Origin of the sequence: Streptomyces tardus, from assembly GCF_018101125.2 — a bacterium.
Taxonomy (GTDB): Bacteria; Actinomycetota; Actinomycetes; order Streptomycetales; family Streptomycetaceae; genus Streptomyces; species Streptomyces tardus.
This window is the reverse complement of the sequence record NZ_JAELVF020000001.1, coordinates 464,532-692,682: the sequence shown is the minus strand read 5'-3', so window position 1 is coordinate 692,682 and position 228,151 is coordinate 464,532. Positions and strand designations below refer to the sequence as shown.

The 228,151-nt window shown below is 70.6% G+C and carries 194 protein-coding genes, 5 tRNA genes, 14 pseudogenes and 1 riboswitch (2 of these 214 only partly in view); of the genes and pseudogenes, 109 read left to right on the top strand and 104 right to left on the bottom strand.

Translation table 11 applies throughout. The features are described 5' to 3' along the window. Positions 1-1,085 carry the 5' portion of an alanine racemase gene (locus JGS22_RS03000; protein ID WP_216814821.1) on the bottom strand. Its footprint begins 190 nt before the window's first position, so 1,085 of the gene's 1,275 nt are visible here — the first part of the coding sequence; it begins with the start codon at positions 1,083-1,085; its stop codon lies beyond the left edge, outside the window. A 749-nt stretch (positions 1,086-1,834) separates the two neighbouring features. On the opposite strand from JGS22_RS03000, the pseudogene JGS22_RS27580 reads away from it, so the two are divergent. The 5 genes and pseudogenes from JGS22_RS27580 to JGS22_RS02970 all read left to right on the top strand — a co-directional run. Then, a pseudogene (locus tag JGS22_RS27580) lies at positions 1,835-1,939 on the top strand (RidA family protein); the annotation flags it as partial. Between the two features lie 439 nt (positions 1,940-2,378). Continuing rightward, positions 2,379-2,786 carry a RidA family protein gene (locus tag JGS22_RS02985; protein WP_211041064.1) on the top strand — a complete coding sequence of 136 codons (408 nt, stop codon included), beginning with the start codon at positions 2,379-2,381 and terminating at the stop codon, positions 2,784-2,786. Positions 2,787-2,938: 152 nt separating this feature from the next. Further along, positions 2,939-4,468 carry an FG-GAP and VCBS repeat-containing protein gene (locus JGS22_RS02980; RefSeq protein WP_211041065.1) on the top strand — a complete coding sequence of 510 codons (1,530 nt, stop codon included), beginning with the start codon at positions 2,939-2,941 and terminating at the stop codon, positions 4,466-4,468. 75 nt (positions 4,469-4,543) lie between these two features. Next, positions 4,544-5,401, top strand: a complete 858-nt coding sequence (locus JGS22_RS02975) for a trypsin-like serine peptidase (RefSeq protein ID WP_211041066.1) — start codon at positions 4,544-4,546, stop codon at positions 5,399-5,401. A gap of 293 nt (positions 5,402-5,694) precedes the next feature. Further along, positions 5,695-6,975 carry an Nramp family divalent metal transporter gene (locus JGS22_RS02970; RefSeq protein ID WP_211041070.1) on the top strand — a complete coding sequence of 427 codons (1,281 nt, stop codon included), beginning with the start codon at positions 5,695-5,697 and terminating at the stop codon, positions 6,973-6,975. Between the two features lie 178 nt (positions 6,976-7,153). Here the strand turns inward: JGS22_RS02970 and JGS22_RS02965 are convergent, their stop codons facing one another. Further along, on the bottom strand, positions 7,154-8,185 hold the full coding sequence (locus JGS22_RS02965; RefSeq protein ID WP_211041067.1) for a chitinase: 1,032 nt from the start codon (positions 8,183-8,185) through the stop codon (positions 7,154-7,156). A 618-nt stretch (positions 8,186-8,803) separates the two neighbouring features. Between JGS22_RS02965 and JGS22_RS26925 the strand changes: the two genes are divergently transcribed. Genes JGS22_RS26925 through JGS22_RS02945 form a run of 4 tightly spaced genes read left to right on the top strand, consistent with a single transcriptional unit; the run spans position 8,804 to position 12,611 of the window. Next, positions 8,804-10,213 carry a hypothetical protein gene (locus tag JGS22_RS26925; protein WP_308405486.1) on the top strand — a complete coding sequence of 470 codons (1,410 nt, stop codon included), beginning with the start codon at positions 8,804-8,806 and terminating at the stop codon, positions 10,211-10,213. Continuing rightward, on the top strand, positions 10,101-10,799 hold the full coding sequence (gene cpaB, locus JGS22_RS02955; RefSeq protein WP_308405790.1) for a Flp pilus assembly protein CpaB: 699 nt from the start codon (positions 10,101-10,103) through the stop codon (positions 10,797-10,799). The genes JGS22_RS26925 and cpaB overlap by 113 nt, the downstream gene beginning before the upstream one ends. An 11-nt stretch (positions 10,800-10,810) precedes the next feature. Beyond that, complete coding sequence (locus JGS22_RS02950) at positions 10,811-12,193, top strand: CpaE/TadZ family protein (RefSeq protein ID WP_211043735.1); 1,383 nt, start codon at positions 10,811-10,813, stop codon at positions 12,191-12,193. A 4-nt stretch (positions 12,194-12,197) separates the two neighbouring features. After that, positions 12,198-12,611: a TadE/TadG family type IV pilus assembly protein gene (locus tag JGS22_RS02945; protein ID WP_216814820.1), complete on the top strand. Its 414-nt coding sequence runs from the start codon at positions 12,198-12,200 to the stop codon at positions 12,609-12,611. Here the strand turns inward: JGS22_RS02945 and JGS22_RS27280 are convergent. Continuing rightward, positions 12,571-13,083 (bottom strand): TadE/TadG family type IV pilus assembly protein, encoded by a 513-nt coding sequence (locus JGS22_RS27280; protein WP_372454296.1) that lies wholly within the window; start codon positions 13,081-13,083, stop codon positions 12,571-12,573. The two genes, JGS22_RS02945 and JGS22_RS27280, sit on opposite strands and share 41 nt — an antisense overlap. On the opposite strand from JGS22_RS27280, the gene JGS22_RS25865 reads away from it, so the two are divergent. From JGS22_RS25865 to JGS22_RS02905, 8 genes and pseudogenes are all read left to right on the top strand, one after another. Next, positions 13,063-13,587, top strand: coding sequence for a TadE/TadG family type IV pilus assembly protein (locus JGS22_RS25865; protein ID WP_236073005.1), 525 nt, complete (start codon positions 13,063-13,065; stop codon positions 13,585-13,587). The genes JGS22_RS27280 and JGS22_RS25865 overlap by 21 nt on opposite strands. Positions 13,588-13,684: 97 nt before the next feature. After that, entirely contained in the window at positions 13,685-15,022 is a 1,338-nt protein-coding gene (locus JGS22_RS02935; protein WP_211043216.1) for a TadA family conjugal transfer-associated ATPase, read from the top strand. 135 nt (positions 15,023-15,157) lie between these two features. Continuing rightward, positions 15,158-16,126: a type II secretion system F family protein gene (locus JGS22_RS02930; RefSeq protein WP_211043218.1), complete on the top strand. Its 969-nt coding sequence runs from the start codon at positions 15,158-15,160 to the stop codon at positions 16,124-16,126. A gap of 178 nt (positions 16,127-16,304) precedes the next feature. Next, a complete protein-coding gene (locus tag JGS22_RS02925; RefSeq protein ID WP_211043214.1) occupies positions 16,305-17,192 on the top strand; it encodes a DUF5936 domain-containing protein in 888 nt (295 codons plus the stop codon). 1,068 nt (positions 17,193-18,260) lie between these two features. Beyond that, positions 18,261-19,016, top strand: a complete 756-nt coding sequence (locus JGS22_RS02920; RefSeq protein ID WP_211043271.1) for a response regulator — start codon at positions 18,261-18,263, stop codon at positions 19,014-19,016. A 549-nt stretch (positions 19,017-19,565) separates the two neighbouring features. After that, entirely contained in the window at positions 19,566-19,745 is a 180-nt protein-coding gene (locus tag JGS22_RS02915; protein WP_211043275.1) for a Flp family type IVb pilin, read from the top strand. Positions 19,746-19,780: 35 nt separating this feature from the next. Continuing rightward, positions 19,781-20,338: pseudogene (locus JGS22_RS02910) on the top strand (pilus assembly protein TadG-related protein); the annotation flags it as partial. A 187-nt stretch (positions 20,339-20,525) separates the two neighbouring features. Continuing rightward, positions 20,526-20,933, top strand: coding sequence for a hypothetical protein (locus JGS22_RS02905; protein WP_236073003.1), 408 nt, complete (start codon positions 20,526-20,528; stop codon positions 20,931-20,933). 161 nt (positions 20,934-21,094) lie between these two features. Here JGS22_RS02905 and JGS22_RS02900 read toward each other — a convergent pair whose 3' ends face one another. Further along, a complete protein-coding gene (locus JGS22_RS02900) occupies positions 21,095-21,343 on the bottom strand; it encodes a hypothetical protein (RefSeq protein ID WP_216814818.1) in 249 nt (82 codons plus the stop codon). Next, on the bottom strand, positions 21,336-21,563 hold the full coding sequence (locus JGS22_RS02895) for a hypothetical protein (RefSeq protein WP_216814817.1): 228 nt from the start codon (positions 21,561-21,563) through the stop codon (positions 21,336-21,338). The genes JGS22_RS02900 and JGS22_RS02895 overlap by 8 nt, the downstream gene beginning before the upstream one ends. Before the next feature lie 157 nt (positions 21,564-21,720). Here JGS22_RS02895 and JGS22_RS02890 point away from each other — a divergent pair, with 157 nt between their 5' ends. After that, positions 21,721-22,227, top strand: coding sequence for an OmpA family protein (locus tag JGS22_RS02890; RefSeq protein WP_308405484.1), 507 nt, complete (start codon positions 21,721-21,723; stop codon positions 22,225-22,227). Positions 22,228-22,285: 58 nt separating this feature from the next. Here JGS22_RS02890 and JGS22_RS02885 read toward each other — a convergent pair whose 3' ends face one another. Both JGS22_RS02885 and JGS22_RS02880 read right to left on the bottom strand, forming a co-directional pair. Beyond that, positions 22,286-22,477, bottom strand: coding sequence for a DUF397 domain-containing protein (locus tag JGS22_RS02885; protein ID WP_211043769.1), 192 nt, complete (start codon positions 22,475-22,477; stop codon positions 22,286-22,288). Positions 22,478-22,487: 10 nt separating this feature from the next. Then, entirely contained in the window at positions 22,488-23,339 is an 852-nt protein-coding gene (locus JGS22_RS02880; RefSeq protein ID WP_211043771.1) for a helix-turn-helix domain-containing protein, read from the bottom strand. Positions 23,340-23,567: 228 nt separating this feature from the next. Here JGS22_RS02880 and JGS22_RS02875 point away from each other — a divergent pair, with 228 nt between their 5' ends. After that, entirely contained in the window at positions 23,568-24,029 is a 462-nt protein-coding gene (locus tag JGS22_RS02875; RefSeq protein ID WP_216814816.1) for an ATP-binding protein, read from the top strand. Between the two features lie 72 nt (positions 24,030-24,101). Here JGS22_RS02875 and JGS22_RS02870 read toward each other — a convergent pair whose 3' ends face one another. Next, positions 24,102-24,302, bottom strand: coding sequence for a DUF397 domain-containing protein (locus tag JGS22_RS02870; protein WP_211043748.1), 201 nt, complete (start codon positions 24,300-24,302; stop codon positions 24,102-24,104). Between the two features lie 13 nt (positions 24,303-24,315). Continuing rightward, positions 24,316-25,167 (bottom strand): helix-turn-helix domain-containing protein, encoded by an 852-nt coding sequence (locus JGS22_RS02865; protein WP_211043750.1) that lies wholly within the window; start codon positions 25,165-25,167, stop codon positions 24,316-24,318. Positions 25,168-25,412: 245 nt separating this feature from the next. On the opposite strand from JGS22_RS02865, the gene JGS22_RS02860 reads away from it, so the two are divergent. Next, on the top strand, positions 25,413-25,874 hold the full coding sequence (locus tag JGS22_RS02860) for an ATP-binding protein (RefSeq protein WP_216814815.1): 462 nt from the start codon (positions 25,413-25,415) through the stop codon (positions 25,872-25,874). Between the two features lie 263 nt (positions 25,875-26,137). Here the strand turns inward: JGS22_RS02860 and JGS22_RS02855 are convergent, their stop codons facing one another. Next, entirely contained in the window at positions 26,138-26,605 is a 468-nt protein-coding gene (locus tag JGS22_RS02855) for a hypothetical protein (protein WP_211043078.1), read from the bottom strand. Between the two features lie 290 nt (positions 26,606-26,895). Between JGS22_RS02855 and JGS22_RS02850 the strand changes: the two genes are divergently transcribed. Further along, a complete protein-coding gene (locus JGS22_RS02850; protein ID WP_211043080.1) occupies positions 26,896-27,099 on the top strand; it encodes a hypothetical protein in 204 nt (67 codons plus the stop codon). A gap of 590 nt (positions 27,100-27,689) precedes the next feature. On the opposite strand, the gene JGS22_RS02845 is transcribed toward JGS22_RS02850, so the two are convergent. The 4 genes from JGS22_RS02845 to JGS22_RS02830 all read right to left on the bottom strand — a co-directional run bounded on the left by JGS22_RS02845 (position 27,690) and on the right by JGS22_RS02830 (position 30,347). Next, positions 27,690-28,346: a hypothetical protein gene (locus tag JGS22_RS02845; protein WP_211043082.1), complete on the bottom strand. Its 657-nt coding sequence runs from the start codon at positions 28,344-28,346 to the stop codon at positions 27,690-27,692. Positions 28,347-28,482: 136 nt separating this feature from the next. Beyond that, positions 28,483-29,073: a hypothetical protein gene (locus JGS22_RS02840; RefSeq protein ID WP_211043084.1), complete on the bottom strand. Its 591-nt coding sequence runs from the start codon at positions 29,071-29,073 to the stop codon at positions 28,483-28,485. A 112-nt stretch (positions 29,074-29,185) separates the two neighbouring features. Next, a complete protein-coding gene (locus JGS22_RS02835; RefSeq protein ID WP_211043086.1) occupies positions 29,186-29,662 on the bottom strand; it encodes a hypothetical protein in 477 nt (158 codons plus the stop codon). An 82-nt stretch (positions 29,663-29,744) separates the two neighbouring features. After that, positions 29,745-30,347: an alpha/beta hydrolase gene (locus JGS22_RS02830; protein ID WP_236073350.1), complete on the bottom strand. Its 603-nt coding sequence runs from the start codon at positions 30,345-30,347 to the stop codon at positions 29,745-29,747. 81 nt (positions 30,348-30,428) lie between these two features. Between JGS22_RS02830 and JGS22_RS02825 the strand changes: the two genes are divergently transcribed. Further along, positions 30,429-31,517 carry an IS630 family transposase gene (locus JGS22_RS02825; RefSeq protein ID WP_211043833.1) on the top strand — a complete coding sequence of 363 codons (1,089 nt, stop codon included), beginning with the start codon at positions 30,429-30,431 and terminating at the stop codon, positions 31,515-31,517. Here JGS22_RS02825 and JGS22_RS02820 read toward each other — a convergent pair. The 6 genes from JGS22_RS02820 to JGS22_RS02795 all read right to left on the bottom strand — a co-directional run bounded on the left by JGS22_RS02820 (position 31,498) and on the right by JGS22_RS02795 (position 36,999). Continuing rightward, positions 31,498-31,752 (bottom strand): hypothetical protein, encoded by a 255-nt coding sequence (locus JGS22_RS02820; RefSeq protein WP_211041288.1) that lies wholly within the window; start codon positions 31,750-31,752, stop codon positions 31,498-31,500. The two genes, JGS22_RS02825 and JGS22_RS02820, sit on opposite strands and share 20 nt — an antisense overlap. 136 nt (positions 31,753-31,888) lie before the next feature. Further along, a complete protein-coding gene (locus tag JGS22_RS02815) occupies positions 31,889-32,200 on the bottom strand; it encodes a hypothetical protein (protein ID WP_211041287.1) in 312 nt (103 codons plus the stop codon). A gap of 767 nt (positions 32,201-32,967) precedes the next feature. Then, the gene (locus JGS22_RS02810; protein WP_211041286.1) at positions 32,968-33,435 is read right to left on the bottom strand and encodes a hypothetical protein; all 468 of its coding nucleotides are present in this window, start codon (positions 33,433-33,435) and stop codon (positions 32,968-32,970) included. A gap of 80 nt (positions 33,436-33,515) precedes the next feature. Then, positions 33,516-35,348: an alpha/beta hydrolase gene (locus tag JGS22_RS02805; RefSeq protein ID WP_211041285.1), complete on the bottom strand. Its 1,833-nt coding sequence runs from the start codon at positions 35,346-35,348 to the stop codon at positions 33,516-33,518. Between the two features lie 9 nt (positions 35,349-35,357). Next, positions 35,358-35,807, bottom strand: coding sequence for a hypothetical protein (locus tag JGS22_RS27535; RefSeq protein WP_211041284.1), 450 nt, complete (start codon positions 35,805-35,807; stop codon positions 35,358-35,360). A gap of 70 nt (positions 35,808-35,877) precedes the next feature. Further along, positions 35,878-36,999, bottom strand: a complete 1,122-nt coding sequence (locus JGS22_RS02795) for a S8 family serine peptidase (protein ID WP_211041283.1) — start codon at positions 36,997-36,999, stop codon at positions 35,878-35,880. A 1,154-nt stretch (positions 37,000-38,153) separates the two neighbouring features. Here JGS22_RS02795 and JGS22_RS02790 point away from each other — a divergent pair. Beyond that, the gene (locus JGS22_RS02790; protein ID WP_211041282.1) at positions 38,154-38,471 is read left to right on the top strand and encodes a hypothetical protein; all 318 of its coding nucleotides are present in this window, start codon (positions 38,154-38,156) and stop codon (positions 38,469-38,471) included. A 196-nt stretch (positions 38,472-38,667) separates the two neighbouring features. On the opposite strand, the gene JGS22_RS02785 is transcribed toward JGS22_RS02790, so the two are convergent. The 4 genes from JGS22_RS02785 to JGS22_RS02770 form a co-directional block, all read right to left on the bottom strand. Beyond that, complete coding sequence (locus tag JGS22_RS02785) at positions 38,668-39,120, bottom strand: DUF2563 family protein (RefSeq protein WP_211041281.1); 453 nt, start codon at positions 39,118-39,120, stop codon at positions 38,668-38,670. A 226-nt stretch (positions 39,121-39,346) separates the two neighbouring features. Then, positions 39,347-39,943 carry a hypothetical protein gene (locus tag JGS22_RS02780; protein WP_211041280.1) on the bottom strand — a complete coding sequence of 199 codons (597 nt, stop codon included), beginning with the start codon at positions 39,941-39,943 and terminating at the stop codon, positions 39,347-39,349. 218 nt (positions 39,944-40,161) lie between these two features. Continuing rightward, complete coding sequence (locus JGS22_RS02775; protein ID WP_308405483.1) at positions 40,162-40,998, bottom strand: phosphotransferase; 837 nt, start codon at positions 40,996-40,998, stop codon at positions 40,162-40,164. A gap of 10 nt (positions 40,999-41,008) precedes the next feature. Next, the gene (locus JGS22_RS02770) at positions 41,009-42,220 is read right to left on the bottom strand and encodes a S8 family serine peptidase (RefSeq protein ID WP_211041278.1); all 1,212 of its coding nucleotides are present in this window, start codon (positions 42,218-42,220) and stop codon (positions 41,009-41,011) included. Positions 42,221-42,595: 375 nt separating this feature from the next. Here JGS22_RS02770 and JGS22_RS02765 point away from each other — a divergent pair, with 375 nt between their 5' ends. The 6 genes from JGS22_RS02765 to JGS22_RS02740 all read left to right on the top strand — a co-directional run bounded on the left by JGS22_RS02765 (position 42,596) and on the right by JGS22_RS02740 (position 47,989). Beyond that, the gene (locus JGS22_RS02765; protein ID WP_211041277.1) at positions 42,596-43,180 is read left to right on the top strand and encodes a rhodanese-like domain-containing protein; all 585 of its coding nucleotides are present in this window, start codon (positions 42,596-42,598) and stop codon (positions 43,178-43,180) included. Positions 43,181-43,346: 166 nt separating this feature from the next. Next, on the top strand, positions 43,347-44,201 hold the full coding sequence (locus JGS22_RS02760) for an alpha/beta hydrolase (RefSeq protein WP_211041276.1): 855 nt from the start codon (positions 43,347-43,349) through the stop codon (positions 44,199-44,201). Between the two features lie 32 nt (positions 44,202-44,233). Continuing rightward, positions 44,234-44,722 carry an NUDIX domain-containing protein gene (locus JGS22_RS02755; protein ID WP_211041275.1) on the top strand — a complete coding sequence of 163 codons (489 nt, stop codon included), beginning with the start codon at positions 44,234-44,236 and terminating at the stop codon, positions 44,720-44,722. 656 nt (positions 44,723-45,378) lie between these two features. Next, complete coding sequence (locus JGS22_RS02750; RefSeq protein ID WP_211041274.1) at positions 45,379-46,665, top strand: hypothetical protein; 1,287 nt, start codon at positions 45,379-45,381, stop codon at positions 46,663-46,665. Positions 46,666-46,700: 35 nt separating this feature from the next. Then, a complete protein-coding gene (locus JGS22_RS02745) occupies positions 46,701-47,249 on the top strand; it encodes a hypothetical protein (RefSeq protein WP_211041273.1) in 549 nt (182 codons plus the stop codon). Continuing rightward, the gene (locus JGS22_RS02740) at positions 47,246-47,989 is read left to right on the top strand and encodes an ABC transporter ATP-binding protein (RefSeq protein WP_211041272.1); all 744 of its coding nucleotides are present in this window, start codon (positions 47,246-47,248) and stop codon (positions 47,987-47,989) included. The genes JGS22_RS02745 and JGS22_RS02740 overlap by 4 nt, the downstream gene beginning before the upstream one ends. A 353-nt stretch (positions 47,990-48,342) precedes the next feature. Here JGS22_RS02740 and JGS22_RS02735 read toward each other — a convergent pair whose 3' ends face one another. After that, complete coding sequence (locus JGS22_RS02735; RefSeq protein WP_211041271.1) at positions 48,343-49,314, bottom strand: acyl-ACP desaturase; 972 nt, start codon at positions 49,312-49,314, stop codon at positions 48,343-48,345. 714 nt (positions 49,315-50,028) lie between these two features. Then, positions 50,029-50,223 (bottom strand): annotated as a pseudogene (locus JGS22_RS25860) (deoxyguanosinetriphosphate triphosphohydrolase); the annotation flags it as partial. A gap of 3 nt (positions 50,224-50,226) precedes the next feature. On the opposite strand from JGS22_RS25860, the pseudogene JGS22_RS02730 reads away from it, so the two are divergent. Further along, positions 50,227-51,459, top strand: a pseudogene (locus JGS22_RS02730) (deoxyguanosinetriphosphate triphosphohydrolase); the annotation flags it as partial. Between the two features lie 53 nt (positions 51,460-51,512). Here JGS22_RS02730 and JGS22_RS25855 read toward each other — a convergent pair. Next, positions 51,513-51,605: pseudogene (locus JGS22_RS25855) on the bottom strand (hypothetical protein); the annotation flags it as partial. A gap of 102 nt (positions 51,606-51,707) precedes the next feature. Here JGS22_RS25855 and JGS22_RS27270 point away from each other — a divergent pair. The 3 genes and pseudogenes from JGS22_RS27270 to JGS22_RS02715 form a co-directional block, all read left to right on the top strand. Then, a pseudogene (locus tag JGS22_RS27270) lies at positions 51,708-51,917 on the top strand (deoxyguanosinetriphosphate triphosphohydrolase); the annotation flags it as partial. 201 nt (positions 51,918-52,118) lie between these two features. Next, the gene (locus tag JGS22_RS02720) at positions 52,119-53,375 is read left to right on the top strand and encodes an NAD(P)/FAD-dependent oxidoreductase (protein WP_211039447.1); all 1,257 of its coding nucleotides are present in this window, start codon (positions 52,119-52,121) and stop codon (positions 53,373-53,375) included. A 111-nt stretch (positions 53,376-53,486) separates the two neighbouring features. Continuing rightward, entirely contained in the window at positions 53,487-55,232 is a 1,746-nt protein-coding gene (locus tag JGS22_RS02715) for a pyruvate dehydrogenase (RefSeq protein WP_211039446.1), read from the top strand. Positions 55,233-55,470: 238 nt separating this feature from the next. Here the strand turns inward: JGS22_RS02715 and JGS22_RS02710 are convergent, their stop codons facing one another. Then, positions 55,471-55,776 (bottom strand): YtxH domain-containing protein, encoded by a 306-nt coding sequence (locus tag JGS22_RS02710; RefSeq protein ID WP_211039445.1) that lies wholly within the window; start codon positions 55,774-55,776, stop codon positions 55,471-55,473. A gap of 157 nt (positions 55,777-55,933) precedes the next feature. Here JGS22_RS02710 and JGS22_RS02705 point away from each other — a divergent pair. After that, positions 55,934-56,006: transfer RNA gene (locus JGS22_RS02705), tRNA-Asn, on the top strand. A gap of 253 nt (positions 56,007-56,259) precedes the next feature. Then, positions 56,260-56,333, top strand: a tRNA-Ile gene (locus tag JGS22_RS02700). Positions 56,334-56,601: 268 nt separating this feature from the next. Here JGS22_RS02700 and JGS22_RS02695 read toward each other — a convergent pair. Further along, positions 56,602-57,831: an MFS transporter gene (locus tag JGS22_RS02695; protein WP_211039444.1), complete on the bottom strand. Its 1,230-nt coding sequence runs from the start codon at positions 57,829-57,831 to the stop codon at positions 56,602-56,604. After that, positions 57,828-59,225 (bottom strand): NAD(P)-binding domain-containing protein, encoded by a 1,398-nt coding sequence (locus JGS22_RS02690; protein WP_211039451.1) that lies wholly within the window; start codon positions 59,223-59,225, stop codon positions 57,828-57,830. Before JGS22_RS02690 ends, JGS22_RS02695 begins: the two co-directional genes overlap by 4 nt. Positions 59,226-59,817: 592 nt before the next feature. On the opposite strand from JGS22_RS02690, the gene JGS22_RS02685 reads away from it, so the two are divergent. Beyond that, on the top strand, positions 59,818-60,171 hold the full coding sequence (locus JGS22_RS02685) for an ArsR/SmtB family transcription factor (RefSeq protein ID WP_211039443.1): 354 nt from the start codon (positions 59,818-59,820) through the stop codon (positions 60,169-60,171). A gap of 497 nt (positions 60,172-60,668) precedes the next feature. Here the strand turns inward: JGS22_RS02685 and JGS22_RS02680 are convergent, their stop codons facing one another. The 3 genes from JGS22_RS02680 to JGS22_RS02670 all read right to left on the bottom strand — a co-directional run bounded on the left by JGS22_RS02680 (position 60,669) and on the right by JGS22_RS02670 (position 63,277). Further along, entirely contained in the window at positions 60,669-61,718 is a 1,050-nt protein-coding gene (locus tag JGS22_RS02680) for an ArsO family NAD(P)H-dependent flavin-containing monooxygenase (RefSeq protein WP_211039450.1), read from the bottom strand. 144 nt (positions 61,719-61,862) lie between these two features. Next, positions 61,863-62,972: an ACR3 family arsenite efflux transporter gene (gene arsB / locus JGS22_RS02675; RefSeq protein WP_211039442.1), complete on the bottom strand. Its 1,110-nt coding sequence runs from the start codon at positions 62,970-62,972 to the stop codon at positions 61,863-61,865. Continuing rightward, positions 62,969-63,277: an ArsR/SmtB family transcription factor gene (locus JGS22_RS02670; protein WP_211039441.1), complete on the bottom strand. Its 309-nt coding sequence runs from the start codon at positions 63,275-63,277 to the stop codon at positions 62,969-62,971. Before JGS22_RS02670 ends, arsB begins: the two co-directional genes overlap by 4 nt. Before the next feature lie 90 nt (positions 63,278-63,367). On the opposite strand from JGS22_RS02670, the gene JGS22_RS02665 reads away from it, so the two are divergent. The 10 genes from JGS22_RS02665 (at position 63,368) to araA (ending at position 76,715) form a co-directional block, all read left to right on the top strand. Then, positions 63,368-63,781 (top strand): arsenate reductase ArsC, encoded by a 414-nt coding sequence (locus JGS22_RS02665; protein ID WP_211039440.1) that lies wholly within the window; start codon positions 63,368-63,370, stop codon positions 63,779-63,781. Beyond that, positions 63,778-64,767, top strand: a complete 990-nt coding sequence (trxB, locus tag JGS22_RS02660) for a thioredoxin-disulfide reductase (protein WP_211039439.1) — start codon at positions 63,778-63,780, stop codon at positions 64,765-64,767. The genes JGS22_RS02665 and trxB overlap by 4 nt, the downstream gene beginning before the upstream one ends. A gap of 390 nt (positions 64,768-65,157) precedes the next feature. After that, positions 65,158-66,429, top strand: a complete 1,272-nt coding sequence (locus JGS22_RS02655; RefSeq protein ID WP_211039438.1) for an APC family permease — start codon at positions 65,158-65,160, stop codon at positions 66,427-66,429. A gap of 632 nt (positions 66,430-67,061) precedes the next feature. Continuing rightward, positions 67,062-68,174, top strand: coding sequence for a multiple monosaccharide ABC transporter substrate-binding protein (chvE, locus tag JGS22_RS02650; protein ID WP_236072999.1), 1,113 nt, complete (start codon positions 67,062-67,064; stop codon positions 68,172-68,174). A 17-nt stretch (positions 68,175-68,191) separates the two neighbouring features. Then, complete coding sequence (mmsA, locus tag JGS22_RS02645) at positions 68,192-69,727, top strand: multiple monosaccharide ABC transporter ATP-binding protein (RefSeq protein WP_236073343.1); 1,536 nt, start codon at positions 68,192-68,194, stop codon at positions 69,725-69,727. 9 nt (positions 69,728-69,736) lie between these two features. Then, positions 69,737-70,957, top strand: a complete 1,221-nt coding sequence (gene mmsB, locus JGS22_RS02640; protein ID WP_211039436.1) for a multiple monosaccharide ABC transporter permease — start codon at positions 69,737-69,739, stop codon at positions 70,955-70,957. A gap of 414 nt (positions 70,958-71,371) precedes the next feature. Further along, on the top strand, positions 71,372-72,358 hold the full coding sequence (locus tag JGS22_RS02635; RefSeq protein WP_211039435.1) for a LacI family DNA-binding transcriptional regulator: 987 nt from the start codon (positions 71,372-71,374) through the stop codon (positions 72,356-72,358). A gap of 475 nt (positions 72,359-72,833) precedes the next feature. Continuing rightward, positions 72,834-74,513 carry a ribulokinase gene (araB, locus tag JGS22_RS02630; protein ID WP_308405482.1) on the top strand — a complete coding sequence of 560 codons (1,680 nt, stop codon included), beginning with the start codon at positions 72,834-72,836 and terminating at the stop codon, positions 74,511-74,513. Then, positions 74,510-75,175, top strand: a complete 666-nt coding sequence (locus JGS22_RS02625) for an L-ribulose-5-phosphate 4-epimerase (RefSeq protein WP_211039433.1) — start codon at positions 74,510-74,512, stop codon at positions 75,173-75,175. Before araB ends, JGS22_RS02625 begins: the two co-directional genes overlap by 4 nt. Before the next feature lie 46 nt (positions 75,176-75,221). Further along, entirely contained in the window at positions 75,222-76,715 is a 1,494-nt protein-coding gene (gene araA / locus JGS22_RS02620; protein WP_211039432.1) for an L-arabinose isomerase, read from the top strand. A gap of 169 nt (positions 76,716-76,884) precedes the next feature. Here araA and JGS22_RS02615 read toward each other — a convergent pair. Then, positions 76,885-77,691: pseudogene (locus tag JGS22_RS02615) on the bottom strand (glycoside hydrolase family 16 protein); the annotation flags it as partial. 622 nt (positions 77,692-78,313) lie between these two features. Here JGS22_RS02615 and JGS22_RS02610 point away from each other — a divergent pair. After that, a complete protein-coding gene (locus JGS22_RS02610) occupies positions 78,314-79,204 on the top strand; it encodes a GntR family transcriptional regulator (RefSeq protein WP_211039430.1) in 891 nt (296 codons plus the stop codon). A gap of 52 nt (positions 79,205-79,256) precedes the next feature. On the opposite strand, the gene JGS22_RS02605 is transcribed toward JGS22_RS02610, so the two are convergent. Further along, on the bottom strand, positions 79,257-80,042 hold the full coding sequence (locus JGS22_RS02605; protein WP_211039429.1) for a class I SAM-dependent DNA methyltransferase: 786 nt from the start codon (positions 80,040-80,042) through the stop codon (positions 79,257-79,259). Between the two features lie 422 nt (positions 80,043-80,464). On the opposite strand from JGS22_RS02605, the gene JGS22_RS02600 reads away from it, so the two are divergent. The 4 genes from JGS22_RS02600 (at position 80,465) to JGS22_RS02585 (ending at position 85,642) form a co-directional block, all read left to right on the top strand. Further along, positions 80,465-82,747 carry a glycosyltransferase family 4 protein gene (locus tag JGS22_RS02600; protein WP_211039428.1) on the top strand — a complete coding sequence of 761 codons (2,283 nt, stop codon included), beginning with the start codon at positions 80,465-80,467 and terminating at the stop codon, positions 82,745-82,747. A 112-nt stretch (positions 82,748-82,859) separates the two neighbouring features. After that, complete coding sequence (locus JGS22_RS02595; RefSeq protein ID WP_211039427.1) at positions 82,860-83,303, top strand: YchJ family protein; 444 nt, start codon at positions 82,860-82,862, stop codon at positions 83,301-83,303. Positions 83,304-83,445: 142 nt separating this feature from the next. Continuing rightward, entirely contained in the window at positions 83,446-84,036 is a 591-nt protein-coding gene (locus JGS22_RS02590) for a dihydrofolate reductase family protein (protein ID WP_211039426.1), read from the top strand. 133 nt (positions 84,037-84,169) lie between these two features. After that, positions 84,170-85,642 (top strand): FGGY family carbohydrate kinase, encoded by a 1,473-nt coding sequence (locus JGS22_RS02585; protein ID WP_211039425.1) that lies wholly within the window; start codon positions 84,170-84,172, stop codon positions 85,640-85,642. An 87-nt stretch (positions 85,643-85,729) separates the two neighbouring features. Here the strand turns inward: JGS22_RS02585 and JGS22_RS02580 are convergent, their stop codons facing one another. Next, positions 85,730-86,689: an NAD(P)-dependent alcohol dehydrogenase gene (locus JGS22_RS02580; protein WP_211039424.1), complete on the bottom strand. Its 960-nt coding sequence runs from the start codon at positions 86,687-86,689 to the stop codon at positions 85,730-85,732. A 102-nt stretch (positions 86,690-86,791) separates the two neighbouring features. Here JGS22_RS02580 and JGS22_RS02575 point away from each other — a divergent pair, with 102 nt between their 5' ends. After that, a complete protein-coding gene (locus tag JGS22_RS02575) occupies positions 86,792-87,571 on the top strand; it encodes a TetR/AcrR family transcriptional regulator (protein ID WP_211039423.1) in 780 nt (259 codons plus the stop codon). Here JGS22_RS02575 and JGS22_RS02570 read toward each other — a convergent pair. Both JGS22_RS02570 and JGS22_RS02565 read right to left on the bottom strand, forming a co-directional pair. Next, positions 87,559-88,722: an RNA polymerase sigma factor gene (locus JGS22_RS02570; protein ID WP_372454184.1), complete on the bottom strand. Its 1,164-nt coding sequence runs from the start codon at positions 88,720-88,722 to the stop codon at positions 87,559-87,561. The two genes, JGS22_RS02575 and JGS22_RS02570, sit on opposite strands and share 13 nt — an antisense overlap. A gap of 328 nt (positions 88,723-89,050) precedes the next feature. Beyond that, positions 89,051-89,938, bottom strand: coding sequence for an alpha/beta fold hydrolase (locus JGS22_RS02565; RefSeq protein ID WP_211039422.1), 888 nt, complete (start codon positions 89,936-89,938; stop codon positions 89,051-89,053). A gap of 80 nt (positions 89,939-90,018) precedes the next feature. Here JGS22_RS02565 and JGS22_RS02560 point away from each other — a divergent pair, with 80 nt between their 5' ends. Then, the gene (locus tag JGS22_RS02560; RefSeq protein ID WP_211039421.1) at positions 90,019-90,525 is read left to right on the top strand and encodes a CGNR zinc finger domain-containing protein; all 507 of its coding nucleotides are present in this window, start codon (positions 90,019-90,021) and stop codon (positions 90,523-90,525) included. A gap of 98 nt (positions 90,526-90,623) precedes the next feature. Here the strand turns inward: JGS22_RS02560 and JGS22_RS02555 are convergent, their stop codons facing one another. The 16 genes and pseudogenes from JGS22_RS02555 to pgfA all read right to left on the bottom strand — a co-directional run bounded on the left by JGS22_RS02555 (position 90,624) and on the right by pgfA (position 108,471). Continuing rightward, positions 90,624-90,839 (bottom strand): DUF397 domain-containing protein, encoded by a 216-nt coding sequence (locus JGS22_RS02555; RefSeq protein WP_211039420.1) that lies wholly within the window; start codon positions 90,837-90,839, stop codon positions 90,624-90,626. A gap of 112 nt (positions 90,840-90,951) precedes the next feature. Next, a complete protein-coding gene (locus JGS22_RS02550; RefSeq protein WP_211039419.1) occupies positions 90,952-91,164 on the bottom strand; it encodes a DUF397 domain-containing protein in 213 nt (70 codons plus the stop codon). Beyond that, positions 91,143-91,985, bottom strand: coding sequence for a helix-turn-helix domain-containing protein (locus JGS22_RS02545; protein WP_211039418.1), 843 nt, complete (start codon positions 91,983-91,985; stop codon positions 91,143-91,145). Before JGS22_RS02545 ends, JGS22_RS02550 begins: the two co-directional genes overlap by 22 nt. A 436-nt stretch (positions 91,986-92,421) precedes the next feature. After that, positions 92,422-94,323: a DNA primase gene (dnaG, locus tag JGS22_RS02540; RefSeq protein ID WP_211039417.1), complete on the bottom strand. Its 1,902-nt coding sequence runs from the start codon at positions 94,321-94,323 to the stop codon at positions 92,422-92,424. 55 nt (positions 94,324-94,378) lie between these two features. Beyond that, positions 94,379-94,942, bottom strand: coding sequence for an AAA family ATPase (locus JGS22_RS02535; RefSeq protein WP_216814814.1), 564 nt, complete (start codon positions 94,940-94,942; stop codon positions 94,379-94,381). Continuing rightward, a complete protein-coding gene (locus JGS22_RS02530) occupies positions 94,920-95,573 on the bottom strand; it encodes a GNAT family N-acetyltransferase (protein WP_216814813.1) in 654 nt (217 codons plus the stop codon). Before JGS22_RS02530 ends, JGS22_RS02535 begins: the two co-directional genes overlap by 23 nt. A gap of 120 nt (positions 95,574-95,693) precedes the next feature. Further along, on the bottom strand, positions 95,694-96,473 hold the full coding sequence (locus tag JGS22_RS02525; protein ID WP_211043685.1) for an FkbM family methyltransferase: 780 nt from the start codon (positions 96,471-96,473) through the stop codon (positions 95,694-95,696). Beyond that, positions 96,470-96,682 (bottom strand): Trm112 family protein, encoded by a 213-nt coding sequence (locus JGS22_RS02520; protein ID WP_211043684.1) that lies wholly within the window; start codon positions 96,680-96,682, stop codon positions 96,470-96,472. Before JGS22_RS02520 ends, JGS22_RS02525 begins: the two co-directional genes overlap by 4 nt. A gap of 535 nt (positions 96,683-97,217) precedes the next feature. Beyond that, a pseudogene (locus tag JGS22_RS25845) lies at positions 97,218-98,117 on the bottom strand (DMT family transporter); the annotation flags it as partial. A gap of 14 nt (positions 98,118-98,131) precedes the next feature. After that, a complete protein-coding gene (locus JGS22_RS02510) occupies positions 98,132-98,917 on the bottom strand; it encodes a class I SAM-dependent methyltransferase (RefSeq protein ID WP_211043601.1) in 786 nt (261 codons plus the stop codon). Then, positions 98,914-99,636, bottom strand: a pseudogene (locus tag JGS22_RS02505) (condensation protein); the annotation flags it as partial. The gene JGS22_RS02510 and the pseudogene JGS22_RS02505, both read right to left, overlap by 4 nt. Positions 99,637-99,667: 31 nt before the next feature. Further along, positions 99,668-100,522 carry a hypothetical protein gene (locus JGS22_RS27265; RefSeq protein ID WP_216814811.1) on the bottom strand — a complete coding sequence of 285 codons (855 nt, stop codon included), beginning with the start codon at positions 100,520-100,522 and terminating at the stop codon, positions 99,668-99,670. Next, the gene (locus JGS22_RS02495) at positions 100,519-104,736 is read right to left on the bottom strand and encodes an alpha-(1->3)-arabinofuranosyltransferase domain-containing protein (RefSeq protein ID WP_372454183.1); all 4,218 of its coding nucleotides are present in this window, start codon (positions 104,734-104,736) and stop codon (positions 100,519-100,521) included. The genes JGS22_RS27265 and JGS22_RS02495 overlap by 4 nt, the downstream gene beginning before the upstream one ends. 91 nt (positions 104,737-104,827) lie before the next feature. Next, positions 104,828-105,568, bottom strand: coding sequence for a class I SAM-dependent methyltransferase (locus JGS22_RS02490; protein ID WP_211041191.1), 741 nt, complete (start codon positions 105,566-105,568; stop codon positions 104,828-104,830). After that, entirely contained in the window at positions 105,565-106,782 is a 1,218-nt protein-coding gene (locus tag JGS22_RS02485) for a glycosyltransferase family 4 protein (RefSeq protein ID WP_211041192.1), read from the bottom strand. Before JGS22_RS02485 ends, JGS22_RS02490 begins: the two co-directional genes overlap by 4 nt. 741 nt (positions 106,783-107,523) lie before the next feature. Next, positions 107,524-108,471 (bottom strand): cell envelope lipid trafficking protein PgfA, encoded by a 948-nt coding sequence (pgfA, locus tag JGS22_RS02480; RefSeq protein ID WP_211041193.1) that lies wholly within the window; start codon positions 108,469-108,471, stop codon positions 107,524-107,526. Positions 108,472-108,656: 185 nt separating this feature from the next. On the opposite strand from pgfA, the gene JGS22_RS02475 reads away from it, so the two are divergent. Both JGS22_RS02475 and JGS22_RS02470 read left to right on the top strand, forming a co-directional pair. Beyond that, positions 108,657-108,836 (top strand): hypothetical protein, encoded by a 180-nt coding sequence (locus JGS22_RS02475; protein WP_211041194.1) that lies wholly within the window; start codon positions 108,657-108,659, stop codon positions 108,834-108,836. Positions 108,837-108,838: 2 nt separating this feature from the next. After that, positions 108,839-110,050: a PucR family transcriptional regulator gene (locus tag JGS22_RS02470; RefSeq protein WP_308405480.1), complete on the top strand. Its 1,212-nt coding sequence runs from the start codon at positions 108,839-108,841 to the stop codon at positions 110,048-110,050. A gap of 323 nt (positions 110,051-110,373) precedes the next feature. Here JGS22_RS02470 and JGS22_RS02465 read toward each other — a convergent pair whose 3' ends face one another. Continuing rightward, on the bottom strand, positions 110,374-110,817 hold the full coding sequence (locus JGS22_RS02465) for a MarR family winged helix-turn-helix transcriptional regulator (RefSeq protein WP_211041195.1): 444 nt from the start codon (positions 110,815-110,817) through the stop codon (positions 110,374-110,376). Between the two features lie 102 nt (positions 110,818-110,919). Between JGS22_RS02465 and JGS22_RS02460 the strand changes: the two genes are divergently transcribed. After that, positions 110,920-111,948, top strand: coding sequence for an NADP-dependent oxidoreductase (locus JGS22_RS02460; RefSeq protein WP_308405479.1), 1,029 nt, complete (start codon positions 110,920-110,922; stop codon positions 111,946-111,948). Positions 111,949-112,191: 243 nt separating this feature from the next. Beyond that, positions 112,192-112,620: an organic hydroperoxide resistance protein gene (locus JGS22_RS02455; RefSeq protein WP_211041196.1), complete on the top strand. Its 429-nt coding sequence runs from the start codon at positions 112,192-112,194 to the stop codon at positions 112,618-112,620. A gap of 451 nt (positions 112,621-113,071) precedes the next feature. Here JGS22_RS02455 and JGS22_RS02450 read toward each other — a convergent pair whose 3' ends face one another. After that, positions 113,072-114,094: a zinc-dependent alcohol dehydrogenase gene (locus JGS22_RS02450; protein WP_308405478.1), complete on the bottom strand. Its 1,023-nt coding sequence runs from the start codon at positions 114,092-114,094 to the stop codon at positions 113,072-113,074. Between the two features lie 303 nt (positions 114,095-114,397). After that, positions 114,398-115,318 carry an SGNH/GDSL hydrolase family protein gene (locus JGS22_RS02445; protein ID WP_211041197.1) on the bottom strand — a complete coding sequence of 307 codons (921 nt, stop codon included), beginning with the start codon at positions 115,316-115,318 and terminating at the stop codon, positions 114,398-114,400. Positions 115,319-115,667: 349 nt separating this feature from the next. Between JGS22_RS02445 and JGS22_RS02440 the strand changes: the two genes are divergently transcribed. After that, positions 115,668-116,162, top strand: a complete 495-nt coding sequence (locus JGS22_RS02440; RefSeq protein ID WP_211041198.1) for a DUF3145 domain-containing protein — start codon at positions 115,668-115,670, stop codon at positions 116,160-116,162. Between the two features lie 865 nt (positions 116,163-117,027). Here the strand turns inward: JGS22_RS02440 and JGS22_RS02435 are convergent. Continuing rightward, positions 117,028-118,339: pseudogene (locus tag JGS22_RS02435) on the bottom strand (ABC1 kinase family protein); the annotation flags it as partial. A 47-nt stretch (positions 118,340-118,386) separates the two neighbouring features. Then, on the bottom strand, positions 118,387-119,625 hold the full coding sequence (locus tag JGS22_RS02430; RefSeq protein ID WP_308405477.1) for a ThiF family adenylyltransferase: 1,239 nt from the start codon (positions 119,623-119,625) through the stop codon (positions 118,387-118,389). Between the two features lie 307 nt (positions 119,626-119,932). On the opposite strand from JGS22_RS02430, the pseudogene JGS22_RS02425 reads away from it, so the two are divergent. Further along, positions 119,933-120,535, top strand: a pseudogene (locus tag JGS22_RS02425) (M48 metallopeptidase family protein); the annotation flags it as partial. Positions 120,536-120,572: 37 nt separating this feature from the next. Here JGS22_RS02425 and JGS22_RS27260 read toward each other — a convergent pair. Both JGS22_RS27260 and JGS22_RS02420 read right to left on the bottom strand, forming a co-directional pair. Beyond that, positions 120,573-120,779: pseudogene (locus JGS22_RS27260) on the bottom strand (M48 metallopeptidase family protein); the annotation flags it as partial. Continuing rightward, a pseudogene (locus JGS22_RS02420) lies at positions 120,765-121,112 on the bottom strand (TerD family protein); the annotation flags it as partial. The pseudogenes JGS22_RS02420 and JGS22_RS27260, both read right to left, overlap by 15 nt. Positions 121,113-121,725: 613 nt before the next feature. Here JGS22_RS02420 and JGS22_RS02415 point away from each other — a divergent pair. Genes JGS22_RS02415 through JGS22_RS02405 form a run of 3 tightly spaced genes read left to right on the top strand, consistent with a single transcriptional unit; the run spans position 121,726 to position 124,888 of the window. Continuing rightward, entirely contained in the window at positions 121,726-123,417 is a 1,692-nt protein-coding gene (locus JGS22_RS02415) for a TerD family protein (protein ID WP_216814809.1), read from the top strand. Positions 123,418-123,428: 11 nt separating this feature from the next. Continuing rightward, positions 123,429-124,112 carry an AIM24 family protein gene (locus JGS22_RS02410; RefSeq protein WP_211039048.1) on the top strand — a complete coding sequence of 228 codons (684 nt, stop codon included), beginning with the start codon at positions 123,429-123,431 and terminating at the stop codon, positions 124,110-124,112. A 17-nt stretch (positions 124,113-124,129) separates the two neighbouring features. Beyond that, positions 124,130-124,888, top strand: a complete 759-nt coding sequence (locus tag JGS22_RS02405; protein WP_211039047.1) for an AIM24 family protein — start codon at positions 124,130-124,132, stop codon at positions 124,886-124,888. 247 nt (positions 124,889-125,135) lie between these two features. Here the strand turns inward: JGS22_RS02405 and JGS22_RS02400 are convergent, their stop codons facing one another. Continuing rightward, positions 125,136-125,732 carry an NUDIX hydrolase gene (locus tag JGS22_RS02400; protein WP_211039046.1) on the bottom strand — a complete coding sequence of 199 codons (597 nt, stop codon included), beginning with the start codon at positions 125,730-125,732 and terminating at the stop codon, positions 125,136-125,138. After that, positions 125,729-127,276: a zinc-dependent metalloprotease gene (locus JGS22_RS02395; RefSeq protein WP_211039045.1), complete on the bottom strand. Its 1,548-nt coding sequence runs from the start codon at positions 127,274-127,276 to the stop codon at positions 125,729-125,731. The genes JGS22_RS02400 and JGS22_RS02395 overlap by 4 nt, the downstream gene beginning before the upstream one ends. Before the next feature lie 187 nt (positions 127,277-127,463). Here JGS22_RS02395 and JGS22_RS02390 point away from each other — a divergent pair, with 187 nt between their 5' ends. The 4 genes from JGS22_RS02390 to JGS22_RS02375 all read left to right on the top strand — a co-directional run bounded on the left by JGS22_RS02390 (position 127,464) and on the right by JGS22_RS02375 (position 130,971). After that, positions 127,464-128,573: an NAD-dependent epimerase/dehydratase family protein gene (locus tag JGS22_RS02390; protein ID WP_211039044.1), complete on the top strand. Its 1,110-nt coding sequence runs from the start codon at positions 127,464-127,466 to the stop codon at positions 128,571-128,573. A 254-nt stretch (positions 128,574-128,827) separates the two neighbouring features. Continuing rightward, positions 128,828-129,289, top strand: coding sequence for a molybdenum cofactor biosynthesis protein MoaE (locus tag JGS22_RS02385; protein ID WP_211039043.1), 462 nt, complete (start codon positions 128,828-128,830; stop codon positions 129,287-129,289). Positions 129,290-129,431: 142 nt separating this feature from the next. Beyond that, a complete protein-coding gene (locus JGS22_RS02380; RefSeq protein WP_211039057.1) occupies positions 129,432-129,851 on the top strand; it encodes a hypothetical protein in 420 nt (139 codons plus the stop codon). A 25-nt stretch (positions 129,852-129,876) separates the two neighbouring features. Further along, on the top strand, positions 129,877-130,971 hold the full coding sequence (locus JGS22_RS02375) for a YlbL family protein (RefSeq protein ID WP_211039042.1): 1,095 nt from the start codon (positions 129,877-129,879) through the stop codon (positions 130,969-130,971). Between the two features lie 202 nt (positions 130,972-131,173). Here JGS22_RS02375 and JGS22_RS02370 read toward each other — a convergent pair whose 3' ends face one another. After that, complete coding sequence (locus JGS22_RS02370; RefSeq protein ID WP_211039041.1) at positions 131,174-131,746, bottom strand: PPA1309 family protein; 573 nt, start codon at positions 131,744-131,746, stop codon at positions 131,174-131,176. Positions 131,747-131,869: 123 nt separating this feature from the next. Between JGS22_RS02370 and JGS22_RS02365 the strand changes: the two genes are divergently transcribed. From JGS22_RS02365 to JGS22_RS02350, 4 genes are all read left to right on the top strand, one after another. After that, on the top strand, positions 131,870-134,782 hold the full coding sequence (locus JGS22_RS02365; RefSeq protein WP_308405476.1) for a UPF0182 family membrane protein: 2,913 nt from the start codon (positions 131,870-131,872) through the stop codon (positions 134,780-134,782). A 61-nt stretch (positions 134,783-134,843) separates the two neighbouring features. Beyond that, positions 134,844-134,917, top strand: a tRNA-Met gene (locus JGS22_RS02360). 416 nt (positions 134,918-135,333) lie between these two features. Continuing rightward, positions 135,334-137,301: a tetratricopeptide repeat protein gene (locus JGS22_RS02355; protein ID WP_211039040.1), complete on the top strand. Its 1,968-nt coding sequence runs from the start codon at positions 135,334-135,336 to the stop codon at positions 137,299-137,301. 256 nt (positions 137,302-137,557) lie between these two features. Next, a tRNA-Met gene (locus JGS22_RS02350) sits at positions 137,558-137,631 on the top strand. Between the two features lie 192 nt (positions 137,632-137,823). Here JGS22_RS02350 and JGS22_RS02345 read toward each other — a convergent pair. Then, positions 137,824-138,234, bottom strand: a complete 411-nt coding sequence (locus tag JGS22_RS02345) for a Fur family transcriptional regulator (RefSeq protein ID WP_211039039.1) — start codon at positions 138,232-138,234, stop codon at positions 137,824-137,826. Positions 138,235-138,393: 159 nt separating this feature from the next. On the opposite strand from JGS22_RS02345, the gene JGS22_RS02340 reads away from it, so the two are divergent. After that, on the top strand, positions 138,394-139,860 hold the full coding sequence (locus JGS22_RS02340) for a catalase (RefSeq protein ID WP_211039038.1): 1,467 nt from the start codon (positions 138,394-138,396) through the stop codon (positions 139,858-139,860). A gap of 272 nt (positions 139,861-140,132) precedes the next feature. Here JGS22_RS02340 and hisN read toward each other — a convergent pair whose 3' ends face one another. After that, on the bottom strand, positions 140,133-140,927 hold the full coding sequence (gene hisN / locus JGS22_RS02335; RefSeq protein ID WP_211039037.1) for a histidinol-phosphatase: 795 nt from the start codon (positions 140,925-140,927) through the stop codon (positions 140,133-140,135). 149 nt (positions 140,928-141,076) lie between these two features. Between hisN and JGS22_RS02330 the strand changes: the two genes are divergently transcribed. After that, entirely contained in the window at positions 141,077-141,805 is a 729-nt protein-coding gene (locus JGS22_RS02330) for a TetR/AcrR family transcriptional regulator (protein WP_211039036.1), read from the top strand. A gap of 144 nt (positions 141,806-141,949) precedes the next feature. Here the strand turns inward: JGS22_RS02330 and rsgA are convergent, their stop codons facing one another. The 3 genes from rsgA to JGS22_RS02315 all read right to left on the bottom strand — a co-directional run bounded on the left by rsgA (position 141,950) and on the right by JGS22_RS02315 (position 145,036). After that, the gene (gene rsgA, locus JGS22_RS02325) at positions 141,950-142,942 is read right to left on the bottom strand and encodes a ribosome small subunit-dependent GTPase A (RefSeq protein ID WP_211039035.1); all 993 of its coding nucleotides are present in this window, start codon (positions 142,940-142,942) and stop codon (positions 141,950-141,952) included. An 11-nt stretch (positions 142,943-142,953) separates the two neighbouring features. After that, positions 142,954-144,276, bottom strand: coding sequence for a 3-phosphoshikimate 1-carboxyvinyltransferase (gene aroA, locus JGS22_RS02320; RefSeq protein ID WP_211039034.1), 1,323 nt, complete (start codon positions 144,274-144,276; stop codon positions 142,954-142,956). 61 nt (positions 144,277-144,337) lie between these two features. Beyond that, on the bottom strand, positions 144,338-145,036 hold the full coding sequence (locus JGS22_RS02315; protein ID WP_211039033.1) for a M50 family metallopeptidase: 699 nt from the start codon (positions 145,034-145,036) through the stop codon (positions 144,338-144,340). Positions 145,037-145,139: 103 nt separating this feature from the next. On the opposite strand from JGS22_RS02315, the gene JGS22_RS02310 reads away from it, so the two are divergent. The 8 genes from JGS22_RS02310 (at position 145,140) to JGS22_RS02275 (ending at position 152,058) form a co-directional block, all read left to right on the top strand. Next, a complete protein-coding gene (locus tag JGS22_RS02310; protein WP_211039032.1) occupies positions 145,140-145,964 on the top strand; it encodes an SOS response-associated peptidase in 825 nt (274 codons plus the stop codon). 136 nt (positions 145,965-146,100) lie between these two features. Beyond that, positions 146,101-146,751, top strand: coding sequence for an alpha/beta hydrolase family protein (locus tag JGS22_RS02305; RefSeq protein ID WP_211039031.1), 651 nt, complete (start codon positions 146,101-146,103; stop codon positions 146,749-146,751). A gap of 267 nt (positions 146,752-147,018) precedes the next feature. Beyond that, positions 147,019-147,747 carry a sigma-70 family RNA polymerase sigma factor gene (locus JGS22_RS02300; protein ID WP_372454292.1) on the top strand — a complete coding sequence of 243 codons (729 nt, stop codon included), beginning with the start codon at positions 147,019-147,021 and terminating at the stop codon, positions 147,745-147,747. Next, entirely contained in the window at positions 147,744-148,157 is a 414-nt protein-coding gene (gene rsrA, locus JGS22_RS02295; protein WP_211039030.1) for a mycothiol system anti-sigma-R factor, read from the top strand. Before JGS22_RS02300 ends, rsrA begins: the two co-directional genes overlap by 4 nt. 628 nt (positions 148,158-148,785) lie before the next feature. Beyond that, the gene (locus JGS22_RS02290; protein ID WP_211039029.1) at positions 148,786-149,799 is read left to right on the top strand and encodes a tetratricopeptide repeat protein; all 1,014 of its coding nucleotides are present in this window, start codon (positions 148,786-148,788) and stop codon (positions 149,797-149,799) included. Between the two features lie 67 nt (positions 149,800-149,866). Continuing rightward, positions 149,867-150,508: a peptide deformylase gene (def, locus tag JGS22_RS02285; protein ID WP_211039028.1), complete on the top strand. Its 642-nt coding sequence runs from the start codon at positions 149,867-149,869 to the stop codon at positions 150,506-150,508. A gap of 193 nt (positions 150,509-150,701) precedes the next feature. Continuing rightward, complete coding sequence (locus JGS22_RS02280) at positions 150,702-151,442, top strand: D-Ala-D-Ala carboxypeptidase family metallohydrolase (RefSeq protein ID WP_211039027.1); 741 nt, start codon at positions 150,702-150,704, stop codon at positions 151,440-151,442. A gap of 109 nt (positions 151,443-151,551) precedes the next feature. Further along, positions 151,552-152,058, top strand: coding sequence for a hypothetical protein (locus JGS22_RS02275; RefSeq protein WP_211039026.1), 507 nt, complete (start codon positions 151,552-151,554; stop codon positions 152,056-152,058). 148 nt (positions 152,059-152,206) lie between these two features. Here JGS22_RS02275 and JGS22_RS02270 read toward each other — a convergent pair whose 3' ends face one another. The 5 genes from JGS22_RS02270 to JGS22_RS02250 all read right to left on the bottom strand — a co-directional run bounded on the left by JGS22_RS02270 (position 152,207) and on the right by JGS22_RS02250 (position 159,688). Next, entirely contained in the window at positions 152,207-153,271 is a 1,065-nt protein-coding gene (locus tag JGS22_RS02270; protein ID WP_211039025.1) for a ribonucleotide-diphosphate reductase subunit beta, read from the bottom strand. Next, a complete protein-coding gene (locus JGS22_RS02265) occupies positions 153,271-155,640 on the bottom strand; it encodes a ribonucleoside-diphosphate reductase subunit alpha (protein ID WP_211039024.1) in 2,370 nt (789 codons plus the stop codon). The genes JGS22_RS02270 and JGS22_RS02265 overlap by 1 nt, the downstream gene beginning before the upstream one ends. 150 nt (positions 155,641-155,790) lie before the next feature. Further along, positions 155,791-155,906: riboswitch (cobalamin riboswitch) on the bottom strand. Positions 155,907-156,196: 290 nt separating this feature from the next. Further along, positions 156,197-156,406 (bottom strand): YbdD/YjiX family protein, encoded by a 210-nt coding sequence (locus JGS22_RS02260; RefSeq protein ID WP_308405475.1) that lies wholly within the window; start codon positions 156,404-156,406, stop codon positions 156,197-156,199. Between the two features lie 114 nt (positions 156,407-156,520). Then, positions 156,521-158,608 (bottom strand): carbon starvation CstA family protein, encoded by a 2,088-nt coding sequence (locus JGS22_RS02255; protein ID WP_211039053.1) that lies wholly within the window; start codon positions 158,606-158,608, stop codon positions 156,521-156,523. 327 nt (positions 158,609-158,935) lie between these two features. After that, positions 158,936-159,688: a GntR family transcriptional regulator gene (locus tag JGS22_RS02250; protein WP_211039052.1), complete on the bottom strand. Its 753-nt coding sequence runs from the start codon at positions 159,686-159,688 to the stop codon at positions 158,936-158,938. A gap of 642 nt (positions 159,689-160,330) precedes the next feature. On the opposite strand from JGS22_RS02250, the gene JGS22_RS02245 reads away from it, so the two are divergent. From JGS22_RS02245 to JGS22_RS02225, 5 genes are all read left to right on the top strand, one after another. Beyond that, positions 160,331-161,629, top strand: a complete 1,299-nt coding sequence (locus tag JGS22_RS02245) for a sugar ABC transporter substrate-binding protein (protein ID WP_211039023.1) — start codon at positions 160,331-160,333, stop codon at positions 161,627-161,629. 143 nt (positions 161,630-161,772) lie between these two features. After that, positions 161,773-162,774, top strand: a complete 1,002-nt coding sequence (locus JGS22_RS02240; RefSeq protein ID WP_211039022.1) for a carbohydrate ABC transporter permease — start codon at positions 161,773-161,775, stop codon at positions 162,772-162,774. 110 nt (positions 162,775-162,884) lie between these two features. Next, complete coding sequence (locus JGS22_RS02235) at positions 162,885-163,691, top strand: carbohydrate ABC transporter permease (RefSeq protein ID WP_308405788.1); 807 nt, start codon at positions 162,885-162,887, stop codon at positions 163,689-163,691. Positions 163,692-163,699: 8 nt separating this feature from the next. Continuing rightward, positions 163,700-165,229, top strand: coding sequence for a glycoside hydrolase family 3 protein (locus JGS22_RS02230; RefSeq protein WP_211039020.1), 1,530 nt, complete (start codon positions 163,700-163,702; stop codon positions 165,227-165,229). A 547-nt stretch (positions 165,230-165,776) separates the two neighbouring features. Further along, positions 165,777-167,279, top strand: coding sequence for a PAS domain-containing sensor histidine kinase (locus JGS22_RS02225; protein ID WP_211039051.1), 1,503 nt, complete (start codon positions 165,777-165,779; stop codon positions 167,277-167,279). A gap of 215 nt (positions 167,280-167,494) precedes the next feature. Here JGS22_RS02225 and JGS22_RS02220 read toward each other — a convergent pair whose 3' ends face one another. Beyond that, entirely contained in the window at positions 167,495-167,752 is a 258-nt protein-coding gene (locus tag JGS22_RS02220; RefSeq protein ID WP_211039019.1) for a WhiB family transcriptional regulator, read from the bottom strand. 321 nt (positions 167,753-168,073) lie between these two features. Continuing rightward, positions 168,074-169,042, bottom strand: coding sequence for a diacylglycerol/lipid kinase family protein (locus JGS22_RS02215; protein WP_211039018.1), 969 nt, complete (start codon positions 169,040-169,042; stop codon positions 168,074-168,076). Positions 169,043-169,182: 140 nt separating this feature from the next. Here JGS22_RS02215 and JGS22_RS02210 point away from each other — a divergent pair, with 140 nt between their 5' ends. After that, positions 169,183-169,638: a hypothetical protein gene (locus JGS22_RS02210; RefSeq protein ID WP_211039017.1), complete on the top strand. Its 456-nt coding sequence runs from the start codon at positions 169,183-169,185 to the stop codon at positions 169,636-169,638. A gap of 322 nt (positions 169,639-169,960) precedes the next feature. Here the strand turns inward: JGS22_RS02210 and JGS22_RS02205 are convergent, their stop codons facing one another. From JGS22_RS02205 to JGS22_RS02185, 5 genes are all read right to left on the bottom strand, one after another. Continuing rightward, the gene (locus tag JGS22_RS02205) at positions 169,961-170,929 is read right to left on the bottom strand and encodes an RNA polymerase sigma factor SigF (protein ID WP_372454182.1); all 969 of its coding nucleotides are present in this window, start codon (positions 170,927-170,929) and stop codon (positions 169,961-169,963) included. 38 nt (positions 170,930-170,967) lie between these two features. After that, positions 170,968-171,375, bottom strand: a complete 408-nt coding sequence (locus JGS22_RS02200; protein ID WP_211039016.1) for an ATP-binding protein — start codon at positions 171,373-171,375, stop codon at positions 170,968-170,970. Between the two features lie 346 nt (positions 171,376-171,721). Further along, positions 171,722-172,270: a GNAT family N-acetyltransferase gene (locus tag JGS22_RS02195; protein WP_211039015.1), complete on the bottom strand. Its 549-nt coding sequence runs from the start codon at positions 172,268-172,270 to the stop codon at positions 171,722-171,724. Between the two features lie 75 nt (positions 172,271-172,345). Then, positions 172,346-173,272, bottom strand: coding sequence for a 1-aminocyclopropane-1-carboxylate deaminase/D-cysteine desulfhydrase (locus JGS22_RS02190; RefSeq protein ID WP_211039014.1), 927 nt, complete (start codon positions 173,270-173,272; stop codon positions 172,346-172,348). A 169-nt stretch (positions 173,273-173,441) separates the two neighbouring features. Continuing rightward, positions 173,442-174,032, bottom strand: coding sequence for a peptidoglycan recognition protein family protein (locus JGS22_RS02185; RefSeq protein WP_211039013.1), 591 nt, complete (start codon positions 174,030-174,032; stop codon positions 173,442-173,444). A gap of 203 nt (positions 174,033-174,235) precedes the next feature. On the opposite strand from JGS22_RS02185, the gene JGS22_RS02180 reads away from it, so the two are divergent. Continuing rightward, the gene (locus JGS22_RS02180) at positions 174,236-175,399 is read left to right on the top strand and encodes a methyltransferase (protein WP_216814808.1); all 1,164 of its coding nucleotides are present in this window, start codon (positions 174,236-174,238) and stop codon (positions 175,397-175,399) included. A gap of 223 nt (positions 175,400-175,622) precedes the next feature. Here the strand turns inward: JGS22_RS02180 and JGS22_RS02175 are convergent, their stop codons facing one another. Beyond that, positions 175,623-176,096 carry an NUDIX domain-containing protein gene (locus tag JGS22_RS02175; protein ID WP_372454180.1) on the bottom strand — a complete coding sequence of 158 codons (474 nt, stop codon included), beginning with the start codon at positions 176,094-176,096 and terminating at the stop codon, positions 175,623-175,625. A 167-nt stretch (positions 176,097-176,263) separates the two neighbouring features. Beyond that, complete coding sequence (gene snpA / locus JGS22_RS02170) at positions 176,264-176,923, bottom strand: snapalysin (RefSeq protein WP_211041866.1); 660 nt, start codon at positions 176,921-176,923, stop codon at positions 176,264-176,266. Between the two features lie 229 nt (positions 176,924-177,152). Between snpA and JGS22_RS02165 the strand changes: the two genes are divergently transcribed. Further along, positions 177,153-178,115, top strand: a complete 963-nt coding sequence (locus JGS22_RS02165; RefSeq protein WP_308405472.1) for a LysR family transcriptional regulator — start codon at positions 177,153-177,155, stop codon at positions 178,113-178,115. A gap of 137 nt (positions 178,116-178,252) precedes the next feature. On the opposite strand, the gene JGS22_RS02160 is transcribed toward JGS22_RS02165, so the two are convergent. Further along, positions 178,253-178,738, bottom strand: a complete 486-nt coding sequence (locus JGS22_RS02160) for an SRPBCC family protein (protein ID WP_211041868.1) — start codon at positions 178,736-178,738, stop codon at positions 178,253-178,255. A gap of 222 nt (positions 178,739-178,960) precedes the next feature. After that, positions 178,961-179,533 carry a CGNR zinc finger domain-containing protein gene (locus JGS22_RS02155; protein ID WP_211041869.1) on the bottom strand — a complete coding sequence of 191 codons (573 nt, stop codon included), beginning with the start codon at positions 179,531-179,533 and terminating at the stop codon, positions 178,961-178,963. Positions 179,534-179,620: 87 nt separating this feature from the next. Between JGS22_RS02155 and JGS22_RS02150 the strand changes: the two genes are divergently transcribed. Then, positions 179,621-180,397 carry a class I SAM-dependent methyltransferase gene (locus JGS22_RS02150; RefSeq protein ID WP_211041870.1) on the top strand — a complete coding sequence of 259 codons (777 nt, stop codon included), beginning with the start codon at positions 179,621-179,623 and terminating at the stop codon, positions 180,395-180,397. 351 nt (positions 180,398-180,748) lie between these two features. Here JGS22_RS02150 and JGS22_RS02145 read toward each other — a convergent pair whose 3' ends face one another. The 3 genes from JGS22_RS02145 to JGS22_RS02135 all read right to left on the bottom strand — a co-directional run bounded on the left by JGS22_RS02145 (position 180,749) and on the right by JGS22_RS02135 (position 186,844). Further along, the gene (locus JGS22_RS02145) at positions 180,749-181,966 is read right to left on the bottom strand and encodes a S8 family peptidase (protein ID WP_211041871.1); all 1,218 of its coding nucleotides are present in this window, start codon (positions 181,964-181,966) and stop codon (positions 180,749-180,751) included. Positions 181,967-182,282: 316 nt separating this feature from the next. After that, positions 182,283-185,261 carry a helix-turn-helix transcriptional regulator gene (locus tag JGS22_RS02140; RefSeq protein ID WP_211041872.1) on the bottom strand — a complete coding sequence of 993 codons (2,979 nt, stop codon included), beginning with the start codon at positions 185,259-185,261 and terminating at the stop codon, positions 182,283-182,285. A gap of 386 nt (positions 185,262-185,647) precedes the next feature. Then, positions 185,648-186,844, bottom strand: coding sequence for an NAD(P)-dependent malic enzyme (locus JGS22_RS02135; RefSeq protein ID WP_211041873.1), 1,197 nt, complete (start codon positions 186,842-186,844; stop codon positions 185,648-185,650). 562 nt (positions 186,845-187,406) lie between these two features. Between JGS22_RS02135 and JGS22_RS02130 the strand changes: the two genes are divergently transcribed. From JGS22_RS02130 to JGS22_RS02110, 5 genes are all read left to right on the top strand, one after another. After that, the gene (locus tag JGS22_RS02130) at positions 187,407-188,345 is read left to right on the top strand and encodes an ABC transporter substrate-binding protein (protein ID WP_211040705.1); all 939 of its coding nucleotides are present in this window, start codon (positions 187,407-187,409) and stop codon (positions 188,343-188,345) included. Between the two features lie 36 nt (positions 188,346-188,381). After that, positions 188,382-189,404 carry an amino acid ABC transporter permease gene (locus tag JGS22_RS02125; RefSeq protein ID WP_211040706.1) on the top strand — a complete coding sequence of 341 codons (1,023 nt, stop codon included), beginning with the start codon at positions 188,382-188,384 and terminating at the stop codon, positions 189,402-189,404. Continuing rightward, a complete protein-coding gene (locus tag JGS22_RS02120; protein ID WP_308405471.1) occupies positions 189,401-190,201 on the top strand; it encodes an amino acid ABC transporter ATP-binding protein in 801 nt (266 codons plus the stop codon). The genes JGS22_RS02125 and JGS22_RS02120 overlap by 4 nt, the downstream gene beginning before the upstream one ends. A gap of 537 nt (positions 190,202-190,738) precedes the next feature. Then, entirely contained in the window at positions 190,739-191,707 is a 969-nt protein-coding gene (locus JGS22_RS02115) for a zinc-binding dehydrogenase (RefSeq protein ID WP_211040707.1), read from the top strand. 467 nt (positions 191,708-192,174) lie between these two features. After that, complete coding sequence (locus JGS22_RS02110; RefSeq protein ID WP_211040708.1) at positions 192,175-192,708, top strand: GNAT family N-acetyltransferase; 534 nt, start codon at positions 192,175-192,177, stop codon at positions 192,706-192,708. Between the two features lie 189 nt (positions 192,709-192,897). Here JGS22_RS02110 and JGS22_RS02105 read toward each other — a convergent pair whose 3' ends face one another. The 7 genes from JGS22_RS02105 to JGS22_RS02075 form a co-directional block, all read right to left on the bottom strand. After that, entirely contained in the window at positions 192,898-194,025 is a 1,128-nt protein-coding gene (locus JGS22_RS02105) for a PadR family transcriptional regulator (RefSeq protein ID WP_211040709.1), read from the bottom strand. Position 194,026: 1 nt separating this feature from the next. Continuing rightward, entirely contained in the window at positions 194,027-194,893 is an 867-nt protein-coding gene (locus JGS22_RS26920) for a DUF4097 family beta strand repeat-containing protein (protein WP_211040710.1), read from the bottom strand. An 849-nt stretch (positions 194,894-195,742) separates the two neighbouring features. Further along, on the bottom strand, positions 195,743-195,925 hold the full coding sequence (locus JGS22_RS02095; RefSeq protein WP_211040711.1) for a DUF6104 family protein: 183 nt from the start codon (positions 195,923-195,925) through the stop codon (positions 195,743-195,745). Between the two features lie 427 nt (positions 195,926-196,352). Beyond that, the gene (locus tag JGS22_RS02090; protein WP_211040712.1) at positions 196,353-200,225 is read right to left on the bottom strand and encodes a multifunctional oxoglutarate decarboxylase/oxoglutarate dehydrogenase thiamine pyrophosphate-binding subunit/dihydrolipoyllysine-residue succinyltransferase subunit; all 3,873 of its coding nucleotides are present in this window, start codon (positions 200,223-200,225) and stop codon (positions 196,353-196,355) included. 570 nt (positions 200,226-200,795) lie between these two features. Further along, a complete protein-coding gene (locus JGS22_RS02085; protein ID WP_308405786.1) occupies positions 200,796-201,854 on the bottom strand; it encodes a sensor histidine kinase in 1,059 nt (352 codons plus the stop codon). Positions 201,855-201,915: 61 nt separating this feature from the next. Further along, entirely contained in the window at positions 201,916-202,677 is a 762-nt protein-coding gene (locus tag JGS22_RS02080; RefSeq protein WP_211040713.1) for a response regulator transcription factor, read from the bottom strand. 79 nt (positions 202,678-202,756) lie between these two features. Next, positions 202,757-203,491 carry a spermidine synthase family protein gene (locus tag JGS22_RS02075; RefSeq protein WP_211040714.1) on the bottom strand — a complete coding sequence of 245 codons (735 nt, stop codon included), beginning with the start codon at positions 203,489-203,491 and terminating at the stop codon, positions 202,757-202,759. 154 nt (positions 203,492-203,645) lie between these two features. Here JGS22_RS02075 and JGS22_RS02070 point away from each other — a divergent pair, with 154 nt between their 5' ends. Both JGS22_RS02070 and JGS22_RS02065 read left to right on the top strand, forming a co-directional pair. Then, positions 203,646-204,578 carry a rhomboid-like protein gene (locus tag JGS22_RS02070; protein WP_211040715.1) on the top strand — a complete coding sequence of 311 codons (933 nt, stop codon included), beginning with the start codon at positions 203,646-203,648 and terminating at the stop codon, positions 204,576-204,578. 602 nt (positions 204,579-205,180) lie between these two features. Further along, entirely contained in the window at positions 205,181-205,681 is a 501-nt protein-coding gene (locus tag JGS22_RS02065) for a MarR family winged helix-turn-helix transcriptional regulator (protein WP_211040724.1), read from the top strand. Positions 205,682-205,896: 215 nt separating this feature from the next. Here JGS22_RS02065 and JGS22_RS02060 read toward each other — a convergent pair whose 3' ends face one another. Then, the gene (locus JGS22_RS02060; protein WP_211040716.1) at positions 205,897-206,835 is read right to left on the bottom strand and encodes a hypothetical protein; all 939 of its coding nucleotides are present in this window, start codon (positions 206,833-206,835) and stop codon (positions 205,897-205,899) included. A 445-nt stretch (positions 206,836-207,280) separates the two neighbouring features. Between JGS22_RS02060 and JGS22_RS02055 the strand changes: the two genes are divergently transcribed. The 5 genes from JGS22_RS02055 (at position 207,281) to JGS22_RS02035 (ending at position 213,729) form a co-directional block, all read left to right on the top strand. Then, positions 207,281-210,634, top strand: coding sequence for a nitrate- and nitrite sensing domain-containing protein (locus JGS22_RS02055; protein WP_211040717.1), 3,354 nt, complete (start codon positions 207,281-207,283; stop codon positions 210,632-210,634). Beyond that, complete coding sequence (locus tag JGS22_RS02050) at positions 210,631-211,119, top strand: roadblock/LC7 domain-containing protein (protein ID WP_211040718.1); 489 nt, start codon at positions 210,631-210,633, stop codon at positions 211,117-211,119. Before JGS22_RS02055 ends, JGS22_RS02050 begins: the two co-directional genes overlap by 4 nt. Further along, positions 211,116-211,547: a DUF742 domain-containing protein gene (locus JGS22_RS02045; RefSeq protein ID WP_211040719.1), complete on the top strand. Its 432-nt coding sequence runs from the start codon at positions 211,116-211,118 to the stop codon at positions 211,545-211,547. Before JGS22_RS02050 ends, JGS22_RS02045 begins: the two co-directional genes overlap by 4 nt. Next, a complete protein-coding gene (locus JGS22_RS02040; RefSeq protein ID WP_211040720.1) occupies positions 211,528-212,133 on the top strand; it encodes a GTP-binding protein in 606 nt (201 codons plus the stop codon). The genes JGS22_RS02045 and JGS22_RS02040 overlap by 20 nt, the downstream gene beginning before the upstream one ends. Positions 212,134-212,475: 342 nt before the next feature. Continuing rightward, on the top strand, positions 212,476-213,729 hold the full coding sequence (locus JGS22_RS02035; protein WP_211040721.1) for a styrene monooxygenase/indole monooxygenase family protein: 1,254 nt from the start codon (positions 212,476-212,478) through the stop codon (positions 213,727-213,729). A gap of 151 nt (positions 213,730-213,880) precedes the next feature. Here the strand turns inward: JGS22_RS02035 and JGS22_RS02030 are convergent, their stop codons facing one another. The 4 genes from JGS22_RS02030 to JGS22_RS02015 all read right to left on the bottom strand — a co-directional run bounded on the left by JGS22_RS02030 (position 213,881) and on the right by JGS22_RS02015 (position 217,683). Continuing rightward, entirely contained in the window at positions 213,881-215,038 is a 1,158-nt protein-coding gene (locus tag JGS22_RS02030; RefSeq protein ID WP_211041638.1) for a C40 family peptidase, read from the bottom strand. A 586-nt stretch (positions 215,039-215,624) separates the two neighbouring features. Beyond that, positions 215,625-215,888 (bottom strand): DUF8847 domain-containing protein, encoded by a 264-nt coding sequence (locus JGS22_RS02025; protein WP_211041639.1) that lies wholly within the window; start codon positions 215,886-215,888, stop codon positions 215,625-215,627. A 10-nt stretch (positions 215,889-215,898) separates the two neighbouring features. After that, complete coding sequence (locus JGS22_RS02020; RefSeq protein ID WP_211041640.1) at positions 215,899-216,612, bottom strand: TetR/AcrR family transcriptional regulator; 714 nt, start codon at positions 216,610-216,612, stop codon at positions 215,899-215,901. Between the two features lie 126 nt (positions 216,613-216,738). Beyond that, the gene (locus JGS22_RS02015) at positions 216,739-217,683 is read right to left on the bottom strand and encodes an AurF N-oxygenase family protein (RefSeq protein ID WP_211041641.1); all 945 of its coding nucleotides are present in this window, start codon (positions 217,681-217,683) and stop codon (positions 216,739-216,741) included. Positions 217,684-218,256: 573 nt separating this feature from the next. Between JGS22_RS02015 and JGS22_RS02010 the strand changes: the two genes are divergently transcribed. The 4 genes from JGS22_RS02010 (at position 218,257) to JGS22_RS01995 (ending at position 220,967) form a co-directional block, all read left to right on the top strand. Beyond that, complete coding sequence (locus JGS22_RS02010) at positions 218,257-219,210, top strand: hypothetical protein (protein ID WP_211041642.1); 954 nt, start codon at positions 218,257-218,259, stop codon at positions 219,208-219,210. Positions 219,211-219,311: 101 nt separating this feature from the next. After that, positions 219,312-219,383, top strand: a tRNA-Arg gene (locus JGS22_RS02005). A gap of 276 nt (positions 219,384-219,659) precedes the next feature. Further along, positions 219,660-220,214 carry a DUF5709 domain-containing protein gene (locus tag JGS22_RS02000; protein ID WP_308405470.1) on the top strand — a complete coding sequence of 185 codons (555 nt, stop codon included), beginning with the start codon at positions 219,660-219,662 and terminating at the stop codon, positions 220,212-220,214. A 471-nt stretch (positions 220,215-220,685) separates the two neighbouring features. Continuing rightward, entirely contained in the window at positions 220,686-220,967 is a 282-nt protein-coding gene (locus JGS22_RS01995; RefSeq protein ID WP_211041643.1) for a hypothetical protein, read from the top strand. Between the two features lie 281 nt (positions 220,968-221,248). Here the strand turns inward: JGS22_RS01995 and JGS22_RS01990 are convergent, their stop codons facing one another. Next, a complete protein-coding gene (locus JGS22_RS01990; RefSeq protein WP_211041644.1) occupies positions 221,249-222,583 on the bottom strand; it encodes an NAD(P)/FAD-dependent oxidoreductase in 1,335 nt (444 codons plus the stop codon). 361 nt (positions 222,584-222,944) lie between these two features. Between JGS22_RS01990 and JGS22_RS01985 the strand changes: the two genes are divergently transcribed. Together JGS22_RS01985 and JGS22_RS01980 are read left to right on the top strand one after the other, a co-directional pair. Further along, positions 222,945-224,135: a zinc-dependent alcohol dehydrogenase gene (locus JGS22_RS01985; protein ID WP_211041645.1), complete on the top strand. Its 1,191-nt coding sequence runs from the start codon at positions 222,945-222,947 to the stop codon at positions 224,133-224,135. A 115-nt stretch (positions 224,136-224,250) separates the two neighbouring features. After that, positions 224,251-225,198 (top strand): NAD-dependent formate dehydrogenase, encoded by a 948-nt coding sequence (locus tag JGS22_RS01980; RefSeq protein WP_308405785.1) that lies wholly within the window; start codon positions 224,251-224,253, stop codon positions 225,196-225,198. A gap of 115 nt (positions 225,199-225,313) precedes the next feature. Here the strand turns inward: JGS22_RS01980 and JGS22_RS01975 are convergent. Next, positions 225,314-225,457: pseudogene (locus JGS22_RS01975) on the bottom strand (TetR family transcriptional regulator); the annotation flags it as partial. Positions 225,458-225,721: 264 nt separating this feature from the next. On the opposite strand from JGS22_RS01975, the gene JGS22_RS01970 reads away from it, so the two are divergent. After that, a complete protein-coding gene (locus JGS22_RS01970; RefSeq protein WP_211041646.1) occupies positions 225,722-226,117 on the top strand; it encodes a DUF2795 domain-containing protein in 396 nt (131 codons plus the stop codon). 100 nt (positions 226,118-226,217) lie between these two features. Beyond that, positions 226,218-226,568 carry a DUF8129 domain-containing protein gene (locus tag JGS22_RS01965; protein ID WP_211041647.1) on the top strand — a complete coding sequence of 117 codons (351 nt, stop codon included), beginning with the start codon at positions 226,218-226,220 and terminating at the stop codon, positions 226,566-226,568. Positions 226,569-226,641: 73 nt separating this feature from the next. Here the strand turns inward: JGS22_RS01965 and JGS22_RS01960 are convergent, their stop codons facing one another. Further along, positions 226,642-227,223, bottom strand: a complete 582-nt coding sequence (locus JGS22_RS01960; RefSeq protein WP_211041648.1) for a hypothetical protein — start codon at positions 227,221-227,223, stop codon at positions 226,642-226,644. A gap of 176 nt (positions 227,224-227,399) precedes the next feature. Further along, on the bottom strand, positions 227,400-228,151 hold the 3' portion of the coding sequence (locus JGS22_RS01955) for an SDR family oxidoreductase (RefSeq protein WP_211041649.1). It continues 136 nt past the right edge of the window; the window shows 752 of its 888 coding nt (coding positions 137-888); the start codon falls outside the window, past its right edge; it ends in the stop codon at positions 227,400-227,402.

The following is a 228,151-nucleotide window of genomic DNA, read 5'->3' as shown; positions in this document are numbered from 1 at the left end:
CCGTCCGCGGGCCGCACCTCGCCGCCCGCGCCGGACCGTACGAACTCCGCCCGGGGCAGCCGCAGATCGTGCGCCGCGTCCCGCTTGCCCGCGTTCAGGAACGCCTGGCCGGGCTCGGGGCGGGAGACCACCTGCGACCACAGGACGAACGCGGATCGCAGCCCGCCCTCGTCGGGCACCCGGTTGAACGGCGTCAACTCCCGGTAGTGGCCCACATCGTGCGAGACGTACGCGCCCGAGCGCAGCAGCCGCAGTACGGGAGCGGACAGCTCCGGGAGCTCCTGTGCGTCCCCGAAGACCTCCGCCACCGCGTCGAACCAGGCGCTGCCGCCCGCGCTCACCACGATCTCCCGGACTCCGGCGAACCGGCCCTCGGCGTCGAACCGGCGGGCCAGCGCGGTGAGTCGGCGCAGCCACTCGCGCACCGTCTCGGGCGTCGCGCCCGGCACCTCGCCCTCGTACCCCGCGACACCGACCAGGCGGAGCGTACGGGTGCGTGCCACCGCGTCGGCGACCGCCGCGCACTCCTGTGCGGTACGCGCGCCGGTGCGGGCGCCGGCCCCGGCGCCCAGCTCCACCACCACCTCGACCGGCCGACTGCCGCCCGCCTCGCGCAGCGACTCGTCCATCAGCCGCACGCCCTGCACCGAGTCGACGAAGCACACCAGCCGGAAACCGGCGTCGGCCTCAAGCTCGCCGGAGAGCCAGCGCAGCGCCGCCCGGTCGACCAGCTCGTTGGCGAGGAAGACGGTGGAGACGCCGAAAGCCCTGGCCACCCGCACCTGGTGGGGGTTGGCCAGAGTGATGCCCCAGGCGCCGCGCGCCAATTGCTGGGCGAAGAGCTGTGGGGCCATGGAGGTCTTGCCGTGCGGGGCGAAGGCCAGCCCGTGCCGCTCGGTGTAACCCTCCAGCGCCGCGAGGTTGTGCTCCAACGCCTCGGCGGAGAGCGCCAGTACGGGCGTGGTGAAGCCTCCGGAGAACAACTCGCGGCGCTGCCCGGCGAACTCCCGGACGGTCAGGCCGTCCGCATCCGGCGGCAGGCCTTTGAACCGGTGGTCGAGCCGCTCCTCGGCGAGCGCGACCACCTGCGGCGGAGCGGCCGGACCCGAGCCGGGCGTACCCGGTCCTCGACGAGGACGTCGCCGCTGCGCACGGTGAGAGTGCTGAAGGGGTCGACGGTCTGGTCTACCATGGCGACGTGCCGGTCCTCGGGGCGGGCCAGCGAGGGCTGGCTGCGCGTGGACCACTTCAGCGGCAGCTCCTTGGGCAGCGTGGGCAGCAGCCGCGGGCCGGGTCCTGGAGGTACTCGTTCAGGCTGCGGTGCTCGATGAGGACGGTGCTGGGCTCGCCGGTGCTGCCGGAGGTGTGGCTGACGTACGCGAGCGCACGCGGGTGCACGGGCCCCTCGGCCTCCGCCGGGCCGGTACGGGGCCGGTCTCCGGTTCCGTACCGGCCCGGCGGAGGCCGAGGGGCCCGTGCACCCGCGTGCGCTCGCGTACGTCAGCCACACCTCCGGCAGCACCGGCGAGCCCAGCACCGTCCTCATCGAGCACCGCAGCCTGAACGAGTACCTCCAGGACCCGGCCCGCGGCTGCTGCCCACGCTGCCCAAGGAGCTGCCGCTGAAGTGGTCCACGCGCAGCCAGCCCTCGCTGGCCCGCCCCGAGGACCGGCACGTCGCCATGGTAGACCAGACCGTCGACCCCTTCAGCACTCTCACCGTGCGCAGCGGCGACGTCCTCGTCGAGGACCGGGACGGCCGGCTGACGGTGGCCCGCGAGACCTGGCAACTCCCCGTCTCCGAGGCGGACTTCTCGGAGGCCAAGAGCGAGGCCGCGCGCTTCTCGCACGGTGTGCGCAAGGGGAACATCTTGCAGGTCGCCGGCCAGGTCGGCTTCCTGCCCGCTGCCGAGGGCGTCGCCCCGACCCCGGCCGGGCCCGGACGAAGCGCGCGGGCGGAGTGGTGTGAGTGGCGGGCGTGTAGGCGGTCTTGGGGTGCGACATGGGGGCGTGACCTCCGAAGGCGGGCGCGGTACGGCGGCGGCCGGCGCCGGCCGTACCGACCGGAAACCGTGCGGCACAGCCCGGCACCGGCCGGCACCCGTCGACCCGCGACGGACATGTCCGGACAGCGACCGCTTGATTGATCTGGACCTTTCCCTTGATCCTAGGCGGAGTGAACTCCGCCTAGGATCAAGGGAAAGGTCCAGATCAATCAAGCGGTCGCTGTCCGGACATGTCCGTCGCGGGTCGACGGGTGCCGGCCGGTGCCGGGCTGTGCCGCACGGTTTCCGGTCGGTACGGCCGGCGCCGGCCGCCGCCGTACCGCGCACGCCGCGCCGACTCCGTACCGCGCCCGCCTTCGGAGGTCACGCCCCCATGTCGCACCCCAAGACCGCCTACACGCCCGCCACTCACACCACTCCGCCCGCGCGCTTCTCGCACGGTGTGCGCAAGGGGAACATCTTGCAGGTCGCCGGCCAGGTCGGCTTCCTGCCCGCTGCCGAGGGCGTCGCCCCGACCCCGGCCGGGCCCGGTCTGCGCGAGCAGACCCTCCAGACCTTCGCCAACGTCGAGGCGGTCCTGACCGAGGCCGGTGCGAGCTGGGAGGACGTGGTGATGACCCGGGTGTACCTGACCGACACCGCGCACTTCGTCGAGTTCAACGAGATCTTCAACGAGTACCTGGCCGACCGGGTCGAGGTTCCGGGCGCCCGTACGACCGTGTACGTCGGCCTGCCCGCCGGGCTGCTGATCGAGATCGACGCGCAGGCGGTCCTGGGCTAGGGCCCGAGCCGGAGGTTGGTCGTCGGCCGGGGCCTCCCGGACATCGGGGCCGGGCGCCGCGCAACCGGCGGCCCGTTTCACTCGTCTCACTCGGCGACATTCACCCCGTGTTCACCGGAACGCGGGGCGCAGTCGACCCTGGGGGAGGACCCATGGAACAACCTTCCGCGAAACCCGGCTCCCGCCGGAACCGCCGTACGGCCGCGCTGGTCGCCGCCGGCGCGGCCACCGCGCTCGTCGCCGCCGCTGCCGTGCCGGCGCTCGCCTCCGCCGCGCAGGACGGTTCGGCGAAGGGCGCGAAGGGCGCGAAGAAGCCCAGCGCCGCGGCCGTCGAGGAGGACTTCAACGGCGACGGCTACCAGGACATGGCTGTCGGTGCGTCCGGCAGCTCCTCCGGCGAGGGTTCCGCCGGCTACGTCACGGTCTTCTACGGAACGCCCGACGGACTGGACCGCGACAACGCTGTCACCCTCGATCGGGCCACCGACGGCGTGCCCGGCGAGCCGGCCGACGGCAACCGTTTCGGCTGGCGGATCGCCGGTGCGGACTTGGACCGCGACGGCTACACCGACCTGGCCGTACACGTGCCGGGCGCCAAGCAGGTCGTCGTGCTCTGGGGCGGCGCGGAGGGCGTCACCGGCAAGGGCTCGGCCGTCATCGAGGGCGACGACGCCGAGAACGCCTTCGACACCGGCGGGCAGCTGACCGCGGGCGACTTCAACGGTGACGGCAACCCCGACCTGCTCATGGGCCGGGGCCACGAGAGCGGCACCTACGGTCTGCTCCAGGGCCCGTTCACCCGTGACGGCCAGTGGGCCGAGGAGCAGCAGATCCCGCTCACCACCAGCTACAACGACGTCATGAGCGTCACCGCGGGCGACATCGACGGCGACGGTGCGGACGACCTCGTCGTCCACCAGTCGTTCGAGGAGATGGGGCGCGAGAACCTCTTCTTCACCGGCGGCGAGAACGGTCTGACCCGTACCGACACCGAGGTGCCGATGGGCGCCACCGGCGCGATCGGCGACTTCGACGGCGACGGCTACGGCGACCTGGCCTACCGCGAGATGCCCGGTGGCGTCGTCGAGAACCTGCCGTACGACGAGGGCACCGTGAAGGTCGTCCACGGCACCGCGGACGGACTGGGCGACCGGGTGAAGACCTACACCCAGGACACCGCCGGAGTGCCGGGTGCGAGCGAGGAGAACGACCAGTTCGGGGCGGTCCTCTCGGCCGGTGACGTGACCGGTGACGGCATCGACGACCTCGCCGTCGCCGTGCCGTTCGAGGCCATCGGCGACAGGTACGCGGCCGGCTCGGTCGTGCTGCTCAAGGGCTCCGAGGGCGAGGGGCTGACGGGTGCGGGCGCGCAGGCGTTCCACCAGGACACTCCCGGCATTGCCGGGGTCGCCGAGGCGAACGACCGATTCGGCTCCGCGGTGCGGCTGTTGGACGTCAACGGCGACGGGAAGGCGGACCTCACCGTCGGCGCGCCCGGCGAGGGAATCGGGGACGCGGCCGAGGCCGGTGCGATCTGGTACCTCCCCGGCACCGCCGACGGCCCGACCGCCACCGGGAGTTTCGACGTGAACCCCGGAACGGTCGGTGCCGAACTGGCGGGCGTTCAATTCGGTAAAGCACTCACCAATTCGGGTTACGGACCCCTCATGTCCCGTAACTGAGGTCTTCTCAGGGCGTTCTCCCGTATCGATAATGCTCACGACAATCTTCACCATCGGTACGGGAGGACCCCCCACATGGTGCGCAACGCACTCACCCGTCCTGTCCTCGGCGCGGCCACCGCGCTGTTGCTCGGAGCCGCCGCGACCGTCGGTCTCGGCGCCGCTCCGGCCTCCGCCCAGGACGTTCAACAGACAGCCGCGGCCCCGGACTTCGCCGGCATCGTCGCGCTCAACAACTGCTCGGGCTCCCTGGTCGCGCTGCCGGACTCGCAGCCCGGCGACCCGGCGCTCGTGCTCACCAACGGCCACTGCCTGGAGAGCGGCATGCCCTCGCCGGGCGAGGTCGTCGTCGACGAGCCGTCCAGCCGCAGCTTCACGCTGCTGGACGCCGACGCGGGCGATCTCGGCACGCTGAAGGCCACCAAGATCTCGTACGCCACCATGACCGACACCGACATGGCGATCTACGAGACCGACACCACCTACGAGGCGGTCAGCGCGGAGTACGGCATCGAGCCGCTGGAGATCGCGGCCGAACGCGGCACCGAGGGCGCCCCGATAGACGTCGTCTCCGGCTACTGGAAGAAGATCTACAGCTGCAACCTCGACGCGTTCGTGCACGAGCTGCACGAGGACGGCTGGGTCACCAAGGACTCCCTGCGCTACACCTCCGACTGCCAGACGGTCGGCGGGACTTCGGGCTCCCCGGTGATCGACCGCGACAGCGGCAAGGTCGTCGGCGTCAACAACACCGGCAACGAGTCCGGCGGGGAGTGCACCCTCAACAACCCGTGCGAGGTCGACGAGAACGGTGAGGTCACCGTCCGCGAAGGCATCAACTACGGCCAGCAGGTGCACCACCTGACCAAGTGCGTCACCACCGGCAACAAGGTGGACCTCTCGCTTCCCGAGTGCGCACTGCCCAAGCCGTAAACCCGGCCGAACGGTTCCGGCCCAACGGTTGCGACCGCACGGCCCTCCGCGCCCCCTGCACCCACCGTGCACGGGGCGCGGACCCGTCTGCACCCCTCCCCGGCGCCCCGGTACGTCTTCGCCCGCTTTCGGCGTCGGCGGTCCGGCTTGTTCACTGCCGCCCGCAATGCGGCCCCCGCCGAAGCGCCTCGCCCGAAACACCCGGGCACGCCCTCTTGCGCCACTCACGCACCCGGCGGTGAAATGCGCCACACCAGCGCGGGGGACGAGCACCGGAGGTCGCCGTGACCGAACTGCACGACAGGGACGAGCCGTTGCAGCTCGACCCTGCCCAACGCCCCCAACTGCGCTCCATCGGGCCCGGACTGGTCGTCGCCGCGACCGGGCTCGGCGCGGGCGACCTCGTCGCGACCCTCATCGCGGGCAGCCTCTTCGGCTACAGCCTGCTGTGGGCCGTCGTCATCGGCTGCATCGTGCGCATCGCGCTCGCCGAGGGCACCGCCCGCTGGCATCTGGCCACCGGCAGCACGCTGTTCGACGGCTGGCGGACCATCGGGCGCTGGACGCTGTACTACTTCGGCTTCTACTGCGTCGTCTGGGCGTTCGTGTACGGCGCCACCGCGATGTCCGCCGGCGCGCTGCCGCTGGCCGCGCTCTTCCCCGACGTGGTGGACCTCAAGGTGTGGGGCGTCGGTTGCGGCGTACTGGGGCTGCTCTTCGTGTGGTTCAACCGGTACGCGGTCGTCGAGAGGGTCATGACCGTACTGATCGGCGTGATGTTCCTGGTCGTCGTCGTCCTGGCGGTACGGGTCGTACCGGACGCGGGGCGCGCCTTCGCCGGGCTCGTCCCCACCGTCCCGGAGGGGGAGATCACCAGGACCCTCGGTGTGATCGGCGGTGTCGGCGGCACGATCACCATGGCCGCGTACGGCTACTGGGTCAACGCCAAGGGCTGGCGCACCCCCGGCTGGATGCGGATGATGCGCCTGGACAACTCGATGGCGTACGTCGCCACCGGCGTCTTCACCATCGCCATGATCATCGTCGGCGCGGAGCTGCTGCACGCCACCAACATCACCCTGGAGGAGGGCAACAACCGCGGACTGCTGGACGTCGGCGAGGAGTTGGAGCGCCGTTTCGACGTCTTCACCGCCAAGCTCTTCCTGGTCGGCTTCTTCGCCACCGCGTTCAGCTCGCTGGTCGGCGTCTGGCACGGGGTCAGCCTGCTCTTCTCCGACTACGTCGCCCATCTGCGCCACGGCGGTTCCGACACCGAGGAGGTGGCCGCGGGTGCGCGCGAGCGGTCGCTCCCCTTCCGCGGTTTCCTGCTCTGGATCACCTTCCCGCCGATCGTCCTGCTCTTCCTGGACCGGCCGTTCGGCCTGATCATCGCCTACGGCGTCCTCGGCTCCCTCTTCCTGCCGTTCCTCGCCGCCACCCTGCTGTGGCTGCTCAACCGCCCGGGCGTACCGGCCCGTCACCGCAACGGCCCGCTCTCCAACACGATGCTCGTCGCCGCACTCCTGCTCTTCGTCTACCTCTGCGCCGAACAGATCCGCGCCCTGCCCTGGTAGGCGAGGCGAGGCGAGGCGAGGCGAGGCCGGGGCGAGGCATGGCGTGGCGGCGCTGCCCGACCCGTCCGGCGCTGCCCGACCCGTCCGGCGCGTGGCCGGAGCCGGGCATGCCGCGAGCCCGGCCGCTGGGGGACGGCCGGGCTCGTGTGGTCATCGGCGGGTGGTGCGCTGCCGGGGGTTACGGCAGGTCGTGCACGTGGGGGGCGACCGTGTCGACCCAGCCGTCACCGTTGGACGCGTCCCAGTTGGTCGACCAGGTCATCGCGCCGCGCAGCTCGGGGTAGGTCTTCTCGGGCTTGAACTCTCCGCAGTTCTCGCCCTTGGTGAGGCAGTCGAGGGCGTCGGTGACGACCTTGGGCTCGACGTAGCCGGAGCCGGCGCCGCTGGTCGAGGCGGGCACGCCGATGCCGACCTGGTCGGCGTCGAGGCCGTTCTCCAGCTGGATGCAGGCCAGACCGGTGAGGAAGTCGACGGTGCCGAGCTGGTAGACGTTGCCGTCGCAGCCGAGCATCGAACCGCTGTTGTAGTACTGCATGTTGACGACGGTCAGGATGTCCTTGACGTCCAGCGCCAGCTTGAAGTACTCGGTGTCGGTGGTCTGCATGTCGATGGTCTGCGGCGCCATGGTGAGGACGAGGTCGTCACCGGCCTTCTCCGACAGCGACTTCAGCGCCTCGCCCATGTACTGGGCGTTGATGCCGTGCTCCAGGTCGATGTCGACACCGTTGAAGCCGTACTCCTCCATCAGGGCGTACGTGCTGTCGGCGAACTTCTGGGCCGACTCGGAGCTGTCGACGGTCACGTTGCCGAGCTCGCCGCCGACCGAGATGATGACGTTCTTGCCGGCTTCCTGCTTGGCCGCGATGTCGGCCTTGAAGTCGTCCTCGGAGCCGTAGCCGACCTCGGGGTCGAGGTTGAACTCGATCTCGCCCGCGGTGTCGGTGGAGTCGGCGAAGGCGACGGCGATGATGTCGTAGCCGTCCTGAACCTCGCCGAGCTTCTGGACGGTCGCGCCGTTGTCGAAGTTCTGCCAGTAACCGGTGACCGCGTGGGCCGGTACGGCTGCCGGGGTCGGGTCCGCCTTGGTGTCGGCGGCGCCCGCGCTGCCGGTCAGGCTGGTGGCTGCCATCAGCCCACCGGCGGCGACGGCCAGGGCTACCCCGCCGCCGAGGAGCTTCTTGCTGCGCTTCTTGCGATGCGTCCGGTCCACGAGGATCTCCAGGTGCGTGTGGGGGAGTTCGCGATGAGGGGGGAAGTTCGGTGGCCACCGATGTGCCACTGGACATTGGTTCATACCAATGCTCATGTCAACCCCTGCGACACGAACCTTCACAACCCCCGGCCGGACCCCGGCGACCGCTCGCCCGTCACTGATCCCGCGGCGCCGCGCCAACGCCACCGCCCGGTAAGGCAGTTGACGCCGAACGTGGGAGCAGGCGGCCTCCGCGTCCAGGGCCGCGACGCCCACCGGGCCGATCCCCGGCGGCTCCAGGACCGATCGCTGGCGGCTCCAGGACCGCCACCAGCTCCTCCGGCACGCCCTCCGGCGCGCCCTCCGGCGCGCGCCCGTACGCCGTCCCGCGCGCCTGCCCGCCCCGGACGTCCGGGCGAGGTCCGAACGGCTCTCCGCGGGTGCGCGGTGCGCCCCCGGCCGGTACCGTCCGCGGCCTCCCACCAGCCAGAGTGTGCCGGTCCGCTTTCCTGGGAACGGTTCACCCCCGCGCCCCGCCCGGCTAGGCTGCCAACTGACAGTCAGCGCACTCGAGGTGAAGCCGTCACAGCGCACGGAGGCGGCGCCGACCCTGGAGGAGAGGACGGACGTCCCGACGTGAGCACCGCGATAGCCGTCACCAGTTCCGAACTGGCCCTGCCGGCCGTTGATCCCCACACCCCGGCCGCCCACGTCCTCACCCCGCCCGACCGGCAGTCGCTGGACGACGCGTTGTCGCAGATACGCGTGATCCTCGACCAGCACGGCTATCTCGTCGTCCTCCACACCTCGGCCGCCTCCCGCGCGTCCGTGCAGCGGCTGTACGCGATCCGATCCGTTCTGGAGAGCGACCGGATCGCACTGGTGGAGTCCGAACTCCCGCCGCTGGCCCTGGCGGTGCTGGTGCGGCAGCTGCGTCAGCTCTCGACCGCCGACCTCAACCCCGGGGTGCTGGCCGGTGCGATCCGGCTGCTGTCGTACTACATCCACGCGGGCGCGGTGCTGAACTCGGTCAGCAAGCTCGACAACGTTCCGGTGCCGGTCTCCTCGCACGCCCGGTCCTGGCTGCCCGGCAGCCAGTTCGCCGTGCTCGCCTCGCCCACGCCGCAGCTCATCAAGATCGGCAGCGGGCCCGAGGTGCTGAAGGGGCCGGACTACACGACCTGTATGACCACCGCCGCGGGCCACTTCGGCTCCGACTGGGTCTCGGACACTCTCGCCGAGCGCTGGCGAGTCGCCGCGCTCGAACCGGCCCCGCTGCCGCAGGAGTCCGCCCGGTGGTGGGGGAGCGGCAAGCTGATCGAGTTCGCCGCGGCGATCCCGGACATCTCCATGCTGTACCAGCTGGTGTGCTCGGTGCAGCGGGCGCTCTGCCACTGGTGCGGGCTCGAACTCATCGGCGACCGCTGCGTGTTCTGCCGCGCCCCGGTCACCGGGGCTGCCGCCGCACGGCAGCGCCCCCAGGACCGTACGAGCGGGCCGGCCGACCGTACGCCGCCGCCGGCCGAGCGGGTGCCGGTGACCGATCCGCGCGTACCGGCGCCGCCGCTCCCGCACGCCGAGCCGGGCGCGCAGCCGGGCGTGCACCCGGGCGCGCAGCCGGGGCGTACCGACCGTCCGGCGCTCAACCCCTCACCGCCGACGGTGCCGCCGCACGCGGCCAGCCGGCTGACCCAGGCCCGTACGACCCGACCGCTCCAGGGTGCCCGGCCACCCGAGTCCCCGGGCAGGGACGAACGCGCTGAGCGGGACGGCATGTGTTGCTGCCGAATCTTCTCTGGTGGGCGACTCCGGAGCGCGGGACCTTCCTTGTGCGGTCGCAGCCCTCGGGGTGTGGCGGCGCTCGGGACCGCTCCCGCCCCGAACGAGGTAACAGCCCCCGATGAACTCACGCCAGCGCCGCGGCGTCATCCTCATGCTGCTGTCGATACTCGGTGCTCTCGTCGTCTTCGGCGGGGTGCTGACCGTCGTCAACGACGTGGAGTCCAAGGTCGGCCCCGAGGTCACCGCGTACGAACTCGCCGGTGACGTCGAGCCGTACGCCGAGCTGGAGGAGAAGCACTTCAAGGAGGTCAGCATGCCCAAGCGCTGGCTTCCGGGGACCGCTGTCACCGATCTCGACGAGATCCGCGACAAGATCGCCGTGAACCCGCTGAAGAAGGGCTCGCTGCTCCAGTCCGACATGATCGCCGACCGTCCCGCGCTGGAGAAGGGCCAGCAGGAGATCGCGATCATGATCGACGCGGCCACCGGCGTCGCCGGCAAGATCACGCCGGGCGCCCGGGTCAACATCTTCGCCACCTTCCCGGCGGGCGACGGGAGTTCGGCCAAGGGCAAGGGCGCGGGCGGCGAGCCGGTCTCCAAGGTGCTGGTCTCCGGCGCTCGGGTCATCGACGTCGGCCGGCTCACCAGCCTCGACGAGGACGACGACCGGGCCGTCTCCGGGAACCGCCAGGCGGTCCCGATCACGTTCGCGCTGTCCACCCTGGACGCCCAACGCGTCGCGTACGCCGAGTCGTTCGCCACCCACGTACGCCTCGCCCTGGTCGCCCCCGGCGACGCCGACGGCAAGGGCGAGGGCGAGCGCGACTACCGCCTGTCCACGGACGATTGAGGAAGGGCGCCATGGTCATCCGCGTCATCCCGGCCGCCAGCGACGCCGACTCGGTGCGCGCTGTCGCCTCCATGCTCGGCCAGCTTCCCGGCATAGAGCCCGCCCAGCCGGCCGGCAACTCCACCGCACTGCTGGATCTGCTCAACCACCTCGCCGAGCAGTCCGTCGCCGAACTGCCCGAGGTCGTCCTCGTCCACGAGAGCATCAGCCCGCTGCCCGCACTGGAGCTGATCCGCGAACTCGCCCTGCGCTTCCCGGCGGTGGGCACCGTCCTCATCACCAGCGACCCCAGCCCCGCGGTCTTCTCCGCCGCGATGGACGCCGGCGCACGCGGCGTACTGGCGCAGCCGCTCGGCTACCAGGACCTCACCAACCGCGTCCAATCCGTCGCCCAGTGGGCGGCCGGCGTACGGCGGCACCTCGGGTACGGCGAGGATCTGCTCAGCGGGCCCGGCGGCACCGTCGTCACGGTCAGCGGCGCCAAGGGTGGCGTCGGCACGACCCTCACCGCCGTGCAGCTCGCGCTCGCCGCGCAGGCCGGCGGCAGCTCGACCGCGCTGGTCGACCTCGATCTCCAGGCGGGCGACGTCGGCTCGTTCGTGGACGTGCAGTTCCGCCGTTCCATCGCCGACCTCGCCGGGATCAGCGACATCTCGCCGCGGGTGCTCCAGGACGCCGTCTTCCCACACGTCAGCGGGGTCACCCTGCTGCTCGCCCCCGCCGAGGGGGAGCGCGCGGAGGAGGTCAACGAGGCCGCCGCCCGCCAGATCATCGGGCTGCTCCGCGCCCGCTACGGCACGGTCGTCATCGACTGCGGCTCCCAGCTCACCGGCGCCGGTGCCGCCGCGATCGAGACCGCCGACACCGCGCTGCTGGTCACCACCCCCGACGTGGTCGCCGTACGCGGCGTCAAACGCGCCGTACGGCTGTGGGAGCGCCTCCAGATCCGCAAGGCCGAGGACACCCTCACCGTCGTCAACCGGCACACCCGGGGAAGCGAGATCCAGCCGAATCTGGTGCAGCGCCTCACCGGCACCCGGGTCGCCCGCACCCATGTCCCCGCCAACTACAAGGAGTTGCAGGGATACGTCGACTCCGCCCGGGTCCACGAGCTGGACAGCCGGGGCGCGGTTCGGCAGGCACTGTGGGCGCTCGCCGGCGAGCTGGGCCTGGTCGCGGGCTCAGCGAACGCCGCGGGCAAGGAACGCGGTTCCGGCGGCGGTCTGGTCCGGTACGGCGGCGACCGGGGGGCAGGCGGCCGGGGCGAACGCGGCGCGCTCTCACCGCGGCGCGGCGGACGTGGCGCGGCCCGCGGCTCCGGGCCGGCTTCCGGGCCCGGCCCGGCTTCCGGACCCGGCGCGCAGGATGGGCCGGGCCCTGCGGGGAAGTACTGAAGACATGCGCAGCCGACGCGTACGGGAGCGGATACGGGATCGGGGGCGGGCCGCCGCCGGGGAGCCCGACCGGGGCCAGGCCACGGTCGAGTTCCTCGGCATGCTGCCGCTGATCCTGCTCGTGCTGGTGCTGTGCTGGCAGTTCGTCCTCGTCGGCTACACCTTCGTACTGGCCGGAAACGCCGCCGACAAGGGCGCCCGCGCGGCGGCGGTCGGTGGCGACTGCCAGGGCGCCGCGACCGAGGACCTGCCCCAGGCGTGGGCCTCCGGCGCCGAAGTCTCCTGCCAGGAAGCGGAGTTCGGACAGCTGGCCAAGGCGACCGTGGGGCTGAAGGTGCCGGTGCTCTTCCCCGGCACGGTCAGCTTCCCGATGACGGTCACCGGCACCGGCGGCGCCCCCTCGGAGGCCGAGGAATGAGCCGCCCGGCCCGCGCGCGAAAGTTGGATACGGCTCGCGGCCTCGCGGTCTCGACCCGGTGAGAGCGGAAGCCGAAGGCGGCGCGACGGGCGAAAACATCAGCACCGCGCGGCGGGCGGCGGGCCGGGAGTTGGCCCCGCCTCCGTGCGCCGGCGGCCCTGGGGCCGTGCTCCTCCCCCGAGCCCCGCACCCCGGCGTACACCCTGCGTACGCCCTGCGTCGAACCGCGCGCCGGCCCGCCGCCCGCCGCGCGGGCGCCCTTGTCGGCGGCGTTTCCGGCCAGTACGAAGGTGTAGCCGACGAGGACGAACTGCCAGCACAGCACCAGCACGAGCAGGATCAGCGGCAGCATGCCGAGGAACTCGACCGTGGCCTGGCCCCGGTCGGGCTCCCCGGCGGCGGCGCGCGCTGCAGTGCCGGACTGGACCGCGGTGTAGGCGACCAGGCCGAGTTGGACCCCGGCGAGGGCGATGAGCAGCAGCAGCGGCAGGAAGCCGATGAACTCGATGGCCGCCTGCCCCCGGTCGCCGCCCCGACGACGCGTACGGGCCGAGGGGCGGGTACGGGCCGCCGGGCGCGTACGCGCCCGGCGGCCCGTACCCGCCCCTCGGCCCGTACGCGTCGTCGGGGCGGCGACCGGGGGCAGGCGGCCATCGAGTTCATCGGCTTCCTGCCGCTGCTGCTGCTCATCGCCCTCGCCGGGGTCCAACTCGGCCTGGTCGCCTACACCGCGGTCCAGTCCGGCACTGCAGCGCGCGCCGCCGCCCGTACGGCCTCCCAGGACGCCGGCGAGAGCCCGGCGGCGGCCGGGCGCGAGGCGATCAGCAGCTGGCTCGCCGACGGTGCCGCCTTCGCCCAGGACACTCCCGACGGAGAGGTCACCGTCACCGCCACGCTGCGGATCCCGTCCGTCATCCCGGGGGTCGACCTCGGCTCCGTACAACGTTCCTCGACCATGCCCAGAGCCGACGACTGACCCGCCTCCGAACCCCGACCCGACCAGGCCCCTCGAACACAGCCGACCACCAGCAACGCCGACCAGTCCGCCGTCCAGCCGCCCACCGGGAGAGACCATGAGCCTGAAGGCCCGCCTCACCGCACCCGAGGCCGCCTCCACCGCCCACGACGAGAACCAACTCGTCGCGGTCTTCCGCGCCAAGCTGCTGGAGGAGATCGACCTCGCCGAGATGTCCTCGCTCGCCGCGGCGGACCGTCGGGACCGGCTGGAGCGGGTGCTCGGCCACATCGTCAGCCGCGAGGGCCCGGTCCTGTCCACGCACGAACGCGCGATGCTCATCCGTCGGGTCGTCGACGAGGCCCTCGGGCTTGGCATCCTCGAACCGCTCCTCGAAGACGCCTCGATCACCGAGATCATGGTCAACGGGCCGAACCACATCTACGTCGAACGGGCGGGCCGCGTCGAGCAGTTGCCGCTGCGTTTCGCCTCCGACGAGCAGCTGATGCAGACCATCGAACGGATCGTCTCCACCGTCAACCGACGGGTGGACGAGTCCAATCCGATGGTCGACGCCCGCCTCCCCAGCGGCGAGCGCGTCAACGTCATCATCCCGCCGCTCGCCCTCACCGGCCCCACCCTCACCATCCGGCGCTTCCCGAAGTCCTACCGGCTCTCCGAGCTGATCGAACTGGGCAGCCTGGACGAGGCGACGATGCTCTTCCTCGGTGCTCTGGTCCGGGCCCGCTTCAACGTGATCGTCTCCGGCGCCACCGGCTCGGGGAAGACCACTCTGCTCAACGCCCTCTCCGGCCTCGTCCCCGAGGGCGAACGCATCATCACGGTCGAGGACGCAGCCGAGCTCCAGCTCCAGCAGCCGCACGTCATCAGCCTCGAATCGCGCCCGCCCAACGTGGAGGGCAAGGGGCAGATCACCATCCGCGACCTCGTCCGCAACTCCCTGCGCATGCGCCCCGACCGGATCATCGTCGGCGAGGTGCGCGGCGGGGAGACGCTGGACATGCTCCAGGCCATGTCGACCGGTCACGACGGCTCGCTGGCCACCGTGCACTCCAACAGTGCCGAGGACGCGCTGATGCGCCTTCAGACCCTGGCCTCGATGTCCGAGGTGAAGATCCCGTTCGAGGCGCTGCGCGACCAGATCAACAGCGCGGTCGACGTAATCGTCCAGCTCACCCGTCACCCCGACGGCGTCCGCCGCGTCACCGAGGTCGCCCTGCTGGACTCCGCCGGCCGCGAGGAGTACCGGCTCACCTCCGTCTGCCGCTTCCGCACCCTCCCCGCGACCGGGGACCGCTCCGTACGGGGCCGCTTCGAGCAGTACGCCGTACCGCGCAGGGTCGCCGAACGCCTCTATCTCGCCGGTGAGGCCCTGCCGCCCGTCTTCGGGGTCGCCGACTCCGAGCTCCAACTCGCCACCCGCGAAGCCAAGTAGGAGCCGACCGACACCGTGACCACCGCACTCCTCACCGCCGCCGGCCCCACCACCGGCGCCCCCGCCGGTGCCACCGCCAGTGCGGACGCCGTGCTCCCGTACGCCGCATCCGCCGCGGACACCGTGACCACGGCTGTGCTCCCGTACGCCGCCGGGGCGGTCCGCGACAACCTCACCACGCTGGTACTGGGCGCGGCCCTGCTCACCCTGGCGCTGGCGCTCATCGGCGGCCGGCTCTACCTCTCCGGCCGAGCCCAACAGCGGGACCTCATCGCGCGGTTCGACGACCGCAGGCCGGGTTCGCCGGCAGCCGCCGAGGGCCGACGCTTCGCCGCACTCGACCGACGGCTGCGCTCCTCCGGCTACGGGCGCAAGCTCGACCTGCGACTCGCCGCCACCGGACTCGACCTCACTGTCGGCGAGTTCACCGTCTACGTCGCGACCGCGGTCGTCGGGTTGTGGCTGATCGCCGGATCGGTGCTGGCCGCCTTCTTCGGCCCGATAGCCGGACTCCTCGGCATCTGGGCCGCGTTCGCCTTCCTCAACTGGCAGCGGCAGAAGCGCATCGACCGCTTCATCAACCAACTCCCGGAGCTTGCACGTCTGTTGGCCAACGGCACCCAGGCGGGGCTGGCGCTGCGCACCGCCATCACCATGGCGGCAGAGGAGATGGACGCCCCCGCGGGCGAGGAACTGGCCAAGGTCGCCGACAAGCTGGCCCTCGGCCACTCCGTCGACGACGCCCTCGGCGAGCTTGCCGAACGCCTGCCCTCGCGCGAACTCGTCGTCCTCGTCACCACGTTGGTGCTCTCCAGTCGCGCCGGCGGCCAGGTCGTCGACTCGCTGCGCAACCTCACCACCACCCTGGAGCAGCGCAAGGAAACCCGCCGCGAAGTCCGCACCCAGCTCTCCCAGGTCAACATGACCGCCTACTCCGTACCGCTCATCGGCTTCGGCGTCCTGCTGATGATGGACCGCACCGGCCCCGGCACACTGGACCGGCTCACCGGAACGTTCCTCGGGCAGGCCGCCGTCGTCACCGCCTTCGCGCTCTACGCGCTCGGCTTCTTCGTCATCCGCCGCATGTCCAGAATCGACGTCTGACCCGCCCCGCCCGGCCCCGGCTCACGCACCGCCACACTCACGCAAGACCACACTCACGCAAGACCACACCCACGCAAGACCTCGGCTCACGCACCACCCCAGTTTCACGTACGCAGAAGGCCCGCCCGGAACAGCCGCGGCGGCCAACTCGCCCCCGAAGGGAGGGACTTCGCCCGCCATGGCGCTGCTGCTCGCCCTCACCGCCACCCTGTGCGCCGCCGGACTCGTGTTCGGCTACCGGCTCTACCGTTCCCAGACCAAGCTGCCCGCCGACCTCCAGATCGCCCTGGAGGTGGGCGCCACCCGTACGACCCCGGTCGGTTCCGCCGTCGACCGCCTGGGAATGCGCTGGGCGCCGCTGGTGCTGCGTCTGATGGGGGAGAAGCGCGTCGACAGAGTGCGCCGCCGTATCGACTTCGCCGGCAACCCCGGCGGCCTCACCGTCGACCGCTACGCCGCCCGTCGTGCCGTCTACGGCGGGCTGGGCCTCTTCGGCGCCCTCGTCATGCTGAGCGCGGGCAACTACCTCTTCGCCGTCCTCATGGTCGCCTTCGGGCTCTTCTGGGTCGAGGTCGGCATCGCCGCCTCCATCCGAATCCGCAAGGACGAGATCGAACGCACCCTCCCGGACTTCCTCGACGTCCTCGCCGTCGTCGTCTCCGCGGGCCTCGGCTTCCGCCAGGCGCTGGACCGCGTCTCCGCCCGCTACGAGGGCCCGTGGGCCGACGAACTCCGCATCACCCTGCGGCAGATGGACATGGGAGTGAGCCGGCGCCAGGCGTTCGAGGACCTGCGCCGCCGCAACGACTCCGAGCAGGTCGCGATGTTCGTCACCGCCCTCCAACAGGGCGAGGACCTCGGCGCCCCGATCGTCGACACCCTGATAGCCCTCGCCACCGACATGCGCCGCACCGATGCCCAGAACGCCCGCAGACGCGCCGCCAAAACCGTCCCCAAGGCGACCCTGGTCATCACCACGGTCATGGTGCCGGCGACGCTGATCCTCCTCGTCGCGGGCCTCTTCCTCGGCACCGACACCGACTTCAACCGCATCACCGGCGACTGACCCACCACCCCACCCGGCCACAGACGCCACCGCCTCCCGCTACCGCCCCGCAACACTGCACCGGACGCCCCCGCCTCCGACGCCACTGCACCGGACACCGCGCCCGCCACTGAGTCCCGCACCTGGGCGCAGACCTACGGGTACGGGCGCCCCTGCAAGCCGGCAACCCGGCAACCCGGCAAGCCGGCAGCCAGCAGCCGTACGGACAACCCGGCGCCCCAGCCGTACGCGGCCAACTCCCGGCCGCACAAGGCGCGTTCGAGCCGCCCGAGCTGCGTCCCGCCGGTACGCGGCGCGTCCGGCCGTACGCCGTGTGCTGCCGGTACGCGGCGCGTCCCGCTGGTACGCGATCCTCCCCCCCCCCGTACGCGAGCTGCGTCCCTCAACAGACGGTGCCGTCCCGCCCGTACGTGCTCTGTCCGGCGATACACGGGCTGTGTACCGCCGGCAGACGGTGCCTCCTGCCCGTACGCGGGCTGCGTCCTGCGATACGCGCTGCCTCCCGACCGTTCGCGCTGCCTCCCCTGCCCACGCCCCCTGGGGCCGTACCTGCCCGCAGGCCGCGGCGGTTGGACAGAGCGCCGTGCCCTCCCGCCCACCGCCCGGACACCCAGCGCCGCACCGACTCCGAGGCACCACCGGCGCGAGCGGCTCCCGCCACGCCGTGCGCGCGCACCTGGCCCGACCCGGCTGTGCAGAACACCTCCGCCCTTGCCGCCCCGCTCCCCACCGCCCTCGGCCCTCAGGCCGTCCCCCAACTGCCGTGTGGCGTACGCGACTTGTGGCGTGCGCGACTCGTTCCCGCGCGTGTCGCGTCTCCCTCGCACCGGCCCGTACCCGTGCCGCAACCGGCGCGCGGCACCGTCGCGGGCGCCGCGACCTGCACACCTCCGCGCCCCGGGGCGCGAAAGGGGCGCGTAGGCACCGCCCGAACCGGGTACCCACCCAGCCAACGAGCGTCGTTCGCCGCGCACTTGGGCGGTGGACGGGCCGCGTCACCGCCCGCACCGGCAGGTACCGTCGGGTAGTACGCGTCCGGGGCACGCCACCGCCGAAGGGATACGCGCGATGTCCGACCACAGGTCACAGGGCTCATGGCCCGAGCGCGCGGAGTCGTCCGCCGCCGGCCCCTCACTCTGGCCGCACTCGGCGTCCGGCCGCGTGGACCACCACTCCCAGCACAGCTCCTCGCACGCCTCCGAGACGTGCAGCGCGGAGCAGAGCTCCAGCCCGGCCCCGGCGCGTCCGTCGGCGGGAGCGAGCGGTTCCGGCCGTTCCGTCGCCGACCGCTCTGCCCGCGCCGACCGGCCTGCCGACCGCGCCCCCGCCGCGTCGTCGCCGCACCCGCCGGTGGCCGAGGAGACCTCGACACCGCGTCCGCAGTGCCGGGTCGTACTCGCCGACGAGAACCCGGCCGAGCGCGCCGGTATCGTCGCCGCCCTCCACGTGCCGCCGGACGTCACCGTCGTCGCGGAGACCGTGGACGCCGAACAGGCTTGCGACGCAGCGCAGTTGTACGCCCCCGACGTCGTACTCCTGGACGTGCACACCCCCAGCGGCGACGGCGTCGCCGCGCTGCGACGCCTGGTCTCGCTCGCCCCCGTGCTGCTGCTCACCTACGACCGGGACAGCGAGATCACCCGTCAGGCGCTCTGCCTCGGCGCACTCGGCTACCTGGTCCACGGCTGCTTCACCGACGAGGAACTCGTCGCCGCCGTACGAGCCGTGCGCGACACCAGGGGCGCCACCGCCGAAGCATCCGGCGCCTCAACCGTCGCAACCGCCACGCGCGTTGGCCTCCCCGCGCACAGCCTGGAGTCCTGAACCCGTCGGCACCCGCACTCGTGTCCAGAACGTAGCCCTGAGGACGTTTCGTATGCGCAAGCCGTTGTGGCACAGTCACTCTCTGGAGAGCTGAGGCGCATCCGCTGCCGGGCCGCACCGAAGCCCGACAACCTTCCGACTCACCGCCCGAGACACCGTCCGCACCTGCGGATACGGGCGGCAGACACCCCGGAAGGGCGGCACCTCGGCCGGCGGGACCGACCAGCGAGGAGGAACGGTGATGGCGCTCCACGACCACGTCGTACCCTTCAGTTCCCTCCACTCCACCGGTTTCAATGCGCGCCCGACCGTGCAGAACCACTACAGCTGGAAGAACGAGGAGTCGCCGAAGGGGACGGTCACATATGGCTGAACCCGGCAACTCGCCCCGTACGCACGGTAACTGGCAACCGGGCCGCAACCCGGGCGAAGGCGACGAGGCGTATATTCCTCGTGTCGGCAACGTGATCGGTCGACGGGCGTCCGATCACGACAGCACTTCGGCGGCTCAGGCATCGCCATCCGCTCAGCCCGGAGAGGTAGACCAGCATGCGAGACCTTCGGCAGCGATACGAGCTAAAGGACCGAGGCCAGACGGCCATCGAATACCTAGGCATCCTCGCCGTAGTCGCCGCGATCATCGTCGTCCTGCTGGCCACGAACTTCGGTGCCACGATCGTCGAAGCGATCAACGAGCAGATCTCAAAGGTGACCGGCGCAGCCGACTAGTACGCCTTCGCCAGGAAGATTCTGGGCAGGCTTTCCCGATCTACATTGTGGTGGTCGGGGGCTTGCTCTTTCTGGCGTTCGCATATTTTGCGGTCGGCCAGGCCGTGGCGAACCGCAGTGATGCGCAAGGTGCTGCCGACGCTGCCGCCCTTGCCGCAGCTGGCGCCGCACGTTCCCATATCGCAGACGAGCTGCTGGGCGACGACCTGGATCTTGAGGAACTGGAAGAGCTGATCGAAGGGCAGCTGTTTCCGACTGCTGACGGGTGCGCCGAGGCAGACATCTTCGCGAACAAGAACGGGGCAGACGCCCAGTCCTGCACGCGACTGGCACTTCCTCAGCAGGGTTTCGAGGTGGACGTAAAAGTTCGAAGGTCTGTCGGATCGTCGATCATTCCTGGGACTGAGGGAAAGCGATCCAGCGCCTCCGCAGAAGCCGTCATTGAGCCCAAGTGCACGCTGAAAACGGAGCCTGCCGACGCCAGCGACCCCATCGAGTTGACTTGTGACGGGGAAGACTTGGTGATCGATCCAGAGGAGGACGATCCCTTGCCGCGACTGGGCGATCTCTTCACTGTGCGGCTCACCAACTGATGGACTGACTTCGAAAGGCGAACCTATGGGTACCCGGCCTGCTCGCATAGCGATGCACGCTGTAGTGGCAGCTGCGCTGTCTTGCGCTCTGGTGGCGTGCGGGGGAGGGGGTGACTCCGACTCGGACGAGGAGAAGAAGCCCGGCGACGACAAGGCTGGGAACTCGGGTGGCCGAAACACTGATGATGTGGACACCGACAAGCTGTTGGGTGAGCTCAAGGGACCGAACGGAGTAGTGGTCTCAGTTCACTCAGCGCTGCGTGACGAGGGCGGGTTCGTCACGATTCAAGCAACGCTGAACAACAAGAGCGACGAAGCTTTCGACCCTGTGCGCCTCAAGTCTCAAGAGGCAAGCATCAAGTCGAAATCCGACATCTCGGGTGCAACATTGGTTGATACCCAGGGCAAGAAGCGGTACATGATCCTGCGTGACACTGACGGGCAGTGTCTGTGCACCACCGACATCCCGCTGACGAAGGCCGGAGATAGCCGGCCAATTTTCGCTCAGTTCCCCGCACCGCCGAAGGAAGTCAAGAAGGTTCAGTTCCAGCTGCCCACGATGTCGCCAGTCGGCCTCGAACTCTCGGAAGGGTGACAGGGATGCGCCTCTCCTCCAGCCGCCGATCACTTGCAACCGGAGTCGGCGTAAGCGCTGTGGCGATAACTCTCACGATGGTCGGAGCGCCGACCGCAGTAGCCGATGAGACGCCTTACGGTCCTGCGAACGACAAGCCTCCAGTCGAGATCGACACAAACTCACCGAAACTGATGATGCGTGACGGTGCCACGCTCGACAAGGCTCGTGTCATCGACATCGTGCAGGTCGTCGAGGAGGGCGGTGGAGTGGGCGGAGGCGAGCAGCAGCCGCAGCACCGCCTCGCCGAGCACCACACGCACGACCACGCACCACCACGCGAACCACCCCTCGCAGCGCGCCCGGACCTCGGGACGAGTGTCACGCACCCTGCCGTCCGGGCAGGATTTCTGCTTATCATCCTCAATCATGCGCTCCCATACGCGTTCCCTGGTCGGGAGGGACCCTCAGCTGGAGCAGCTCGGCAATGCCCTCGCCGACGACGAAGACCACGCCCCCGCGTCCCTGTCGGGCGTCGGCGAGGCGGTGCTGCGGCTGCTGCTCGCCTCCGCCCACTCCACCGCCCTCCTCGACGACCTGCACGATGTCGATGACACGAGCCTTGTCGAGCGTGGCACCGTCACGCATCATCAGTTTCGGTGAGTTTGTGTCGATCTCGACTGGAGGCTTGTCGTTCGCAGGACCGTAAGGCGTCTCATCGGCTACTGCGGTCGGCGCCGGACGGTAGGGGCCGAGGAGGACGCCGTCGGGCGGGTCGCCGCTGCGGAAGAGCGACATCAGCGCCTCGGTGAGCGGCCGGAACGGCACCGCCGGTCCGGTGGTGCTGCTGCGTCCGCGCAGTACTCGCATCCCGTCGTTCAGCGCGCCGCCGGCCGAGGACGACGACGAGGACGAGTCGGGCAGCGGAGTCGCCGAGGAGCGTCGCGAAGAGACCAACGAGCAGACCAAGTTCACGCTCCAGGCCGAAGTTCTCTTCGGAAAGAACAGCTCGAAGCTCAACAAGAAGGTCAACTCCCGCATCGCCGACATCGCTGCCGAGATCAACAAGCAGAAGGCCAGCGAGGTCAGCGTCTACGGCTTCACCGACAACCTCGGCTCGTACGAGAACGGCAAGAGGCTGTCCCAGGAACGCGCCGAAGCCGTCCACAAGATCCTGCTGAAGTCCCTCAAGGACTCCTCGCTCAAGTTCAACATCCGTGGCTACAGCGAGGACTTCCCCATCGCTGACAACTCCACGGAAGACGGCCGAGCCCAGAACCGCCGCGTCGAGATCTCCTTCCAACGCGCCGACTGAGCAACCTCAAAGCAACGAGTGAGGGGCGGCTTCGAACGAAGCCGCCCCTCACTCGTTGCTACAGCTCCAACCGCCCGTCCCGTACGGCATCCAGCAGCCCGGCGATGCGCGCCGGAGAGCTGTGCAACACCGTTCCGGGGTCCTCGGACTCCCGGACGTGAACTTCGTCCGACGTGCGTGAACGCCCCAGCTCCATACAGTTGTTGCCTTCACTGCTGTAGCTCGACTTCTGCCACTTGACGTCGCTCATCGTGGACTCCTCAAAGGCTTTCGATGACCCGCCGGATGATGCTGCGCGATGCGTGATCGTCGACGGCTACTGACTCGAACTCCCGCATGAACGTACGGTACTTCTCAAGCTGACCCTCGGCTTCGAGGAACAACGACCCGTGCTCTGAGTCGAGTTGCACGGTGTCGAGCTGAGGCACCGGCCCGTGAGCGTAGAGGACACTCTGACCCGCACCCGGGAACGCGCCAGCGGTGAACGGGATGACCAGAATCGTGATGTGCTCGCGCTCGCTCATGTCGAGGATGTGCGCGAGTTGCTCGCGTGTCACGTCGGCCCCACCGAACTGCATCCGCAGCGCGGCCTCGTGAATCACGGCTCTGTAGGCGACGGGAACGTTTCTGTACAGCAGGTCCTGTCGCTTGATCCGGTGCGAGACCCGGAACTCGACCTGTGGTGGAGGCAGGTTCGGGATTGACTGACGGAAGACGGAGCGTGCGTAGTCCACAGTCTGCAGCAGCCCGGGCAGATGCGTCGTCTGCGCCGTTTCTATGGCACTGGCGTGGTGCTCGGTCTCCGCCAGGTCGAGGAGGCCGCTGGGAAGCGTACTTGCGTACTCGTCCCACCAGTCCTTCCTGCGCGAGGTGGTCATGGCGGCGAGCGCGTCGACGTAACCGCTGTCCGCGCAGCCGTAGTTGTAGGCGAAAGTGCGAACCCGGTCAGCGCTGATCCCGAATCGGGCTGCCTCGATGTTGCTGATCCGTGACTGGTCGAGGCCCAGCTGCTTGCCTGCTTCGGTAGCGCTGAGGCCGGCACGTTGGCGTAGTTTCCGCAGCTCGTAGCCCAGCCGACGCTGGCGTGCTGTCGTCGTAGTCCTGGGCGGCATCGATACCCCTTCGTCTGGGTGCGCACCTGAGATCCTATGTAGGTACATGAATGTACCCGATGGGGTTGAATGAGTGAGACCGAATCCCCTACTGTCGGTAGCGCATCGGTAACTCCGTTTCGTCCGGTGTCGGAAGTGCACCGTGCTGCTTGCGCGCGGCGGTACGGCATCGCCACCGTCCGGACTGTGACACCAACTCAACTTCCCCACCTCGACCTTGGGAGAACTGTGGCCACTGTCCCGCCCGCGACCCCCGCCGGCCCGTTCACTCCACCCACCAACGTCCGTCCCACCACCAACCCGCCCGACACATGGGAGTGCAGCCTTCAACTCACCAACAACCCCCGCGCGGTACGCATCGTCCGCCACTCCGTCCGCATCGCCCTGCTGACCTACGACGTGTGCCAATCAGCCGTCGAGACAGCCGAGTTGCTCACCAGCGAACTCGTCGGCAACGCCGTCAAGCACGCCGACAGCCCCATCTACGTACGAGCCCGCGCCCGCGACGGCATCGTCCGGGTCAGCGTCTGGGACAGCCACCCCGAACTGCCCGAACCTCTGCCCCTCACCACCACCGACCCATTCGGCCGCGGCCTCTACCTCGTCCACCACCTGTCCCACAACTGGGGCCGCTACTCCCTCGACTCCGACTCCTCCGGCAAGGTCACCTGGTTCGAACTCACCACCTGACCCGCTCACCCACGCACCACTCACCCCGGCTGCCCACCACGCCACCACGTGGGCAGCCACACCAGTCGCCTTCTAAAGCTCCAACCGCCCGTCCCGTACGGCCCTCAGGAGCCCCTCAACCCGTTCCGGTGAGCTGCACAACACCGCCCACGGCTCATCCGACTCCCGCACGAACACAACCCCGTCCCCGCCTGAACTACCAAGCTCCACACAGTTGTTGCCTTGGCCGCTGAACGAAGATTTCTCCCAATGAATGTGCTTCGGCGACGACATGTCAGGCAACCTCTCAGCGGCTTCGAGCGATCGAGGTGATCAGCTCACGGGATGCGGTGGGGGACAGCGCCATACGCTCGGTACGCTCCAACAGCGTTCGGTACTTATCCAGTTGGGAATCTGAGAACAAGAACTCCGCACCATGCTCGGTGTCGAGTTGGACTGTGTCCAGTCGGGGTACCGGGCCCTCGGCGTAGAGGACAGTCTGACCAGAGCCGGGCATGAGCCCTGCGGAGTAGGGAACGACGAGAACTGTGATGTGGGGGAGCTCGCTCACCTCGGCGATGTGCTTGAGCTGTTCCTTCATGACCTTGTCGTCGCCGACTCTTATACGCAGCGCAGCCTCGTGGATCATGGCGATGAACGGCAAAGGCGCTTCTCGGTACAGGACCTGCTGGCGCTTCACGCGGTGTGAGGTCAGGAACTCCACGAGTGGCGGCGACGGTGTCGGGATGTTGCTCCGGAAGACATGCCGGGCGTAGTCGACGGTTTGCAGGTGTCCCGGCAGGTACAGCACCTGTGTGCTTCGTAGCGCTGCCGCGTAGTGCTCCATCTCAGCCAGGTCCAGCATGAACGCTGGCAGGATTTCCCGGTACTCCTCCCACCAGCCGCGTGATCGTCCTGTCGCCATGGCAGCCAGCGAATCCACGAACTGGTGATCGGCACAGCCAAGCTCGTACGCAAGAGTTCGAATCCTGTCCGCGCTTACAGGGATGCGCGCGGATTCTGTATTGCTGACGCGAGACTGGGTGACGCCAAGCAGCTTCGCGGCGGCGGTAGTTGACAGGTCCGCATGCTCACGCAGTCTCCGTAGCTCGTAGCCCAGTCGTTGCTGGCGAGCGGTCGGGGCAGTCCTCTGTGCCATCGAGGCCCGTCTCCCTCTGTCGTCGGTCAGGCCAGGGGTCACCTTATCGCCACGCATGGATGACACTAGTTCAATGTTCGGTAGACATATTTCATCCCGGCCGTGTACTTTCGGTAGTGCGTCACTCACGGCACGTCGTCTGGATGTCGGAAGTACACCGTGCTGCTTGCGCGCGGCGGTACGGCATCGCCACCACCCGGACTGTGACACCAACTCAACTTCCCCACCTCGACCTTGGGAGAACTGTGTCCACCGCCCCGCCCGCGACCCCCGCCGGCCCGTTCACTCCACCCACCAACGTCCGTCCCACCACCAACCCGCCCGACACATGGGAGTGCAGCCTTCAACTCACCAACAACCCCCGCGCGGTACGCATCGTCCGCCACTCCGTCCGCATCGCCCTGCTGACCTACGACGTGTGCCAATCAGCCGTCGAGACAGCCGAGTTGCTCACCAGCGAACTCGTCGGCAACGCCGTCAAGCACGCCGACAGCCCCATCTACGTACGAGCCCGCGCCCGCGACGGCATCGTTCGCGTCAGCGTCTGGGACAGCCACCCCGAACTGCCCGAACCTCTGCCCCTCACCACCACCGACCCCTTCGGCCGCGGCCTCTACCTCGTCCACCACCTGTCCCACAACTGGGGCCGCTACTCCCTCGACTCCGACCCCTCCGGCAAAGTCACCTGGTTCGAACTGACCACCTGACCCGCTCACCCACGCACCACTCACCCCGGCTGCCCACCACGCCACCACGTGGGCAGCCACCCCAGCCGCCCGCCCAACAGGACCGCGACCGCGCACAACAGCCCCCGCCCACCGCAAACCCCTACCTCCACTACCCGCGACTCCCGCGCACCCGGCGCTCCGGCACCCTGCCCGTGCGCCTCCGCAGCCGGCTTCCCCGATCCGGACAACCGAACGTTCCGGAGGCCACTGGCCTCACCAGACCCATTGGTAGCTCAAAGCGCCTACTCGGCCTCCGCCTGCGGCTTCTTCATACACCGAGAGTCGACGCTGATGTAGATCAGTTCATTCCTCGGGTCGGGGCGCTTCCATTGCCACTCTGCGAAAAACGTGTGCTCGCTCTGCGGGTGGTGTGCGACGATCTGCGGCTGCTTGGCGGATGAGTTGGCAGGCCCATCCTCGGTGATCTTCCAGCCGTTCTTGGGTAGTTGCTCCCGAAGATTCTCCATCGCGTCCCTGTAGCTGCCCTCGGTCAGGTCGTAGATCGACCAGATATGGCTCACCGTGTAGTACTCGTCTATTTCCTTGCCCGATGCGAAACACGTACTCTCCCCGGCCCGACCCCCAGTCCTCTTGCCACTGACTCCCATCCAGTCGAGAATCTGACCCGATACGCCATCGACTGTCGTTTCCTCCTTCTGCGGGGCGCTGACTCTCGGCTCATATCCAAGTCTCTGTTCTACGGTCTGCATCTCACTGCACCCTCCGCATGTGATGGCCAAGGCCGCGACAGCGGCAATCCTCGAGTGAACTGACTTACGACGCAGAATGATCCTCACCTCTACTTCCGGAAAGCTGCAAGACGCCTCGTCGTCAACTTCCACCCCCAGCTGTCGCTGCGGCCCTATGAAGTCTGCTGCGCCGATATCGGCACAAAACCGCGTGTCCTGCAGAACGAGGCTCGCCCGCCCGAAGCGCGTTTGTTACACCACCGGGCCCAGCACGTCCGGATCACGTACTCGAATCCGGTAGAGTGAACGCCATGTCTGTGGGAATAACTATCGAGCTGGACATCAAGAATCTTTCCTCTCGTGACCAGGCCGGTCAGGTGAGGGAAGCAGTGCAAGGTGTCATGGAGGACGAGGGGATACGACGGCAGGTCCCTGCCTGGACCAGGGAAGTGGACGGGGAGTTCCTTGTTCGGGCAAGAAGCGACTTCCCGGTCATGGAAGAGGGCCAGTTCTGATCTCAGCTCTCGATCAATAGCCGGTTCGAAACAGAACAGATTAATGTGTGCCTCGGTCGTCACCGTTTCCACTGCGGCCTTCACCTGTGCCTGGAGCTCTGACTCCCAGTGCGAGAAGCCCGAGACGATCGCCTCACTGAGCACCTCCGCGCCCTCAACGATCGCAATCGACCGGCCCGTTGACAATGCAACGTACTTCGAGTCAATTCTTGGCGGTGCTCACTCGGCCGACGCTCGTTGCCTCTGACCATTGTCGGAACCGTTAATGGTGGCCGAGTATCGGTCACGGAAGTTCGACCTCCAGTAGACACGCGCATCGTGTGAATCGAGCTCATGCACGTACATGTCCACGCAGCTTCTGAGACCCTCCAATTTCAGCTGCGGTCCGCTGGGATCTTGATCCCTATATGAGTGCGTACTTCGTCAAGGCTCACGTTGGCCGCCCACCGGCCGTCCCCCTCACTCCTCTTGTTGTTCTCGATGTGGACATATACCAAGAGCATCGCGCAAGCAACGCCCGCACCCGCCAACGCCGCGATAGCACGTCGCGTTCGAACCATCACAGGTCCTATCCGTCGGACGGTTTCCGGTTATACCTCTTCGCCTTCTGGTACCTTCATGCAGCGAGAATCCACAGTCACGTAAATAAGCTCATCGTCGGGGTCTTTCTGTTTCCAGAGCCATTCGATGACAATAGTGTGATTGGATCGAGTGTGTTTTGCGACGATCTGTGGTTGCCTTGAGATGGACTCTACTTGCCCATCCCGAGTGATCTTCCAGCCATTCTTTGGGAGTTCTTTCCGGAGGTTTTCCATTCCCTCGCCGTAAGATCCCTCGGTGAGATCGTATACAGACCACCTATGGCGAACTACGTAGTATTCTTCTTTGTCTTTCTCGCTCTCGTAGCAAGGGCTGACTGCGGCCTGTCCCTCAGTCGTCGTTCCGGTAAGTTTCGTCCAGTCGAGAATTCGACTGGACATTTTGTCTACCTCTGCTGTCTCGGTGTAAGTGCTGCGAATCTCCGGGGCGTACCCCAGCTTGTCTTCCACCGTGTCGCTGAAAGAACAGCCAACTGCCGTGGCAATCAGAACGAGACTCGCAGAGGCGAGAAAATACGGCGTGAGCGGCATGGGAGGTGGAGTGGTGTCGATTGATCTCGACGGGTTCATACTGGGCGCATCTCCCCGTGATTGATCCTGAAGGGCTGCTTCTGCTCGTGCCACTGCCGGGCACTCGGAAAAAATCACGACGAAATTTGAGTGGGGCGGGCAGCCCAGCGATCACGGCGGTCGGCGGTTTGTGCCCCCACGTTGCGTATCTGGTTTCGACGCCGGTCGACACGAGCGCCTCGATCCGATTAACGGGCAGTCTGGCGTGCAGGCGTTATGTTTCTCTCGGCGCTTCGTAGCATCGTGACTCAACGATGAAATTGATCAGATCAACGTTCCCGCCGCTTCTGTTCGATCGCCAGACCGCGAACACTTTGTGGCCGGTACTCCGATTGATGGCACGCAGCTCCGGAGAATTTGCCTTACTCCCATCCCGGCCGTCTTTGGTTAGCTCCCACTCAGGCCCGTGGAACCTGTCTCGCAATTCGCTCATGGCCTCGCCGAGTGTGCCCTTGGTGAGGTCGTAGATTGACCAGAAGTGGCGAGAATAGAAGTGCTGGTCGTTTGATCCATCGACTCCGCAAGGCGTTTCAGACGCACCCTCTTCGGTGACTTCGCCTTCGACCTTCATCCACCTGACAAGTTGACTCGACAGCGAGTCGATTTCGCTGTTGGCACTCAGCGGAGAGCGGGCCTCAGGCTTGTAGCCGAGTTCATCTTCAACATTCTTTACCGCGCACCCTGTAATGAAGAGCAGGGAGCTAGCGATGCCAACGGCAAGGACGCGGTTCGCCAACCGCGGCGCAACCCTCCCGGTTCCCGTTTTCGCGCGACTGGAAAACGTTGCGCTGACGGTGGGCTTCATCGACGCACCTAGTCTCAGGACGAGAAACATTTAGGTGCCACTCTCTGGTCTGCTAACACCGATTCGTCAGGCGCATACCGTCCAACCACCCCGAGCGAGGTGGAAAACTTAGTCATGACCTGCCGAGATCGTCACCGTCGGTCCCCTGCATACAGCGTGAGTCGACATTGATTTTGATGAGCTCATTTTTAGGATCGTTTCTACGTTGCGCCCATTCGATTACAATTGTGTGTTTCGACTTCTCATGCACTGCAACTATCTGCGGGTTGCGAGCGCGCGAATTTGTCGGCTCGTCCTTGGTCACGTTCCATCCGTCGTCGGGGAGCCGTTGACGGATGTTGTCCATCGCGTCCGAGTAACTCCCTTCGCGTACATCGTAGATTGACCAAACGTGGCGGATTAGGTAGTATTTTTCTCGCTGTTCGTCCACGCTGTGGCATGTATTAACAGCGGCGTCTCCACCGGAAGTTTCACCGGAAAGTGCCATCCAGTCCCGTACCTTGCTCGAAATTTCATTGACGTGCCCTCTTTCTTCTGCGGAGTTACGTACTTCTGGGGTGTATCCTAGTTTATCCTCGACGGTATCCACAGAAGAGCAGCCTCCTAGTGTGAATAGTGCAATTAGGCACGAAGGGAGAGTGGTGTAAGGGGTGAATCCCTTGCGCGTTGATTCACTTTTGATTGATTTCGACCTCTTCATACTCTCCCACAATTACTCGTGCCTGGTTCTGGAGGCTGAGGGAAGCCTGGCCGTCTTCTCTTCGCTTCCAGTAATCGCTGTGTCCGATGGTGTCAGTTGCCATGTTTGCTGATCCGAACTGTGTGTCGGATGGGACGATCCCGCCTTCTTGGAGTGCGCTTAGTCGTCCCACGCTTGGAACTATATCGCCCTCCGCGACCATTGCCCACATGTGGTCGTCCTTAATGCCCAAGTCGGTGTGATGCTTGGCCTGCATCCCCGGACTTCCAGCGACGATTACGTCGTCAGGTCGCGCACCATTTTTCGCTGCCTCTGCGACCACCGTGCTTCCATAGCTATGCCCGACCACGGTGGTGTGTCCAGATCCTTCTGATTCATTACTGTGCGCGACCTTGGCGCCTTTGAGGAATTCGTCAAGAATGGGTCCTCCCTTAATTGCGTACGAGCCGTCTCGGGCTTCAGGGATGAGAGGGCCGTCGGCGACTGGGATTGCTGACTGTGGGGCGTCGTAGTCGAGCCAGGTGATGACAGATACTTGGTCCTTGGGCTTGATTGAGTTGCTCTCGCGCCACAGTTCGCTTGCTCGATCGATGTCGCCGCCTATTCCTCCTAGTGTTCTGAGTCGGTAGTTCTTTGGCGGTTGTAGGGTTGGGGCATGCCGGGCCCGAAGCCGTTGTCATTGGAGTTGTCCGAGCGTGAACGCCGTGTACTGCGGGGCTGGTTGCGCAAGCGGACCGCGGGGCAGGCCTTGGTGCTGCGCGCGAGGATCGTGCTGGCGTGCGCCGAGGGTCGCCCGAACGCGCGGGTCGCGCAGGAGCTCGGTATCTCGCGGGAGACGGTGCGCAAGTGGCGGTCCAGGTTCGCTGCCGACCGGCTTGAGGGGCTAATCGACGCTCCGCGTTCCGGTGCCCCGCGCCAGATCACGGACGAGCAGGTCGAGTCTCTGGTCGCCCGGACTCTTGACCAGGCACCGCCTTCGGGAGATTCGCACTGGTCGACGCGGTCGATGGCCCAGGCTGCGGGTATGTCGCAGTCGGCCGTGTCCCGGATCTGGCGGGCGTTCGGCCTCAAGCCGCACATTGTGCAGACCTGGAAGCTGTCCACCGACCCGCAGTTCGTGACCAAGGTCCGTGACGTGGTCGGCATCTACCTGTCCCCGCCGGCGAACGCCCTGGTCCTGGCCGTGGACGAGAAGTCACAGATCCAGGCCCTGGACCGAACTCAGCCCGTGCTGCCGCTGACACCGGGTACGCCGGCGCGGATGACGCACGACTACGTCCGGCACGGCACCACCAGCCTGTTCGCCGCCCTGGACATCGCCTCCGGCTCGGTCATAGCCCAGCACTACCGGCGCCATCGCCAACAGGAGTTCCTCCGCTTCCTGAAGACCATCGACGCCGCCGTACCCAAGGACCTGGACCTTCACCTGGTCTTGGACAACTACGCCACCCACAAGACCGAAGCGGTCAAGAAGTGGCTGCTGCGACACCCCCGCTTCCATCTGCACTTCACCCCCACCTCCGCCTCCTGGCTCAACCTCGTCGAGCGCTGGTTCGCCGAGCTGACCTGCCGCAAACTCCGCCGCTCGGCCCACCGCAGCGTCATCGAACTCGAACGAGACATCCGCGGCTGGATCAACGAGTGGAACAAGAACCCCAAACCGTTCGTGTGGACCAAGACCGCAGACGAGATCCTCAAAACCCTCGCCGCATACTGCACACGAACTACCGACTCAGGACACTAGAGCGTTCTGGAGCATCTATGCCGATCGCATTAATGATCTCTTCAAAAGTAGCGCCATCAGCCCAACAGCACTCTTGTTCTTCTTCGAGTTTGTGATTCATGTATTCGGACAGTGCGTAGATTGAGCCTGCGATCAAGATGCCAGCAGCGACGATTCCCGCCAATGCCCTGATGGCGACTATCTTCTTCCTGCCTGTGTCAGTGGCAATCATCCTGCTTTTTCTGTGTTCCTTCATGTCCGACTCCTCCGACGCCGTGAATCGCGTCAGCCACGCCACGATCATGTCGCCCGCGACCGACTGCTACGGAACAACCGCTGAGTGCGAGAAGAGGGGGCAGCTGGAGATCGGCAGCTCACTGACGAACGGGCATTTATTTGGCCCAGAATTCGTCTTGAAAGTTCGGCGGTCGAGGGATTTCGCGACCGGAGAAGTTGGGCCCGTTGGTCTTCGATAGCTTCGGGTCGAGCTTCGACACACGGACGCACGGGCTGACAATCGTGAAGAATGCTTGCCCGCGATAGCCGATGTTGAGTGTCAGTCTGTACCCTTGATCGGTTTTAGCGTATATCGATGGCATCTCGCGGTCGCTGTTGGCGCCCGTAATCTCGAATCCCGATTTCTCCCAATGTCTCTCCACGACGCCAAGAAAGCTTCCTCTGCGCTCCTCGGAGACATCTGTCATAACTACGCGTGTAAGAGTGACACTCTCTGTCTCTACTCCGTCCGGGTCGTAACCTCCGCATCCGCCCGAACTTACAGGGGCATGGGTCCACCGAAGTTCGGGATGAATGGCAGTTAAGGTATCTTGGAGCACTGAGTCTGCATGCTCTGCTGCCTGATTGAGGTTCATGTGAGGCGCCTTCTCCTCAGTACCAGGAATACCGCCTGCGCAACTGGATAGCGCTACAGTGACTGCGATCGCCGTGACCGAATCGCTAGCTCTCACCGGTGTTCCTTCTCTAGAAGTTTGGTTATTTTTCCTGTGACGATGAGCGCCAAGTTGTCGACCGATTCCGGGGCGTTTTCTGGAGCCAGGTAGGTTGTGTGCCTTGCCCGTGCTTTCCGGCGCCACCCACGACATACGCGCGGACCGAGAGCTAGGTCGTCATGGACCGCTCTGAAGGAACGCGGCCTGGATAGCTGGGCCGACAAGGGCTAGCAAGGCGCCGGACGGCACCAAGCGACTGCCCTACTGGGCATGCTGGGAGACGCTCTCCGTGGATTGCTCTCTGTAGAGGCCGGCCGTCAACCACTCGCGCGCGCGAAGATCCGCGCGCTCGCTCAACAGGCCATGACGTCCGTCCCCATCCTCCGTCAGGCCTGATCGAGGCAGATCAAATAGCCTCGCTACATCGCGAGGGAGCCCTGGCGGCAGTCTGGCTGGATCGCCACTAACTGTCAGTTTGCCGCGGCTAAAAAGTAGAGGATTAATTCCCCCTTCGAAATCGGCTACACCTCTTCTCCTTCTGGTACCTTCATGCAACGAGAATCCACTGCAACGTAGATTAGTTCATCTTTGGGGTCTGGCTCTTTCCAATGCCATTCGATGACAAGAGTGTGATTAGATCGAGTGTGTTCTGCGAGGATCTGTGGCTGCTTTGAGATGGAATCTACTGGTCCATCCCGAGTGATCTTCCAGTGATTCTTCGGGAGTTCCCTCCGGAGATTTTCCATTCCCTCACTGAAAGAGCCCGCGGTGAGTTGATATATGGACCACCTGTGGCGAACTACGTAGTATTCTTCTTTGCTTTTTTCGCTCTCGTAGCAAGGACTAACTGCGGCCGGTCCTTCGGTCGTCTTTCCGGTAAGCTTTGTCCATTCGAGAATTTGACTGGACATTTCGTCCACCTTGGATGTTTCGGTGTAAGTGCTGCGAAGCTCTGGGGTGTACCCCAGCTTTTCTTCAATGCTTTTCATGTTTGAGCATCCCGTAATCAATAGTGTTGCTGTCAGGGCGGTTGATGTTAGTGCGTGAGTGGGGCGTAGGTTTGTCAATCTCATTCGAGTGTCACCTTATCGTGTTTACCCATGATGACGTTAGCCTGGTTTCTTAGACTGAGTGAAGCTTCTCCACTCGACTCGCGCTGCCAGTAGGCACTATGTCCGGTTGTATCTGTTTTCATATTTCCCGCGCCGAACTCTGGGTCTGATGGAACGATCATGCCCTCTTGGAGGGCAGTCAGCCTTCCGGCTGTTGGGACTGGGTCGCCTTCGGCTGCCATGGTCCACATGTGTCCTTCCTTGATTCCTAGTTCGGAGAAATGTTTTGCTTGCATTCCGGGGCTCCCAGCGACGATGACGTCGTCAGGTCTGGCGCCGTTCTTCGCTGCCTCAGCTACCACCGTGCTGCCGTAGCTGTGGCCAACTACAGTTGTGTGTCCGGGCCCTCCCGAACTACCTTCGCGCGCTACTCCTGATCCCTCTAGGAACTGGTTTAGAGTAGGACCACCGCTTCTGGCGTAGGAGCCGTCTCTGGCCTCAGGTATGAGTGGGCCATCTGTGACCGGGATTGCTGATTGTGGAGCGTCGTAGTCGAACCAGGTGATGACTGCCACAGATTCTGTAGGTTTCACCGCGCTGCTTTCTCGCCACAAGTCATTTCCTCGGTCGATATCTCCTTCGATCCCTTCCAGGCTGGTTCCAGTTCCGGGCACGTAAACGGCGGTGTGGTCTGCTTTGTCGGGATCTCCGTCTGCGATAATCACCTTTCCGTGGCCCTCACCTCGGGTGTCAAATCCGAGGAGGTACGCCTCGGGCAGTCCGTATTTTCCGGTCTGGTCGAAGCGTTTCTGGATGTGGCCCATGCCTGTGAGGGCGGACTCCAGGTGTTTCTTTCGTTCGCCGTACTTCTCGTTCCACTGGGTCCATTCTTCGGTCACGGGCCCTGGGCCGCTCCATTTGGCCGGTGCCTTGGGGATGGACGCAAGTTCGGTCTCGTAACTCGCTCTGGTCTGGGCCAGGTTGACCCGGTTGGCTTCGTCCCGAGTTGCGGCAGGCAGGCCGTCCAGTGCTCCGATTTTGGCCGGGTGGAGTGCGAGCATCGCTTCTCGTTCCTCGGGGGAGAGGCCTTTCCACCACTTCGAGTTCTCCTTGGGAGACCCGTCCGAGGGCGGCGGCTTGATGCCATCGAGGTAGCCGTCTGCCGCTTTGTGCACCAGACCTCTGTCCGCCGCGGTGTCGCTCCAGTCCCTGTTGGAGACGGTGAGGTCGTCGTCGGCGAGGAGTTTGCGGAGCTTTGGGGCCCAGCGGGTGTCGGCTTCGGTTGCTTCCTTGATGGCGTTGGCGATGCGGTTGGCGTACTCCTGTGCGGGCCCGCTGTGGGGGTTGGGGGCGAGGCGGGCGGCCTGTCGTTCCAGCGACTTGGCGACGTCGTTGGTCTGGCCGCCGGGGTCGATCGGTCCGCCCGAACTGTTCGCGGAGCTGCGGCCCCGGGCGGTGCCGCCTGCGGGAACCTTGCCGTCGACCTTCTCGCCGGCTGCCGGGTAGGTGACTGAGCCGTCAGCGTTGACTGTGAACTTCTCTGCGTGTGCCTCGGAGACGGCTGTCGCCAGTTTCTTCTTGGCAGTGGTCAACTCTGTGCTCAGAGCGTGCAGTGAGGTGCTGATGAGGCCGCATTCGACCTGGATGTAGTGGAAGTTCTTGCCAAGGGCAGTGAGTTGGGCCTGCGCAGCGGTAGCTGCCTTGCCCTCCACCTTGGTTCTGAGTTTCGCGGAGATGTCGCGCTCGATGCGTTCGCGGTTCACCTGGGCGACGTTGCTCGCAGAGCGGTACGACTTTGCTGCTTCGGAGAAGTCGGCGGGACGTAGCGCGGAGAGAGTTTTGTAGTCCATGGTCTGCGGTTACTTCCCCTGCTTCTGGCCGCCGAGTTCGGGGGTGTCCTTGTAGCGCCGGGAGAGGGAGGTGAACGAGTCCCGGACGTCCTGCTCGTTCCCGGACTGGTCGCTCCCCGCCTTTTCCAGTGCGCTTTCCAGAGTGGTGCAGCGTTTGTTGACCTGCGTCATGTACGTCTTCCAGGAGCGGAAGAGAGCACGTTGGGCTGCTCCGGACTCGGTTTCCGGTGTCCCGCTGCCGCCGCTGAAACCTGACTGGTCCTTCTCGAGAGAGGCGAGCGGCTTGGCTGTGTTGGAAGGAAGCCCGCCGACCGATTTCGCCGCCTGCCGCCAGGCGGCTCGGTCGGACTTCATCTGGCCCGACGTGCCCGAAGCGTCACCCGAGCCGTCGGCCGAGGCCAGTTTGGTGCGGGCGGCATCCGCCTTCAGTTGGGCCCACTCTTCCTGGAACGTGGTCATCAAATGCTCCGTGTGCCGATGTTGACGGGGCGTGGTGTGTAGCAGGCCCCGGGTGGGGCCGGTCGTGCGTTCAGAGACGGTTGCCGTGGCTCCTGCGACGGGTGTGGAGGTACACGCCCCCGCCGACCAGAAGGGCGGTGGCGGCCAGGCCGCCACCGATCAGCAGGGGAGTGCTGTTGGAGTCGTCGCCGCTGTTCCCGGTGGCGGTGCCGGAGCTTGTGTCGGAAGCCGACTCGGAACCGGCAGAGGCGTCGGAGCCGGGCGAGGAGAGCTGCGAACTGGCCTCGGGCTGGGGCGACTTGGCGTCCAGGGAGGCGTAGTACTTGGAGAAGGTGGGGTGTTTGTCGGGATCGCCGGGGTCGGCTTTGCCTTCGAGGACCAGGCGGGGGCGTACGGCGCCGTAGCCGATACGGGTGTTGGGCGGGTCGTCCGCGGTGGCGCCGGGACGTCCGGCGGTCTGGATCAGGGCACGGAGGACCTGGTTGTTGGTCCACTCCGGGTACTTGGCCCAGATCAGAGCGGCGGATGCGGACACCAGAGCGGTGGCGGCACTGGTGCCGTTGCTCGGACACGTGGTGGTGTTCTTCTTGCACCGCATGAGAATCTTCGCGCCCGGCGCAGCGAGGGCGAGATGGTCGCCGCTAGACGAGAACTTGGCGGGCTTCCCCTCCTTGTCGGTGGCGCCGATCGCGATGACACCAGGAATGGCGGCGGGGTAGGAAGTTGCGTTCGACTCCATTCCGTCGTTGCCGGAGCCGGCGAAGACGAGGGCGCCCGCACGTTGCGCCCGGTGGATTGCTTCCTGCGTGCCCCTCGGAACGTTCTCCCACAGCTGTGTTGCGAGAGAGATGTTGATGACCTTGGCTTGCTTCTCCAATGCGTAGTCAATGGCGCGAGGAATACTGCCGCCTCGCGCCATGCTGAGGTCGTCCTCGTTGATCGTGAGGGGGAGGATCCGACTCTTCGGCGCCAGTCCCTGTATGCCGGAGTCGGCACCCGAACCCGCGATGAGGGCCGCCATGGACGTTCCGTGCTGCCCGGCGTCCCGGGCGTTCTCGTCTCCGCGGGTGTAGCTCTTGCCCGGGATCATCCGGCCTTTGAGCTCTGGCACGGTGCTGTCGATGCCCAGATCGATGACGGCAACGGTCACACCCTCGCCCTGCGACACCTTCCACATCTCTTCTGCCTGCATGGCGTCGAGATACCACTGGCCGCTCGAGCGAGGTTCCGCAGCTGCCGTGGGGGTGAGTGCTGCCAGGGGGAGGGCCGCTGCGGTGAGCGTGAGCAGCGCGCGGCGCGCACCTGTCCAACGACGGGGAGTGCGTGACATGTTCGTGGCTCTTCCTCGGTCCGACCGACCGCAGCTGGGGATTATCCGATGACGGGTGGAACGATCTTCTTGAGCTGTTCCTCACTCAGCTCGAATCTGTCGCTCGCAAGACCGGGCGGGCGGTTTGACCTGGGGTTCTTTCGTTGTTCTCCCCGAGTCGTGGGTGCCGAACCGGCCGGTGCGGAAGCGCCCCCGATGACGCCGTTCCGGGGTGCTGCCGCACCACTGCCGGCGCCGGCGGGTCGTCGCAGCGGGGCAGTTCCCCCGGGCTCCGTCGCGAGCCGACGAGCGGGAACCTGCTGCTGGCTCGGAACGCCCGGACCGGCGGCGGGAGCGGCTGTGCCCGGTCGGCCTGTCGAGCCGATCGGTCCGGCCGGTCCGCCGATAACCGTGCCTCGGGCCGTGCTGGTTGGTGGCTCGGCGGGCCGCATACGTCCGCCGTGAATCCCGGGGTGGGGCGCTGGAGTTGCGGCTCGGCCCGGTGTCGAAGCTCCCGCGTTGCCGCCTGTTCCGAGTCCTCCCGTGGAGCCCGGGAACGGCTGGCCCGGGGTGGGCGTGCGGGGGGCAGCGTGGCCCTGTGCGGTGCCTGGGCCTCTTGCAGGCCCGGGAGGAAAAGCGGTGCCCGGGCGGGTAGTTGGACCGAGCGGTGGAACAGAGGCGTTCGGGCCGGGTGGCAGGCCCGAAGAGGTTCCCTGGCTCGGGGTGCTCGCCGCAGGCGTCGGCTGTGACCGCGCCTCCACGGGTGCAGGTGCGGCAACGGAATCGAGTGAGGTGCGTACGGCGTCCGCCGCTGAGTTCTCTCGTGCACCCCGTGGATCCGGAGCGGGACCGCCGGGCGGGCTCGGCGGCGCATAGGGGCGGTCCACCGGCCCGGAACCTGTGGAGCTGAACTCGATGACCGGCTGCCGCATTCCCGGGGGTTCCGGGGGGCGGAAGTTGGGTTCTTCGGCGGTGCGGAGGGTGGTGGTGGTGACGGAGTAGTAGGAGTCGAGGCGTTCGAGGGTGCGGATGGCCTCTTGGCGGGTCTTTTCGCGCATCGTGGCGGGGTCGTCGCCGATCGGGGCGTTCTGTTCGCCTTTGAGGGAGGCGTCGGCGGCGGGGCGGGGCATGGCGGCCTGGGCGTCGGTGAGTGCCTGGCCGGCGCGTTGGAGGGCGCCGCCGACGGTGTTGGCGTAGGTGCTGAGTTGGCCGCCCTCCTGGGCGAAGTGCTTGGCCCAGGCGCGGTACGCGGTGGCGGACTCGCCGCTCCAGTCGGCCTTGTCGACGGCCGCGCGTACGTGGACGGAGATCTCGGCGATGAGCCGGGAGGCGTCCTGGAGGAGCTGCGCGTGTGAACTCACCTTGGCGGGGGCGCCGTTGGCGAGCATGGCGGCGAGTTGTTCGTGCGTCCGGTCGTCGAAGGTGCCCGGGGCCATGGGGGACGTTCTCCCTGTTGTGTCGGCGGTGGCAGGTCGGCGTGGTCCGCGTGCGTGGTGCGCGGGTGCGCGGGGGCGGTGCTCTGCGCGTACGTGCGCGGCGGCGCGGGGTCTGTCAGTACGCGGCCTGCTCGTCGTCGTCCGTGGCCTTGGCGTCCTGGCCTGCGGTGGGTGCGTCCTTGGGCGCCTTGTAGTGCTCGTAGGCGTTCTGCTGGATCGCGCGCAGCCGTTGTACGGCGTCCGCCTCGACGTTCTGGAAGCCCTTCTCGGAGATCTGCGCGGCGATCCCGAGCGCTTCGATCTGCTCGCCGAAAATGCGCGAGAAGGCTTCCAGTTTCTGGTGCACACGTGCCTGGTGGGTGGCGAGTTCGCGGGCTCCCGCGAAGTCGCCGTAGGAGCCCGCCCCGACCGTGCTGGACCGGATCTCCTCCTGGACACCCCGGTTGTCCAACTCCAGGAGCAGCAGGTCGAGTTGCTTCTTGAGCGAGACCAGCGTGCCGTCGCCGACGTGCAGGTCGGCGCCGCTCCCGCCGGTGCTCCGGGAGCCGGCGCCCCAGTCCTCGGCCATGTGTGTTCCCCCACCCCTGGTCCGTCGCTGCCGGGTCCATGACAGCTCACCGCAGTTTAGTAGCTGGCAGTGACGCGCCAACGACGCCCCGCTGCTGTGGTGTTGCTCACGCAGGGGCGGCGCCGGTGGCTGTCCGTGTCGAGCGACGCTACGTCCGGAGCCGCTTCGGTGCCATGAGTACACGTACTCAACTCAGCGCATGAGGCGCGTAGTTCATCGCCCGCGATCAGGAGCTGACGTCGGTCCGTTCGGCTGTGACGAGCCGGGCGCAGCGGGCGTGGACGGCGACCCTCAGCGTGGTGCTGTCGTCGTTCCAGTCCAGTTCGATGGCGTCGCCGCTGTCGGGGTCCTCGGCGCGCAGGCTCACTTCGCGCCACTGGCTGCGGGCGCCGGCGAAGTCGCGGGTGACCTTCCAGCGCTGCTTCGCCAGGTGGCCTCGTACGCGCCGTCGGGTGTCCAGGGCGACGGCCTCGGGTACCTCCGCGACGTGCCGCCGGTGGTGGAAACGCCTGACGTCCGCTCGCGGGGAGTCGACGTGCAGCAGGCTGCTCAGGCCGCGGTGGTAGCACGGGCCCGTCCGGACCTCGCCCTGGTCGGCGGCGTCGTGGCCCGCCGCCGAGAGGTGCGCGTACACCCGGTCGGCGTGGGCTTCGAGTCGTCGCGTCACCTCCTGCGGGTCGGCGGAGGGGTACGGCGTGCCGTGCCACGCGAGCCTTCCGGCCGGGACGGCGAGCGCGAGCAGCGTCAGCACCGCGAGGCAGGCCACGGCCCACCGGACGGCCGGTCTGCGGCTGAGGAGGCGGACTCCGCGTGCGCTGAACATGTCGGCGACCGTAGGCGCAACTCACCCGTCGGCGCCTGAGTAGTCGCACCGGAAGAGGTACTCAACCCGCCCTGGGCGGCGGGGGGAGGTTGGTGCACGCGGTGACACCCGGTCCTGCGGTCCTGGCGGTCCTGGCGGCTCTGGCGGTCCTGCCAGTCCTGCCGGTCCTGCCGGTCGTGCCGGTCCTGCCGGTCGTGCCCGGCCCGTGGCGAGCCCGGTCAGCCGAAGTGGCCGATTCGGGCGCGGAGTTGGGCCACCCACTCCTGGCCGAGTCGGTGGCCGTTCGGGAGTTGGTCGGTTCGGTCCCAGCGCCAGGTGGCGATCATCGCCAGTACGAGGAGGCGGCAGTCGTGCAGCAGCTGGTGGTCGACGCCCGGGTAGAGCGCCGCGATGTCCTCGGGCGCGTGGGCGAGGTCGAACTCGGTCGGGCCGAGGCAGCAGGTTTCGAGGTCGATGAAGAGCGGCCCGTGCTCGGTGTCGAGCAGGTTGCCCGGATGCGGTTCGCCGTGCAGCAACTGCCCTGCGCCGCCGCGCTCGTCGAGGGTGCTGCGCAGATCGTGGATCGTGCCGGCAAGCAACTCGCGGTCGCGATCGGGCAGTTCGGGGGTGAGTGTGTGGTCCGCGAGGAGCTCGGCCGCACGCGCGGCGCCGTCGGTGAAACGGGGGGCGGGCACGTCGAGTAGCCGCATGCCGGCGTGCAGCCGGTGGAGCGCGTCGGCGTACTCGGCGGGCGGGAGCTTCCCGGGCGCCGACGACTCGTAATGCGTCCAGAACGTGACCACGAAGCCGTCGCGTTCGTGGACGCGGGGCTCCGCTCGGGGGTCGAGGACGGCCACCGGGCACCCGGCTTCTGCCAACCGCTGGGCGAGAGCCACCTCGAACTCGGCGACGTGGTGCGCCACCGGAGCCACCCGGGCCACGACGTCGCAGGGCAGCAGCCGCAGCGAGAGCTTGTTTGAGTTCTGGAGCACGGACGTGTCGTCCACCGGCAGTCCGAGGGACGTGGCGATCGACGTGGCCGCGCCCACGGCGCGCGGGACCTCTGAGACGTGCACCGCCGCCTGCTCAGGTCCGGGCCCGGTCCTGGGCATCCGGGTGCGGCGCCAACTCGATGACCGTCAACTCGTCGATCTGGCCCGCCGGTTCGGCGCCGGGGCTGCGGTGGCGGCGGCGGGAGTAGAGGGTCGCGGCAGCGAGGAGGAGGCCGGCGACGAGGCCGGCTCCCGCGAGAAGGGTCGCGTCGGTGTCCTTCGTGTCGGCGGTCGCTTCCGCCGCGTCGGCGTCCAGGCGGGCGTAGTACGAGGCGAAGGTCGGGTGCGTGTCGGGGGCACCGGGGTTGCCCTCGTTGTCGAGGAGGACCTTGTGCGGGCGGATCGCGCCGTAACCGAGGCGCTCGGTGGGTGCGCTTCGGGAGCGGTCCGCGGTGTGGATCATCGTGCGGAGGACCTGGTTGCCTGTCCACTGCGGATTCTCGGCCCAGATCAGGGCCGCGGCGGCTGAGGTGAGGGCGGTGGCGCTGCCGGTTCCGCCGCTGCCGGTTTGGTAGGAGCCGTCCTCGTCAAGGGTGGTGATGCCTGTTCCCGGCGCGGCGAGCGTGAGGCCTGAGCCGCTGGTGGAGAACTCGGCCTGCTCGCCGTTCTCGTCGGTGGCGCCGACGCGTACCACGCCCGGCAGCACCGCCGGGTAGTTCTCGACGAAGGCCTCGGTTCCGTCGTCCCCGGAAGCGGCGAACATGAGAACGCCTTTCCGGTGCGCCCGGTGGACGGCTGCCTGGGTCTTCCGCGGTATCAGGTGGGCTTCGGGCGTGCTGAAGGGGATGGTGATGATCTTCGCACCCTTGTCGACGGCGTAGTCGACCGCTCGCGGCAGGTGCCCGTACGCCGCGACCGCGTCCTTGCCCGCGATGTCGATCGGGAGGATCTTGGCCTTGGGTGCGAGGCCCTTGATGCCCCCGCCGGCTCCGGTGCCGGCGATGAGCGAGGCCATGGAATCGCCGTAGGAGCTCGCTGGGGACTCGGCCGAGGGGTCGAACCGCTTCGTCGGGAGCATCCGGCCCTCCAGCTCCGGGAGAGACTGCCGACCGTGGACGGTCACGACGGCGATGGTGACGCCTTCGCCCTGGGAGACCTTCCACATCTCCTCGGCCTTCATCGCGTCCAGGTACCGCTGGTCACCGACGCGGTTGTCGGCGTGCGCGGCGGGAGCGGTGACCGTTGGCAGCAGGAGTGCCACGGCGAGGGCGATGAGCGTGCGGCGGGTGCTGGGCAGCTGGCGCATACGTGCGTCTCCTCGGCTCGTACGAAGGCAGTTCGGCGAAGCCCCCCGGCGCAGGGGGCTGTTCGGAGTTGCTGCTTCGGTCGGAGCGCGTGCTGCGTGGTGCGACGTCGCGGTGTCCGGCGCGTGCGTTTTCGGGCAGCGTGTGGCCATGCGTCCTGTACCCCCGTCCAGGCCGGCGGTCAGGTCAGCGACAACCGGTTCCGCAACGGTAACGGTCCGCAGTGCCGCCGGTCGATGCCATCGCGAACGGGAGGGCGCGGTTCCGGCCGGAGACTGGACAGCCTCCAAGGTGACGTCGGATCGTTCGGGCCGGTCTCGTGGACCTCGTCGCACCCCGCTCACGTTGGCGAATGCGACGTCGCTACGCTCACCCGTATGAGCGCCTCCCTGACCGTCGCCGAGCTGCACGCGCGGGCCGGCGTCGCCCTCGTGATCGATGTCCGTACGCCAGGTGAATACGCCTCGGGTCATGTGCCCGGCGCATGCAACGTGCCGCTGGACCGCCTCGACGAGGCGCTGCCCGTACTGCGGGAGCGCGAGGCGGGCGGCGGAAGCGACACCCTCGCGGTGATATGCGCGACGGGCTCCCGCTCGGCGAACGCGGCACAGCGGCTCGCGGCTGCGGGCGTACCGGCCGCTTCCGTGGCGGGCGGCACGTCGCAGTGGGCGGACGCGGGGCACGAGCTGACGCGTACGGGGAACGCGACGGTACGGCCGCGCTGGGTGATGGACCGACAGGTACGGCTGGCGGCGGGCTCGCTCGTGGTGCTCGGCCTGCTGCTCGACTTCGTACTGCCGGGCGCGCGCTACCTGTCGCTGGCCGTCGGGGCGGGGCTGGTCCTCTCGGCGGTGACGGACACCTGCGGTATGGCGGTGGCGCTGGGGCGGCTCCCGTGCAACCGCGCTCCGGACGGCGGACCCGAACTGCGGGAGACGCTGCGGCAGTTGCGGGACGCGTAGCCGCCGCGCTCCCCGCCGGTACGTCGACCGCGGCGGTTAATTCGCTGGTGATGATCCGTTGCTTGGTGCTCAATGGGGCGACGGTTTGATGAGCAACGGCGTGCGACCCGACGGGCGGCGTCCTGAGGTGGCCGCCGAGCAGGCGTCCGGAAAGCGGTACCCACAAATGCGACCGACCTTCGTACTGGTCCACGGCGCGTTCGCGAACTCCTTCTCCTTCGCGCCGTTGCAGGCCGAGCTCGGGCTGCTCGGCCACCGTTCCGTCGCCGTCGACCTGCCGGGCCACGGTTTCGCGGCGACGTACACGCCCGCCTATCAGGTGCCGCAGGACCTCCAGGGGCTGGCGAACGCGCCCGGCGCGATCAGTGGTGTCAGCCTCGCCGACAACGTGGCGCACCTGATCGGGGTCCTGGAGCGCGCCAAGCGCAACGGGCCGGTGATCCTGCTGGCCCACAGTCGCGGAGGCGTCACGGTGACAGCCGCCGCCAACGCCCGCCCGGATCTCGTCGACCAACTGGTGTACGTCTCCGCGTGGTGCCCGGTGGCGCTGAGTGTGGGCGACTACCACGCGGAGCCGGAGATGGCCGACGTCGACAGCTCGGGCCTGGCGCTGGCCCTGGCCGGCGATCCGGCCCAACTCGGCCTGCTGCGCGTCAACTTCCGCACCGCCGACCCCGCGGCCCTCGCGGCCTTTCGCGCCGCCTTCTTCGCCGACGGCACCGAGGAGGAGTTCCTGACCTTCCTCAACACCTTCCAGCCAGACGAGAACCTGGACTTCGGCGGCTCCGACGACCGTGCGGACGCCGCGACCTGGGGCCGCGTCCCGAAGACGTACGTACGGCTGGCGGACGACGCGAGCATGCCGCCCGCGCTCCAGGACCGCTTCATCCGTGAGGGCGACGCCCTCACCCCGGACAACCCGTTCCGGGTCCGTACCCTCCCCGGCAGCCATCTCAGATGGCTCGTCGACGTCGGCCCCTCCGCGCGTCTGCTGGACGAACTCGCTTCCGCGGCAACCTAGTTGACCTCGTCCGGCCCGGGTAGTTTCGGACGGTGAAGAGAAGACGCCGACCGGCCGCGCGGGTCGTCTGCCTGGACGCGGCGCAGCGGATCCTGCTGCTCAACTGGCGTGACCCGTACGACGGTTCGTTGCAGTGGGAGCCACCCGGCGGCGGACTCGAACGGCACGAGACGCCCCTGGCTGCGGCACGCCGCGAACTGGTCGAGGAGACCGGGCTGGACGGCGGCGCGGTGCTGGAGCGCGGGGTGCCGGTGGTGCGGGACTCGCGCTGGAACGGCAGACGGTACGTCGGTACCGAGCAGTTCTTCCTCGCGCGTTTCGACGAGGAGCGCCCGGGTCTGGCCCGCGCCGGCCTGATGCCGGACGAGCGGGAGAACCTGCGGGGCCACGTCTGGGTCGAGTGGAACGAACTCGCTGGGCTGCCCGACCCGCTGCAACCTCCGCAGCTACTGGCGGTGCTGAACGCCCTGGCACCGGACGGCCCCTGGCACCCCGAGCCCGCCGCCGACGGTCCGAGATAGAGCCGACGACCCGAGCGGCGACCGGAGGAGGCGGCCCGTGCGGCCCGCGCCGGCCCCCGGGCGGCCGGTACGTGGGCTGAGTACGTGGCCGAGCCGTCCGGTGGGGGACCGCACCGGACGGGAAACGAGATGCGGGTGCAGTTCGACCTGCTGCCTCATTTGCGCGGCTATAATTGCACTTGGGGCATTTTCGAACGCGAGAACGGGCCTTTGACGAAGTAGGTGCAGGGGACTTACCCTCGATTGGCCGCTCCGTGACCTGGAGCTTTTTGCGTCGTTCTCGTTTGAATCGTCAAGAGTATAAGGCCATTTTTCGGTTGCGGTATGGGGGCGCTGACGTGCAAGGCTGCCATGTGTACAGCTCTTGTTTCTGCGGCTGTTGCCGCGCTTTCCCTTGTGGGCTCCGGTCGCCCTCGCGAATTGGCAGAGCGAGATCAAGGACTACTTAAAAGCCGCTGTGTCCCGGGCGGTGGAACGACTCACTTCCCGCAAGGCGAAGCGAGTCGATGTCAGAATGTGGCAGGGCTTGCCCTGGGCTGTTGATCCGAGTAATGGAAGTGGAGCTTTTGCCGCTTGTTTCGAGGGGCTGATTAGCGTACAGCGGAAGCTTCGGTTCGCTGGATTCCGGGGTTCGTTCCTGGTGAGTAGGTGTCAGAGTGAAGGTGTGGCCGAGGCTCAGGTCTTCGAGTGCGCTGTGGGGGGCGCCACTCGCACTCGCGGTTACCGTGTTCTATTACTTCTCGGTGACCTCTGCGTATGTCGCCGATGAAAGCTACGGGTACGCGCCCGGTATCGTTTCGTATTCGCTTTCTTCGATGTACCCCTTCGCCTACGCGGTTGCTGCCGCCTTCGGCTCCTGGGAAAGTGGACGTCTGGTAAGGGCATCCATCTGGGATGTCGGGCCCGTGCGGTCGAGGTATCGAGTTGCCTTCGATGCCCTGATCCCGGTAGTGGGTCTCTCCGTTCTGATGGTGGTCCTGCCAGTCGTTCTAGCTCTTGTGCAGTGGGGCGCGTATCCGACTTTGGGCAGCATGCGTCCGTTGTTGCTGGCCGTGGCGTTGTGCGCTGCTTATGCTGTGCTCGGCTTCGCTGTGGGATTGTGGGTTCGACCAGAGGTGGCTTCCCCTCTTCTGACGGTCCTCGTCTACCTGGCCGTGGCGTACCCGGTGGCACTGGATACCTTCTGGCTTCGCCACGTAACCGGTCAGTATCCTCATGCCCTTTCGTACGGGGAGGTCGCGACCTGGCAGTCCATGGCCGCCCACGCTCTGCCGGCTTGTGCGCTGGCAGGAGCGCTAGCAGTGCTCTGGCTTCCAGTGGGAAAGCTCGCGCAGCGGGCACTTGTCGGCGTGTTGATGGTGGCAGTGGCGTCGGTGGCTGCATGGTCGATCGCCAGGGAATGGGGTCCGACCCCGCCGGTAGAAACGAGGGCGGCCGAACTGGCATGTGTGGGCACTCGTCCGAAGGTCTGCATGCCGAAGGGATCGGGAGAGGACGCGGGCGCGGTAGGCGCTGACGTCCGGGAGGTACTGCATAGGCTGCGGAATGTCGGCATCAGCGCGTCGCCCGAGAAGGTCACTGACACGCTGATCGATGGTCGGTATCCGAAGGAATCCACGGACTCGGTCTGGCAGTTGGCGCTGACGAAGGGTAGCCGTGACGGACTTGTTCGCTATCAGACAGTGCGGCAGGCTGTTGCATTTCCCTGCACCATGCCGGACATACATGCGTCACGAATGGTCGTCGGTTGGGCTGCGGCGGCAGCGGGGGAGCAGCAGACGTTCAGGTCTCTTCTCCGAGAGGATCCCTCTCACGATGCGCGGGAGCAGCGTGCACTGGAGGAGGCGGTGTCGAGAGTCCGCAGCAGAACTGCCGACGAACAGCGTGACTGGTATCGCGTGATGAGGGCGAAAGCGTGTGCCGACCGTGGGCGTGATTCGTGACGCTGTGGCTCAAAACTCGCGGAGTACTCACCGTAATGCCGCTGGCTCTGGTGGTCTTCACAGTCCTTGCCCTGCTGCTCCACGATTCGGTCGCGGTGCTGCCCTCGCTCACTCTCACCGGCGGTACGCGAATGCAGCTTGCGATGTTCGTACCGGTGGTGGTTCTGGTTGCGCTGGGGCGCTGCCTCGATGCCCGGCTGCCTGCTCCGGAGGTCTCCGGAGTCCGCCACGTTCTCTGGCTGGACGCCGCGCTCACCGTGGTGGCTGTGCTGGCGGCGGCAGCGGTGGGAGTTGCGCTCGGGTCAGTGCTCGACTCCGAGGCGGCGTTGGTTCTCGGCCGCAACACCGCTTTCCTCACCGGAATCCTGCTGTGCGGCCGTGCGGTGTTCGGGACGGTCGCAGTTCTTCTGCCCGTGCTCTGGATCGTGACGGTGATGCTTGTCGGATTTCGAACGTGGACGGATCCGTATTTCTGGTCGGTGCTGCCGGAACCCCACGGTGAGCCGCACGCGATGGTTCTTGCTGTCACCGCACTGCTCTGCGGGATTCTCGTTCACCAATTCAGTACAAGGAGGGCGTTGTGACGCTGGTCCTCTCCGCCTGCAGCTACCGGTACGGACGCGTGCGGCCATACGTTCTGCGGGCGTTCTCCTACGAGCTCCCTGATGGTCTCACTATCCTGCTCGGCCCCAACGGCGCCGGTAAATCAACGCTTCTGAAACTTGCCGCGGCCGTCGTCGTACCGCAGGCGGGGCGTGTTTCGTACGGCAACCTGTCGTCGCGGTCCAAGGAGTTCCGCCGCGAGATCGCGTGGATGCCGCAGTCGATCACCCCGTTGCCGTCCCTCACCGCGAGGGAGTACGTGGCGTACGTCGGTTGGTTGAAGGGGCTCAGCAGGACCGATGCGTGGGAACGGGCACAACAAGCCCTGCGACGCGTTGAGTTGACCGAGCAGGAGGGCGTACGGACGACGCAGCTCTCCGGGGGGCAGATCCGGCGGGTCGGTGTGGCGGCTGCTCTGGTCCATGATGCGCGCGTGCTGCTGCTGGACGAGCCGACCGCCGGCATGGACCCCCGCCAACGGCGCCTTTTCCGCGATGTGTTGGCAAAACTCGTCGAAGACGGTGTCCAGGTCCTCCTGTCGACGCACGATGTGGCCGACCTCGCTGAGGAAGCCGACCACGTCACGGTCATGGACCGAGGACGCGTGCTCCTCTCCGGAGACACCGGTGCCTTTCTCGTCGAGGCACCCGAGGGCACTGCTCCCGGGCGTGTGGCGGAAGGGGCTTACACGGCACTGCTGGAGCGCGGCGAGCAGGTCTGAGAGCACGCAGCAGCCCGGCTCGTACGGCGGTCGTCAGCTCGTGCGCCGGTGTCGTGCGCCGGGTCCGTACGTCGATCCGTACGTCGGCCCGTGCGTCGGCCCGTGCGGCGGCCCGTGCGGCGGCGGCTGAGTCGGAGTCCCCCGGGGCTCGGCTGGTCGCGTGCGGCGGGTGACGGTCGCGCCCGGGTGGGGTTAGGGGCTGGTCGGCCGCTGTGGGCCGGGAACGGGTCGACGCCCGTACCGCGGAGCCGAGTCGGCCTCCGGGTACGGGCGTCGGTCCACAACGGGCGGGGCGCGGTCCGCCCGTGTGCGGCGGCGCGTTCGGCGCGTACGGCCCCAGCCGTCGCAGGGCGTTACGCGCGGCGGGCGGCCATCCGGGCGCGGCGGGCCTCCAGCTTCTCGTCGAGCTTGCGGGCCTCGGAGTCCAGCCCGTCCATGTACATCCCCAACTCCTCCTGGGCGCGCAGACCTTCGGGGCCGAGCCCGTCGATCTCCATGACCTTCAGGAAGCGCAGCACCGGCTGGAGCACGTCGTCGTGGTGGATGCGCATGTTGTAGATCCCGCCGATCGCCATCCGGGCGGCGGCGCGTTCGAAGCCCGGCATGCCGTGGCCCGGCATCCGGAACTGCACGACCACGTCCCGTACGGACTGCATGGTCAGATCGGGGGCGAGCTCGAAGGCCGCGCGCAGCAGGTTGCGGTAGAAGACCATGTGCAGGTTCTCGTCCGTGGCGATGCGCGAGAGCATCCGGTCGCAGACCGGGTCGCCGGACTGGTGCCCGGTGTTGCGGTGCGAGATGCGGGTCGCCAGCTCCTGGAAGGCGACGTAGGCGACCGAGTGCAGCATCGAGTGGCGGTTGTCCGACTCGAAGCCCTCGGCCATGTGCACCATCCGGAAGCGTTCCAGCTCGTCCGGGTCGACGGCGCGCGAGGTCAGCAGGTAGTCGCGCATCACGATGCCGTGCCGTCCCTCCTCGGCGGTCCAGCGGTGGACCCAGGTGCCCCAGGCGCCGTCGCGGCCGAAGAGGCTGGCGATCTCGTGGTGGTAGCTGGGGAGGTTGTCCTCGGTCAGAAGGTTGACGATCAGCGCGACGCGCCCGATGTCGGTGACCTTGGACTGGGACTTGTCCCAGGCTTCGCCGTCGTCGTAGAAGCCGGGGAAGTTGCGGCCGTCGGACCAGGGCACGTACTCGTGCGGCATCCAGTCCTTGGCGACCGTGAGGTGCCGGTTGAGTTCCTTCTCCACGACCTCTTCGAGGGCGTACAGCAGCTTGGCGTCGGTCCACTCCTCTGAGCTGCCGAGATGGGGAGAAGCGAGGGTCACAAGAGGCTCCTGCGAAAGACGGCGTTCCAACCTACGGGTCCGTAGGTTACGAGACCGTAGGTTACGGCCCGCCGTGCGCTGAGCCAAGCCCGGAACTTGCCTGCTTTCGTCACCCGGGGTGATTCGGGCAGTTCGTGGCACTTGCGGGCAGGGAGAAATTCACCCTCGGCGAGGAACCGTCGGCACAGCGTTCCCCGGTGACCGGTGATGCGGCGCGGCGGGTCAAGTAGCCCTAGGGCGGGGAGGGTTGGTCGGCGCCGACGACGATGGTGGACCGCGGGAGGCCCGGAGCTGTTCGCCCCCGCACGGACCGGGCGGTGAGGCGTGCGCGCTCAGCCGTGGTCCCGTCGCGACGCTCCGGCAAAGACACTCGACCGGACGCCTGCCGTGCCCCTCGTTCGGCGGACAGTTGCCGCGCCCCCGCCGCGTCCCAACGGCTCCCCGCACCGCCTTACCCGTACACGAGTTATTGACCGTGCATCGACAAACAGACAGGGTGGGCTCTCGTCGTCGCCGGCAGTCGGCGGGGCGCCGGCGTACGCGTCCGGCGCACGCAGGGGCGCGGGCTCGGTGCGAGCCGGGCGGCGGGGGCTTGCGGGGCGCGTTGGGGAAGCGGCGCGGGCCAGTGCGTCCGTACCGGGCCCGCGCACGCTCACCGGCGCACACGTACGGGGTCAGCGGACCGCTGCCGTACGCGGCGCGGGTTGCGGACTCGGCGCCGAGGTCCCGTCCGATCTGCGCGCACTCCAGGGAGTGGGTCAGCCGGGTGCGCGGGCTGGCGTCCCAGGCGTGTGCGCTCGACCCGGGCGCCACGACCTGCGTCTTGCCGGCGAGGCGGCGCAGCGCAGCGGAGTGCAGTACCCGGGCCCGGTCGCGCTGGAAGGCGGTGCGCCCGCCGGTTACGGTCATGGCATGCACGGCACATACGACCCGTCCGACACCGAGCGCTGGGAGCCGGAACCCGACAAGCGCCCCGGGCGCACCGCCTTCCAGCGCGACCGGGCCCGGGTACTGCACTCCGCTGCGCTGCGCCGCCTCGCCGGCAAGACGCAGGTCGTGGCGCCCGGGTCGAGCGCACACGCCTGGGACGCCAGCCCGCGCACCCGGCTGACCCACTCCCTGGAGTGCGCGCAGATCGGACGGGACCTCGGCGCCGCGCTCGGCTGCGATCCCGAGCTGGTCGAGGCCGCCTGCCTCGCCCACGACCTGGGGCATCCGCCCTTCGGCCACAACGGCGAGACCGCGCTGGACGAGATCGCCGGGCCGTGCGGCGGGTTCGAGGGCAACGCCCAGTCGCTGCGGCTGCTCACCCGTATCGAGCCCAAGCACTTCACCGCCGAGGGGAGCCCCGCCGGGCTGAACCTCACCCGGGCCGCGCTGGACGCCGCGACCAAGTACCCCTGGCAGCAGGGCGGCCACCCCACCGACCCGCGGTCGCCGAAGTTCGGGGTGTACGCGGACGACGTGCCCGTCTTCCGGTGGTTGCGTATGGGCGCGCCGGCCCACCGCGGGTGCTTCGAGGCCCAGGTCATGGACTGGTCCGACGACGTCGCCTACTCCGTGCACGACGTCGAGGACGGACTGCACGCCGGGTACCTCGACCCCAACGTCCTCCTCGCCGGCCCCGAGCGCCGCGAGATCTTCGCCCTCGCCGCCGGCCGGTACGCCCCGGCCGACACCCAGGAGGACGAACTGGCCGAGGCGCTCGACCGGCTCCTGGACCAGGAGTGGTGGCCGCACGGCTACGACGGCACCGCGCCCGCGCAGGCCCGGCTCAAGGACGCCACCAGCCAGCTGATCGGCCGTTTCTGCCTCGGCGCCGAGTCCGCAACCCGCGCCGCGTACGGCAGCGGTCCGCTGACCCGCTACGACGCGGACCTGCTGGTCGACCGCGGCGTACGGCTGGAGTGCGCGGTGCTGAAGGCGGTCGCCGACCGTTTCGTCATGCAGCGCCCCGACCAGGAGCGCCTGCGGGCCGAACAGCGCGTCGTGCTGCAGGAGTTGGCGCACGCTCTGCTGCTGCGGGCGCCCGACGGCCTGGACCCGCAGTTCCGCGCCGAGTACGCGCGGGCCGGCGACGACGCGGCCCGGGTGCGGGCGGTCGTCGACCAGATCGCCTGTTTGACCGACGCGTCCGCCCGCACCCGGGCCGCGTCGTCGCCGGCCCGCGCGTACTCGGCGCGGAACTGCGGGTCCAGGCCGTCGGGCGCCCGCAGCAGCAGAGCGTGCGCCAACTCCTGCAGCACGACGCGCTGTTCGGCCCGCAGGCGCTCCTGGTCGGGGCGCTGCATGACGAAACGGTCGGCGACCGCCTTCAGCACCGCGCACTCCAGCCGTACGCCGCGGTCGACCAGCAGGTCCGCGTCGTAGCGGGTCAGCGGACCGCTGCCGTACGCGGCGTACGGCTGGAGTGCGCGGTGCTGAAGGCGGTCGCCGACCGTTTCGTCATGCAGCGCCCCGACCAGGAGCGCCTGCGGGCCGAACAGCGCGTCGTGCTGCAGGAGTTGGCGCACGCTCTGCTGCTGCGGGCGCCCGACGGCCTGGACCCGCAGTTCCGCGCCGAGTACGCGCGGGCCGGCGACGACGCGGCCCGGCGGCGCGTCGCCCCGCAACTCCCCGCCACGCACCGCACCTCCCGCGCCACGCGGTTATCGCCGTGCGCCCTTCCGGTGATCGCCGTGCGCCCTTCCGGTGATCGCCCGGATGCGGGACGCTCCAGGGAGGGCCACCGCACAACGTGCCGTACGCACGGGGCTCCGGCGTGCGGCAGAACGCGGGGCGCAACAGCAGCGAGGAGGCAGCACGTGGTGGACGCACATCGGACGTTCGTCATCATCGGCGGCGGACTGGCCGGGGCGAAGGCAGCCGAGACCCTGAGGGCGGAGGGCTTCACCGGTCGCGTCATCCTCGTCGGGGACGAACGCGACCACCCCTACGAGCGCCCCGCCCTGTCCAAGGGCTACCTCAGCGGCGAGGCGGAACGCGAGAGCCTGCTCGTCCAGGAACCCGCCTGGTACGCGCGCGAGCAGATCGAGCTGCACCTCGGCCAGCCCGCCGTCCGGATCGACCGCGAGGCCCACGAGGTGACCCTCGGCGACGGGACGGTCCTGCCGTACGACGCGCTGCTGCTGGCCACCGGCGCCGAGCCGCGACGGCTGGACGTGCCGGGCACCCAGCTCGCCGGGGTGCACCATCTGCGCCGCCTCTCGCACGCCGACCAGCTGCGCGGCGTACTCGCCCGACTCGGCCGGGAGAACGGCCAGTTGGTGATCGTCGGCGGCGGGTGGATCGGGCTGGAGGCCGCGGCGGCGGCGAGGACGTACGGCGCCGAGGTGACGGTGATCGAATCCGAGCCCGGCCCGCTGCACTCGGTGCTCGGGCCCGAGATGGGCGGACTCTTCACCGACCTGCACAGCGCCCATGGCGTCCGCTTCCACTTCGGCGCCCGGCTGACCGAGATCACCGGCCACGACGGGCAGGTGCTCGCGGTGCAGACCGACGACGGCGAGGAGCACCCGGCGCACGGCGTACTGGCCGCCATCGGCGCCGCACCGCGCACCTCGCTCGCCGCCTCGGCCGGACTGGAGCTGGACGAGCGCACCGGCGGCATCGCCGTCGACGAGTCGCTGCGCAGCGTCACCGACCCCGCCGTGTACGCCGCCGGCGACGCCGCCGCGGCGCACCACCCGCTGCTCGGCACCCGGCTGCGGGTCGAGCACTGGGCGAACGCGCTCAACGGCGGCCCGACCGCCGCCCGCGCCATGCTCGGCCGGGAGGTCCGCCACGACCGGCTGCCCTACTTCTTCTCCGACCAGTACGACCTGGGCCTGGAGTACAGCGGCTGGGCTCCGGCGGGCAGCTACGACCAGGTGGTGTGCCGGGGTGACGTGGGCAAGCCGGAGTTCATCGCCTTCTGGCTGCGCGAGGGCCGCGTACTGGCCGGGATGAACGTCAACGTCTGGGACCGGACCGAGGAGATCCAGCAGCTCGTGCGGTCCGCCGAGCCGGTGGACCCGGAGCGGCTGGCCGACCACTCCGTACCGCTGACCGCGTTGCTGTGAGCCGCTGACGCGCACGCCGCGCCGCACACTTCGGGCACAAGCCGCATACGGCGGTAATTTGCTGGTGGCCTACCGGCCCGAACGCCCTCCGAGACCCGAGGTGTGCAACCGATGGCGAAACGACAGACCGTGGCCGAGCAGTTCATCGGGACCCTGGTGCGCAGCGGGGTGCGGCGGATCTACGGCGTCGTCGGCGACAGCCTCAACCCCGTCGTCGACGCGATCCGCCGCACCGCCGGCATCGACTGGGTGCACGTACGGCACGAGGAGGCGGCGGCGTTCGCCGCCGGGGCGGAGGCGCAGCTCACCGGCGCGCTGGCCGCCTGCGCAGGCTCCTGCGGCCCCGGCAACCTGCACCTGATCAACGGCCTGTACGACGCCCACCGTTCGATGGCGCCCGTGCTCGCCCTGGCGTCCCAGATCCCGAGCAGCGAGATCGGCACCGCCTACTTCCAGGAGACCCACCCCGACCGGCTGTTCCGCGAGTGCAGCCACTACTGCGAGCTGGTCTCCAATCCGCAGCAGATGCCGCGCGTGCTGCAGACGGCGATCCAGCACGCGATCGGCCGCGGCGGGGTCAGCGTCGTCGCGCTGCCCGGCGATATCGCCGGGCAGCAGGCCCCCGAGGGCCCGGAGCCGCACGCGCTCGGCACCGCCCGCCCCTGCGTGCGTCCCGCCGACGCCGAGATCGACTCCCTCGTCGAGCTCGTCGAGGGCGCCCGCCGGGTCACGCTCTTCTGCGGCAGAGGCACCGCCGGAGCGCACCAGGAGGTCATGGACCTCGCGGCCCGGGTCAACGCCCCGGTGGGCCACGCGCTGCGCGGCAAGGAACACATCCAGTACGACAACCCGTACGACGTCGGCATGAGCGGCCTCCTCGGCTACGGCGCCGCCTACGAGGCCACCCACGAGTGCGATCTGCTCCTCCTCCTGGGCACCGACTTCCCGTACAACGCCTTCCTGCCCGACGACGTCAGGATCGCCCAGGTCGACGTGCGTCCCGAACACCTCGGCCGCCGCTGCGCCCTCGACCTCGCGGTGTGGGGCGACGTCGGGGAGACGCTGCGCTGCCTGACGCCCCGGCTCACGCAGAAGCAGGACCGCTCCTTCCTCGACCGGATGCTGCGCAAGCACGCGGACGCGCTGGAGGGCGTGGTGAACGCGTACACCCGCAAGGTCGAGAAGCACACCCCGATCCACCCCGAGTACGTCGCCTCGGTGCTGGACGAGGAGGCGGACGAGGACGCGGTGTTCACCGTCGACACCGGCATGTGCAACGTCTGGGCCGCCCGCTACCTCACTCCCAACGGACGGCGGCGGGTCATCGGCTCCTTCACCCACGGCTCGATGGCCAACGCCGTGCCGCAGGCGATCGGCGCCCAGTACCTCGACCGCGGACGCCAGGTCGTCTCGATGTCCGGCGACGGCGGCTTCAGCATGCTGATGGGCGAGTTCCTCACCCTGGTGCAGCAGGACCTGCCGGTGAAGGTCGTCCTCTTCAACAACTCCAGCCTCGGGATGGTGGAGTTGGAGATGCTTGTCGCGGGCCTCCCCCCGCACGGCACCGCCAACCGGAACCCCGACTTCGCCGCGCTGGCACGGGCCGCGGGGGCCTGGGGCCGGCGGGTGGAGAAGCCCAAGGAGGTCAGGGGCGCACTGAAGGCGGCGTTCGCGCATCGCGGCCCGGCCCTGGTGGACGTCGTCACCGACCCCGACGCGCTGTCGATCCCGCCGAAGATCAAGGCCGAGATGGTGTCCGGCTTCGCCCTGTCCGCCGGCCGGATGGTGCTGGACGGCGGCGTCGGACGGATGGTCCGGATGGCCCGCTCCAACCTCCGCAACATCCCCCGCCCCTGACCCGCTGCCGTACGCGCGTACGTGCCGTGTGCGCAGCCGTACGCGTACGTGCCGTGTGCGCCCGCCGTACACCGCCGTACGCAGTCGTACGGCGCCGTATGCAGTCGTACGCAGCCGTACGGCGCCGTATGCGCGTGCGCAGTCGTACGCGCGCACACCTGCCGTGCGACGGAATCGGCCGCGAGCGCGGAGGAGCCCGCCACCGTGGCTTCGGTGGCGGGCTCTCGGGTGTACGGGCTCAGGTGTTGCTGGTGCCCCAGTCGTCCGCTTCGGACGAGGAGTTCCGGCGGCCGGTCGCGTCGCGCACCCTGTCCACGACCGAGGGCGGCAGCCGGTCGCCGACCCGGTCGGTGACGGCGTTCGCCGCCTTGCCGGCGGCCTCGCGCCCGTTGTGGGCGGCGGACTCCACGGTGTTGCGCACGGCCGGGTTCTCGGCGAATCGCTGCGCGCTGCGACGCAGCTGCTCGTACCGCTCCCGCCCGGCTCGGGTTCCGATCACGTAGCCGACTGCCAGGCCGGTGACGAACATCCAACGGTGCCGCATGAGACAGCCCTTCCCTCGGGTCCTCGACAGTGCACACAGGCCGGCTGCGCCGCGGTGCCCGATACCGATTTCAGAGCACCCCCTGCCATGCGCTAATGTATTGCCCGCAGCAAGGGAACGCCCCCGGACACCGTCCGAGCGAGCCCGAGCAGTGCAGTCCCCTGTAGCTCAATCGGCAGAGCAGCCGGCTGTTAACCGGCAGGTTACTGGTTCGAATCCAGTCGGGGGAGCGTGATCGAAGAAGGGCCCCGGGTTCGGGGCCCTTCTTCGTGTGTGGCTGGTTCCCGTGGAGAGGGCGCGCGCCGCGTGGAGTGCGCCCTCGGCGCACCACCATTCGTGGATCTTTCTCCCGACACCCCGGGAACCGTTTTGACCAAGATCGATGTCATGGAGGAGAGCAGCGGCCCCGTGCGGGCGGGAGATCGTATGAGCGGCTATGCTGCGGCAGACGGCGTGGGGGAGTGTTTCCCGACGCGCCGGACCGGGGTGGTAGCTCAGCCGGTTAGAGCAGCGGACTCATAATCCGTCGGCCGTGGGTTCGAGTCCCACCCACCCCACCGAGCGTCCCCAGGCAGAGTCATTCTGATCTGGGGAGACGCGTCTGGGGGGGGCGTGCGGGCCCCGCAACGGTGCAGCGAGTGCGGCGTTCTGTTTTCCCGTCAGCTTCCGGGCATTCGTGACCTGGGGTTGACTGCTTCTCGGCGGGATGGGCGGTTCGCGGTCCCGCGGCTGTCGCGCGCGAAACTCCGACCCGCCCCCACATCCTCGGGATCGTCGCTGTGCAAGTGGTTCGCGATTTCGAGGCACTGGGGCCCGATGTCCCCGTTACCCACCGGGAGCAGGGCGTTCCGTCGCCGCGTGGAGCGCGGCGACGGAGGCAAGCACCGAAACAGCCGCCAGCGCTGCGAACAACTGCGGGTACCCGCCCAGCGGTATCGCCAGTGCGGCCCCGGCGAAGGGGGCGAGGGCGGCGGCAGTGGTGGTCGGTGCCGCGAGGAGGCCGGACAGGCGGCCGTAGTGGGTGGTGCTCCATCGGTCAGTGATCGCGGTGGCCTGGAGCAGCGTGAGATTGCCGCGGACCATCCCGGCGACCACCGAGAGAGCGATCAGAAGGGCGTACGGGCCCGGTGCGAGTGCGAGGGCCCCGGTGGTGAGGCCGCCGAGCGCGATCAGGGTGGTCGTGCGCGCGGTGACTTCGGTACGGCGGGTGATGGCCGCGTACAGGGTGCGTCCCAGAGTCTGCCCTGCGCCGCCCAGACCGAGTGCCCATGCTGCCTCGCTCGTGGAGCAGCCGCGTTCCAGCAGGAGGGGAAACTGGGCGACGACCGCGGCCGAGACGGTGAACGCAGACAGGGTGAGCGCCACCGCGAGCATGTGGAAGGGACGACTGCGGGCCGCTGTCTTCGCGCTCTGGCCGGCGTCGGCCGTCGAGGGCAATGGTCCTGAAGGCCAGGGGGCTCTCAGTGCCAGTGCGTGGGCGGGGATCGTGACAGTGGCGAGGACGGTGGCGAGCACCGTGTAGGTCATGCGCCATGACAGGTGGTCGACCAGCGCTGCGGTGAGAGGTGCGAAGAAGGTGGACGCGAGTCCGCCCGCGAGCGTCACAATGGTCAGCGCGCGCACGTGGTCGGGGGCCCACCAGCGGGTGATGGCTGCGAAGGCGGGCTGGTAGAAGGTGGCCGCCATGGCGAAGCCCGCCAGCACCCAACCGGCGAAGAACAGCGGCAGGTTCGGGGCGGCGGCGACGATGAGGATGCTCAGCACGCCGAGGACGGAGCCGGCCGTCATGACGGTACGGGGGCCGCGGTGATCGATGATCCGGCCCACGCGGATTCCGGCGAACGCGGAGACGAGCAGGGCAAGGGAGAAGGCGGCCGTGGTCGCCCCGGCCGACCAGCCGGTGTTCTCGGTGATCTGGGGGTTGAGAACGGGGAAGGCGTAGAAGACGATGCCCCAGCTGGTGATCTGTGTGGCGCGCAGTGCTGGGAGCACTGCGCGGGGCCGCGACCGGTCCCCTGTTCCGGTCGCGGCCCCGCGGGTGTGGGGCTCGGTCACGCGCAGCAGCCACCGGCCGGCGTGGGCTCCTCGGCAGCTGCGGTTCCAGCGGGCGCGGCAGCACCGATCTGGACCACGGAGGGCTCAGGGGCGCAGCAACCTCCGCCGTCCGCCTCTTCCGTAGCAGGGGCGTCGAAGAGCCCGGCGCCGCCGCAGACTCCGGTCTCGGGGAGGGTGAGCTCGACACGGTCGGCGGCTTCGAGGTCTCCGGCGAGAGCGGCGGCAACGGAGCGGACCTGCTCGTAGCCGGTCATGGCGAGGAAGGTGGGGGCGCGGCCGTAGGACTTCATGCCCACCAGGTAGATCCCGCTCTCCGGATGGGAGAGCTCGCGGTGACCGTGCGGGTAGACCGTGCCGCAGGAGTGCTGGTTCGGGTCGATGAGCGGGGCCAGCTCCGCCGGTGCCTGGAGGCGTTCGTCCAGGCCGAGGCGGAGCTCGGACAGGAAGGACAGGTCGGGGCGCATGCCGGTCAGGACGATGACTTCGTCCACCGGGTCGAGGCGGCGCCCGTCCTCGGCCACCAGCGTCAGGCGCTCGTCGTCACCGCGTTCGATGACTTCCGTGCGGAATCCGGTGACGGCATCGGCGTGTCCGGCGTCGACGGCTGCCTTCGCCGCCAGGCCCAGGGCGCCGCGGGCGGGGAGCTGGTCGGCGCTTCCGCCACCGAAGGTGGAGTTGCTGATTCCACGGCGCAGGATCCACACGGAGTGGGTGCCGGGCTCGTCCTTCGCTACGTCGGCGAGCGAGGCGAGCGCGGTGAAGGCGGAGGCTCCTGAGCCGATGACGGCGGTGCGCTTCCCGGCGTACCGGGTGCGGACGGCGGGGTCCTTGAGGTCGGGGATGCGGTACGAGATGCGCGCCGAGGCGGCGTGCTCACCAAGGGCGGGAAGTCCGTCGGCGCCGATGGGGCTGGGGGTGGGCCAGGTGCCGGAGGCGTCGATCACGGCCCGGGCCAGGATGCGCTCCTCGGTTCCGTCCGCGGACTTCAGGCGGACGGTGAAGGGCTGCTGCTCACGGTCCGCGTCGACGATGCGGTCGCGGCCGAGGCGGGAGACGCCGGTGACGGTGGTGCCGTAGCGGACCTTGTCGCCGAGGACTTCGGCGAGCGGCTGGAGGTACTTGTCCGCCCAGTCCGCGCCGGAGGGATAGGTGCCGCCGTCGGGCGCGGTCCAGCCGGTGGGGGACAGGAGTTTCTCGGCGGCCGGGTCCACGAGCTCGGACCACGTCGAGAACAGCCGTACGTGCCCCCACTCGCGTACCGCGCTGCCCGCTGCGGGGCCGGACTCCAGGACCAGGAATTCCATGCCTCGTCCGGCAAGATGAGCGGCGGCGGCAAGGCCGGCGGGGCCCGCTCCGATCACCACGGTGGGCAGGGCGGCGGTGGGCGCGTTCACGGTGACTCCCCAGTTGTTTCGATGCCTGTCGATGACTTGTGCGGCCAGCATGGCACCTGTATTGATGGCCGTCAACTTAGACATTCATCGAACCTGAAGAGGGTGTGAGTGAGCGGTGGAGCAATTCGATGCTGTGGTGATCGGTGGTGGTCAGTCCGGCCTTGGCCGCCGCCGTGGCCGCAGTAGTACGACGGCCTCACGCTGATCTCCCCTGCCCGGTTCAGCGCCCTGTCCAGTCTGCCGTTCGGCGGGGATGGGGAACGCTACCCCCATCGGGACGAGGTGGTCGACTACCTGAGCCGCTGCCTGGACCGCCTGGGGGCGAGGTCCGCACGCGCACCCGCGGGCCCGGAGTTTCAGCGGTCCTTCGCCTCCGGCCCCTGCGGGCGTGAGTCGCGACGCCGAGTACGTCATTGCGCCCTTGGTTGCCCGTATGCGCAGGGCGCCGACCGTCGCCGGTCTCTGGGTGATCGGCCCGCCGGATGCGGACGGGGCGGGGGCGCCTTGCCGCTGCCCACCACGCCGGACCATCCGCAGGCGCTCAGGTGGCTACTCCCACCCTCGCTGATTCGATGTGTGTGAACATAGGTGTATGTCGGATACCAGGTCGCTGCCCGTGCTGGAGTCGGCCGTCGTGCCGTGCTGCCCGCCGCTGACCGAACGGCCCTTGAGCGCGGAGGAGGCCGAGCGAACGGCGAAGATGTTCAAGGCGCTCGGTGACCCTGTCCGGCTGCGCCTGTTCTCCGCGGTCGCCTCGCATGAGGGCGGGGAGGCGTGCGTCTGCGACATCTCCGACGTGGGCGTCTCTCAGCCGACTGTCTCCCACCATCTGAAGAAGCTGCGGGAAGCGGGCCTGCTCACCTCCGAGCGGCGCGGGACGTGGGTCTACTACCGCGTGGAGCCCTCCGTCCTCGCGGCCATGGGCCAGCTGCTGTCCGCCGCCTGACGCCCCGAGAAGTCGTCACCCTCGCGCATGCGGGCTTCCTGGAACAGGCCGAGCTGTACGCCTCCCGACCCGCCCGGTATGACCGTATTCGGCACCAGTCCGGCCAACTGCCCTGCGCGGGCCGCGAGATCGTGGCCGAAGCGGTGCTGCGTGTCGGTGCCGTTTCGCTGCGAGCCGCGAAGGTGCGCGAACGCCTCGGGGACCACGCGCCTCAGCTCAGTGCTTGCTGCCGTGCACAGACGGGTGCGGGACGCGGTCTGGTCCGGCCAGCCTCTCCTTCGCCCGATGGCGGACGACGACGGCACCCCGTTCCGCAGTGTGCACCGCGGCACGGTGTCCCTGGGTGATGTCCTTCGCCGAGGCAGTCACGCCGGAGCTGCCGGAGCTGCCGGAGCTGCCCGAGCGCGAGGCCCTGGAACAGCTCGCGCCTTTCAGTGTCCCGACGCGACGGGGGGACGGTGCGGGCCCTCGACCTGCCCTGAGCCCGACCGGGGGCGTCAGCGCAGCAGGGCGGCGATCTCGCGGACGGCGTCCCGTGCGGGGCGGCCGACACCGATCAGCGTGGCCGAGGCGGGCCCCGTCCAATCGCCGTAGCCGAGGAGATGCAGGCGCGGTTCGGCCACCGCCCGGGTGCCGTGGGTGGGGATGTGGCCGCGTTCGCCGCGCAGGCCCAGCGGGGCGAGGTGAGCGAGGGCGGGGCGAAAGCCGGTGCACCAGATGAGGGCTGCGGCTTCCGCTCTGCTTCCGTCCGCCCACTCCGCCCCGTTCTCGGTGAGGCGGGCGAACATCGGCTGGGCCTTGAGGAGGTCGGCATCCCGAGCGGCGCGGATCGGTGCGACGGCGACGATGTCGCCCAGTGAGGCGACACCCCCTGCGTCCGTGTCCCCGGTGTCCAGCGCTCTGCGGCGGGCGGTGGCGGCGTCGAAGAGGGCGCGGCCGTCGATGTCGTCGGCCAGGAAACGCGCAGGGCGTTGGGTGACCCAGGTCAGTTCGGTGTGCGGTGCGAGGTCGGCGGCGATCTGGGCTCCGGAGTTGCCTCCTCCGACCACGATGACCCGCCGTCCCGCGAACTCGTCAGAGTTGCGGTACTGCACGGTGTGGAGCTGGCGGCCGGTGAAGGCCGCGCGGCCGGGGACGGCGGGGAGAAAGGGCCGCCACCAGGTTCCGGTCGCCGAGACGACCGCGCGAGCGGACCAGACACCCGCGTCCGTCTCCACTCCCAGCCGCTCGCCGTCACGGCGTACGGCCTCCACCCGGACCGGTCGCTGGACCGGCAGGGCGTAGCGCTCCTCGTACGCGGTCAGGTACTGGACGACGTGATGCGCGTCCGGGTACTCCGCCCCGTCCTGGGCGGGCATCAGCCGGCCCGGCAGGGAGGAGTACGCGGCGGGGGAGAACAGGCGGAGTGAGTCCCATGCGTGCCGCCACGCGCCGCCCGGGATGGGCTGGGCATCGAGGATGACGAAGTCGAGGTTCTGACGGCGCAGGTGGTAGCCGGTGGCGAGGCCCGCTTGGCCGCCACCGATCACCACCACATCCACATCCATCGCGCGTGTCACCAGGTCACGTCCGGAGCAACGTCGGGCGTGTCGGCTCCCGCCCCACCTCCGGCACAGCTTCCGCCGTCGGGCGGACGGTGAGGCGGGCCGTCGGACGGACGTCGGGATGCGGGCGGGAGCCGAGGTGGCGCATCAGCGCTGCGTGGTGCTGGTGGTGATCGCGGACGGGGCGAACTTCTTGCGCCAGGCCAGGGCCACGTAGACGAGGGCGATCAGGACGGGGACCTCGATGAGCGGGCCGACGACGCCGGAGAGGGCCTGGCCGGAGGTGACACCGAAGGTGGCGATGGCCACGGCGATGGCGAGCTCGAAGTTGTTCCCGGCGGCGGTGAAGGCCAGCGTTGTGGTGCGGTCGTAGGCCAGGCCGATGGCCTTGCCGATCAGGAAGCTGCCGAAGAACATGATCGCGAAGTACACCAGGAGCGGAAGCGCGATCCGGACCACGTCCAGCGGCTGCGAAGTGATCGTCTTTCCCTGGAGGGCGAAGAGGATGACGATCGTGAAGAGCAGACCGTAGAGGGCCCAGGGGCCGATCTTCGGCAGGAACGACGTCTCGTAGGACTCGCGGCCCATCTTCTTCTCGCCCAGGCGGCGGGTGAGGAAGCCGGCGAGCAGCGGGACGCCGAGGAAGATGACGACGTTGAGGGCGATCTTCCACATGGAGATGTCGAGCGTCTCGCCCTCGCCGAGGCCGAGCCAGCCGGGGAGCAGGTCGAGGTAGAGCCATCCGAGCAGGCCGAAGGCGATGACCTGGAAGACGGAGTTGAGGGCGACGAGGACGGCTGCGGCTTCGCGGTCTCCGCAGGCGAGGTCGTTCCAGATGATGACCATGGCGATGCAGCGGGCGAGGCCGACGATGATCAGGCCGGTGCGGTACTCGGGAAGGTCCGGCAGGAAGGTCCAGGCCAGGGCGAACATGACGGCCGGGCCGATGATCCAGTTGATGACCAGCGAGGAGACCATCAGCTTGCGGTCGCCGGTGACTGCGTCGAGCTTGTCGTAGCGGACCTTGGCGAGCACCGGATACATCATGATGAGCAGGCCGACGGCGATGGGCAGCGAGATTCCGCCGACCTCCACCTTCGCCAGTGCGTCGTTCAGGCCCGGGATCAGCCGTCCGAGGCCGAGGCCGAGGGCCATGGCCAGCAGGATCCAGACGGCGAGGAAGCGGTCCAGGGTGGACAGCTTCCGGACGACGGAGGATTCTTCGGCCGTCGTCGCGGGTGCTTGTGTGGGGGTCACGGACAGGCCCTCTTGTTCTCGGCAGCGTTGCGGGCGGACTCAGCCAGGTCGGCGAACTGATCGGCGAGCTGGGCGATGACCTCCGGGCGGAGCCTGTAGTACGTGAAGCGCCCGCACGGTTCGGTCTCCACGACCCCGGCCTCGCGCAGGACCTTCAGGTGGTTGGAGAGGTTGGTCTGCTTCGCACCGGTCTCCTCCACCAGGTGGCTGGTGCACAGCGTCTCGCGGGCGAGCAAGGTCACGATCCGGAGCCGGAGCGGATCGCCCAGCACTCGGATCAATTCAGTGTCGACTGACGTCATCATGGGCTGATACTCTCACATCAGTGGCTACTGATGCCACCGGGTGCTGATGTCATGTGTGCCTGATTCATCGTGCGACGAGAGAGACCCCTGATGTTCGAGAAGCCCTCTGTTCTGTTCGTCTGTGTCCACAACGCCGGCCGTTCCCAGATGGCTGCCGCGTGGCTGACCCACCTGGCCGGTGATCGCGTCGAGGTCCGCTCCGCAGGTTCGAACCCTGGCGACGCGGTGAACCCGGCCGCGGTCGAGGCGATGGCAGAGGTCGGTATCGACATCTCCGCAGAGACCCCGAAGATCCTCACGGTCGACGCGGTCAAGGAGTCGGACGTCTGCATCACCATGGGCTGCGGCGACACCTGCCCCGTCTTCCCCGGCAAGCGCTACCTCGACTGGAAGCTGGAAGACCCGGCCGGCCAGGGTGTGGCAGCGGTGCGCCCGATCCGCGACGAGATCAAGGTCATGGTCGAGGGCCTGATCGCGGAGATCGCGCCGGAGGCGTCCAAGTGAGTGCCGACACGGACGTCCGGAACGTCATCGTCATCGGCTCCGGCCCCGCCGGGTACACCGCCGCGCTCTACACGGCGCGCGCCGACCTCAAGCCCCTGGTCTTCGAAGGCTCGGTGACCGCGGGCGGCGCGCTCATGAACACCACGGAGGTCGAGAACTTCCCCGGCTTCCCCGAGGGCATCGTCGGCCCGGACCTCATGGACAACATGCGGGCCCAGGCGACAAGGTTCGGCGCCGAGATGGTCCCGGACGACGTCATCGCCGCCGACCTGACTGGCGACATCAAGACGGTCACGGACAGCAGCGGAGCGGTCCACCGGGCCCGCGCCGTGATCATGGCCACCGGATCGCAACACCGCAGGCTGAACCTGGAGCGCGAGGGCGAATTGTCCGGGCGCGGGGTCTCCTACTGCGCGACCTGCGACGGCTTCTTCTTCCGCGACCGCGACATCGTGGTCGTCGGCGGCGGCGACACCGCGATGGAGGAGGCCACCTTCCTCACTCGGTTCGCCCGCTCCGTCACGGTCGTCCACCGCAGGAGCGCGCTGCGGGCCTCCCAGGTCATGCAGAGCCGCGCGTTCGCCGACGACAAGATCTCCTTCGCCTTCGACAGCGAGATAGCAGAGCTCCAGGAGGAAGGCGGCGCACTGTCCGGTCTCGTCCTGCGCGACACGTTCAGCGGACGGACGCGCGACCTGGAGGCCACGGGCCTGTTCGTCGCGATCGGCCACGACCCCCGCAACGAGCTCTTCGCCGGTCAGCTGGACCTGGACGACGAGGGGTATCTGAAGGTCGAGTCCCCCTCGACCCGCACGAACATTCCCGGCGTCTTCGGCGCGGGAGACGTGGTCGACCACACCTACCGCCAGGCGATCACCGCCGCGGGTTCGGGATGCGCCGCAGCCCTGGACGCCGAGCGCCACCTCGCGGCTCTCACCGACACCGTGGCGGACGCGGAGCCCGATATGACGCCGGCGGTCGTCTGAGCGTCCCGACAGGAACGTGCTGTCCGTCCACGGATCTCGGAGTGGCCCTTTCGAACAGCGAGGTGCGGCGAGGCCCAGCGGTGCAGCAGCGTGGAGCATTCAGCAGGTGATGGTCGGCGGCCGACCGCAGTTCTCGCCACTCGCACGGCCGCGCGGTCGCCCCTCCTGAGGTCCCGTCAAGGGGGCGGGACATTCGCGGAACGCAGGTCACGGATCCGAGAGCGAATCAGCGTCGGCGTGAGGACGCGGCCGGTTGGTGAGCTTCCTCGCGCCAGGGCCCGTTCAGGAGAGTCGCGCAGCACAGGGCTCCAGCCACGGGGCCCATCGGCGCTCTTGTATCGTCTTCCGATACCGGAGTTGGTCAAGTACGTGTCGTCGAGGAACGTGCCCATGAGCAAGCCATCGACCGCCGACCGCGCCCCGCAGCAGTTGCGGCGGACACTCGGAGTGCCCGACGCCGTCATGATCGGTCTGGGGTCGATGATCGGCGCCGGTATCTTCGCCGCGCTCGCCCCCGCAGCGCGCGCCGCCGGCTCCGGGCTGTTGATCGGGCTGGCATTGGCGGCCGTGGTCGCCTACTGCAATGCCACCTCGTCGGCGCGGCTCGCGGCCCGGTACCCGGCGTCGGGCGGCACCTACGTCTACGGGCGCGAGCGGCTCGGTGACTTCTGGGGCTACCTGGCGGGGTGGGGGTTCATCGTTGGCAAGACGGCTTCCTGCGCGGCGATGGCGCTGACGGTCGGCTCGTACGTGTGGCCCGGCCAGGCACACGCCGTTGCGGTCTTCGCCGTGGTGGCGCTGACCGCAGTGAACTACGCCGGAGTGCAGCGGTCCGCGCTGCTGGCCCGGGTCGTGGTGGCCGTGGTCCTGGCGATCCTCGCCGCCGTGGTGGTTGCCGCCCTCACCTCGGATGCCACGGACGCGGCCCGGCTCGACATCGGTTCCGACGCCACCGCCGGCGGGGTGCTACAGGCAGCGGGGCTGCTGTTCTTCGCCTTCGCCGGGTACGCGCGCATCGCCACCCTGGGGGAGGAGGTCCGCGATCCGGCTCGGACGATCCCGCTGGCCATCCCGATCGCCCTCGGCGTCACCCTCGTCGTCTACGCCCTCGTCGCGGTCTCGGTCCTGACAGTGCTGGGCCCGGACGGCCTGGCCGAGGCGGCGATGCCACTGTCGGACGCCGCGCGGGCCGCAGGCGCCGACTGGCTCGCCCCCGTGGTCCGCACAGGTGCAGCCCTCGCCGCACTCGGCTCCCTGCTCGCCCTGATCCTCGGGGTCTCCCGCACCACCCTGGCCATGGCCCGCGACCGGCACCTGCCGCATGCTCTGGCCGCCGTCCACCCCAGGTTCCGGGTCCCGCACCGCGCTGAGCTCCTTGTCGGCGCCGTCGTGGCCGTGGCCGCCGCGACCGGGGACCTGCGAGGGGCGATCGGGTTCTCCTCCTTCGGCGTCCTCGTCTACTACGCCGTCGCCAACGCCTCCGCCTGGACCCTCACCCGCGACGAGGGCCGTCCGAACCGGCTCGTGCCCGGCGCCGGGCTGGTCGGCTGCCTCGTTCTGGCGTTCGCCCTGCCCCTGTCTTCGGTCCTCGCCGGTGCCGCGGTGATCGCGCTGGGCTCCGCCGTCCACGCCGCGCGCCGGATCCTCGCCGCGCGGGGCTGACCTTCCGGGCCGACTGTGCTGCGGTCCGCCTCCGCCCGGCAGTTGCGCGGTACGGAGAAGTGCACGAACGCCAGGGCAAGGCCCGCTCTCACGCCGCATCCGGGTCGAGCACGGCATGTCGCCCACCTCAAGAACCGGCGGGCACCGGCCCGTCACCTCGGCCGACGAGAGCACATGGTCGACACCGTCCAAGCCCTCGTCGGTCTCCTGTCCCAGCAACAGAACGCAGGCGGGACCGCGGCTTGGCAGACCTGGGTGCTGCGGCTCCACCGACCCCGGCGACGTCCCACCGCTGTCTTCGGTCGAGACGGATCGTGCCGGACCGGAGCGGGAGAGCCGTCCGGCTGACTCGGCGGTGTGCGCGGTCAGCGGTCGGCGACTGAAGAGTGGCCATCGGAGCAATGTGTGCGTTAACAAAGAGCCCGCACGTATCTAGCGTAATGCTTGTCACATATGGGTTAATCCGTTGTTGAGCGCTAACCAAGCTGGTTTGCCCAGGTGTTCGCGCCGTACGCGGGACCCTGCGCGCGGCGGACGCCCGGAGCAGTCGGGGCGCCACCGACGACCCCGCCCCACGGCGGCCGGGAGTCGGGCCCGTGACGGCGCAGCCCCTTCGAAAGGAGTTGACCCGCATGCGTACCCGGATGCGCACCCTCCCACTCACCGCGGCGGCGGTCGCCGCGGTGCTGGTCGGGACGCTCACCGCGTGTGGCCAGGAGGCCAGGGGCGGGAGCCGCTACAAGCCCGACGCGGGGAAGGGGTCGACGGTCGGTCTGGCGATGCCCACGAAGTCCTCGCAGCGGTGGATCACCGACGGCCGGAACATGGCCGAGCAGTTCGAGGAGGCCGGCTACAAGACGGACCTGCAGTACGGCGACAACAAGGTGGAGAACCAGGTCGCCCAGATCGAGAACATGATCACCAAGGGCCACCAGCTGCTGGTGATCGCCGCGATCGACGGCTCCGCGCTCAACGACGTGCTGGACCGCGCGCACGACGCCGGCACCAGGGTCATCGCCTACGACCGCCTGATCATGGGCACCCCGAACATCGACGGCTACGTCTCCTTCGACAACGAACGGGTGGGCGCCCTGCAGGCCCAGTACGTCGTCGACGCCCTCGAACTGGAGAACGGCGCCGGCAGGAAGGGCAACCTGGAGCTGTTCGCCGGTTCGCCCGACGACAACAACACGCGCTACTTCTGGTCCGGCGCGATGGACGTGCTGGAGCCCTGGTTCAAGAAGAAGCAACTGACCGTGCGCAGCGGCCAGACGAAGATGAACCAGGCCACCACGCTGCGTTGGGACGGCGGCGCCGCCCAGAAGCGGATGGACGACATCCTCAGCCGGCACTACGGCAGCAGCGAGATCGACGCGGTGCTCTCCCCGTACGACGGCATGTCCATCGGTGTCATCTCGGCGCTCAAGGGCGCGGGTTACGGCACGAAGTCCCGGCCGTACCCGGTGGTGACCGGTCAGGACGCTGAGCTGGCCTCGGTCAAGTCGATCGTCGCCGGCGGCCAGACGCAGACGGTCTTCAAGGACACCCGCAAGCTCGCCGAACAGGCCGTCCAGGTCGGCGACGCGCTGCTGAACGACAAGAAGCCGAAGTACAACAACACCAAGGACTACGACAACGGCGAGAAGGTCGTGCCGGCGATCCTGCTCGACCCGGTCAGCGTCGACAAGTCCAATGTGGAGCTCCTCGTCGAGGAGGGGTTTTACAAGAAGGGTCAGATCTCGTGAGCCGGCCCGTACTCGAAATGCGCAAGATCACCAAGTCCTTCCCCGGCGTCAAGGCGCTGGCCGGGGTGGACCTGGAGGTCGGCGCCGGGGAGATCCACGCGCTGTGCGGCGAGAACGGCGCGGGCAAGTCGACGCTGATGAAGGTGTTGAGCGGGGTCCATCCGCACGGCTCCTACGAGGGCGAGATCCTGCTCGACGGCGAGCCGGTGGCCTTCCGCGACATCAACGCCAGCGAGCGGCGCGGCGTCGTCATCATCCACCAGGAGCTCGCGCTCATCCCGCATCTCTCGCTCGCGGAGAACATCTTCCTCGGCAACGAGCAGGCGCGGCGCGGAGTCATCGACTGGCGGGCGACGCTGCGCGACGCCACCCGGCTGCTGCGCCGCGTCGGACTGCCCGACCTGCCCCAGACCCGGGTCTCCGACATCGGGGTGGGCAAGCAGCAACTCGTGGAGATCGCCAAGGCGTTGTCGAAGGAGGTCAAGCTGCTGATCCTCGACGAGCCGACCGCCGCGCTCAACGACGAGGACAGCGAGCACCTGCTCCGGCTCATCCTGGAGCTGCGCGCCCAGGGCATCGCCTGCATCGTCATCTCGCACAAGCTGAACGAGATCCGTCGCATCGCCGACCGGGTGACCATCCTGCGCGACGGGCGGAGCGTCGAGACGCTCCCGGTGCGCGAGACACCCGACGCGGAGCCGCAGATCGCCGAGGACCGCATCATCCGCGGCATGGTGGGCCGCGATCTGGAGCACCGCTTCCCCGAGCGCACCCCCTACACCGGCGCGGACGCCGGCGAGGTCGCGCTGGAGGTGTCCGGGTGGACCGTGCGCCACCCGCTCGACCACCAGCGCAAGGTCGTCGACGACGTCTCCCTGGAGGTCCGCAGGGGCGAGATCGTGGGAGTCGCCGGGCTGATGGGCGCCGGCCGCACCGAGCTGGCGATGAGCGTCTTCGGCCGCAGCTACGGCGTGTACGACGGCGGCAGCGTGGCGGTCAACGGCCGCGAGGTGCGCACCCGTTCGGTGCCGGAGGCGATCGGCCACGGCATCGCGTACGTCACCGAGGACCGCAAGACCTACGGCCTCAACCTCATCGACAGCGTCAACCGCAACATCTCCCTCACCTCTCTCCCCTCCCTCGCAGCCCGGGGCGTGGTGGACGAGCACCGCGAGCGGCAGATCGCCGAGGGGTACCGGAAGTCGATGAACATCAAGACGCCCGACGTCTTCGAGCAGGTGCAGCGTCTGAGCGGGGGCAACCAGCAGAAGGTCGTGCTGAGCAAGTGGATCCACACCGGGCCCGAGGTGCTCATCCTCGACGAGCCCACCCGGGGGATCGACGTCGGCGCCAAGTTCGAGATCTACAGCGTGATCGAGCAACTGGCCGCCGAGGGCAAGGCCGTGCTCTTCATCTCCTCCGAACTGCCCGAACTGCTGGGCATGTGCGACCGGATCTACACCATGGCCGCCGGGCGGCTCACCGGTGAGATCGACCGCGCCGAGGCGACGCAGGAAGTGCTCATGCGGCACATGACCATGGACAGGAACTGAGAGACCCCCATGACCAACGAGACCCGCACGCCTCCCACAAGCCCGGGGCGGTCCCGGTCCGTCGTCGACGTCCTCAGGGACGCCGTGCGCGACAACATGCGCCAGTACGGCATGCTCGTCGCCCTCGGACTGATCGTCGTCCTCTTTCAGATATGGACCGGCGGCACCCTGCTGCTGCCCAACAACGTCTCCAACCTGATCCAGCAGAACAGCTACATCCTCATCCTGGCGATGGGCATGATGATCGTCATCATCGCCGGCCACATCGACCTCTCGGTCGGCTCGGTCGCCGCCTTCGTGGGCGCGCTGTCGGCGGTGATGATGGTCAAACACGACATGCCCTGGGTGGCGGCGCTGGTGGTGTCACTGGTGATCGGGGCGCTGGCGGGAGCCTGGCACGGCTTCTGGATCGCCTACGTCGGCATCCCGTCCTTCATCGTGACGCTCGCCGGCATGCTGCTCTTCAGGGGAGCGACCCAGATCGTGCTGGAGGGTGAGTCCGTCGGGCCGTTCCCGCACGGGTTCCAGCAGATGGCGCAGGGCTTCATCCCCGAGATGGGGCCGTACACCCAGTACCACAACCCGACGCTGCTGCTCGGCGCACTGGTGATCGTCGTCGTACTGGTCCAGCAGTGGCGGGACCGGCGCAGCCAACTGGCGTACGAGCTGGAGCCGTTGCCGTTCAACATCTGGGTGGTCAAGTGCGTGGCGATCGTGGCCGCGGTCGTCGCGGTGACGCTGACGCTGGCCAGCTACCGCGGTGTGCCCGTGGTGCTGCTGATCCTCTGCGCACTGCTCATCGGCCTCGGCTTCGTCATGCGCAACACCGTGACGGGCCGCCATGTGTACGCGCTCGGCGGCAACAAGGCGGCGGCCAAGCTCTCCGGGGTCAAGGACAAGCGCGTCACCTTCCTGGTCTTCGTCAACATGGGCACGCTCGCGGCGCTCGCCGGCTGCGTCTACGCGGCGCGGCTGGACGCAGCCACCCCGCAGGCGGGCCTGATGTTCGAACTGGAGGCGATCGCGGCGGCGTTCATCGGCGGCGCCTCGATGAGCGGTGGCGTCGGCAAGGTGATGGGCGCGGTGATCGGCGGGCTCGTCCTCGGCGTCCTCAACAACGGCATGTCGCTGGTGGGCATCGGCACCGACTACCAGCAGGTGATCAAGGGACTCGTCCTGCTCGCCGCCGTCGGCTTCGACGTCTGGAACAAACGCAGGGCCGGTTCCTGAGCCTGCCCGGCAGCAGCGTCCCCGGCCACCGGTGCGCAGTCCAACAGCCGCTCCGCGCAGCGGAGTCGGGGACGCGGACCCGGTCGGGCCCGGGCGCGCGGCCGGCGGGACCGGTGTCGCGGGGCTGCCGGGCACGGGCGGACCGCGGTGCCGTCGCGGCCCGCCCTCGCCCGTCGGGCGCCCGCGAACGGAGCGGCGCCGGCGGGGCGAGAAGCAGCGGCGTCGCCCGCGCCCGGGCGGCGGGGTGGCCGCGGTGATGCGGAACGGCGGTGCGCCGGCTGCGTACTCTGGTCGGCGTTCGGGCCGACGCTCGGGCCGCGGGTCCGCTCGGGACCGGCGGCGGTCGGTGGGCAAGACAGGGGGAATTCGGTGGAGAACACCTCATCGGCGGTGCGCGCGGCACGTGAGCCCGCGATGACCGACGTCGCACGACTGGCGGGCGTCTCGCACCAGACCGTCTCCCGGGTCCTCAACGGGCACCCGAACGTGCGGGAGCAGACCCGGCTGCGGGTGCGCGCGGCCATCGAGGAGCTGGGCTACCGTCCCAACCGGGCCGCGCGCGCACTGGTCACGGGCCGCTCCCAGATCATCGGCGTGGTCGCGCAGAACTCCACCCTGTACGGGCCCTCCTCGCTGCTCGCCGCCTTCGAACTGGCCGCTTCCGCCGCCGGGTTCGTGGTGAGCGTACGGCGCGTACGGCATCTGGACCGGGCGTCGATCACGGCGGCGGTCGAGCACCACCGCGACCAGCGGGTCGCCGGCATCGTGGTGATCGCGCCCACGGCCGCCGCCGACGAGGCGCTGGCCGAGGTGCCTGCCGACATCCCGCTGGTCGCCGTGGACGGCGACCCCGAGCGGGGCGGCGCGCTGGTGACCGTGGACCAGGAGGCGGGTGCCGCCGCCGCGACCCGGCATCTGCTGGACGCCGGCCACGAGACCGTGTGGCACGTCTCGGGCCCGGCCGACTGGTTCGACGCGGCGGGCCGGGTGCACGGCTGGCGGCACGCGTTGGAGACCGCGGGCGCCGAGGTGCCGCCGGTCAGCGCGGCGGACTGGAGCGCCGCCTCCGGGTACCGGGCGGGACAGATGCTGGCGAGGATGCCCGAGGTGACCGCCGTGTTCGCGGCCAACGACCATCTGGCGCTGGGCATTCTGCGGGCGATGACCGAACGGGGCCGCCGAGTGCCGGACGAGGTGAGCATCGTCGGCTTCGACGACGTGCCGGAGGCCGCCTACTTCACGCCGCCGCTTACCACCGTGCGGCCGGACTTCGACGCGGCGGCGACGGACACCCTGGAGCTGCTGCTTCCTCGGATCAACGGCACCGGCTCGGGCAGCGAACACCGCGTACTCACCCCGGAGTTGGTCGCACGCTCCAGCGTGGCCGCTCCGCCGGGCTGACTGCTCACGACGGCCCCGCGGGGCCGGCTCTGCACACGGGGCCCGTCCGGGGAGCCCTCGGGAGCGCCGGTGCGATCCCTCGCTGAAGCGTCCCGCAGGAGCCCTCGCGGAGTCCCGGGCCGGCCCCGTGCCGCCTCTGTGGCCACTCCGCGGCGAGTGCCCGCGGTCTTCCTGCGTGCCTCCTGCGATCCGGGGTGACGGCACTGCTGTGTGCGCTCACACTTGCGGAACTCGCTGCGTGGGTCATGTTTTCGTCGAATGCTTTGCGACTTCTTGACGTCGTTGTTGTTAGCGATAACACTGCTGGGGCGGCAGCTCGTCCGCACCGGCCGGTTCGCCCGTACCGCGGCACTTCCCACCCCCCGGGCAGCCGGCCCCGACCGCCGCCAACCCGCGTTCCCGACCGCGACCGACGACCGACGCCCCGACCGGTGCTTCCCGGAGCCGGGGCCCGTACTGAGTGAGGTGGGCTCCCGTGGCCGACGAAACAGACCCGCTGGTGGTCGGTGTCGACTTCGGCACCCTGTCCGGCCGTGCCGTGGTGGTGCGGGTGCGGGACGGTGTCGAGCTGGGCAGCGCCGTGCACGAGTACCCGCACGCGGTGGTCGACCGGCAACTGCCCGGCTCGGGCGCGCCGTTGCCGCCGGACTGGGCGCTCCAGGTGCCTGCCGACTACGTCGACGTGCTGGGCAACGCGATACCCGCGGCCCTGGCGGACGCGGGCGTCGATCCGCGGCGGGTGATCGGTGTCGGCACCGACTTCACCGCCTGCACCATGGTCCCGGCCACCGCCGACGGCACCCCGCTGTGCGAACTGCCCGCCTTCCGGGAGCATCCGCACGCGTACGCCAAGCTGTGGCGGCACCACGCCGCCCAGCCGCAGGCCGACCGGATCAACGAACTCGCCGCGCGGCGCGGGGAGAAGTGGCTGCCGCGCTACGGCGGGCTGATCTCCTCGGAGTGGGAGTTCGCCAAGGCGCTCCAGATCCTGGAGGAGGCGCCCGAGGTGTACGCGGCGCTGGAGCGATGGGTGGAGGCCGCCGACTGGATCGTCTGGCAGCTCACCGGCTCCTATGTCCGCAACGCGTGCAGCGCCGGCTACAAGGGCATCTACCAGGACGGCGCGTACCCCTCGGCGGAGTTCCTCGCCGAACTCAACCCGGCTTTCGCGGACTTCGTCACCAGCAGGCTCGACCAGCCGATCGGCGAGCTGGGCGGCCGGGCCGGTTCGCTCACCGCCGGGGCCGCGGCGCTGACCGGGCTCCCCGAGGGGATCGCGGTGGCGGTCGGCAACGTGGACGCGCATGTCACCGCGCCCGCCGCCGGAGCGGTCGAGCCGGGGCAGATGGTGGCGATCATGGGCACCTCGACCTGCCATGTGATGAGCAGCGACGTGCTGCGCGAGGTTCCGGGCATGTGCGGGGTCGTCGACGGGGGCATCGTGCCCGGTCTGCACGGCTACGAGGCCGGCCAGAGCGGCGTCGGCGACATCTTCGCCTGGTACGTGGAGAACCAGGTTCCGCCGCGCTACCACGAGCAGGCGCGCGAACGGGAAGTCTCCGTGCACGAGTTGCTCTCCGAGCTGGCCGCCGGCCAGCGGGTCGGCGAGCACGGGCTGATCGCCCTGGACTGGCACAGCGGAAACCGCTCGGTCCTCGTCGACCACGAGCTCTCCGGGCTGGTGATCGGTCAGACCCTGGCGACCCGCGCGGAGGACGTCTACCGGGCGCTGCTGGAATCCACCGCGTTCGGCGCACGCGTCATCGTGGAGAACTTCAACGCGTCAGGGGTGCCGGTCACCGAGTTCATCGTCGCGGGCGGACTGGTGCGCAACCCGGTTCTGATGCAGATCTACGCCGATGTGCTCGACCTGCCGCTGTCGATCATCGGATCGAGCCAGGGGCCGAGCCTGGGCGCCGCGATGCACGCGGCGGTGGCGGCCGGCGCCCACCGGGACATCAGGGCGGCGGCGGAGGCGATGGGTTCGGTGCATCGGGCGGTGTACATGCCCGATCCGGCCGCGGCCCGCGCCTACGACCGGCTCTTCGCCGAATACCTCGCGCTGCACGACCACTTCGGTCGTCGGGGCAACGACGTCATGCACACCCTGCGCGCGCTGCGGCGCGACGCCGTCGAGGCGGGAGAGAACGGATGAGGGAGCACGAGGCGGCCGTGCGGGCGCTGCGGCAGACCGTGGCGGACCTGCACACCGAACTGACCAGGTACGACCTGGTGACCTGGACCGCCGGGAACGTCTCGGCGCGGGTGCCGGGCGCGGACCTGATGGTGATCAAGCCCTCCGGCGTCTCCTACGACGACCTGGGCCCCGAGTCGATGGTCGTCACCGATCTCCACGGCGAGCTGGTGGAGGGCGACTTCGCGCCCTCCTCGGACACCGCAGCCCACGCCTACGTCTACCGGCACATGCCCGAGGTCGGGGGAGTGGTGCACACCCACTCCTCGTACGCGACCGCCTGGGCGGCGCGCGGAGAGCCGATCCCCTGTGTGCTGACGATGATCGCCGACGAGTTCGGCGGCGACATCCCGGTCGGTCCCTTCGCGATGATCGGCGACGACTCGATCGGCCGCGGCATCGTCGAGACGCTGCGGGAGAACCGTTCCTCCGCGGTGCTGATGCGCAGCCACGGCCCGTTCACCGTCGGGAAGGACGCGCGGGCCGCGGTCAAGGCGGCCGTGATGTTGGAGGACGTGGCGAAGACCGTCCACTTCGCGTACCAGCTCGGTACCCCCGAGCCCATCGACCGCGCGTCGGTCGACCGCCTGCACGAGCGCTACCAGAACGTCTACGGCCAGTGAGCGGCAACGTCCGCAGCCGGTGGCCACGAGTACGAGGGGCAGAGGGATGACACGCGAGGACGCGCCGCAGATCTGGTTTCTGACGGGCAGTCAGCATCTGTACGGACCCGAGGCGTTGGCGGTGGTCGCCGACCAGTCCCGGGAGATCCGGCGGGAGTTGGACGCCTCGGCGAGCATCGTGCCCGAGATCGTCTGGAAGCCGGTGCTTACCGACTCCGCCGCCATCAGGCGTCGGCTGGAGGAGGCCAACACCGACCCCTCCTGCGTCGGCGTGATCGCCTGGATGCACACCTTCTCGCCGGCCAAGATGTGGATCACCGGTCTGGACGCGCTGCGCAAGCCCCTGCTCCATCTGCACACCCAGCTCAACCGCGCGCTGCCCTGGTCGACCATCGACATGGACTTCATGAACCTCAACCAGGCCGCCCACGGCGACCGGGAGTTCGGCTACGTCCAGACCCGGATCGGCGTCGCCCGCAAGACGGTGGCCGGCCACGCCTCGGACCCCAGGGTGACCAGGCGGGTCGGCGAGTGGGCGCGGGCGGCGATGGGCCACCGGCGGATGAGCACGCTGCGGGTGGCCCGCTTCGGTGACAACATGCGGGACGTCGCCGTGACCGAGGGCGACAAGGTCGAGGCCGAACTGCGCTTCGGCGTCAGCGTGAACACCTACGGGGTGACCGAGCTGGCCGAGCTGGTGGACGCGGTCCCCGACCCCGCGGTGGACGACCTCGTCGACCGGTACGCGCAGGAGTACCGGCTCGCGCCGGAGCTCACCCCGGGCGGCGCGCGGCACGAGTCGCTGCGCTACTCCGCACGCATCGAGGCCGGACTGCGCGAATTCCTGGAGCGCGGCGGCTTCGGCGCCTTCACCACCAACTTCCAGGATCTGGGCGGGCTCCGGCAGCTGCCGGGCATGGCGGTCCAGCGGCTGATGGCCGACGGCTACGGCTTCGGCGGCGAGGGCGACTGGAAGACCGCGGCGCTGCTCGCCGGCGCCAAGGCGATGGGCCCGCAGGCCTCCTTCATGGAGGACTACACCTACCACTTCGGCCCCGGACGGCCGAAGGTGCTCGGGGCGCACATGCTGGAGGTGTGCCCGACCATCGCGGCCGGCCGGCCCTCCTGCGAGATCCATCCGCTCTCCATCGGCGACCGCGAGGACCCGGTGCGGCTGGTCTTCGACTCCCAGCCCGGGCCCGCCGTCGTCGTCGGTCTGGTCGACCTCGGCGACCGCTTCCGACTGGTGGCCAACGAGATCGACGTGGTCGCCCCGGACGAGCCGCTGCCTCGACTGCCGGTGGCCCGCGCGTTGTGGGAGCCCCGCCCCTCGCTGCCGGTCTCCGCGGAGTGCTGGCTGATCGCGGGAGGGCCGCACCACACGGTGCTCACCACGGCCGGTGCGGAGGTGCTGCGGGACTTCGCCCGGATCACCGGCACCGAGTTCGTGCTGATCGACGGGGACACCCGCACCGAGGAGTTCGACGACCGGCTCCGCTGGAGCCAGGCGTACCACCGCCTGGCGCAGGGGCTGGGCTGACCCCGGCGGCGCCGGTCCCGCGTGCGGCGGGCCCGGCGCCGCCGGCCCCGTACGGCGGTGGGAGCGGACGGATCGGGTCCGCTCCCACCGCGGCCGTGCCGGGTGACGGTTCGACGCCCGGCACGCGAGGGTGCGGCAGCGACGGCCGGGCCGCGAGGCCCGGCAGCGGTCAGGGCTCGGGAATCTCGTCGACGAACGGCGTGCCGGAAGCGCGGTAGCCGGCGACCCGGTCGGCCACCTCGGCCGGGCTGAGGACCTGGTCCTTGACGTGCAGGACGTAGTCGACCTGCTGGTCGTAGGCGCGGGGTTCGCTGGAGGTCAGGGCCTCCAGATCGATCAGCCACTGGTTGAAGTTGATCGACATGGGGCGTTCGGGCAGGTACTCGGCGCCGTGGGTGCCGAAGTGCTGTCCGTCGACGTAGTAGGTGATCTCGCGGTCGTCGACGGTGACGACCAGATCGCGCCAGCCGGCGTGCCCCGAGCGGTCGGCCGTGTGCTCGTTCACGACTTCCCAGGGCTCCGGGTTGTAGGTGTCCCAGGAGGTGACGAAGAGGGTGTGGTCGCTCTCGCCCCACCCTCCGTTGGGCAGGTACTCGAAGTCGTACTCCGAGTAGTCCTTGGCCATCGGCGCCTTGAGGTCGTTGATGGTGAAGAACGCCTGGACGAGGCGGTCGCCGTCCGGGCCGTGCTTGGGCTCGTCGGCGAACTTCACCCGGGCCGCGTACGTGCCGTTCTTGAACTTCGTGCTCTTGGTGAGGATCTCGGTGTGCGTGGTGCTCGCGCCCGTGCCGGAGGTGGAGGTCTCCAGGTTCATCACGGAGTCGCCGCCGTCGTTGTGGAAGGTGACCTTCGAGGGGTCCCAGGTGGCGCCCGGCACTCCGGGGCCACCCGGCGAGGAGCGGACGTGCCAGCCGTTGGAGCCGAGAGCCGGGTCGGTGTGGGAGCTGTAGGAGAAGTCGTCGAACAGCGCCTCGCCCGCGCGGGGTTGCACCTCCTTCGCCTCCGGTGCGGTGGTGGACGCGGAGGCGGGCAGGGTGGCCAGCGCGGCGGCGCCGCCGAGCAGCGCGGCGCAGGCCAGCGTCGTACGCAGGTGGCGGGAGTGGGTGCGCATCGTGCGGTCCCTTCGAGTGGGGGGAGGGGGAACGGCGGTGGGCGCCCGCGAGGAAGCGGCGAGCAGGTCCGGGCCGGGCACGGCGGTTCGTCCGGGGGTGCGCCGCGGCAGACTTGACCAGTGAGGAGAGAGCGGCTTACCAGTTGGGCGCGGGCTCGACATTGGCATGGACCATTAAGGGCGTCAAGTACCCGTGCACGCCCGGTAGTTGGGGATGAGGGCGCTCTCGGCGCGGGGTTGACCAGTGGGTGGATACTGGTCACCCGGTCAACCCGGCGGTCGCCGCCGCTCCGGCTGGCTGCCGACTGGCTGGTGGCGGGTGACTGGTGACGGGTGCCGACTGCCGACTGACTGGTGACGGGTGCCGAACCGGCCGCCTGCGTCTGCCTGTTGCCGAACTGCCAGCCCCGAACGGCCCGTTGCCGACGTCCCTTGCCGAACTGCCGACCGCCGACGGCTCGTTGTCGTCGACCGAAGAGAGTGCCGGATGACGATCGACCCCGCCGCCTCGGGTGCGGTGCTCAAACGCGAACGAGTTCGCCAGGCGATCCTCGAACTCCTGGAGACGCGCCGCCCCGGCGATGCCATCCCCTCCGAGCGAACCCTCTGCGCCGATCTCGGCGTCTCCCGCCCCACCCTGCGTGCGGCCGTGGACGAGCTGGTGCGCGAAGGGCTGCTGGTGCGTGAGCACGGACGCGGCATGTTCGTCGCCGCCGAGAAGATCGTCCAGGAACTCGCCCCGGAACAGGGCGCGTTCAGCCTGCCCAGGGCCGCCGGGGTGTGGAGCAGCCGACTGCTGGAGTTCGCCTCGGTGCCCGCCGGCGCACGGGTGGGTCGCCGACTGCGGATGTCGCCCGCCGGGCGGGTGCGGTATGCGGTCAGGCTTCGGCTGGTCGACGAGGTGCCGATGGCTCTGGAGTATCTGCATCTGCCGCTGGAGCGCGTTCCCGGGCTGACCGCGGCCGAGCTGGAGCGGGGGCATCTGCACGAGCAGCTGCGCACCCGGCACGGTGTCCGCGTCCGGGAGGCGGTGCAGTCGATCGAGCCGACCGTGGCCACCCCCGAGGAGGCCCGGCTGCTGGACGTCCCGGAGCTCTCGCCCGCGCTGCTCTTCGAGCGTCTGACCACGGACACCGACGACCGTCCGGTCGAGTACGTGCACGCGCTCTACCGCGGCGACCGCTACCGGATCGTCTCCCGCCTCTCCCTGGAGCCCCCGGAGGGGTCCTCGCCGGGCGCCCCGCCCCTGCCGGACGTCGCGCCCGCGCCGGTGGAGCACCATCCCGGCATCCCGCCGGGCGACCTGTCGACGGGGGCGCCGGTCAGCTACTCGGCGCGGGGCGTGGTGCAGAACCGCGAGGGGCGGCTCCGGGGCTGACCCGTCCCGTCCCGTCCTGTTCCGTTCCGTCGTGCGTGGGCAGCGGTCCGGCTCAGGCGGGCCTGCGCCACACCGATGCGTGCTTCGGGGAGTCCCCGGTGAACGGCGCCCCGTGCCAGTCGCCCGTGCGCCGCTCCAGCTCCAGCCCGGCGATGCGTGCCATCAGGTCGAGCTCCGCGGGCCAGGCGTACCGGTGCTGCGAAGTGCCCCGCCGGAAACGGGCGCTGTCGTCGGCCCCCGGTTCGTCGGCCCCCGCGTCGCCGGTCTCCGGGTCGTCGGTGCGGGTGAAGTGGTGCGAGACGAGGAGCTGCGCGACCAGGTCGAAGGTGTCGAAGCCCAGATGCCGCTCGGAGACGTCGAAGGGCGCCGCGTCCTGGCCGGGCGGCAGGGACCGCAGCGGCGGTACGCCCAGCTCGACGACGAACCGGCCGCCGGGCGCCAGGTGCCGGGCCGCGTTGCGGAAGCACTCGACCTGCTCGTCCTGGGTGAGCAGGTTGGAGATCGTGTTGTAGACGAGATGGACCAGTGAGAACTCGCCGGGGACCACGGTGGTGGCCATGTCCCCGACGACGACCGGGAGTCGGTCCTCGCCGATCCTGCGCCGCAGCACCGCGACCATGTGCGGGGAGAGCTCGATGCCGGACACCGGTGTGCCGCGCTCGCGCAGCGGGCACCCCACTTTTCCGGTGCCGATGGCGAACTCCAGCGCCCGGCCGTCGCCGGCCAGCTCCGCCAGGAGGTCGAGCATCGGCCCGAGTGCCTCGGCGGAGGAGTTGGCACGTTCCTCGGCGTCGTAGCGTTCGGCGGTCCTTCGGCTCCACAGCTCGCTGCTCGTCACGAACGCGGACTCTGCACGCTGCCGGGCGCGCAGGCGAAGGATTTATCCGGCTTCGTCGCCCGGTGCGCCCTGCTTCGTACGGCCCCCGGCGTCGGCGTGACCTGCGCGGGTGCGGCTCTCGATGCTCTGCTCGGGCCCGGGTTGCGACTGTCGAACAGCGAACCCACCATGAGCCAAAAGGGGTAATCGGGGTCCGCGGATGCTTTTCGGGCGTCTTCGGTTCCCGATTTGAGTCGACTGGGGAGTGGTCTTTATCAGCTTTTGACCGGAGGTGTGAACTGCGTCGCCCCTCGGCGTCCTCCGGCAACCTCCGGGCTCCCGCGGGCTCTAGTCCAGTGCGAAACGCACCGGCCGAGGTGGAGCGCCCCGGCCCCGAACTCGCCTTCCCCCAGCGGTGGTTGGCGTGCGCATGGGGGACTGCTGTGAAGATTTCCTTTCTGATTTACAACCTCTACGGCATAGGCGGCACCATCCGCTCGACGGTGAACCTCAGCGCCGCGCTGGCCGCGGCCGGGCACACCGTCGAGATCGCGTCCGTCTACCGCACCGCGGCCGAACCCGCACTCGCGCTCGGCCCCGGCGTCACCGTGCGCCCGCTCATCGAGTGGCGCCGCGGAGAGCCCGGCTGCGCGCGCCGTACGCTCGCCGCGCAGCGCCCCAGCAGCATGTGGCAGGACTCCGGGGTCGCCTTCGGCCCGCTCGCGCCCTCCCGGCTGACCGACGAACGCGTCGAGTCCCATCTGCGCCGCACCGACGCCGACGTCGTCATCGCCACCCGCCCGCTCCTCAACGGCTACCTCGCCCGCTACGGGGAGCCCCGCTATCTGCGCGTCGGCCAGGAGCACCTCACGCTGGAGATGCACAACGAGCAGCAGCGCGCCGACCAGAACCGCGCGCTCGCCGAACTCGACGCCTTCGTCACGGTCTCCGAGGCGGACGCCGCCCACTACCGCGCCGCCCTCCCGGACACGGCCACCCGCATCACCTGCATCCCCAACGCCGTGCCGCGACCGCGGGTGCACCGCGTCACCGGCAACACCCGTACCGTCGTCGCCGCCGGGCGCCTGGCCAAGGTCAAGCGGTACGACCGGCTGATCGACGCCTTCGCCAAGGTCGCCCCCGACTACCCGGACTGGTCGCTGCGCATCTACGGCCGCGGCAAGCAGGCCGGGGCGCTGCGCCGCCAGATCGACCGGCTCGGGCTCTACGACCGGGTACGGCTGATGGGCGCGGTGTCCCCGATCGAGACCGAGTGGGCCAAGGGCGAGCTGGCGGCGGTCAGTTCGGACAACGAGGCGTTCGGGATGACCATCGTGGAGGCGATGCACTGCGGCCTGCCGGTCGTCGCGACCGACTGCCCGTACGGCCCCGGGGAGATCATCAGCTCCGGCGCCGACGGGCTGCTCGTCCCCCTCTCCGGTGGTGCCGACGCGCTCGCCGACGCGCTGTGGATTCTCATGGGCAGCCAGGAGCGTCGCGAGGTGATGAGTGCCAGGGCGAGGCAGAAGGCCGCGCGCTACGTACCGGAGCTGGTGGGCCGGCGCTATCTGGACCTCTTCGAGGAACTCGGCGCCCCGCGGGCCGCCGTGCCGCAGCAGTCCGCGGACGGAGGCGGGGCGGTGCGACGGGTGCGGGAGGCGTTCCGGCGCGGGCTGCCCGCCGCGGTCCCGCGCGCCCGCCGGGCGCCGCGCGAGGAGCGGACGCCGGTCGTCGACTGCGTGGTCGCGCCGGACGGTTCGCCGGTCTTCGGCCTGGACACCGACCGACTGCCCTCCGGGCACTGGGATCTGCTGCTGCACAGACGCAAGGACTCCGGGCACGAGGAGGTGCGGCTGCCGCTGCCGCCGCGTTCCGAGGCACGCGAAGGACGGCTGGACGTCGTGCTCGACCGCGGGGGCCACCGGCTGGCCGAGGGCCGCTGGGACCTCTATCTGGCTCCGGCGAAGCGGCCCGGCCGAGCCGAGAAGCAGGGGCGGCGGCTGCGGATCGAGGCGGGCGTGGTCGAGCAGGGCGAACTGCTGGCCCTGCCGCTGCGGTCCGACGCGGAGGGCGTGAGCCACTGGATCCCGTACGGCACGGTCGAGGGCAACCTCACCCTGCGCACCTGGCTGCGCCCCGCCCACGCCGAGGTCGACCGGGTGCACCTGGCGGCCGGCGGAGCAGGCGTCGGCCCGGCGGACGGTACGACCGGCGGCTGGGTGGCCGAGGCGAGCGGCGGCTCGGTGGGCGGAACGGGCAGCGAGACGCTGACGGTGGTGCTGCGGCTGTACGGCGCGGCGTGCGACGCCGCCCGGCCCCGGGTGCGTGCGGTGCCACGGGACTCCGACGCCTCCGCGGTCGACTGCCCGACCGAGTGGCTGTCCGGCAGCGCGCACCCGGGCGGAGAGCTGGTCTTCACACTGCCGCTGCGTGCGCTGCTCGCGGAGTGGGACGGCGAACGGACGCTCTGGGACCTGGAGTTCACCGCCGAGCCGGGGGCCGAGCCGGTGCTGGTCAGTCGGGTGCTCGGCGACGCGGCCGACCGCAAGGAGACCGATGTGATCCCTCCCGCCCGTATCCGCGACACCCGATTCCCGGCCCGGATACGCCCGTACTACACCCTGCGCAACGAACTGGCCCTCGTCGTCCGCACCCTCGACGTCGCGGCGCCGGCGGGGCCGTCGGCCCGCACCACCGGTGAGTCGGGGCACCCGACCGCGGCGTAGGGAGCGCGTGCCCGGTTCGACGGTACGGGCGGCCGGGACGTACGGAGCCGGCGGCGGTACGGGGGCCGGGCCCGCCCGGCGGCACGGGCGTACGCCCGGCGACAATGGGCCCATGACCGGCCGACCCCGTTCCTCCGCCCGTTCCGCCCGTTCCGCCCGCGGATTCCGTCCCGCGCACTGCCCCTGCGGCAGCGGTGCGGGGCTCCCGGAGTGCTGCGGCCCGCTGCACAGCGGTGCCGCCGCCGCGAGCACGCCCGAGCAACTGATGCGCTCGCGCTACAGCGCCTTCGTGCTGCGCGACGAGGCGTATCTGCTGCGCAGTTGGCACCCCCGTACCAGGCCGGGCACGCTGCGACTGGAGGACGGCGTGCGGTGGCTGCGGCTGGAGATCCTGGCCAGTGACGACGGCGGGCCGTTCGGCACCGGCGGCACGGTGGAGTTCCGGGCGTACTTCAGTGAGGACGGCCGTCCCGGCGAACTGCACGAGAAGAGCCGCTTCGTACGTCACCAGGGCGCCTGGGTCTATGTCGACGGTGACGTCGAGCCGGGAACCTAGCCCGTACGCCCGTACGCCCGTACGCCCGTACGCACACGCCGCATCCCGTACGCCGCGCGGTGAACACCCTCGCGGCGCCCGGTGGTTGTGCGTTGGGCATGATGTGGGCGCACTGTCCCGATCCGTCGTCCCGGAGAGCCACATGCGCAAACTCGTCTACTACGTCGCCACCACGCTCGACGGTTTCGTCGCGGGCCCCGACGGGGCCGACCCGACCGGTCCGGACGGCTTCTGGCCGATCCCCGAGGACTACGTGCGGCACATGATCGAGACGTACCCGGAGACGCTGCCCGGACCGGCTCGGCAGGCACTGGGCGTCACGGCAGGGGGAACGCACTTCGACACCGTCGTGGAGGGGCGCGCCTCGTACGGGGTCGGTCTGGCCGCGGGCGTCACCGACGCCTTCCCCCACCTGCGGCACCTGGTGTTCTCCACGACGCTGGCCGAGAGCCCCGACCCGGCGGTCGAGGTGCTCCGCAGCGACCCGGCGACGACTCTGCGCGAGCTCAAGCAGCAGGAGGGCAAGGACATCTGGCTGATCGGCGGCGGGAAGCTCGCCGGCTCGCTGTACACCGAGATCGACCGGCTGATCGTGAAGCTGGGCCCGCTGACCACCGGCAGCGGCATCCCCCTCTTCGGCCGCGACGCCGCCTTCGACCCCCGTGTCTGGACGCTCACGGACCACGTGGTTCTGGAGAGCGGGGCGCTCTTCCTCACCTACGACCGCAACTGACCCGGATACACCGCCGTGCCTGCCGCCGGCCCCGTTCCGCCTCCCGCCCGGTTCCGTCGCCGGGCCGGGTCGGACGGAGGCCGGCGAGCCCCTGGGGCCCGCCACATCGGGCCGTACGGCATCATCTCCACCCATGGGGATCGTCGCTGGACTGGACAGCTCGCTCGACAGCACCCGCATCGTCGTGTGCGACACGGACACCGGTGCCGTCATCCGGGAGGGGTACGCGGCCCACCACACCGCTCCCGCACCGGACGGCGGCAAACCGACACGGGCCGATCCGCAGGCGTGGCTGCTGGGCTTCGGCGAGGCCGCGGGCGGCGGGCTCCTGGAGGGCGTGGAGGCCATCGGGGTCTCCGCGCAGCAGCAGGGCGTCGTACCGCTCGACCACCACGGGAACGCGGTCTGCCCCGCGCTGGTCGGCAACGACCCGCGCGAGCAGGGCGCGGCCACCGACCTGGTCGACGCGCTCGGCGGCCGGTTCGCCTGGGCGCAGGCGGTCGGCTGCGTACCGGAGGCCGGGCGCGCGGTGACCAAGCTGCGGCAGCTGGCTCGTACCGAGCCCGCCGCCGCGGAGCGCGTCGCGGCCGTGGCGCAGCCGCACGACTGGCTGACCTGGCAGCTGCTCGGCCGCCCTGGCCGCCGCACCACCGACCGCGGCGACGCCTCCGGCACCGGCTACTGGTCGGCGGCGAGCGGGAGTTGGCGCCCAGACCTGGTCGAGCTGGCGCTCGGCCACCAGGCCGGGCTGCCCGAGGTGCTGGCCCCCGCGGAAGCCGCCGGGCGCACCCCCGAGGGGCTGCTGATCTCGGCCGGTACGGGCGAGACCATGGCCGCCGCCTTCGGGCTCGGCATCAGCGACGGCGACGCGGTCGTCTCGCTCGGTGCCTCCGGCTCGGTCTCGGCGATCCACCACTCCGCGCTGGCCGACCCGACCGGCACCATCACCTCCTTCGCCGACGCCACCGGCCGCCATCTGCCGGTCGTCCGCACCCAGAACGCCGTACGCGCGCTCCGGGGCGCCGCGGAGCTGCTCGGCGTCGACCTGCCCGGCCTCTCCGAGCTGGCCCTGCGCTCCACCCCCGGCGCGCACGGGCTCGTGCTGCTGCCGTACCTGGACGGCGAGCGCACCCCCGAACTCCCGCACACCGCCGGTACGTTGGCCGGGCTGCGCCGGGAGTCGATGAAGCCCGAGCATCTGGCGCGCGCGGCGTTCGAGGGGATGCTCTGCGGGCTGGCGGACGCGCTCGGCGTCCTGCGTGCGCGCGGGGTCCAGGTCCGGCGGGTCTTCCTGCTCGGCTCGGCGGCCGGACTCCCCGCGGTCACCCGGCTGGCACCGGCGCTCTTCGGCGCCCGGGTCGTGGTGCCCGAGGCGGCGGACTACACCACGCTCGGCGCAGCCCGGCAGGCCGCCTGGGCCCTCGGTGTCCACGACGGCCGCCTCGGCGCGTACGACCCGCCGGTCTGGTCGGCCGCCGCCGGTGAGGTGCACGATCCGGGCGAGGACATCCCGGTGGGCCAGGCGGTGCATCAGCAGTACGCGGCGGTGCGCGACGAACGCCATCCCGGCGCCTTCGCCGCGACCAGCGGCCAGACCGCGACGTAGCGGCGCGTCCGGCCTGGCCCGGGCGCATCCACCACACCGCCTGCCGCGGCCCGGCACCGGTGCTCGGCTCCTGTGTTTGCGGACGGCTCAGGGGATCTCGAGCACGTGCTTCCCGCGTACGCCGCCCGCCTCCAGGGCGCGGTGGGCGTCGGCGATCTCGGCCAGCGGACGGACGGTGTCCACGACGGGGCGGATGGTTCCGGTCTCCACGAACCGGGCGAGTTCGGCGAGGAGTTCGCGCTGCGGATTGCCGCTGAAGAACCGCACCCGGCGGCGGCCGTGGACCGCGGAGGCCAGGATGTAACCGAGGCCGGACAGGGCGTGCTCGGTGTCGAAGGCGATGGCCACCATCCGCCCGCCCGGGGCCAGCAGTCCGCGGTAGGCCGGGTGGCTGGTGCCGACGGTGTCGAAGACGACGTCGAAGCTGTCCAGGGCGGCGGCGTCGGTCGTGGTGTGGCTCAGGGCCTCGTCCGCGCCCAGTTCGCGGACGAAGTCGAGGCTCTTCGGCCCCGCCAGCCCGGTGACATGTGCGCCGAGCGCCTTGCCGAGCTGGACGGCGACGCTGCCGACCCCGCCGCTCGCGCCGCGCACCAACAGCCGTTCGCCCGGCCGCAGTTGCGCCTTGTCGCGCAGTGCGGTGATCGCGGTCGTAGCGGTTCCGGGCAGGGCGGCTGCCTGCACGGCAGGGACGCCGGCGGGAGCGGGGGCGATCCGTCGCGCGTCGACGGCCACGTACTCCGCCGCGCTGCCGAACTGTCCGCGCGGCAGCACGCCCCACACCTGCTCGCCCTCCCGCGGCCCGTCCGCCGCGGCACCGACCGAGGCGACCTCTCCGACGAAGTCCAGGCCGGTGCGCTGGGGGAAGCGGCGCCCGGTGACCAGGCGGACGCGCCCCGCCCGGCCGTGCAGATCGCCGCCGTTGACGCTTGCCGCACGGACCCGCACCAGGACCTCGTCGGGCTTCGGCACCGGGACGGGAACCCGGCCCACGTACAGCACCTCGGGCGGTCCGTAACTGTCGTAGAGGGCTGCCTGCATCTCGTTCACTTCGCTGTCCCGTCAGTCGGCGCGGTGGGTACCGCGGTCCTGTTTCCCCACGTTAACCAGGGAAACGGACGGGACCTTCCGGTTTCCGTTAAAGTGAGAGACATGCCCGACCAGCCTTCTCACAAGGACACCCCCGCCGCTGCTCACGGCGCTGCTGACGGCGCTGTTGACGGCGGTGCGGCGGGCGGGCTGCGCATCGACGCCCGCTACAACCGCGAGCGCATCCTGCGGGCCGCCCGTGAGGCGTACACCGCGCACGGAATCGACGTGCCCGTCGCCACCATCGCCAGACGGGCGGGGGTCGGTGTCGCCACCGTCTACCGCCGCTTCCCCACCCGCGCCTCACTGGTGACGGCGGCCTTCTCCCGCCAACTGTCGCGCTGTGCCGGGGTGTTGGACGAGGCGCTGGCGGACCCCGACCCCTGGCACGGTTTCTGCACGCTCATCGAGCAGGTCTGCGCGATGCACGCCGCCGACCGCGGTTTCACCGAGGCGTTCCTCTCCGAGTTCCCGGACAGCGGCGAGTTCGGCCGCGAACGCGCCCGGGCCGACGAGGGGTTGGCCCGGCTCGTACGGGCGGCCAAGGGGACCGGGAAGCTCCGAGAGGACTTCGAGGTCTCCGACGTCGCGCTCCTGCTGCGGGCCAACTGCGGTGTCGTCGGGGACTCGGTGCCGGGTTCGACGGCGGCGTCCCGGCGCCTGGTGGCCTACTTCCTGCACTCCTTCCGCGCCGAGCACGCAGAACCGCTGCCCCCGCCCGCGCCCCTGGACCTGCCCGGTCCCCTCCGCAGCCGGGACGGAGCGAGGGCGGCCGGGTCCGGGACGGGGGCGCGGGCCGGGACGAAGGCGCGGGGCCCGCGGGCCGCCGATCAGTCGAGGTAGCCCCGGAGTTGACCCGCGTAGGTGTGGTCGCGCAGCTTGCCGAGCGTCTTGGACTCGATCTGCCGTATCCGTTCCCTGGTCACGCCGAAGAGCCGACCGATCTCCTCCAGCGTGCGCGGCTGCCCGTCGCCGAGGCCGTAACGCAGCTGCACGACCTTGCGCTCGCGCTCGCCCAGAGTGGAGAGCACCGCCTCCAGATGCTGGCGCAGCAGCAGGAAGGCCGCCGATTCCACCGGCGAGGGGGCGTCGCAGTCCTCGATCAGATCGCCGAGGTCGACGTCCGCCTCCTCACCCACGGGGGTGTGCAGCGAGATCGGTTCCTGCGCCAGCTTGAGCACCTCGACGACGCGTTCGGCGGTGATCCCCAGATACGTCGCGACCTCCTCGGCCGGCGGCTCGTAGCCGCGCTCCTGGAGCATCCTGCGCTGGACCCGGATGACCCGGTTGATCAGCTCGACGACGTGCACCGGCACCCGGATGGTGCGCGCCTGGTCGGCCAGCGCGCGCGACATGGCCTGGCGTATCCACCAGGTCGCGTAGGTGGAGAACTTGAAGCCGCGCGCGTAGTCGAACTTCTCCACCGCTCGAATCAGTCCCAGGTTTCCCTCCTGGACCAGATCGAGCATCGTCAGTCTGCGGCCCACGTACCGCTTGGCGATCGAGACCACGAGGCGCAGGTTGGACTCGATGAGTCTTCGCTTGGCCAGCCGGCCGCGCACCACCAATCGGTCGAGATCCAGGGCGAGTTCGGTGTCGGTCTGCTGGCCGCCGCGCAGCCGCTCCTCGGCGAAGAGGCCCGCCTCCACCCGTTTGGCGAGCTCCACCTCCTCCTCGGCGCTGAGCAGCGGTATCCGCCCGATCTCCCGCAAGTACTGGCGCAGCAGGTCCGCGGACGGTCCGTCCGGGCCCCGGCCGCCCTGGGACGGCACGCGCGCCGCCCGGCCCGACGCCCTCGCGCCGATCGCGAGCGGGTCGATCCGCTCTTGCGGGGGCGCCGGTTCGGATCCGCCCTCGTCGATCGGTACGCCGTCGGGAGGCACGCCGTCGGGAGGCACGTCGACGCGCGTTGCTCCGCGCGGATCGGCGGGAGCGGAACCGTTCTGCGGGGCCGGGACGGCGGTGGCCGTACCGGTCGGGCCCAGAGTCTGCACGAGGGCGACCTCCACGGTGATCGCTGCCTTACACGGGCGACGTGCGAACCGGGAAAGGCACGAGTGGCCGTCTCGGCTCGGCGCTTGAGTCCTTCCCCGTACGGGTGCCTCTGCCACATCGGCCGAGCCACCGTGCTCCAGTGTGGGGTACGACCTACGGGGGTCAGTAGGGGTATGCGCCCATTTTCTGGGCTTCGCGCTCACCGCACGCATCGGTGGCACTGCGCGACGGAACCGGCGGTGCCGTCAACTCCGGTGCGGCGCACGGCAGTTCACCGGGTCACCCACCCTCTGAGGTCATGGCTGCCCGCACCCGGTCCGTACGGGCTCAGGCGCCGGTGCCGTGCCACCCGGCGAGCAGGCGCGACCGAAACCGGAGGACGGCGTCGGCGACCTCGTCGAGATGGCTCTCCAGTAGGAAGTGACCGCCGTCCAGTAGCAGCACCTCGGCGTCCCGGGCGTCCCGGCGGAACGCCTCGGCCCCGGCCGGCCCGAAGATCTCGTCGTTGCGGCCCCAGACCGCCAGTACCGGGACACCGCTCGATCGCAGCCACGCGTGCACCGCCGGATAGAGCGGCGGATTGCTGGAGTAGTCGGCGAACAGGGCGAGTTGGGCGCGGTCGACGCCCGGTCGCTCCAGCAGCGCCAGATCGTGTTCCCACGCCTCGGGTGCGACCAGGCTCGGGTCCGGCACGCCGTGGGTGTACTGCCACTCGACCGCCTCCCGGCCCAGGGCCGGCCGCAGGCGTTCCTCGTTCTCCGGGCCGGTGTCCTGGCCGTAGGCCCAGACCGGCGCCCAGAAGTCGGGTGTGAAGCCGGCGTCGTAGGCGTTGCCGTTCTGGGTGACGATGCCGATCACCGCTGCGGGGTCGGCCAGCGCCAGACGCCAGCCGATCGGCGCTCCGTAGTCCTGCACGAAGATTCCGTAGCGACGGATCCCGAGGGTGGCGAGAAGCTTTCGGGTCACGTCGGCGAGCGCGTCGAAGGTGTAGTCGAACTCGTCGGTGCCCGGCGCCGAGGAACGGCCGAAGCCAATGTGGTCGGGTGCGATCAGCCGGTACGGACCGGCCAGCGCCGGGATCAGCTGCCGGAACATGTGCGAGCTCGTCGGATACCCGTGGAGGAGCAGCAGCACGGGCGCGTCCGCGGGCCCCGCCTCCCGGTAGAAGACCCGCAGCCCGTCGATTTCCGCGGTCCGGTGGTGCACAGCAGTCATAGTAACCTCTTAAAGTGAAATAACCGGTTAGGTTAGGCTGATGATGCACCGACCTGCCGTGAGCGTCAAGGAGAGTGGAAGTGGCCGAGGTGGACGACGAGGAACTGCTGCTCGCCGTGCTCAACAGCTCGCCGGTCGTCGACGGTCGGCCCACCGACCTGCTGCACGGACCGGAAGCGGCGAAGCTGTCTAGGACGCTCGGCGGCTGCGGTTCGGAGCAGGAGCACGCCCGACTGCGCCAGGTGCGCGACACCCTTCAGCGGCTGATCCGCGAGGACTCCACGGAGACCGACGGGCTCCTGCCCGCGCTGGAGCGCGTCAGCCTGCGGCCCTCGGTCTCCGTCACAGGAGTCGCCTGGGAGCTTGCCGCCCCGCCGGACGACGAACTGGCCGCCCGTGTGGTGCTCGCCTGGTCGCACGTGATCACCGAACTGCCGGGACGGCTCAGAGCCTGCGCGAACGAGGAGTGCAACCTCTACCTCGTCGACCACAGCCGGCCCGGCACCGCCCGGTGGTGCTCCATGGCCGTCTGCGGCAACCGTATGAAAGCCCGGACACACGCACGCAGACGACGCGTGGAGAAGTGAACGCCGGGACACAGGAGAAGTGCCGACGCGCGGCCGTACACATCCCGTCAACTCCCCTGAGGGCGACGGGGCTTCACACGCTCGCCGGGACAGACCCGTCAGCCGGAGAGGTCCCCGGCTCTCACGGCGGAGACGAACGCGTTCCACTCGGCGGTGGAGAACACGAGTGCCGGTCCGGCCGGTTTCTTGCTGTCGCGGACGGGGAGGGTGCCGGTGTGGCCGTCGGCGACCTCCAGGCAGTCACCACCGTCGGAGTTGCTGTGGCTGGACTTGCGCCAGGTGAGTGGTGGGACGCGGAGGTGGTGGGTGTGCATGAGTGCCCTCCGGGTGATGGTGCCGGCGGTGTACTTCTCAGGCTGCCCGGTGGAGTGATGCGCCGAACCCCGTCGAGCTGTGGTGAGTTGACGGGGTTCGGCGCGGTGCGTGTCAGGCGGAGAGGTCTCCGGACTTCACGGCGTCGACGAAGTTGTTCCAGTCGTGCGCGGTGAAGAGGAGCGAGGGCCCGCTCGGGTTCTTGCTGTCCCGGACGGGGAGGACACCGACGTGCCCGTCGGCGACCTCCAGACAAGAGCCACCGTCGGAGTTGCTGTAGCTGGACTTGCGCCAGGCCGTAGTCGTCATGTCGAAGCGGAATCGCATGGCATGCCCTCCACGAGGTCGGTGATCAACGCGTGTGTCTCGGCAACGCTCAGTGCTTGGTCGCGCACACGATCGTAGCTGAGCAACAGATGCTCGACGGCTGCTGTTTCCTCCACAAGCTCGCCTCGGTGCGACGTCTCCACCCAGGCCACCGTGGCCGCCGAGGGAAGTCTGAGGAAGTCCACGTAGGTGCTGGCGAGTACGTGCGGACCGGTGCTGAGTGGTACGACCTGGAGTGAGACATCGACGGGCCCGGACGTGTCAATGAGTGCCCGCAGCTGCTCACGCCACTCCGAGCTTCCTGTGATCGGCGTGCGGAGGGCGGCTTCGGAGACGATCGCGCGAAGCTTCGGAGGCTTGCTCCCCGCGAGAAGGTCCTGTCGTCCGATCCTCGCTTTGACCTGTGCTTCGAGCTCTGCGCCCTTGAGTCCTCCGGCGCGGAGCACTGCCTCGGCGTGCGGCGGAGTCTGCAGCAGACCGGGAACGATGCCCGGTGAGTAGATCTGGATTCCGGTCGCTTCCGCTTCCATGGCCATGTAGCGGCGGTAGCGGGCGCGGAACTGGCTGGGGTCCTTCTGGGCCAACTCCCAGAGGATCAGCAGGTAGTTCGTGCGGTAGAGGCGGTCGAGGTCCTGGACCATCTCGGGGCCGCCCAGGGTCTCTCCGAGTTCCATGCGGCCGAGGTGGGAGTGGTCCCAGGTGATCTCCCTGCCCACCTCGCGGAGGGTCTTGCCCTGCTGCCTGCGGCAGGACCGCAGCTCTTCGGCGAAGCGTGCTCGGGGGTCCTGCGAGCGACCGGTGACGGCCCTTCTGATCGGCATCAAGTGCTCCTGTCGTGCGCGGTGTTGCTCAGGAATGGCCGTGGCGTTGTGAAGGGTGTCCTCGCAGGGGATTACTGCATGGGTTGCGAACGGTCACCCGCTGTTCACGATCGACACCGTAGTGCCACCCGTCGCAGCTGACAGGGGTCCTCAGCGGGTGGCCGGAAGCTAAGCAGGCGCACGCGGACGATCTTGGGGCACACGCCTTAAGTCGCTCCGGGAGCAGGGGAGTTGGAGCCGAAAGTGCAGTCGTACGAATAAGGCTTCCGTCGGCTTCGACTAAGGAGCGGAGGCCGAGTCGTCTGAGTGGGCGGCCTCTCAAACCGCGACGTGCACGCGCACAACCGCAACAACCGCCCACGCCTGCGAACTGCCCGCGCCTGCGAACCGCCCGCGCTGCAGAGCTACAGCGCTACAGCGCTACAGAGCTACAGCGCTACAGCGCTGCGGCGCCGCGTTCGCGGAGGGCGGTGGCGTACTGCTGGAGCACCCACAGCTCCTGCCACAGCGGCGCCGACCGGGCGCCTGCGCCCTGGGCGTCCAACCGGCGGGCGCTGCCCTCCAGTTCGGCGGTCCGGGAGCGCACCGCCGCCAGTCGTACGGCGACCAGCTGCTGACCGGCGTACAGCTCGTCCGGATCGCCGCTGCCGGGGCTGCGCGGGGTCTCGACGGCCAGCTCGGTGATGGTCCTGCGCACGGTGTCGTCGGGCGCGGTCTCCAGTACGCGCGAGAGGTAGTCGCGGTCCGCCCGCTCCACCCCGCCCGCGGCCTCGATGGTCTCGCGGACGGTGGCGTACGGCTGTGCGGTGAACTCGTCCGAGCCGTAGGCGTCGAAAGCGGGTGAGACCAACTGCGGGTACTGCAGGGCGAGTTTGAGCAGCTCCCGCTCGACCAACTGGCCGGGGCTGCGCAGATGCAGCGGTGGTCCGCTGATCCGCGGCGCGGTGGGCGCGGACTGCATCGAGGGGTCCTGGGCGTTTCGCGGGCCGCGGCCCTGGCCGCCGCCGTCGCGCTTCCAGCGGGCGAGCTGCCCCACCCGCCGGACCACGAACTGGGTGTCCAGGATGCCGAGCAGCCCGGCCAGCCGTACCGCGTACTCGTGCTGGAGCGAGCCGTCCTTGATCTGGGCGACCACCGGCGCTGCCGCCTCCAGTGCGGCGGAACGGCCCTCCGCGCTGTCGAGGTCGTGCTCGTCGACGATCTGGCGGAGCACGAACTCGAACAACCGCGAGCGGCCCTCGACGAGTTCGGTCACCGCGCGGTCGCCCTTGGCGAGCCGCAGATCGCAGGGGTCCATACCGCCCGGGCTGATGGCGATGGAGGTGCGGGCGGCGAACTTCTGGTCGTCCTCGAACGCCCGCCGGGCCGCCTTCTGCCCCGCGGCGTCGCCGTCGAAGGTGAAGATCACCTCGGTGCGGGAGTTGTCCATCAGCACCCGGCGCAGGATCTTGATGTGGCCCTCGCCGAAGGCCGTGCCCGAGGTGGCGATGGCGGTGGTGACGCCGGCGAGGTGGCAGGCCATGACGTCGGTGTAGCCCTCGACGACGACGGCCCGGCCCTCCTTGGCGATGTCCCGCTTGGCCAGGTCGATCCCGTACAGCACCTGGGACTTGCGGTAGATCGGCGTCTCGGGCGTGTTCAGGTACTTGGGGCCGTTGTCGTCCTCGCGCAGCCTGCGGGCGCCGAAGCCGACCACCTCGCCGGTGATGTCCCGGATTGGCCACATCAGCCTGCCGCGGAAGCGGTCGATCGGTCCGCGCCGGCCGTCCTGGGAGAGGCCGGAGAGGATCAACTCCTTGTCGGTGAAGCCGCGTCCGCGCAGATGGCGGGTGAGGTGGTCCCAGCCGGCGGGGCCGTAGCCCACCCCGAAGTGCTCCGCGTCGGCGGGCTTGAAGCCCCGCTCGTGCAGGAAGGTACGGGCGATCTGGGCCTCGGGGCTGTCCAGTTGCTCGGCGTAGTAGCGGGCGGCTGCCTTGTGCGCCTCGACCAGCCGGGTGCGTTCGCCCTGCTGGCTCGCCCGGCCGTAACCGCCCTCCTCGTAGCGCAGCGTGAGCCCGGCCTGTGCGGCCAGCCGCTCGACCGCCTCGCTGAAGCTGAGGTGGTCGACCTTCATCACGAAGGCGATGCTGTCGCCGCCCTCCTGGCAGCCGAAGCAGTGGAAGAGGCCCTTGGTGTTGCTCACGTGGAAGGACGGGGTCTTCTCGTCGTGGAAGGGGCAGAGGCCCTTCTGGTTGCCGCCGCCGGCGGGGCGCAACTGGAGATACTCCGAGACCACGGCATCGATCGGGACCGCGTCCCGCACCGCGCGTACGTCCTCGTCGTTGATCCTTCCCGCCACACGGCAAGTCTACGGTCACCGGCCGCCGACCCGACCCGGCCCCGACCACGGACGTTCAGGAAACGGCGCCCTCGGTCCAGGCCCGCTTGAGGATCTCGTCCACGGTCTGGTCGACCGTCTGGTCGGAGGTGTCCAGCCAGAGGCCGACCTCCGGGGTGCTTCCGCGCAGCACGGCGTTGAGGTCCTTGGGCTGCCAGTCCGGGCCGTACCCGGTCTTGGCGCGCTTCTCCTCCCGCGCCAGCACGGCGTCGGGGCTGGGAGCCAGGACGACCACGGCCAGCGGCCGGCTCTTGATCGTCTCGGTGATCTCCTGGAGGTGCTCGCCGAGCAGGATGTCCTGGATGATCGCGGTGAAGCCCGCCTGGCAGTACGCGTCGGCGGACGCCGCTGCCAGCCGGTGCCTCAGGCGCAGCTGCTCCAGGGCCTCCGGCTCCGGGTCGGCGGTCATGTTGACCTGGCCGTTGACGATCATGCGGCGGAAGAAGTCGCCGCGCACGTGAACAGACCGGTCCAACCGCTCGGCCAGAGCCTGTGCGACGGTCGACTTGCCCGCCGCGGAGATGCCCGACAGGACGAGGACGCCCCTGCTGCCCCCGTCACCCGGAATGTTGTCTGCCATTGGGGAAGTGTTTCCTCTCTCGTGTACTCGATCGCACGGCGACCACGTCGAACGCGGCGACCGCCGGCGGTCGCCGCGTTCGACGTGGTCGCCGTGCGATCGAGTACACGAGAGAGGAAACACTTCCCCAATGGCAGACAACATTCCGGGTGACGGGGGCAGCAGGGGCGCCCGGCTGATGTGGTGCAACGGCCGCACCGGCGCCCGCGGCTTCTACGAACGGCACGGTGTAGCCGTGCCGTTCGTAGAAGCCGCGGGCGCCGGTGCGGCCGTTGCACCACATCAGCCGGGCGCCCCTGCTGAGGGCCTCGTGCGTACCGGCCTCCAGCACGGCGGTGCCGTAGCCCTGTCCGCGCACCCGTGCGGAGCTGGCCATGCCCCGGATGCGTACGCTCCGCTCGGCGCTCAGCTCGCCGCGGCCCGGGAACCCCTCGGGGTAGAAGCTCCCGCAGCCGTACACCGCGAGGGCGCCCTCCGTGTCGACGTCGTCACCGTAAGCGGCGATGTGGAAGGCGCCCGGCTGGACGTCCTCCGCGAACTCGGCGCTCTCGCGCGGCAGTCCGGGGCGCAGGATCTCCCAGCGCAGCGGCAGAACTTCGGCGAGCGGTGCGACCGCGGTGCGTATTCCCATGGCCGTCACCATAGGCGCTGCGGTACCGCGCCACTCGCCGGGCGGGGCGGCCCGGGTGAGCGGGCGGCCCGGCTTCGCGCGCGGGCCCGGCCTGGTGCGGCCCGTCCTGGCGCGTCGACCTCAGCCGCGGTCCTGCTCCCGGCCCGGTACGCGGCCCTCGGGCAGGAAGAGCACCGAGTTCACGTACCTCGGCCGCGGCACCAGGGAGCGCCGCAGCAGGCCGTGCTCGGCGACGTGGCCCACCCGCTCCTGGTGGTCGGCCAGGTTGAAGGCGCCCAGCGGCAGCCAGTCGCGGTCGGGCAGCACCCAGGCGTCGTAGCCGTGTTCCGCCATCAGCTCCAGCACCGGTTCCAGGGGCTGGATGCGCACCTCCAACTCGACGAAGAGCGCGGGCCGCCACTTGGAGACGGTCTCCCGGGCGCCGCGCAGCACCGCCAGCTCGCTGCCGTCCACGTCGACCTTCAACACCCGTACGTCGCGGGGCTCCAGCGCGTCGACCGAGACGGTCGGCACCTCCAGCGTGGTGCTGTGCACCTCGCCCCGGCGGACCAGGGAGGAGATGCCCTGGTCGCCGCGTCCGCCCGCGGGCAGATGGAGCGTCGCGCTGCCCGGCGTCTCCGCGGCGGCGGCCTGGACGACGTCGACGTTGGCCGGGCAGGTCGCCCGCAGCGCCCGCGCCAGATGCGGTACGGGCTCGACGGTCACCACCCGGTCCACCCGCCGGGCCAGCCTGCGGGTCCACGGGCCGTACCAGCCGCCGATGTCGACAGCCGTACCGCCGCGGGGACAGAAGTCGGCGAGCCGGCGCATCTCCGGCTCGAAACGCGGATACATCAGGCCGGCCGCGCGGGCGACGACGCCGGGAGGCAGCCTGGGTCCGATCTTCGCGGCGAGGGTCATGACAGACCGACCCGGTCGCCGTACCGCGCGTGCTCCTCGTCGCTCACCGGTTCGCCGGAGGAGGGGAGCAGCTGCGGGATGTCGTCCACGATGGGGTAGCGGCGCCGCAGCCGCGGGTTGTAGAGCGCCATCTCGTCCTCGATCAGGACGAGTGCGCCCTTGTCCAGCGGACAGACCAGGATCTTCAGGAGCGGGTCGTCAGGTGACATGACGGCTGCCTTCCTCGTGCGTTTCGTGGGCCGGTCGCGTGCCGTTGACCTTGCGAGCCGTGGGCCCTGACGGGTGGGGGCGGGGTTCGGGCCGACGCGCGGTGCGCGGCCCCTGGGCGGACGGTGCGGCCGGTGGGCTGCCGGACGCACCCTGGACGGGTGAAGTGCCGTTGACGGAACGGCCGTTGGGGGAGTCGCCGCCCGACGGTGGACGGCCCTCCCCGCGCTCTGCCGCCTCCCGGCCGGGAGGCTCCTCGCCGCGACCGGGCGAGACGGGCTCGGGCGAGACGGGCCCGGGCGAGACGGGCAGGGCCGGGGCGCGTGTGGGTGGGAGACGACCGGGCGAGATCTGCGCGGGAGTGCCGGGTACGGGGGTGCCGTGCGCGGGGGTGTCGTGCGGGCCTCCGGGGACGGGGGAGCCGTCCAGGTAGAGGCCGCCGACCGGGGGACCGGTGACCGGGGTGCCGTCCAGATACGTGGGCGGCACCTGCGGCGCGCCCCCGTCGGCGTCCGGGCCGGTGCCGCCGTCCGCGTCCGGACCGGCCTCGGAACGCTCCGGGCCGTGCTGCGGGGGCTCGTCGTGCCGCGGCATGGTGAGCAGTACGGAGACCGCGAGCACCGAGCCGCCCAGCCGCAGCGCGAGCCGCAGCGGGTCCTCGGGCAGCGGCTCGGAGAAGGCGACCGTGCCCGCGGCGACGGTGTACAGGAACGTCACCGTCGTGCACACCGGCACGATCAGCGACGCGCGGCACCGCTGGAGCGCGGTCTGCGAGAGCACCAGGCCGGTCGAACCGGTGACCATCAGGATGTACGGGTACGGCGAGGTGAGCACCGAGGTGACCGAGCCGGCCAGGTCCGCGGTGTCCAGCAGCCCGGCGACGCCCTTGATGGCGAGCGAGCTGACGCCGTACAGGAAACCGACCGCCGCCCCGTAGGGCACACCCGCCGTCGGCAGGCGGTGGCGGCGTTTCGACCTGCGTTCGGCGCCCGCGAACAGCGCGAGCCCCGCCAGGATCGAGGGCACCACGATCGCCACCATGACGGCCGTCGGGGCGCTGCGGCTGATCTCCTCGGTGTCGCCGCGCAGCGACAGCACGATCATCACCAGCGCCACCACGATCGACGCCATTCCCCAGCGCTCCCGACCGCTGGACTCCTCGCCGAGGAAGACCGAGGACAGCAGCAGGAGCATCACCAGACCGGTGACGAACAGTCCCTGCGCCGCCATCAGCGGCAGCGTCCGGTAGACCGCGAGCTGCGCGAGGAAACCGAGCGCCAGCGAGGCCGCGCCCACGATCCACAACGGACTGCGCAGCAGGTGCAGTACGAGCTGCTGGGGGCGGGTCGCCGACAGCGGCGGCAGCCCCGTCAGCGCACGCTTCTCCACCACGAAGCCGATGCTGATGAGGAGGTTGGCCAGCAGTGCGGCTGCCACGCCCAGCCACACGGCTAGCTGCCTTCCCTGCGCCGGGCGTGCACGAGCAGGATCGAGGCGAGCGAGGGAGCGTGGCAGGCCAGCCGGTCCAGCGGCCGGAAGGGCCTGGGCACGTCGTGGTACGGGGCGCCGCTCATCCGCACCACCTCGAAGCCGGCGGCCGGGAGCATCTGCCGCAGCGCCCGGGCCGTGTACAGCCGCAGATGTCCGACGACCTGCTTGCCGGGACGGCCGTAGATCCCGCGCATCGAGACCTCGGAGAAGACCGGCTGGACACCGCCGAGCAGCAGCGCGCGGTTGTACCAGGCCGCCAGGTTCGGGGTGGAGAGCAGCAGGTGGCCGCCGGGACGCAGCACCCGCCGCAGCTCGTCCAGCGCCGCGTCCGGGTCGACGAGGTGCTCGATGACCTCGCTGAAGAGCACCGCGTCCGCGCTGCCGGAGGCGAACGGCAGCCCGGGATCGTCCAGCCCGCCGCGCACAGCGGTCAGATGGCGGTTGGCGCGGCGCAGCGCGTCCTGCGACCAGTCCACGCCGACCAGCCGGTGCGGGCGCAGGATCGGTGCCGCGGTCGCCGCCGCGCTGCCGTCTCCGCAGCCGATGTCGAGGATCACGCCGGGCTCGGTGCGGCCGAGGGCGCGGGCGAGGATGCGGGCCTGGCGCCGGGAGCGGTCCGGGCCCGAGGCGACCGGGGTGGCCGGGTCCTCGTAGAGCGCCTGGAGGCTGTCGCGCGGCTCGTCCGACCCGCGTGCGCGGGCCTCCCGTGCGCCGTCGGTCTCCGTACTGCCTGACTGAGCTGTCATGTCGCGGCCTCCGGGGTGGTGCGCGCGGTGGTGTGGAGCGACTCGGTGAAGATCTCGCCGAGGAGTTCACCCGCGCTGTCGTCCAGCCGGGCCCGCGACCAGCGCAGCACCAGCTGGAGCCGGCCGCCGGTGGACGTGGTGGTGACGGCCAGGCCTCTGGGCATCCTGGCCGGTGCCGAGACCCACACTGCGGTGGCCCTGCCCGCGTCGCCGAAATCCATCGGATAGGGGATGCGGCCGAGGTTGGAGAGCAGCGTCGTCGACGCCCACGGCGAGGCGGCGACCCGCAGCGCCCTGGTGCTCAACGCCCGTACGCCGACCGGCAGTACGGGGGTGGTGAGCAGTGAACCGCTCAGCCCGAGCTGCGCCCTGGGCCGGCCCTTGAGCGCCTTGGTGCGGGCGGCGGTGGCGCGCAGCAGCCGGGCGGTGTTCTCCGGGTCGCGCTCCTCGTCGCCGAAGGTGACCTCGACCAGCCGGGTGCCGTTGCCGATGGGCATGTCCTCGGTGCGCGGCCGGTCGTCCACCGGCATGGTGATCCGCACCGGCTCGACCCGCGCGCCGTGTTCGCGGTTCCAGCGCACGACGGTGAGGAAGGTGGCGACCAGCAGCTGGTCGTTGACCGTGTACGGGGCGCCCTTGGGCCGGGTGGGTACCGGCAGGTCGAGGACCGCCATCCCGTTGCCGCGACCCGCCGGGGTGCCGGCCCCGCCTTCCTGCGGGTGCTGGCCACCGCCGCCGCCGAACTGCGGCTCACCCGGGAGGAGACGGCGCTGCTCGACGCACTGCCGGCACCCGCGGGCGCCCGGCAGTGACACCTCCGCCCCCGGCGCACTCCGCCGCAGCCGCACTCCCCGCCCACCGCCCCTGCGCGGGAGACGCGGGAACGCGGGGCGCGAGGGCGCGTTCCGGCGCGGTGGCCCGGTGGGGCGGCACCGGCCAGGCCTCTGGGCATCCTGGCCGGTGCCGCCCCACCGGGCCACCGCGCCGGAACGCGCCCTCGCGCCCCGCGTTCCCGCGTCTCCCGCGCAGGGGCGGTGGGCGGGGAGTGCGGCTGCGGCGGAGTGCGCCGGGGGCGGAGGTGTCACTGCCGGGCGCCCGCGGGTGCCGGCAGTGCGTCGAGCAGCGCCGTCTCCTCCCGGGTGAGCCGCAGTTCGGCTCGGCGGCGGTGGCCAGCACCCGCAGGAAGGCGGGGCCGTCCAGCGCGGTGTGGTTGACGCACGCGACGAGCACGGTGCCGCCGCCCTCGGCCGCGTTGGGCTCGACGGCCTCGATGCGCACCGGTGGCGAGAGGTGCAGCGGCGGGATGCTGCCGATCGCCCGGCGGCGGGCCTCTTCGAGGCTGCCGCCGGGCCAGGAGACCGGATCGACGTCCGGCTCCTCGGTCAGCTCCCACTCGTACGCGCGGTGCCACCAGCGTCCCGGTGCCTGCCGGACCAGGACCCGCGGGTGGCGCCGAAGCGCCTCCCGCACGGCCTTGCTCAGCCGCTTGGGATCCATCCGGCCCGGCAGGTGGAGCTCGACGTGGACGTTCTCCGGTTCACTCGCGGAACGGGTGTGCCGGGAGATCTCGTCCACCACCGGGAACGGGATGCGCTGTGCGGTCATCGAGAGGGTTCCTCCCCGGGGGGCGCGGACGGGCCGCCGTGCTGAGGGCCGTGCTGATCCTGCTGCGCGGGGCCGTTCTGCTGGGGCTGCTGGGTCTGCTGTTGCTGACCCTGCTGCTGCTCCGGGTGGCGGTGCGGCAGCGTCGGTGCGGGCATACCGCCGGCCGAGGCGGGCGCGGGCTCGGTGTAGCTCGGCCGCTCGTCCTGCGGTTCCTCGGCGCGCTCCCGCTGCGGCACGGTGACCAGCGCCGCCGCCAGCGCCAGCAGCGCCAACGCCTGGGCGGGCCAGCCGAACGCACCGGCGTCCGCCGCGTACCCGTCGCCCGCGCCGAGCGCCACGATCACACCGGCACCCAGCATGGCAGCCGCCGACAGCGGCACCAGCCAGCGCGGACGCAGCCAGGCCACCACCGCGAGGGCCGGCACGATCAGCGCGTACGGACCGGCGATCAGTGCGAACACCAGGGTCAGCACCACACCGCCCAGCACCCAGCTCGGCGCCGGAGCAGCGTCCTGGGCACCCAGCGGCTCGCCGCCGCGGCGACGGATGAACGCCATGCCCAGCAGTCCGACGATGCCGACCCCGGCGACCGCGAGACCGCCCTGGTAGTACGTCGTCGGGGTGTACTCCAGCTTGACGGTGCCGCCCTCGCCGGCCGGGACCAGGTAGCCCTGCTGCCAGCCGTCGAGCCGCAGCGAGGTGAGCTCCTTGCCGTCGAGCGTGGCCTTCCAGCCCTTGTTGATGTTCATGTGCGTACGCAGGTACGAGGCTTCGCCGGAGCCGACCTCGACCTCGCGGGCCTCGCCCGCCCAGTCCTTGACGGTGACCGCGCGCTCGGCGCTCGCCTTCGGCGCGGTGTCACCGCGGGTGAGGGTGAGGTCGTTGATCGCCAGCGGACCGCCGCTGCCGGTCTCCAGCGTGTGCTTGCCGCTGTCCAGCTCGATGGTGCCGTTCTTCTGGTCACCCGCGCACAGCTCGACCGAGATCGGCCGCCGCTCGGTGAGATCGCTGACCTTGCCGGACGCCTTGGTGGCGTGCAGAGTGCCGTCGATCGCGACCATCGGTCCGTCGCCGCACTCCAGCTCGAACTTCCGGTCGGCCGCCGGCGCCTCGACGCGGAAGTCCTCCAGCGCCGGGACGTGCAGTTCGTTCAGACCGACCGGCAGCTGGATGTCGTCACCCGCGACCGGGTTGTGCAGCGTGGTGGGCGCGGTCTTGGTGATGGTGATCTGCATGGAGTCCGTCTCCATGGCCTCGAAGCGCGCCCAGCCGTTCTCGTCGACGGAGGTGGTGACAGCACCGTCGTCGGAGGTGATCTCCACCTCGGCCGGCTTGGCGGAGACACCGCCGGCGGCCGAGAGGACCATCGAGTCGACCTCGGTCTTCTCCGGCCACGAGAGCCGGATGACCGGCTTGTCGCCCGCGATCCAGGCGGTGGTGAGGTCACCGTCCACCAGGTTGCGCGCACTCAGCGAGACGCCGGTGGGGCTGACCGACTCGGCGCTCGCGGTGATCCGGTCGCGGGAGCCGGGGGCGATCTCGTCCAGCATGTCGTCGTACGCGCTGCCGGGCACCGGGGTGGCGCTGGCCTTCAGCGTGTACTCCGCCGACCGCTCGCTGGTGAACTGTCGGTGCAGTCCGGACTCAATGCCGGCCGGGTTCAGCCCGCCCGGGTCGGGGCTGCGGTGCATGGAGTAGATCTCCGACTCCGTCCGGTCGCCCGGGGCGTCGTTCGGCAGCGCCAGCATCCTGGTCACCTGGACGTCGGGGATCTCGATCTCCGCGAAGCCGGCGCCGGTGATCCCGGCCCGCGACTCCTGCACATCGGTGATGGTCAGCTTCAGCCACTTCGCGGTGCCCCGCGGCGCCTTGACGCGCTGGGTCCCGTCGTTGGGCTGGAGGGTGCTCTCCTCGGAACCGCGGTCGGTCTCGACCTTCACGCCGGTCACCGAGGGACGGACGCCGTCGCCCGCGAGCGGGGTCAGGTCGATCGAACCGGGGATGTCGGTCGCCCCGTCGAAGTCGACCTTGATCCACTCGCCGGTGCTGTCGCCCGCACTCGCCTCGGCCCAACCCGACTCGGGGTTGCCGTCGAAGGCGTTGACCGGGTCGAACTGCGGCATGTGGAAGAGCCAGCTGCCACTGCTGGAGGCGGTGACGTTCTTCGCGCCGCGCAGCTCGGCGACCGTCTGGTGCTTGAGCTGCGGACTCGGCAGGATCTGCTTCGGCTCCTTGCCGGCGTCCTGGAGGCTGCCCTCGTGGTTCTTCTCGTCCTTGGTGTAGGTGTACGACGTGTTGTTGTTGATCAGGCCGAAGCGGGTGTCCGCCCGGCGCAGCCCGTCACCGTTGACCTGGAGGCTCGGGTTGCCGATGCCCGGGTGGTTGTCCCCGGTCAGCACCACCGGCCGGTCGCGGAAGTTCGGGTCCGCCGACAGCGGCAGCATCGACTCCGGTCCACCGCTCAGACGCGCCGTCTCCGAGACCGGCTGCGCGGCGACCTGCGAGGGCCGCTTCGTCTCGGCGGGCTCGTAGATCTCCACCGACTTCTGCCGCGGGTAGAAGCCCTGGATCTCGATCGGGGTGTCGGCGGGGATGCGGCCGGCAGTGACGGTCGGACCGAAGTCCTTGACCTTCTTGTACCCGGACGCCTCCAGCGTCCGCTTCACCGTCTGCGGCGGCACGTAGCCGACCTGGTCCGGGTCGAGGTCGTTGCGGACGACCACGTTGTGCAGGCCCGCGCGGCCCAGGTAGTCCGACAGGCCCGGCACCTCGCCGCCGCTCATCAGCGCCTGCTCGACCGCGTCCATCATCCGGCGCTCGCCGGGAGTGCCGAACGGCACGTAGTCCCGCTGCGCCCAGGGCGACTCGGCGAGTACGTGCAGCGGCTGGTCGATCGGCGAACCCCAGGTGTAGATGCCGTGCGCGGTGGAGGGGACCACCAGCGCGCGGTTCTCGGGGGAGTTGTCCTCCAGCCAGTCGGCGGTCTGCTGCCAGTGCTTGGGCAGCTCCTTGAAGCCGCCGGGCTGGAGCACATCGCCGTTGAGGTACGGCAGCGCCATCGCCGGCAGTACCAGGGCCGCCGCGAGCGCGGGCAGGAAGCGCCGTCCGGGCAGTGGCCTGGCGCCGTCGCTGCGGGCGAACACCGCGACGAGGTGGGCCAGTCCGAGCGCCAGCGCAAGAGCCAGACCGGGCTGGAACTTGTAGATGTTCCGGAAGGGCTTGAGCGCACCGTCCAGCAGGCTCTGCACTCCCTCCGCGAACGGGGCGCCCAGCGAACCGGCGTAACCGGCGAGCATCACGGCGGTCACCACGATCGCGGTCAGCATCAGCCAGCGCCGCTCGGGCATGTCCCGCCGGGCCAGACCGGCCAGGCCCAGCGCCGCCGCCAGCGTCGTACCGATGATCGCGAGGACGCCGGTGACCAGCAGCCAGCCGGCGGGCAGCCAGGCGCTGCCGAAGTTCAGATAGCCGACCCAGTTGCCGGTGCCGCGCAGCATCTCGACGGCCGACATGGTGCTGGTGGTGTTCCACGCCTGCTCGACGTAGGCCATGAAGTTCTCGACGTACGAGCCCATCAGCATCAGCGGGATCGTCCACCACAGCGTCGCGAGCAGCGCGCCGGGCAGCCACCACAGCAGCAGCGAGGTGCGCCGGCGTCCGGTGCGGGTGACCAGGTAGAGGCCGACCGGCAGCAGCGCGCAGAGGGTGGACGCGGCGTTCACACCACCCATGAACGGGATGATCAGCGCCGAGGTCGCCGCCGCCACCCGGGCGCTCAGCCGCTCCGACATCAGCGGCAGCAGCACCCAGGGCAGTACGGCGCCGGGCAGGGCGCCGGCCGAAGTGGAGCCGACGATGATGGTGAAGGTCGGCCACAACGCGTACGCCGTGGCTCCCACCAGCCGGGTCGCGGGCGAGCCGATGCGCAGCCGCTCGGCCAGGCGCAGTGCGCCCCAGAACGCGGTGGTGACCACCAGCGCCAGCCACAGCCGCTCGGCCAGCCAGACCGGCAGACCGATCAGATCGGTCAGCGCGTAGAACGGCAGCATCGGGAAGAGGTAGCCGATGTACTGGTTGGTCAGACCGCCGAAGCCCGACTCGTCCGACCACAGTTGGCCGAGGTCGCCGAGGAACTTCCACGGGTCGAGTACGACACCGAGCTTCGTCTCGAAGGTGACCAGGCCGGGGGCCGCGATCACGAAGCACAGCAGCACGACGGCATAGAAACCAAAGAGCCACCGCCGGGAGCGCGGCCGCTCGTCAGGGCCCCGTCGCCGCCGTCCTGGCGCGAACTGGAGCGTGGAATCAGTGCTCGTCGACATGGGGACACCGCCGCAGAATGAGGAGAAGGTTCCAGGTGGCGAACTCGCGTACGCCGGGGACTCGGGTGATCGCGCTCGCCAGGAAGGGCCAGTAGCGGGACCGGGCGGTGACGAGTTCCACGTCGTCACGTGCCCTTACATGGCGCAGGGTGGGACCGATGTGCACGGCGAAGAGGTTCTCGCCGAGGGTGTGCTTGGCCGGTCGGCCGGTCTTCCGCCGGTAGCGGGCACGGGCCCGGGCGGCACCGAAGTAGTGCCAGGGTGCCGTCTCGTGCCCGCCCCAGGGGGAGTACCAGTTGGTGAAGGAGACGTAGATCAGCCCGCCGGGGCGGGTGACGCGGACCATTTCGCTGAGGAAGGTCTGCGGATCGGAGACGTGCTCCAGCACGTTGGAGGAGAAGGTGACATCCGCGGTGCCGTCGGCGACGGGCAGCAGATAGCCGTCCGCGAGGACCGAGCCCGGCGTCCTTCGACCGCCCGCTCCCAGCTCCTGCGGATCGGGCTCGAAGAGGTAGCTGCGCGCGCCGCGGCGGCGGAACTCCTCGGTGAAGTGCCCGCTGCCGCCACCGATGTCGAGCACGGTGGCACCCCGCAGTGGCTCGTACCGCTCCACCTGCGAGGCGGCGTCCCGGGCGAGCAGCTGGTAGCAGTGCTCGGGGTCCTCCTGCTCGTTCATGAAGGCGCGGAACAGCGAGACTGATCTGCGGAAGGACGGGTCTTTCACCGGGTTCCCCTCACCGCCCGGCCGCGACGGGCCGGTGCGGCGGAGCGTGCCGTGTGGGACGCGTACGCCTCCGTCGCCACGGTGCGGAACGCCTCGACCGTACGGTCCCAGCCGAAGTCCTTCGCCCGCTCGGCGGCCGCCGCGCCCATCGCCTCCCGGCGCCGGGTGGACAGCGCCAGGCTGCACCAGGCGGAGGCGAAGGAACTCTCGCCCGGGGCGAGAGTTCCGGTGTCGCCGTCGACTATGGAGTCGCGGAGGCCGGGTATGTCGAAGCCGATCGCGGGCGTACCGCGGGCCGCGGCCTCCATGACCACAAGACCCCACCCCTCGATCATCGAGGGGTGCAGCAGCAGCCAGGACTCGCACAGCAGCCGGTGCTTCTCGGCCTCCGGGACATGGCCGGTGAAGGTGACGCCGGGGCCGGCCATCGCCTCCAGCCGGGCGCGCTCGGGGCCGTCGCCGACGATCACGAGCCGGCCGCCGGTGACCGGGCGGACCCGCTCCCACAGCCGCAGCAGCAGATCGATGCGCTTGTACTCCACCAGCCGTCCGACCGCCAGGAACAGCGGCTCCCGGGACTTGGCCATCAGCTGGCCGGGGTCCTCGACGCCGTTGTGCACGATCCGGATGCGGTCGCCGGGCACTCCGATGTTCTGCAGCGCGCTCGCGGTGGAACCGGAGACGGCCACCATCAGGTTCTCCTTGTGGGAACCGGCGAGCGCCCAGTGCTCCAGCTTCTGCCCGATCCGGGCGGCGGGCGCCGGGTAGCGCATGCCCCACAGATCGGTGTGCACATGGTTGACCAGGCACAGCGTCGGGCCCCGGTGCCACAGCGGCGCCAGGTACGGCAGACCGTTGGACACCTCGACCAGCAGGTCGCATTCGCCGACCTGGCGGCGCAGCGCCCGCTTCGCCTTGAGGAAGTGGCCCGCGTCGCCGCCGGCCGAGACAACCCGGTAGTCCCGGTACGCCGCGGGGCCTCCGCACAGCAGGGTGACCTGGTGCCCGTGGGCGGTGAGGCCCTGGGCGATGCGGTCGATCAGAAGCTCGGAACCGCCGGCGGCGGGGTTGTCGAGGTCTCGACGAGCGAGGAAGACGATGCGCCGGGGCACGGGCGCGCTCTCGGAGGGAGGCGTCGGGACGTTCGCCTCCGACGGCTGACGCGGAACCAGGGACGTGACGGGGAGTGCGACCGGCGGCACGTGCTGGGGCATGGGCGCTCCAACTCGTCTCAAGGTGCGAATGAGGGATGACCAGTGCGCTGGGGTGGCGCGGCGGCTCTTGCGTGGTGGACCGTGGTGGGTCCGGCGGTCCGGCTCGGTGCGGCTCGGTGCGGCTGGTGGTGCCGTGGTGGTGCGGCTGGTGGTGCCGAGGTGCGTGGTGCTGCGGTGGTGCTCGTACTGCTTCGGTGTTGCCAGAGGGTGACGAACTGGTGATCGCCGGGGGCAGCTGGCGATAGGAAACATCAGTGTTCGCTGCCGCGTTCGATGCGGCTACTCACCTGGGTGACAATTTCTGTGATCACCAACCGGTTCAGTTGTCATTCGGCCCCGATTTCGAGGCGGTCGAATCCGTTTCCTACTGGCCGGTCAATATTTCGTCCAGTGTTGCGAGGGGAAGTCTCGATCCGGTCTCGCACATCTCGCGGTGCGGTCTCGTACGTCACGCTTTCGCCCCGCGTGACCGGGCACGGCGGTGTTCCCGGTTCTCGCACCGCTACCGGGCGGGTGCGCCGAGTGCCGGACGGTGGGCGTAGGGGTCTCCGGCGGACGGCGTGAACGGGTGCGCGGTCCGGTCCGCGAGCGAGGCCCGGCGCCGTACGGAAAACCCTCTGGGAGATTTCCCGTACGCCACCGGACGCCCTTCCCGCTCGTCGCCGTTCAGCTCTTCACCTGCGCGAATTCCGTCCGCGCGAAGGGGCTTCGCGGGCCCGGCCCGCGGGCCCGGCGGACGGGTCAGGCCTGCTCGCGCCTACCCCGTACCACCAGTACGCCGCCCACGATGGCGAGCAGCACACCGGCTCCGCCGCTGGCCATCGGTACCGTCTCGCCGACCAGCTTCAGCTGCCCGCTCTGCTCCTTGGCCTGTTCGACCTGGCCGAGCTGTGTCTTCTTGTCGAAGACGATCCGCTTGCTCTCCAGGAGCACGACCTCGTCCTTGTCGCCGCCGGGAGCGCGCAGGGTCACCCGCGGCCCGATCGTGGCGCGCAGGATGCGGCCGGTCGCCTGGTCGACGATCAGCTCGATCCCGTGGTTGGCGTACCACTCCTCGGCCACCACCTGGCCCGTCTCTTCCTGGCCGACGAGGCGGCCCGGCACCTGGCGCTTGCCCGCCCTGGTCGCCTCGACCTCGCCGGTGAAGCGCATGCCCTCGTAGCCGTGCACCTTGGCGCGGCCCGAGTAGCGCAGCGGCACCGTGTCGCCCAGGGTGCCGTCCCACCAGCGGTAGGTCTTCTCCTGCACGTCGAACGGGAACTTCAGGTACGCATCGCCCTTGACCTGCACCGGAGCCTCACCGCAGCAGTGCACGGGCTTGGTGGTCTCCCGGTCCGAGACCCAGCGTTCGGTCTCCCACTGGAAGGACTTGCGGGGGTCCTTGTGCGGCAGGGTGTCGGGGTTGTCGATCGTGGTCGACACGTCCCAGACGGCGACGTCGTTCTTCTCGCTCTCGGCGACGTTCCCCAGTACCCGGCGGGTGACGGTGAGCTTCTGGTCGTCCTTCGTCTCCAGGGCGCCCTGGTCGAAGTACCTGCCAGTGCCGTTGAAGACCGTGGTCTGGTTGATGTCGATCGGGGTCCGCTGGGCGCGCGGCTCGACGTAGTAGGCCAGCATGGGCCCCAGAACCAGCAGAAACACGCCGATCCCCAGAAGGGTCAGCGAAAGGGGTGAGGCGGAACGGCGCATGGCGGGTGCTCCCAGAGGGTGTAGTGCCCGTTCGAAAAGTGAAGGCGGCGAGTAAGCCCGCCTGGGTCGGTGACCGTAGGCGAACTCTTGACAGCGAGTCAATGCCCTTTCACACTCACCTAGACGAACTGGTGTCGGGGGCGACCGCTGGTGCAGTGAATCCACACGGAGAGGCCCGCCGCGCCATGCACAGATTCCTCGCAGCCGCTCTGACCTGCGTAGCTGCGGTCCTTCTCGCCGTCGGCGCCGGTCTTGGCGCAGTGGCGTTGCTCAACGCCAGTCCCGAGCAGCCCAACGTTCCCCTGGTGCACTTCCCCGAGAACGAAGAGGCCGCCTCGGACGCGCCGGCACCCTCCGAGGAGTGACCGTGGACAGCGCGGCCGGCTCCGCCTGGCGGTCGGTACCCGCGAGTCAGACGCGGCACTTCACGGAGCAGGCCCGCAGCGAGATCCCCATCCTGGCCGAGGTCATCCTCCAGGAGATCCGCACCGAGTACCCGATGCTCCCGGTGATCCTGGACCAGAACGGCGTACCGATGTCCCTCATCGGCATCCGCCGCGCGCTGGAGCAGTTCGTCGAGCATCTCGCCACCGGCCTCGGCAATCCGCACCAGCACCCGCCCGTCTTCCAGGAGTTCGGGCGTGGTGAGCTGTTGAGCGGTCGGAGTCTGGACTCGCTCCAGGCCATCTACCGGCTGGGCGTACGGCTCGCCTGGCGGCGCTTGGCGGAGATCGGCCAGCAGGCGGACATCCCCGCCCCGGCCATGTACGAGCTCGCAGAATCCGGCTTCCAGTACCTCGACGGCCTGGTCGCCGAGTCGGTGCGTGGTTACGCCGAGGCCGCCGCGCGCAAGGCGGGCGAACGCCTCAGACTCCAGCGCGGGCTGCTCGACATGCTCTTCGCCGACCACGGCAACACCGACAGCCGCAGGTCGATGCTGACCGAAAGGGCCGCGCGGATCGGCTGGCCGCTGCCGGAGAACGTCGCGGTGGCCGTACTGCTGCGTCCCGCCCGCGAGGCCGTACCGCCCGCGGTCGGCAACGACGTACTGCTGGACATGGAGCGCGAGCAGCCGCTGATGGTCGTTCCCGAACCGGACGCCGCCGGCCGCGCCGAGCTGCTGCGCCGGGCGGTGTCGGGCTGGACGGGCGCGGTCGGGCCGCCGGTGCCGGTCGCCCAGGCCGCCAAATCGCTGCGCTGGGCGCAGTCCGCTGTCGATCTGATGGAGCGCGGACTCCTCGACAGCGGCGGCCTGTTGGACTGCACCGAGCACACCGAGGCGCTGGTGCTGCTGCCGCCGACGGAACTCATCGACGATCTCGGCCGGCGGCTGCTCGCCCCGCTCAAGGAGTGCGGGCCCTCGCACGGCCGACGGTTGGCGGAGACCCTGCTCGCCTGGCTGGAGACCAGGGGTGGCGCTCCCGAGATCGCGGTCCGGCTCGGCGTCCACCCCCAGACGGTTCGCTACCGGCTGCGGCAGATCCGCGAGCTGTGGGGCGAGGGCATCGACGATCCGGACCACAGGTTCGAGCTGGAGCTGGTCCTGCGCGCCCGCAGGCTCCGAGGCGAACTCGGCTGAGGTCGGGCGCAGGGCTGAGGTCGGGCGCACGGAGGCGGGCTGCTGCGCTCGGGCCGTGAGTGGTGTGGTGCGGGCTCCGGGGCGCAGGGTGGGGTGCGGTGCTGCGGCGGTAGTTGCTGCTGTGGCGGTTGCGGCTTGAGTGTGAGGTTCGAGGTGTCGACCGGTGCGGCCCACCCGTGGCCTGCCGGTCTGACCTGTCTGCCCGGTCTGGCCTGTCTGCCGGGTCTCTGCCTGGTCTGATCCGTTGGACTGCGGTTCGTGGTCTGTCGCCCGCCGGGCGGCCGTGAGGTGCCGTTCCGCTGATTCGCGATGTCCCGGGAGGCTCAGTCGGTGGGGTCGCCGAGCATCCGGCGCAGCAGGTCGCGCAGTGCGGTGCGTTCCTCGGTGGTCAGCCCGGCCAGCGGGGTCTGCGCGAAGTCGCCGAGTGACTCCCGGAGTCGGGTGGCGGTCTGTCGGCCCTCATCGGTGGCCTCCGCCAGCTTGACCCGGCGGTCATCGGGGCTGGGACGCCGTTCGACCAACCCGCGCGACTCCAGCCGGTCGACGATGCCGGTCACGTTGGACGGTTCGCACTTCAGCTGCTCGGCGAGCAGCCGCATGGGACTGGGCCCGGGAGCGAGCAGGGCGAGCATCCGCGCCTGGGCGCCGGTGAGGGAGTAGGCGGCGGCGGCCTGGTCGTACTCCTGGTGGTAGCGGCCCACGATCTCGCCGATCAGCTCCACTACCTCGCGGGTGAGCCGATCGGGGGGAGTGGTGCGCTCTGTCATGGGTTCAGGGTAACCATTTAGTTGACAACATGAAATATCGAGGGGCAGGGTGGGACCCGGAAATGTTTCAGATCCTGAACTAATCGGAGGTGGGTGGCCGCCGTGACCGCCGAGACCCTGCCAGAGACCAGCCGTGAGTGGCATCTGATCGCCCGACCCGAGGGCTGGCCCACTCCGGACGACTTCGCCCTGCGCACGGTGCCGGTGAAGACACCGGAAGAGGGCGAGGTGCTGGTCCACAACCTCTTCATGTCCGTCGACCCCTATATGCGGGGCCGGATGAACGACGTGAAGTCCTACGTACCGCCCTTCCAACTCGACCGGCCGATGGACGGCGGCGCGGTCGGCATCGTCGTCGCCTCGCGCGCGGAGGGCCTGGAGCCCGGAGACCACGTGCTGCACGGCCTCGGCTGGCGCGAGTACGCGACCCTCCCGGCCAAGCGCACCCAGCCCATCGACCCCGAACTCGCCCCGCTCTCGGCGTACTTGGGCGTCCTCGGCATGCCCGGGCTCACCGCGTACGCCGGGCTCGTCCGGGTGGCGGAGATGAAGGAGGGCGACACCGTCTTCGTCTCCGGCGCTGCCGGCGCGGTCGGCAGTCTGGTCGGGCAGATCGCCAGGCTCAAGGGTGCCGCCAGGGTGATCGGCAGCGCCGGTTCGGACGCCAAGGTCCAGGCCCTCACCGAGACCTACGGCTTCCACGCGGCCTTCAACTACAAGGAGGGCGACGTCTCCCGGCAACTCGCCGACGCCGCCCCCGACGGAATCGACGTCTACTTCGACAATGTCGGGGGAGACCACCTCGAGGCCGCGATCAGCCGGCTCAACCTGCACGGGCGCATCGCGGTCTGCGGCATGATCTCGCAGTACAACGAGGTCACGCCGCCCGCGGCACCCCGCAACCTGGCCATGCTCATCGGCAAGCGGATCACCATGCGGGGCATGCTCGTCGCCGACCACCAGGACCTCCAGCCCCAGTTCGTGCAGGAGCTGAGCGCCTGGCTCCGGACCGGCGACCTGACCTACCAGGAGACCGTGGAGCAGGGGATCGAGAACGCGGTCGACGCCTTCCTCGGTCTGATGCGCGGCCAGAACATCGGCAAGATGATCGTCGCCACCGACGCCCGCTAGAGCCGCTCGGGACCGTACGACGGGCCCCCGACGGGGTCTCGTGTCGGGTCCCGCCGGGCGGGCCGCGGATCCGCCGCGTGTACGCCCGGTGGCTCACGCGCCTCCGTCGAGGCTCCGACCCGGCGCGCCCGCGGGGCCGACGAACGCGCCCACGGGTGCCGGTCGCCGGCCCCGTAGACTCCGACCACTGACCGACGGGGTCGTGGGCGCGAGCCCTCCGGTCAACGTTCACCAGGGAGACATATGTCCATCCAGCCCGTCGACGTTCTCTACACCGCTGTCGCCACCGCCGAAGGCGGACGTGACGGCCGGGTCGCCACCAACGACGGCCAGCTCGACGTTGTCGTCAACCCGCCCAAGGAGATGGGCGGCAGCGGCGCGGGCACCAACCCCGAGCAGCTCTTCGCCGCCGGCTACAGCGCCTGCTTCCAGGGTGCCCTCGGCGTCGTCGCCCGCCAGGAGAAGGCGGACATCAGCGGTTCGACGGTGACCGCCGAGGTCGGCATCGGCAAGACCCCGGCCGGCGGTTTCGGGATCAAGGTGGCGCTTTCCGCGCACATCCCGAACGTCGACAACGCCACCGCCGAGGCGCTGTTGGAGAAGGCGCACCAGGTGTGCCCCTACTCCAACGCCACTCGCGGGAACATCGAGGTCACCATCAGCGTCGCCTGACGGCCACGCCTCCCACGGGCCGCTCCGGATCACTCCGGGGCGGCCCGCTGCGTACGCCTGCCCCCTGCCCCACCCGCCCCGCGCCTCGCGGCGACTCCCGCGCCGATTGCGGCCCGCGCCGCCGTACGGCTCGTGCATGGCCTGCGCGGTGAGCCGCGTTCCGCCGTACGGCTCGTGCCGCCGTACGGCTCGTTTGCACCGCGCGCGGTGAGCGTCGCGCGTTCGGGCGTACAGCCCGTGTCGGCGTACGGCTCGTGCATGGCCTGCGCCTGACATCGCGTTCCGGCGAACGGCCGCGTCTGTGTGCGGCTCGTGCCCCCTGCGACGGTCGAGTGCCGACGCAGAGCCCGTGTTGGTGTGAGGGCTGGTCTCGGCGTACCGCTGGTCTCGGCGTGACGCCGCGTACCGGGGTACGGCCCTTGGGGACGTACGGGCAGTGGTGCGGTCGGGTTCAGGGGCGGAGGAGCACCTTGGGCTGCTCGCCGCTGCCGTCCTCGTCCAACAGCGTCATCGCCCGGGCGAAATCCTCCAGGGGGAGCTCGTCGGTGATCAACGGACGCAGGTCGAGCAGTCCGCTGCGGAAGGCGCGCACCGCGTGCGCCCAGGAACGGGTGCTCGCGCCGGTCACCGCGCTCACCGTCAGCTGGCTCGCCGTCAACACCTCGGAATCCAGGCCCTGTCCGTCGGACTCGAACTCCCCGCACAGCACCACCCGCCCACCGGGGCGGGCGAGGCGACAGGCGTCCGTCGGTTCGCAGCCGCTGTCTGCCATCAAGAGCACCAGATCGCAGCGCCCGTACAGCGGGGCGCAGTCGTACGGGGTCACCGCGGCGGAGGCGCCCATCGGCAGCGCGCGCTCGGCCCGTACCAACCACGGGTCCAGCACGTGCAGCACTGCCGGCGAGTGGGCGGCGAGCAGCTGAACGGCCAGCAGGCCGCGGGTGCCCGCGCCCACCACGGCGATCCGGCTGCCGGGGAGCGGCTGCCCTGCGAGAACCGCCTCGGCGACCGCGGCGGCCGGTTCGAGCAGCGTGGCCGCGCCCAGGTCGGCACTGTCGTCGAGCAGGTGCAGCCGCCGGGCGGGGATGATCAACACGTCGGCACAGGCGCCCGGTTCGGTGAAGCCGGTCTGCGCGTACCCGCGGACGCATCCGCCGGCGACTCCCTGCCGGCACGGCTCGCACATCTGGCAGCCGTGCAGCCCCTCGCCCACCGTGCGTCGCCCCACCAGCGCCGGATCGACGCCTTCGCCGACGGCCTCCACCGTGCCGGACCACTCGTGCCCCGGGGTGACGGGATAGCGGGCGAGCTCGGGTGCCCGCGTCCCGTCGTAGAGCGCGCGGTCGCTGTGCGCGAGTCCTGTCGCGTGCACCGCCACCCGCACCTCGCCGGGACCTGGGTCAGCCACCGGGCCGGTCACCATGCGGTGTTCACCGGGCTTGTCGATGACGAGCGCGCGTACGGTCCTGGCCACGATCCCTGCTTTCGGTACGTCCGGTCTGACGCCGAGCCGGAGCGCCGGCGTCCGTGCCTGGTTCTCTTCCGCCGGTCGGTGGACCGGCGGTGTTCCGCGTCGAATGCGGAGTTGGCGTTGATTGTGCCGTCCGAGACGCTCGGGCTTAAGGCAGCATCGGGAGCGCCCGGAAGCGTGAATTCCCCTCGACCGCCCCGAACGTGCGCCCTGCCGGCGCGCTGTGCACCGCCCGTGACGCGGATGCGGGAGCGCCGGCCGCCCCAATGCCGGGAAGCGACGGCGAACGGCGGGAGGAGGGGTGGCTCAGCCCCGAGCGGTGACGGTCTTGTGCAGCACCCGGGCGAGCACCTGCTGCCCGCGCTTGCTGGGGTGGAACCAGTCCCATTCGCTCAACTCCGCCTCGGCGAACGGGTAACGGTGGACGACGCCGTTGTCGTAGCGGCAGCGCGTGTCTTCCGCGCAGACCTCCCGCAGGACCCCGTTGTACGCCCGTACCCGCTTGTCGACCTGCGCCCGTCGGGCCTCGTCCGCCGCGCTTCTGGACTCAGGCGCGCGCAGCAGCGCCTGGCAGATCCCCAATTTCCACACGTCTGCGGCGGCCTTGTGGCCCTGGCCCACCTGGTACATGCGCAGCACGTCAGGCACGCTCACCATCAGGATCTGCGTCTTCGGCGACCCCTCGCGCAGGGTGCGCACGGACTGGCGCAGGTCCTTCTCGAACTCCGCGACGGACGTCATCGACGCGGTGGTGTCGGCGCAGGCGTCGTTCGCGCCTATCAGTACGGTCGCGAGCTCCGGTTTGTCGATCACGGCCTTGGCTGCCTGCGCCGGTAGATCACCGACCACCGCACCCGATGCCGCGTGGTTCCAGGTCCTGCCGGCGGGGTTGTCGAGCAGCCTGCGGGCCAGGCTGTCGACCCGCGGGTCCGTGCCCGTCACCCAGCTTGCCTCGGGACAGTCGGACAGCGGCATGCATGCGTGGAAGGCGACCGTGATCGAGTCGCCCAGCGCGGCGATCGAGCCGGGACTGGTGTCCCACGAGGCGCCGGGGGAGGGGGCGGGACTCGACGAAGGTTTCTCGTGCCGGGCGCGGGTGTCCTCGCCGCCGGCCTGGTCGCCGCTGTCCGAACTGCACCCGGCGGCCGTCACGAGGAGCGCGAATGCGAGTCCTGCGGCAGCGCCGACCCGCGGTCGACGGCCCAGCCCGGCCCTCTTGAACCTCATCCGTCAAATTCCCTTCCCCAGCGGGCCGCTCCGAGGGTGTACTGAGCGCCCGGCCCCTTGTGGAACGACCGTACGTCAACACGCCGTTGCGGCGGAGTGAGAGCACCCGACCGCAGTCGTGGTGGTTGCTGTCGAAGTCCTGTGTTGGTGTGGAGATCAGAGGTTACGTGCCGTCACATTGCGTCCTTTTTGTGTAGGGATGAAGGGAAGTGGTGTTTACTGTTCGTAGTTCAGAGGCTGGTGTGCAGCGCCCCGATGGGGCAGAATGTCAGCCGCCGCCGACGTCTGACCGGTAGCGAGTTGAGGCCGCTGGGGAAGGCGAACCTCGAACCGCACAGGAGGCCCCCCGGTGACGACACGTGGAGTTCTGTACGTGCACTCCGCGCCGCGAGCGCTGTGCCCACACGTGGAGTGGGCAGTAGCGGGCGTTCTCGGTGCCCGCGTCACGCTCGACTGGATCAAGCAGCCCGCGTCCCCGGAGACCCTGAGAGCCGAGTTCTCCTGGCAGGGAGCGCCGAGTGCCGCTTCCAAGATGGCCTCCGCGCTGCGGGGCTGGCGTCTGCTGCGGTTCGAGGTGACTGCGGAACCCAGCACCACCACCGAGGGGGAACGCTTCAGTTCCACTCCTTCGCTCGGCATCTTCCATGCCGTCATCGGTCAACACGGCGACATCCTGATTCCCGAGGACCGGCTGCGCTCCGCGACGAGTCGTGCGGTGCGGGGCGAGACGGACCTCGTCGACGAGGTGAACAAGCTGCTCGGCAAACCGTGGGACGACGAGCTCGAACCATTTCGACACGCGGGTGAAGGCGCCCCGGTCCGCTGGCTCCACCAGGTCGTCTGACCACCCTTTCCGACTCCGGCGCCGCCGCCCGTACGCCTGAGCTCGCACGTCCCTACCGGTAAGCCCGTGCGCCCGAGCCCGCGAGGCCGTACGTCTGAGCCCTGCCCGAATCCGAACGCCTTGTCGGAGCGCCTGTCCGAAGGTTCTTGCCCGGCGCGAACCCGGTCCGGAGGCAGCAAGCGTGGCTACACGGAACATGCCAAGCGGCCAAGCGGGAACACCGCGCCCAGGCACTGAGAGACTCGCCCGAGATCAGGAGCCTGTTCGGGCCCGGCTGGGTAGCCGAACCGTTAGGGACGGCCTTGCCATCCGGCGCCGTCACGCCCTCTGCCTCGACTTCGGGCTGCGGCCTCGCGCCCTCGCCCGGCAGCCGGGTGGCCGCACGGCCCGGCGGGGCTCGGCCGCTCGGTGGTGCGCGAACGGCTTCAGCCGGCTTCGGGTCTGTCGTCGCTCTTCGTCTTCGTCTTCGTCCGAGCGCTTGCGCTCTTCTTCGGCCTGCTGCTTGCCCGGTCCTCGGTCGTCGCTCCTGCGTCGGCAACCTTCTTCGCCGTCCGCTTCTTCGCGGGACCTACGGGCTCAGCCTTCTCTACCGGCTGCTTCTCGGCGGTCGGCTTCTTGCCTGCTTGTCCGGCGGCGGGCTTCTTCCTCGGCTGACGCTCTGCGCCGGCGGGCTTCGGCGCCGCCTTTCTGCGCGGCGACTTCCGTCGAGCATCCTCGGGTCGGCGCTGTCGACCGACCGAAGCCTTGTAGGTGTCGCCGTCCCGCTCGGGCGGCTCCTCCTCGCCGGCCCGAGCCGAAGGCTTCGCGTGCGCAGAACCCGTCCCCCCTGAGTCCCCCGCCGGCGGGCTGCCCTCTGAACGGCTCATTTCCTCGGCGAAGCCGGGCAGCCAGTCGAAGAGCTCGTCCCGCATCCGCACCGTCGCGTGCAGCTGGCAGAGCACACCCACTGTGCTGAGAGTGACGCGGTGTATCAGCACGTACTCGGGCGGGAGGTTGAGCTGCTTGCCCAGCTGGTGCGCCGGTGAGCGAGGGTCGGCGATCCGGGCAGCCTGGTCCCTCATCCAGCTTCGCGAGAAGGTGAACTCCTCGACGCTCGACGGCTCGATGATCGGCAGCAGATAGTCGAGCACGGCGTCCGGGGCGAGAGTTATCGACTCCTTGACGAAGTTCTCCTCCCGCAGCAGCGCGTAGACCTGATCCGCTTCACCCTCCAGCGCCAGGCGCAGCGCCGAGCCGATCATCGGCGAGAGGCCCTCGGGCAGCCGGTCGACAGTGCCGAAGTCCATGACACCGAGGCGTCCGTCCGGAAGAAGCCGGAAGTTTCCCGGGTGGGGGTCGGCGTGGAGCAGACCGGTGCGGGCCGTACCGCTGAAGAGGAAGCGTGCGAGCAGCTGGCCGGCGTGGTCCCGCTCCTCCTGTGAGCCGCCCCGTATGACTTCGGAGAGCGGAGTGCCCTCCATCCACTCCGTCACGAGTACCTGCTCGCCCTGGTGGACGACATCGGGGACGCTCACGCCGGGGTCGCCCGTGAACTCCGCCGCGTAGGCACGCTGAGCCTCGGCCTCCAGGCCGTAGTCGAGCTCCTCGCTGATCCGCGCGCGAAGCTCGACGATCAGCGGTTTGACGTCCAGGCCGGGAACCAGCGGCCCCAGGAGCCTGGCGAACATCCCCAACTGACTCAGATCCGACAGCAGCGCCTCACCCGCTCCCGGGTACTGGACCTTCACCGCGACCTCGCGCCCGTCGTGCCAGACGGCACGGTGAACCTGGCCGATGGACGCCGCAGCGGCGGGCTCGTCGTCGAACTCCACGAAGAGCTCACGCCACCCCTCGCCCAAGCGCTCCGTGAGCACCGCGTGCACGGTGCTCGCCGGCAACGGAGGCGCCGCGTCCTGAAGCTTGGTCAGCGCCGCACGATAGGGGCCCGCCACTTCCTCGGGCAGCGCGGACTCGAAAACGGAGAGCGCCTGCCCGACCTTCATGGCGCCGCCCTTCAGCTCACCGAGCACCTTGAACAGCTGCTCCGCGGTGCGCTGCTGAATCTCGCTGCCCACGAGCTCGGCCGAATACCCGCCGAGCCGCTTGCCCAGGCCCCAGGTGGCTCGGCCGGCGTAGCCGAACGGCAGCGCGGCCAGCTTGGCGGTTCGCGTCACCGCGCGGCGCGGAAGATCTGACATCAGGCCCCTCCAACTCGCTGACAGCTCCGAGCTGCTTGCCGCCATTGTCACCTCTGCTGCCCCGGGATCCGAGGGAGAGTCCGGCGCGAAACCGAAGGAGAGGCCTCGCGGGCACCCACGGTCACTGCAGAGGCGCCGCACGGGCACTCTGCGTGTGCCGGCAGCTCCTCCTCCTCGCGCCACATATGAGGAAGCACATAGGAGACACGCGTCCCGACGGTGTCCGTGTCGTCGCCGTCGAGGAAACGCAGTGCGGCGTTGGCGGCTGCGCCGGCGACCACGCTTGCCAGTGCTCCGTCGCACGCCGGGGCGGCGGCAGCTCCCCGGGCGGAACGCCACTGGCCCACGATCAGCGGCCATGCGGGCTCGCGGCGCGTGCGATCCAGCATCATGCACTCCGCGCACGAGGAGCTGCCCGGCACCACCAGTGGCCCCACGAACCCGGTGCCCTCCACCACGCCGGCATACAGATGTGGCTGACCCGCCTCGATCAGATCCCGCGCGCTCTCAGGCCGGGGAGCGTACGCCTCGAGGCCGTCCCGAGGTGTGATCACGACCAGATCCAGACCCCGCTGCTCGCCTCTGCGCGGCTGCGGGGGACGCGACCAGGGGGTGGCCCTGCGCACCACCCTGCGCAACGCTGCGGCCCTACGCTCGCCGGTCTGCTCCGGGCCGACACCACCGGGGCAGATGTCGCCGGGGGAGACGCATCCGCCGTCGCGCGCCTCGACCTGGCCGATCCCGCCCGCCGCCAGCAGCGCTGCCACCGCCGAACCGACCCTGCCCCCGCCCCGCACCTGCACCCGACCGGCTCGGCGGGTGCTGACCCTGCGCGCGGCGCCGCCGGGCTCGGGATGCACCACTGACAACGAGGCGACATCGGGACCCAGTCGCATACCGGTCTCGGTCACGGTGTGCGACCCCGCGGCAGATCCGACGGCAGACCCCAGGGCCGAGCACGCCGGCGAGCCCGCTGTCGAGCCCAGGACCGAGCCCGCGGCACGGCCGATGGCGCGACCTGCCGTCGCATCGTCCAGCACACCCGCGCCCGCCAAGCGGTCCAGCAGTCGATCCACCAGTGAGCCGCCAAGCCCCATCAGCTGTGCGGCTTCGCGCAGCTGCACCACGCTTCTGGTGCCGTCCAGAAGCTCCAGGAAACTACCGGTCGTGTGGTCGACCGGACCCAGCTGTACGGCGTGGGCGGGGGCCACCCCGTACTGGACCGTCTGGCCGTTCCGCCAGCTGCGCCGGAGCGCAGGCTTGATCATCGGGTGCGTCAGCTGCACGACCGAACTCCTCCCGGGGGGGCAGTGGATTTGGGGCGCGGGCGCCGCTCGCGAACGAGCTGTGCCCTCTTCTCCTGCCGCCATATTGGCGTCGGAGCCCCTGCGGCGGATCAAGTTGTCCACAGGCCCGCCGTGATCGTCGTACTAGCTGAGCGCGGTCCGGTCGTGCTCGGCCCTGCCACGTCCGTTCGCTCTTCGCACGCCGCTCCTGCGGCATCACCGCGACACGCGGGCGCGCGCCCCGTCTCGCCGGACCGTCCCGTCGCGGGGCACGGACAATGTCGGACCCCGGGGGTACGGTCGGGTGGTGTCCGCAGAACCGCTGAAGGCTGCCGGCGGCAGCCCTGCCCCGCCCGCCGCCACCGACCCGGAGGCCCCGAGCGGTCCGGTGCGTCCTCCGGTCGAGGTGCGGCGCAGTTCGCGCCGCCGCCGCACGGTCTCCGCCTACCGCGAGGCGGGGCGCACCATCGTGCTCCTGCCTGCGCGGATGTCGGTGGAGGAGGAGCGGCACTGGGTGCGGGTGATGGTCGACAAGCTCGCCGCACAGGACGCGAGGAAGCTGCTGAGCGACGACGAACTCCTGGACCGGGCGGCGCAGTTGGCGGAGCGCTACCTCGCGGGCGAAGTGCGTCCCGAAGCGGTCAGATGGGTCACCAACCAGAACAGCCGCTGGGGCTCCTGCACACCGTCCGAGCGCACCATCCGCATCTCGCACCGGCTGCAGGGCATGCCGGAGTACGTCCTGGACTACGTGTTGCTGCACGAGCTGGCTCATCTGCTCGTACCGGGCCACGGGCCCGGTTTCTGGCGCCTGTTGGACGCCTACCCGCGGACCGAACGAGCCCGCGGCTTCCTGGACGGAGTCGTGGCCGCGGATCGTCTGCCGCACCGCCCGGTAGCCCCGTCGGACGGGCCGCAGTCGTACGACTGCGGCCCAGGTCCGACGGGGCTACCGGGCGGTGCGGCAGACGATCCGCGGCCACGACTCCGTCCAGGAAGCCGCGGGCTCGTTCGGTCCGCGGGTAGGCGTCCAACAGGCGCCAGAAACCGGGCCCGTGGCCCGGTACGAGCAGATGAGCCAGCTCGTGCAGCAACACGTAGTCCAGGACGTACTCCGGCATGCCCTGCAGCCGGTGCGAGATGCGGATGTACCCGGGGCCGACCTGCGACATCTGTCCGTCACCGTCGATGGTCGCAGTGAAGGAGAGGTGGCGGACGGCCTCGGGCACCAGGTCGAGGGTCACCCTGAACGACTCGGTGTCCCCGGCATGTTCGCCGAGCTGCTGGATGGACTCCTCGGGCGACTTGGGCTGGTTGTAGAAGATGAAGTAGCGGTCGTCCGAGAGCCGTTCCTCGGCGTCGAGCCCGAAGCAACTGATGTCGAAAGTGACGCCGGGGGCGTCTATTCGCACACCCACGTACAGATCGGTGCCCGCTGTCAGATCACTGAGCCTGGCCTTGTGGCCGCGCTGGAATTCCCTGGCCATGCGTAACGCCCGTCCCACGCCTGCCTACCCTGACCGTGACGCACGCCCGGTGCCAAGCGGTTGCGGTGATTGCTGCGCCAGGCTAACTCGTCCCTGTGACAGAGCCGACAGCAGCCGCCGCCGGGACGGCGCGGAAACCGGACGACGGTTGACCGTACGGCTCACGGGCAGGGCGGGGGCGGGCGCGGCGCTCTCCGAGGACTCGGTGCTTCCCGGTGCAGAGGGCGGAGGCAGGGGCGGGGTGGGGAGCACCGTGCTGCCGGGGGCCGGGCGCCCGGCCCCCGGCAGCACGGTGCTCCCCACCCCGCCCCTGCCTCCGCCCTCTGCACCGGGAAGCACCGAGTCCTCGGAGAGCGACGCGCCCGCGCAAACCGCCGCGCCCGCCCCCGCCCTGCCCGTGAGCCGTACGGTCAACCGTCGTCCGGTTTCCGCGCCGTCCCGGCGGCGGCTGCTGTCGGCTCTGTCACAGGGACGAGTTAGCCTGGCGCAGCAATCACCGCAACCGCTTGGCACCGGGCGTGCGTCACGGTCAGGGTAGGCAGGCGTGGGACGGGCGGCCGAGCCGCTCGCCAGGACATCTCAGCAAAAACGGGTTGGGGGACGGGCGTTACGCATGGCCAGGGAATTCCAGCGCGGCCACAAGGCCAGGCTCAGTGATCTGACAGCGGGCACCGATCTGTACGTGGGTGTGCGAATAGACGCCCCCGGCGTCACTTTCGACATCAGTTGCTTCGGGCTCGACGCCGAGGAACGGCTCTCGGACGACCGCTACTTCATCTTCTACAACCAGCCCAAGTCGCCCGAGGAGTCCATCCAGCAGCTCGGCGAACAGGCCGGGGACACCGAGTCGTTCAGGGTGACCCTCGACCTGGTGCCCGAGGCCGTCCGCCACCTCTCCTTCACTGCGACCATCGACGGTGACGGACAGATGTCGCAGGTCGGCCCCGGGTACATCCGCATCGTCGCGGGCGGCGAGGAAGTGGTGCGCTACCCCTTCACCGGTGCGGAGTTCAGCACCGAGCGGGCAGTGATGCTGGGCGACATCTACTACAAGAACGCCTGGCGTTTCGCCGCGGTCGGGCAGGGCTTCGACGGCGGACTCGACGCCCTCCTGCAGAACTTCGGCGGCGAGGTCCTGGAGGACGAGGAGCCGGAGCCCGAGCCGGCCGCTCAGCCCGCTGCGCCGCCGGCCTTCGCGCCGCCGTCCGGCCCGCCGCCCGTTTTCGCGCCGCCCCCGGGCGCCGCCGCCCCAGCGCCGCCCGCGCCGCAGCAGCAGACACCGCCGCCGCCCCCGCAGCAGCCGACGCCGGCACCGCAGCCCGCGCAGGCCCCTGCAGCCCCGCTGCCGCACCATGCCGCGCCGACTCTGGCTGCCGGACTGGCGGTGCCGGGTCAGGGCGGGCACCAGCCCGTGACTCCCGGCCCGCCGCAGCCTCCGCCGTCGGCACCCACTGCCGGGCACGCGCCGCAGGTGCCGCACGCGCCGCAGGCTCCGCCCGCGCCCTCCTTCGGCGGCAGCTTCGCCGCGCCCGCGTCCGGAGGCTTCGCGCCGCCGGCAGCACCCGGCCCCACCGCGCCGCCGGGTGCGCACACCCCGCCGGTCGCGGGGCAGCAGCCCGGATACGGCGTACCGCAGGCAGGTGGCCAGGGCCTCGCCGTCACTCTGGAGAAGTACCGGGAAGCTCCCAACGGCCAGCGCTGGACGCAGCAGAACGCACAGCTCGTCCGCGTCGACCTCGGAGTCGACGGCCAGCCCGTGCTCGCCAAGCAGGGCAGCATGGTGCTCTACCAGGGCAAGGCCGAGTTCGGTTACAAGGGCGCCGGGATCCGTGGCCGCATCGTCGGGAACGCCACCGGCCAGGAGATGCAGCTGATGCGGTGCAGCGGCAGCGGCCAGGTGTTCTTCGCCGAGGAGGCCGCCTATGTGCATCCGCTGGAGCTCCAGGGCGACGCCATCTGCGTCTCCGCGGAGAACGTCCTCGCCTTCGACGAGTCGCTCCAGTACGAGGTGCGCCGGATCGAAGGGCACGGCATCCCCGGCGGCGCTCTGTTCACCATGCAGTTCCACGGCACCGGCACGATCATCGTCAAGACCAGGGGCACCCCCGTCGTGCTTCCGGTCACCCCCTCCACCTACGCCGACGCACAGGCCGTGATCGCCTGGTCCGCGGCGGCGCAGGTCATCGTCAGCAGCCAGGTCCGACTCCGCCGCCAGGCCTACCCGGGCCACAGCGGCGAGAGCGTCAACCTCCAGTTCCGGGGCGCGCCCGGGAACTTCATCGTCGTCCAGCCGTACGAGGTCTGAGGGAGCCCGTCATGCACCAGCAATCCATCGCGGGCTTCGCCCCGTCGCCGCCGGCCGCACGTATGGAGTGCCACGGCAGCAGCATGCTCAAGGTCGCCATGGCCACCGGCCAGGACCTCTTCGCGCGCACCGGTTCGATGGTCGCGTACGAGGGTTTCGTCCAGTACGAGCCGAATCCTCCTGCCATTCGCAGGATGGCCTCGCAGTGGCTGACCGGGGAGGGCGCGCCGCTGATGCGCTGCCACGGCGACGGTCTGCTGTACCTCGCCGACTACGGCGCCGACGTGGTGGTGCTCCACCTCTCCGAGGACAGCCTGTCGGTCAACGGCACCAACATCCTCGCCTTCGACGCCCACCTCGACTGGGGGGTCGAGCGTGTCAAGGGCATGGCCAAGTTCGCCGGCCAGGGACTGTTCAACGTCGCGATCTCCGGCACCGGTTGGGTCGCGCTGACCTCGCGCGGCACGCCCGTCGTCGTGGACTGCGGCCGTGGCGAGGACGAGACCTATGTCGACCCCGACGCCCTGGTCGCCTGGTCGAGCGGACTGAAGATGAAGGGCAAGCGGAGCTTCAAGGCCTCCTCGATGATCGGCCGCGGCAGCGGTGAGGCGTACCAACTCGGCTTCTCCGGGCAGGGCTTCGTCGTCGTCCAGCCAAGTGAGGACAGCGCCGACCGCCTGCGGGCGCGCGGCTGAAGGGAAGCGAAGACACCATGCAGAGCCCGCTTTTCGGCCACACCGAGGTCCAGAGCCAGGAACGCTACGCGCTCCAGAACGACAAGATGCTGCGCGTGGCCCTCACCGGCCACGAGGACGTGCTCGCCCGCAAGGGCAGCATGGTCGCGTACCAGGGCATGATCGAGTTCGACGGCGAGTATCTGAGCCGCCAGCAGCAGCACGCCCAGTGGTGGACCGGCGAGGTCATCGACCTGATGCGCTGCTCGGGCCAGGGCACGGTCTACCTCGCCAACCTCGCGCAGTCCGTGCACATCATGGAGGTCGACTTCCAGGGCCTGACGGTCGACAGCTCGTACGTCCTGGCGATGGACTCCCATCTGCACTGGGACGTCATCAGTGTCGACAGCCAGTACGGCATCTCCGGCTCGGGCAAGTACAACCTCGTCATCACCGGTCAGGGCAAGGTCGCACTGATGACGTCCGGACAGCCGCTGATGATGCAGGTCACCCCCGACAAGTACGTCAGCGCGGACTCCGACGCGGTCGTCGCCTGGTCGACCTCGCTCCAGGTGCAGCTCCAGGCCCAGACGAGTTCGTCCGGTGTGTGGCGGCGCCGGGGCTCCACCGGCGAGGGCTGGGAGCTGAGCTTCATGGGGGAGGGCTACGCGCTCGTGCAGCCCAGCGAGTTGCTGCCGCCGCAGGGCGCGGAGATCGGCCAGGGCCTGCGTGCCCAGTACGGCATGGGCAACCAGGGCGCCCGCGGGGTGAACCAGGGCCAGGGCTGGGGCTACTAGCAACACCCCTCCCGAGCGGGAGTCGGACGGCGTACGTGCGCCGCGGCTCACGGCCGGGAGGGCCGAGCCGTCGGTGGCGGGCGATCCGGGGCGCTCGTCCCGCGCCGGGCCGCCCGGCCGCGGAGCCGACGGCTGGGCCCCGCCCGCGAGCCACGCGCCGATGCCGGTCACGCGCTCTGAGCAGCGCCCGGATCAGCCACAGGATCAGCTACGCCCGGGTTGCCAACGCAGAGCAGCAACGCCCGGATCAGCCGCCCCCGCTGCGGCCTGCGCCGCCGAGGCCGAGGGGCTGGGCCGCCGCGATCCGGGAGCGGGTCGCGGACACCAGGCGCAGCACCGAACCGTCGGCGACCTCTGCCAGCCGGGCCCGCCCGGCCGCGTCGCCGTATCCGTACCAGCGCAGATCGAGCGACTCCTCGCTGATCCGCTCGGCCGCGTCCGGCGGCGCCAACGCCGCGTACTGCACGTCCAGATGCACGGCGCACGGCGTGGTGTGCCGGTCCAGCCGCACAGGCCCGCCGGGCAGCAGCCGCAGGCCGACCACTCCGGACTCCTCGGTAGCCTCCCGCAGCGCCGCCGCGGCCAGGCCCTCGTCCTCCGGCTCGCAGTGCCCGCCCATCTGGAGCCACATCTTCAGCTTGCGGTGCAGGGTCAGCAGCACCCGCTCACCCACGGGGTCCACCACCAGCGCGCTCGCGGTCAGATGGCCGTCGGCGCAGGCTTTCCACATGCCGTCGCGGTGGGCGAGCAGGTGGTCCAGGTACGCGTGCCGCAGGGCGTCCTGCTCCTCGCTCGGCGCGATCCACTCCTCGAGCGACCGCGCCGCCTCGGTGTGCAGACTCACGAGTCCTTGCCGCTCCCGCCGCCAGCGTCGCCTTCGGCGTCGTCGGTGCTGCCCTCGTCCTTGCGCAGATCCGTACGGCCCTTGCCGTCGTCTCCGTCGCTCTCGGTACGGCCCTCGCTGCCGCCCTCGTCCGCGCCTCGGTCCGTACGGCGGCCCGCGTCCTTGCGACCCTCGGCGGCGTCGCCGAGCAGACGGTCCAGCTCGGAGAAGTCGACGTGCTCGCGGTGCACGAAGCCGTCCGGATCGTCGAGGTCGGCCGCGGTGGGCAGCATGTCGGGGTGCTCCCAGAGTGCGTCGCGGCCGTCGGCGCCGCGGGCGTCGGCCAGCGAGGCCCACAGCCGGGAGGCGTCCCGCAGCCGGCGAGGACGCAGCTGCAGCCCGATCAGGGTCGCGAACGTCTGCTCAGCCGGGCCGCCGGTCGCCCGCCTGCGCCGCAGCGTCTCGCGGAGCGCACCCGCGGAGGGCAGGTGCGGTTCTGCGGCTGCGTGGACCACCGCGTCCACCCAGCCCTCGACCAGTGCGAGCGCGGTCTCCAGACGGGCGAGCGCGGCTTTCTGCTCGGGGGTGTCCTCCGGCTGGAACATGCCCTGCTGAAGCTTCTCCTGAAGCTCCTCGGGGTTGTTCGGGTCGATCCGGCCGACCACGTCCTCCAGCTTCTCGGTGTCGACCTTGATGCCCCGGGCGTAGCCCTCGACCGCGCCGAAGAGGTGCGACCGCAGCCACGGCACGTGGACGAACAGCCGCTGGTGGGCGGCCTCCCGCAGCGCGAGGTAGAGCCGGACCTCCTCCTGCGGCACGCCGAGCCCCTCACCGAAGGCGGTGACGTTGCCCGGCAGCAGCGCGGCCCTGCCCGAGGGGCCGAGCGGCAGGCCGACGTCCGTGGAACCCACGACCTCACCGGCCAGCACGCCGAGCGCCTGCCCGATCTGGGTGCCGAACATTGCCCCGCCCATGGAACGCATCATGCCGAGCAGCGGGCCGGCCATGGCCTGCATCTCCTCGGGCAGCACGTCGCCCATCGCGGCGCCGACCCGCTCGGCCACCGGGTCGACGAGGTCGCGCCACACCGGCAGCGTCGCCTCGACCCACTCGGCGCGGCTCCACGCCACCGCAGACGTCGCACCCGAGGGCAGGGAGGTCACGCCGTCCAGCCACAGGTCGGCCAGGCGTACGGCCTCCTCGACCGAAGCCTTCTCGGCCGGGCCGACGCTGGCGTCCTTCGAGCCGTCCTCGGCGCCCTGGGCGACGGTCTGGCGGGCGATGTCCTTGGCCATGTCCCAGTTGACCGGGCCGCCCTCGTAGCTGAGCATCTGCCCGAGCCGCTGGAAGGCGGCGCCCAGGTCACCGGGGTTTCCGGGGCCCCCGGCGAGCGAACCGAACATCGCGGCGAGCGGGTTCTCCGCGCCCGAGCCCGTGCCGAAACCGAACGGGTCGCCCCCGCCCTGGTCCGACGAGCCGCTCTCGCGACGGCGCTTGTCCCGGCCTTCGTCGCCGTCCTCCGGCTCCTCCGGCGGGAGGTTGAATCCGAATGGGGTGTCACTCACGGGGTTCCTCGGATCTGTACGGTCGCGGATGGGTGGTCTGCCGGTGCCGGCGACACGGGCGGCGGACGCTGCCCGCAGCCCTCTCCTGTGACGAGCACTATCTCCAGCCTAGACATCCGTCGGCGCGGCGTCAGGCAGGATGGGTGCCGGTGGAGGCCGTACCAGAGACAACCGCGGGAGAAGCCTGGTGAGTTCCCAGGAGCAGTACGTTCGCGTTGCGCGAAACAACGGTGCCCACGCGACGATCGCGATCACCGGGGCGGCGACGGGGGTGGGGGCGCTGTTGACCAGGAGGCTGGTCGACTCGCCCGAGATCAAGGAGGTCCTGGCGCTGGACGACCAGCGCGGCGACGTCGCGGAGGCGCAGTGGCACATCACCGATGTGCGCGACCCTGGCATCGCCGAGCGGTTCCGCCGGGACGGGGATCCGGTCGACGCCGTGGTCCACCTGGCCGTCGACCTCGACCTCGGCACCGACCCCGCGGCCCGGACCGCCTACAACGTCCGCGGGGCGCAGACCGTCCTCACCGCCGCGGCGGCGGCCGGGGTGCGCCGCGTCGTGCTGTGCACCTCGGCGATGGTCTACGGCGCGCTCCCGGAGAACGACGTACCGCTCTCGGAGGACGCGGAGCTCTCCGCGACCGCCGACGGCACCGGCATCTCCGACCTGCTGGAGATCGAGGAGCTGGCCAGACGGGCGCCCCGCGCGCATCCGGGGCTCAACGTCACCGTGCTGCGCCCGGCGATGCTGGTCGGCGGCACGGACACGGCGCTGACCCGCTACTTCGAGTCCCCCCGGCTGCTGGTCGTGGCCGGCTCCCGGCCGTGCTGGCAGTTCTGCCACGTGGACGATCTGGCGAGCGCCCTGGAGTTCGCCGCTCTGGAGAAGGCCGAGGGCGAGCTGGCGGTGGGCTGCGAGGGCTGGCTGGAGCAGGAGGAGGTCGAGGAGCTGTCCGGTCTGCGCCGGATGGAGCTGCCCTCCGCGGTCGCGCTGGGTGCCGCCTCCCGGCTGCACCGCCTCGGGCTGACCCCCTCGCCGGCCGGCGACCTCGCGTACACGATGTACCCCTGGGTGGTCAGCGGCAGCCGGCTGCACGCGGCCGGCTGGCGGCCCGAGTACACCAACGAGGAGGCACTGGCCGCCCTGCTGGAGGAGGTGTCCGGGCACCACACGGTCGCCGGCCGCCGTCTGGGTCGCAAGGACGCCGCCACCACGCTCGGTGCCGCCGGCGCCACCGTCGCACTGGTCGGTACGGCAGCGCTGGTACGCCGTGCGCGCCGCCGCCGCGGTCTCTAGCGCACCACCCGCCCCGCCCGGCAGAGCGCCCGGCGTACGCGCCGCCTGCCGCCCCGCTGTACGGACCCCGTGCGCCCACCGGCCCGCGGCCTGGCGGCCCGGCCCGCGGCCTGGTGTCCCCGCCCCGCGCACCGGCCTCGTGGCCGCTGCCCGGCCTTGCGGCCCTGTGGTGCGCACCGGCCCGCGACCCCGCGCGCGTCCGGTGTACGGACCCGGCGCGCCTGAGCCCGGGACTCGTGCGGCAGCATTGGCGCATGGCAAAGAGTCACGACCACCCGGGCGAGCAGGCCGCCGAGCACCCGATCAAGCTGCTCGCCGTGCGCGACGCACCGCTCTCCCTGGACGAGGTCTTCACTGCTGTGGGTGACGACGCGGCCGGGGGCACCGCGCTGTTCGTCGGCACTGTCCGCGACCACGACGGCGGTGCCGACGTGGACAGGCTGAGCTACTCGGCGCATCCGACCGTCGAGGAGGAGATGCGTCGAATCGCCGAGCGAGTCTGCGCCCGTCATCCGGTCCGAGCGCTGGCTGCGCTCCACCGTGTGGGTGATCTCGAGATCGGGGATCGGGCGGTGATCGTCGCGGTCTCCTGCCCCCACCGCGCCGAGGCGTTCGAGGCCTGCCGCATGCTGATCGACGACCTGAAACACGAGGTCCCGATCTGGAAGCACCAGACGTTCGCCGACGGAACGCAGGAGTGGGTCGGCGCCTGCTGACCGTCCGAAGCGCTCCGGGAGGCCCGCCTGCGGCCCCTGTCCCGGTTGCGTAACCCCCAGTCGCGCCGGACTGTTGACATCTCCGATGGACAACTCCTTCGCCCCCGTCGACCGCGGGGGCGAAGAGCCGGGAGGAACGGTCATGGCGTCACTTGTCTGGTTGCTGATACCCGTGATGGCGGTCTGCATAGCCGGGTTGTGGTCCTCCTGGGCCACCCGCCGACGGATGAACGGCGGCGGTGACGCCGCGGGCGTCGCCGGATACGACGCGTTCCGCAGCGCGATGGAACGCCCCCGCGAAATGCGGGCAGCCGCGCCCGCGCCCGAAACAGACAGCCCCCCGCGGGCCGAGGACGAACCGCAACCGGTCTGCGACGACCGGCCGCCGGCCCGGGCCCGCCGCCGGAACCGCTCCGGGGTTGAGCTCAACTCCCCTGTGGAGCACGTCGATCGGCACTCTCCCGCCAACGCCCGCGAGGCCCGCCCCTCGCCGCCGGAAGCCCTGCGCGAGCCGGTGGCGAGCGGAGCCGCCACGGACAGCCCGTCCCGGACGGCAGACTGAAGACGCCGCCCGTTAGTGTCGGGGCATGTCACGCCGTCATGCGACGATCTTCAGCTCGCTGTTCCTTCTCATAGGTCTGCTGTGCGCCATGCTGGTGGTGCGCGTGCCGTACTCCGAGCTCTCTCCCGGCCCCACGGTCAACACCCTCGGGCACCATGGCGGTGACCCGGTCCTGAACATCGAGGACCGCAAGACGTACCCCACGAGCGGCCACCTCAACATGACGACGGTCCGGGTCACCAGCGCCGACTACCAGATGTCGCTTCCCGAGGCGGTCTACGGCTGGCTCCGGGACGACAGCGCGGTCGTGCCGCACGACACGCTCTACCCGGACGGCAAGACCGCCGAGCAGGCGGAGCAGGAGAACGCCGAGGAGTTCAGCCAGTCACAGGAGAGCGCCAAGGCGGCGGCCCTCGAGGAGCTGGACATCGAGGTGCCCACCCGCACGGTGGTGGCCGCGGTCGTCAAGGACAGCCCGGCCGAGGGCGCGCTGCGGGCGGGCGACGTGATCAAGGCCGTGGACGGCGAGCCGGTGGGCAGGCCGGGCGAGGTCGCCGAGCTGGTGACCAAGCACAAGCCGGGCGAGGACACGGAGTTCACCGTCGTACCGGTCAAGGAGGCGGCGGCTGCGGAGAAGGACGGCGAGGACCCGACCAAGGGCAGGACCAAGAAGGTCACCGTCACCACCGCGGCGGCGGACGACGACAAGCGGGCCATCGTCGGGATCCAGGCGGGCAGCGCGTACACCTTCCCGTTCCCGATCGACATCAAGCTGGCGGACGTCGGCGGTCCGAGCGCGGGGCTGATGTTCTCGCTCGGCATCATCGACAAGCTGAGCCGCACGGACCTGACGGACGGCGAGTTCGTCGCCGGCACCGGCACGATAGACGCCGAGGGCAAGGTCGGGCCGATCGGAGGCATCCAGATGAAGACCCTGGCCGCACGTTCCGCCGGTGCCTCGTACTTCATGACGCCCGAGGCCAACTGCCCCTCGGCGACGCGCAATGTGCCCAACGGTCTGAAGCTGGTGAAGGTCGGCACGCTCCAGGACGCGCTCGACGCGCTGAAGTCCGTGCGTGAGGGCACGCCCGAGGAGATCCCGGTCTGCGGCAGGGACTGACCGCCCGACGAACGGCTCCGTGCGCCGGACGCACGACCGGCTCCGACAGCCCGCGCGTCGCGCCCGCATGACAGACGCCCGCATCGCGCGGCACCCAGCATCGCGGACGCCCGCACCCCGGAGCCCGCACCCCCGACACGCCTCCGCCCGCCGGCGATCGAACCGGCGGGCGGAGGCGTGTCGGGGACCGTGCGCCGAGCGGTCAGGAGAAGGTCGCGCCGAGCGCCTCGGCGAGCCCCGGGACGAGGGAGGAACCGGTGAGGACCTCGGTCTCGCTGTCCTTCTGCTTCAGACGCAGCGCCGAGTCGCGGGTGCCGTCCCGCAGCACTGCCACGGTGATGCGTACGTCCTGGCGGTCCGGGTGCTCCGCGACCCACTTCGCCAGCTCGCCGTCGTCCAGCCCGGCCGGGATGGACTCCTCGGCGGTCGGCGGGAGCATCAGCCGCTCGATGGTCAGCGCGCAGCCCGCGACCGCGTCCGGCCAGGCGATCGTGGCGAGGAACTCGTCGAGCGGGACGCCGGCGGGAAGTTCGTCCTGCTCCACCGGGGTGAGAGGCGCCGGTGCGCTGCCCTCGTCGCCTTCGGCGTCGTCGGTGAGGCCCAACTGGTCGGCCAGCGCCGGTTCCTGGGCGCGGAGTCGGGCCGTGTCGACCAGTGCGAAAAGTCGGGCGGGCTGGTCCCAGCCCAGGCCCGAGGCGTAGCCGTCGATCTCTAGTACGGCCCTGGTCAGTGGATTGGCGGCCAACGGGGTGCCGTTGTCGGGAAGGTTGCTCATCCCCATATCGTGCCTTGCCCTACCCCGGGAACGGGAACTGAGTAAAGCTTGAGTAAGTTGATGGGGTGGGCCCTAGTATGCGGGGCCGCTTCATTTACTGCTTCACCCACTGCGATCTTCGAGGTGCGCACCTTGGCTTTCCAGATGCCGGACCGGGGCTCAGGAGGCCCCACCGGACCACGGATCAGAGTCGGCCAGCCTTCCAGGCGCGCCAAGACGCTGCTGACGACAGCAGGCGTACTGGCAGTGCTGGCCATGCTCTTTGTCATGTTTGCCGGGTTCTGGACGGAATGGCTCTGGTTCGAGTCCGTCCAGTACACGACGGTCTTCACGACGACGTTGTGGACCAAGGTGGGCCTCTTCGCCTTCTTCGGTCTGCTGATGTCGATCACCGTGGGCCTCAACATCTGGCTTGCCCACCGGCTCAGGCCGCCGCTCAGCGCGATGTCGCTCGAGCAACAGAGCCTGGACCGCTACCGGATGGGCATCGCGCCCTTCAAAAAGTGGGTGCTCCTCGGGATCACCGCGCTGGTCGGGCTGATCTCGGGCGCCAGTGCCGCGGGTCAGTGGCGCACTTGGCTGATGTGGGTCAACGGCACCTCGTTCGGCAAGACCGACGCGCAGTTCGGCAAGGACATCTCCTTCTTCGCCTTCGACCTGCCGTTCTACCGCTTCCTGCTGAGCTTCGGCTTCGCCGCCGCGGTGCTCTCGTTGATCGCCGCCGCCCTGGTCCATTACCTCTACGGCGGACTGCGGCTGACCACCCCCGGTGCGCGTGCGACCTCGCAGGCGACCGGCCATCTCTCCGTGCTGCTGGGGCTCTTCGTCGCACTCAAGGCGGTCGCGTACTGGCTCGACCGGTACGGGCTGGCGTTGAAGTCCAGCAGCATCCGCGGTACCGACTGGACCGGTCTGAAGTACACCGACGCCAACGCGTACCTGCCGGCGAAGACGATCCTCTTCATCATCGCCGTGATCTGCGCGGTGCTGTTCTTCGCGGCCCTGTGGCGTCGCACCTGGCAGCTGCCGGTCATCGCCTTCGGTCTGATGGTGCTCTCGGCGATCCTGATCGGCGGTCTCTACCCGGCGATCGTGCAGAAGTTCCAGGTCCAGCCGAACGAGCTGGTCAAGGAGACGCCGTACATCAAGAAGAACATGGACGCGACCCAGGAGGCATACGGCATCAACGACGCCGACGTCTCCGACTACAAGGGCACGACTCCGGACGACAGTGCGGAGAACGAGAAGCTGCGCGAGGCCGCGGACACCACCGCCAGCCTGCGGCTGCTCGACCCCAGCGTCGTCCCGCCGGCGTACCGCCAGCTCCAGCAGGTCCGCGGCTACTACACCTTCCCCGACACGCTGGACGTCGACCGGTACGCCGACAAGGACGGGAAGGAGCGGGACACCGTCGTCGGTCTCCGCGAGATCAACATCGACGGCATCCCCGAGCGGAACTGGATCAACGACCACTTCAAGTACACGCACGGCTTCGGCATGGTCGCCGCCAGCGGTACCGACGTGGGCAACGACGGCACGCCGGTCTTCTCCGAGCGCAACCTGCCGCCGGAGGAGACCCTCGCGGGCAAGTACCAACCGCGTGTCTACTACGGCGAGAAGACGACGCAGTACTCGATCGTCGGCGGACCCCAGAAGGAGCTGGACTACGCGGACGACGAGGGCGAGAAGACGTACAACTACACCGGCAAGAGCGGTGTGAGCATGTCCGGCCCGCTCAACCGGGCGGCGTACGCGCTGACCTTCGGTGAGCCGCAGTTCATGTACTCCTCGGCCATCGGCGACGGTTCGCGCATCCTCTACAACCGGACCCCCAAGGAGCGCGTGGAGGCGGTCGCCCCCTGGCTGACCATCGACGGCGACCCGTATCCGGCGATCGTCAAGGGCAAGATCCAGTGGATCGTCGACGCCTACACGACCTCGGACGGCTACCCCTACTCCTCGCGCACCACGCTCGGTGACACCACCGAGGACTCGCTGACCGCGGACGGCCAGCGTTCGGTGATCGCGCAGCAGGACGAGGTCAACTACATCCGGAACTCCGTGAAGGCGACCGTCGACGCGTACACCGGCGATGTGAAGCTCTTCGAGTGGGACAAGCAGGACCCGGTGCTGAAGACCTGGATGAAGGCCTTCCCCGGGACGGTCGAGGGCAAGGAGAAGATCAGCGACGAGCTGATGGACCATCTCCGCTACCCGCAGGACCTGTTCAAGGTGCAGCGCGAGCTGCTCCAGCGCTACCACGTGGACACGCCGGGCCAGTTCTACTCCGGCTCGGAGCGCTGGCAGATTCCGGACGACCCGACGCACAAGGACAACCCGTCGGTGCCGCCGTACTACCTGAGCATGAAGATGCCGGACCAGAAGGCGCAGACCTTCTCGCTCACGACGACGTTCAACCCGAACCGCCGTGAGACTCTGGGCGCCTTCATGGCGGTGGACGCGGACGCGAGAAGCGACGAGTACGGCAAGATCAGAATTCTGAAGCTGCCGTCCAACACCACCGTCGCCGGCCCACAGCAGGTGCAGAGCAAGTTCAACTCCGATCCGGACATCGCGAGGGAGATCAACATCCTCCAGCGCGGTGACTCCGAGGTGGAGTACGGCAACCTGCTGACCGTGCCGCTGGAGGGCGGACTGCTCTACGTGGAGCCGGTCTACGTCCGCGGCGCCGGCACCAACTACCCGCGCATGCGGAAGGTGTTGGTGACGTACGGCGAGGAGATCGCCTTCGAGGACACTCTGGAGCAGGCGCTCGACAATGTGTTCAACACCTCGGGCGGCGGTGACGAGGACTCCTCGGACGATCCGCCGGCCGAGGACGAGGAGGAGACCACGCCTCCGGACAACGACGGTCCGCCGACCTCCGTCGAGGACGCACTCTCCGACGCCAAGGACGCCTACGAGGCGGGCCAGAAGGCGCTGGAGGAAGGCGACTGGGAGGAGTACGGAAAGCAGCAGAAGGCGCTGCAGGAGGCCCTGGAAGAGGCCGAGGGCGCCTCGGACCCGGGTGACTGACCGGCTCCCGCCGGTGGTCTGAGCCCCTCCCCGCGCCGTGGTAATGTTTGAAACGCAACGGCGCGGGGTGGAGCAGCTCGGTAGCTCGCTGGGCTCATAACCCAGAGGTCGCAGGTTCAAATCCTGTCCCCGCTACGAAAGAAGGGCCCGGAGTTTCGACTCCGGGCCCTTCGTCGTGTGCGCGCTTCCCGTCATCGTTCCGGCAGGAACCGGGCGGTGTCCCGGAGCCGGATGTGCTGCGCCCGATGCCGCCCGTCGAGTGGTCGCACGGGAGTGACCGGGGTACGCCTGCGAGTCTGTGTTCGTCTCTCGCGGGGCCGTATCGACCGCCGCCGCGAATGCGGAGATTTGGTGACGCCCGTACTCGGGTTGCCGACGCCGGCGCTCTGAGCAGCCAGAGGGCGGGGGCGTCCCGCGAAGGTGGATGAACGCTCAACTGCCAAACCCCCAAACGTGTTTGAGCACCCGTGATGTCGGGAAGTCGACAAAACGCTGAAGTGACCTCCTGGCTGCGATATACCAGGTGTACGCGGGTTACAGGTGATGCGACGATGGAGCTTATGGGGGACAGGGCGAGATTCGACACGGCATCCTGCCCGGCCGTCCACGACGTCGACGAGACGACACGGAAGGCGGCCGAGCAGGGAGACCGCGCTGCCCAGAGCAAGTTCGGTGTCGCGTTGCTGCGCGACGGCGAGTTGGAGGGGGCGGAGGCGATGCTGCGCTCCGCGGCGCTCGCGGGTGACCGCGCCGCCGCCAACAATCTGGGGGTGCTGCTCCAGCAGCGGGGGAACACGGCAGAGGCCGCGGAGTGGTGGCGCACTGCCGCCGTCGCGGGTTCAGCCGCGGCTGCGCACGCACTGGGCCGCCACCACCGGGAGCGGGGGGACGAGCCCGCCGCCGACTACTGGCTGCGCCAGGCTGCCGAGTCCGGGCATCTGCTCGGCGCGTACGCGCTGGCCGATCTGCTCGACCATCGAGGTGAGGCGGGCGCCGAGGAGTGGTTCCGGGCAGCCGCCGAGCGCGGGCACCGGGAGGCCGCGTACCGAGTTGGCGTGCTGTTGCTGAACTCCCGCCGGGGCAAGGCCGGTGCGGGCGCCGGTTCTGCGCCCGGCGGTGCACGCGATCGGCGCGAGGCGGAGGCCGAGCGCTGGTTCCGGCAGGCCGCTGCCCGGGGGCACCGCCTCGCGGCGCTCCGTCTCGGCACCCTGCTGGAGGAGCGAGGCGATCTGCGCGAGGCCGGCCGCTGGTACCTGATCGCGGCCAACGACGGTGAGCCCAGGGCCGCTTGCGCCCTCGGCTTCCTGCTCCGCGACGCGGGCAACGAGGAGGCCGCCGAGCAGTGGTGGCGCACGGCGGCCGAGGCGGGCGACGGCAACGCCGCCAACGCGCTCGGCGCACTGTGCGCGGACCGCGGCCAGTTGCAGGCGGCCGAGCGCTGGTACCACGCGGCGCTCGACGCAGGCGACCCCAACGGCGCGTTCAACCTCGGGCTGCTCTGCGCGGGCCAGGGGCGGACCGCGCAGGCGGAGAGCTGGTACCGCAGGGCGGCGTACGCCGGGCACATCGAGGCGGCGAACGCGCTGGCCGTACTGCTGCTGCAGCGCGGCGACGCCCAGAGCGCCGAGCCCTGGTTCTCCAAGGCGGCCGAGGGCGGCAGCGTCGACGGTGCGTTCAACCTCGGCATTCTGTACGCGGGCCGGCGCGACCAGCGCGCGGCCGAGGACTGGTACGCCAGGGCGGCTGCCGCCGGTCATCCCGAGGCGGCGCTCCAGGTCGCCGTCACGATGCTGAACGCCGGTGACGCGGCGGGCGCCGAGGAGCAGCTCCGCAGGGCGGCCGAGGGCGGCAGCGTGGAGGGCGCCTTCCGGCTGGCCGACATGCTGGAGCGCGAGGACCCGGAGCTCGAGGCGCGCAGCGGCCCCGACACCATCGGGTTCGGCGGCGGCCGCGACGTGCTCGGTGCGGCCTCGCGTGCGCGGGCGGGCAGGGCGTTCGGCCGTGCCGTCGGGTCCGGCGCCGGGGCGCCGGGAGCCGAGACGGGTGCCGGCGACGGCGCCGAGGGGCGAGTCGACGGCGACGGCGAGGCGTTGGAGTCCGGATCGGCGCCTCCGGCGGAGGTGCCGGAGTACGAGCGCTGGTACCGCTCGGCGGCCGAGCGCGGCCACCGCCGCGCCCAGGTCCGCCTGGGCATGTGCGAAGCGGGCCGCGGCGACGTCGTCGAGGCCGCCCACTGGTACCGCACCGCCGCCGAGGCGGGCAGCAGCCACGGCGCGTTCAACCTCGGCCTGCTCCTGGCCCGCGAGGGTGCGGAGCCCGAGGCGGCGATCTGGTGGGAGCGGGCCGCGGACGCGGGGCACGGTCGTGCCGCGCTGCGTCTGGCTCTGCTCGCCGCCCGCCGGGGCGAGTTGACCGAGGGTCGGCACTGGTGCGAGCGCGCACAGGACCTCGGTCCGGCCGAGGTCGCGGGCCGCGCGGAGCGCCTCTGGGAGGCGCTCCGTACGGGCCTGAGCGCCTGAGCCCGGGTGGGGCGCCCCGATGGACGCCCTGCCCGTGACGGCGCCCGTGGCGGCCCGTGTGTCGAGTGCCTGCGGTCGCTGCGGGATGCGGGCTGCGGGGTCCGGGTGCGGTTCCCGCAGCGGGGTGGGGCTGCGAGTACGGCGGCCCGGGCGCGGCTCAGCGTGCTTCCGGGCGCGCCCCGGATGAGGAGTCAGGAGGGTGTGCGGGAACGGATTTGCGCTGCTCACCGCCGCCTGGATATGGTGGTCTCACCGACGCGGGGTGGAGCAGCTCGGTAGCTCGCTGGGCTCATAACCCAGAGGTCGCAGGTTCAAATCCTGTCCCCGCTACTGAAGTCGAAGGCCCGGTTCCTCACAGGAGCCGGGCCTTCGACGTGTGTGCCGCCAGTTCGGCGCGGCGGTCCCCGCGAGCCGGGCCGGAGGTCGGCGCCGTGCGTGGGGAGGGTCAATTCTCGGCGGCGTGCATACGGAAGGCCGCCGGCCCGGGTGGGGCGGCGGCCGGGTGGGCCAACGGGGGCGTTGTCAGGTGCAGTTGGGGCAGACGCCGCGGTAGGTGACGGTGGCCTCGGAGATCGCGAAACCGAAACGCTCGCTCTCCGGGAGCGTGGCGAGCGGGTCGCCGAGCGGGTGCACGTCGCGGATGGTGCCGCAGCGGGAGCAGACCAGGTGCTGGTGGCTGTGGTGTGCGTTCGGGTCGTACCGCTTGGCCCTGCCGTCCGTGCTGACCTCCAGCACCTCACCGAGCGCCACCAGCTCGCTCAGGGTGTTGTAGACGGTCGCGCGGGCGATCTCGGGAAGCCGCTCGACCGCGCGGGCGTGCACCTCGTCCGCGGTGTAGTGCACGTGCTGCCCGTTGAGCACTTCGGCGACGACTCTCCGCTGGGCGGTCAGACGCCAGCCTTGTTCGCGCAGTCGTTCCAACAGGTCACTCATCACTCCACCCATCGCTTCAGGTAAGGGTCAGCTTAGCAGCGTTTCAAGCCATAACCGGACACGGTATCTTCTTCTTCGGCGTCTTGACTTGGACAATGTCCAATGTAGGCTCGGATCCCGGCGAAAGCCAAGGGACAGGACAGAGCGCAGGAGGCTCAAGTGAGTGCAGGGAACGACACGGCCGGTCCGCTGACGACGGAATCCGGAGCGCCGGTCGCCGACAACCAGAACAGTCAGACCGCCGGGGCCGGCGGCCCGGTCCTGGTGCAGGACCAGCTGCTGCTGGAGAAGCTCGCCCACTTCAACCGCGAGCGCATCCCGGAGCGCATCGTGCACGCGCGCGGCGCCGGCGCCTACGGCACCTTCACGGTGACCGCCGACGTGAGCCGCTACACCCGCGCCAAGTTCCTCTCCGAGGTCGGCAAGGAGACCGAGACTTTCCTCCGGTTCTCCACGGTCGCCGGCAACCTCGGCTCGGCCGACGCGGTGCGCGACCCGCGCGGCTTCGCGCTGAAGTTCTACACCGAGGACGGCAACTACGACCTCGTCGGCAACAACACCCCGGTGTTCTTCATCAAGGACGCCATCAAGTTCCCGGACTTCATCCACACCCAGAAGCGCGACCCGTACACCGGCTCCCAGGAGGCGGACAACGTATGGGACTTCTGGGGTCTGTCCCCCGAATCCACCCACCAGGTGACCTGGCTCTTCGGTGACCGCGGGATACCGGCCACCCTGCGTCACATGAACGGCTACGGCTCGCACACCTTCCAGTGGACGAACGAGGCCGGCGAGGTCTTCTGGGTCAAGTACCACTTCAAGACCGACCAGGGAATCAAGAACCTCACCCAGGACGAGGCCGACGTGCTCGCCGGCCAGGACCCGGACAGCCACCAGCGGGATCTGCGCGAGTCCATCGAGCGCGGTGAGTACCCGAGTTGGACCGTGCAGGTGCAGATCATGCCGGCGGCCGACGCGGCGACGTACCGGTTCAACCCGTTCGACCTCACCAAGGTGTGGCCGCACGAGGACTACCCGCCGATCGAGCTCGGCAAGCTGGAGCTCAACCGCAACCCGGAGAACATCTTCGCCGAGGTCGAGCAGTCGATCTTCTCCCCGCACCACTTCGTGCCGGGCATCGGACCCTCGCCGGACAAGATGCTCCAGGGCCGGCTCTTCGCCTACGGCGACGCGCACCGCTACCGGGTGGGCATCAACGCCGACCACCTGCCGGTCAACCGCCCGCACGCCACCGAGGCGCGTTCCCACGGCCGGGACGGCCTGATGTACGACGGCCGCCACGGCCGCACCAAGAACTACGAGCCCAACAGCTTCGGCGGCCCGACCGAGACCGGTCGCGCACTCTGGGAGCCGACCGAGGTCAGCGGCGTGACCGGCGACCACTCCGCCCCCTCGCACGCCGAGGACAACGACCACGTCCAGGCCGGGAACCTCTACCGGCTGATGTCGGAAGCGGAGCAGGAGCGCCTGATCGCCAACCTGGCCGGTTTCATCTCCCAGGTCTCGCGGGAGGACATCGCGCAGCGCGCGATCGAGAACTTCCGCAAGGCGGACGAGGAGTACGGCAAGCGCCTGGAGGCAGCGGTGCAGGCCCTGCGCTCCTGAGTACGGAGGCGGCCCGCCCCCGAGCGGCGGCGGGCACCTCGCGCGGGCGGACTGATCACGGCGACGGAACGGCCCTGCGTCGCTGGTGATCGACCGCCGTGCCCGGAGGGGCCGGACGCCGAAAGGCTCCGGCCCCTCCGCGGTTCCCGCGCCCCAACGGCGCCCGGCCGGCCCCGCGCCCGGGACGATTCCGTGCCCGCCTGCTCCGGAGCGCCGGCCGTGGCCCGAGCGGCCGGAACACGTGCCGTGCTCGGACCCGACGGGCGCGGCGGTCAGCCTCCCAGGTACGTCAGAACGGCCTCGTGCAGCAGGCCGTTGGAGGCCGCCGCGCTGCCACTGTGCGGCCCCGGCCGCCCGTCCAGGCCGGTGTACGTGCCGCCCGCCTCCTGCACGACGACGGCCGGCGCTGCCATGTCCCACAGCGACAGCTCGGGCTCGGCGCACATGTCCACCGAGCCCTCCGCGACCATCATGTACGGCCAGAAGTCGCCGTACGCCCGGGTGCGCCAGCAGTCCCGGCTCAGCTCCAGCAGCCCGTCGAGGTTGCCGTTCTCCTCCCAGCCGTGCAGCGAGGAGAAGGCGAAGGAGGCGTCCTGGAGGCGGGCGACCCCCGACACACGGACCCTCGACGCCTGCGAGAGGCTGCGCCCGGTGAAGGCGCCGGTGCCCTCGGCCGCCCACCAGCGACGGTGCAGTGCGGGCGCGGAGACCAGGCCCACGACCGGCCGGTCGCCGCCCTCGCCGGCTTCCATGAGCGCGATCAGCGTCGCCCAGACCGGAACCCCGCGGACGTAGTTCTTGGTGCCGTCGATCGGGTCGATGATCCAGCGTCGAGGGCCGGTGCCCTCGCTGCCGTACTCCTCACCCAGGACCGCGTCGCGAGGTCTGGCGCGCTTGAGCTGACTGCGCAGCAACTCCTCGACGGCCTTGTCCGCCTCGCTCACCGGAGTCATGTCCGGCTTGGTCTCCACCTTGAGGTCCAGCGCCTTGAAGCGCTCCATCGTGATGGCGTCGGCGGCGTCGGCCAGTACGTGGGCAAGACGCAGATCATCGTGGTAGTCGGGCATGGCCGAACAGTATCCAGTGCTCAGGTGGGGTACCACCAAGCACCCCCGGGCGCCGCCGCGCGGCAGATGACTGGCATATGTCTTGACACCATCTGGCGGTGCGTCAATTCTGTGCGCGGGCCCGCCCCCAGGGGCCCGGAAAGGTAGCGATGTCCACAGCGCGCGAGACCTTGCTGAACGCGGCCCAGGCCATCCTCGAGAACCGACCGTGGTCCACGGTGCGGATGGTCGAGGTCGCGGCGGTGGCCGGCGTGTCCCGGCAGACCCTGTACAACGAGTTCAGTTCCAAGGAAGGGCTGGGGAACGCACTGGTCAGCCAGCGCGTGGAGGTGTTCGTCCAGGGCGCCGCCGCCACCGTGGCCACCGCCCGCAGGGAGGGCGGCGAGCCCGCCGTGTGCTGGGCGACCGGCGTGGTGTGGATACTCCACCGGGCGCGGGAGGAGGCGGTCGTACGGGCCGCCCTCACCGGCGGCTGGAGCGCCCGGCTGCCGCTGCCCCAGTTCTCGCCCGAGCAGCTGCTCAGCCGGCTCTGCGACCGGATGCTGGCCGCGCTGGATGCGGCGGGAACCGTACCGCTGGAGGATCCGCGGACGTGGCGCCGCGCCTGTGAGGCGGGGTTGCGGCTCGCGCTGTCCTACGTCGTCGCGCCGCCGAGGGAGCCCGAGGCGGCGGCCCGGGTCGCGGACGTCGTGACCGCACTGTGGGTGCATCTGCGCGCGGACGAAGGCGAGCGACGCATGGGCAGCGGCGCGGAGACCGCCCGGATGTCCCGCCCGCCCGAGCCGGGCCGGATCCCCGGGCCGACGCGGGGCGGCGCACAGGGGCCGGGCGCCGGACACGGGCGGGCCGGAGTGCCCGAACGCCCTCGGGAGAGCTGACCGGCCGTCGGGCCGCGGCCTCGCGCGGGAGCGCGTCCCGACGGTGACGGCGGATCGCGGCGGGGCGAGCGGACCAGGGGCGAGGCGGCCAGGGCGAGGCGGATCAAATCGAGGCGGAGAGCGGCCGGGCCGGGGCGGGCCGGCTCAGTCGCCCTCGTGGCGCTCGCGGGTGGCCAACAGCCGCCGCAGGGAATCCAGTCGGGCCGGATCGGCGTGGCCCGCGGCGACCCAGGCGTCCAGCGCGCAGTCCCGCTCGTCGTGGCTGCACGCGCGGGGGCAGCCCTCGGTGCCCGCCTGAAGCTCCGGAAAGGCGTGGATCACACGCGAGGGATCGATGTGGTGCAGCCCGAAGGAACGTACGCCCGGTGTGTCGATCACCCAGCCGTCGGAGTCCGGCAGCGGCAGGGCGAGCGCGGAGGTGGTGGTGTGGCGTCCGCGCCCGGTGACCGCGTTGACCACGCCGGTCGCCCGCTGGTTGGCCGGTACGAGCGCGTTGACCAGGGTGGTCTTGCCGACACCGGAGTGGCCGACGAAGACCGAGACCAGGCCGCTGAGCAACTCCCGCACCGCGTCCGGCTCCTCGTGGTGGTGCACCGCGACCGTACGCACCCCGAGCGGTGCGTAGGTCTCCAGCAGCGGGGCGGCGGGGGCGAGATCGGACTTGGTGAGGACGAGCAGCGGCTCCATCCCCGCGTCGTACGCGGCGACCAGGCAGCGGTCGATCATCCTGGGCCGCGGCTCGGGGTCGGCGAGCGCCGTGACGATGGCCAACTGGTCCGCGTTGGCGACGATCACCCGCTCGAAGGGATCGTCGTCGTCGGCGGTGCGGCGCAGCACGGAGGTGCGGTCCTCCACGCGCACCACCCGGGCGAGGGTGTCCTTGGCTCCGGTGAGGTCGCCGACCAGCGCGACCAGATCGCCGACCACCACGCCCTTGCGCCCGAGCTCCCTGGCCTTCATCGCGGTGATGCTGCGGTTGTCGACGAGGCAGGTGATCCGGCCGCGGTCGACGGTGAGGACCAGCCCCTCGGCCGCGTCCTCGTGCTTGGGCCGGATCCGGGTGCGGGGGCGGCTTCCCCGGCGGCTGGGACGGTGCCGGATGTCGTCCTCGTCGGTGTTCTTGCCGTAACGGCGCATGCCCCGGCCTCTCAGGCTCTCGTACCGAGCATGACGTGCCACATGTCGGGGAAGTCGGGGAGCGTCTTGCCGGTGGTCGCGATGTTCTCCACGCGGACGTCGGGCACCAGCAGCCCGAGCAGTGCCCCGGCGGTGGCCAGGCGGTGGTCGTCGTAGGTGTGGAAGACGCCGCCGTGCAGCGGGCGCGGACGGATGCGCAGCCCGTCCTCGATCTCGGTGACGTCGCCGCCCAGCCCGTTGATCTCGCGGGTGAGCGCGGCCAGCCGGTCGGTCTCGTGCAGCCTGAGGTGGGCGACGCCGCGCAGTACGGACTCGGAGTCCGCGAGCGCCGCGACGGCGGCGATGCCCGGGGTGAGCTCGCCGACCTCGCCGAGGTCGATGTCGATGCCCCGCACCCGCCCCGATCCGGTGAACGTCAGTCCCTGCTCGGTGAGTTCGCAGCTGCCGCCCATCGCGGTGAAGATCTCCCGCAGCGCGTCGCCCGGCTGGGTGGTGTGCGCGGGCCAGTCCGGCACGGTGACCGCGCCGCCGGTCAACAGGGCGGCGGCCAGGAAGGGTTGGGCGTTGGAGAGGTCGGGCTCCACGACCAGGTCGCGGCCGAGCAGCGCTCCGGGCGCGACCCGCCAGACGTCCCGCTCGCCGCCGGCCTCCGGGCTGTCCACCTGCGCACCCGCGGCCCGCAGCATGTCGACGGTCATCCGGATGTGCGGCATCGACGGCAGCTTCCCGCCGACGTGCCGCACCTCGACGCCGTGGTTGTACCGGGCGCCGGAGAGCAGCAGCGCGCTCACGAACTGGCTGGAGGAGGAAGCGTCGATGGTGACCGGCCCCCCGGCCAGCGAGCCGGTGCCCCGCACCGTCAGCGGCAGCGCGCCGCGACCGTCGTCCTCGATGCCGGCGCCGAGCGTGCGGAGTGCGTCGATGACGCCGTGCAGCGGACGCTCGTGCGAGCGCGGGTCGCCGTCGAAGTGGATCGGGCCGTCCGCCAGCGCGGCGAGCGGCGGGAGGAAGCGCATGACCGTACCGGCGTTGCCGACGTCCACGGTGACCGGGCCGCGCAGCTCGTCCGGGACGATGCGCCACGCTTCGCCGGTGCCGTCCGGGCCGATGCCCTCCTCGATGCCCACGCCCAGGGCGCGCAGCGCCTGCGCCATCAGCAGGGTGTCCCGCGACCGCAGCGGTCTGCGCAGCCAGCCCGGCTCGGAGGCCAGGGCGGCCAGCACCAGAGCGCGGTTGGTGACCGACTTGGAGCCGGGCACGGTGACGGTGGCCTTCACGGGGCCGCGGGCGAGCGGAGCGGGCCAGTGCGCGCTGTGCGTGGACTCGTCGGTCATGCCCACACTTTAGTGGGTGCGGTACGGGCCCGACCCGCCCTGTGGCGTCTCCTCGCGCCCTTCACCAGCCCAGCAGCCAGCGCGCGCCGCCGATGAGCGAGCAGAGCGAGACGGCGTGGAAGAGCAGCAGCCAGACCACGGCCGGAGCGTGGGTCAGCCGCTGCAACTGGTCGGCGTCGGAGTCCCGGGCGCCGCCGTACCGCCGCTTCGCCTGGAGCTCGAAGACCGGCCGGACCCCGCCCAGCAGCAGGAACCACACCACCCCGTAGGCGAACACCGACTGCACCTCGGGCTCGGTGAACCAGGAGACCGCGAAGAACAGGCCACCGGTCACGATCACGCTCAGGGCGCCGTAGACGTTGCGGATCATGATCAGCATCGCCAGCAGCAGAGCTGTCGCACCCCACAGCAGTGCGGTGATGTGCCCGGTGGTGAGCAGCCAGGCGCCGAACAGGCCGAGCAGCGAGGGTGCGGTGTAGCCGGAGGCGGCGGTCAGCACCATGCCGATGCCGGTCGGCTTGCCGCGCGAGACGGTCAGCCCGGAGGTGTCGGAGTGCAGCCGTATGCCGTCCAGGCGGCGGCCGGTGAGCAGCGCCACGAGGCCGTGGCCGCCCTCGTGGGCGATGGTCACCGCGTTGCGGGCGATGAGCCAGCTCGGACGGACGCTCACCACCAGCAGCGCCACCGCCGCGACCGCGAGGACCAGCCAGGTCTCGGGCGCTGGTTGGGTGCCGGTCACTTCGTCCCAGACATCCGTCATGGCTGTGATGTCCCCCTCTGCTCGTCCACGCGTCTCCGCCGATCCCCGTACCACCGCCCCAACGCTCGACGCGGCCCACGAGTGCCGTGGCAGTCTGGCACTCATGTGCGGACGGTATGCAGCCAGCCAGAAGCCGGAGGACCTGGTCCGGCTCTTCGACGTGTCCGGACGGGACCCGCAGGAGGCCCTCGCGGGCGACCACCCGAACTACAACGTCGCACCCACGGACCGCGTGCCGGCCGTGCTCGACCGCCCGCTGCGCCACAGTGGCGACCCGGTCCCGGTGCGGCAGCTGCGCGAGCTGCGCTGGGGGCTCGTACCGTCCTGGGCGAAGTCGCCGGAGAGCGCGGTGAAGATGATCAACGCCCGTTCGGAGACGGTCGCGGAGAAGCCCGCCTACCGCAGGGCGTTCCTCTCCCGTCGCTGTCTGCTGCCGGCGGACGGGTACTACGAGTGGGTCACCGCGAGCGGCGAACTCGATCTGGAGCAGCAGGGCAAGCGCAAACGCCCGCGCAAGCAGCCGTACTTCGTCACACCGGTGGACGGTTCGGTGATGGCCTTCGCCGGGCTCTACGAGTTCTGGCGCGACCCGTCGGTGCCGCAGGGCGACCCGAGCGCGTGGTGGGCGACCTGCACCGTGCTCACCACAGAGGCCGAGACCGACCTGCTGCCGGACGCGGCGGAGGGCGGTCCGCGTTCACTCGCCGACATCCACCCGAGGATGCCGGTCGCACTGCCCGCCGACCGCTGGGACAGCTGGCTCGACCCGCGGCACCAGGACCCCGACGAGCTGCGGGAGTTGACGAGCGCGCTGCCGACCGGGCGCCACCGCGCGTACCCGGTGGGCACCGCTGTCTCGAACGTCCGCAACAACGGGCCGCAGCTGAAGGACGAACTGGCCGAACCGGAGCTGGGCACGCTCTTCTGACCCGGGCGGGCTCTGGCGCGCGGGCCGGGTGCGGGCGGGATCGGCGGGGTTCGGCCCCGTCGGGACGAGTGTGGCCAACCCGCCGTACGGGCGCGGGTGTTGGTGCGCCGGCCGGCCGCGGTGCTTCGATGGGGCCATGGCCTCCGAACCCACCGCCTCCCAGGTCCCCACCCCGGCCGGACCGGCCAGGATCCACTGGCACCGTGCCGCCTCCGCGCGCACCCTGCTGGCGCTCGGCCACGGGGCGGGCGGCGGCGTGGAGGCCCGCGACCTCCGCGCGCTCGCCGAGTCCCTGCCCGCGCGCGGTGTGACGGTCGCGCTCGTCGAGCAGCCCTGGCGGGTCGCGGGCCGGAAGGTGGCGCCCGCGCCGAAGACCCTGGACTCGTGCTGGCGCGCGCTGTGGCCCGCGCTGGAGCGGGAGCAGCTCCCGATCACCGCCGGTGGGCGCAGCGCGGGTGCGCGGGTCGCCTGCCGCACGGCGGGGGAGCTGGGCGCCCGCGCGGTGCTGGCGCTCTCCTTTCCGCTGCATCCGCCGGGCCGTCCGGAGAAGTCCCGGATCGAGGAACTGACCGCGGCCCGGAAGGCGGTCGGGGAGGTGCTGGTGGTGCAGGGCGCCCGTGATCCGTTCGGGCGGCCCGAGGAGTTCCCCGCCCGGGAGCGTCCGGTCGCGGTGCCCTTCGCCGACCACGGATTCGCGGTGCCGAAGAAGGCGGACCTCTCCGAGGACGACGCGATGGCTGTCATCACCGAGGCGGTCGCCGGCTGGCTGGAGCGCCAACGGGCCTGACTCCGCCGGGGATCGGCTTTCTGTGAGCGAGGTCTCACTACGGGTTTTCGGCCGGTCCGGCGGATCGGGAATGAACGGCGGGTGAGGGCTGTTGTGCGGAGTGTCCGGCACGAGACCGGCCGGTCCGAGCCACCGCACTGAGAGGGAGCCGCAAGCATGGGTTCTGTAGCCTGCCCGCAGCGTCCCCAGGCCGCTGACCTGGACTGGGCCACGCTGGCGCTGGCCGGTGCCGCGCACATCCGGCCGGTGGACACAGCAGGCCGAGGGATGGCCGATTCGCTATTCTCCGATGCCAGCGGGTTCGCGCACGGGCTCGCCGCCGCTACCGAGGAGGTGGGTCCGGTCGCCGGTTCCGAGGACGAGGGCACCCGGGTGGAGAGCGAAAGCGAGCGCAGCGCCCGTTTCGAGCGCGATGCGCTGGGTTTTCTCGACCAGATGTACTCCGCCGCGCTCCGTATGACGCGGAATCCGGCCGACGCCGAGGACCTGGTCCAGGAGACGTACGCGAAGGCGTACGCGTCCTTCCACCAGTTCCGCCAGGGCACCAATCTCAAGGCGTGGCTGTACCGCATCCTGACCAACACCTTCATCAACTCCTACCGCAAGAAGCAGCGGGAGCCGCAGCGCAGTGCCGCCGAGGAGATCGAGGACTGGCAGCTCGCCCGTGCCGAGTCGCACATGTCGACCGGCCTGCGGTCCGCGGAGTCCCAGGCTCTGGACCACCTCCCGGACTCGGACGTGAAGCAGGCGCTCCAGGCGATCCCCGAGGAGTTCCGCATCGCGGTCTACCTCGCGGACGTGGAGGGCTTTGCCTACAAGGAGATCGCCGACATCATGGGTACGCCCATCGGCACGGTGATGTCCCGTCTGCACCGCGGTCGCAGACAACTTCGCGGAATGCTGGAGGACTACGCCCGCGAGCGCGGCATGGTCCCGGCAGGCGTCGCCGCCGGAGGGTTGGACGAGTCGCACAACCGGAAAGGCGCGGGCTCATGAGCAGCTCTGACCCGAAAGAGACGAACTGCTCCGACGCTCTGGACCATCTCTACGAGTATCTGGACCAGGAGATGCCCGACGTCGATCGGGACAAGCTGGCCGAGCATCTCGACGAGTGCTCCCCGTGCCTGGAGAAGTACGGCCTGGAGCAGGCGGTCAAGAAGCTCGTCAAGCGGTGCTGCGGCCACGACGACGTGCCCTCGGACCTGCGCTCGAAGGTCATGGACCGCATCGATCTGATCCGGGCCGGCGAGGTGCTGCCCGAGGACACCGTGGTCGACATGGCCGGCTACCGGCACTCGCCCTCCGAGGACATTGCCGAGAGCGTCCCCGAGGGGCGGAGCGAGACGGACGGTTCCGCCGCGCAGGAGGCCCCGCAGCCCGGCGGGCCCCGCAAGCAGACCCACTGAGCCCGCGGGCCCCTCGCGGGCCCGCGGCTCGACTCTTTCGCCCGGGCTCCTCGATGCGCCCTTGCACCTGCCGCGGTGGCTCCCGGACGCCGCCCGGCCCGTACGCGTGCGTCCCGGGGCCGCGTACGGCGCCACCGGCCGCGGCGCGTGGGCAGGGGCTCTGAGGGCCTGCTGCGGGCAGCGAGCCGCGGCCGGGGAGCCGCGAGTGGAGCGTTGCGGGTAAGGACCCTTGGCGGACAGCTGGACGCAGAGAAACCGGCAGGAAGCCCCGACCTGCGCGGCCCGGGCTGCGCGGCCCGCCTGCCCCCTCGCTCGTCCGTCCGCCGGTGCTCCGCGGCGTCTCCTGTTCCCCTTCCCCTCGCGTTCCCCTCGCGTGCCTCCGTGCGGTGAAGCAAGCTGATCCCAGGACGTACGGCCAACTGTCGAGCCGGTGTCCGAATCGGGCCGGACGACTACCTCGTCGCCGGACCGGATCGGTTCGACTCCTGGGTAATGAGCACACCGCGAGGTGGGCATGGTTGGATGCGGGAACAGCGGCCCGAGCGAGCGAAGCGGGGTCCTCGGCGACCTCGCGAGCCCTCGGACGGGTATCTCCACTACCAACAGGCGGGAACCAGGCGGGATCATCGTGAAGTTCTTCGGCAGGGTGCGGCATCGGCCGTCCACGGACTGGCGGTTGGCCACCGACCGCGCGTTCACCCTCATCGGCGACGGCCGTTACGAGGATGCGGGCGCGCTGCTGACGCGTGCCGCCGATCTCGAACCCTGGCTGTCGGAGTCCTGGTTCAACCTCGCACTGCTGCACAAGTTCCGGCACGACTGGGACCGTGCCAGGGTCGCGGGCCTGCGAGCCGTGGCGCTGCTGGACCGGTCCGCCGGCGCCCCGGACTGGTGGAACCTGGGCATCGCCGCCACCGCGTTGCAGGACTGGCCGCTGGCACGGCGCGCCTGGCAGGCGTACGGCCTCCGGGTGCCCGGCCCGGCGCCGGCCGAGGCGTCCCCGAACGCCGAGCCGACAGGCATGGGGCTGGGCAGCTCCGCCGTGCGGCTGTCGCCGGAGGGCGAGGCGGAGGTGGTCTGGGGGCGCAGGCTGGACCCGGCCCGCATCGAGGTGCAGTCCATCCCGCTGCCGTCCTCGGGGCGCCGCTGGGGCGAGGTCGTGCTGCACGACGGTGTACCGCACGGTGAGCGCACGCTGTTGTCCGGTGCGTCGCTCTCCGCGTACCCGGTCTTCGACGAGATAGAGCTCTGGGCGCCCTCGCCGGTGCCCACCTGGGTGGTGCTGCTGGAGGCGGCGACCGAGGAGGACCGGGACGCGCTGGAAGCGCTCGCGGCCGAGGCCGGGTTCGCCGCCGAGGACTGGTCGTCCTCGGTGCGGCTGCTGTGCCGGTCGTGCTCGGAGTCGCGGATGCCCAGCGACCAGGGCGACGGCGAGTTGCGCCAGGATCCGCACGACCACAGCGCACCGGGTCGGCCCGGCCCGCTCGGGCACATGGCGCCCGGAGGACCGGGCCTGCTGTGGACTCCGGAGCGCGAGTGCGGGATCGCTGCCCCGCGCGGCCTGGTGAAGGGCCTGCTGGACGGCTGGGTCGCGGACAGCCCGGATTCGCGTGCGTGGCGTGATCTGGAAGAGGTCTGCTGAGGCGCTTCGCGCGGCCCCGTACCCTGTAGGCCGATATCTGGTCGGTTGAGGAAGGCGTACGGCGGAAATGGCCCAGCAGCAGGAGACCCGGTCTACGGACGAGACAGCCGAGGACGAGTTCATCGTCGACACGGAGGACTGCGAGGCGCGGGAGCAGGCGTACCGCGAGCGGGGCACGGCCCGTCCGATCACCGTGGTGGGGAACGCGGTGCTGCACCGCGAGTGCGCGGACGTCACGGAGTTCGGCCCCGAACTCGCGGCGCTCGTCGACGACATGTTCGCCTCCCAGCGGGCCGCCGAGGGTGTGGGGCTCGCCGCGAACCAGATCGGTGTGGACAGCAAGGTCTTCGTCTACGACTGCCCGGACGACGACGGTCTGCGCCACGTCGGTGTGGTCTGCAACCCGGTTCTGGACGAACTCCCGCCGGAGCGCCGCAATCTGGACGACAGCAACGAGGGCTGCCTGTCCGTGCCGACGGCGTACGCCTCGCTGGCACGGCCCGACGTCGCGGTCGTCCGCGGCCAGGACGCCGAGGGCAAGCCGATCGTGGTGCGCGGCAGCGGCTACTTCGCACGCTGCCTCCAGCACGAGACCGACCACCTCTACGGCCGGCTCTACATCGACCGGCTCTCCAAGCGCGAGCGCAAGGACGCGCTGCGTCAGATGGAGGAGGGCACGCCCCGCTACGAGACCGTGCCCAACGACTGAGTCGGCCTTCCGGCCCGCTGCGGTCGCCCGCGCCGATGCACGGCGCGAGGCGGCCGTACGGCTGTCACGGCCTCGCCGCTCGGGGTGCGTCTGACTGCATCGGCCATGGTGGCAGGGGTGCCAATGGTCCGCCCACTGACAGTTCTCCGCGCGTAGTTGACGCGTTGTGAGCGGTGGGCCAATCTCGGGTCCCATGTGGAGACGACGTGTGCCGAGGGCCCTTCTCGTATTTGTCATGGCCACGACTGGAATGGTGGGTTTCACGGCTGCCACCGCCGGTACCGCACAGGCGGACGAGTGCTTCACCTGGGACCGCACGCTCGCCTCGGGCGACACCGGCGCCGATGTGACCGAACTCCAGGTCCGGGTCGCCGGCCACCCCGCCTCCGGTGAAGTGCTCACCGTCGACGGCGACTTCGGGCCGGCCACCGAGGCCGCGGTCGGACGGTTCCAGACCGCGTACGGGCTGGAGTCCACCGGCGTCGCCGACTCCGGCACCTTCGACAAGATCTACGAGTTGCAGAGTCCGGACTGCTCACCCGTGCACTTCGAGTTCAGCGAGCTCAACACCTGCAACTCCGACTGGAGCGGCGGGAAGGTGAGCGCCACCGAGGCCAGGGAGAACGCGAAGCGGACCATGTGGAAGCTGGAGGCGATGCGCAGGGCGCTCGGCGACCAGCCGATCCGGGTCACCAGCGGATTCCGCTCCGTCGCCTGCAACGACGCGGTGGGCGGCGCGCCCGACAGCCGCCATCTGTACGGTGATTCGGCCGACCTCGGTGCCTCGCCGCACTCCCTGTGCACCCTCGCCCAGGCCGCCCGCGACCACGGATTCAACGGCATCCTCGGCCCCGGATACCCGGGCCACGACGACCACACCCATGTCGACCACCGGCCCGCCAAGTTCTGGTCGGCCCCAGGCTGCGGGATCTGAGCCCGGTCGGACCGGCCCTTTCAGCGAGCAGCGCGCCCGTACGAACCGTGCCGGTGTGCAGCCGCCCTCAAGACCCCACTTCACCACCAGAACCGGAAGGTACCCCCACATGAAGAAGCTCGCGAAGCGGACCGTCGCCATCGGCGCGGTGCTGGCGCTGCCGCTGCTCGTCGTCCCCGGCTCGGCCCAGGCGGACAGCGCTGCCGGCGACGTCGGCAGCGCCGCCAAGATCAGCCACTCGCAGGCCGCCTCGATGTTCCAGGGCGCCGGCATCCCCTGGACCTCCAGCGGCAACTGCTCGGACCGCAACAAGCCCAACTGCACCTCCTTCGAGCAGATCCACGACCACACCGTGCGCGGCGCCATCACGCTGAAGTCGGCCAGCGGCTGCGCCATCAACGTGACCGGTGGCACCGAGACCGGCCACGCCGACGGCCAGTACAGCCACTGGAACGGCTACAAGCTCGACATGTCGCTCTCCAGCTGCATCCAGAACTACGTGGACGCCAACTTCGCCTACATCGGCGGCAGCAAGTGGCAGTCGGGCTCCGGCAACGTCTACTACCGCGAGGGCAACCACTGGGACATCACGTTCCACAACTGCGGCGGCTGCTGACCCCGGCGGGCCCCCAGCGCGCAGCAACGCGGCCCGCCTCCCCGTGCGTCGGGGGGCGGGCCGCGTTGCCGAGCTGCGCGGGGCGCGCCCTCAGAGCCTCACAGGCCCAGGGCCGCAGACAGCCCCACAGGCTCAGAGCCCCAGCGCCTCAGAACTCGTCGTCGAAGCTGACCGAGCCCTCGACGGCCACCTGGTAGGCGGAGGCCCGGCGCTCGAAGAAGTTCGTCAGCTCCTGGACGTTCTGAAGCTCCATGAAGCCGAACGGGTTCTCCGAGCCGAACACCGGCTCCAGCCCGAGGCGTACGAGCCGCTGGTCGGCGACGCACTGCAGGTACTCGCGCATCGACTCGGTGTTCATGCCCGGCAGTCCCTCGCCGCACAGGTCGCGACCGAACTGGAGCTCCGCCTCGACGGCCTCCTTGAGCATGTCGGTGACCTCGCGTCCGAGCTCCTCGTCGAAGAGCTCGGGCTCCTCCTGGCGGACGGTGTCCACTACGTGGAAGGCGAAGTCCATGTGGCAGCTTTCGTCCCGGAACACCCAGTTGGTGCCGGTCGCCAGACCGTGCAGCAGTCCGCGCGAGCGGAACCAGTACACGTAGGCGAAGGCGCCGTAGAAGAACAGCCCCTCGATGCAGGCGGCGAAGCAGATCAGGTTCAGCAGGAAACGACGGCGGTCGGCCTTGGTCTCCAGCCGGTCCATGCTCTCGACCGAGTCCATCCACTTGAAGCAGAACTGCGCCTTCTCCCGGATGGAGGGGATGTTCTCCACCGCGGCGAACGCCTCGACGCGCTCGTCGTGGTCGGGCAGATAGGTGTCGAGCAGCGTCAGATAGAACTGGACGTGCACGGCCTCCTCGAAGAGCTGCCGCGACAGGTAGAGCCGCGCCTCCGGGGAGTTGATGTGCTTGTACAGCGTCAGGACCAGGTTGTTCGCCACGATCGAGTCGCCGGTCGCGAAGAAGGCGACGAGGCGGCCGATCATGTGCTGCTCGCCGGCCGACAGCTTGGCGAGGTCGGCCACGTCGGAGTGGAGGTCGACCTCCTCCACGGTCCAGGTGTTCTTGATCGCGTCCCGGTAGCGGTCGTAGAAGTCCGGGTAGCGCATCGGGCGCAGCGTCAGTTCGAAGCCCGGGTCGAGCAGGTTCTTCTGGCTGGACGCGGCGGAGGCGGTGTGGCCGGCGGAGGGCCTGGTCTCTTCCGGTGTGGTGGTCATTACTGGCAGGCCTCGCAGGACTCGGGGTTCTCCAGCGAGCAGGCGACGGCTTCCTCGGCCTCGGCGATCTGCTGCGCGGGGATGGGGGTCGGGGACTTCTGGCTCACGGTCGCCGCCCGCGCGGACTGGGCGATCCGGGTGGCCGGGCGCGAACGCAGGTAGTACGTGGTCTTGATGCCGCGCTTCCAGGCGTAGGCGTACATCGAGCTGAGCTTGCCGATGGTCGGCGCGGCCATGAAGAGGTTCAGCGACTGGCTCTGGTCGATGTAGGGCGTACGGGCCGCGGCCAGGTCGATCAGCGCGCGCTGCGGGACCTCCCAGGCGGTGCGGTAGAGCGTCCGTACGTCCTCGGGGACACCGGGCAGCTCCTGGGCCGAGCCGTTGGCGTCGCGCAGCGCCTGACGGGTCTCGTCGTTCCACAGCCCGAGCTGCTTCAGCTCGTCCACCAGGTAGGTGTTGACCTGGAGGAACTCACCGCTGAGCGTCTCGCGCTTGAAGAGGTTGGAGACCTGCGGCTCGATGCACTCGTAGACACCGGCGATCGAGGCGATGGTGGCGGTCGGGGCGATCGCCAGCAGCAGCGAGTTGCGCATGCCGGTCTTCGCGATCCGGGTGCGCAGCGCCTCCCAGCGCTCGGTCCAGGCGGGCTCGGCGTCGGGGTAGTGGTCCGGGTGCAGCACGCCGCGGGCGGTACGGGTCTCGCCCCACGCGTCGTGCGCACCGTGGCGCTCGGCGAGGTCGGCGGAGGACTCGTAGGCGGCGAGCATGATGCGCTCGGAGATCCGGGTGGACAGCTCCTTGGCCTCGGGGGAGTCGAAGGGCAGCCGCAGCCGGAAGAAGACGTCCTGGAGCCCCATCAGGCCCAACCCCACAGGCCGCCAGCGGGAGTTGGAGCGCTCCGCCTGCTCGGTCGGGTAGAAGTTGATGTCCACCACGCGGTCGAGGAAGGTGACGGCGGTGCGGACGGTGGCGTCCAGCCGCTCCCAGTCCATCTCGCCGTCGTCGCCCAGGTGGGCGGCGAGGTTGACCGAGCCGAGGTTGCAGACGGCGGTCTCGCCGTCGTTGGTGACCTCGAGGATCTCGGTGCAGAGGTTGGAGGAGTGGACGACCCGGCCGGACTCCGCGGTCTGGTTGGCGGTGCGGTTGGCGGCGTCCTTGAACGTCATCCAGCCGTTGCCGGTCTGCGCGAGGGTGCGCATCATCCGCGAGTACAACTGGCGGGCGGACACCGTCTTGTTGGCCAGCCCGGCCTCCTCGGCCGCCCGGTAGGCGGCGTCGAACTCGGCGCCGTACAGGTCGACCAGCTGGGGGACGTCGGCGGGGGAGAAGAGCGACCACTCGCCGTCCGCCTCGACCCGGCGCATGAACTCGTCCGGAATCCAGTGCGCGAGGTTCAGGTTGTGGGTGCGCCGCGCCTCCTCGCCGGTGTTGTCCCGCAGCTCCAGGAACTCCTCCAGATCGGCGTGCCAGGTCTCCAGGTACACGCAGGCCGCGCCCTTGCGACGGCCGCCCTGGTTCACCGCGGCGACCGAGGCGTCCAGGGTGCGCAGGAAGGGGACGATGCCGTTGGAGTGCCCGTTGGTGCCGCGGATCAGCGAACCCCGGGCGCGGATGCGCGAGTAGGAGAGGCCGATGCCGCCCGCGTGCTTGGACAGCCGTGCGACCTGGTGGTAGCGGTCGTAGATGGAGTCCAGCTCGTCCAGCGGCGAGTCCAGCAGGTAGCAGGAGGACATCTGCGGGTGCCGCGTACCGGAGTTGAAGAGTGTGGGGGAGGAGGGCAGATAGGAGAGCGTGCTGGTGAGCCGGTAGAGCTCGGCGACGTCTCCGAGCGCCTTCTCGCTGTGGTCCTCGGCCAGTCCGCAGGCCACCCGGAGCAGGAAGTGCTGGGGCGTCTCGATGACCTGGCGGGTCATCGGGTGGCGCAGCAGGTAGCGGGAGTGGACGGTCCGCAGGCCGAAATAGCCGAAGCGGTCGTCGGCGCCGTCGGCGAGCGCCCGGTCGACCAACGCGTCGAGCGAGACAGCGTGTTCTGCCACGAACGCGGCGGTGCTGTCACCGATCAGGCCCTCGCGGTGGCCCGCCGCCACGGAGGCGGCGAAGGACACCGCGCCCTGGCTCGCGGCCTCGTCCCGGATGGCCAGGGTCAGCAACCGCGCGGCGAGCCGGGAGTACTCGGGCTCGTCACCGATCAACGCGGCGGCGGCCTCGGTGGCCAGCGACCGCAGTTCGGCGTCGTCCGAACCGGCGTTCCGACCGCGCAGCGCGGCGGTTGCCACCCTGTCGGGGTCGACGGCGGTCAGATCGGCCGTGAGATCGGTCAGCGTACGCAACAGCGTTGCTGATACGGGCTCCGTGGGGGCGATGGTCACGGGGCGGTCTCTCCCTCGCTCGGCAGTGGGCTCGAGGGATGCGGACAGCAGGGGCGCACACGGAAATGACGGCGGGGGGCCGTGGATTCACATGGCGTCCCGGAGTCCAACCCACGAGACCCGGACGTCTTGAGATGCTGCCGACAGGTCGTCGGACTCGCGCGCCCGGCCGTTTCTGGGCCCGCGCACACACCGTTGCGGGACAGTCCCGGATTCGCACCGGGTTCCCCTGCTGCGGCAGCGAGACCGAGCATACATCTTGTGGTGCGTGATTCGCGTACCCCCATATGTTGTGTCTGTTGCTGACCCGGGGTCATCGATTTGCTGCTGCGTGCTCGGACCGCGACAAGCCCGGAAGCGGCGCCCGAGGAGGGTTCGGGAAGTGTTTGCAGTGTCCTTCCGGACCGTTGTCGAGCCTCGGCGTGTCGTCCGCGGGCCGGCTTCCCGGGTGGCGGCGGCGGTGCGTACGGCTGCGGGGCCCGCTCCGGTGGAACGGGCCCCGCGGGCCGAGGTGTTGCGCGGAACCGGACAGCGCCGGTTCCGCGCGGCGAGAGGCTCAGCAGCAGCGGAAGCCCTCGCGGGGGTCGTCCTCCGCGGCGTCGGTGCGCCGTCGTTCGAACTCCCGGCGGCTGAGCGGAGAGGCACCCGGATCGTGGGCGCGGGCATGGGCGAGGTAGCGGTCGTACGCGGACTCGCCGGTCAGCTCGCGCCAGTACCAGCGCAGCTTTCCGGCCAACTCGCGCAGCCGCCCTGTGTGTTCTCTCACTTCCCTACCCGTGTCCTCGTGCTTCCTGGTGGACTCCCGCGTCGGCGGGGGCCGTTCGCCCCCGCCGACGACAGGACTGCGAACCGGCGGCGTTCAGCCGGCCCGATGGCTGGGTCACCGTGCGCCGGTGGCCGGGTGACCGCGATCGGACCGGGAAGCCTCGGCGAGCTCGGCCTTCTCCTCCGCCGTCGGGAAGAACCCGGCCGGCGCGACGATCCTGGACTGCTCGAACTTCGCCTCGTGCAGCACGACCTGCTCCGGGTACCGGATCGCGCGGTAGCAGACGCGTCCGGCGTCCACCAGGATCACGATCACCAGCAGTGCGAAGAAGGCCGCCAGTACGCCGTTCACGGTCGAGTTGAGCACGACCGTGTGCATGTCGTCCATGTCCTTGGCCGGCGCGATGACCTTGCCCGCGTCGATCGCGTCCGCATACACCTGTCGCTGGGCGAAGAAGCCCACCGCGGTGTCTCCGGAGAAGATCTTCTGCCAGCTCGCAGTGAGGGTGACCGCCACGTCCCAGGCCAGCGGAACCGCGGTGACCCAGGCCCATTTGAGCCGCCCGGACTTGACCAGCAGCGTGGTGCACACCGCGAGCGCGACGGCGGCCAGCAGCTGGTTGGCGATACCGAAGAGCGGGAAGAGCTGGTTGATGCCGCCGAGCGGATCGTGCACTCCGGCCCAGAGGAAGTAGCCCCAGCCGCCGACCACGACCGCACTGGCGATCCACACTCCGGGCTTCCAACTGACCTCGCGGAACGGCTTGTAGACGTTGCCCAGCATGTCCTGGAGCATGAACCGGCCGACCCTGGTGCCGGCATCCACGGTGGTGAGGATGAACAGCGCCTCGAACATGATCGCGAAGTGGTACCAGAACGCCTTCATCCCTGCGCCGCCGATCACGGCGGAGAAGATCTCCGACATTCCCAGCGCGAACGTCGGTGCGCCGCCGGTGCGCGAGAGCAGGCTGTCCTCCTCCACCGCCTCGGCCGCGGCTGTCAGATCCTGCGGGGAGATGGTGAACCCGAAGTTCGCCACCGCCTCCGAGGCGGACTGGACGGTGTCCCCGATGGCCCCGGCGGGCGCGTTGATCGCGAAGAAGAGACCGGGGTCGATGATGCAGGCGGCGACCATCGCCATGATGGCCACGAAGGACTCGGTCAGCATGGCGCCGTACCCGACCATCCGGACCTGGGTCTCCTTCTGGATCATCTTCGGCGTCGTGCCCGAGGCGACCAGCGAGTGGAAACCGGAGAGCGCACCGCAGGCGATGGTGATGAAGACGAAGGGGAAGAGCGAGCCGGCGAACACCGGTCCGTCACCGCGCGAGGCGAACTCGGTGACCGCGGGCATCTTCAGCGACGGCATCGCGACGATGACACCGATCGCCAGCAGCGCGATGGTGCCGACCTTCATGAAGGTCGACAGGTAGTCGCGCGGCGCCAGCAGCATCCAGACCGGCAACACCGAGGCCACGAAGCCGTAGATCACCATCCACACGACCAGCGCGCCCGGCGAGAGCGTGAAGGTCTCCGCCCAGGAGGACTCGGCCACCCAGCCGCCGGAGACGATCGCCAACAGCAGCAGCATCACGCCGATCACCGACACCTCGGTGACCCGGCCGGGCCGCAGCACCCGCAGGTAGAAGCCCATGAAGAGCGCGATCGGGATGGTCATCGCGATCGAGAAGACGCCCCACGGAGACTCGGCGAGCGCGTTGACGATGACCATCGCCAGCACCGCGAGCAGGATGATCATGATGGCGAAGACCGCGATCAGCGCCGCCGCTCCACCGACCGGGCCGACCTCGTCCCTGGCCATCTGTCCCAGCGAACGCCCGTCGCGCCGCGTGGAGAAGAAGAGCGTGACCATGTCCTGCACGGCGCCGGCGAAGATCACGCCGACCACGATCCAGATCGTGCCGGGCAGATAGCCCATCTGCGCCGCGAGCACGGGGCCGACCAGCGGCCCGGCGCCGGCCACCGCCGCAAAGTGGTGCCCGAAGAGCACCCGGCGGTCGGTGGGATGGAAGTCGACGCCGTTGTTGAGGCGTTCGGCGGGGGTGGCGCGGTTCTTGTCGACCTTCAGGACCCGGTGGGCCAGGAAGCGCGAGTAGAAGCGGTAGCCGATGGCGTACGTGCCGAGGGCGGCGACCACCATCCAGGTCGCCGACACCTCCTCGCCGCGCGCGAGGGCGAGCATCGCCCATCCGACGGCACCGGCGATGGCGACCAGGGTCCACACGACGATCGACCTCGGACTGAGCCGGCCACCGGAGGACTGGCGCTCGTCGGGTGGTGCTGCGGCGGTTCTGACATGGTGACGACTCCGTTTCCTGCGACTCCGGGGGTGACTCCTCAGTCGAACGCGCAGGAAATCTAAGGCAGAGCGCGCCGATCGTCACCAGGCCGTCCGTCGAGTGGGAGCCGAGCGGTCGCGATGTGCGCCGAACGGCGGCGTCACGGCGCGCCGTCGGCCGCGTGCCGTCGGCGCGGCGAACCGGTCGCCACACCTTCCCGGGCGCCGCCGCTACCGGTCCGGCCGCCTGAGCCGGGCCACGAACTTGTACCGGTCGCCGCGGTAGACCGAGCGCACCCACTCCACCGGCTTGCCCTCCTTGTCGAAGGAGTGCCGGGAGAGCAGCAGCATCGGCAGCCCGACGTCGGTGCCGAGCAGGCCCGCCTCCCGCGGCGTGGCGAGCGAGGTCTCGATGGTCTCCTCGGCCTCCGCGAGCTGAGTGTCGTACACCTCCGCGAGGGCGGTGTAGAGCGAGGCGTACTTCACCAGGCTCCGCCGCAGAGCGGGGAAGCGGCGCTGGGAGAGGTGGGTGATCTCGATCGCCATCGGTTCGCCGCTGGCCAGCCGCAGGCGTTCGATGCGCAGCACCCGGCCGCCGGTGTCGATGTCGAGGAACCCGGCAAGCCGGTCGTCGGCCGTGACGTAGCCGATGTCGAGCAGCTGCGAGGTGGGCTCCAGGCCCTGGGCGCGCATGTCCTCGGTGTAGGAGGTGAGTTGGAGCGCCTGGGAGACCTTGGGCTTGGCGACGAAGGTGCCCTTGCCCTGAATGCGTTCCAACCGGCCCTCGACGACCAGCTCCTGGAGCGCCTGGCGCACGGTGGTGCGGGAGGTGTCGAACTCGGTGGCCAGGGTGCGTTCGGGCGGTACCGGGGTGCCGGGCGGCAGCGTCTCGGTCATCTCCAGCAGATGCCGCTTGAGACGGTAGTACTTCGGCACCCGGGCCGTACGGCCTGCGGCACCGGCCTCCGCCGGGGCGCGGCCCACGCCGTCCTCGCCGGCCCGTACGCGTCCGTTCGGCCCCTGCTGTGCTGCTGCGGTCACCGCATCCTCCGACTTCCCTGCCCGGCCGCCAGTTGCGACGCCGTCCGTTGCCCCTGTGCGGCGAGTCCTCCACCGTGCCCGGCGCGGGCGCGGTCGCCCGGTGCCGGAGCGGCTCCGGGCAAGGGAGGCCCGGCGCGGGCGGGCGGGTCGCCCCTTCTTATACACCTCGGTGACCGCCCGGGTCTTCCCCAGGCCCCCCGGGGCCGCCGACGGGCCACCATTCTGGTCTAAACCATTAAAGAGCTCCAGCCTGCGTGTGGCCAGGGGATACGCGAGTTTCCCGGGATCGCTCCGTGCGGCGCGGGTCGGCGGCGGCAGCGGGTCGGGCCGCTCGCACGGGGCCGCGAGGGCGGAGCGCAAGTCGGTGCCCGCCCGGGGGAGTTGGCTGCCCGGGTCGCGTTGGTGTCGTTCCCGTAACGGACATCGGAGCCACTCACCGGCACTCTTGACACCCTTAAAGGTCTAGGCCAGAGTGCGGGCACTGGTCCAGACCATTTGGGGCCAGCGCCCCAAGTTCCCCGCGGTGCCAGTGCGTTGACCGTCCGGTAGGGAGGGGCCATCCGACATCCTTGAGGAGGGTGTGACGTGCGGCGGAAGCTCACAGCGACCATTGGTTCCATGGCGATGCTCGCCACGCTCGCGGCCTGCGGTGGTTCAGGCAGCGACAATTCGTCGAAAGACCCCGCGGACCGGGACGACACGCTCACGGTCTGGCTGATGAACGACGCGGAGAGCACCTGGCCCGAGCTGGTCAAGGACGTCAACGCGCAGTTCAAGAAGAAGTACCCCAAGGTCAACGTCAAGGTGCAGTTCCAGCAGTGGGGCGACAAGGCCAAGAAGCTGGACACCGCGCTCGGCGGCAGCAAGTTCCCCGACGTCGTCGAGCTCGGCAACACCGAGACGATGACCTACATACTCAACGGCGCGCTGGCCGAGATCGACGAGAAGAAGTACGACAACAGCGACACCTGGATCCAGGGGCTGAAGGACACCTGCACCTTCGAGGGCCAGATGTACTGCGTGCCCTACTACGCGGGCGCCCGGGTCGCGGTGATGAACACCGAGATGTTCGAGAAGTCCACCGGCTCCAAGGAACTCCCGGAGACCGAGGACGACCTGAAGAAGGCCCTGAAGAAGGTCGAGCAGGAGTACGGCTCCGACAGGGCATTCTCCGCCCTCTACCTGCCGGGCAAGTACTGGTACGCCGCGATGTCCTACGTCGCCGGGTACGGCGGCCAGATCGCCGAGTTCGACGAGGGCGCCAAGGAGTGGAAGGGCAGCCTCAGCAAGCCCGAGGCGCGCAAGGGCATCCAGCACTACGTCGACCTGGTCAAGGACTGGAACAACGCCGACAAGACCAAGGACGAGCAGGACCACGCCAACGTGATGGCCAACGGCAAGGCCGCCGTGATCTACGGCAACGGCTGGGAGGCCGAGTCCGTGGTCAAGGGCGAGAGCGGCAACCCGAAGATGGAGGGCAAGGTCGGCATCGCGGGAATGCCCGGCCCCAACGGCAAGCCGCTGCCCTCCTTCATCGGCGGTTCCGACCTCGCGGTGATCGAGAAGTCCAACGTCAAGGACCTCGGCGAGGAGTGGATCTCCCTCTTCACCAGTGAGAAGTCCATGAAGGTGCTCTCGGCCAAGAACATCCTGCCGAACAACACCAAGCAGCTCGAACCGCTCCAGAAGGACCCGAAGACCGCGCCGATCGCCAACGCGGTGCCGGACGCCTGGTTCACCCCCATCGCCCCCGGCTGGACGGCAGTGGAGAAGCAACTGGTGCTGGAGAACATGCTGCTGGAGATCGTGCGCGGCGGTTCGGTGGAGTCGGCGACCAAGAAGGCCGACGCCAAGATCAACGAACTGATCAACACCGAAGCCTGAGCCTCCCCCCCATACGTACGCGCCGCGGGCCGGAACCGCACCCGAGTCCGCGGCGCGTACCCCACGCGGTCGGCCGGCGTGCGGTTCAACCGCCGCCGCCCGTACCGCGCTTGTGGTGAACTGATCGAACGGAAGGCCGTACAGTGACCGCCGCTGACACCGAAGCCGCCGCACCACCGGCCGACAGCGAACCCCCACCGCCCACCGGACGGAAGTCCGGCCGGCCCAAGGGCGGCGGCAGAGCCACCGCCCGCACGGGCGGGGCGCTGCTGCCGTATCTGCTGATCGGCCCCGCGATCGTGGCCATCGCCGCGATCTTCGCCTGGCCGCTCGTCCAGACCGTGATCATGTCCTTCCAGGACATGGGCCGCCGGGAGCTGTGGACCGGCGACTCACCGCCGTGGGTCGGCTTCGAGCAGTTCAGCACGATCCTGGGCGACTCCCACTTCTGGTCCGTGACGTTCAAGACCGTCCTGTTCATGGTCGTCTGCGTCAGCCTCACCATGTCGCTGGGTCTCCTCATCGCCATGTCGATGCAGCGCATGTCCCCCTGGGTGCGGCTGCTGCTCACCGGCGCACTGATCGCCGCCTGGTCGATGCCGCTGCTGGTGGCGACCTCGGTCTTCCGCTGGCTGTCCGACTCCGACTACGGCGTCATCAACAGCACGCTGAGCAGGATCCCGGGGCTGGACTTCCAGGGCCACAACTGGTTCCTCAACCCCTGGCAGGGCTTCACCATCATCGGGGCGGTGGTGATCTGGGGCGCGATCCCCTTCGTCGTCATCACCCTCTACGCGGCCCTGACCCAGGTGCCCAAGGAGCTGGAGGAGGCCGCCAAGCTGGACGGCGCCAACTCCTGGGGCGTCTTCCACCACGTGGTCTTCCCGGTGATCAAGCCCGTCTTCCAGATGGTCGCGACCCTCTCGGTGATCTGGGACTTCAACATCTTCGGCCAGGTCTTCCTGATGCGGGGCAACAAGCCGGAGCCCGAGTACGAGCTGCTGGGGATCTACTCCTTCCAGAAGGCGTTCACCAGCTCCTCCTTCAGCCAGGGCACCGCCATCGCCCTCATCACCGTGCTGCTGCTGTCCGGCGTCGCCGCGTACTACCTGCGTCAGCTGCTCAAGACGGGAGAAGTCGAGTGAGCACCACCACGACCGCGCGCACCTCCGAGGGCGCGGACACCGAAGGGGCGCAGACCCCGCCGAAGAAGCCGGCGCCCCGCAGGTACCGGGCCGAACGCAGGCCGAACCGCATCGGCTTCAACATCTTCGGGCTGGTCGCCTTCGTCGTCATGGCCTTCCCGGTCTACTGGCTCGTCCTCAGCGCCTTCCGTCCCAACAGCGAGATCCGCAGCTACGACCAGTCGCTCTTCCCGACCTCGATCACCTTCGACAACTTCGTACGTGCCACCGAGACGCGGTTCTTCTGGACGGCGATCCAGTCCAGCCTCATCATCTGCGTCACCGCCGTGCTCGGCGCGATGGTGCTCGGCACGATCGCCGCCTTCGCCATCGGCCGCTTCAACTTCGTGGGCCGCAAGGCGTTCATGATGGTCCTGATCGTGGTGCAGGTGCTGCCGCCGACCGCGATGCTGATCCCCATCTACGTACAGCTGAACTCCATGGGCGCGCTCAACGAGTACTGGGGCGTCATCGTCGTCTACCTGGTCTCGGTGCTGCCGTTCAGCATCTGGATGATCCGCGGCTTCGTGATCAACGTGCCGAAGGAGCTGGAGGAGTCCGCGATGGTGGACGGCTGCTCCCGGATGCAGGCGTTCTGGAAGGTGATGTTCCCGCTGCTCGCGCCGGGCATCGCGGCGGCCTCGATCTTCTCGCTGATCACCGCCTGGAACGAGTACCTGTTCGCGTACGTCATCATGCAGGACAACGACAAGTACACGCTGAACGTGTGGCTGATGAACTTCACCACCGACCGCGGCACCGACTACGGCGGGCTGATGGCCGGCTCTGTGATCGTCGCCGTGCCCGTCGTCATCTTCTTCATGATCGTTCAGAAGAAGATGGCCGCGGGTCTCACCTCCGGCGCAGTGAAGGGATAGCTCGACCGATGACCACCCTCACCTCCTCCCAGTCCACACTCACCAGGAACGCGCTGGCGGTGCTCCAGCCCGGCTTCGTCGGGACCACGGCCCCCCAGTGGCTGCTGCGCTGTCTGGACGAGGGGCTCACCGCGGTCGGCCTGTTCGCCCGCAACATCGAGTCTTCCGCCCAACTCGCCGAGCTCACGGCCCAGTTGAGGGCGGTACGGCCCGAGGTGCTGGTGGCCATCGACGAGGAGGGCGGGGACGTCACACGGCTGGAGGCGCACACCGGCTCCTCCTTCCCGGGGAACCTCGCACTGGGCACCGTCGACGATCCCGACCTCACCCGCGACGTCGCGGCCGAGCTCGGCCGCCGGCTCGCCGAGTGCGGCGTCAACCTCAACTGGGCGCCGTCCGCGGACGTCAACTCCAACCCGGGCAACCCCGTCATCGGAGTGCGCTCCTTCGGCGCGGACCCGGAGCTGGTCGCCCGGCACACCATCGCCTACATCGAGGGCCTCCAGTCCGTCGGAGTCGCCGCCAGCACCAAGCACTTCCCCGGACACGGAGACACCTCCGTCGACTCCCACCACGCGCTGCCCCGCATCGACGCCGACCTGGAGACGCTGCACGCCCGCGAACTCGTCCCCTTCCGCGCGGCCGTGGCCGCCGGTACCAAGGTGATGATGAGCGCGCACATCCTGCTGCCCGCCCTGGACGAGACGCTGCCCGCCACTCTCAGCCCCTCCGCGCTCACCGGGCTGCTCCGCGCGCCGATCACCGAGGGCGGCCTGGGCTTCGACGGGCTGATCGTCACCGACGCGGTGGAGATGAAGGCCATCGCCGACCACCACGGCGTCGAACACGGCACCGTGCTCGCCATCGCCGCGGGCGCCGACGCGATCTGCGTCGGCGGCGGGCTGTCGGACGAGGCCACCGTGCTGCGACTGCGCGACGCGCTGGTCGCCGCCGTGCACAGCGGCGAGCTTCCCGAGGAGCGCCTCGCCGAGGCGGCCGGCCGGGTGCGCGCCCTGGCGGAGTGGACGTCCGCGCACGCCGGTGCCGCGGCGCAGCGGCCGGTACGGGCCGACGTCGGCCTGGCCGCCGCCCGTCGCGCCCTGCACGTCACCGGTGCCCGCAGCGGTGACTCCGAGCTGCACGTGGCCGCCTTCACGCCGATGCGCAACATCGCCGTCGGCCACGAGACGCCGTGGGGCCTGGCCAACGAGCTGGAGCCGCTCCTGCCGGGCACCACCACCGCCGACTACCGTCGCGAGCACGCCGAGGCGGAGGGCACCGAGGCGCTGGCCACCCGGGTGCTCGCCGAGGCGGGCGGGCGCACCATCGTCGGGGTCGTACGGGACGTGCACCGGCACGCGTGGATGGCCGAGGTGCTGGCAGCCGTCGTCGCGGCCGAGCCGGACACCGTGGTGGTGGAGATGGGGGTGCCGCAGGCGCCGCCGACCGGCGCCCTCCACCTCGCCACACACGGCGCTGCCCGGGTCTGCGCCCGTGCCGCCGCGGAGGTCATCGCCGGTACCGCAGAAGGGAGTTGAGCCCCGTACGCGGTGCGCCGTGACACGTATTGAAGGCTTGTGGCGAGAGTCTGTTCAGAGCATGGACAGACAAGCCTGGTCTAGTCCACAATCGTGGGCACGCACAGCCCTTCCGCTCTCCCCGCACAGGAGGGCGGAACGAGATCGCGGTCACTTTCTGCCCTGACGGTGCCGAGATCTCCGATCGCTCCGGGCTGCGGTGCCGGACGGGCTGAGGGTCCCGTTCAGGCGCCGCGGCCCGAAGTGCGTTCCGGGCCCGATCCGGCGCGTGCCCGCGCCGCCCGCGCCGGTTCCTCCTGCGGCCCGTCCCGGCGTCCCGGTCCGACGGCCCGCCGCTTCGGAAGCCGAACGGGAGCCCCGGGGCAGGACACCCGACCCCGACGCCGCTCCCACCGCGCCCGCGCGTGCCGCCGGCCCGTCCGTACGTGTCGCACGGGTCCGTACGTGGCTCGCCGCGTCCGCAGCGCCCGTAGCGGCGTACCGGGCTCGAGGGCGGGCGGTACGGGGCTCGGCGACGGCAGCGACTACGCTCGTCCGTGTGCCCTCCATGAACGATCTCGTACGGCAGCACACCGCCCTCGGCGAGGCCGACCTCGACTGGCTCCATCTGCTGGTCTCCGAGTGGCAGTTGCTCTCGGACCTCTCCTTCGCCGACCTCGTGCTCTGGGTGCCGACCAGCGACGGCACCCGGTACGTGTCGGTCGCGCAGATGCGTCCCAACACGGGCCCGACCTCCCACCAGGACGACATGATCGGCCATCTGGTGCCGCGCGGTCGCAGGCCGCTGCTGGACTCCGCGCTCGACGGGGGCCGGATCGTCCGCGAGGGCGACCCGGAGTGGCGGGAGGAGGTGCCGGTGCGGGTCGAGTCCATTCCGGTGCGCCGGGCCGGCCGGGTCCTCGGTGTCATCGCGCGCAACACCAACCTGCTGACCGTGCGCACCCCCAGCCGGCTCGAACTCACCTATCTCCAGAGCGCTTCCGACCTGGCGCAGATGATCGCCGCGGGGGCGTTCCCGTTCGTCGACCAGCAGGCCGACACGGATGTCTCGCCCCGGGTGGGCGACGGACTGATCCGCCTCGACGCCGACGGACTGGTCCAGTACGCCAGCCCCAACGCCCTCTCCGCGTACCACCGGTTGGGCCTCGCGGCCGATCTGGTCGGCCTCCACCTGGGCCGCACCACCGCTCAACTCGCTCCGGTGCGCGGCCCGGTGGACGAGTCGCTGGTCAAGCTTGCGAGCGGCTGGGCACCCCGCGAGACGGAGATCGAGGGGAACGAGTGTGTGATCCAGCTGCGCACGATCCCGCTCAACCCCAAGGGCAACCGCATCGGTTCGCTCGTACTGCTGCGCGATGTGACGGAACTGCGCCGGCGCGAACGCGAGTTGCTCACCAAGGACGCCACCATCCGGGAGATCCACCACCGGGTCAAGAACAACCTCCAGACCGTCGCTGCGCTGCTGCGCCTCCAGGCCAGGCGGATCGACTCGCAGCGCGGACGCGAGGCCCTGGAGGAGGCCGTACGGCGCGTCGGCTCCATCGCCATCGTGCACGAGACGCTGTCCCAGAACCTCGACGAGCGCGTGGAGTTCGACGCCATCGCCGACCGGGTGCTGGCGATGGTCGCGGAGATCTCGCCCGGCAGGGTGGAGGGGCGGCGCAGCGGCAGCTTCGGCATTCTGGACGCGGAGGTCGCCACCCCGCTGTCCATGGTGCTGACCGAGGTGCTCCAGAACGCCCTGGAGCACGGTTTCGGCCCCGGGGAGCAGGGCGCCGTCGAGGTGGGTGCGGTGCGCGGTGCGTCCTCGTCCGCGGCGCACTCCGCGCACTCCGGGCGTTCCTCGCATCCGCGGCTGATCGTCACGGTGCAGGACAACGGCAAGGGGCTGCCGGAGGGTTTCGACCTGGAACGCACCAGCAGTCTGGGGCTTCAGATCGTCCGCACGCTGGTGGAGGGGGAGTTGGGCGGGCTGTTCACCATGGCGCCGGGGGAGGACGGCGGTACTCGCGTCACTTTCGACATTCCGCTCACCTCGGAGAAACGTTGATCCCCGTCCCGCTTCGCACTCGCGGGAAGTGACGTTTCCGCGCACTCGCGGGAGAAACGGTGATCACCCGGTGAAAGGGCGTCGGAACGCGGCAGAGCCCCGTCGTGAAATTCACGACGGGGCTCAACTCGCGTGAGTGTGTCGGGCGTTGTTCTTCACCCTGGCACTGCGTTGCTGCGGCTCGGGGGGCAGCGGCGCGAAGGGGGCGGTGGGCGTCAGGCAGTTGCCTTACGAGCCCGGTTGCGGGCGGCGCGGCGCTTCATCGCGCGGCGCTCGTCCTCGCTGAGGCCACCCCAGACACCGGAGTCCTGACCGGACTCCAGGGCCCACTGCAGGCACTGCTCCATGACGGGGCAGCGGCGGCAGACGGCCTTGGCTTCCTCGATCTGCAACAGCGCAGGACCGGTGTTGCCGATGGGGAAGAAGAGCTCGGGGTCTTCCTCGCGGCAAACGGCGCGGTGACGCCAGTCCATGGCTGCTCCATCTCCTACGTATTGCGGTAAGTAACGTGTGCTTGTGAATGTGAACGCTTTCACGAATCCCCCAACAACGGAAGGTCCCGCAGTCGAATGTGACGCGGGTCCCAGGTGTTGGTAAGGGGGGTTGTGGCTCTCAAGGGGCCCGGTGAGGGGCTGTCCCGATCGCCATGAAGAGACTCGCAAACCTCGGCGTGGGATACAAGCCCTTCCGGCAATCTTTTTTTGATTCCTTGGTGTCGCCTCGCTCACAGCCGTACTTCTAGTGGGTGGAGCATGGCCTAAACGTTCGAGTAGAAGGACTTTGGGTGCTTCTACTTACACAATCACACGCAGTGCGCGGCGTACGCCTGTGAAGGTAACGCTGCTTCGCAGTCCCAGGTGGTCGCCGTCCATCTGAAAGGGCAAAGGTGCCTGCGATTCCAAGGTGAAGTCGGTCAGGTCGTGACGGGTGACCGCGTGCTTGCCGCGAGGGCCCCGCTCGGGCGAGGAAAGCAGTAGTTGAGTGCCGTAACGCGTCACCGCGGCGGTGGACATACTGGTCAGACCGAGCACGTCCAGAGCGGTGTCGAAGGAGGCCCGCGGGGCCGCGTACACCGGACGATTGCCCAGGTAGGTCCAGGGGGAGGCGTTGCAGACTATCGACATCGCGAGCTCGTCCACCGGCTCCTCGCCGGGCTGCGAGAGCGTGATCGTGCCGCGGCGGCGATGCGGCTCGCCGGCGAACTGGCGCAGCGCCTGACGGATGTAGAGCGCGTGGGTGGAGCGCTTGCCGCGTTCCCGTTGCTGTTCGACCCGGCCGACCACTCCGGCGTCGAACCCGAATCCGGCGCAGAAGGTGAACCAGCGGCCCGGCACCTCCGCGTCCGCGGTGTCCGGGGTCCCGGTCGCCAGGCCGAGGCCGATCGTGCGCGAGCGCCGCTCGGCTATCGCGTCCAGCAGAGCGCCCGTAGCCTCCACCACGTCGTTGGGCATCCCGAGGGCGCGGGCAAAGACGTTCGTCGAGCCGCCGGGCACGACGGCGATGCCGGGCAGGCGGTCGGGGTCGGGCCCCTCGTGCAGAAGGCCGTTGACGATCTCGTTGACCGTGCCGTCGCCACCGAGGGCGATCACCAGCTCGATCTGTCCCCCGTCGGCCGCGCGGCGGGCGAGGTCGCGGGCGTGGCCGCGGTGCTCGGTGGTGGCGACCTCCAGCTTGAGGTCGCTGGCGAGCGCGTGGGTGAGCACGTCGCGGGTCCGCGTACTGGTGGTGGTGGCTTTCGGGTTGACCACAAGGAGCGCACGCATGAGGTGCAGGGTACCCACCTGCGCGGGGAGCCTCCCAGCCCGACCGTGGGAGGCCGCTCCCGACCCGGGGGTGGACCGGCAGCGGTGGATCGGCCGGCGCGGGCGGGGGAGGGGTTCGGCCGTCGGGCTACGCTGGCCGGGTGAGTAAGGAAGCCGCCGCCCCCGCGCCCGCCGAACCCGCCGAGCCGGGGCCGATCCGACCGACCCGGGTGATCGTCGCCGCCGTCCTGGTCGCGATCGAGGGTCTGGCGCTCGCCGGCGTCGGGCTCCAGACGCTGGTGATGCTGCTCGCGGGTTCCGAGCCGGACAGCGTCACCCAGGCCGTGACCGGGGCGATCACGCTGCTGGTGCTCGCGCTGCTGCCGCTGGGCACCGCGCGCGGGCTGTGGGTGCTGAGCAAGTGGAGCCGCGGGCCCGCGATCTTCCTGCAGCTGCTCGCGCTTCCGGTCGGCTGGCAGATGGCAGGCAGCGAGGGAGTGCTGTACGTGGCGGGGATGGCGACCGCAGTGGTGGCCGTTGCCGCGCTGGTGTGCCTCTTCCACCCGAAGACGCACGCCGTGCTCCGGTCCGAGCCGGGGCCCGCGGACGCGGGCTGAGCCGGGTGCGTCGGGCCGCGCGTACGCCCGTGCTGCGGGTCGCGGGGAGGCCCATGCGTCGGGCCGCGCGTACGCCGCGCTGAGCCGTGCGCGGGAGGGACTGCGGTGCGGGAGTGGCCGTTCGCTGTGGCCGGGCGCCGGAGAAGCCGAGGGGTGAACATCGGCTCGGCGGCGGCCTGTTGGGTCGCTGCGGGTGGGCACGCCGTTGTGCCCACGACACGCCTCGGCGGCACCGTGCCCGCTCGCGCGGCGGTCCTCCGGCGGGTGCCCGTGTACGACCGGTACGGGCCCTGCAGGATCGGTCCTGCGAGGCCCGTGGTGGTTACTCCTCCACGAGCAACCGGTCGCGCAGCTGGGCGAGCGTGCGGGCGAGCAGCCGGGAGACGTGCATCTGGGAGATGCCGACCTCCTGGGCGATCTGCGACTGCGTCATGTTCCCGAAGAAGCGCAGCAGCAGGATCTTCTTCTCGCGCGGCGGGAGCTGCTCCAGCAGCGGCTTGAGCGACTCCCGGTACTCCACGCCCTCCAGCGCGACGTCCTCGGAGCCGAGGGTGTCGGCGACTGCCGGCGACTCGTCGTCGGTGTCCGGGACGTCCAGCGAGAGGGTGCTGTACGCGTTCGCGGACTCCAGCCCTTCGAGTACGTCCTCGTCGCTGATGGAGAGCCGTTGTGCCAACTCGTGCACGGTGGGGGCCCGGCCGTGCTGCTGGGAGAGCTCGGCCGTGGCGGTGGAGAGCGACAGGCGCAGCTCCTGGAGCCGGCGGGGGACCCGCACCGCCCAGCCCTTGTCGCGGAAGTGCCGCTTGATCTCACCCACGACGGTCGGTGTCGCGTAGGTGGAGAACTCGACACCGCGATCGGGGTCGAAGCGGTCCACCGACTTGATCAGGCCGATGGTGGCCACCTGGGTCAGGTCGTCGAGCGGCTCGCCGCGGTTGCGGAAGCGGCGGGCGAGGTGCTCGACCAGCGGGAGATGCATCCGGACCAGACGGTTGCGCAGCTCGGCGCGCTCGGGCGACCCGTCGGGCAGCACGCGCAGCTCGATGAAGAGCGCCCGCGCACCGCTGCGGTCATGAGGGTCGACGGGGTGCCGACCCTCATGACCGGACCGGCCGTTCGGGCTGCCGCGGCCGTCCGTGGGGTGCTGGTCCTGGTCCATCGTTTCTGCCCGCTCCGGCTGCTCGGCTCGCTGACTCGGTTCGGCCGGGTGCGGCCTGGCCTGCTCCGGGATCGCCGGATCGGCGGCCATCTCGTGGCGGCCGACAGCCGAGTCATGCTCCAGGTCGTTCATACCGGCCCCCTCGTCCGGTGCTGGCCCCTTGGCATTTGTCACGATGCCCCTGGGGCAGCGCCGCGCTTCTTGTGCAGGCTGATGCTGACCGTACGGTCCTCGGCCACAGCCGAGTCCACTTCGCCGGCCAGTGCGGAGAGCACCGTCCAGGCGAAGGTGTCGCGCTCGGGGGCGCGACCGTCCGTCGTGGGAGCAGAGACCGTCACTCTGAGTGAGTCTCCGACGAGCTTGAAGACACAGCTGAGGACGCTCCCTGTAACGGCTTGCTGGAGGAGGATCGCGCACGCCTCGTCGACCGCGATGCGTAGATCCTCGATCTCGTCGAGGGTGAAGTCCAACCGAGCTGCCAGACCGGCCGTGGCCGTCCGCAGCACCGAAAGATAGGCACCCTCCGCGGGCAGGCGGACCTCGACGAAGTCCTCCTCCCCACCTGCGATCTGGGACACCCTCACCTCCAAGGTGGCACACACTGGCGGAGCCGCCCGGGCGCGATCACCCGGCAACCCCGTGCGGGAGGCCGGCTGCGAGCCGAGGCAGCTGGTTCAGCTGCGACGCTATCGCGATCCACGGCATGCTGTCGCCCAGATGGAAGCAGCTCACCCCATACCGTGAACGTCACCCATAGTAAACACATATATACAGTGCGTGGCTAGGGGGGTGGAGGGACCAATTCCCGGTGGATTACCCTGCGTTGCGGCTTTGCCGCCCTCATGGGGGTTCCGTGAAGGTCACCCGAGGCGCGTTCGCCGCTCGTACGCTCTTCCCGACACCGGTTGATCGACGCCGCCGCACTCAACTCCCGCGGTGGGTGCCGCCCGCGCCCCCGCCGTCGTACGTGCTGCGCGCCGCCAGCGCCCGCAGCGGGGCGCCGCTGAGCCGGAAGACGGTCCACTCGTCCATCGGCTCCGCGCCGAGCGACGTGTAGAAACCGATCGAGGGCTCGTTCCAGTCAAGTACCCACCACTCGAAGCGCTCATAGCCGTGCGCCTCGCAGATTTGCGCGAGCGCGGCGAGCAGTGCCCGTCCGTGGCCGCCGCCCCGCGCGTGCGGACGCACGTAGAGGTCCTCCAGAGAGACGCCGTGGGTGCCGGTCCAGGTGGAGAAGTTCCGGAACCAGAGGGCGAATCCGACAGCCTCCGGTTCGGTGCCCGGTTCGGTGGCCGAGTCGACCGCAGGCTCCTCGGCGATCAGGGCGAAGACTGCGGGGTGCGGGCCGAAGAGGGCGTCGTGCAGCTGCTGCACGGTGGCCAGCGCGTGCTCGGCGGCGCGCTCGTACTCCGCCAGCTCGCGGACCATGGCGAGCAGGGCGGGGACGTCGGTGGGGACGGCGGCGCGGATCATGCCGTCGACTACAGGAAGCGGGAGCCGGCCCTGCGGGCGGGCACGGCGGCGGACGACGCGGCGCGGGCGCAGCTGTCAGCGCGACGGCGGTTCGGGCGGTGCAGGCGGTTCGGGCGGCGGGGCGCCGGTGACGACGGCGGCGAGTGCGGTGCCCGGGGCGAAGCGGCCCGCCTCGGCGAGCGCGGTGAGGCCGAGAAGCATCTTGGCGACATAGACCCGCTCCAGCGCGATGCCGTGCCGCTGCTCGAAGTCCTCGGCGTACGCGAGGAGTTCGGGCGTCGTCCGGGCGTACCCGCCGCAGTGGAAGCCCTCCACGAGGCGCCAGTCGCCGCGTGGAGCGCCGAACGCGGCCTGCTGGAGGCCGGACACCTCCGAGGTCAGGAAATCGCCCCTGAGGACCGGGAAACCGAGCGAGGGGGGTCCGGTGGCGGCCATACCCGCGAGGGTGCCGCCGGTTCCGCAGGCCACCGCGGCGAGGTCGGCCTGTCCGCGCAGCTCCGCACCGAGCGCGGTGCAGCCGTGCACGGCCGCCGCGTTGCTGCCGCCCTCGGGTACGACGAGTACGTCCCGACCGAACAACCCCCGCAGCCGGGCGGTGAGTTCGGGTGTGGCACGGTCCCGGTACTCGGCCCGGGTGACGAAGTGCAGCCGCATGCCGTGCTCCCGGCAGCGGGCGAGCACCGGATTGAGCGGGCGGTCGGCGAGCTCCTGGCCGCGCACCACGCCGATGGTGGGCAGCCCGAGGAGCCGACCGGCGGCGGCGGTGGCGCGCAGGTGGTTGGAGTACGCGCCGCCGAAGGTGAGGAGCGCCGAGCGCCGCTCGGTGAGCGCGGTACGGAGATTGGGCGCGAGTTTGCGCCATTTGTTGCCGCTCAGCTCGGGGTGGATCAGATCGTCCCGCTTGAGCAGCAACCGCAGCCCGCGCCCGTCGAACCGCTCGTCCCGCACCTCCTGGAGCGGAGACGGGAGTCGGGGGTCGAGGGCGTGGAGCTGCGGAAGCATGGCCCGATTGTGGCGGATCCGGCGCTCGGACCAGGAGTCCCGCACTCGGACCCGGCGCCAGGGACTCGGAGTTCCGGTGCTCGGCCCCGGGCCCGGTGCTCGGTGCCGGTGTTCGGTGTCGGGCCCGGCTCTGTGGCCGGGTGTCGGTCGGCCCCGGTGGGGGCCGGGGTCAGGAGAGCCGCTTGCGGATGCGGTCGCGCATGGAGTCCATGGTGAAACCGCGGGGGTCGACCTTCTGGTTGGTCCACTGGAGGTGGCCGATGACCGACATCTCGTTCCAGCCGTGGTGGCGGCAGATCGCCGCCGCGGCACGCTCGATCGCCTCCAACTGGGCGTCGGGCCACGGGTCCTTGCCGTCGCCGAGGTTCTCGCACTCGAACCCGTAGAAGCGGGCGTTGCCGTCGATGTCGTGCTTCGTGGGGGCCGGCGGGCGCTTCTCGGCGACGACCGCGGCCATCACGTCGCTGTCCCCCAGACCCGCGTGGTTCGCGCGCCCGTGGCCGACGAGATGGACTCTGCCGTCCTTGGTGATCACGCCGTGGCACAGCGGCCCCGGCAGGGACGAGTAGCCGTCCCGGCAGATCTGCACGGTACGGGCGGAGCCCTTGGTGACGGTGTGGTGGATCATCACGCCGTTGACCCCGCCCCACGCGCCCACGTGGTTGCGGTTGTGCGTGCGCCAGTCGCCGACCTCGACGACGGTGACGCCCTCGTCGCGAAGTGCCGTCAGGAGTTTGCTCGCTGTAATCGGTGTCGCCATAACTCCTGTGTACCCACTTTGCCGCCGTTGCCTCCACCCGAACGGCAGTACTGCCCACCGCACTTGGGAGGGAGTCCGACGATCCGGACGCGCGGGCGCCGGGCCGCGGACGGTGCGCGCGCCCCCGACGGCCGCCCCGCGACCACGGTGCGTGAGGCCGCCCGTGTGCGCCGGGGCGAGCCGCGGCCCGTACAGTCCTGCTCATGCCCGCACCCTCCGCCCCGCCCCCCGACCCGGCCGATCTGCCGCCGGAGGCCCGTCCCCGACTGCTCTCGCTCAGCGCCGCCCCCGCACCGCGCCGGGTCGTGGAGGTGGACGACTTGCTGCGTGCGGACGCCGCGTTCAAGCTGGTCTGCGAGGGGACGGCGCTGCTGTGGCGCGGCGACTTCCACGGGGCGCGGCAACTGCTCACGGCGCTGGGCCGCAGGGCCGACCGCAGCCCCGCCGGGACGGGCGAGAGCGCCCGGGAGACCTTCCATCTGCACCGCCGGTCCCAGGGCCGCCGTGCGCGGCTGCTCGGCATGCTGCTGGTGCCGCTGGAGTCCGACCACAGTGTCCCGCTGCGCCGCGCGCCCGATGTGCGGGAGGCCTGCGCGCACGCGTACGGACCGCTGCCGCAGGTGGGTGGGGACGGCGAGCCGGCCGGATACGCCGTGGCGCTGCGGGAGTTGCTCGGTGCCGTCGGCGGATGGGAGTGGCGGCGCAAGGGAGTGGAGGTGCCGGCGCTCGGCGGCGACCGCATCCACCCGTACCACGGCGTCTTCTCCCCGATGCGGGGCGAGTACGTCGATCTGGTCGCACGGGCGCCGCTGCCCGCCGACCGCTCCCTCGCCCTGGATCTGGGCACCGGCACCGGGGTGCTGGCGGTGGTGCTCGCCCGTCGCGGGGTCCGGCGCGTCGTCGCGACCGAACTGGACCCGCGGGCGCGGGAGTGCGCGCGGGAGAACGTCGAACGGCTGGGCGCCGCGGACCGGGTGGAGGTGCGGGAGGCCGACCTCTACCCGGACGGGCGGGCCCCGCTGGTCGTGTGCAATCCGCCGTGGGTGCCGGCGAAACCGACCTCGCCGATCGAGCACGCGGTGTACGACCCGGGCAGCCGGATGCTGCGAGGCTTCCTGTCCGGACTGCGCGGCGCGCTCCTGCCGGACGGCGAGGGGTGGCTGATTCTCTCCGACCTGGCCGAGCACCTGGAGCTGCGCAGCCGCGAGGAGTTGCTTGGCCTCTTCGAGCAGTCGGGGCTGGAGGTGCTGGACCGGCTGGACGCCAGGCCCCGCCACCCGAAGGCGCGGGACGAGGGCGATCCGCTCGCTGCGGCGCGCGGCGCCGAGGTCACCTCGCTGTGGCGGCTGGCCGCGGCGCCTGCCTGACCGACGGCCCGGTCGTCGCCGTACGGCGACCGAGCCTGCGAGCGTCCGCGCCCGTACCCCGCGAGCGACCGAGCCTGCGACCGTCCGCGCCCGTACTCGCGACCGTCCGCGCCCGTACCCGCGCCCGAGCCCGTCCTCGCCCGCGCGGAGCGCGAGAGGCTCGGGGCGTCCGGGCCGGGGCCGCCCGTTCTGCGGTGTGCCGCTTCGCGGGTGCGGCGCCGGGTCAGCGCCAGCCGGTCAGCAGCAGCCGGCGCTCGCCCGCGCGGTAGAGCCGGGTAGCCTCGAACGTCGGTGCCACGGCGTCCTCGGGCACCTCCTCGAACGGCACCCAGCACACCCGGGAGTGCTTGGCGGGCTCGGCGTTCACCGGCTCGCCGCTCCAGCGGTCGGCCGCGAAGACGACGGTCAGATATCCGTTCGGCGACTCCGCGCCGTGTGCGCCGTGCACGACGTGCACCAGCGCGAGGTCCTCCTCGCGCACCAGCAGCCCGGTCTCCTCGCGCAACTCCCGCACGGCCGCGGCGGCAACGGACTCGCCGGGGTCGCACTTGCCGACCGGCAGGTCCCAACTGCCCCTGGCGAAATTGGCGTTCGGTCCGCGCTGAAGGAGTACCAGCCGGTCGCGCGCCCGGTCGTGCACGATCACCGCCGCAGCCAGCAGGGTCATGGAGTCGGTGGCGGGCGGCAACGGATTCACGGGCGGTGTTCCTCGCGGCTGGTGACGGTCTCGGTCTGCCACCCTCGCACCGCCGGTCCCTCCCGGGACACCGGTTTTCCGCCACGTGCCCACGGGCCGGGCCCGTCCACCACGTGGGTGGACGGGCCCGGCCGGCGCAGGGTCGGGAGGGCCGAACGGCCCCCGCCTCAGCGGAACTTGACGTCGAACTTCTTGGCGAAGGCGGAGACGCCGTTCGCCCAGTGCTGGTTGGTGCGGTTGATCTCGTTCTGGTCCGGCTGCGCGTTGGTGCAGGACGTGCCCGGGCCGCCACCGGACATCAGCTCGCTGCACGGGCCGGAGTAGTTGTCCGGCAGGCCGAGGACGTGGCCGGTCTCGTGGGTGGTGACGCGAGTGGAGTCGTACTGCTGGTTCTGGGCGTAGTCCAGGAAGATGTAGCCGCTGCCCTTGCCGTCGGTGTAGGCGTACGAGCCGCGCGGGTCGTTGCCCTCGCGGTACTCGAAGTCGGCGTTGCCGCCCTCGGTCAGCTGGACGTTGCTGACGGAGGCGTTCCAGATCTGGGTGCTGCGGGCTATCTCGCCGGCGAAGGTCGGCGCCTGGCTGGCGTCGTAGGTGACGGTGACGGCCTTGGCGCTCGGGTTCTCGGCGTGCTTCTCGAGTGCCGACTCCATCACGGCCTCGAAGAACGCCTTGTTGTTGGCGTCATTGGCCTCGGACTGGCTCCACGCCGTGTAACCGGCGAAGGACTCGTCGGCGGTCTGTGCCGAGGCGGTGGCCGGCACGGCGGCGAGCGCTGCGGCGAGGCCGAGACCGAGTGCGGCCGAGATCGCGGTTCTGGTGCGCTTCATGGGGGTCCCTTCTTCCGGCTACCGAGAGGACGCACGGGGTGGGGGTGCGCGTCCGGGGCCGACCGGATGAACGTTGTCGCACTGAGTCTCGGTCAGGCCAAAGGTCCTGTGCACGATGCCATTTGGCGATAGCACTGGCCAATACCCCCGTGGGGCGATCGAGTTCTGTGGACAAAGCGCAGGTCGGGGCCCCTGTTCGACCGGTGTGCGACGTGGATATCCTCACGCGGTGGAGCTAGAGGTGAGGCATCTGCGCGCACTGTGCGCCATCGCGGACAGCGGGAGCGTGCGCAAAGCCGCCCGCCATCTGGGCGTGACCCAGCCCTCGCTCACCACCCAACTGCGCCGTATCGAGCAGGCGTTGGGCGGCCAGCTCTTCGTGCGGGAGCGCACCGGCAGCGAGCCGACGGCGCTCGGCCGCACCGTGTTGAGCAGGGCGCGGCCGATCGTGGCCGAGATGAGCGCGCTGGTCACCGAGAGCCGGTACGCCGCGCTGCGGACGAAGAGCGGGCGGCTGCGCATCGGCAGCACCGGAAGCACGGGCAGTCGCGCGGTCGCGGGCTGGCTGCGGCGGCTGCACGGCCGCTATCCGGACTGGGACACCACCATCCACATCGACGTCTCCGCCAACAGGCTCCTGAGGATGGTCGGTTCGAACCAGCTGGACGCGGTGTTCGTGCACGAGGTCGCGGGCTGCCCGCTGGCGTTCCCGCCGGGAGTCGAGCAGTGGGTGCTGGTGGAGCGCGAGCCGCAGTTCGTCGCGCTCGCCGAGACCCACCCGGCCGCCGCCCGCACCGAGGTGCGGCTGTCCGAGCTGGCCGACGCGCGGTGGATGGTCGAGCCGCTCGCCGACGGCGAATGGGACGGCCTGCGCCGGGCGTTCGCACTGTCCGCGCTCAATCCGCGGATCGTGCTGGGCGACTACATGACGGCCACCGACCTGGTCGCTGCCGGCGAGGTGGTGATGCCCTGCCAGCCGACCTCCGGCCCGCGTCCCGGCGTTGCCATCCGTCCGCTGGCGGGCCAGCCGCTCACCGTACGGCTGCTGCTGGCGTTCCGCGCCGGCGGCCGGGCGGACACGCGTGTGGACGAGGTCTTCGGCGAACTGTCGTCCGCCTACCGGGAGGTGGCCGCCGCGAGCCCCACGTACCGCGACTGGCAGTCCCGGCACGGGGGTTCGCTTCCCGGCTGAGCGCCGGTGCAGAGCGGCTGACGGGTTTCCCGGCCGGCCGGCCGGCCGAGCGGACTGACCGGCCGAGCGGACTGACCGGCCGAGCGGACTGACCGGCCGAGCGGACCGGCCGCCCGCGCGCCGGCCGACGGGGGCGGTCAGGAGTCGCGGAAGAGGGTCTCGTACTCCTTGAGCAGCTGCGACTGGCGCTTGCCGACGGAGGACTTCGGCGGCTCGTCCGCGAGCGTGGACTTCAGCAGGTCCAGACAGATGTGCCAGCCCGCCGCGTTGCGTACGGCCCAGTCGCGGCCCTCGAAGGAGGCGATGAGCACCAGCTGCGTCTTCTCCTCGCCCTCCTCGGTGAGTTCGAGCCGGATGCGGTCGCCGTCCCAGGTGAACGCGAACACCGACGGCTCGACGACCTCGTCGACCGTACCGGTGGACGGCGGGCCGTCGTCGCCCTCGAAGGTGAAGGTCATCGGTGCGCCGGCGACGGGTTCCGGACAGTCCACACGGGCGGGGAACCAGGCCGCCATCAGCTCGGGGTCGGTCACGGTCTGCCAGACGTCGGCGGCGGGCCGGCGGTACACGCGCTCGAAGCGCAGTGTCTGCTGGTCGCCTTCGCTGTGCAGCGTCGCGGTCACGGTGCCTACTTTCGTCGCGCTCGGCTTCGGGTACGGGTTCCGCGGTCTGGTCCGACCCTGCTGGTGAACGGTCCACCCTAGGCGGTGCCGGACGTGCCGCCGCGCGGCGGTCGCGCGCCCGCCCCTCGTCCCCCCGGTCGGACGCGCGACAACGCGGACCGGGGCCGTATCGGCGTCCGGGCCCGCGAGGCGGATGCGGTCGGCCGGCTCGTGGCGGGCCGGTCAGCCGTCGGCCTGCTCGCGGCGCTTGCGGGCGCGGTAGGCGGCGACGTTGGCGCGGGTGGCGCAGCGGTCGGAGCAGTAGCGGCGGGAGCGGTTGGTGGAGGTGTCCAGGTAGGCGTTGCGGCACGGCTCGGAGCGGCAGATGCCGAGCCGGTCCACCCCGAGGTCGGCGAGGCTGAACGCCAGGCCCATACAGGCGATGGCGGCGTAACCGGCGCCCGCGTTGGCCGGGTTCTCCGCCAGGTGCAGGTGCCAGCGCGGATTGCCCTGCTCGTCCCGGTAGTCGTGGCCAGCGATCTGCGGGCTGGCCGGGTACTCCATCAGCAGCGAGTTGAGCAGGTCGACGGCCCGGAACTCGTCGCCCTCGGAGGCGGCGGCGAAGACCGCGCGCAGTCGGGTGCGCACCGCACGCAGTCTCGGCACATCGGCGTCCGAGGCGCGACGGGCCGCCTGTTTGCTGGCGCCGAAGAGCTCCCGGACCGTCTCGACGGTGGTGAGGACGTCGGTGCCCCGGTGCGGGTCCTCGGTGTTCACCAGTCGTACGGCGAAGTCCGCGTAAGAGGTGAGCTCCACTTGTAGTCCTTACGAAAGAGGCGTTACAGTCGCTGGCAAGTAAGGGCTCAGCACTGTGTCAGGCTATTACATCTCCGAGGGGGAGACATGACCGATACCACCACACCTCCGGACTGGCAGGCGTGGCAGCGCAGTTGGGACCGCCAGCAGGAGTTCTACCTGCCCGACCGCGAGGAACGCTTCCGCGTCATGCTCGACACGGTCGAGGCTCTGGTCGGCCGGGAGCCGAGAGTGCTGGACCTCGCCTGCGGTACGGGGAGCATCACCGCACGCACCCTCGACCGCTTCCCCGGGGCGCGGACCACCGGCGTCGATCTCGACCCCGCGCTGCTGACGCTCGCGCGCGGCACGTTCGCCGAGGAGGAGCGCGCCGCGTTCCTCACGCTCGACCTGCGCGACCCGAACTGGCGGGAGGCGCTGCCGCACCACGAGTACGACGCGGTGCTCGCCTCCACCGCGCTGCACTGGCTCCCGACCGGAGAACTGGCAGTGCTCTACGGCCGGTTGGCGGGCGTGCTGCGCCAGGGCGGGGTCTTCCTCAACGTCGACCACATGCCCGACCCGACCACACCCGCGATCGACGGGGCACTGCACGCCCTGGACCGCGCGCGCCGCGAGCGCGAGAAGGAGCAGGGGGCGCAGGACTGGATCGGCTGGTGGCAGTCGATTGCCGCCGAACCCGCGTTCGCGGAGGTCGTTGCCGAGCGCTACCGGATCTTCAACGATCCGGCCCTGGGCGACCACAGCAACGACCATATGCAGTCTCCCTCCTGGCACACCGAGGTGCTGCGCAACGGCGGCTTCCGCGAGGCACGCACGGTCTGGTCCTCCCCGCTGGACGCCATGGTGCTCGGTCTGCGCTGAGCGCGCCTCCGGCCGGCCTCCGCCGCCTCTCCGCCTCCGCCGCCTGCTCCGAACCGCGAGCCGCGCAACGCGCTGGGCGCCACGCGTCCGGACCCGTCTCCGGGGTCGGGGCGGCGGCGGAGGTGCTGGCGACGGCGGCGGCGTACGGCGTACGCGCCGTGGGCGCGTCCGGCGGAGTGCCGGGCGCGCCCACGGGGTGCCGGTGCGAGTGTCGTCGTGCTGCGGGAGGAGTCCGCAGGCTCAACGGCGGGTGGCGAGAGGGGGGTTGTCGCGGTCGGGCGCGCACCGCGCCGTACCGCTCGCCGGGAGGGGGCGGCCCTCGATGGCCGTCGAGGGCCGCCCGTCAGGGAGTCAGCCGAGGTTGCTGACGTTCAGGAGCAGGTTCGGCGAACCGGCACCGGGGTTGCCGACCACGCCGGACTGGGCGTTGCCCGCCAGGGCGTCAGCGACCTGCTGGGGGGTGGCGGAGGGGTTCGCCGACAGGTAGATCGCACCCGCGCCCGCCGCGTGCGGCGAGGCCATCGACGTACCGCTCATGATCTGCGAACCGCCGCCGTTGGCGGTGGAGTTGATCTGGCCGCCGGGCGCGAACAGGTCGACGCAGGTGCCGTAGTTGGAGAACGAGGAGCGGCCGTCGCCCTGGTCGGTGGAGCCGAGGGTGACCGCCGCCGGCACCCGTGCCGGGCTCGAACTGCAGGCGTCGGAGTTGTTGTTGCCGGCCGCTACAGCCATCTGGACGCCGGCGTCGATCGCACCCTGCACCGCGGCGTCGACCGAGTCGTTGGCGCCGCCGCCGAGGCTCATGTTGCCGATGGAGGGGCCGCTCGCGTTCTGCGCGACCCAGTCGATGCCGGCGATGACCTGCGACCACTGGCCCGAGCCGCCGCAGTCCAGGACACGCACCGAGACCAGGTTGACGCCCTTGGCGACACCGAAGGAGGCGCCGCCGACGGTACCGGCGACGTGGGTGCCGTGGCCCTGGCAGTCGCTGGCATCGGCGTCGTTGTCGATGAAGTCGTAGCCGCTGGTGGCGCGTCCGCCGAAGTCCGGGTGCGTCATGTCGATGCCGGTGTCGAGGACGTAGGCGGTGACGCCCGCTCCCTCGTTGGGGTAGGTGTAGCTGCTGTCGGCCGCACCGTCCACCCGGTCCAGGCCCCAGGAGGGCGGGCTGGGCTGCGTGCCGGAGATCCTGGCGACGCCGTCGGCCTCCACGTAGGCGACGTTCGGGTCCGCCGCGAGCTTCTTGGCCTGCGCCTCGGTGGCACTCACCGAGAACCCGCGGAACGCCGCCGAGTACACCTTCTCCACATCGCCGCCGTGTGCCGAAACCAGGTTCCTGGCCTGGGAGTTGACCGCGGTGCGCACCGAGGACTCGGCAGCCGCCTCGCCCTTCAGCGAGACGATGTACTGGCCCTCGACCGCGCCCGGCGCCTCCGCGCCCCGGATGGTCCCTTCCGCCGCACCGGGCTCCGCGGCGCCCGCCATCGCGACGCCACCGCCCAGCGACAGAACCAGGGCTGCGGCGGCACCGATGCCGGTCACTCCGAGCTTTCTCTTCCCTGCGCGCATGCTCGCTCCTCTGTGGGGGTCCACCGGTCCGGTACCTGTCCGGGCCGGTTGAGGACACACCTTCGACGGGAAGCGCCCGGGAAACAATCCGGGATTCGATACGTAGGTACCCGTAGCTCTGCGGTCGGTGCCGCGCCGACGGGCGTGCGCCGCGCACCGGTCGCACCGGACACGGAGCGACCGACGGACCGCCGACGGCCGGGCCGGGCAGGGGAGTTGTGCACTCTCCCGCATCGCGCCGCCCTGCCCCGTGACGCGCCGCCCTGCCCGTGACGTGGCGCCGGGGGCGGAGTCGGTCGGGCGATCCGCTGCGTGCTCAGTCGCGCGGGACCTCCGCGCGCGAACGCACTCCGAGTTTGCGCAGCACCTTGGCCACGTGCTGCTCCACGGTGCGAGGCGAGAGGAAGAGCACGTCGGCGATCTCGCGGTTGGTGTGCCCCACGGCGACCAGATGGGCCACCTCCCGTTCGCGCGGCGAGAGTTGGTCCCCGTAACCGCGTCGGCCGCGGCGCGAGGGCAGGGTCGCGCCCGTACCGCGCAGCACCCGGCGGCAGCGGGCGGCGTCCCTGGTGGCGCCGAGCGCGCCGAACTCCTCGACGAGCGCGACCAGTTCGCCCGCGGTCTGCGGTGTCACCGCACCGGCGGCGAGCGCGCAGCGCACGGCCGCCTCCTTCGCCCTCGCGGCGTAGTACGGCTGCGGAAGAGCCCGGTAGGCCGCCGCCGCCCGCTCGAACTCCCTCACCGCCGCCACCGGTTCACCGGCGCCCGCCGCGACGGTGCCCCGGCAGGCGGCCAGCGCCGCCTCGGCCAGCGGCGCGTCGCGGCCGGCGATCCCCTCGGCGAAGTCCGCGAGCACGTCCTCGGCGCGCTCCTGCTCGCCGGTGCGCACCAGCACGGCCAGGGCGTCCGGCAGCAGATTTCCCGCGCACGCCCACAGCCCCTTGCGCCCCGCCCGCCGCAGTGCGCGCAGCGCGAGCGACCGGGCGGCGGCGTGTTCGCCGCGCGCCAGGTGCAGCCGCGCCATCGCCCCGCTGCCCGCGGTGAGGACCGGGTCCATGGCGTTCGCCGGGTCTGCCAGCCCTGCGCGCTCCAGCCGGTCGGCGGCCTCGTCCCACTCGCCGCCCGCCGAGGCCAGCAGCGCCAGAACCAGATGCGCGTCCGAAGCCAGGCCGGGTGCGTCGCGCGCCAACTCCAGGGTGCGGCGCGCCCGTTCGGCCAGGCCCTCCCAGTGGCCGGTGTACCAGGCGATCCGCAACGCGGTGCCCTCGACGATGCCCTCCAGATACGTCGCCCCGCAGGCCGCGGCGAGCCGGCGGCCCTCCTCGCGGAACCGGTGCGCCGCCGCGTAGTGGCCGGTGCAGGTGGCCGCGTCGGCCAGATTGGCGCAGGTGCGGGCGAGTTGCAGACGGTCCTGCTCGCCGGCGCGGGAGCCGAGCAGCTCCTCCGCCGCCTGCCACACCTCCGGATCGCCGGCGGCCACCAGCAGTGACAGGTGGTTGCCGCGCACGGCGGTGCGCAGCGCACTGTCCGGCTGCCCGGCCGCCAGCTCCTCCGCCCGTTCGATCCACCGCTCGTAGACACGGTGGGGGTGGTCGCCCCACATCGGCATCGCCAGTGCCGCCATCGCACGGGCGGCGAGCGCCGGCCGCTCGCGCAGCTCCTCGACCGCGAGCTCGGTGTCGACGCGCCCCTCCTCGTACCGGCCGGCCTGGTTGTTCAGCAACAGCCCCAGGTTCAGCCGGATCTCGCCGCGCACCCCGTCCGGCAACTGGGAGTCGCCGACGACGCGCCGCAGCAGCGCGGTGACCCGACGATGGGTCAGCCCGACCACCGCGTCACGGCTGAGCTCCACCGCGAGCCGTGCGTACTCCTCGCGTCCCAGCCGCTCGTCGCTGAGCAGCTGCTCCAGCAGCTCCACCGCGAGCGCCAGGTCCCCCATGGACCGGGCCGCCGACGCGGCCTCCTCGGTGAACCGCCGCCACTGCGCGGGCGCCCCCGACTGCCGCGCGTGGTGCGCCAGTTGGACGTACGGCCTGGGGTCCTCGCGGCGCAGCGCGCGGATCGCCCTGCGGTGCAGGGCCCGGCGGTCGGGGCCGGGCAGCCGTCGGTAGACGGCCTGCTGGGCGAGCGCATGCCGAAAGCCGTAGGTGTCCTCGCCGCACTCGTAGAGCACGCCGGCTCGCAGCGCCTCACGCAGCGCCCGGGAGCAACTCCCGGTGGGCAGAACGGAGTTCGGTCCGGACACGTCGTCCGCGCCGCCGGTGCTGCTCGTGCCGCCGCCGCCGTTCTCCAGGACGGCGGCGATCAGCTCCTCGCGCGCGGGCAGTTGGAGCACGGCGACGGCGTGCACCACCCGGGTCGCGGCGGCCGAGAGCCCCGCCATCCGCTCGGCGATCGCCTCCTGGAGGAGAGTGGGTACGGCGAGCGTGTCCAGCGCCGTACGGTCCAGCCTGCGGCCGTCCCGGCCGTCCGCGGGCAGCGTCCGCACCACCTCCTCGATCACGAACGGGATACCGGCCGTACGACGGTGCAGTTCGGCGGCGAACTCCGTGGAGGCGTACGGACTCTTGGTGATCGCGGCGACGAGACTGCGCACGGCGTGCGCGTCCAGCGGACGCAGCGGAATCAGCACGCTGGTGGTGCCCGGCGGGTGGCGGTACGCGCGCCCCAGCGGCAGCCCGCTGCCGGGAAGGTCCTCCCGGCGGTAGCTGAGCACCACCGAGAGCCGGGCGGGCGGGTCGTCGACGAGGAAGCGCAGCAGATCGCGGGTGCCGTCGTCGGCCCAGTGCAGGTCCTCCACCACCATCACCGTCTCGCCGAGCGCTTCCAGCAGCGCCCGCACCGCCCGGAAGAGCCGGTGTCTGCCCGCCCCGGCGTCCGGCAACGGCTCGGGGGCGGGCGGCAGTTGGTGGGCCAGCTCGGGCAGATACGGACGCAGCGCACCGCAGACCGGACTCAGCCCGCCGGGCAGCGCGTCGGCGAGGTGACGCAGCAGATCGAAGACCGGCCCGTAGGGGAAGGGTTCGCGCAGCGGACGGCAGTGCCCGAGAACGATCTGCCGTCCCCGTACCAGCGGATGGGCCAGCGCCTCGCGGATCAGCCGGCTCTTGCCGATACCGGCCTCGCCCTCGACCAGCGCGACCGACGGCGGATGCGTCACGGCGTCCAGCAGGGCGTGCAACTCTCCGGCTCGGCCGGCCAGTACGGGCGCCTCGGACGGCCGCGGGCCGGGCGCGGACGCGTCGGCCCGGTAGGAGTGCGGCTGGGGCTGGTGCCCGGGAAGCAGTGAGGACATGGGGGCAGCGGCCAGGTGGGGGCCGTGACATGTGCCCTGCGACATGGGGACAGGGCTGTGCACCACCGTGCCGGAGTGAAGTCTTGCCCAGCGGCTCTTCGTTGGACAAGACCCGTATCACCGCACGGACATCCGCGACGACTCTGCGTACGGTCGCGGCGAGGCGTGCGCGGGGAGTGCGGGCGAGCGTGCGGGCCGAGGCGTGCGCGCCGCCCGCGTCGGGCCCGCAGGCTGCGCCGGAGGGCCTGCGGACCTCGCCGCCCACCGCCCACGACCCACGACGGGGGCCGGCGCGGGGGAACGCGCGTGAGTCGGCGGGGGAGTGCGGGTGCGCGGCGGGCGGGACGAACCGTGTCCGCCCCGCCCGCCGCGCACCCGCTCCCGGGTCAGCGGCGTGCGACGCCCTCGGCGCGAGCGGCGGCGGCGACCGCAGCCGTCACTGCGGGAGCCACCCGCTCGTCGAACGGCGAGGGGATCACTTTCTCCGCGCTCAGCTCGTCGGACACCACGGCGGCAAGCGCCTCGGCGGCGGCGAGCTTCATGCCCTCGGTGATGCGCGAGGCGCGCACCTGGAGCGCACCGGCGAAGATGCCGGGGAAGGCCAGGACGTTGTTGATCTGGTTCGGGTAGTCGCTGCGCCCGGTGGCGACGACCGCCGCGTACCTGCGCGCCACGTCCGGGTGGATCTCCGGGGTCGGGTTCGCCATGGCGAAGACGAAGGCGCCGGGTGCGAGCCGGGAGACCGCCCCCTCGGGCACCGTGCCGCCGCTGACGCCGATGAAGACATCGGCACCGGCCAGCGCGGACTCCAACGAACCGGAGAGCCCCGCCTTGTTGGTGAAACCGGCCACCTCGCGCTTGACCTCGGTGAGGTCGGTGCGTTCCGAGGAGACCACGCCCTTGCGGTCGCAGACCGCGACATCGCCGATACCGGCCTCGGTCAGGATCTTGGCGATCGCCACTCCGGCCGCTCCCGATCCGGAGATGACCGCGCGCAGCTCGCCGAGTGAACGGCCGCTCAGCAGGGCGGCGTTGCGCAGCGCGGCGAGCGTGACGACAGCGGTGCCGTGCTGGTCGTCGTGGAAGATCGGGATGTCCAGCTTCTCCTGGAGCCGCCGCTCGATCTCGAAGCATCGCGGTGCGGAGATGTCCTCGAGGTTCACCCCGCCGAAGGAAGGCGCGAGACGCACAACGGTGTCGACGATCTCGTCCGTGTCCTTGGTGTCCAGCGCGATCGGCACGGCGTCGACGCCGCCGAACTGCTTGAAGAGGATCGCCTTGCCCTCCATCACCGGCAGTGACGCCTCCGGGCCGATGTCGCCCAGGCCCAGCACCGCGCTGCCGTCGGTGACGACGGCCACCACCTGCGACTTCCAGGTGTAGTCGTAGACCAGCTCCGGATCCTCCGCGATGGCGCTGCACACCTTCGCGACACCGGGCGTGTAGGCCAGGGACAGATCGTCGGCGTCCTTGACCGGGACCGTCGCACGCACTGCCATCTTGCCGCCGCGGTGAAGCGCGAACGCCGGGTCGATGGCGTCCTCGTCCAGTTCACCCTGCGGATTCACAATCTCCGCTGCCACTTTTGACCCCTTTATCCGTGTATCTACCGAGGGTTACCGCTGCCAGGTTGAGGAGCGGGCGGGCACTGCGTTCGTGTCCTGTTCGGCGGTTGGGCCGCCGTCCAGGGGGAGGACGAACGCCGGGCGCGCCGCACACGCGCCCTGTGTCCCCGGGTGAGGGGTGTAACTGCCCTTTTTACCGGATGCCCGGGGCTCAGCACGAGTGAGTTGTGACTCTCGTCGATCACCGGCCGGGCCGCCCGGTGCGGCTCTCCGTCGCTCGTACCGTAAACGGGCAGATGAGAGCGGCTTCGGAGCCGAAGCGGGCGTGGCAGGAAGCTGCCCGGGCGGACCGGCCGCTCGTGACGAAGGTCTCAGGGCTTTGTCGGACATCCACAAATGATCGATCGGCGGCGGAAGTTAATCGCGGGAAGACCGCCGTTATCCGATTTTGATATCGCTGAGCCCCAAGGAGCGTGTGTCCGGATGGCAAGATTCGGGCACTACACAGGGTTGCGGTACTCGAAGGTGTGTACCTGCAGCCCACCCCTCTTATGCCCCACCCCCAAGCAGGAGGCCCCGCATGACCGCACGCTCGATCCACCGCATGCCCCGGCGCCGCAGGATCGCCGCCGCCGGAGCCGTCGCGGTGGCAGCCTCCCTGCTGCTCAGCGCCTGTGGCGACCAGACCAACGACGCCGGCGACGGCGACACCAAGACCAAGGGGTCGGACGCCAAGTTCTTCGACCAGCTGCCGAAGAAGATCCAGAACGAGGGCGTCATCAACGTCGGCTCCGACATCGCCTACGCCCCCATCGAGTTCATGGACGAGGGCAACAAGATCGCCGGTATCGACCCGGACATCGCGAAGGCGCTCGGCAAGGAGCTGGGGGTCGAGCTGAAGTTCAACAACGGCAGTTTCGCGCAGCTCGTCGTCGGCCTGAACTCCGGCCGCTACGACCTGGTGATGTCCGCGATGACCGACACCAAGGAGCGCCAGGAGGGCGTCAGCAAGGACGCCGAAGGCGGTGCGGACTTCGTCAACTACTTCCAGGCCGGCTCGGCAATCCTTGTCCAGAAGGGCAACCCGAAGAAGGTCGAGTCGCTGGAGGACCTCTGCGGTCTCTCGGTCGCAGCCCAGCGCGGCACGGCGAACGAGAGCCTGATGGAGCAGCAGGCCAAGAAGTGCGACGACAAGATCAAGCCGTTCGTCGCCGACAAGGACACCGACACCATCACCCAGCTCCAGACCAAGCGCTCCGACGCCGTGATCACCGACTACCCGGTCGCGGTCTACAACGAGCAGACCGCCGGCGACGGCAAGCTCTTCGAGGTCACCGGCGACCAGATCGACGCCGCTCCCTACGGCATCGCCGTGAACAAGAAGAACCAGCAGCTGCGGGACGCGGTCCAGAAGGCGCTGCAGGAGATCATCGACAACGGTGAGTACGAGAAGGTCCTCAAGAAGTGGAACGCGCAGGACGGCGCCATCGAGAAGGCGACCGTCAACGCAGGCAAGTAGTCCCCGGAGAAGGCCCCACAGTTAAGGCAACCCCTCGTGACCGAACCGACTGAACCGTCCGCACCCAAGGACACCGGAAAGGGCCTCACCAAGGGCCCGGACACGCGCAAGGGCCCGGGTGCCGGCAGTGTCCCGACCGCCACCGCCTCCGGGGGCCGGGTCCCGCCGGCGGCGATCACGGCCATCCCCGTACGGCACTACGGGCGCTGGGTCAGCGCCGCCGTGGTGCTCGGGCTGCTGGCCGCCCTGCTGTACGCGTTCGCCGGCGCCAAGATCAACTGGGACGTCGTCGGCGAGTACCTGACCGACGGCACCGTCATGCGGGGCGCCTGGGAGACGCTGAAGCTCACCGTGCTGGCGATGGTCATCGGCGTCGTCCTCGGCATGGTGCTCGCCGTCATGCGACTGTCGAAGAACCCGGTGCTCAGCGCCGTCGCCTGGGGCTACATCTGGTTCTTCCGCGGCACTCCGGTGCTGGTCCAGCTCTTCCTCTGGTTCAACCTGGCGCTCGTCTTCACGTATCTCGACCTCGGCCCGTTCTACAAGGACGAGATGAACGACGTCATCACGCCGTTCGTCGCCGCCCTTCTCGGTCTCGCGCTCAACGAGGCCGCATACATGGCGGAGATCGGCCGGGCCGGCATCCAGTCGGTCGACCAGGGCCAGACCGAGGCCGCGCAAGCGCTCGGCATGAGCTCGGCGAAGACCACACGCCGCATCGTCCTCCCGCAGGCGATGCGCGTGATCATCCCGCCGACGGGCAACGAGTTCATCAACATGCTCAAGACCTCGTCGCTGGCGTACGTGATCGGGTTCAACGAGCTCTTCAAGGCCAGTGTGGACATCGGTGCCCGCAACCTGGCAATCGTCGAGATGCTCATGGTGGTGACGATCTGGTACCTCGTGCTGACCACCGTGTTCAGCATCGGCCAGTTCTACCTGGAGCGGCACTTCGCGCGCGGCTCCGACCGTGAGCTGCCACCGACGCCGATCCAGCGGATCAAGGCGCAGCTGACCTCGTTCCGTACTCCGAGCAAGGTGGGAGGCACCACCGTATGACCGCCCGTCCTGCCGAGCAGTCCGGCAAGCAGTCAGCACAGCCGATGGTGAAAGCCGAGGCCGTGCACAAGTCCTTCGGCCCGGTCGAGGTGCTCAAGGGCATCGACCTGGAGGTGGCGCCACAGGAGGTCTTCTGCCTCGTCGGCCCGTCCGGCTCCGGCAAGTCGACCTTCCTGCGGTGCATCAACCACCTGGAGCAGATCAACGCCGGCCGGCTCTCGGTCGACGGCCGCCTCGTCGGGTACCGCGAGAAGGGCGACAAGCTCTACGAGCTGAAGGAGAGCGAAGTCGCGGCGCAGCGCAAGGACATCGGCATGGTGTTCCAGCGCTTCAACCTCTTCCCGCACATGACGGCCCTCGGGAACGTCATGGAGGCCCCGGTCCAGGTCAAGGGCGAGTCCAAGGCCGCGGCCCGCGAGCGCGCCGAGAAGCTGCTCGACCGCGTCGGGCTCAGCGACCGCAAGAACAACTACCCCGCCCAGCTCTCCGGCGGGCAGCAGCAGCGCGTCGCCATCGCCAGGGCACTGGCGATGGAGCCGAAGCTGATGCTCTTCGACGAGCCCACCTCGGCGCTTGACCCGGAGCTCGTCGGCGAAGTGCTCGACGTGATGCGCGACCTGGCAGAGTCCGGCATGACGATGATCGTCGTCACCCACGAAATGGGCTTCGCTCGCGAGGTCGGCGACGCGCTCGTCTTCATGGACGACGGCGTCGTGGTCGAAGCCGGCCATCCGCGCGACGTTCTGAACAACCCGCAGCACGAGCGCACCAAGGGCTTCCTCTCCAAGGTGCTCTGAACAGCGGCCCGCAGCACGCCATCCTCTGCGGGTCTGCGGGTCTGCGGGTCTGCGGGTCTGTGGGTCTGTGGGGCGCGCTCCGCGACGATGTCGGCGACCCCGCCGGGTCGCCGACATCCGCGAGGCGACGAGGGCGCTGGGACGCGGGGGCAGGCAGCGGCGATGTGGCTTCCGGCATCGTGCACCGGTGCCGGAAGCCAGGGTTCTCCGACGACACGGCCCTCCGAACGCCGGGCGGCGACCTCCAGCCGGCGACGTCCAGCCGGCGACGGCGCAGTCGCGACGGCGCAGTCGCGACGGCTGGGTGGCCACGGCGGGGTGACGGCCTTCGACGGCCCGCCACCCCGCCGTTGCGCATTGCGGGACTCCGGCGGTCGCGCGGCGGGCCGGCCGACGCTCCCCCTGCGGCCCAGGCCACACACGCCGCCCCTGCCTCCGTACGCGTCGGCCGGTCGCCCGTGCCGTCGGGCGACCGACGCCCGGAGCGCACCGGCGAGTGGTGTGACGCCTCGGTCTACCCGTGGGTAGCTTGGGTGCATGTTCGCTGCCTACGCCGCCAGGACCGACCGCGATGCACCTCTGAACGGGCTGGAGCTCGGAGAGCGCCCGGAACCCGAAGTGCCGCCGGGCTGGACCGTCATCGACGTCCGGGCCGCCTCGATCAACCACCACGATCTCTGGTCCCTGCGCGGCGTCGGCCTCGGCGACGAACAGTTGCCGATGATCCTGGGATGCGATGCCGCAGGAGTGGATGCCGACGGGAACGAGGTCGTCGTCCACGGCGTGGTCGGGCAGAGCGGCCACGGTGTGGACGCCCGCGAGACCCCGACGATCCTCACCGAGAAGTACCAGGGCACCTTCGCCGAACGCGTCGCCGTACCGCAGTGGAACGTGCTGCCCAAGCCGTCCGGGATCACCTTCGAGGAGGCGGCCTGTCTGCCCACCGCCTGGCTCACCGCGTACCGGATGCTCTTCACTCGGGCGAGGGCGCGGCCCGGCCAGAGCGTGCTCGTCCAGGGGGCGGGCGGCGGAGTCGCCACTGCGGCGATCGTGCTCGGAGCGGCCGCGGGCGTACGGGTCTTCGCCACCAGCCGCGACGAGGCCAAACGGGCACGCGCCCGGGTGTTGGGCGCGGAAGACGCCTTCGAGACCGGCGCACGGCTGCCGCGCCGGGTCGACGTCGTGCTGGAAACGGTCGGTGCGGCCACCTGGTCGCACTCGGTGAAATCGCTCAGGCCCGGCGGCACGCTCGTCGTCGCCGGCGCCACCACCGGGCCCGACCCGCAGAATGCCGAGCTGAACCGGATCCTCTTCCAGCAGCTGAACGTTCTCGGCTCGACCATGGGCACCAGGGACGAGCTGGCCGATCTGCTCAACTTCTGTGCCACCACCGGGGTACGGCCCCTCATCGACTCCGTGCTGCCGCTGACGCGTGCGCGCGACGGACTGGCGAAGATGGCCGCCGGCGAGCTCCTCGGCAAGCTGGTCCTGACGCCGCAGCAGTGACGCCGCAGCGCCGCAAACGTCGTGACGCCGCAAACGCCGTGACGCCGCAAACGTCGCAAACGTCGTGATGCCGCGAGGCGGTGACGCCGTGACGTCGTAACGCCGTAGTGCTGTGACGCCTGACGCCTGAGGTCTGACGCCTGAGGTCTGAGGCGGTGACGTCGTGACGTCGCGAGGCGGTGACGTCGCCCGTGGGGCCGTGAGGCGGTGGGGTGGCGAGGTCGCGAGGCGAGGCCGCCCGGTGGGCCTCTGGACCGGTGGACCGCTCGGTGGGCCTCTGGACCGGTGGACCGCTCGGTGGTCGGGACGCGGCGGGGGCTCGGTCTTGCTGCGCGGACCTGAGGGACCGAGGTGCCGCGACGCCGTGGGGCGAAGGCTTCGCGGTCGCCAGGGACTGAGCGGGGCTCTGACGCACTGATCGCGACCGCGGGAGCGAAGGAAGTTGCGCGGCTGCTGATAATGGCCGTATGACCTGGAAAGTGACGCCGGTCGACATCGACTCGCAGGCGGCGCAGGGCGAACTCCGCGCCTACTACGCCGAGTTGGTCTCGCGCTACTTCGACCGCCCTGCCACTCCGGAGTCCGTGGACGCCGCGATGGCCGACGAACCGAGCGGCGACCTGGCCCCGCCGACCGGGCTCTTTCTGCTCGCCGAGTACGGCGGAACGGTCGGCGGCTGTGTCGGCGTACGCCTCATCGAACGCGCTGGGCAGCTCGAGCCGCATCTGCGCCGAGGAACGGAGGCGCTGCGCGAGCCGCAAGTCGCCGAACTGACCCGGCTGTTCGTACGTCCGGAGTGCCGGGGGAGCGGCGGCGGTGCGGCGCTGCTGGCCGCTGCCGAGGAAGCAGCCCGAGTGCTGGGTGTGCACCTGCTGCGGATGGACACTCGCAAGGACCTCGTGGAGGCGCGGGCGCTCTACACCCGGCACGGTTACACCGAGGTACCCGCGTTCAACGAGGAACCGTACGCCGACCACTGGTTCGCCAAGCACCTCGCCTGACCTCGCCTGACCTCGCCTGACCCCGACGGGCACGCGGAACCGGCGGGCGGAACCGCGCGTCGAGCAGGACCGCCCTCCGGGCCGGCGGGGAAGACCGTTGCGTCGGGCGGGGCCGTCTCGTGCTGCGCGGGAGAGTGGAGGGGCGTCGCGCCGACTCGGTGCGGCACCCCTCCACCCTGCGGCCGGCGCTCAGTCCTTCGGACGCAGCACGCTTCCGATGTGCACTGCCGCGCCGGACAGTTCGCGACGGATCTCGTGCAGCTGCTCGCGGGTGACTCCGTGGTCCCGGGAGGCGTCCCGGACGTCGTCCCGGAATCGGTCGAGCAGCCGCTCCAGCGCTCGCGTCGGCTCCTCGTCCTCCCGAAGCGGCTCCGTGGCCCACTCCGGCTGGGGTATCTCCGGGGCGGCCGAGCTGTCCGCATCGGCTGCCGCCTCGCCGGGGGCGCTCTCGTCCGGCGAGGTGCCGTCCGGTCGGCCGCGGTAGGTCTTGCTGCTCCAGCCACCGCCGAACGGCGGCCAGGCGCTGGCCTGCCCGGTTATACGGCCCAAGGTGCCCATTTCCTTGGCGAGTTCGGCCATGCCCTCGCGCACCGCCCCTTGCCAGTCGCCGGTCCTCGCGCGCTCCTGGACCTGGTCCTGTACGGTCCGGGCAATCCGCCTGACCTCCTCCTCGGCGGCCTCCCGGGCCTCCTTGTGGGCCTCCTGGCGTGCCTTGTGGTGGGCGCGGTCGGCCTCCTCCTCGGCGGCCTTGGCCTGCTGCCGCGCACGGCGGCTCTCGTCCCGTGCGCGCCGTGCCTGGCGCTGCAACTCGCGCTTGGCCTGCAGCAGTTCGTCCTTGGCCCGCTGCCAGCTCTCCTGGTCGGGCCAGGAGGAACGGGCTCCCGCGTCCTCCCTCGCACCGCTGCTCGCCGAGTCGCCGTCCGCCGGTGCGGCGACGTTCCGGGTCGCTTCGAACACCTCGCGGCGCAGCTCGCTCGCGCTGTCCCGGACGTCCTCGCGTATCTCGTCGGCGAGCGCGGTCAGCGACTCGTGGATCTCCAGCTCCAGATCGGCCAATTCGCCCTGGCGGTCGGCCAGCTCGGCCAGACCCGCGGCGGTGATGCTGTAGACCTTTCGGCCGCCCTCGGTGGCGTGCTCGATCAGCCCCTCGGCCTCCAGCTTGGCCAGCCGCGGATAGACGGTGCCGGCGGAGGGCGCGTAGAGCCCCTGGAAGCGCTCTTCCAGCAGCCGGATCAGCTCATAGCCGTGGCGGGGCGTCTCGTCGAGGAGCTTGAGGAGGTAGAGGCGCAGTCGGCCGTGGGCAAAGACTGGGGGCATGTCAGAGGTCCTTACCGGGAGTCGCGTGGTCCTGGGCTGCGTGGGCCGGTTCGGCCGGCGGGCGGCGCAGCAGGGTGACGGAGCCGGAGACGCTCTTGGCCTGCAACCTCCCGCTTCCGCTGCCGAGCTTCCCGCTGATGCGGCGACCGGCCCACTCGGAGGCGACGGCCAGCTCCCCGAAGGCCGACCGGACGGAGCCGCTCGCGGTGCTCGCGTCGACGGCGAGGTCCGGCTGGTCGGGCAGCCGCACCGAGATGGCGCCCGACACGTTGGTCAACCGGAAGTCCGAATCGGCACCGATCTTCGCCAGATCGAGCACAAGATTGCTGTCCACCGCCTCGGCCCGGACGCTGCCGCCGCTCTCCACGGCGGTGAGCGCGCCGGAGACGGAGTGGAAGCGCAGCGGGCCGGACAGCTGCTGCGTCTCCACATCGCCGGAGACGGTGTCGGTGCGCACCTCGCCGCCGAGCCGAACCAGGGTGGTGTCGGCGCTGACCGCACGCACCTCGGTGCCCGCGGTGATCCCGGAGACCACCGCGCGTCCCGTCACCTGGCCGAGCTTCAGCTCGCAGTCGGCCGGCACCGCGAGAGTGAGCACGACACGGCGCTGCCAGTTCTTCGGCTCCAGCAGCTTCAGAAAGCCCTGCCAGGGCAGATCGGCGTGGGTGACCGTGAGGGTGCCGTCCTCGACGCTCACCCGCAGCGGCTCGCCCTCGATCGAGGTGACCTCCAGACTGGCCTCGGTGATGCTCTCGCTGCCCACGACGTTCACCGTGCCGCCGACGACCCGGATGCGCGCCCGGCGCACAGGCGGCGGGATCGTGAGCTTCTGTGGTTCGCTGACGGACCACTCTGACCGGTCGGGCACTTGCGGCCTCCCTGACTGGGCTTGTGACGCGCGGAGTTGAGGCCGGCGGCAGAAATGCCGAGAACCGGGCCACCCGAGAACGCAACATATCGCGTCTCGTGGAAAACACGATACATCGCGTATCGCGAGCGTCAAGGGGCGGTTCTCACGGCACGGGTGCGCGAGTGCGGCGGCTCGGTGCAACGACCGGTGCGCGGTCGGGGGTGAGCGCCGGTCGCGCTTGCCCGCCGGCTCGTACTGCCGGGCGGGCGGCGGCGCGTCGCGTTCGAGCGGGGAGCCACTCAGGCCGCGAGCCCACGGGGCGCACGCCCTCAACCGTTCGTCGACCGCTCGTCGCGAACAGGGCGAGCCGACGGGGAGCTTGGCCGCGAAGTACGCGGCAGACGAGCCGGTGCGGACGGTCACCGACCGGTGGACGACCACCTGGGCGGGGGTCTGCGCGTCGACTGCAGCGAGCACCGTGCGGGCCGGTTCCGCGGCGGACTGTCCGCCGCCCGCGTCGATGCGCGCCGAGCCCAGCCTGTCGAGGGCATCGGTCGTCAGTGCCTGGTAGCGCTCGGTGCGGGCCAAGAACCTGTCCATCAGGGCGCGTTCCTCGCCCGTGGCCGTTTCGTAGCAGCCCGCAGCGTGAACAGGGGCGCGGATCAGGAGTTGTCGGCGGTCAGCCCCACAGCGGCCGTGCGTGGAGCCCGCAGCTCGCGCACGCCGAGGACTCAACCGAACCCTCCGAAACGGTGTCCGCAGCCGGCGGAGGCAGCGGTCCCCGCCCCACGCGTCCACGTGCGGTTCAGCCGGCAGGGCACCGGGCCGACGGCGCTCGGCCGCCGGCCCCGGTTCGGGCAGGAGCCGCTACTCCTCGTCGTCCTCGTCGTCCAGACGTGCCAGCCAGGTGGCGAGCCGTTCGACGGGCACCTCGAAGTCGGGGTTCAGGTCGACGAAGGTCCGCAACTGCTCGGCGAGCCAGCCGAGGCTGACCTCCTCCTCGCCGCGCCGGCTCTCCAGCTCCTCGATGCCGCGATCGGTGAAGTACAAGACGTGCTCCGGTGGTTGTGACGAATTCTCGGCAACTGCCCGCGGCCCGCGAGAGCCGCACCGGGAGGGATTCTCCCGGACCGTGCCCTCGGACGAGCGGCAGCCCCCACACGTACGAGTGATCCGCGCCCTCGGCCCTCGGGCCGGCGGTGCCGGGGGACGGCTACGGGCCAACCGCCCGTACCGCACGGACCACCCCGCGGCACGGACCACCCGCACCGCTCGGACCGGCCGCCCACACCGCGCAGCACGGACGGTACCGGCCGCCGCGAGCGTCGGCGGACCAATCGCGCACCCCGCGCACCCATCGCGCCCGCTCACGGCACCACACGAACGAGTGGCCCGGGCCGAAGATCCCGGCCCGGGCCACTCGTCTGCAAGCGGTGCACGCGCCCACCGGCGCGCTCGTTCACCGCACTTCACTGCCTCAGAGGTCGAAGACCTCTTCGACCAGCGCCTGCTGCTGGGCCTGGTGGCGCTTGGCCGAACCGACCGCAGGCGAGGAGCTGGACGGGCGCGACACCCGGCGCAGCCGGTCCGCGTTGTCCGGCGCCGCACCCAGCACCAGGTCGAGGTGGTCGATCAGGTTGAGCGCGATGAACGGCCAGGCGCCCTGGTTCGCCGGCTCCTCCTGGGCCCACACGTACTTCTGCGCCTTGCTGTACTTGGCCAGCTCCTCCTGGAGCTCGTGGCCCGGCAGCGGGTACAGCCGCTCGATGCGCACCAGCGCGGTGTCGGTCAGACCCTGCTTGGCCCGCTCCGCCTCCAGGTCGTAGTAGACCTTGCCGGAGCAGAAGACGACCTTGCGGATGTCGTTGGCGCTGACCTCGCCGCGCTCGACCATCGTGTCGCCGATGATCGGCCGGAAGCCGCCCGTCAGGAACTCCTCCGTCTTGGAGGCCGCCGCCTTGAGACGCAGCATCGACTTCGGGGTGAAGACGACCAGCGGCTTGTGGTGCGGGTTGTGCACCTGCCAGCGCAGCAGGTGGAAGTAGTTCGACGGGAGCGAGGGGTTGGCGACCGTCATGTTGTCCTGGGCGCACACCTGGAGGAAGCGCTCGATCCGCGCCGAGCTGTGGTCCGGACCCTGGCCCTCGTAGCCGTGCGGCAGCAGCAGCGTGACGCCGGACGTCTGGTTCCACTTCTGCTCGGCGGAGGAGATGAACTCGTCCACCACGGTCTGCGCGCCGTTGACGAAGTCGCCGAACTGCGCCTCCCACATCACCAGTGCCTCGGGCCTGGCGAGCGAGTAGCCGTACTCGAAGCCCATCGCCGCGTACTCGCTCAGCAGCGAGTCGTAGACGTTGTAACGGGCCTGGTCGTCGGAGAGATAGAGCAGCGGCGTGTAGTCGTCCCCGGTGTTCTGGTCGAGGATGACCGCGTGCCGATGGCCGAAGGTGCCGCGCCGCGAGTCCTGGCCGGACAGGCGTACGGGGGTGCCCTCCATCAGCAGCGAGCCGATGGCGAGCGTCTCGCCCATGCCCCAGTCGATCGTGCCGTCCTCGACCATCGCCATCCGCCGCTGCAGCTGCGGGCGCAGACGCGGGTGCACGGCGACGCGGTCGGGGATGTTGACCTGGGACTCGGCGATCCGCTTGACGACCTCGGAGCTCACCGCGGTCTCCAGCGGCACCGGGAACTCCGCCTGCGGAACCGGCACTTCGGTCGGGGAGGCGGACACGTCCGCCTCCCGCACCTCGGTGAAGACCTTCTCCAGTTGCCCCTGGAAGTCCTGGAGCGCCTGCTCGGCCTCCTCCATGGTGATGTCGCCGCGACCGATCAGGGACTCGGTGTAGAGCTTGCGCACCGAGCGCTTCTTGTCGATCAGCGTGTACATCTGCGGCTGTGTGAAGTACGGGTTGTCCGTCTCGTTGTGGCCGCGGCGGCGGTAGCAGACGAGGTCGATGACGACGTCCTTGTTGAACGCCTGCCGGAACTCGAAGGCCAGGCGCGCCACCCGGGCGACGGCCTCGGGGTCGTCGCCGTTGACGTGGAAGATCGGCGCTTCGATCATCCTGGCCACGTCGGTGCAGTACATCGACGAGCGCGCCGCCTCCGGCGCGGCCGTGAACCCGACCTGGTTGTTGATGACGATGTGCACGGTGCCGCCGCAGCGGTAGCCGCGCAGCTGTGACATGTTGAGCGTCTCGGCCACCACGCCCTGGCCGGCGAAGGCCGCGTCACCGTGCAGCTGGATCGGCAGGACCGTGAAGTCCGTACCGCCCTTGCCGATGATGTCCTGCTTGGCGCGGGCGACACCCTCGACGACCGGGTCGACCGCCTCGAGGTGCGAGGGGTTGGCGGTCAGCGAGACCGTGATCTGCTCGCCGTTGAGACCGGTGAAGGTGCCCTCGGCGCCCAGGTGGTACTTCACGTCGCCGGAGCCGTGCATCGACTTCGGGTCGAGGTTGCCCTCGAACTCGCGGAAGATCTGGGCGTAGGACTTGCCGACGATGTTCGCCAGCACGTTCAGCCGGCCGCGGTGGGCCATGCCGATGACGGCCTCGTCCAGCCGGGACTCGGCGGCCGAGTCGATCACCGCGTCGAGCAGCGGGATGACGGACTCGCTGCCCTCCAGCGAGAACCGCTTCTGACCCACGTACTTGGTCTGCAGGAAGGTCTCGAACGCCTCGGCGGAGTTGAGCCGCCGCAGGATGCGCAGCTGCTCCTCGCGCTCGGGCTTGGAGTGCGGACGCTCGATGCGGTCCTGGATCCACTTGCGCTCCTTGGGATCCTGGATGTGCATGTACTCGATACCGGTGGTGCGGCAGTACGAGTCGCGGAGCACGCCGAGGATGTCGCGCAGCTTGAGCATCGACTTGCCGGCGAAACCGCCGACGGCGAACTCCCGCTCCAGGTCCCACAGGGTGAGCCCGTGCGAGGCGATGTCCAGGTCGGGGTGCTTGCGCTGCTTGTACTCCAGCGGGTCGGTGTCGGCCATGACGTGGCCGCGCACCCGGTAGGAGTGGATCAGGTCGAAGACGCGGGCGGCCTTGGTGACCTCGTCGTCGTGACTGACGTCGATGTCCTGGTTCCAGCGGACCGGCTCGTATGGGATCCGCAGCGCTTCGAAGATCTCGTCGTAGAAGTTGTTCTCGCCGAGCAGCAGCTGGTGCATGATCCGCAGGAACTCGCCGGACTGCGCACCCTGGATGACCCGGTGGTCGTAGGTGCTGGTCAGCGTCATGACCTTGGAGATGCCCAGCTTGTTCAGGGTGTCCTGGGAGGTGCCCTGGAACTCGGCCGGGTACTCCATCGCTCCGACACCGATGATCGCCGACTGGCCCGGCATCAGCCGCGGGACCGAGTGCACGGTGCCGATGCCGCCGGGGTTGGTCAGCGAGCAGGTGACGCCGGTGAAGTCGTCCATCGTCAGCTTGTTGGCGCGAGCGCGCCGGACGATGTCCTCGTACGCCTGCCAGAACTCGAAGAAGCTGAGCGTCTCGGCCTTCTTGATGCCGGCGACGACGAGCTGGCGGTCGCCGTTCGGCTTCACCAGGTCGATCGCCAGGCCCAGGTTGACGTGCTCGGGCTTGACCAGCGTCGGCTTGCCGTCCTTCTCCGCGAAGGAGTGGTTCATCGACGGCATGGCCTTCATCGCCTGCACCATCGCGTAGCCCAGGAGGTGGGTGAAGGAGACCTTCCCGCCACGGGCGCGCTTGAGGTGGTTGTTGATGACGATGCGGTTGTCGAAGAGCAGCTTCACCGGCACGGCGCGGACCGAGGTGGCGGTCGGCAGCTCGAGCGAGGCGTTCATGTTCTTCACGACGGCGGCGCCGGGGCCGCGCAGGGTGACCAACTCGGGGCCCGCGGGGGCCTCCTGGTCAGCCTTGTCCGCGCCGTTGTCGCCGGTGCCCTTCGCGGGCTGCGACTTCGCGGCCTTCGGGCTCGCGGCGGGCTTCGCCTCGGCGGGCTTCGGCGCGGCCTTGGCGGCCGGCTTCTGCTGCGCAGGCTTCGCCTCGGCCGGCTTGGCTTCGGCGGGCTTTGCCTCCGCCGACTTGGCCGGTGCGGGCTTCGTTCCGGCAGCGCCGGCCGAACCGGACGGTGCGGTGGGAGTCGGAGCGGGTGCCGGCTCAGCCGCGTCGGCGGCTGGCTGCGGGGGCTCCCCGTCCGTCTTCCCCGGCTTGTAGTCGGCGAAGAAGTCCCACCATGCCCGGTCTACTGAGTTCGGGTCCTGGAGGTACTGCTGGTAGATCTCGTCGACGAGCCACTCGTTCGGACCGAAGGCGGCAGCGGGACTCTTCCCTTGCCCGTCCTGGTCGGTCGAGATGCTCGAGGTCTTCGGGGACTGTGACGACACGGCGGCAACCGCCCTCTTCCGCTTCACATGGTGATGGACAGCGGGAATTAAGGCTACGCCCCCCAGACGGTTCGGTGCAGTCCGCATGGGCCACACGTCACGTACATCACACAAAATCGTGGGTTTCAGCGGTGCGGCCGCCGGGAATTCCAACCAGTTTTGCCTTGTCAGGGAACGCGGAGCCGAGGCTCGGGCGCATCTTTGCGCGAGCCTTCCCCCTGTCCGTCCCCCTACTGACGCGTAGCGGGGGCGGAAAGGTTCCGTCCGGTTCGACTCTATGCCGTGCGTCACTCGGCCCGACGCCCACCCCCGGCGTCGGACCCGCCGAGGTGGCCGGGAAGGGCGACCGGCGCACGAGGGAACGCGCAATCGACGTGAAACGGGCGCGACAGGACGCGGTGCGGTGTGCGGTACGACGCGGTGAGCCGGTTGAGCCGGTTGAGCCGGTTGAGCCGGTGAGCCGGTGAGCCGGTGAGCCGGTGAGCCGGTTGAGCCGGTTGAGCCGGTCGAGTCGGTGTGCGGTACGACGCGGCTGGACACGGTGCGGCACGGCAGCCGTGCGGCGCCGATTCAGTCCGCGGGCCGGGGCGGGCCGGGCAGAGTGACGAGCATCCGGCAGCCCGTCGGCGATTCGGCCACACGCACCCGACCGCCGTGCAGATCGACCGCCCAGCGCGCGATGGCCAGGCCGAGCCCCGTACCGCCGTCCTTGCCGTGCGAGGCGATCGCCGCCCTGCCGAACCGCTCGAAGACCCGGTCGCGGTCGCACTCGGGGATGCCGGGGCCCTCGTCGATCACTTCCAGCTCAAGTCCCCGCGCCTGCCCGGTGCCTCGCGCCCGCAGCGTGACCCGGCCGTGCGGCGGGCTGTGCTTGACCGCGTTGTCGACCAGGTTGGCCACCACGTGGTGCAGACGTTCCACATCCGCGTGGGCGGTGAGATCGGGCGGGTGCACGTCCAGATGGAGGTGGACATCCGTGCGGGAATGTGCGGGCCCCTTCGCCGAGTTGGCCTCGCCGAGCACGTTCGACAGATAGGGCCAGACCTCGAAACGACGAACGCGCAGGGGCACGACACCGTTGTCCAGCCGCGAGAGGTCCAGCAGGTGTTCGACCAGTCTGCTCAGCCGCTCGGTCTGGCGCAGCGCGGTGCGCATGGTTTCCGGATCGGCGTCCGAGACGCCGTCCACGACGTTCTCCAGCACCGCGCGCAGGGCCGCGATCGGGGTGCGCAGCTCGTGCGAGACGTTCGCGACCAGCTCCTTGCGGTGCCGGTCGACCGACTCCAGATCAGCGGCCATCCGGTTGAACGTGGCGCCCAGCTCGCCCAGCTCGTCCCTGCGGTCGAAGCGGACCCGCCGTGCGTAGTCGCCCCTGGCCATGGCGCGGGCGGCGTCGGTCAGCTCGTTGAGCGGGCTCACCAGTCCGTGCCCGACGAACTGCGTCACCAGCAGCGAGGCGATCACCGCGAGGATCACGATCACCTGGAGCTCGATCGCCGCGTGGAAGGCGACAAAGCTCAGAAAAGTGGTGAGCGAGACGGAGACGACCACCATGCTCGCCAGACCCGCCTTGACCGACCGCAGCGGGTCGAAGGGGCGCAGCGCCTCCCAGAGGCGGGCGAGCAGCACGAACCGGCCGGGCCGTCCGCGCGCCTCGTCCCGTTCCTGATCGGTGCGCGGGCCGGAGCCCTCAGGCACCGTCGGCGGCAGGTGCGGGGGTCTCCAACGCGTAGCCGACCCCGTGCACGGTGCGTATCCGCTCCGCGCCGATCTTGCGGCGCAGCGCCTTGATGTGGCTGTCGACGGTACGGGTGCCGGAGGCGTCCGCCCAGTCCCACACCTCGGCCAGCAACTGCTCCCGGGAGAGCACCGCGCGCGGTGTGTGCGCCAGGCACACCAGCAGGTCGAACTCGGTCGGCGTCAGGTGGACGTCCTCGCCGTCCACCCGAACCCGGCGCTGCGCGTGGTCGATCTCCAGCTCCCCGAAGCGCAGCGTGCCCGCCCGCGGCGAGGTCACGGCTATCGCGGCGCGCTCGACGCGGCGCAGCAGCACATGGACGCGGGCCACCAGCTCCCGCATCGAGAACGGCTTGGTCATGTAGTCGTCCGCGCCGACGCCGAGGCCGACCAGCATGTCCGTCTCGTCGTCGCGCGCGGTCAACATCAGGACCGGCAGCGGACGTTGAGCCTGCACCCTGCGGCACACCTCCAGGCCGTCGAAGCCCGGCAGCATGACGTCCAGCACCAGCAGGTCGGGCTGCCAGCTCTCGGCGGCCTCCACCGCGGCGGGGCCGTCCGCCGCGGTCTGCACGGCGAAGCCCTCGGCGCGCAGTCTGGCCGCGATCGCCTCGACGATCGTGGGATCGTCCTCCACCACCAGAACGCGGCGTTGTGCGCCCGGGGTCACCGTGGTGTCCCCGCCCTGGGTCTGCGCCGTGTCCGTGTGCTCCATACGCCCCGCCCTGTGCCTGTCACGTGAAGTATCAGGGCAGCAGAGTAAGGGGCGGGCCGCCACGGCGGCTACGCAGGATCTACGCGGGTTTGACTGCGAGGTGCACGGCGTCGGGGACGCCTCGGACGACGGCGACCTCTTCGGTGCGAACCCCGCTGAATCCGGAATTCCGCATAGCTTCCTCGAAGTTCGGGGACGGACGGGCGGACCAGACGGCCAGTACACCGCCCGGTGCGAGTGCGGCTGCGCAGGCGGCCAGCCCGGCGGGGGAGTAGAGCGCGTCGTTGCCCTCGGTGACGGTCCAGTCCGGTCCGTTGTCGATGTCGAGGCAGAGCGCGTCATAGCCGCCGTCCGGCAGCGGCCGGGCCCGTCCGCGCAGTTGGTCGAGCAGGTCGGCGTGGAGCAGTTCGGTGCGCGGATCGGCCAGCGCCCGCGCGGACAGGCTGCCCAGCGGGCCCGAACGGTGCCAGTCGATCACCGCCTCTTCGCGTTCGACGACCGAGATGCGGCCCCAACTCGGCTCGGCGGCGGCCTCGATCAGCGAGAAGCCGACACCCAGGCCGCCGATCAACAGCCGGGGTGCGCGGGCCGGCGGGCCGACGCGAAGCAGTTCGGTGCGGGCCGCGCGCACCAGCAGGCGTTCGGAACGGCCGTCCGAGGTGTCCATCAGGAAGCAGCCGTTGGCGATGATCTGGAGGCGTCCGCCCTGTCGCCGCAGCGCCACCTCGCCGTACGGTCCGTGGCGGCGGTCGAGGATTTCGGACTCGGCGGCTGCGTACTTCGGCCCCGGGCCGGCAGGCGGAGGAAGCGACATCCGCACATCCTGCTGCAAACGGTGCGCGAGTGCCGTGCACTGCCCTGACATCGAGCAGGGTCGGCGTGATTGAATCGGTACGGAACATTCACGTGCTGTCGGGAACCCCGGCCGTACGAGGAGCGACCGCCGCAGTTCGGAGGGAGCCGGGCACATGGGTACCTGGGTACGGACACCGCGTTCGCACACAGTCGCTACCCTGTCGCACTCCGCGGCCGGGGACGCCCCGGAGCGCGGGCAGGCGCAGAGCGCCGCAGCCGACGGACCTCCTTCGGGCGAGGAGGGTCGCGCCGGCATCCGTCCGTCCGGCGGCCGGGACGCGGCGAGCGACTCCGGCTCGGGCCCGAGCCCCGGTTCCGCACCACAGACCGGCTCCTCGGGCGACGGCGGGGCGCCGCCGCCGCACGTGTGGGCACGCCGGCTCTTCCCGACCCCGCTCGGCACGCCCTTCACCTTCTGCTACGCGCTGACGCTGGTCGCGACCACGCTCTTCATCACCTTCGGCGACCCCGCCGTGGTCACCCGCTGGCTCGCCGGCTCCAGCGCGGACGTGAAGAACCTCGCGCAGGAGCCGCTCTTCGTGCTCTTCGCAAGTGCGCTCTTCTACAAGGGGGCGCTGCTGTCGGTCTTCACCGTGGGCTTCGTTCTGGTGCTGACCGCCCTGGAGCGGCGCATAGGCGGCTGGCGCACTGCCGCCGTCTTCATCGCCGGGCACCTCTTCGCCACGCTCGCCACGCAGTTGACGGTCGCGGCGGCCGTCGCGCTCGGCCGGCTGCCGGACTCCTCGCGCAGCCGGTTCGAGTACGGCATCGACTACGGCGTGCTCGCCTGTGCCGCCGCGCTGGCCGGCGTGGTGCACCTGGTGTGGCTGCGCTGGGCGCTGATCGGCGGTATCGGGACGATGGTCCTGTCCAACCTGGTCACGCTCACCGACCCCGTTGTCGACTGGGGCCATCTGCTGGCCTTCGCCCTGGGCATCGCCCTGTGGCCGCTGCTGCGCCGCTACCAGCGCAGGGGTTCGGCGGTGGGCGGTCACTCGGCCCCGCTGCGGGGTCCGCGCGCCCAGCCCGGCGGCGCCGGCGCGTAGCGAGCCGCTCGCCGGTTCGTACCGCGTCGCTCCCCGGCTCCCGGTGCCGGGCCCGTGACCTGTCTCCATGACGCCGTGTCCGCGGCGCTGTGTCCGCGAGGCCGTGCCCGCGGCGCTGTGTCCGCGGCGCCGGACACACGACGAAGCGCCCCGCCGAACCGCTCACCCGGTTCGGCGGGGCGCTTCTCGTCAGCACCGGTCGGCTGCCGCCAGGAGCGGACCGGTACTTCCCCCGTTGGCTCTCGGAGTTGAGGCACGCGGTGTGCGGGGAGGCGGTCACCGCGTGCGTCGAACTGCGGCCCCGACGCGGGGGCCGCGTGCGGCGCCCGTCCCGGGGGCCCCGACCGTACGCGCGTAGAACTCGGGCCGGAAGGGGCTTCGGGCACCGCCTATGGTCTACTCCTGCGAAAGACTGGAAAAGCTGCGGATACGGGCACTTCGCCGGGAAACTTTCAGCCGACGAAAGGCGTCGCCGGACGCGGGAACCGATTTGGGCACCGCATCCCGCCGGGTGGTGGGGCCGGTTCGGCGGCCGAAGGGCGCTGCGCGGTGGCACTGTGCAGCCGATGAGCACTTCGCGTATCCGGAAGGCGAGGACGGGCATGACCGAGGACGGGCCGCATTCCGAGACCGTGCCGAGGCGGCCGGCGGCGACCGCCGGTCGGCTCCATCCGGAACTCCTCGACCTCGAACGGGAGTTGTCGGTCTTCCTGCGCCGGGCTCGGGCGGCCTCCGGCGGGCTCGCCCGCGAGGTGCACCCCGAACTCGAACCGGCCGCGTACGGACTGATGATGCGGCTGGACGACGCCGGCGCCCAGCGGGCCACCGACCTCGCGGCCTTCTTCGGCGTCGGCAAGGCGACGATGAGCCGTCAGCTCCGCGCGCTGGAAGGTCTCGGGCTCGTTGTGCGGGCCCCCGACCCGGACGACGGCCGCGCCTCCCTGGTCGAGCTGACCGAGGAGGGCCGGGCGCGCTTCACCGTCGTCCGGCAGGCCCGCCGCGAGACCTTCGTCGCCCGGCTCGCCGGTTGGGACCGGGGGGACGTGGCGGAGCTGGCCAGACTGCTGCACCGCTTCAACACCCCGCCGGACGCCGAGGGATGACGTCCCCGCGCTCCGACCCCGTCGAGGCCGAGAGCCCGGGGTCCGAGGCGCCCGGTCCGCAGTCCCGGGGTCTGAGGCGCCCGGTCCGCAGTCCCGGGGTCTGAGGCGCCCGGTCCGGGACGCGCCCGGTCCGCAGCCCGCCCTCCACTGAGCAGCGACGTCTCCGCGGGGCGACATGGGGCGAAGTGGGCGATGCCCGCGGTCGGCTCGGCCGTTCAGCGCGCCAGATAGACGGCCGTCGCGTCGTCGTGGGCCTTGCCGCGCGGATGGCGCTCGCCCAGCGGGTCGGCCCGCTCCGCCGTACGCACCTCCTCCAGGAGCGCACCGGGCCCGGCGGCGCGTACCCGGGCGAGGAGTTCGCCCCAGTCGCCGCGCTCGAAGACCTCGGTCCACCGGCTCGCCCCGTCGGTGAGCGCGAGCAGCGAGCGGACCCGGTCGAACGGCAACGAGCCGGTCACCGCGCGGGAGACGACCGCGGGATCGGCCGCGGCGGTGTGGAAGCCGTCCTCGGCGTTGCGCAACGACTCGATGTACGCGGCGCGTTCGGCGCGCGGCCGGCTACGGGCTCGTCGCCGCACCTCGTCCAGGGAAGCCTCCCGCACGGCGCTGACCCGGCCCCCGAAGGACTCCAGCAGGAGGACCGAGTCGGAGAGCACCAGGTACTCCAGCAACCCGGCGGCTCCTTCGGCTGCCGGTTCGGGACCGTGGCCGGGGGATGCGGCAGCACCGGCCGCGGGGTCGGAGCCGACGGTCGCGTCCGGCGGCGGTACGGGTGCCGTCACCGGTTCGCGTCGGGCGACGGGCGGGCGTGCGTCGGCTCCCCAGCGAACGAGGACGACAGTCGCCTGCGGGGTGCGTTGGTGAGAAAGGTCACAGGTTTCGCGATGAACCTCTGCGGTACGGGAGATGGCGTCGGCCAGGCACTGGGGGAGCGTCAGATCGCGCCGGGAAACGGTCAGTTCGAGAAGCGCGCCGCCGAGGTTCGCCACGAACCACGGCACTCCGTGGATACATCCGTCGGGGGCTGTGGGAGGGGTGACGCCGTCCAGGAGCACGAGCGCGCCACCCAGTCCTGAGGCGGGTGCGGCCATGGCCGCGTAGTCCTCGCTGGCGGCGTGCGGGAGGCCGGGCTCGGTGGCCAGTTCCATTCGCATGACGGCAGTCTGCCGGAGCTCGCGCGAACTCCGGCGGTGGCCGGAAAACATCGGTACGGGGCGCGCCGTGCCGAGGGCGCTCGAGTGGTCGACGCGGTGCGGATTCACCGGAATTGGGGCATTCGCACCGCGGGGGGCGAGCATCTTGCCATGCGCCGGGCGTGCTTCCAACCCCCGGCCGACACCGATGTCCGACACCGCTCTCCCCGGGTTGTTCTGCCGCTCCTGAGTGATGTTCACTCCTTCAGGTGGCGCGGCGAGCGAAGTCCGTCCACCTCCTCTCGGCGCTTGAAAGGCTGCGGTCTCACAGAAGACCTCGGGCGGCCTGGCAGGTCGATGCGCCGCGGGTGAGGCGGGGCCGCACTGATGCCGCACAACTGCCGCTCAACTGATGGTCGTCGGCTGGCGCACCCGCCAGTCCGCGGTAGCGAGAATGCGAGCACGGGTGGGGACTAAGCGACTCCGCGAAAGCAGCCAGCACCAGCAGGACCAGCCCACCGGCGGCCGAACACGGCGCGCACGGGTACGGAACCGGCTTCTGGTCTGCGTCCTCATCGGCACCCTCGCGGTTCTCGCCGCGGGCACGCCGATGCTGATAGCCGCCTCCTCGGACCTGTCCGAGTCACAGGGGCTGGTCGAACGCGCCGAAACCGGCAAACGGGCCGTATCACTGGCCCACGCGCTGGCGGACGAGCGCGATGCCCAGGTGCGGCGTCTGGCCGCCAAGGGCGCCACCGCCGATCCCGAGCCCCCGACCGGGCTCCCGGGCGAGCAGCCGGCCGAGGAGCCGCCCGCCGAGCCCGTCGACGTCGGCCCGCTGGAGAAGCAGGTCGACAGCCGGGTCCGCGAGTTGCAGGCCGAACTCCCCGACGAGGTGGCCGAACTCGTCGACGCCGTCCCCGGCCAGCGACGGCAGGCCCGCGGCGCCAACGGCAGCGCGGACTCCGTGCTGACCGTGCACGCCGCGTACACCGACGCCATTCAGGCGCTGGGCGGACTCACCGAGGACACCGCCCGCGACCTTCCGCCCAGGGCGACCGAGGACTCCGACCCGGCCGACCCGCACGCCCTGCCCTACCTCGGACGCGGAGTCGAACAGGCCGCGGCGACCAGGGGGCTGCTGCTGGCAGCGCTCACCGCGGGCGGCCCGCAGCCGGCGCTCACCGCCGCCGCCCAGCAGGCCCGGGTGCGCGAGCAGGCCGCCGACGCCGACTTCGAGCAGGCCGCGCACGAGGACACCCGTGAGCGGCTGAGCACCACCGTGACCGGCAGCGAGGTCACCACCGCCGAGCGGTACCTCGACCGGCTGACCGCGAACTCCCGCCTGAGCGAGGCCGCCCAGCGGGTCAGCGCCGACCGGGTCGAGACCAATCTGACGGCCCGGGTGGACCGGATGCGCAGTGTCCACTCCTCACTCGCGGGCGAGGAGGTCGAGCGGCTGGAGACGCTGCGCGACGACGATGTGACCGCGCTCCAGCTGGGCTTCGTCTGGGTGGGCGGAGTGCTGTTGCTGGCGATTGCCGCCGGCGTGTACAGCGCCCGTTCGATGACCAGGCCGCTGGCGGTCCTCCGGCTCGGTGCGGCACGTCTGGCCGGCGACCCGGCGAACGAGCCCGAGGTGCGGTTCACCGGCAGGAACGACGAGTTCGCCGAAGTCGTACGCTCCCTCAACCAGGTCTGCGAAGTCACCGCGGAGCTGCGCGAACGTGCCGAGAAGGCCGAGGCGGACGCGGTGCGCCAGGCCGCCGGACGCAAGAAGCTCGCCGCCGACCGGGAGGCGCTGCGCACCCGCACCGCCGAACTCGAGGCACGGCTGGCCGAGTTGGACGGCGCCGTGCACGGCGCGTTCGTCCAGCTGGCACTGCGCAATCTGAGCCTTGCCGAGCGACAGCTGAGCCAGCTGGAGGCTCTGGAGGAGCGCGAGCACGAGCCGGCCCGCCTTTCGACGCTCTTCAGCCTCGACCACCTCGCCACCCGGATGCGCAGGCACGGCGAGAACCTGCTGCTCCTCGCCGGAGCCGAGCACGCCACGCACCAGCACCCCGAACCGGTGTCGCTGCTCGACGTGGTGCGGGCCGCGATCAGTGAGATAGAGCGCTACGAGCGCGTCGAGCTCGCCACGACTCCGCCACACATCCAGGTGGCGGGCTTCGCCGCGGACGACGTCAGCCACCTGATCGCCGAACTTCTCGACAACGCCACTGCCTTCTCCCCGCCCGAGTCCGAAGTCCAGGTCTCCGGCTGGATGTTGGAGAACGGAGAGCTGATGCTCTCGGTCGCCGACACCGGGATCGGCATGACAGCCGAGCGGCTCACCACGCTCAACGAACGGCTGAGCGAGCCCGAGAAGCAGGACCCGCCGACCGCCGACGGCGGGGGCGCGCTCGGCGTCGGACTGTACGTCGTGGCCAAGCTGGCCGAACGACACGGAATCCGGGTGCAGTTGAGGGTCCAGAAGCAGGGCGGAGTGACGGCGGTCGTCGTCCTGCCGCGTGCGCTGCTGCCCGACCGCCCGACCCCCGGACGGATCGCTCCGACGACGACCGGAGCCGTCGGCGGCCAGTCGTTGCCGGGCACCGAGGCCGAGGCCAACTCCCACACGCTGCCCGCGCGTCGAGGCCGTCCGCTGGTGGTCCGCGAGGCGAGCGCGTCCGCGGAGGAGCGCACGCCGGACGCGGACGCGGACCCGGCGGAGAGCGGACCCGCCGAACCCGCCGAACCCGCCGAACCCGCCGAGTCCGCCGGGGATGCCGAGTCCGTCGAGGGCGTCGCACGGTCGGAAGCCGATCGTGAGGGCGCCGAGCCGGAGGTGGCGGCGCAGGAGCCGGTCGACTCCGGGGTTCCGGCCGCTCACGCCGGTGACGCGGCCCCGGGCACTGCTCCGAGCGAGTCCCGCTCCGCCGACCATGACATAGAGGCCAGTCACCCGGCCGAGTCGGCAGGAGAGGTCGGGACGGCCGAGGGCGGAAGCACGGCCGAGGGCGCCGCGATCGCGGACGGCACCGCGGACGAGGCCGAGGGCGAAACCGAAACCCCGTACACCGGGGCGACTTCGGACGCTGCCGGCGCCCAGCCGGTCGTGCATCCCGAAGGCCCGGACACCCGCCCCGAGGCGGCCCCGCGGGAGAGCCCGGCGGCCGACTCCGCCTCGGGACCCGACACTGGCCCCGGCTCGGGAACCGACTCCGACTCCGACTCCGACGCCGAGTCCGACTCCAACGCCGACTCCGACCCGGAGTCCGGCAGCGGCGTCGGGGAAGCCCCGGCAGCGGACCGACTGCCGCGTACTGCGCTGGGGTTGGCCAAACGAACCCCGCACGTCAACCCGGTGCCGCCGCCGGCGTCCGCTGTACCGGCGCCGCGGGTCGGCGACGACCGGGCCGACGAACTGCGAAGGCGCATCAGCGGCTTCCGTTCGGGCACCCAGCGGGGACAGAGTGACGCGGCAGCCCTGCTTGCCGCTGAAGACAAGAGCGAGGCCGCCCGCGGCAGTTCGCCGGGCACGCCGAGCTCCGGTGCCGGTGGGCGTCCGAGCACCGACGGAACCGGCACCGGTGCCACGCCCGCCGATGCCACCGCCACCACCGCCCGCGCCACGAGCGACACCGACACGTACGAGACCGACACGACCGGCACCAACACGACCGGCACAGACACCGGCACCGACACGACCGGCACCGACAGCACGGCCGTGACCGGGCCGACAGAGAATGGCGACGACCACACCACACGTGACCACGGGAACCACCAGTCGGGGGCGGACGAAGTGAGCCAAACCGCCGAGGAGGCACGTAAGTGAACGCGTCGAGCGCCGCACAACCAGCGGGCACCACCGCAGGAAAGGCGGACAGCCTGCGCTGGCTGCTGCCGAACCTGATGGAGGAGGTTCCCGGTATCCGCTCGGTCGCGGTCGTCTCGTCGGACGGTCTGCTGCTTCTCAGCTCGGACACCGACGCCGGTACCGAGCAGGCCGGCAGCGAACGCGGGCCGCGCGGTGCGAGCGCCGATCTGGCGACGATCATCTCCGGCCTCGCCTCGCTCACCAGCGGCGCCGCGGGTCTGATGGACGGCGGCGAGGTGAGGCAGACCATGGTCGCGATGGACTACGGCACCGTCTTCGTCATGGCCATCAGCGACGGATCTCTTCTCGGCGTACACGCCGCGGCAGACTGCGACATGAGCACGATCGGCTACCACATGGCGCTCTTCGTCGGCCGGGCCGGCCACGTACTCACTCCCGAACTCCGTAATGAACTGCGACTGTCGATGGAGCAGGAACAGTGAACGCGAACCCTCCCTTGCCCAGCCGAACCGCCGCCGACCGCAAACCGGCGCGGGTGCGGCCCTACAGCATCACCGGCGGGCGCACGCGCTTCGGCCATGTGCTGCTGGTGGAGACCTTCGTCGCCGCCGTGGAGCCGCCCGCGCTCCAAGCGCCCCCGGAGCGCGGCGAGTTGCCCGGCCGCGGGTCCTCCGGGCACCGCGACCGGGTGATGCCGGAAATGCGGGCGATCATCGAGCTCTGCCGCCAGATGCGCACGGTCGCCGAGATCGCCGCGCTGCTGCGGATGCCGCTCGGTGTCGTACGGGTCCTGCTGAGCGATCTGGCGGACCAGGGGCGGATTCGGGTGTACGGAACCGGTCGGGAAGCCACGGGCCGTCCCGACCGCGCATTGCTGGAGAGGGTGCTGGATGGTCTACGCCGGCTCTGACGACAACGTGACGCAGGCATGGCAGCAGGACACCGGCAGAGCACCGATCGCCACCAAGATAGTGGTGGCCGGCGGCTTCGGTGTCGGGAAGACGACGCTCGTCGGCGCGGTGTCCGAGATCGAACCGCTGGTCACCGAGGCGGTGATGACGCAGGCCAGCGAGGGCACCGACGATCTCGCGGCCACGCCGGAGAAGACGACGACCACGGTCGCCATGGACTTCGGCCGGATCACCCTGGACGCCGGCCTGGTGCTCTACCTCTTCGGCACGCCGGGCCAGCGCCGCTTCTGGTTCATGTGGGACGACCTGGTGCGCGGCGCGATCGGCGCCATCGTGCTGGCCGACACCCGCCGCCTGGAGGACTGCTTCCCCGCGCTCGACTACTTCGAGAGCTGCGGACTGCCGTACATCGTGGCGGTCAACCACTTCGAGGGGACGACGCGGTACGAGCCGGAGGACGTGCGCGAGGCGCTGTCGGTGCCCCCGCGGGTGCCGATCGTGGTAGTGGATGCCCGGGAGCGCGAATCGGCGCTCGCCTCGCTCACCGAACTGGTGGGCCACGCCGTCGAACTCAGCCCTGCGTGACGGGGCCGGACGAGCGCCCCGCGGTCGCGATCGCGTCACCGCCGGGGCATCGTCCGGCCCAACCTCCGCCGGCTGCCTGCCGGTTGGTGTCGGCGCGGCGCGGCTGCCGGTGCACGAGGCCGGGCGCACGGTGGCCGCAGCCGCCCCGCACCCGGGCCCGTCCCGCCAGGGCCCGCCGTGCCTGCCACAGTTCACCCTGCCGCCTGCCGCCTGCCGCCTGCCGCCTGCTGCCTGCTGCCTGGCGAACGCTGTGCGCTCACCCGACTACCGTCACTCGAACTGACGTTGGATCATCTAGGTCGGGCGCGGGTCCGCGTCCGATGCCACCGAGGAGCGTGAACCATGCGCAAGATACTGATCGTCGGGGCCGGCCAGTCCGGTCTCCAACTCGCCCTGGGCCTGCAGTCGCAGGGGTACGAGGTGACGGTGATGTCGAACCGCACGCCCGACGAGATCCGCGGCGGGCGGGTGATGTCGACGCAGTGCATGTTCGACCGGGCGCTCTCCCACGAGCGCGATCTGGAGATCAACTTCTGGCAGAACCAGGCGCCGAAGATCGAGGGTGTCGGCATCTCGGTGGCCGGCCCCGACGGTTCCCGGCCGATCGACTGGCTGGGACGTCTGAAGGGTTTCGCCCAGTCCGTCGACCAGCGGGTCAAGATGGCCGGCTGGCTGGAGACCTTCGCCCAGCGCGGCGGCCAACTCGTCATCCACGGTGCCGCCGTCTCCGACCTCGACTTCTTCGCCCGCACCTACGATCTGGTCCTGGTGGCGGCCGGGAAGGGCGAGCTGGTGTCGATGTTCGCCCGGGACGGTGAACGGTCCCCCTACGACGCTCCCCAGCGTGCGCTCGCCGTCTCCTACGTCAACGGACTCGGGCCGCGTCCCGAGCACCCGGAGACCGAGGCGGTGCGCTGCAACCTGGTGCCGGGGGTGGGGGAGCTGTTCATCATGCCCTCGCTCACCAACAACGGCCGCTGCGACATCCTCTTCTGGGAGGGCATACCCGGCGGCCCGCTCGATGTCTTCCAGGACATCCGCGATCCGGCCGAACACCTCGCCACCACACTGGAGTTGATGGAGCGCTTCCTCCCGTGGGAGTACGCCCGCGCGACCAAGGTGGAGCTCACCGACGCCGGCGGCACCCTCGCGGGCCGCTACGCGCCCACCGTGCGCAAGCCGATCGGCAGGCTGCCCGGGGGCGGCGCCGTGCTCGGTGTGGCCGACGTGGTGGTGGCCAACGACCCGATCACCGGCCAGGGTTCCAACTCCGCCTCCAAATGCGCCGCCACGTATCTGGACTCGATCCTCGAGCACGGGGACCGCCCGTTCGACGAGGAGTGGATGCAGGCCACCTTCGACCGCAACTGGGAGAGCGTCCGGCACACCACCCGCTGGACCAACGCCATGCTCGCCCCGCCCCCCGAGCACGTGCTCAACATCATTGGCGCAGCAGGGCAGTCGCAGCAGATAGCCGACCGCTTCGTGAACGGTTTCGACGACCCCAGCGACCTCGAGGACTACTTCTTCGAGCCCGAGAAGGCGAACGCCTTCCTCGCGGAGGCAACTGCCGCCGCAGGGCCCGCCGACAGCTGAGCCTCGCCGAGGAAGACCAGCACGTACAAAAGCCGCCTGTACAAAGCGAGTTGATGCCCCGTCGGTGAACGCCGCAGCGGCGGTGGCGGCGGTGGCGGCGGTGGCGGCGGTGGCGGGGTCTCCCGCCGCCACCACGGCCGGGGGCCGTCGCTCAGGGTGCGGCGGCCCCCGAGTGGCCGGTGTCGTCGCCGTCGGTGGCGCCCTTCGGCAGCGTCGGAGGCGTGTAACGGTCGAGCGCGGCGGCGTGCGGATCGGGCCGTACGGCGCCGAGCACCGGGTTCGCCGCGACCGGTGAGACCTTCACCCTGCTGCCGGGGCGCGGTGCGTGCACCACCTGCCCCTTCCCGAGGTAGAGCGCCACATGTGAGGCGTCCTCGAAGTAGACCACCAGATCCCCGGGGCGCAGTTGGGAGAGTTCGATCCTGGTCAGCGCCCGCCACTGCTCCTGGCTGGTGCGCGGCACCGCCCCGGCAGCCGTCCTCCCGCGGGCCGCGGGTGTGCCGTCCTCGGCCGCCGCGGACCAGGCCCTGCTGGTGAGCCCCGAGCAGTCGAAGGACCGGGGCCCGGTCGCGCCCCAGCGGTAGGGCTTGCCGATCTGCCGCACCGCGAACTCCACCGCCGCGCCGCCGGCCGCCGACGGCGTGGAGCTTCCGCGCAGCAGTCCGGTGGCGAGGAACTTCTTCCCTCCGCCGCCCGAACGCTGCGGTTTCAGTTTCGCCATCTCGGCCCGTTCACGCTCGCTGAACGACCCCAGCAGCTCGGCGACCGAGTCGAGCCGGTCCCGCACCGTGTCCCGCCGCGCCTTCTGCTCGGAGGCGAGTGCGCGCTGTCGGGCAAGTGCCTTGCGGGCGCGCGCAGTCGAAGCACTCAGCCGCTGTTCACCGCCCCTCAGCCGACTGAGCGCCAGCGCCTGCCCGTTGGCCGCGCGGCGCAGCAAGTGCCGCTGTTCCAAGGCGCGTTGGGGATCGTCGGTGAGCGCCATGCGCAGATACGGAGTGAGGCCGGCCGTACGGTCCCGGTACTGCGCACGGGCCAGTCGTCCCGCGTCCACCCGGCGCAGGCCCAGATCCGAACGGGCGCTCCTGAGCTGCTTGTCGAGCCGGGCCACCTTGGCGCGCTGGGTACGCAGCCGCACCTGCGCGGCGTGGTACGCCCGGGTGGCGGCGCCGGCCGCCCGGTGGCGATGGCGGAGCTCGCCGAGCAGCTCGGTGACCGGCCGGTCGGGCAGTTCGGCGACCGGCCGGTCCGGCGGTGCGGCGTGCGCCCGGTCGGGCAGCGGGCCGCCGTGCGCCACAAGCGCCAGCAGCATCGAAGCCGCGGCGCCGCCGACCACCGCGGTACGCCGTCGGCCGCCCCGACCACGCAGCCGACGCCCTGCCCGCGCCTCGCCCCGGCGCCCGCGGCCGTACCCGCAGTTGCACGCGGGGCCGGGCTCGTGCGCGGGGCCGGGGCCGTGTACGGGTTGCGGGCCGTACGCACGGTCGGGTTCCGGGCCGTGTGGGCAGCTGTGCTCGTGTGCGGGGCCGTGCTCGCAGCCCGTACCGCACCGGGCCGCGCACGGGCCGACCGCGCCTTCGTCCCGACGTCGGCCGGTGGCCGCACTGGTCGCTCTGCTCGCTGACACGTCATCACCTCCGGTCACGCCGGTGATCGTGACAGGGGCGACGCCAGAGTTGTCGTATTTTCTGCTCGGATTGGGCCGAACCGCTCGCCCGCTCACCCGATGGCGCCCGTCCTCCGGTGCCGACGGCGAGGACCGCACCTCCGACCCCGACCCGGGGCCTCACCCGGCCCGCCTCTCCGGGGCCGCCCTCCCGGGCCGCTCGTTCCGGGGCCGGCCTGTCCGGGAACGGCCTGTCCGGGAACGGCCGGGCAACGGTCGGGCCCGGGCCGGGTCAGTCCATCCGGGACCAGGGCCAGCGGAAGCGGCGCGGCCGGCCCTCCGGGACGTAGACGTACCGGAAATCGCGCGGCAGCCGCAGCCGGGGCGTGACCGTCGCCGGCTCCAGCCGGTAGATGTACACCGTGGGCTCGCCGCCGTCCGGGTCCGGCACCGGCAGCTCGTAGACCGTGGGTGGTCTGCCCGTCGCGCCGACCAGCACGGGCAGTACGCGCCCGTCCATCGGGCCGCCCTCGAACCGTGTGTCCTCGCTCCTCATCGCCGCCCGCTCACAGTAGGCGCGCGGCCGGCGTCACGACCGGGAGGACCCGGTGGGCGAGCTGCGCGAGCGGACCGCCGGGCTCCTCCAGGTCGACGGCCAACTCGATGCAGGCGGCGGCCTGTTCGTCCCGAGAACCGGTCGTCACCAGCGTGCACATCAGCTGGTCGATGAGCCAGTCCCGCAGCTCCTCGCGGGGCATCGGGCGGCCACCGTCCAGCCAGATCAGGGAGGCGGCCTCGACGGAGGAGATCCACGTCCGCACGGCCGTGCTCAGCAGCGGGCCGGGATCGGACACCTCCAGATGCGAAAGAATCTGCACGGCCGCCTGCCGGCGCACCTCGTCGACTATGGCGCTCGTGCTGGAGGTCTCCACCACGCTTCCGCCGCGCAGCAGGGCGCTGAACCCCGCGTCGTGCTCGTCGATGAACAACAGATAGCGCCCGAGTGCGCGTTGCAGCCTCTCGGTCAGCGAACCGACCTTCGGCTCGTTGAAACACGTCTCCAACTCGTCGGCGGCGCTGCGCAGCGCCGCCTCGTACAACTGCTGCTTGCCGCCGGGGAAGTAGCGGTAGACGAGCGGCCTGGACACCCCCGCCGCGGCGGCCACGTCCTCCAGCGAGACCTCCTCCGGCGCCTGGCCGGAGAACAGGTTGAGCGCCGTGGAGAGCAGTTGGCTGCGTCGTTCTTCCACGCTCAGTCTTCGGTACGCCGGGACGGTCATGCCAGGCAGCGTAACCGCACCCTGGTCCGTACCGGGGGTCAGATACCGACGTCATCGCACGGAACCGGGCGCGCGGACCGACGGCCGGGACGTGGCCGGGACGGGGGTCCGGCCCCGAGGCCCCGCTCAGGCCAGGAGGCCGCTGCTCTTCCACATCCGCCGACCGACGCCGCGCAGGATGCCGACGTCGTCGAGGAAGTCCGTGAGCCGTTTCGCCCCTGCCTGCATCACCTCGCGGCGATGGCCGCTCGCCTTCACCTGCGCCACGGCCTCGCGACGGTCGAGCCCCACGTTCGTGTAGACCTGCGGATTGACGAACGCGACGGAGAAGACGCGGGCCGCCTCGCCGCAGCTGATTCTCGTCATCTCCTGCTGCCAGCGCGGCGCGGTCACCATCTGGCGCCGCAACTCCTCCCGCGCGTACCGCACATGCCGCGCCTCCTCCACCACGTGGATGCGCGTCACGCCGCGCACCAGCGGCTGGACGCGCTCGTCCGGGAAGGTCAGCCGCTGCATCCAGTCCAGCACCTCTTCGCCGAGCAGTGTGCAGGCGAACGAACCGGGCGTGGTCGAGACGGTCTTGAGGACCCGCGCCAGATTGTGGTTCAGTCGCGAGACCGGGTATGCGGGCGTACCGCTGTGGGTGATCATGCGCGCGAACATCATCGAGTGACGGCACTCGTCGGCGATCTCGGTGAGCGCGTACCGCACATGGGAACTCGTCAACGACTTGTCGTAGATGTGCCGCACCAGCAGCTGCATCAGGATGATCTCGAACCAGATGCCCAGCGACGCCAGCGCGGCGGCCTCGTGACGGGCCAGCTCCATCCGCTGCTCCTGCGACATCCGCCGCCACAGCGGGGTGTCATAGAGCGAGACCAGCTCCGGCGGCCAGAACCACTTGTCCGCGGGCATCGGAGCCTCCCAGTCCAACTCCTTGTCCGCGTCGAAGGAGTGGCGGCGGGAGGACTCCAGCAGGCGCTCGGCGACCTGCTCGCGGTCCTTGAGCAGCCCCAGCGCGTCGCGCAGCGCCTCGGCGGATCCCGGTGCGGGCTGAGGGGTAGTGGTCATGGCACCTCGCTGACGTGGACGGGCCGCAGGGCCGGGCCGCGGCGGGCGGACGGCCGCCGGGCGGTCGGCAAGCTCACCCGCTTTATGAGACTGCGCGTCAGCAAGTCCGTCAATCCCCCGGACGCGACTTGTTGTGGACGCCGATGTGCCGGCCCTGCCCGGAGGGGCCCAACGGTCGGTGGAGGCCGGGTACTTGGTGGTGGCCGGACCTGCGGCGCAGAGTCGCCCCCCGGCTGCTTCCCCGGTCGCCTCCCCGGCGGCGTCGCACGGGCACGGGGCCGTTCCGGATCCGGTAGCCCGAACACAGCCCGTGCCCGGGTTCAGCAGCCCGATCCCGGGGTCGGGCTGCTGAAACCGTCGCTGTGCCGGCCGGTGCGGGATCCGTGTCGGCCGGGTCGGCGCCGGTCCTGCGCCGCTTCCGCGGGGCCCGGCCCGGACGTGTCCGCCGGCTCTGTGCGTTCCCGGAAGGGTCGTACGGCTGTGCACCCGCAGTTCGGGAGTTGGGCGACATGTAGCAGGATGGGCGTCCGCACCCACGTTCGACAGAACGCCACACAGGTCCGAGGACTCACGATGACGACGCCCCCGTTCCCGCCGCCACCGCAACAGGGCCCGGGAGGGCCGCAGTTCGGCGGTCCGCCGCAGCAGCCGCCCGCCGGAGGACCCCAGCCGCCCTACGGGGCGCCGCAGCAGCCGTACGGCTCGCCGCCGCCGGGCGGGCCGACCGGTCCGGGCGGCCCCGGCGGCCCGGGCGGCCCCTGGGGCGGTCCGCCGCAGGGCCCGTACCCGCCAGGGCCCCAGCAGCCCGAAGGTGGCAAGGGCAAGGGCCCGCTGATCGCCGTCATCGCGGCCTGTGTCGCGGTCGTTGTCCTCGCGGTCGCGGTGACCTTCTTCGTCCTCGACGACCCCGACGACGAGGGCAAGGACGCCAAGGCCAGCGAGTCGAGCGAGGTCACCCCCTCCGACGACGCGTCCGACGACGCGGACGCCGAGGACGACTCCGACGACACGGACGCCACCCCGGACAAGGAGCCCGGCGCCAAGGAGCTGGGCCTGCCGAAGACGCTCCTGGACCGCGAGTACCGAATGCTCCAGGACATGTCCGACCAGTTCCAGCGGGAGGCGCCCTCCGAGGACGTCACCGGTCTCGGAGGCACCTTCGCCGCAGGCGGCGGCGACACCCTCGTGGTCGCCGCGTACGAGGGCAACCTCGGCAACACTGCTGTCGCCAAGCGCGAGTTCCTCCAGGGCACCGGCTCCGGCGCGGGCGCCAAGATCACGGTGCAGCCCAAGGACTTCGACGTCGACGACTCGGACTCGCCCGTCACCTGCCAGGTGGTCACCCAGACCCAGTCCTCCGTGCAGGTCCAACTCCCCACCTGCGTATGGGCCGAGGGCGAGATCCTGATCTCGGTCATCCACAGTGACCCGGCGCAGGTCGGCACCGAAGCCAAGAGCATCCAACTCCAGCCCCAGGCGGACCGGCTGATGAAGGTCCTCGACGAGTTCCGCGACGCCGCGGCCTGACCGTCCCACCGCTTCCGGACGGCGCCCCCACCACGCAAAACCCGGTGCTGGGCACCGTCCGGAAGCTGGTAGTGTTCTACCCGTCGCCGCAAGGTGACAGCGCCCCCGTAGCTCAGGGGATAGAGCAACGGCCTCCGGAGCCGTGTGCGCAGGTTCGAATCCTGCCGGGGGTACTTCCGGGTCAGCGACGCGAAAGCCGCTTCGACCGGGTTCGTACTCATTCGGGAACGGGCGGGACTCAGTTCGACTGGGTCCCGCCCGTTCCTGTTTTGTCATGTCTGCATGCGGTCTGCGAGTGAGCGCCGAGTGGGTCCGCCGTTGTGCTCGGGCCGGCCGGAGTGGGTCGGGGCGGGATGGGGGCGTGGGAGCGGGTACTCGGTGGGCGGAACTGTGGAGGGTCGGCGGAGTTACCGGTCGGCCCCGTACGTGTGCGAGGGACGGAGGAGCCTGTGACCAGCGAGAACATGGGTGACGAGGTCTATCAGCCCACCGGGGGCAACGAGGAGCAGGAGGACGCCGCTCCGTTGGACCTCCAGGACGCGGTGGACGAGCCCGACTACGACGACCTGCTCGACGAGGGGTACTCGCCGCCGGAGAAGCCGTTCGGCGTGGACAAGCCGGGCACAACCGCCGTGGAGCAGCAGGAGGGCGAGTCGCTGGACAGCCGGCTGGCCGAGGAGGTCCCGGACGTGACGGACGGGCTGAACGAGGAGTTGGACGCGGCGGACCGGGTCGGGGACCTGCCCGGCGGCGAGGGCGAGCCCGTCGACCCGGAGGCGGGCGGCGAACGCGCGGGCCGCCTGGTCGCGCCGGACGGCGGGTTGCACCAGGACCGCGAGAAGGACCTGTTGGCGACCGATGTGGGCATCGACGCGGGAGCCGCGGGCGCCGAGGAGGCCGCCGTCCATGTCCAGGACGACGGGGAACAGCCCGACGGACCGCCCGTACGCCCGAACGAGTCCGGGGAGGCGAACGAGTCCGGAGGGGCCGGCGGACACGGGTAGGCGGGCGAGAGACGGGGACGGTCGGCTCGACGGCCTGCCCTGAGAGCCTGCGGTGAACCGACCCGTCTGCCCCTGTCCGGAACGACCCGCCTGCCCCCTGTCCTGAACGGGCCGCCTGTCCTGCGGTGCACCGACCTGTCTGACCTGTCCCGAAGCGGTTCGGACCGGCTGGCGGCGGCCGGCTGCCGCGCCTCGGCCGGTGTGCGGGGCGTCGGCGGGGTACGGGATCGGCGCACCGCTTGTCCGGTCCGGCGGGTGAGGTGATGATCGGGCTGAGGAGCAGTGCTGGGCACGGGTGTGGCCCGGGCAGCGGGCGCAACGGAGTGTGTCGTTGCGTCGGCGTCGTCCCCGCCGTTGAGCGGCAGGCTCCGTTCCTCGTCGGGAACGCTTCGGCGGCCCCGAACGTGGTTGATGAGTGTGGTTTCGAATTCCGCTCGACCGGAGCGGGCGGACAGAGGTGGGAGGGAAGGGATGCCGGCAGAGGATCTCGTTTCCCGTCCGGCCCCGAAGAACACGGCGGGGGAGGTCTCGCTGGTCGCGGGGGTTGTCGCCGTGGTCTGTTCGATCGTCCCGATCGTCGGTGATCTGGTGGCCCTTCCGGCGGCGTTCCTCGCCGTCGTCCTGGGTGTGGTCGGGATCGTCCGCAGCGAGCGGGGGCGGGCGACGAACTTCGGTCACTCGCTCATCGGTGCCACGCTCGGGGCTCTCGCGGCGTTTATGGTGGCGCTGATGTTCTTCGTCTCCAGCGGATAGCGCCGCTCGTCCGCCCCCTTGGGCGCTGTACAGGTCGCCGGGCCCCGGTGCCGCTCGTCCGCGTGGACCTCGTACCCGGGGTCGCGGCGCAGGCGCAACGGCCCGTTGCTGCGCTTCCTCGTCGAACGGCCGCAAGGCGGTACGCCCCGCTCGCCCGTACGTCCGCAAGCCCGTACGCCCCGCTCGTCGAACTTCCGCAAGCCCCGCTCACCGGCAGGCCCAGCTCGCCCGCAAGCTCGTATGCCCGCCGGGGCGTCGCGCCCGTCGGTGCGCGACGGGGTTCATTCGCGGCGGATTGTGCGGGTCCGGGCGGGTGGTGGGGTGGTGGGGGAGTCGGTCTCCAGCGGGACGGCCCCGGCGGGTATCAGGCCCAACTGCACCGCGTGGCGCGGCAGTACGGCGTCCAGCAGCCAGTCGGCCGAGACGCGGGCACGGTTGCCGGGCTGTGAGAACAGGTGGTACGCGCGGGTCACGGCGGCGGCCGGCAGGCCGGAGAGCGGTACGTGCAGCGGGTTGGCCGCCGCGTCCCTGCCGCCGAGGTCGACCATGAAGCCCAGATCGTGGTGGCTGTAGCGCTCGGGTCGGCCGCGGCCGAGTGAGGCCAGTACGTTGTGGGCGGCCAACTTGCCCTGCCGGTGGGCGTGTTGGGCGGTCATCGCGGTGTGGCTGCCGGGGTTGGTCGCGTCCGGGACCGCAGCCGTGTCGCCGCAGGAGTAGATCTCCGGCTGCTGCGGGACCCGCAGCAGGGGGTCGACGCACAGTCGTCCCTTCTCGGTCGGCAGTCCGAGGGAGGCGACGAACGGGTCCGGTCGTACGCCCACGCACCACACCAGCGTGCGGCTGGGCACATGGGTGCCGTCGCTCAGACGTACGCCCTGGGGGCCGGCCTCCTTCACGGAGACGCCGGTGCGCACCTCCACACCGCGTTCGCGCAGCACCCGGTCCGCCTCGGTGGAGAGCCGCTCGTCGAGTTCGGGGAGGATGCGGTCGGCGATGTCGACCAGGATCCAGCGCGGTTTGGGGCCGGCGCCCAGCGCGGTGTTCTGGCGGTGCAGCGCGTCGGTCAGCCGTACGCCCTGGGCCGTGACCTCGGTGCCGGTGTAGCCGGCGCCGACGACCACCGCGGTGGTACGTGCCTGGCGCTCGACCGGGGAGACCGCGGTGGCGGCCATCTCGGCCTGGCGCGTGAGGTGGTCGCGCAGGTAGAGCGCCTCGGCGATGCCGCGGAAGCCGAGTGCGTGCTCGGCGATACCGGGGATCGGGAGCAGCTTGTTGACGCTGCCGACGGTGAGCACCAGCCGGTCGTAGCCGATCCGTCCCCGGGTGCCCTCGGGATCGGTGTAGCTGACGGTGCGTTGCGCGGGATCGATCCCGTCCGCCTCGCCCAGCACCAGCTGCACGCCCGGCAGGGTCGCCGGCAGCGAGACGGTGACGCGTCGTGGCTCCAGGCCGCCGCCGGCGACGTCGGGGAGCAGCGGCAGGTAGAGGAAGTAGTCGTTGGGGTTGATCATCACGACCTCGACCGCGCCGCGGGTGCGGCGCAGCAGGGTTCGGGCGCACTGGTAGCCGGCGAAACCGGCGCCGACGATCACGATGCGCGGACGCCTTGCCGCCATGGGGGCTCCTTCGCTTCGCCGCGTTCCCGGGCCGGCACCGGGCAGGGCGGCTTCCCGCCGCGTGTCGACGTGACCGTACCGACCCGCTCGACGCCCGCCGGGTGGCCCGTACGCGCACCTCCCAAACACACGCGGACGGCCGGGGGCGCGCGGGGAGGTGGGGCGCCGGAGGCGGAAGGAACATGCGCCGCGGAGATGTGTAGCCCCCGGCCGGTCGAGGAACCCGGCTGCCCGTACGTCGTTCGCGGCAGCCGTGCCAGCGGCGCGGAAACCGACACCGGGGGCGGACGGTGGGAGCGCGGGCGCCGGCAGAAACCGGGCGTCGCCGACAACACGGAACCAGCCACGGAGGTGCACGATCATGAAGGCAGCGGTGTGGAACGGCCGGCACGACGTACGGGTCGAGAACGTCCCCGACCCCTCGATCGAGAAGCCCACCGACGCGGTCATCCGGGTCACCTCCAGCGGACTGTGCGGGTCCGACCTGCATCTGTACGAGGTCCTGGCCCCGTTCATGACGCCCGGCGACGTCCTCGGGCACGAGCCGATGGGAGTGGTGGAGGAGACCGGATCGCAGGTCACCGGGCTGGCGCCGGGCGACCGGGTGGTGGTGCCCTTCCAGATCTCCTGCGGGCACTGCTTCATGTGCGAGCGCGGGCTCCAGACGCAGTGCGAGACGACTCAGGTGCGTGATCAGGGTTCCGGCGCCGCGCTGTTCGGCTACACCAAGCTCTACGGCGCGGTACCGGGAGCGCAGGCGGAGTACCTGCGGGTGCCGCAGGCCCAGTACGGGCCGATCAAGGTCCCGTCCGGCCTGCCGGACGACCGCTACCTCTTCCTCTCCGACGTGCTGCCGACGGCGTGGCAGGCGGTGGAGTACGCGGAGGTGCCCGACGGCGGCACGCTGGCCGTGCTCGGGCTCGGGCCGATCGGCGAGATGGCCTGCCGGATCGCGCTCCACCACGGGGTCTCGCAGGTCATCGGCATCGACCTGGTCCCCGAACGACTCGCTCGCGCCCGCTCCCGCGGCGTCCACACCCTCGATCTGCGGCAGCACGAGGGGAAGGGCGAACTGGGCGACGCGGTACGGGAGTTGACCGAAGGGCGCGGAGCCGACAGCGTGGTCGACGCGGTCGGCATGGAGGCTCACGGCAACAGCGCGGCGCGCCTGGCCCAGAACGCCGCCGCGGTACTGCCCGGCAAGGCGGCGGAGAAGGTGGCGCAGAAGGCGAGCGTCGACCGGCTGGCCGCCTTCGAGGCCGCCATCGACATGGTGCGCAGGGGCGGCACGATCTCGCTCAGCGGGGTGTACGGCGGCACCGTCGACCCGGTGCCGATGCTCACCCTCTTCGACAAGCAGATCCGACTGCGCATGGGCCAGGCCAACGTGAAGCACTGGGCCCCCGACATCCTGCCGCTGCTCACCGACGACGACCCGCTGGGCGTCGACGACTTCGCCACGCACCATCTGCCGCTCGACGAGGCCGCCCGGGCGTACGAGATGTTCCAGCGCAAGGAAGACGGCGCGATGAAGGTGGTGTTCCGGCCCTGAACAGGACCGACGGGTACGGGAGTTCGGGGCGTACCGGGGTGAACGTCGTCGCGGTGCTCTTCCCGGACAGCGAACGCGCGGGCTGCGAGGACGTGCCCGCCACCGCCGGCAACGTATCCGACTCGGCCTGAGGCCCTTCCTGGAGGAGCGCGGACACACCGTCGTCGGCATCTCGGACACGGGCGAGGAGCTGGACCGTGAACTGGCCGACGCGGAAGTGCTGATCACCACCCCGTTCTGGCCGCTCCACCTCGACGAGGAGCGGGTGCGCGGTGCCCGGCGGCTGCGGCTCGTCATCACCGCCGGTATCGGCTCGGACCACATCGACGAGGAGGTGGCGCGCCGCCACGGCATCACCGTCACCGAGGTCACCGGAAGCAACGTGGTCAGCGTCGCCGAGCACAACCTGATGGCGATCCTCGCCCTGGTACGCGGCTTCCTGCCCGCCCACCGCCAGGTCGCCGACGGACAGTGGGACGTCGCCGCGGCCTCCTGCGAGGCGGAGGACCTGGAGGGCAAGACCGTCGGGCTGGTCGGCCTCGGCGCGATCGGCGCACGTACGGCGCTGCGGCGCGCTCCGTTCGACGTCACGCTCCTCTACCACGCGAGGCACCGACGCACCGCGGCCGAGGAGGCCACCCTCGGAGCGCGCTACGCCCGGCTCGACGACCTCGTCGCCCGCTGCGACGGCATCTGCCTTGCGCTGCCGCTGAGTTCGGGCAGCCACGCCCTGTTCGACGCCGAGCGCCTGGCCGCGATGAAGCCCGGCAGCCACCTGGTGAACACCGCGCGCGGCGCCATCGTGGACCGCGACGCGCTCGTGGAAGCCCTGGAGCGGGGGCGTATCGCCGGGTACGCGGGCGACACCTGGTACCCGCAGCCCGCGCCGCCCGACCACCCCTGGCGCACCATGCCGCGCAACGCCATGACGATCCACTACTCCGGCATGACGCGCCAGGCTCAGCGCCGCATCGCGGACGGCGTACGGGAGATCCTCGACGCCCACCTCACCGGCACCCCACTGCCCGAGGACTACGTCCTGGTCGAAGGCCGCACCGCCTGACCGACACCCCCGCGTGCGCGGGGAGCAGAGCGCCTCAAGGAGGGGCCCCTCGGGCCATCCGGGGTCATCCCCGCGTGTGCGCGGGGAGCAGTGCGGCTGCGCAGCATCGGCTACCGCCCTGGCCCACCCCGGCCCGGCGTGCGATGGCCGACAGCGGCGCCTGGAGGCCGTGCTCCCCGAATACCTCCCTGGCGGCGGCGACCAGCGCGGCCCGGTTGCGGGCCGCGGCCTTCGGCCCCGGGTTCGAGGGGCGCCGCACCGGAGCCCCGGTGTGCTCGGCTTGCTCGGTGTGGTCGGTCACCCGGGCAGGTTACCGCCGGTCCCGGCCACCGCCGCCGCCCGTCGGGCCGCGCGGTGGGGGCCCGGTACGTCCGTACCGGTTTCGTCGAGGTCCGGAAGGTCAACCCGGTCCCCGGACCGGCCGTACGAGTCGATCCGCCGCGACCGAGGACCCTCGCGGATCGGCTCGTACGGGCCGGACGGCCGCCGCGCCCCGCCGGGGCGCCGACCCAGGGAGCAACCCGTGCAGCGACAGAGTGACAAACACAGCGCCCTCCGCGACGACGAGCTCAAGCAGGAGGTGGAGGGGCGTATGCGCTCGGGCCATCCGACCCGCGCCGACGAGGGGCTCGACGCCGAGCCCCCGGCCGACGACGACCCCGTACTCGCCGAGGACCCCGTGCACGGCGCCGGTTCCGACCAGATCTCCACCGACCCCGGTACGGATCTCCGGCTCGAACTCGCCCGGCACCTGTCGCCCGACGGATTTCCCGCCGGGCGGCCCGAGTTGGTGGACCGGCTGGAGAGGGCGGATGCCCCCGAGCGGCTGCTCGCCCGGGTGCGGGAGCTGCCCGCGGGACAGCGCTACACCGATGCCCAGGATGTCGTCACCACGCTGGAGCGACAGTGGGACGGCTGATCCGCACGCTGGTCCGTCTCGTCCTCCACGGCCTGCGCAGACGCGGCCGGGGGAGGGCCGGCGGGCCGCCGGGCGGCGCGGGCACGAAGGGAGCAGGGAGATGAACGACTCCGAACGGATGTCGCTGGGTGCGTGGGACCAGCAGCCGCTGGGCAGCATGGAGCACCGCATCCGCAGCATGGACGCGAAGCAGCTGCGCACCCTCGAGCACCACGAGAAGACGCATGCGGCCCGTCCGGCGGTGCTGCGCCTGCTGGAGGAACGCCAGTCGCAACTGGCGCACGGCGCCAAGCCGAGCCCCGGCGGCGAGGGCCCGCCCAGCGACAGCCCCGAACGACGCCGCGCCGGTTCGCCGGTGACGCCCTCCACTCAGGCACCGCCGCGCCACGCGCCCCCGCACGGCACCCCCGACCAGCCCGGCCGGGGCGACCGGATGGGCCCCGGCGCGTAGCACGCGCCTGCGAGGCTGCGGCGGTCAGCGGTAGCGGTGGTCGGCTCGGGGAGGGGCGCGCCAGGCGGTCGGCTCAGGCAGTGCTCGGAGCGTCCCGGGAAGCCGGTCGGCGACGGCGCCACCACCGGGTGAGCGGGCCCGCGAGGCTCCGGCCCGCGCGCCGTCGCCACTCGTGCCCGGGCGCGCGACGGACAGCCCCGTCCGGTCCCAGCCGCCAGCGGGGCCCGGACGGGTGATCCGCCCACTCAAGAGACATCGAGAACTCGAAGACGCCCTCGTCGTTCGGCATCAGCAGGGGCGGGGCGCAGCAGGAGGCGTGCCCGGCGCGTCGCTCTCCCCAGTCATCCACCGAGGTCTCGCCGGGACCCAGCGGGTGCCGGAGGTACTTCTCGTTGAAGCAGCCTTTGGCGAGGCGGCGCTCGTCGAGGCGGGCCTCCAGGCGCAGACGGACGTCGAAGAGCGGGGCGTTCGACCAGTTCCCGACGGTGCTGGTGCCGAGCGTGGCGTGCGGCCCGTCCGGGCAGGTGTGGTGGGGGATGAGGCGCGGCGCGGTGAGGACCACGCGGCTGCGCTGTCGCCGGGCGTCCCACCACCGGAAGGCTCCTGTGGTCGCCGGGGACACGAAGGCCCTCGCGGCGGAAACCGATTCGATCATGCGCCGATTCTGCGGCCGCGTGCTCTGCGGGGACGAGCTCTGGACGCCCCTGTCACCCGTACGGGGAGCGTCAACTCCCCGTACACCGCCGCGACTTCGAGCGGAGAGCGACCGAAGTGCGCCAGTCCGAAGTGCCTCGGCGTACGGGGAGGGCGGCGCGTCGGCGGCAGCGGCCGTCAGGGCAGCGGAGTGCCGCCGGTGGCGTTGACGATCTCGGCGGTGACGTAGCTCGCCTCCGAGGAGGCGAGGAAGACGTACGCCGGTGCCATCTCTGCAGGTTGGGCCGCGCGGCCCAGCGGGGTCGAGGCCCCGAACTCCTCCGTGTCCGGCAGCGTCGCCGGGATCAGCGGCGTCCACACCGGGCCCGGCGCCACCGCGTTGACCCGGATTCCGCGCTCGGCGACCGCCGCGGCCAGGCCCTGGGTGAAGGTGACGATCCCGCCCTTGGTGGTGGCGTAGTCCAGCAGGGGCGGGCTCGGCTTGTAGCCCTGCACGGAAGCGGTGTTGATGATCGAGCCGCCCCCGGGCAGATGCGGCAGCGCGAACTTCGACATCCAGAACAGCGCGTAGAGATTGGTCTTCAGCACCCTGTCGAACTGCTCGGTGGTGATGTCCTCCAGCCCGCCCGGCTGTGCCATCTGGTACGCGGCGTTGTTCACCAGCAGGTCGAGTCCGCCCAGCTTCTCGACGGTGCGGTCCACCACCTCGCGGCAGACCTTCTCCTCCCTGAGATCCGCGGTGAGCACGAGCGCGGTGCGACCGGCCGCGCGCACCAACTCGGCTGCCTCCTGCCCCTCTTCCTCCTCCTCGGGCAGGCAGGTCAGTGCCACGTCGGCGCCCTCGCGGGCGAAGGCGAGCGCGACGGCCCGGCCGATACCGGAGTCCCCGCCGGTGACCAGGGCTCTGCGGTCGAGCAGCCGGTCACTGC

Bases quoted from the DNA above. Each gene is read 5' to 3' on its own strand.
- JGS22_RS02110 (WP_211040708.1), top strand. From the start codon at position 192,175: ATGACCTGGAAAGTGACGCCGGTCGACATCGACTCGCAGGCGGCGCAG.
- JGS22_RS02685 (WP_211039443.1), top strand. From the start codon at position 59,818: ATGTCGGATACCAGGTCGCTGCCCGTGCTGGAGTCGGCCGTCGTGCCG.
- JGS22_RS02145 (WP_211041871.1), bottom strand. From the start codon at position 181,966: ATGCGCGCAGGGAAGAGAAAGCTCGGAGTGACCGGCATCGGTGCCGCC.
- JGS22_RS02315 (WP_211039033.1), bottom strand. From the start codon at position 145,036: ATGACGGATGTCTGGGACGAAGTGACCGGCACCCAACCAGCGCCCGAG.
- JGS22_RS02445 (WP_211041197.1), bottom strand. From the start codon at position 115,318: ATGAGGTTCAAGAGGGCCGGGCTGGGCCGTCGACCGCGGGTCGGCGCT.
- mmsB (WP_211039436.1), top strand. From the start codon at position 69,737: ATGACCAACGAGACCCGCACGCCTCCCACAAGCCCGGGGCGGTCCCGG.
- JGS22_RS02795 (WP_211041283.1), bottom strand. From the start codon at position 36,999: ATGCAGGCAGAAGAGATGTGGAAGGTGTCGCAGGGCGAGGGTGTGACC.
- JGS22_RS02805 (WP_211041285.1), bottom strand. From the start codon at position 35,348: ATGGACTACAAAACTCTCTCCGCGCTACGTCCCGCCGACTTCTCCGAA.
- JGS22_RS02375 (WP_211039042.1), top strand. From the start codon at position 129,877: ATGTCACGCCGTCATGCGACGATCTTCAGCTCGCTGTTCCTTCTCATA.
- JGS22_RS02370 (WP_211039041.1), bottom strand. From the start codon at position 131,746: ATGAGCAACCTTCCCGACAACGGCACCCCGTTGGCCGCCAATCCACTG.
- JGS22_RS02415 (WP_216814809.1), top strand. From the start codon at position 121,726: ATGGCCAGGGAATTCCAGCGCGGCCACAAGGCCAGGCTCAGTGATCTG.
- JGS22_RS02080 (WP_211040713.1), bottom strand. From the start codon at position 202,677: ATGGAGCACACGGACACGGCGCAGACCCAGGGCGGGGACACCACGGTG.
- JGS22_RS02465 (WP_211041195.1), bottom strand. From the start codon at position 110,817: ATGACAGAGCGCACCACTCCCCCCGATCGGCTCACCCGCGAGGTAGTG.
- JGS22_RS02635 (WP_211039435.1), top strand. From the start codon at position 71,372: ATGACCGACGTCGCACGACTGGCGGGCGTCTCGCACCAGACCGTCTCC.
- JGS22_RS02870 (WP_211043748.1), bottom strand. From the start codon at position 24,302: ATGTCGTCGCCGAAGCACATTCATTGGGAGAAATCTTCGTTCAGCGGC.
- JGS22_RS02120 (WP_308405471.1), top strand. From the start codon at position 189,401: ATGACCGCCCGTCCTGCCGAGCAGTCCGGCAAGCAGTCAGCACAGCCG.
- JGS22_RS02710 (WP_211039445.1), bottom strand. From the start codon at position 55,776: ATGCGGCACCGTTGGATGTTCGTCACCGGCCTGGCAGTCGGCTACGTG.
- JGS22_RS02310 (WP_211039032.1), top strand. From the start codon at position 145,140: ATGTGCGGACGGTATGCAGCCAGCCAGAAGCCGGAGGACCTGGTCCGG.
- JGS22_RS02610 (WP_211039430.1), top strand. From the start codon at position 78,314: ATGACGATCGACCCCGCCGCCTCGGGTGCGGTGCTCAAACGCGAACGA.
- JGS22_RS02765 (WP_211041277.1), top strand. From the start codon at position 42,596: ATGAGCGCCTCCCTGACCGTCGCCGAGCTGCACGCGCGGGCCGGCGTC.
- JGS22_RS02275 (WP_211039026.1), top strand. From the start codon at position 151,552: ATGAAGAAGCTCGCGAAGCGGACCGTCGCCATCGGCGCGGTGCTGGCG.
- JGS22_RS02475 (WP_211041194.1), top strand. From the start codon at position 108,657: ATGCACAGATTCCTCGCAGCCGCTCTGACCTGCGTAGCTGCGGTCCTT.
- JGS22_RS02010 (WP_211041642.1), top strand. From the start codon at position 218,257: ATGACGACGCCCCCGTTCCCGCCGCCACCGCAACAGGGCCCGGGAGGG.
- JGS22_RS02670 (WP_211039441.1), bottom strand. From the start codon at position 63,277: ATGATGACGTCAGTCGACACTGAATTGATCCGAGTGCTGGGCGATCCG.
- JGS22_RS02075 (WP_211040714.1), bottom strand. From the start codon at position 203,491: ATGTCGCTTCCTCCGCCTGCCGGCCCGGGGCCGAAGTACGCAGCCGCC.
- JGS22_RS02925 (WP_211043214.1), top strand. From the start codon at position 16,305: ATGGCGCTGCTGCTCGCCCTCACCGCCACCCTGTGCGCCGCCGGACTC.
- JGS22_RS02270 (WP_211039025.1), bottom strand. From the start codon at position 153,271: ATGACCACCACACCGGAAGAGACCAGGCCCTCCGCCGGCCACACCGCC.
- JGS22_RS02455 (WP_211041196.1), top strand. From the start codon at position 112,192: ATGTCCATCCAGCCCGTCGACGTTCTCTACACCGCTGTCGCCACCGCC.
- JGS22_RS02785 (WP_211041281.1), bottom strand. From the start codon at position 39,120: ATGGCCGAGGACTGGGGCGCCGGCTCCCGGAGCACCGGCGGGAGCGGC.
- JGS22_RS02825 (WP_211043833.1), top strand. From the start codon at position 30,429: ATGCCGGGCCCGAAGCCGTTGTCATTGGAGTTGTCCGAGCGTGAACGC.
- JGS22_RS02810 (WP_211041286.1), bottom strand. From the start codon at position 33,435: ATGAAAAGCATTGAAGAAAAGCTGGGGTACACCCCAGAGCTTCGCAGC.
- JGS22_RS02330 (WP_211039036.1), top strand. From the start codon at position 141,077: ATGTCCACAGCGCGCGAGACCTTGCTGAACGCGGCCCAGGCCATCCTC.
- JGS22_RS02595 (WP_211039427.1), top strand. From the start codon at position 82,860: ATGACCGGCCGACCCCGTTCCTCCGCCCGTTCCGCCCGTTCCGCCCGC.
- JGS22_RS02385 (WP_211039043.1), top strand. From the start codon at position 128,828: ATGGCAAAGAGTCACGACCACCCGGGCGAGCAGGCCGCCGAGCACCCG.
- rsgA (WP_211039035.1), bottom strand. From the start codon at position 142,942: ATGCGCCGTTACGGCAAGAACACCGACGAGGACGACATCCGGCACCGT.
- JGS22_RS02655 (WP_211039438.1), top strand. From the start codon at position 65,158: ATGAGCAAGCCATCGACCGCCGACCGCGCCCCGCAGCAGTTGCGGCGG.
- JGS22_RS02035 (WP_211040721.1), top strand. From the start codon at position 212,476: ATGCGCAAGATACTGATCGTCGGGGCCGGCCAGTCCGGTCTCCAACTC.
- JGS22_RS27535 (WP_211041284.1), bottom strand. From the start codon at position 35,807: ATGACCACGTTCCAGGAAGAGTGGGCCCAACTGAAGGCGGATGCCGCC.
- JGS22_RS02585 (WP_211039425.1), top strand. From the start codon at position 84,170: ATGGGGATCGTCGCTGGACTGGACAGCTCGCTCGACAGCACCCGCATC.
- JGS22_RS02880 (WP_211043771.1), bottom strand. From the start codon at position 23,339: ATGCCGCCCAGGACTACGACGACAGCACGCCAGCGTCGGCTGGGCTAC.
- JGS22_RS02300 (WP_372454292.1), top strand. From the start codon at position 147,019: ATGGCCGATTCGCTATTCTCCGATGCCAGCGGGTTCGCGCACGGGCTC.
- JGS22_RS02865 (WP_211043750.1), bottom strand. From the start codon at position 25,167: ATGGCACAGAGGACTGCCCCGACCGCTCGCCAGCAACGACTGGGCTAC.
- JGS22_RS02525 (WP_211043685.1), bottom strand. From the start codon at position 96,473: ATGACCCTCGCCGCGAAGATCGGACCCAGGCTGCCTCCCGGCGTCGTC.
- JGS22_RS02895 (WP_216814817.1), bottom strand. From the start codon at position 21,563: ATGATGCGTGACGGTGCCACGCTCGACAAGGCTCGTGTCATCGACATC.
- JGS22_RS02745 (WP_211041273.1), top strand. From the start codon at position 46,701: ATGCCGCTGGCTCTGGTGGTCTTCACAGTCCTTGCCCTGCTGCTCCAC.
- JGS22_RS02715 (WP_211039446.1), top strand. From the start codon at position 53,487: ATGGCGAAACGACAGACCGTGGCCGAGCAGTTCATCGGGACCCTGGTG.
- JGS22_RS02625 (WP_211039433.1), top strand. From the start codon at position 74,510: ATGAGGGAGCACGAGGCGGCCGTGCGGGCGCTGCGGCAGACCGTGGCG.
- JGS22_RS02510 (WP_211043601.1), bottom strand. From the start codon at position 98,917: ATGACAGCTCAGTCAGGCAGTACGGAGACCGACGGCGCACGGGAGGCC.
- JGS22_RS02945 (WP_216814820.1), top strand. From the start codon at position 12,198: ATGCGCAGCCGACGCGTACGGGAGCGGATACGGGATCGGGGGCGGGCC.
- JGS22_RS01985 (WP_211041645.1), top strand. From the start codon at position 222,945: ATGAAGGCAGCGGTGTGGAACGGCCGGCACGACGTACGGGTCGAGAAC.
- JGS22_RS02070 (WP_211040715.1), top strand. From the start codon at position 203,646: ATGGGTACCTGGGTACGGACACCGCGTTCGCACACAGTCGCTACCCTG.
- JGS22_RS02065 (WP_211040724.1), top strand. From the start codon at position 205,181: ATGACCGAGGACGGGCCGCATTCCGAGACCGTGCCGAGGCGGCCGGCG.
- JGS22_RS02115 (WP_211040707.1), top strand. From the start codon at position 190,739: ATGTTCGCTGCCTACGCCGCCAGGACCGACCGCGATGCACCTCTGAAC.
- JGS22_RS02225 (WP_211039051.1), top strand. From the start codon at position 165,777: ATGAACGATCTCGTACGGCAGCACACCGCCCTCGGCGAGGCCGACCTC.
- JGS22_RS01960 (WP_211041648.1), bottom strand. From the start codon at position 227,223: ATGATCGAATCGGTTTCCGCCGCGAGGGCCTTCGTGTCCCCGGCGACC.
- JGS22_RS02545 (WP_211039418.1), bottom strand. From the start codon at position 91,985: ATGCCGATCAGAAGGGCCGTCACCGGTCGCTCGCAGGACCCCCGAGCA.
- JGS22_RS02855 (WP_211043078.1), bottom strand. From the start codon at position 26,605: ATGCAGACCGTAGAACAGAGACTTGGATATGAGCCGAGAGTCAGCGCC.
- JGS22_RS02575 (WP_211039423.1), top strand. From the start codon at position 86,792: ATGCCCGACCAGCCTTCTCACAAGGACACCCCCGCCGCTGCTCACGGC.
- JGS22_RS02405 (WP_211039047.1), top strand. From the start codon at position 124,130: ATGCAGAGCCCGCTTTTCGGCCACACCGAGGTCCAGAGCCAGGAACGC.
- chvE (WP_236072999.1), top strand. From the start codon at position 67,062: ATGCGTACCCGGATGCGCACCCTCCCACTCACCGCGGCGGCGGTCGCC.
- JGS22_RS01990 (WP_211041644.1), bottom strand. From the start codon at position 222,583: ATGGCGGCAAGGCGTCCGCGCATCGTGATCGTCGGCGCCGGTTTCGCC.
- JGS22_RS02230 (WP_211039020.1), top strand. From the start codon at position 163,700: ATGACCACCCTCACCTCCTCCCAGTCCACACTCACCAGGAACGCGCTG.
- JGS22_RS02535 (WP_216814814.1), bottom strand. From the start codon at position 94,942: ATGGCAGACAACATTCCGGGTGACGGGGGCAGCAGGGGCGTCCTCGTC.
- JGS22_RS02030 (WP_211041638.1), bottom strand. From the start codon at position 215,038: ATGCTGCTGGCGCTTGTGGCGCACGGCGGCCCGCTGCCCGACCGGGCG.
- JGS22_RS02770 (WP_211041278.1), bottom strand. From the start codon at position 42,220: ATGCGCCAGCTGCCCAGCACCCGCCGCACGCTCATCGCCCTCGCCGTG.
- JGS22_RS02550 (WP_211039419.1), bottom strand. From the start codon at position 91,164: ATGCGATTCCGCTTCGACATGACGACTACGGCCTGGCGCAAGTCCAGC.
- JGS22_RS27265 (WP_216814811.1), bottom strand. From the start codon at position 100,522: ATGACCGCACAGCGCATCCCGTTCCCGGTGGTGGACGAGATCTCCCGG.
- JGS22_RS02520 (WP_211043684.1), bottom strand. From the start codon at position 96,682: ATGTCACCTGACGACCCGCTCCTGAAGATCCTGGTCTGTCCGCTGGAC.
- JGS22_RS02935 (WP_211043216.1), top strand. From the start codon at position 13,685: ATGAGCCTGAAGGCCCGCCTCACCGCACCCGAGGCCGCCTCCACCGCC.
- JGS22_RS02565 (WP_211039422.1), bottom strand. From the start codon at position 89,938: ATGACTGCTGTGCACCACCGGACCGCGGAAATCGACGGGCTGCGGGTC.
- JGS22_RS02815 (WP_211041287.1), bottom strand. From the start codon at position 32,200: ATGACAGATGTCTCCGAGGAGCGCAGAGGAAGCTTTCTTGGCGTCGTG.
- JGS22_RS02410 (WP_211039048.1), top strand. From the start codon at position 123,429: ATGCACCAGCAATCCATCGCGGGCTTCGCCCCGTCGCCGCCGGCCGCA.
- JGS22_RS02220 (WP_211039019.1), bottom strand. From the start codon at position 167,752: ATGGACTGGCGTCACCGCGCCGTTTGCCGCGAGGAAGACCCCGAGCTC.
- JGS22_RS02980 (WP_211041065.1), top strand. From the start codon at position 2,939: ATGGAACAACCTTCCGCGAAACCCGGCTCCCGCCGGAACCGCCGTACG.
- JGS22_RS02305 (WP_211039031.1), top strand. From the start codon at position 146,101: ATGGCCTCCGAACCCACCGCCTCCCAGGTCCCCACCCCGGCCGGACCG.
- pgfA (WP_211041193.1), bottom strand. From the start codon at position 108,471: ATGCGCCGTTCCGCCTCACCCCTTTCGCTGACCCTTCTGGGGATCGGC.
- JGS22_RS02190 (WP_211039014.1), bottom strand. From the start codon at position 173,272: ATGCTTCCGCAGCTCCACGCCCTCGACCCCCGACTCCCGTCTCCGCTC.
- JGS22_RS02345 (WP_211039039.1), bottom strand. From the start codon at position 138,234: ATGAGTGACCTGTTGGAACGACTGCGCGAACAAGGCTGGCGTCTGACC.
- JGS22_RS02985 (WP_211041064.1), top strand. From the start codon at position 2,379: ATGTCGCACCCCAAGACCGCCTACACGCCCGCCACTCACACCACTCCG.
- JGS22_RS02355 (WP_211039040.1), top strand. From the start codon at position 135,334: ATGGAGCTTATGGGGGACAGGGCGAGATTCGACACGGCATCCTGCCCG.
- rsrA (WP_211039030.1), top strand. From the start codon at position 147,744: ATGAGCAGCTCTGACCCGAAAGAGACGAACTGCTCCGACGCTCTGGAC.
- JGS22_RS02780 (WP_211041280.1), bottom strand. From the start codon at position 39,943: ATGTTCAGCGCACGCGGAGTCCGCCTCCTCAGCCGCAGACCGGCCGTC.
- JGS22_RS02920 (WP_211043271.1), top strand. From the start codon at position 18,261: ATGTCCGACCACAGGTCACAGGGCTCATGGCCCGAGCGCGCGGAGTCG.
- JGS22_RS02025 (WP_211041639.1), bottom strand. From the start codon at position 215,888: ATGAGGAGCGAGGACACACGGTTCGAGGGCGGCCCGATGGACGGGCGC.
- JGS22_RS02760 (WP_211041276.1), top strand. From the start codon at position 43,347: ATGCGACCGACCTTCGTACTGGTCCACGGCGCGTTCGCGAACTCCTTC.
- JGS22_RS02840 (WP_211043084.1), bottom strand. From the start codon at position 29,073: ATGAAGCCCACCGTCAGCGCAACGTTTTCCAGTCGCGCGAAAACGGGA.
- JGS22_RS02215 (WP_211039018.1), bottom strand. From the start codon at position 169,042: ATGCGTGCGCTCCTTGTGGTCAACCCGAAAGCCACCACCACCAGTACG.
- JGS22_RS02140 (WP_211041872.1), bottom strand. From the start codon at position 185,261: ATGTCCTCACTGCTTCCCGGGCACCAGCCCCAGCCGCACTCCTACCGG.
- cpaB (WP_308405790.1), top strand. From the start codon at position 10,101: ATGCTGCTGTCGATACTCGGTGCTCTCGTCGTCTTCGGCGGGGTGCTG.
- araA (WP_211039432.1), top strand. From the start codon at position 75,222: ATGACACGCGAGGACGCGCCGCAGATCTGGTTTCTGACGGGCAGTCAG.
- JGS22_RS02530 (WP_216814813.1), bottom strand. From the start codon at position 95,573: ATGGGAATACGCACCGCGGTCGCACCGCTCGCCGAAGTTCTGCCGCTG.
- mmsA (WP_236073343.1), top strand. From the start codon at position 68,192: ATGCGCAAGATCACCAAGTCCTTCCCCGGCGTCAAGGCGCTGGCCGGG.
- JGS22_RS02485 (WP_211041192.1), bottom strand. From the start codon at position 106,782: ATGCCCCAGCACGTGCCGCCGGTCGCACTCCCCGTCACGTCCCTGGTT.
- JGS22_RS02850 (WP_211043080.1), top strand. From the start codon at position 26,896: ATGTCTGTGGGAATAACTATCGAGCTGGACATCAAGAATCTTTCCTCT.
- JGS22_RS02380 (WP_211039057.1), top strand. From the start codon at position 129,432: ATGGCGTCACTTGTCTGGTTGCTGATACCCGTGATGGCGGTCTGCATA.
- JGS22_RS02885 (WP_211043769.1), bottom strand. From the start codon at position 22,477: ATGAGCGACGTCAAGTGGCAGAAGTCGAGCTACAGCAGTGAAGGCAAC.
- JGS22_RS02015 (WP_211041641.1), bottom strand. From the start codon at position 217,683: ATGACCACTACCCCTCAGCCCGCACCGGGATCCGCCGAGGCGCTGCGC.
- JGS22_RS02555 (WP_211039420.1), bottom strand. From the start codon at position 90,839: ATGCACACCCACCACCTCCGCGTCCCACCACTCACCTGGCGCAAGTCC.
- def (WP_211039028.1), top strand. From the start codon at position 149,867: ATGGCCCAGCAGCAGGAGACCCGGTCTACGGACGAGACAGCCGAGGAC.
- JGS22_RS02060 (WP_211040716.1), bottom strand. From the start codon at position 206,835: ATGCGAATGGAACTGGCCACCGAGCCCGGCCTCCCGCACGCCGCCAGC.
- JGS22_RS02820 (WP_211041288.1), bottom strand. From the start codon at position 31,752: ATGAAGGAACACAGAAAAAGCAGGATGATTGCCACTGACACAGGCAGG.
- JGS22_RS02040 (WP_211040720.1), top strand. From the start codon at position 211,528: ATGGTCTACGCCGGCTCTGACGACAACGTGACGCAGGCATGGCAGCAG.
- JGS22_RS02915 (WP_211043275.1), top strand. From the start codon at position 19,566: ATGCGAGACCTTCGGCAGCGATACGAGCTAAAGGACCGAGGCCAGACG.
- hisN (WP_211039037.1), bottom strand. From the start codon at position 140,927: ATGCCCGACTACCACGATGATCTGCGTCTTGCCCACGTACTGGCCGAC.
- JGS22_RS02180 (WP_216814808.1), top strand. From the start codon at position 174,236: ATGCCCGCACCCTCCGCCCCGCCCCCCGACCCGGCCGATCTGCCGCCG.
- JGS22_RS02280 (WP_211039027.1), top strand. From the start codon at position 150,702: ATGTGGAGACGACGTGTGCCGAGGGCCCTTCTCGTATTTGTCATGGCC.
- JGS22_RS02105 (WP_211040709.1), bottom strand. From the start codon at position 194,025: ATGCCCCCAGTCTTTGCCCACGGCCGACTGCGCCTCTACCTCCTCAAG.
- JGS22_RS02205 (WP_372454182.1), bottom strand. From the start codon at position 170,929: ATGAACGACCTGGAGCATGACTCGGCTGTCGGCCGCCACGAGATGGCC.
- JGS22_RS02185 (WP_211039013.1), bottom strand. From the start codon at position 174,032: ATGGCGACACCGATTACAGCGAGCAAACTCCTGACGGCACTTCGCGAC.
- JGS22_RS02680 (WP_211039450.1), bottom strand. From the start codon at position 61,718: ATGGATGTGGATGTGGTGGTGATCGGTGGCGGCCAAGCGGGCCTCGCC.
- JGS22_RS02195 (WP_211039015.1), bottom strand. From the start codon at position 172,270: ATGATCCGCGCCGCCGTCCCCACCGACGTCCCCGCCCTGCTCGCCATG.
- JGS22_RS02900 (WP_216814818.1), bottom strand. From the start codon at position 21,343: ATGATTGAGGATGATAAGCAGAAATCCTGCCCGGACGGCAGGGTGCGT.
- aroA (WP_211039034.1), bottom strand. From the start codon at position 144,276: ATGACCGACGAGTCCACGCACAGCGCGCACTGGCCCGCTCCGCTCGCC.
- JGS22_RS02255 (WP_211039053.1), bottom strand. From the start codon at position 158,608: ATGCTCGCCCTCGCGCGCGGCGAGGAGGTGTCGGCGACCTGGATGGTG.
- JGS22_RS02665 (WP_211039440.1), top strand. From the start codon at position 63,368: ATGTTCGAGAAGCCCTCTGTTCTGTTCGTCTGTGTCCACAACGCCGGC.
- JGS22_RS02020 (WP_211041640.1), bottom strand. From the start codon at position 216,612: ATGACCGTCCCGGCGTACCGAAGACTGAGCGTGGAAGAACGACGCAGC.
- snpA (WP_211041866.1), bottom strand. From the start codon at position 176,923: ATGAAGCGCACCAGAACCGCGATCTCGGCCGCACTCGGTCTCGGCCTC.
- JGS22_RS02130 (WP_211040705.1), top strand. From the start codon at position 187,407: ATGACCGCACGCTCGATCCACCGCATGCCCCGGCGCCGCAGGATCGCC.
- JGS22_RS01995 (WP_211041643.1), top strand. From the start codon at position 220,686: ATGCCGGCAGAGGATCTCGTTTCCCGTCCGGCCCCGAAGAACACGGCG.
- JGS22_RS02975 (WP_211041066.1), top strand. From the start codon at position 4,544: ATGGTGCGCAACGCACTCACCCGTCCTGTCCTCGGCGCGGCCACCGCG.
- JGS22_RS01965 (WP_211041647.1), top strand. From the start codon at position 226,218: ATGAACGACTCCGAACGGATGTCGCTGGGTGCGTGGGACCAGCAGCCG.
- JGS22_RS02590 (WP_211039426.1), top strand. From the start codon at position 83,446: ATGCGCAAACTCGTCTACTACGTCGCCACCACGCTCGACGGTTTCGTC.
- JGS22_RS02150 (WP_211041870.1), top strand. From the start codon at position 179,621: ATGACCGATACCACCACACCTCCGGACTGGCAGGCGTGGCAGCGCAGT.
- JGS22_RS02950 (WP_211043735.1), top strand. From the start codon at position 10,811: ATGGTCATCCGCGTCATCCCGGCCGCCAGCGACGCCGACTCGGTGCGC.